This is a genomic window from Pseudomonas sp. 10S4, assembly GCF_034344865.1.
Lineage (GTDB): Bacteria > Pseudomonadota > Gammaproteobacteria > Pseudomonadales > Pseudomonadaceae > Aquipseudomonas.
On the sequence record NZ_CP133774.1, the window covers coordinates 5,740,153 to 5,970,838 of the forward strand.

At 60.0% G+C, this 230,686-nt stretch carries 168 protein-coding genes and 36 pseudogenes (2 of these 204 running past the window's edge); 100 read left to right on the top strand and 104 right to left on the bottom strand.

All coding sequences use genetic code 11. The annotated features are described in order from the left end of the window. The 6 genes and pseudogenes from RHM58_RS26860 to RHM58_RS26885 all read right to left on the bottom strand — a co-directional run. Positions 1-1,502, bottom strand: partial view of a type I secretion system permease/ATPase gene (locus tag RHM58_RS26860; protein WP_322268705.1) — the 5' portion only. It extends 676 nt beyond the left edge of the window; only the first 1,502 of its 2,178 coding nucleotides appear in the window; the start codon lies at positions 1,500-1,502; its stop codon lies off the left edge, out of view. Between the two features lie 668 nt (positions 1,503-2,170). After that, positions 2,171-2,713 carry a lysis protein gene (locus RHM58_RS26865; RefSeq protein WP_322268706.1) on the bottom strand — a complete coding sequence of 181 codons (543 nt, stop codon included), beginning with the start codon at positions 2,711-2,713 and terminating at the stop codon, positions 2,171-2,173. Continuing rightward, complete coding sequence (locus tag RHM58_RS26870) at positions 2,695-3,258, bottom strand: glycoside hydrolase family 19 protein (protein ID WP_322268707.1); 564 nt, start codon at positions 3,256-3,258, stop codon at positions 2,695-2,697. Before RHM58_RS26870 ends, RHM58_RS26865 begins: the two co-directional genes overlap by 19 nt. A gap of 49 nt (positions 3,259-3,307) precedes the next feature. Next, positions 3,308-4,354 carry a phage late control D family protein gene (locus RHM58_RS26875; protein ID WP_322268708.1) on the bottom strand — a complete coding sequence of 349 codons (1,047 nt, stop codon included), beginning with the start codon at positions 4,352-4,354 and terminating at the stop codon, positions 3,308-3,310. A gap of 87 nt (positions 4,355-4,441) precedes the next feature. Then, a complete protein-coding gene (locus tag RHM58_RS26880) occupies positions 4,442-4,648 on the bottom strand; it encodes a tail protein X (protein WP_322268709.1) in 207 nt (68 codons plus the stop codon). Beyond that, positions 4,623-4,784, bottom strand: a pseudogene (locus RHM58_RS26885) (phage tail protein); the annotation flags it as partial. The gene RHM58_RS26880 and the pseudogene RHM58_RS26885, both read right to left, overlap by 26 nt. On the opposite strand from RHM58_RS26885, the pseudogene RHM58_RS26890 reads away from it, so the two are divergent. The 3 genes and pseudogenes from RHM58_RS26890 (at position 4,710) to RHM58_RS26900 (ending at position 8,876) form a co-directional block, all read left to right on the top strand. Then, positions 4,710-5,818, top strand: a pseudogene (locus tag RHM58_RS26890) (tyrosine-type recombinase/integrase). The pseudogenes RHM58_RS26885 and RHM58_RS26890 overlap by 75 nt on opposite strands. A 20-nt stretch (positions 5,819-5,838) precedes the next feature. Continuing rightward, positions 5,839-7,429 (top strand): annotated as a pseudogene (locus RHM58_RS26895) (ABC-F family ATPase). A 259-nt stretch (positions 7,430-7,688) separates the two neighbouring features. Continuing rightward, positions 7,689-8,876: an MFS transporter gene (locus RHM58_RS26900; protein WP_322268710.1), complete on the top strand. Its 1,188-nt coding sequence runs from the start codon at positions 7,689-7,691 to the stop codon at positions 8,874-8,876. Between the two features lie 126 nt (positions 8,877-9,002). Here the strand turns inward: RHM58_RS26900 and RHM58_RS26905 are convergent, their stop codons facing one another. Further along, positions 9,003-10,040: an alpha/beta hydrolase family protein gene (locus tag RHM58_RS26905; protein WP_322268711.1), complete on the bottom strand. Its 1,038-nt coding sequence runs from the start codon at positions 10,038-10,040 to the stop codon at positions 9,003-9,005. Between the two features lie 277 nt (positions 10,041-10,317). After that, positions 10,318-10,929: an FMN-dependent NADH-azoreductase gene (locus RHM58_RS26910; protein ID WP_322268712.1), complete on the bottom strand. Its 612-nt coding sequence runs from the start codon at positions 10,927-10,929 to the stop codon at positions 10,318-10,320. Between the two features lie 131 nt (positions 10,930-11,060). Between RHM58_RS26910 and RHM58_RS26915 the strand changes: the two genes are divergently transcribed. Then, complete coding sequence (locus RHM58_RS26915) at positions 11,061-11,969, top strand: LysR substrate-binding domain-containing protein (RefSeq protein WP_322268713.1); 909 nt, start codon at positions 11,061-11,063, stop codon at positions 11,967-11,969. Then, positions 11,966-12,325, top strand: a complete 360-nt coding sequence (locus RHM58_RS26920; protein ID WP_322268714.1) for an MmcQ/YjbR family DNA-binding protein — start codon at positions 11,966-11,968, stop codon at positions 12,323-12,325. Before RHM58_RS26915 ends, RHM58_RS26920 begins: the two co-directional genes overlap by 4 nt. Here the strand turns inward: RHM58_RS26920 and RHM58_RS26925 are convergent. Further along, positions 12,322-12,750: a DUF1294 domain-containing protein gene (locus RHM58_RS26925; RefSeq protein WP_322268715.1), complete on the bottom strand. Its 429-nt coding sequence runs from the start codon at positions 12,748-12,750 to the stop codon at positions 12,322-12,324. The two genes, RHM58_RS26920 and RHM58_RS26925, sit on opposite strands and share 4 nt — an antisense overlap. Further along, positions 12,747-13,577, bottom strand: a complete 831-nt coding sequence (locus RHM58_RS26930; RefSeq protein ID WP_201197558.1) for an undecaprenyl-diphosphate phosphatase — start codon at positions 13,575-13,577, stop codon at positions 12,747-12,749. Before RHM58_RS26930 ends, RHM58_RS26925 begins: the two co-directional genes overlap by 4 nt. Positions 13,578-13,957: 380 nt before the next feature. On the opposite strand from RHM58_RS26930, the pseudogene RHM58_RS34155 reads away from it, so the two are divergent. From RHM58_RS34155 to RHM58_RS26975, 10 genes and pseudogenes are all read left to right on the top strand, one after another. Continuing rightward, positions 13,958-14,379 (top strand): annotated as a pseudogene (locus tag RHM58_RS34155) (cache domain-containing protein); the annotation flags it as partial. A 162-nt stretch (positions 14,380-14,541) separates the two neighbouring features. After that, positions 14,542-15,501: a methyl-accepting chemotaxis protein gene (locus RHM58_RS34160; RefSeq protein WP_416195342.1), complete on the top strand. Its 960-nt coding sequence runs from the start codon at positions 14,542-14,544 to the stop codon at positions 15,499-15,501. Positions 15,502-15,748: 247 nt separating this feature from the next. Then, positions 15,749-16,312: a nicotinamide riboside transporter PnuC gene (gene pnuC / locus RHM58_RS26940; protein ID WP_322268716.1), complete on the top strand. Its 564-nt coding sequence runs from the start codon at positions 15,749-15,751 to the stop codon at positions 16,310-16,312. Continuing rightward, on the top strand, positions 16,309-16,833 hold the full coding sequence (locus RHM58_RS26945; protein ID WP_322268717.1) for an AAA family ATPase: 525 nt from the start codon (positions 16,309-16,311) through the stop codon (positions 16,831-16,833). The genes pnuC and RHM58_RS26945 overlap by 4 nt, the downstream gene beginning before the upstream one ends. A 359-nt stretch (positions 16,834-17,192) precedes the next feature. Further along, on the top strand, positions 17,193-17,645 hold the full coding sequence (locus RHM58_RS26950; protein WP_322268718.1) for a hypothetical protein: 453 nt from the start codon (positions 17,193-17,195) through the stop codon (positions 17,643-17,645). Position 17,646: 1 nt separating this feature from the next. After that, positions 17,647-18,225, top strand: a complete 579-nt coding sequence (locus RHM58_RS26955) for an adhesin (RefSeq protein WP_322268719.1) — start codon at positions 17,647-17,649, stop codon at positions 18,223-18,225. 62 nt (positions 18,226-18,287) lie between these two features. Beyond that, positions 18,288-19,247, top strand: a complete 960-nt coding sequence (locus RHM58_RS26960) for a heme utilization protein (protein WP_322268720.1) — start codon at positions 18,288-18,290, stop codon at positions 19,245-19,247. Positions 19,248-19,312: 65 nt separating this feature from the next. Further along, positions 19,313-19,993: a C39 family peptidase gene (locus RHM58_RS26965; protein WP_322268721.1), complete on the top strand. Its 681-nt coding sequence runs from the start codon at positions 19,313-19,315 to the stop codon at positions 19,991-19,993. 44 nt (positions 19,994-20,037) lie between these two features. Next, complete coding sequence (locus RHM58_RS26970) at positions 20,038-20,784, top strand: hypothetical protein (RefSeq protein WP_322268722.1); 747 nt, start codon at positions 20,038-20,040, stop codon at positions 20,782-20,784. A gap of 45 nt (positions 20,785-20,829) precedes the next feature. Beyond that, positions 20,830-22,140 carry a hypothetical protein gene (locus tag RHM58_RS26975; RefSeq protein ID WP_322268723.1) on the top strand — a complete coding sequence of 437 codons (1,311 nt, stop codon included), beginning with the start codon at positions 20,830-20,832 and terminating at the stop codon, positions 22,138-22,140. Positions 22,141-22,293: 153 nt separating this feature from the next. Here RHM58_RS26975 and RHM58_RS26980 read toward each other — a convergent pair whose 3' ends face one another. Further along, complete coding sequence (locus RHM58_RS26980; RefSeq protein WP_201203317.1) at positions 22,294-23,619, bottom strand: sigma-54 dependent transcriptional regulator; 1,326 nt, start codon at positions 23,617-23,619, stop codon at positions 22,294-22,296. Between the two features lie 341 nt (positions 23,620-23,960). On the opposite strand from RHM58_RS26980, the gene RHM58_RS26985 reads away from it, so the two are divergent. The 3 genes and pseudogenes from RHM58_RS26985 (at position 23,961) to nhaB (ending at position 27,374) form a co-directional block, all read left to right on the top strand. Beyond that, entirely contained in the window at positions 23,961-24,227 is a 267-nt protein-coding gene (locus tag RHM58_RS26985; RefSeq protein WP_201203316.1) for a hypothetical protein, read from the top strand. 285 nt (positions 24,228-24,512) lie between these two features. Further along, positions 24,513-25,801 (top strand): annotated as a pseudogene (locus tag RHM58_RS26990) (hypothetical protein). Positions 25,802-25,873: 72 nt separating this feature from the next. Continuing rightward, a pseudogene (nhaB, locus tag RHM58_RS26995) lies at positions 25,874-27,374 on the top strand (sodium/proton antiporter NhaB). A 114-nt stretch (positions 27,375-27,488) separates the two neighbouring features. On the opposite strand, the gene RHM58_RS27000 reads toward nhaB, so the two are convergent. The 3 genes and pseudogenes from RHM58_RS27000 to gnd form a co-directional block, all read right to left on the bottom strand. Beyond that, positions 27,489-28,310: an HAD family hydrolase gene (locus RHM58_RS27000; protein ID WP_201203311.1), complete on the bottom strand. Its 822-nt coding sequence runs from the start codon at positions 28,308-28,310 to the stop codon at positions 27,489-27,491. Then, positions 28,307-29,829 (bottom strand): annotated as a pseudogene (gene zwf / locus RHM58_RS27005) (glucose-6-phosphate dehydrogenase). The gene RHM58_RS27000 and the pseudogene zwf overlap by 4 nt, the downstream one beginning before the upstream one ends. Next, a complete protein-coding gene (gene gnd / locus RHM58_RS27010; RefSeq protein ID WP_201255613.1) occupies positions 29,826-30,806 on the bottom strand; it encodes a phosphogluconate dehydrogenase (NAD(+)-dependent, decarboxylating) in 981 nt (326 codons plus the stop codon). The pseudogene zwf and the gene gnd overlap by 4 nt, the downstream one beginning before the upstream one ends. A 273-nt stretch (positions 30,807-31,079) precedes the next feature. On the opposite strand from gnd, the gene RHM58_RS27015 reads away from it, so the two are divergent. From RHM58_RS27015 to RHM58_RS27025, 3 genes are all read left to right on the top strand, one after another. After that, on the top strand, positions 31,080-31,259 hold the full coding sequence (locus RHM58_RS27015; RefSeq protein WP_242486260.1) for a DUF6026 family protein: 180 nt from the start codon (positions 31,080-31,082) through the stop codon (positions 31,257-31,259). A 372-nt stretch (positions 31,260-31,631) separates the two neighbouring features. Beyond that, positions 31,632-33,380: a phosphoethanolamine transferase CptA gene (locus RHM58_RS27020; protein WP_322268724.1), complete on the top strand. Its 1,749-nt coding sequence runs from the start codon at positions 31,632-31,634 to the stop codon at positions 33,378-33,380. A gap of 226 nt (positions 33,381-33,606) precedes the next feature. Continuing rightward, complete coding sequence (locus RHM58_RS27025) at positions 33,607-33,813, top strand: hypothetical protein (protein WP_322268725.1); 207 nt, start codon at positions 33,607-33,609, stop codon at positions 33,811-33,813. A gap of 81 nt (positions 33,814-33,894) precedes the next feature. Here RHM58_RS27025 and RHM58_RS27030 read toward each other — a convergent pair whose 3' ends face one another. From RHM58_RS27030 to RHM58_RS27050, 5 genes and pseudogenes are all read right to left on the bottom strand, one after another. Next, positions 33,895-34,386 carry a GNAT family N-acetyltransferase gene (locus RHM58_RS27030; RefSeq protein WP_201255616.1) on the bottom strand — a complete coding sequence of 164 codons (492 nt, stop codon included), beginning with the start codon at positions 34,384-34,386 and terminating at the stop codon, positions 33,895-33,897. Positions 34,387-34,546: 160 nt separating this feature from the next. Continuing rightward, a pseudogene (locus RHM58_RS27035) lies at positions 34,547-35,127 on the bottom strand (DinB family protein). Between the two features lie 18 nt (positions 35,128-35,145). Beyond that, the gene (gene zapE / locus RHM58_RS27040) at positions 35,146-36,279 is read right to left on the bottom strand and encodes a cell division protein ZapE (protein WP_322270909.1); all 1,134 of its coding nucleotides are present in this window, start codon (positions 36,277-36,279) and stop codon (positions 35,146-35,148) included. A 157-nt stretch (positions 36,280-36,436) separates the two neighbouring features. After that, positions 36,437-36,778: a nuclear transport factor 2 family protein gene (locus RHM58_RS27045; protein WP_201255619.1), complete on the bottom strand. Its 342-nt coding sequence runs from the start codon at positions 36,776-36,778 to the stop codon at positions 36,437-36,439. Between the two features lie 51 nt (positions 36,779-36,829). Continuing rightward, a complete protein-coding gene (locus tag RHM58_RS27050) occupies positions 36,830-37,546 on the bottom strand; it encodes a helix-turn-helix transcriptional regulator (protein WP_201255620.1) in 717 nt (238 codons plus the stop codon). 203 nt (positions 37,547-37,749) lie between these two features. Here RHM58_RS27050 and RHM58_RS27055 point away from each other — a divergent pair. Further along, positions 37,750-38,803 (top strand): annotated as a pseudogene (locus RHM58_RS27055) (aldo/keto reductase). A gap of 176 nt (positions 38,804-38,979) precedes the next feature. Here the strand turns inward: RHM58_RS27055 and speB are convergent. Both speB and RHM58_RS27065 read right to left on the bottom strand, forming a co-directional pair. Further along, on the bottom strand, positions 38,980-39,939 hold the full coding sequence (gene speB / locus RHM58_RS27060; RefSeq protein WP_201255622.1) for an agmatinase: 960 nt from the start codon (positions 39,937-39,939) through the stop codon (positions 38,980-38,982). Positions 39,940-39,952: 13 nt separating this feature from the next. Further along, positions 39,953-41,044: a polyamine ABC transporter substrate-binding protein gene (locus RHM58_RS27065; protein ID WP_201203288.1), complete on the bottom strand. Its 1,092-nt coding sequence runs from the start codon at positions 41,042-41,044 to the stop codon at positions 39,953-39,955. 101 nt (positions 41,045-41,145) lie between these two features. Here RHM58_RS27065 and RHM58_RS27070 point away from each other — a divergent pair, with 101 nt between their 5' ends. The 3 genes from RHM58_RS27070 (at position 41,146) to RHM58_RS27080 (ending at position 44,445) form a co-directional block, all read left to right on the top strand. Further along, positions 41,146-42,048, top strand: a complete 903-nt coding sequence (locus tag RHM58_RS27070; RefSeq protein ID WP_322268726.1) for a LysR family transcriptional regulator — start codon at positions 41,146-41,148, stop codon at positions 42,046-42,048. Positions 42,049-42,286: 238 nt separating this feature from the next. After that, entirely contained in the window at positions 42,287-43,735 is a 1,449-nt protein-coding gene (locus RHM58_RS27075) for a nucleobase:cation symporter-2 family protein (RefSeq protein WP_322268727.1), read from the top strand. A 53-nt stretch (positions 43,736-43,788) separates the two neighbouring features. Next, complete coding sequence (locus RHM58_RS27080) at positions 43,789-44,445, top strand: TetR/AcrR family transcriptional regulator (RefSeq protein WP_322268728.1); 657 nt, start codon at positions 43,789-43,791, stop codon at positions 44,443-44,445. A gap of 92 nt (positions 44,446-44,537) precedes the next feature. Here the strand turns inward: RHM58_RS27080 and RHM58_RS27085 are convergent. The 4 genes and pseudogenes from RHM58_RS27085 to RHM58_RS27100 all read right to left on the bottom strand — a co-directional run bounded on the left by RHM58_RS27085 (position 44,538) and on the right by RHM58_RS27100 (position 50,645). Next, a pseudogene (locus RHM58_RS27085) lies at positions 44,538-48,087 on the bottom strand (molybdopterin cofactor-binding domain-containing protein). Between the two features lie 16 nt (positions 48,088-48,103). Beyond that, a complete protein-coding gene (locus tag RHM58_RS27090) occupies positions 48,104-48,580 on the bottom strand; it encodes a (2Fe-2S)-binding protein (RefSeq protein ID WP_201255056.1) in 477 nt (158 codons plus the stop codon). A gap of 335 nt (positions 48,581-48,915) precedes the next feature. Continuing rightward, on the bottom strand, positions 48,916-49,398 hold the full coding sequence (locus tag RHM58_RS27095; protein ID WP_054046358.1) for a MarR family winged helix-turn-helix transcriptional regulator: 483 nt from the start codon (positions 49,396-49,398) through the stop codon (positions 48,916-48,918). Between the two features lie 188 nt (positions 49,399-49,586). Further along, on the bottom strand, positions 49,587-50,645 hold the full coding sequence (locus RHM58_RS27100; RefSeq protein WP_201255057.1) for a 2,5-dihydroxypyridine 5,6-dioxygenase: 1,059 nt from the start codon (positions 50,643-50,645) through the stop codon (positions 49,587-49,589). Between the two features lie 308 nt (positions 50,646-50,953). On the opposite strand from RHM58_RS27100, the gene RHM58_RS27105 reads away from it, so the two are divergent. The 7 genes and pseudogenes from RHM58_RS27105 (at position 50,954) to RHM58_RS27135 (ending at position 58,079) form a co-directional block, all read left to right on the top strand. Beyond that, positions 50,954-52,102: an FAD-dependent monooxygenase gene (locus tag RHM58_RS27105; RefSeq protein ID WP_201197527.1), complete on the top strand. Its 1,149-nt coding sequence runs from the start codon at positions 50,954-50,956 to the stop codon at positions 52,100-52,102. Beyond that, positions 52,099-52,906 (top strand): annotated as a pseudogene (locus RHM58_RS27110) (alpha/beta fold hydrolase). The gene RHM58_RS27105 and the pseudogene RHM58_RS27110 overlap by 4 nt, the downstream one beginning before the upstream one ends. Before the next feature lie 19 nt (positions 52,907-52,925). Further along, the gene (locus tag RHM58_RS27115) at positions 52,926-53,678 is read left to right on the top strand and encodes an Asp/Glu racemase (protein ID WP_201197525.1); all 753 of its coding nucleotides are present in this window, start codon (positions 52,926-52,928) and stop codon (positions 53,676-53,678) included. 254 nt (positions 53,679-53,932) lie between these two features. Then, the gene (locus RHM58_RS27120) at positions 53,933-54,565 is read left to right on the top strand and encodes an N-carbamoylsarcosine amidohydrolase (protein ID WP_201255061.1); all 633 of its coding nucleotides are present in this window, start codon (positions 53,933-53,935) and stop codon (positions 54,563-54,565) included. 407 nt (positions 54,566-54,972) lie between these two features. After that, a complete protein-coding gene (locus tag RHM58_RS27125; protein ID WP_201255062.1) occupies positions 54,973-56,283 on the top strand; it encodes an MFS transporter in 1,311 nt (436 codons plus the stop codon). A 114-nt stretch (positions 56,284-56,397) separates the two neighbouring features. Beyond that, positions 56,398-57,477: a nucleoside hydrolase gene (locus RHM58_RS27130; protein ID WP_322268729.1), complete on the top strand. Its 1,080-nt coding sequence runs from the start codon at positions 56,398-56,400 to the stop codon at positions 57,475-57,477. Positions 57,478-57,605: 128 nt separating this feature from the next. Then, entirely contained in the window at positions 57,606-58,079 is a 474-nt protein-coding gene (locus tag RHM58_RS27135) for an LEA type 2 family protein (protein ID WP_201255064.1), read from the top strand. Positions 58,080-58,155: 76 nt separating this feature from the next. Here the strand turns inward: RHM58_RS27135 and RHM58_RS27140 are convergent, their stop codons facing one another. Beyond that, the gene (locus RHM58_RS27140; RefSeq protein ID WP_322268730.1) at positions 58,156-59,079 is read right to left on the bottom strand and encodes a carbon-nitrogen hydrolase family protein; all 924 of its coding nucleotides are present in this window, start codon (positions 59,077-59,079) and stop codon (positions 58,156-58,158) included. A gap of 85 nt (positions 59,080-59,164) precedes the next feature. On the opposite strand from RHM58_RS27140, the gene RHM58_RS27145 reads away from it, so the two are divergent. After that, on the top strand, positions 59,165-60,100 hold the full coding sequence (locus tag RHM58_RS27145) for a LysR family transcriptional regulator (RefSeq protein WP_322268731.1): 936 nt from the start codon (positions 59,165-59,167) through the stop codon (positions 60,098-60,100). Positions 60,101-60,194: 94 nt separating this feature from the next. Here RHM58_RS27145 and RHM58_RS27150 read toward each other — a convergent pair whose 3' ends face one another. Beyond that, the gene (locus RHM58_RS27150; protein WP_201197520.1) at positions 60,195-60,446 is read right to left on the bottom strand and encodes a hypothetical protein; all 252 of its coding nucleotides are present in this window, start codon (positions 60,444-60,446) and stop codon (positions 60,195-60,197) included. Positions 60,447-60,610: 164 nt separating this feature from the next. Here RHM58_RS27150 and RHM58_RS27155 point away from each other — a divergent pair, with 164 nt between their 5' ends. Next, positions 60,611-60,928 carry a DUF883 family protein gene (locus tag RHM58_RS27155; RefSeq protein ID WP_201203276.1) on the top strand — a complete coding sequence of 106 codons (318 nt, stop codon included), beginning with the start codon at positions 60,611-60,613 and terminating at the stop codon, positions 60,926-60,928. A gap of 136 nt (positions 60,929-61,064) precedes the next feature. Here the strand turns inward: RHM58_RS27155 and RHM58_RS27160 are convergent. Further along, positions 61,065-62,097 (bottom strand): annotated as a pseudogene (locus tag RHM58_RS27160) (Ldh family oxidoreductase). 221 nt (positions 62,098-62,318) lie between these two features. Between RHM58_RS27160 and RHM58_RS27165 the strand changes: the two are divergent. Together RHM58_RS27165 and RHM58_RS27170 are read left to right on the top strand one after the other, a co-directional pair. Next, positions 62,319-62,930 carry a dermonecrotic toxin domain-containing protein gene (locus RHM58_RS27165; protein ID WP_322268732.1) on the top strand — a complete coding sequence of 204 codons (612 nt, stop codon included), beginning with the start codon at positions 62,319-62,321 and terminating at the stop codon, positions 62,928-62,930. 198 nt (positions 62,931-63,128) lie between these two features. Next, positions 63,129-64,130: a FecR family protein gene (locus RHM58_RS27170; RefSeq protein WP_322268733.1), complete on the top strand. Its 1,002-nt coding sequence runs from the start codon at positions 63,129-63,131 to the stop codon at positions 64,128-64,130. 56 nt (positions 64,131-64,186) lie between these two features. Here RHM58_RS27170 and RHM58_RS27175 read toward each other — a convergent pair whose 3' ends face one another. Beyond that, the gene (locus RHM58_RS27175) at positions 64,187-66,532 is read right to left on the bottom strand and encodes an acylase (RefSeq protein ID WP_322268734.1); all 2,346 of its coding nucleotides are present in this window, start codon (positions 66,530-66,532) and stop codon (positions 64,187-64,189) included. A gap of 308 nt (positions 66,533-66,840) precedes the next feature. On the opposite strand from RHM58_RS27175, the gene RHM58_RS27180 reads away from it, so the two are divergent. Beyond that, on the top strand, positions 66,841-67,245 hold the full coding sequence (locus RHM58_RS27180) for a fe2+ zn2+ uptake regulation protein (protein ID WP_201204052.1): 405 nt from the start codon (positions 66,841-66,843) through the stop codon (positions 67,243-67,245). Here RHM58_RS27180 and RHM58_RS27185 read toward each other — a convergent pair. Then, positions 67,235-67,423, bottom strand: coding sequence for a hypothetical protein (locus RHM58_RS27185; RefSeq protein WP_059405111.1), 189 nt, complete (start codon positions 67,421-67,423; stop codon positions 67,235-67,237). The two genes, RHM58_RS27180 and RHM58_RS27185, sit on opposite strands and share 11 nt — an antisense overlap. Before the next feature lie 521 nt (positions 67,424-67,944). Then, positions 67,945-68,871 (bottom strand): LysR family transcriptional regulator, encoded by a 927-nt coding sequence (locus RHM58_RS27190; protein WP_322268735.1) that lies wholly within the window; start codon positions 68,869-68,871, stop codon positions 67,945-67,947. A 119-nt stretch (positions 68,872-68,990) separates the two neighbouring features. On the opposite strand from RHM58_RS27190, the gene RHM58_RS27195 reads away from it, so the two are divergent. Beyond that, a complete protein-coding gene (locus RHM58_RS27195; protein ID WP_201255072.1) occupies positions 68,991-69,986 on the top strand; it encodes an aldo/keto reductase in 996 nt (331 codons plus the stop codon). Positions 69,987-70,031: 45 nt separating this feature from the next. Here the strand turns inward: RHM58_RS27195 and RHM58_RS27200 are convergent, their stop codons facing one another. Continuing rightward, a complete protein-coding gene (locus RHM58_RS27200) occupies positions 70,032-70,550 on the bottom strand; it encodes a hypothetical protein (protein WP_322268736.1) in 519 nt (172 codons plus the stop codon). 402 nt (positions 70,551-70,952) lie between these two features. On the opposite strand from RHM58_RS27200, the gene RHM58_RS27205 reads away from it, so the two are divergent. The 16 genes and pseudogenes from RHM58_RS27205 to RHM58_RS27280 all read left to right on the top strand — a co-directional run bounded on the left by RHM58_RS27205 (position 70,953) and on the right by RHM58_RS27280 (position 91,809). Next, complete coding sequence (locus tag RHM58_RS27205; RefSeq protein WP_201204055.1) at positions 70,953-72,944, top strand: methyl-accepting chemotaxis protein; 1,992 nt, start codon at positions 70,953-70,955, stop codon at positions 72,942-72,944. Between the two features lie 258 nt (positions 72,945-73,202). Then, a complete protein-coding gene (locus RHM58_RS27210; protein WP_322268737.1) occupies positions 73,203-73,649 on the top strand; it encodes a DUF411 domain-containing protein in 447 nt (148 codons plus the stop codon). After that, positions 73,649-74,081 (top strand): annotated as a pseudogene (locus RHM58_RS27215) (YqaA family protein). Before RHM58_RS27210 ends, RHM58_RS27215 begins: the two are co-directional and overlap by 1 nt. Before the next feature lie 193 nt (positions 74,082-74,274). After that, complete coding sequence (locus RHM58_RS27220) at positions 74,275-75,294, top strand: alpha/beta fold hydrolase (protein WP_322268738.1); 1,020 nt, start codon at positions 74,275-74,277, stop codon at positions 75,292-75,294. Between the two features lie 13 nt (positions 75,295-75,307). Further along, positions 75,308-76,261: a D-2-hydroxyacid dehydrogenase family protein gene (locus tag RHM58_RS27225; protein ID WP_322268739.1), complete on the top strand. Its 954-nt coding sequence runs from the start codon at positions 75,308-75,310 to the stop codon at positions 76,259-76,261. 598 nt (positions 76,262-76,859) lie between these two features. Next, positions 76,860-78,440: a glycogen synthase GlgA gene (gene glgA / locus RHM58_RS27230; protein ID WP_201204066.1), complete on the top strand. Its 1,581-nt coding sequence runs from the start codon at positions 76,860-76,862 to the stop codon at positions 78,438-78,440. A gap of 16 nt (positions 78,441-78,456) precedes the next feature. Further along, positions 78,457-80,253: a malto-oligosyltrehalose trehalohydrolase gene (gene treZ / locus RHM58_RS27235; RefSeq protein WP_322268740.1), complete on the top strand. Its 1,797-nt coding sequence runs from the start codon at positions 78,457-78,459 to the stop codon at positions 80,251-80,253. Next, a complete protein-coding gene (malQ, locus tag RHM58_RS27240; protein WP_322268741.1) occupies positions 80,250-82,328 on the top strand; it encodes a 4-alpha-glucanotransferase in 2,079 nt (692 codons plus the stop codon). The genes treZ and malQ overlap by 4 nt, the downstream gene beginning before the upstream one ends. Beyond that, positions 82,325-85,120 carry a malto-oligosyltrehalose synthase gene (locus RHM58_RS27245; RefSeq protein ID WP_322268742.1) on the top strand — a complete coding sequence of 932 codons (2,796 nt, stop codon included), beginning with the start codon at positions 82,325-82,327 and terminating at the stop codon, positions 85,118-85,120. The genes malQ and RHM58_RS27245 overlap by 4 nt, the downstream gene beginning before the upstream one ends. Before the next feature lie 21 nt (positions 85,121-85,141). Further along, entirely contained in the window at positions 85,142-85,480 is a 339-nt protein-coding gene (locus RHM58_RS27250; protein WP_322268743.1) for a DUF2934 domain-containing protein, read from the top strand. Positions 85,481-85,710: 230 nt separating this feature from the next. Further along, positions 85,711-87,870, top strand: a complete 2,160-nt coding sequence (gene glgX, locus RHM58_RS27255; protein WP_322268744.1) for a glycogen debranching protein GlgX — start codon at positions 85,711-85,713, stop codon at positions 87,868-87,870. 1 nt (position 87,871) lies between these two features. Then, on the top strand, positions 87,872-88,861 hold the full coding sequence (locus RHM58_RS27260) for an acyl-CoA dehydrogenase (protein ID WP_322268745.1): 990 nt from the start codon (positions 87,872-87,874) through the stop codon (positions 88,859-88,861). Continuing rightward, complete coding sequence (locus tag RHM58_RS27265) at positions 88,858-89,616, top strand: PIG-L deacetylase family protein (RefSeq protein WP_201256308.1); 759 nt, start codon at positions 88,858-88,860, stop codon at positions 89,614-89,616. The genes RHM58_RS27260 and RHM58_RS27265 overlap by 4 nt, the downstream gene beginning before the upstream one ends. Next, a complete protein-coding gene (locus RHM58_RS27270; protein ID WP_201256309.1) occupies positions 89,613-90,212 on the top strand; it encodes an SAM-dependent methyltransferase in 600 nt (199 codons plus the stop codon). Before RHM58_RS27265 ends, RHM58_RS27270 begins: the two co-directional genes overlap by 4 nt. After that, positions 90,209-90,841: pseudogene (locus tag RHM58_RS27275) on the top strand (glycosyltransferase); the annotation flags it as partial. The gene RHM58_RS27270 and the pseudogene RHM58_RS27275, both read left to right, overlap by 4 nt. A gap of 208 nt (positions 90,842-91,049) precedes the next feature. Beyond that, positions 91,050-91,809, top strand: a pseudogene (locus RHM58_RS27280) (PIG-L family deacetylase). 82 nt (positions 91,810-91,891) lie between these two features. Here RHM58_RS27280 and RHM58_RS27285 read toward each other — a convergent pair. The 3 genes and pseudogenes from RHM58_RS27285 to RHM58_RS27295 form a co-directional block, all read right to left on the bottom strand. Next, positions 91,892-94,800, bottom strand: a pseudogene (locus tag RHM58_RS27285) (TonB-dependent receptor domain-containing protein). A 117-nt stretch (positions 94,801-94,917) separates the two neighbouring features. Next, the gene (locus RHM58_RS27290; protein WP_322268746.1) at positions 94,918-95,871 is read right to left on the bottom strand and encodes a FecR family protein; all 954 of its coding nucleotides are present in this window, start codon (positions 95,869-95,871) and stop codon (positions 94,918-94,920) included. Continuing rightward, a complete protein-coding gene (locus RHM58_RS27295; RefSeq protein ID WP_322268747.1) occupies positions 95,868-96,380 on the bottom strand; it encodes a sigma-70 family RNA polymerase sigma factor in 513 nt (170 codons plus the stop codon). Before RHM58_RS27295 ends, RHM58_RS27290 begins: the two co-directional genes overlap by 4 nt. A 304-nt stretch (positions 96,381-96,684) precedes the next feature. Between RHM58_RS27295 and RHM58_RS27300 the strand changes: the two genes are divergently transcribed. Then, positions 96,685-98,403, top strand: coding sequence for a hydrogenase maturation protein (locus tag RHM58_RS27300; protein ID WP_322268748.1), 1,719 nt, complete (start codon positions 96,685-96,687; stop codon positions 98,401-98,403). Between the two features lie 133 nt (positions 98,404-98,536). Here RHM58_RS27300 and RHM58_RS27305 read toward each other — a convergent pair. Continuing rightward, a pseudogene (locus RHM58_RS27305) lies at positions 98,537-101,166 on the bottom strand (MGH1-like glycoside hydrolase domain-containing protein). Between the two features lie 325 nt (positions 101,167-101,491). Here RHM58_RS27305 and RHM58_RS27310 point away from each other — a divergent pair. The 3 genes from RHM58_RS27310 to RHM58_RS27320 all read left to right on the top strand — a co-directional run bounded on the left by RHM58_RS27310 (position 101,492) and on the right by RHM58_RS27320 (position 104,694). Beyond that, positions 101,492-102,355 (top strand): LysR family transcriptional regulator, encoded by an 864-nt coding sequence (locus RHM58_RS27310; RefSeq protein WP_201203217.1) that lies wholly within the window; start codon positions 101,492-101,494, stop codon positions 102,353-102,355. 117 nt (positions 102,356-102,472) lie between these two features. Continuing rightward, positions 102,473-103,618 carry an SRPBCC family protein gene (locus RHM58_RS27315; protein ID WP_322268749.1) on the top strand — a complete coding sequence of 382 codons (1,146 nt, stop codon included), beginning with the start codon at positions 102,473-102,475 and terminating at the stop codon, positions 103,616-103,618. Between the two features lie 59 nt (positions 103,619-103,677). Continuing rightward, on the top strand, positions 103,678-104,694 hold the full coding sequence (locus tag RHM58_RS27320) for an SMP-30/gluconolactonase/LRE family protein (RefSeq protein ID WP_416195343.1): 1,017 nt from the start codon (positions 103,678-103,680) through the stop codon (positions 104,692-104,694). A gap of 518 nt (positions 104,695-105,212) precedes the next feature. Here RHM58_RS27320 and RHM58_RS27325 read toward each other — a convergent pair. Further along, a complete protein-coding gene (locus RHM58_RS27325; protein WP_201256974.1) occupies positions 105,213-105,455 on the bottom strand; it encodes a YdcH family protein in 243 nt (80 codons plus the stop codon). 217 nt (positions 105,456-105,672) lie between these two features. Between RHM58_RS27325 and RHM58_RS27330 the strand changes: the two are divergent. After that, positions 105,673-106,193, top strand: a pseudogene (locus RHM58_RS27330) (DUF4142 domain-containing protein). A gap of 117 nt (positions 106,194-106,310) precedes the next feature. Here the strand turns inward: RHM58_RS27330 and RHM58_RS34165 are convergent. From RHM58_RS34165 to RHM58_RS27385, 11 genes and pseudogenes are all read right to left on the bottom strand, one after another. Beyond that, positions 106,311-106,733 (bottom strand): hypothetical protein, encoded by a 423-nt coding sequence (locus RHM58_RS34165; protein WP_416195276.1) that lies wholly within the window; start codon positions 106,731-106,733, stop codon positions 106,311-106,313. 79 nt (positions 106,734-106,812) lie between these two features. After that, a pseudogene (gene uvrA, locus RHM58_RS27340) lies at positions 106,813-109,443 on the bottom strand (excinuclease ABC subunit UvrA). Between the two features lie 53 nt (positions 109,444-109,496). Beyond that, positions 109,497-111,608: a hybrid sensor histidine kinase/response regulator gene (locus RHM58_RS27345; RefSeq protein ID WP_322268751.1), complete on the bottom strand. Its 2,112-nt coding sequence runs from the start codon at positions 111,606-111,608 to the stop codon at positions 109,497-109,499. 405 nt (positions 111,609-112,013) lie between these two features. After that, complete coding sequence (locus RHM58_RS27350; protein WP_322268752.1) at positions 112,014-112,673, bottom strand: DUF799 domain-containing protein; 660 nt, start codon at positions 112,671-112,673, stop codon at positions 112,014-112,016. Next, positions 112,670-113,041, bottom strand: coding sequence for a DUF4810 domain-containing protein (locus tag RHM58_RS27355; RefSeq protein WP_201203187.1), 372 nt, complete (start codon positions 113,039-113,041; stop codon positions 112,670-112,672). Before RHM58_RS27355 ends, RHM58_RS27350 begins: the two co-directional genes overlap by 4 nt. A 30-nt stretch (positions 113,042-113,071) precedes the next feature. Further along, positions 113,072-113,746: a CsgG/HfaB family protein gene (locus tag RHM58_RS27360; RefSeq protein WP_201205243.1), complete on the bottom strand. Its 675-nt coding sequence runs from the start codon at positions 113,744-113,746 to the stop codon at positions 113,072-113,074. Between the two features lie 339 nt (positions 113,747-114,085). Further along, a pseudogene (locus RHM58_RS27365) lies at positions 114,086-117,162 on the bottom strand (error-prone DNA polymerase). Then, positions 117,159-118,573: pseudogene (locus RHM58_RS27370) on the bottom strand (Y-family DNA polymerase). Before RHM58_RS27370 ends, RHM58_RS27365 begins: the two co-directional pseudogenes overlap by 4 nt. A gap of 7 nt (positions 118,574-118,580) precedes the next feature. Beyond that, positions 118,581-119,198 carry a translesion DNA synthesis-associated protein ImuA gene (gene imuA / locus RHM58_RS27375; RefSeq protein WP_322268753.1) on the bottom strand — a complete coding sequence of 206 codons (618 nt, stop codon included), beginning with the start codon at positions 119,196-119,198 and terminating at the stop codon, positions 118,581-118,583. Then, a complete protein-coding gene (lexA, locus tag RHM58_RS27380; protein ID WP_322268754.1) occupies positions 119,198-119,815 on the bottom strand; it encodes a transcriptional repressor LexA in 618 nt (205 codons plus the stop codon). Before lexA ends, imuA begins: the two co-directional genes overlap by 1 nt. 123 nt (positions 119,816-119,938) lie before the next feature. Continuing rightward, positions 119,939-120,871 carry a LysR family transcriptional regulator gene (locus RHM58_RS27385; protein ID WP_322268755.1) on the bottom strand — a complete coding sequence of 311 codons (933 nt, stop codon included), beginning with the start codon at positions 120,869-120,871 and terminating at the stop codon, positions 119,939-119,941. Between the two features lie 103 nt (positions 120,872-120,974). Here RHM58_RS27385 and RHM58_RS27390 point away from each other — a divergent pair. Continuing rightward, positions 120,975-122,718, top strand: a pseudogene (locus RHM58_RS27390) (amidohydrolase). Positions 122,719-122,815: 97 nt separating this feature from the next. Then, on the top strand, positions 122,816-123,553 hold the full coding sequence (locus RHM58_RS27395; protein WP_322268756.1) for a TorF family putative porin: 738 nt from the start codon (positions 122,816-122,818) through the stop codon (positions 123,551-123,553). 285 nt (positions 123,554-123,838) lie between these two features. Here RHM58_RS27395 and RHM58_RS27400 read toward each other — a convergent pair. The 11 genes and pseudogenes from RHM58_RS27400 to RHM58_RS27450 all read right to left on the bottom strand — a co-directional run bounded on the left by RHM58_RS27400 (position 123,839) and on the right by RHM58_RS27450 (position 134,782). Continuing rightward, positions 123,839-124,122: pseudogene (locus RHM58_RS27400) on the bottom strand (DUF971 domain-containing protein). Then, positions 124,119-125,081, bottom strand: a complete 963-nt coding sequence (locus tag RHM58_RS27405; protein WP_201203164.1) for a HEAT repeat domain-containing protein — start codon at positions 125,079-125,081, stop codon at positions 124,119-124,121. Before RHM58_RS27405 ends, RHM58_RS27400 begins: the two are co-directional and overlap by 4 nt. After that, positions 125,078-125,929 (bottom strand): annotated as a pseudogene (locus tag RHM58_RS27410) (ABC transporter ATP-binding protein). Before RHM58_RS27410 ends, RHM58_RS27405 begins: the two are co-directional and overlap by 4 nt. Beyond that, entirely contained in the window at positions 125,929-126,711 is a 783-nt protein-coding gene (locus RHM58_RS27415) for an ABC transporter permease (RefSeq protein WP_322268757.1), read from the bottom strand. Before RHM58_RS27415 ends, RHM58_RS27410 begins: the two are co-directional and overlap by 1 nt. A gap of 135 nt (positions 126,712-126,846) precedes the next feature. Next, a complete protein-coding gene (locus tag RHM58_RS27420) occupies positions 126,847-128,265 on the bottom strand; it encodes an ABC transporter substrate-binding protein (protein ID WP_322268758.1) in 1,419 nt (472 codons plus the stop codon). A gap of 305 nt (positions 128,266-128,570) precedes the next feature. Then, the gene (locus RHM58_RS27425) at positions 128,571-128,816 is read right to left on the bottom strand and encodes a 4Fe-4S dicluster domain-containing protein (protein WP_007946457.1); all 246 of its coding nucleotides are present in this window, start codon (positions 128,814-128,816) and stop codon (positions 128,571-128,573) included. Positions 128,817-128,852: 36 nt separating this feature from the next. Next, positions 128,853-130,583 carry a fumarate reductase/succinate dehydrogenase flavoprotein subunit gene (locus RHM58_RS27430; protein ID WP_322268759.1) on the bottom strand — a complete coding sequence of 577 codons (1,731 nt, stop codon included), beginning with the start codon at positions 130,581-130,583 and terminating at the stop codon, positions 128,853-128,855. An 11-nt stretch (positions 130,584-130,594) separates the two neighbouring features. Continuing rightward, positions 130,595-131,347: a GntR family transcriptional regulator gene (locus RHM58_RS27435; protein ID WP_201203149.1), complete on the bottom strand. Its 753-nt coding sequence runs from the start codon at positions 131,345-131,347 to the stop codon at positions 130,595-130,597. Between the two features lie 272 nt (positions 131,348-131,619). Further along, entirely contained in the window at positions 131,620-132,588 is a 969-nt protein-coding gene (locus RHM58_RS27440; RefSeq protein WP_322268760.1) for a Gfo/Idh/MocA family protein, read from the bottom strand. A gap of 18 nt (positions 132,589-132,606) precedes the next feature. Continuing rightward, positions 132,607-133,493 (bottom strand): annotated as a pseudogene (locus RHM58_RS27445) (Dyp-type peroxidase). Between the two features lie 260 nt (positions 133,494-133,753). Further along, positions 133,754-134,782, bottom strand: coding sequence for an AraC family transcriptional regulator (locus tag RHM58_RS27450; RefSeq protein ID WP_201257557.1), 1,029 nt, complete (start codon positions 134,780-134,782; stop codon positions 133,754-133,756). Positions 134,783-134,988: 206 nt separating this feature from the next. Between RHM58_RS27450 and RHM58_RS27455 the strand changes: the two genes are divergently transcribed. The 3 genes from RHM58_RS27455 to RHM58_RS27465 all read left to right on the top strand — a co-directional run bounded on the left by RHM58_RS27455 (position 134,989) and on the right by RHM58_RS27465 (position 136,935). Then, a complete protein-coding gene (locus RHM58_RS27455) occupies positions 134,989-135,939 on the top strand; it encodes a SphA family protein (protein ID WP_201203145.1) in 951 nt (316 codons plus the stop codon). A gap of 448 nt (positions 135,940-136,387) precedes the next feature. Continuing rightward, on the top strand, positions 136,388-136,672 hold the full coding sequence (locus RHM58_RS27460; RefSeq protein ID WP_322268761.1) for a DUF3077 domain-containing protein: 285 nt from the start codon (positions 136,388-136,390) through the stop codon (positions 136,670-136,672). Beyond that, a complete protein-coding gene (locus RHM58_RS27465) occupies positions 136,669-136,935 on the top strand; it encodes a short-chain dehydrogenase (protein WP_322268762.1) in 267 nt (88 codons plus the stop codon). Before RHM58_RS27460 ends, RHM58_RS27465 begins: the two co-directional genes overlap by 4 nt. A gap of 196 nt (positions 136,936-137,131) precedes the next feature. Here RHM58_RS27465 and RHM58_RS27470 read toward each other — a convergent pair. The 7 genes and pseudogenes from RHM58_RS27470 to RHM58_RS27495 form a co-directional block, all read right to left on the bottom strand. Then, positions 137,132-139,401, bottom strand: a pseudogene (locus tag RHM58_RS27470) (molybdopterin cofactor-binding domain-containing protein). Further along, positions 139,398-139,862: a (2Fe-2S)-binding protein gene (locus RHM58_RS27475; protein WP_201257560.1), complete on the bottom strand. Its 465-nt coding sequence runs from the start codon at positions 139,860-139,862 to the stop codon at positions 139,398-139,400. The pseudogene RHM58_RS27470 and the gene RHM58_RS27475 overlap by 4 nt, the downstream one beginning before the upstream one ends. Continuing rightward, complete coding sequence (locus tag RHM58_RS34170) at positions 139,859-140,548, bottom strand: c-type cytochrome (RefSeq protein ID WP_416195277.1); 690 nt, start codon at positions 140,546-140,548, stop codon at positions 139,859-139,861. The genes RHM58_RS27475 and RHM58_RS34170 overlap by 4 nt, the downstream gene beginning before the upstream one ends. Next, entirely contained in the window at positions 140,500-141,135 is a 636-nt protein-coding gene (locus RHM58_RS34175) for a c-type cytochrome (RefSeq protein ID WP_416195278.1), read from the bottom strand. The genes RHM58_RS34170 and RHM58_RS34175 overlap by 49 nt, the downstream gene beginning before the upstream one ends. A gap of 373 nt (positions 141,136-141,508) precedes the next feature. Next, positions 141,509-142,489: a LysR family transcriptional regulator gene (locus RHM58_RS27485; protein WP_322268763.1), complete on the bottom strand. Its 981-nt coding sequence runs from the start codon at positions 142,487-142,489 to the stop codon at positions 141,509-141,511. A gap of 164 nt (positions 142,490-142,653) precedes the next feature. Next, the gene (locus RHM58_RS27490) at positions 142,654-143,133 is read right to left on the bottom strand and encodes a YbjN domain-containing protein (RefSeq protein WP_201204136.1); all 480 of its coding nucleotides are present in this window, start codon (positions 143,131-143,133) and stop codon (positions 142,654-142,656) included. A 194-nt stretch (positions 143,134-143,327) separates the two neighbouring features. Further along, complete coding sequence (locus RHM58_RS27495; protein WP_201203067.1) at positions 143,328-143,768, bottom strand: carboxymuconolactone decarboxylase family protein; 441 nt, start codon at positions 143,766-143,768, stop codon at positions 143,328-143,330. 205 nt (positions 143,769-143,973) lie between these two features. On the opposite strand from RHM58_RS27495, the gene RHM58_RS27500 reads away from it, so the two are divergent. From RHM58_RS27500 to RHM58_RS27515, 4 genes are all read left to right on the top strand, one after another. Next, entirely contained in the window at positions 143,974-145,407 is a 1,434-nt protein-coding gene (locus RHM58_RS27500; RefSeq protein ID WP_322268764.1) for a PLP-dependent aminotransferase family protein, read from the top strand. A gap of 123 nt (positions 145,408-145,530) precedes the next feature. Then, a complete protein-coding gene (locus tag RHM58_RS27505; RefSeq protein WP_201203058.1) occupies positions 145,531-145,824 on the top strand; it encodes a putative quinol monooxygenase in 294 nt (97 codons plus the stop codon). Between the two features lie 235 nt (positions 145,825-146,059). Further along, positions 146,060-146,458: a cupin domain-containing protein gene (locus RHM58_RS27510; protein ID WP_201203057.1), complete on the top strand. Its 399-nt coding sequence runs from the start codon at positions 146,060-146,062 to the stop codon at positions 146,456-146,458. Between the two features lie 231 nt (positions 146,459-146,689). Continuing rightward, a complete protein-coding gene (locus tag RHM58_RS27515) occupies positions 146,690-147,388 on the top strand; it encodes an ATPase (RefSeq protein ID WP_201257563.1) in 699 nt (232 codons plus the stop codon). A gap of 191 nt (positions 147,389-147,579) precedes the next feature. Here RHM58_RS27515 and RHM58_RS34180 read toward each other — a convergent pair whose 3' ends face one another. The 5 genes and pseudogenes from RHM58_RS34180 to RHM58_RS27525 form a co-directional block, all read right to left on the bottom strand. Further along, positions 147,580-149,007, bottom strand: a complete 1,428-nt coding sequence (locus RHM58_RS34180; protein ID WP_416195279.1) for an NAD-glutamate dehydrogenase domain-containing protein — start codon at positions 149,005-149,007, stop codon at positions 147,580-147,582. After that, positions 148,898-149,768: pseudogene (locus RHM58_RS34185) on the bottom strand (NAD-glutamate dehydrogenase domain-containing protein). The gene RHM58_RS34180 and the pseudogene RHM58_RS34185 overlap by 110 nt, the downstream one beginning before the upstream one ends. A gap of 64 nt (positions 149,769-149,832) precedes the next feature. Then, a pseudogene (locus tag RHM58_RS34190) lies at positions 149,833-151,383 on the bottom strand (NAD-glutamate dehydrogenase domain-containing protein); the annotation flags it as partial. Further along, positions 151,340-152,476, bottom strand: a complete 1,137-nt coding sequence (locus RHM58_RS34195; RefSeq protein WP_416195280.1) for a hypothetical protein — start codon at positions 152,474-152,476, stop codon at positions 151,340-151,342. The gene RHM58_RS34195 and the pseudogene RHM58_RS34190, both read right to left, overlap by 44 nt. Before the next feature lie 459 nt (positions 152,477-152,935). Beyond that, entirely contained in the window at positions 152,936-154,435 is a 1,500-nt protein-coding gene (locus RHM58_RS27525) for a hypothetical protein (RefSeq protein ID WP_322268765.1), read from the bottom strand. Positions 154,436-154,688: 253 nt separating this feature from the next. On the opposite strand from RHM58_RS27525, the gene RHM58_RS27530 reads away from it, so the two are divergent. The 15 genes and pseudogenes from RHM58_RS27530 (at position 154,689) to RHM58_RS27600 (ending at position 176,912) form a co-directional block, all read left to right on the top strand. Continuing rightward, positions 154,689-155,042 (top strand): hypothetical protein, encoded by a 354-nt coding sequence (locus RHM58_RS27530; protein WP_201257564.1) that lies wholly within the window; start codon positions 154,689-154,691, stop codon positions 155,040-155,042. Positions 155,043-155,336: 294 nt separating this feature from the next. Then, positions 155,337-156,294, top strand: a pseudogene (locus RHM58_RS27535) (AAA family ATPase). A 5-nt stretch (positions 156,295-156,299) separates the two neighbouring features. Further along, positions 156,300-157,244 (top strand): DUF58 domain-containing protein, encoded by a 945-nt coding sequence (locus RHM58_RS27540; RefSeq protein ID WP_201203053.1) that lies wholly within the window; start codon positions 156,300-156,302, stop codon positions 157,242-157,244. Beyond that, positions 157,241-157,735, top strand: a complete 495-nt coding sequence (locus RHM58_RS27545; RefSeq protein WP_201203052.1) for a DUF4381 domain-containing protein — start codon at positions 157,241-157,243, stop codon at positions 157,733-157,735. The genes RHM58_RS27540 and RHM58_RS27545 overlap by 4 nt, the downstream gene beginning before the upstream one ends. Beyond that, on the top strand, positions 157,728-158,807 hold the full coding sequence (locus RHM58_RS27550; protein WP_201257565.1) for a vWA domain-containing protein: 1,080 nt from the start codon (positions 157,728-157,730) through the stop codon (positions 158,805-158,807). Before RHM58_RS27545 ends, RHM58_RS27550 begins: the two co-directional genes overlap by 8 nt. Beyond that, positions 158,804-160,543, top strand: a complete 1,740-nt coding sequence (locus RHM58_RS27555; protein WP_322268766.1) for a tetratricopeptide repeat protein — start codon at positions 158,804-158,806, stop codon at positions 160,541-160,543. Before RHM58_RS27550 ends, RHM58_RS27555 begins: the two co-directional genes overlap by 4 nt. Beyond that, positions 160,540-162,180, top strand: a complete 1,641-nt coding sequence (locus tag RHM58_RS27560) for a BatD family protein (RefSeq protein WP_201203047.1) — start codon at positions 160,540-160,542, stop codon at positions 162,178-162,180. Before RHM58_RS27555 ends, RHM58_RS27560 begins: the two co-directional genes overlap by 4 nt. Before the next feature lie 136 nt (positions 162,181-162,316). After that, the gene (locus tag RHM58_RS27565) at positions 162,317-164,320 is read left to right on the top strand and encodes a type VI secretion system tip protein VgrG (protein ID WP_322268767.1); all 2,004 of its coding nucleotides are present in this window, start codon (positions 162,317-162,319) and stop codon (positions 164,318-164,320) included. Beyond that, positions 164,317-165,183 carry a DUF4123 domain-containing protein gene (locus tag RHM58_RS27570; protein WP_322268768.1) on the top strand — a complete coding sequence of 289 codons (867 nt, stop codon included), beginning with the start codon at positions 164,317-164,319 and terminating at the stop codon, positions 165,181-165,183. Before RHM58_RS27565 ends, RHM58_RS27570 begins: the two co-directional genes overlap by 4 nt. Continuing rightward, the gene (locus RHM58_RS27575) at positions 165,180-168,803 is read left to right on the top strand and encodes a toxin VasX (protein ID WP_322268769.1); all 3,624 of its coding nucleotides are present in this window, start codon (positions 165,180-165,182) and stop codon (positions 168,801-168,803) included. Before RHM58_RS27570 ends, RHM58_RS27575 begins: the two co-directional genes overlap by 4 nt. Further along, entirely contained in the window at positions 168,787-169,917 is a 1,131-nt protein-coding gene (locus RHM58_RS27580; protein ID WP_322268770.1) for a hypothetical protein, read from the top strand. Before RHM58_RS27575 ends, RHM58_RS27580 begins: the two co-directional genes overlap by 17 nt. 106 nt (positions 169,918-170,023) lie before the next feature. Further along, the gene (locus RHM58_RS27585) at positions 170,024-171,154 is read left to right on the top strand and encodes a hypothetical protein (protein WP_322268771.1); all 1,131 of its coding nucleotides are present in this window, start codon (positions 170,024-170,026) and stop codon (positions 171,152-171,154) included. Positions 171,155-171,438: 284 nt separating this feature from the next. Beyond that, entirely contained in the window at positions 171,439-172,683 is a 1,245-nt protein-coding gene (locus RHM58_RS27590) for an exonuclease SbcCD subunit D C-terminal domain-containing protein (protein ID WP_201203042.1), read from the top strand. Continuing rightward, positions 172,680-176,319, top strand: a pseudogene (locus RHM58_RS27595) (SbcC/MukB-like Walker B domain-containing protein). The gene RHM58_RS27590 and the pseudogene RHM58_RS27595 overlap by 4 nt, the downstream one beginning before the upstream one ends. Continuing rightward, the gene (locus RHM58_RS27600) at positions 176,316-176,912 is read left to right on the top strand and encodes a glutathione S-transferase (RefSeq protein WP_201257570.1); all 597 of its coding nucleotides are present in this window, start codon (positions 176,316-176,318) and stop codon (positions 176,910-176,912) included. Before RHM58_RS27595 ends, RHM58_RS27600 begins: the two are co-directional and overlap by 4 nt. A gap of 148 nt (positions 176,913-177,060) precedes the next feature. Here RHM58_RS27600 and RHM58_RS27605 read toward each other — a convergent pair whose 3' ends face one another. The 9 genes and pseudogenes from RHM58_RS27605 to RHM58_RS27645 all read right to left on the bottom strand — a co-directional run bounded on the left by RHM58_RS27605 (position 177,061) and on the right by RHM58_RS27645 (position 184,031). Beyond that, positions 177,061-177,318 (bottom strand): hypothetical protein, encoded by a 258-nt coding sequence (locus tag RHM58_RS27605; protein WP_201257571.1) that lies wholly within the window; start codon positions 177,316-177,318, stop codon positions 177,061-177,063. Then, complete coding sequence (locus RHM58_RS27610) at positions 177,315-177,527, bottom strand: hypothetical protein (protein ID WP_201257572.1); 213 nt, start codon at positions 177,525-177,527, stop codon at positions 177,315-177,317. The genes RHM58_RS27605 and RHM58_RS27610 overlap by 4 nt, the downstream gene beginning before the upstream one ends. A 115-nt stretch (positions 177,528-177,642) precedes the next feature. Continuing rightward, positions 177,643-177,768, bottom strand: coding sequence for a hypothetical protein (locus RHM58_RS27615; RefSeq protein ID WP_322268772.1), 126 nt, complete (start codon positions 177,766-177,768; stop codon positions 177,643-177,645). Positions 177,769-177,978: 210 nt separating this feature from the next. Continuing rightward, entirely contained in the window at positions 177,979-178,158 is a 180-nt protein-coding gene (locus RHM58_RS27620; RefSeq protein WP_123514418.1) for a hypothetical protein, read from the bottom strand. 156 nt (positions 178,159-178,314) lie between these two features. Then, complete coding sequence (locus tag RHM58_RS27625) at positions 178,315-179,490, bottom strand: lactonase family protein (RefSeq protein ID WP_201257573.1); 1,176 nt, start codon at positions 179,488-179,490, stop codon at positions 178,315-178,317. Further along, positions 179,477-179,776 (bottom strand): DUF5629 family protein, encoded by a 300-nt coding sequence (locus tag RHM58_RS27630; RefSeq protein WP_201257574.1) that lies wholly within the window; start codon positions 179,774-179,776, stop codon positions 179,477-179,479. Before RHM58_RS27630 ends, RHM58_RS27625 begins: the two co-directional genes overlap by 14 nt. Before the next feature lie 199 nt (positions 179,777-179,975). Then, positions 179,976-181,555: pseudogene (locus RHM58_RS27635) on the bottom strand (aldehyde dehydrogenase (NADP(+))). A gap of 10 nt (positions 181,556-181,565) precedes the next feature. Next, positions 181,566-182,558 (bottom strand): AraD1 family protein, encoded by a 993-nt coding sequence (gene araD1, locus RHM58_RS27640; protein ID WP_322268773.1) that lies wholly within the window; start codon positions 182,556-182,558, stop codon positions 181,566-181,568. Positions 182,559-182,708: 150 nt separating this feature from the next. Continuing rightward, positions 182,709-184,031: an MFS transporter gene (locus RHM58_RS27645; RefSeq protein WP_201203031.1), complete on the bottom strand. Its 1,323-nt coding sequence runs from the start codon at positions 184,029-184,031 to the stop codon at positions 182,709-182,711. A gap of 194 nt (positions 184,032-184,225) precedes the next feature. On the opposite strand from RHM58_RS27645, the gene RHM58_RS27650 reads away from it, so the two are divergent. Together RHM58_RS27650 and RHM58_RS27655 are read left to right on the top strand one after the other, a co-directional pair. Next, on the top strand, positions 184,226-185,962 hold the full coding sequence (locus RHM58_RS27650) for an IlvD/Edd family dehydratase (RefSeq protein ID WP_322268774.1): 1,737 nt from the start codon (positions 184,226-184,228) through the stop codon (positions 185,960-185,962). A 251-nt stretch (positions 185,963-186,213) separates the two neighbouring features. After that, entirely contained in the window at positions 186,214-186,942 is a 729-nt protein-coding gene (locus tag RHM58_RS27655) for a FadR/GntR family transcriptional regulator (protein ID WP_201203027.1), read from the top strand. A gap of 106 nt (positions 186,943-187,048) precedes the next feature. Here RHM58_RS27655 and RHM58_RS27660 read toward each other — a convergent pair whose 3' ends face one another. The 8 genes and pseudogenes from RHM58_RS27660 to RHM58_RS27695 all read right to left on the bottom strand — a co-directional run bounded on the left by RHM58_RS27660 (position 187,049) and on the right by RHM58_RS27695 (position 198,160). After that, a complete protein-coding gene (locus RHM58_RS27660) occupies positions 187,049-189,424 on the bottom strand; it encodes an efflux RND transporter permease subunit (RefSeq protein WP_416195344.1) in 2,376 nt (791 codons plus the stop codon). 39 nt (positions 189,425-189,463) lie between these two features. Beyond that, entirely contained in the window at positions 189,464-190,516 is a 1,053-nt protein-coding gene (locus RHM58_RS27665) for a WD40/YVTN/BNR-like repeat-containing protein (RefSeq protein ID WP_201203024.1), read from the bottom strand. Positions 190,517-191,644: 1,128 nt separating this feature from the next. Beyond that, on the bottom strand, positions 191,645-194,302 hold the full coding sequence (gene pepN, locus RHM58_RS27670; protein ID WP_322268775.1) for an aminopeptidase N: 2,658 nt from the start codon (positions 194,300-194,302) through the stop codon (positions 191,645-191,647). Positions 194,303-194,312: 10 nt separating this feature from the next. Then, a pseudogene (locus RHM58_RS27675) lies at positions 194,313-195,142 on the bottom strand (DUF2797 domain-containing protein). Continuing rightward, positions 195,139-195,399: a YeaC family protein gene (locus RHM58_RS27680; RefSeq protein ID WP_133836178.1), complete on the bottom strand. Its 261-nt coding sequence runs from the start codon at positions 195,397-195,399 to the stop codon at positions 195,139-195,141. The pseudogene RHM58_RS27675 and the gene RHM58_RS27680 overlap by 4 nt, the downstream one beginning before the upstream one ends. 33 nt (positions 195,400-195,432) lie before the next feature. Then, positions 195,433-196,302 carry a rhomboid family intramembrane serine protease gene (locus RHM58_RS27685; RefSeq protein ID WP_201257577.1) on the bottom strand — a complete coding sequence of 290 codons (870 nt, stop codon included), beginning with the start codon at positions 196,300-196,302 and terminating at the stop codon, positions 195,433-195,435. Further along, a complete protein-coding gene (locus RHM58_RS27690) occupies positions 196,299-197,270 on the bottom strand; it encodes a metallophosphoesterase (RefSeq protein ID WP_322268776.1) in 972 nt (323 codons plus the stop codon). Before RHM58_RS27690 ends, RHM58_RS27685 begins: the two co-directional genes overlap by 4 nt. Continuing rightward, positions 197,270-198,160 (bottom strand): NAD(+) kinase, encoded by an 891-nt coding sequence (locus tag RHM58_RS27695; RefSeq protein WP_010459816.1) that lies wholly within the window; start codon positions 198,158-198,160, stop codon positions 197,270-197,272. The genes RHM58_RS27690 and RHM58_RS27695 overlap by 1 nt, the downstream gene beginning before the upstream one ends. A 105-nt stretch (positions 198,161-198,265) precedes the next feature. On the opposite strand from RHM58_RS27695, the gene RHM58_RS27700 reads away from it, so the two are divergent. Then, positions 198,266-199,216, top strand: a complete 951-nt coding sequence (locus tag RHM58_RS27700) for a DUF1853 family protein (RefSeq protein WP_201202716.1) — start codon at positions 198,266-198,268, stop codon at positions 199,214-199,216. Positions 199,217-199,331: 115 nt separating this feature from the next. Here RHM58_RS27700 and RHM58_RS27705 read toward each other — a convergent pair whose 3' ends face one another. Together RHM58_RS27705 and RHM58_RS27710 are read right to left on the bottom strand one after the other, a co-directional pair. Beyond that, positions 199,332-200,615, bottom strand: a complete 1,284-nt coding sequence (locus tag RHM58_RS27705) for an arsenic transporter (protein ID WP_201257578.1) — start codon at positions 200,613-200,615, stop codon at positions 199,332-199,334. 224 nt (positions 200,616-200,839) lie between these two features. Next, complete coding sequence (locus RHM58_RS27710; RefSeq protein WP_322268777.1) at positions 200,840-201,943, bottom strand: DUF2855 family protein; 1,104 nt, start codon at positions 201,941-201,943, stop codon at positions 200,840-200,842. Between the two features lie 55 nt (positions 201,944-201,998). On the opposite strand from RHM58_RS27710, the gene RHM58_RS27715 reads away from it, so the two are divergent. Next, positions 201,999-202,658 carry a TetR/AcrR family transcriptional regulator gene (locus tag RHM58_RS27715; RefSeq protein ID WP_322268778.1) on the top strand — a complete coding sequence of 220 codons (660 nt, stop codon included), beginning with the start codon at positions 201,999-202,001 and terminating at the stop codon, positions 202,656-202,658. Positions 202,659-202,765: 107 nt separating this feature from the next. On the opposite strand, the gene RHM58_RS27720 is transcribed toward RHM58_RS27715, so the two are convergent. Next, positions 202,766-203,326, bottom strand: a complete 561-nt coding sequence (locus tag RHM58_RS27720; RefSeq protein ID WP_322268779.1) for an NADPH-dependent FMN reductase — start codon at positions 203,324-203,326, stop codon at positions 202,766-202,768. A gap of 175 nt (positions 203,327-203,501) precedes the next feature. Between RHM58_RS27720 and RHM58_RS27725 the strand changes: the two genes are divergently transcribed. Beyond that, the gene (locus tag RHM58_RS27725) at positions 203,502-203,762 is read left to right on the top strand and encodes a hypothetical protein (protein WP_322268780.1); all 261 of its coding nucleotides are present in this window, start codon (positions 203,502-203,504) and stop codon (positions 203,760-203,762) included. Between the two features lie 88 nt (positions 203,763-203,850). Beyond that, positions 203,851-204,744: a LysR substrate-binding domain-containing protein gene (locus RHM58_RS27730; RefSeq protein WP_201197429.1), complete on the top strand. Its 894-nt coding sequence runs from the start codon at positions 203,851-203,853 to the stop codon at positions 204,742-204,744. Here the strand turns inward: RHM58_RS27730 and RHM58_RS27735 are convergent. From RHM58_RS27735 to RHM58_RS27755, 5 genes are all read right to left on the bottom strand, one after another. Continuing rightward, a complete protein-coding gene (locus tag RHM58_RS27735) occupies positions 204,710-205,324 on the bottom strand; it encodes a GNAT family N-acetyltransferase (RefSeq protein WP_201202706.1) in 615 nt (204 codons plus the stop codon). The genes RHM58_RS27730 and RHM58_RS27735 overlap by 35 nt on opposite strands. Positions 205,325-205,338: 14 nt before the next feature. Then, positions 205,339-207,594: an Orn/Lys/Arg decarboxylase N-terminal domain-containing protein gene (locus RHM58_RS27740; RefSeq protein ID WP_322268781.1), complete on the bottom strand. Its 2,256-nt coding sequence runs from the start codon at positions 207,592-207,594 to the stop codon at positions 205,339-205,341. Between the two features lie 351 nt (positions 207,595-207,945). Next, on the bottom strand, positions 207,946-208,704 hold the full coding sequence (dnaQ, locus tag RHM58_RS27745; protein WP_201257430.1) for a DNA polymerase III subunit epsilon: 759 nt from the start codon (positions 208,702-208,704) through the stop codon (positions 207,946-207,948). Between the two features lie 180 nt (positions 208,705-208,884). Next, positions 208,885-209,268 carry a MerR family transcriptional regulator gene (locus tag RHM58_RS27750; protein ID WP_322268782.1) on the bottom strand — a complete coding sequence of 128 codons (384 nt, stop codon included), beginning with the start codon at positions 209,266-209,268 and terminating at the stop codon, positions 208,885-208,887. Between the two features lie 150 nt (positions 209,269-209,418). Next, positions 209,419-209,994, bottom strand: coding sequence for an NAD(P)H-dependent oxidoreductase (locus RHM58_RS27755; protein WP_322268783.1), 576 nt, complete (start codon positions 209,992-209,994; stop codon positions 209,419-209,421). Between the two features lie 261 nt (positions 209,995-210,255). On the opposite strand from RHM58_RS27755, the gene RHM58_RS27760 reads away from it, so the two are divergent. Beyond that, positions 210,256-210,561 carry a DUF2388 domain-containing protein gene (locus RHM58_RS27760; RefSeq protein ID WP_201257427.1) on the top strand — a complete coding sequence of 102 codons (306 nt, stop codon included), beginning with the start codon at positions 210,256-210,258 and terminating at the stop codon, positions 210,559-210,561. A gap of 114 nt (positions 210,562-210,675) precedes the next feature. Here RHM58_RS27760 and rnhA read toward each other — a convergent pair whose 3' ends face one another. Continuing rightward, on the bottom strand, positions 210,676-211,128 hold the full coding sequence (rnhA, locus tag RHM58_RS27765; protein WP_201197424.1) for a ribonuclease HI: 453 nt from the start codon (positions 211,126-211,128) through the stop codon (positions 210,676-210,678). 89 nt (positions 211,129-211,217) lie between these two features. Further along, positions 211,218-211,976, bottom strand: a complete 759-nt coding sequence (locus tag RHM58_RS27770) for a methyltransferase domain-containing protein (RefSeq protein ID WP_201202678.1) — start codon at positions 211,974-211,976, stop codon at positions 211,218-211,220. Between the two features lie 65 nt (positions 211,977-212,041). On the opposite strand from RHM58_RS27770, the gene gloB reads away from it, so the two are divergent. From gloB to fabI, 8 genes and pseudogenes are all read left to right on the top strand, one after another. After that, positions 212,042-212,809, top strand: a complete 768-nt coding sequence (gene gloB / locus RHM58_RS27775; RefSeq protein ID WP_201202676.1) for a hydroxyacylglutathione hydrolase — start codon at positions 212,042-212,044, stop codon at positions 212,807-212,809. 99 nt (positions 212,810-212,908) lie between these two features. Continuing rightward, complete coding sequence (locus tag RHM58_RS27780; RefSeq protein WP_201257426.1) at positions 212,909-214,363, top strand: transglycosylase SLT domain-containing protein; 1,455 nt, start codon at positions 212,909-212,911, stop codon at positions 214,361-214,363. Positions 214,364-214,687: 324 nt separating this feature from the next. Beyond that, positions 214,688-216,519, top strand: a pseudogene (locus tag RHM58_RS27785) (extracellular solute-binding protein). Then, a complete protein-coding gene (locus RHM58_RS27790; protein WP_322268784.1) occupies positions 216,516-218,357 on the top strand; it encodes an extracellular solute-binding protein in 1,842 nt (613 codons plus the stop codon). The pseudogene RHM58_RS27785 and the gene RHM58_RS27790 overlap by 4 nt, the downstream one beginning before the upstream one ends. Positions 218,358-218,361: 4 nt before the next feature. Next, complete coding sequence (locus RHM58_RS27795) at positions 218,362-219,435, top strand: microcin C ABC transporter permease YejB (protein ID WP_201202662.1); 1,074 nt, start codon at positions 218,362-218,364, stop codon at positions 219,433-219,435. Position 219,436: 1 nt separating this feature from the next. After that, positions 219,437-220,456, top strand: coding sequence for an ABC transporter permease (locus RHM58_RS27800; RefSeq protein ID WP_201202660.1), 1,020 nt, complete (start codon positions 219,437-219,439; stop codon positions 220,454-220,456). 1 nt (position 220,457) lies between these two features. Beyond that, complete coding sequence (locus RHM58_RS27805) at positions 220,458-222,068, top strand: ABC transporter ATP-binding protein (RefSeq protein WP_201202658.1); 1,611 nt, start codon at positions 220,458-220,460, stop codon at positions 222,066-222,068. Positions 222,069-222,088: 20 nt separating this feature from the next. Beyond that, positions 222,089-222,883: an enoyl-ACP reductase FabI gene (gene fabI, locus RHM58_RS27810; protein ID WP_054047522.1), complete on the top strand. Its 795-nt coding sequence runs from the start codon at positions 222,089-222,091 to the stop codon at positions 222,881-222,883. 175 nt (positions 222,884-223,058) lie between these two features. On the opposite strand, the gene RHM58_RS27815 is transcribed toward fabI, so the two are convergent. Next, on the bottom strand, positions 223,059-223,922 hold the full coding sequence (locus RHM58_RS27815) for a LysR family transcriptional regulator (protein ID WP_322268785.1): 864 nt from the start codon (positions 223,920-223,922) through the stop codon (positions 223,059-223,061). A gap of 118 nt (positions 223,923-224,040) precedes the next feature. On the opposite strand from RHM58_RS27815, the gene RHM58_RS27820 reads away from it, so the two are divergent. Both RHM58_RS27820 and RHM58_RS27825 read left to right on the top strand, forming a co-directional pair. Continuing rightward, the gene (locus tag RHM58_RS27820) at positions 224,041-224,466 is read left to right on the top strand and encodes a VOC family protein (RefSeq protein ID WP_201257423.1); all 426 of its coding nucleotides are present in this window, start codon (positions 224,041-224,043) and stop codon (positions 224,464-224,466) included. After that, positions 224,463-225,747: pseudogene (locus tag RHM58_RS27825) on the top strand (amidase). The gene RHM58_RS27820 and the pseudogene RHM58_RS27825 overlap by 4 nt, the downstream one beginning before the upstream one ends. Here the strand turns inward: RHM58_RS27825 and RHM58_RS27830 are convergent. The 5 genes and pseudogenes from RHM58_RS27830 to RHM58_RS27850 all read right to left on the bottom strand — a co-directional run. After that, positions 225,694-226,301: pseudogene (locus RHM58_RS27830) on the bottom strand (GGDEF domain-containing protein). The pseudogenes RHM58_RS27825 and RHM58_RS27830 overlap by 54 nt on opposite strands. 74 nt (positions 226,302-226,375) lie before the next feature. Next, positions 226,376-226,954: a hypothetical protein gene (locus RHM58_RS27835; protein ID WP_322268786.1), complete on the bottom strand. Its 579-nt coding sequence runs from the start codon at positions 226,952-226,954 to the stop codon at positions 226,376-226,378. Position 226,955: 1 nt separating this feature from the next. Further along, positions 226,956-229,124, bottom strand: a complete 2,169-nt coding sequence (locus tag RHM58_RS27840; RefSeq protein WP_322268787.1) for a xanthine dehydrogenase family protein molybdopterin-binding subunit — start codon at positions 229,122-229,124, stop codon at positions 226,956-226,958. 25 nt (positions 229,125-229,149) lie between these two features. Then, a pseudogene (locus RHM58_RS27845) lies at positions 229,150-229,604 on the bottom strand ((2Fe-2S)-binding protein). Positions 229,605-230,116: 512 nt separating this feature from the next. Continuing rightward, a protein-coding gene (locus RHM58_RS27850) for an oxidoreductase (RefSeq protein ID WP_322268788.1) crosses the window boundary here: on the bottom strand, positions 230,117-230,686 show its 3' portion. It continues 276 nt past the right edge of the window; the window shows 570 of its 846 coding nt (coding positions 277-846); the start codon falls outside the window, past its right edge — the gene reads right to left on this strand; its stop codon occupies positions 230,117-230,119.

The window sequence follows — 230,686 nt, forward strand, 5'->3', positions numbered from 1 at the left end:
AAACCGCGCAGAATCTCCGGACCGTCGGCGCGGTAGCGAAACACCACCCGATCGAACACCACTTCACCCTTGACCGGCGGCATTGAAGCTTGCCCGGCAGAGACGCCGGATTCCGCGCGGTTGTCGAGGATGTCGCCCAAGCGGTCCATCGACAGCCGCACTTGCTGAAAGTCTTGCCACAGTTGCGCCAGACGCAAGACCGGGCCGCTGACCCGACCGGAGAGCATATTGAAGGCAATCAGTTCGCCCACCGAAAGGTCGCCACCGATGACCAGCCTGGCGCCAAACCACAACAAGGCCGCGGTGGTGAGCTTACTGATCAGGGACGCCACTTGATTGGCCGAACTGGAAAGGCTGGAAGCCTTGAAGGCGCTGGACACGTAGCCGGCCAACTGTTCTTCCCAGCGACGCTGCATCAAGGGTTCGACGGCCATCGACTTGATGGTTTCGATGCCGGTCACCGACTCCACCAGGAACGATTGGTTTTCCGAGCTACGGCGAAATTTTTCATCGAGTCGGGCCTTGAGCACTGGCGTCACGATGACCGACAAGGCGATGTAGCACGGCAACGAGATAAACACGATCAAGGTCAGCATGGGCGAATAGGTCAACATCACCGCGAAGAACACCAGGGTGAAAAACATATCCATCGCCACGGTCAACGCGTTACCGGTGAGGAAGTTGCGGATATTTTCCAGCTCGCGCACCCGCGCCACACTGTCGCCCACTCGCCGCGCCTGGAAATACGCCAGCGGCAGCCCCAGCAAGTGATTGAACAGGCGCGCACCCAGTTCGACATCGACCCGGTTGGTGGTATGGCTGAACACGTAAGTGCGCAATCCACCCAGTAATGCTTCGAACACGGAGATGGTAATCAGGCCGAACGCCAATACATCCAGAGTCGACATTGATTTGTGCACCAGCACTTTATCAATCACGACCTGCATAAATAACGGCGAAACCAAACCGAATAGTTGCAGGAAAAACGAGCCAGCCAACACTTCCAGAAATTGTTTGCGATATTTGACAATCGACGGAATGAACCACGACATATCAAACTTGCCGCCGCCTTGTGCCAGGATGGCGCGGGAAGTAATCAGGATTAAACGACCGGACCAGATTTGTTCAAACTCGGCCAAGGTGAGTTGAAAGGTGCGCTGTTGCACTTCATCGTGCAGCAAGACGTTGTCGTTCGCACACTTGGCCACGACCAGAAAGCGTCCGTCCCGAAGTTCGGCGATAGCGGGAAGCGGCGTCTGCGCAATGCGGCTGATGTGGCTGGTGGTAGAGCGGGCCTTGAGCGCGACCTGCCGGGCCAGACGCACCAACGTCAAGGCATCGATAGGCCGGGACAGCCCTGACAGGTGTTTGAGGCGGTCGGCGCTGATGGCGACGCCGGACAACTGGGCAATGACGACGAGTGATGCAATACCACTGTCTTCACTTCCATTGTGTTGTGGCGTTTCGGGCGAAACGCTGGTCCTTGCGTTAGGGTCAGGCATAGCAACTCAACGGCATTAACGAATGATGAAAGCGCGTCGTGCTTACATCAAGCGCGTCGAACCAATCTTAAGCGGGCGAATACATTTAAAAAGCGTTGCCACTAAACGAGCGACTTGTCAGACATCAAGAACTTGATACTTGCCCAAACAAAATACCAAAGTGCCATTATAGGCTAGCATCTATTACCGCCGCCAAAAAGCGTTGTTTTCTGGCCAGAAATGCTAGGTTGCAGCCATTGCAGCCAATAATTTCAGCATCTAAATTGTATCAAAAATCAAACAATAAATTGACTCAGATAATTTGTAGATCACCCTATAGACCATACAAATCAATGATTTGGCCGATCGCCGACTTAACCTCAAACTGCATAGTCGTGTAACAACAACTGTACAATTAGAGGGTAAGATCCTACTTACTACACAAATAACAACACCTCTCAGGCAAGAAAAACGTCAATCTCTCTCCGATCCAACCCCATCAACTTCAACTCCGTTCAGCGTTCGTTCAACATGTCACCGGACCTCCCCCGGATCATGGCGAGCCGTTTCTCGGCAGGCTTGATCCAGCCTTTGCTTGACGACTGCTTCGCAATCACAAATCGCCGTTGATGTCGTTGAGGACGTCGACCGGTGCGGCTTGGCGAGTATCCAATTCCGGCCGCTCTTTTTTACTTCGGTGTTGACACTTCTTTGGCGTAGGCCTGACAGGCCGCCAGCGCGATCAGTCCTTGATCGCCGGCATCAGTGATGCCGATAATTCGTTGAGCATGCGCTGGGTCAAGTTGGGCTCTTGTGGGGCCATGAACCACGCCGCCGGTGGCGGTGGTGGCTGACACTGAGTCATTGCCGGCGACAGCGGTGGCGTCGAGTAGGACTGACAGGCGCAGATCAGCAGTGGCAAGGCGGTCGCGCAGGCGACCTTGATCACGTTGGGCATCGCTCAAGACTCGGTAATGGTTTTGTTCACTGGCAGAAAGCCGTTGCTCCAGCGCCAGGCGTTTGTCTTGCTCAGCTTGTTGCTGGGCGGCGGCCGCTAGCGTTTGTTGAGTGAGGGCTTCCGCCTGCAGGCGCGCTTGTTGTTCAAGCTGCAAGCCGTAGCGCCAGTCCTGGATCTGCCAGGCGAGCGCGGCAGATCCACCGGCCAACGCGGCCAGCAGCACACCATTGGCCAGCAACCGATACGGCGCAGGAATCAGGTCGACGAGACGCATAGCACTGCCCTCGCCCGGCCCCACAACTCCAGTCGATCCGCCAGACCGTTGAGGCCGCCGTTAATCTTGCGGGTGATCGCCTCGAACTCGTCCCGATCCGCCAGCGCGTTCAGCTCGCGAACCCACCAGAACCACGCGGCCGACTCGGCAGCCCATTGCGGTAGCTCGAGCAGCTCAGGGGTGCGCAGCAAGCGCTCGTCGCCGAACAAGGCCAGGCTGCAGCGCAGGTAGTTGTTGCGGCCGGTCACCTGGATCAGACCACGACCGCGATAACGCTGACCATCGCCGTCCGGCTCCGGGGTGTTGCCCAGTTTCTGAGCCAGGTTGCCGGTGTCGTATTTGCTCAGGTACTGATCGCCGCCCAGCTCGCGGACGTACTGCAGCTGACCCGACTCGTGACCGAGCTGCGCCAGGAACGCAGCCTGACGTTTCGGTGTGTTGATCTGCCGATGGGCCATCGCCGTGTTCAGGGCAGATACAAAAACGCCCGCTTGGCGGCGGGCGTTTGGCATGATGCGTTGCAACTGTTGTTCCGTGACGGACATAAAAAACTCCAGACATAAAAAAACCGCACTCAGGCGGCGATGGGATGGGCTACAACCTCTCGATGCTCACGACCTTGAGCGGCTTCGTTTCTTTCTTTTTCTTACCTTTGGATTTGCCTTTCTTGCCGGCATTGCACTCGACCGTGGTCGACCAGCCGGACTGGGTGAACACCTGCTCGACCGAATCCGCCAGGTACTCGCCATCAAGGCCGACTTTGAAGCCCTGGGCATTGATCGGTCGCTCGGCGAAGATGTCTGTCCGGCCGGGCATCTCAAGACGCACGTCCGCAGTCGAGCGATTGAACGCCGTCAAGCGGGCTTTGGCAGCCGCCTCGGCGGCGGACTTGTTCGGATAGATGTGCCGGTCTGTATGCACGGCCGGCAGACCATCCGGCGCGTCGTCGTTGTTGATGGTGACTACCGCGAGCTTGCCGTTCTTCTTGTCCTGGTGTTTGGTGGACACTGCCTTGTGCGAGTTGCGATCCCCGAGGCTGAACTGCCAACGACTGAGGTCACTACGGGTCAGGGTGATCGCGCCGAACGTCTTGCCGCTGGCGGTCTGGCCACCTTGACGCGGCATCACCAACAGCTTGCCGTCAGCGACCTTGGCCGTGCAGTCGTACTGCTTGGCCAGGCGCGTGATGAAATTAAAATCGGACTCATTGAGCTGGTCCACCCGGGCGACCTTTGTCGCCACCGGACACACCGGCTGCCAGCCATTGCGCGCCGCGATGTCGGCCACGATCTTCGACAGCGGCACGTCCTCCCAGCTTCCGCTACGGATGGTCTTGCCGCTGCCGCGCATGTCGCTGGCCTTGCCCTTGATCACAATCGTGTCCGGCGGACCCGACACCTCGACCGTGTCCACTGCGTAACGCCCCAGACGCGCCAGTGACGTTTCGGCATAGCCCAGGTAAATCTCGATAGAACTGCCACGCCGAGGCAACTGCACCTGGCCGTCACGGTCATCAATGCGCAACTCAAATTCGTCGGACTCCATGCCCGGCTTGTCAGAGGTGCGCAGCAACAGCAGCCGATCATTGATCAGCGCCGTGATATCGGCGCCATCGGCCACGATTCGAAATATGGGGGTCATGGATTTTGTCCAAAAGAAACCCGCACAAGGCGGGTCAAAAAAAGTGTTGTTACGCGTAACGCAACGGGGTGCCGGCACCGGCCGAGGTCAATCCCACAAGCTGATCCCCTCCTCGGTCGGAGTGGACAGATCTGGCAGCACGATCACCACGCCCGCGCGGTAGGGCTGGGGCTCATCCGCCAGCCCTTGATTGGCATCAAGCACCGCCTCAGTGCTGCCGTTCAGATGGCCATAAACGTTATGGCAAATGACGTCGAGCATGTCGCCGTCAGACGTTCTGCATGTCGTCGCCATAGCGTGCAAACTCCAGAGTGAACCCTTGTTTACGGGGAATCCCGCCGTGCAACAGCGCGCCCTGTTCCTCGTTGATGTTCTTCAAGCACCAGGTCCCCATCACCTCGCCATAGCCCGTGATCAGGGTCAGCGGCTGGACGGCCTGATCAAGCTCGGCCTCTTGGATGACGCCAAGTACGCCGAGCTATTTCCGGGATCGACTGTTTCACTCGGTGGCGTGCCGTCCTTTCACGAGTACGCGCAGTTATGGCTGGATGGCCGGGTTATCACCGACGGCACTCGCAACAACTATAAAGGCGCGCTGAACCTGTATTGGATTCCACCGCTTGCCCTGGTGCGAATCGATCTGATCACCACCACTCTCCTGCGCCGCATCATTGCGGCCACGGAGTGGACGTCTCCGGGTGTTCGGCGCAACGCCATAGTAAAGCTCTCGACCATCCTAGAATCGGCCGTCACTGAAGAGCTGATCAAAAGAACCCGGCGAAGATCATCGACCTCCCGAAGCGGGCGCGTAAGGAGATCAACCCGTTCTCGCTGGACGAGGCGAACCGGATCATCGCCCACCTGTACCAGACTACTCACTGGCCCAGCGGGATCTACGCCGCGTTCATTGAGTTCGCGTTCTTCACCGGACTCCGGCTCTCGGAGGTGGCGGCACTGCGCTGGGATGCCGTTGACCTGGTCAAGCGCCAGGTTCATGTCTGCCGCACCGTGGCGTTGGGTGTAGTCGAAGAGCGCACCAAAACCGGCAAGGATCGCTATGTGCTGCTCAATGAGCGGGCACTGCACGCACTGGAGTACGCCCGTCAGTACACCGAACGTCGCAAAAAAGGCGTCGGCAAGATCAAGGAAACGCCCTACGTATTCCCGCCATCGAAGAACAGCGAGTACATCAAACAGACGTCCGACCTGCATAAGCAGTGGGGACCAGCCCTGAAGGCTTTGGCGATGTCTTATCGGCCACCGTACAACTGCCGTCATACTTATGCGACAATATGCTTAATGTCCAACATGAACCCCGCCTTCATCGCTCAGCAACTTGGCCACAGCGTCCAAATGTTGCTGACGACGTATGCGCGTTGGCTCAACTCAAGCTCAGACTGGGCGGAGCTGGAAAAGCTCCAGATTGGTATCAAATCGGTATCAGGCAAAAACGACCAGCTCTAACCCATTGATAGGTAAGGTAATTGATTTCCACAGCTAACATCACGATGCAGTTCGGCGCCAAGCCGTTATTCGAGAACGTTTCGGTTAAATTCGCAGCGGGTAACCGCTACGGCCTGATCGGCGCCAACGGTTGCGGCAAGTCGACCTTCATGAAAATCCTCGGTAACGATCTCGAGCCGTCCGGCGGCCAGGTCATGCTCGAGCCGAACGTGCGTCTGGGTAAATTGCGCCAGGACCAGTTCGCCTACGAAGAATTCACCGTTATCGACACCGTGATCATGGGTCACGAAGAGTTGTGGAAGGTCAAGGCCGAGCGCGATCGCATCTACTCGCTGCCGGAAATGACCGAAGCAGACGGCATGGCTGTAGCCGAGCTGGAAACCGAGTTCGCCGAAATGGACGGCTACACCGCCGAATCCCGTGCCGGTGAACTGTTGCTGGGCCTGGGTATCGGCATCGAGCAGCACTTCGGCCCGATGAGCGAGGTTTCCCCAGGCTGGAAACTGCGCGTATTGCTGGCTCAGGCGCTGTTCTCCGATCCTGAAGTGCTGTCTGCTCGACGAACCGACCAACCACCTCGACATCAACACCATCCGCTGGCTGGAAAACATTCTGACCCAGCGCTCCAGCCTGATGATCATCATCTCTCACGACCGTCACTTCCTGAACAGCGTGTGCACCCACATGGCTGACCTGGATTACGGCGAGCTGCGCCTGTTCCCGGGCAACTACGACGAGTACATGACCGTGGCGACCCAGTCCCGCGAGCAACTGCTGTCGGACAACGCCAAGAAGAAAGCGCAGATTTCCGAGCTGCAATCGTTCGTCAGCCGCTTCTCGGCCAACGCCTCGAAAGCCAAGCAAGCGACCTCCCGCGCCAAGGCGATCGACAAGATCCAACTGGCCGAGGTCAAGCCTTCGAGCCGTGTGAGCCCGTTCATCCGTTTCGAACAAACCAAGAAGCTGCACCGTCAAGCGGTCATCGTCGAGCGCATGGCCAAAGGCTTCGACGGCAAGCCGCTGTTCAAGGACTTCAGCTTCGTTGTTGAAGCCGGCGAGCGCGTGGCGATCATCGGCCCGAACGGTATCGGCAAAACCACCCTGCTGCGCACCCTGGTCAATGAACTGACCCCGGATGCCGGTACTGTGAAGTGGACCGACGCCGCCGAACTGGGCTACTACGCCCAGGACCACGCGCACGACTTCGAAGACGACTGCAACCTGTTCGACTGGATGGGCCAATGGACCCAGGGCGGCGAGCAAATCGTTCGCGGCACCCTCGGCCGCATGCTGTTCTCCAACGACGAGATTCTGAAGTCGGTCAAGGTTATTTCCGGTGGTGAGCAAGGTCGCATGCTGTTCGGCAAGCTGATCCTGCAGAAGCCGAACGTGCTGATCATGGACGAACCCACCAACCACTTGGACATGGAATCCATCGAGGCGCTGAACCTGGCGCTGGAGAACTACCCGGGCACGCTGATCTTCGTCAGCCACGACCGTGAGTTCGTATCGTCCCTGGCCACCCGCATTATCGAGTTGAGCCCTAGTGGCGTGATCGACTTTAGCGGCACGTACGATGACTACCTGCGTAGTCAGGGCGTCGTGTTCTAAAAGCAGCTATTAGTTTCAAGCTGCAAGTAAAAGCCCTGTCCTGGTGACGGGGCTTTTTGCATTTCAATGTTGGGTACATTGTGGTGCAGAAACCTTCGCGGGCAAGCCTCGCATCCTACGGGTATGCACGTCCCCTGTAGGAGCGAGGCTTGCCCGCGAAGAGGCCCTCAAACCCAACGAACATAGTTAGCCTGCTTCCTTTTATTTCCCGCCCAAGCCATCATGCAGTTCTCCTACCGCCGCCCGCGAACGAGCCCTCATGTCTGCGCAGCAACTACCCCCGCAAAGCTCCATGGCGATCACCCTGCAGATCGTCTCCATCGTCTTCTATACCTTTATTGCCTTCCTCTGCATCGGCCTGCCGATTGCGGTGTTGCCGGGGTATGTCCATGAACAGCTGGGTTTCAGCGCGATCATCGCGGGGCTGACCATCGGCTGCCAATACCTGGCCACCTTGCTCAGCCGCCCGATGGCCGGGCGCATGTCGGACAACATTGGCACCAAGCGGGCAATTGTTTACGGCTTGTCGGGGATTGTGTTGAGTGGCGTGCTGACATTGATTTCAACGTTGCTGCAAAGCGTCCCGCTATTGAGTCTGATGATCCTGATCACCGGCCGGCTACTGTTGGGGATTGCCCAAGGTTTGATCGGCGTCGGCACCATCAGTTGGTGCATGGGCCAGGTCGGCGCCGAGCACACGGCGCGCTCGATTTCCTGGAACGGTATCGCGTCCTACGGTGCCATCGCCATTGGTGCGCCACTGGGGGTGGTGATGGTTGCCGAGTATGGGTTCGCCAGCCTCGGGATTGTCCTGTCGACGCTGGCCCTCGGGGCGCTGTTGCTGATTCGCAACAAGCCGTCAGTGCCGGTGATTCGCGGCGAGCGGCTGCCATTCTGGGCGGTGTTCGGGCGCATTGCTCCATTCGGTGCGAGCCTGAGCCTGGCGTCCATCGGCTACGGCACCCTGACCACTTTTATTACCCTGTATTACCTCAACCGTGGCTGGACCGGCGCCGCGTATTGCCTGACGGTGTTCGGGGTCTGTTTCATTCTGTCGCGGCTGTTATTCATCTCGGCCATCAGCCGTTTCGGCGGTTCCACCTCGGCCATTGCCTGCATGACCATCGAAACCGTCGGGCTGATCATGCTTTGGATGGCGCCGTCCACCGGTTACGCGCTGATCGGCGCCGGGTTGACCGGGTTTGGTTTGTCGCTGGTGTATCCGGCATTGGGAGTCGAGGCGATCAAGCAGGTGCCCAACTCCAGTCGCGGCGCGGGGCTAAGTGCTTATGCAGTGTTTTTTGACCTGGCGCTGGCGATTGCCGGACCGTTGATGGGTGCGGTGGCGTTGAACCTGGGGTATTCGTGGATTTTCTTCAGTGCGGCGTTGTTGTCGGTGACCGGGCTTGGTTTGACGCTGCTCCTGAAACGCCGTGCAACGACCTGACAACAGACCCCACTGTGGGAGCGAGCTTGCTCGCGATGGCGGCTGGACATTCAACAAATTAGTCAACTGTCAGACCACTATCGCGAGCAAGCTCGCTCCCACAGGGGTTATGCAGCGTTCAATACATTATTGATCAGCCGTCTGCATCCCCGCCCGCGTCGGTTTGGCCAAGGCATGTGAAAAGAAACGTCCGGCTTCAGAGACCAGGTTGCGGTGAATGTCTTCGCGATCAACGCCGTCGGCATCGGTGCACAGCGCCGGCATGGCGATGATCTGTTCCTCGTTGCAAGGCGCCATGAACACGAAGTGCCCAGCGCCTGCCAGCAACTTGAAGTCCGGCGCGATCGGCAGTTTGCGCGCCAACGCGGCGGCGTTCTTGTCGAAAGCCACCAGTTTGTCGCCATCACCGCTATAAAGCAGCACCGGCACATGCACGTCGGCCAGGGTATGCCGGCCGAATTTGAGACTCAGGGGCGCCATCAGCAGTAAGGCATGTACGCGCGGGTCGGCCACTGGCACCAAATCATCACGATCCACAATCAGCTCGCCCTGGGTGTTGCACGCATCGCGGTCATCCGGGCGTTGCTGGCAATAGCGCCGCAGCCGATCCAGGTCAGGTGTGGCGCCGGACAGAATCAACGCGGTTTCACCGCCCGCCGAGTAGCCGATAACACCCACCTGATCGGCGTCGACAAAAGGCGCCAGCATCGGGTCACCCAACGTGGCAGTAATCGCTTCGGAAATTTGCAGCGGCCGCCCATAAAGGTTGCTCAGCGTGCCGAGACGGCTGTGATCCTTGGAGTTGTCGCCAGGATGGATCACCGCCACCACTACGAAACCCTTGCGGGCCAGCGAAGTGGCGAGGTCGTGCAAGGCCAGCGGGGTGCCGACGTTGCCATGGGACAGCATCAGCATCGGGAAGCGCCCGATGGCGACTTTGGTGTCTGCACCGGCCTCGACGGTATAGCCCTCGAGTTTGCTGGTGTACGCCTGTTCGCTGGACGGGTAAAAAGCGATGGCGCGCATCGGTTGCAGATCCAGCGGATCGAGGAACGTCATCTCGTGATAGCCGACGCTCGAATATAGATTCGGCGCAGGCCTGGCTTGCACCGTATTCAGGCTGCTGAGTACGCAAATCAGTAACGTTGCACAGAGACGCACCATGGGATGCCCCACCTTTGTTACTTGACTGAAAAGCCCGAAGTGCTCCGAGTGGCGGAGTACGCGGCCTTGTGCCAGTGTTTGCGGCCACTAAGGTCGTTGCAGAACGGGGACGTTAACCCTCGACTGCATAACCTGGGCCAGAACATGAAAAATCGTTAAAAACAAAAAACTCTGTAACTGATCGTTACCATGATCAGAATACAGAGTTTTTCAGATGATGCCCGAGCTGTTTAGTATTCTTTACGCAATGCTTACGAAAGAACCTTAAGAAAGAATCTTAGGCCGCGGCAAACAGTTGCTCGCTGATTTGCGTGTGCGCGTCGCTCATGGCTTTGGTTCTCACTTCATCACCGTAGGCCAGGCCGTGGGCGCGGACGAATTCGATGTCGGTGATGCCCAGGAAACCGAACAGCACTTTCAAGTAGTCTTCGTGAGCGACGCCAGTCGCTTGACCAACGTGCATGCCGCCGGAGGTCGAAACGATTACGACTTTCTTGCCACCGCACAGGCCTTCAGGGCCGGCTTCGGTGTAGCGGAATGTCTGGCCGGCAACGGCGATGCGGTCGATCCAGGCCTTGAGTTGGGTCGGGATGGTGAAGTTGTACATCGGGGCGGCGATAACCACAGCATCCGCGGCAAGGAACTCGGCCAGGGTCGAAGCGCTCAGTTCTGCTTCGTGCTGTTGCGCGGCGTTGCGCAGTTCTGCGGTAGTGCCAGCAGCGACCAAAGTAGTCGAAGAGAAATGGCTGATGGCATCGGCAGCCAGGTCACGGTAAGTCACGACGGCCGAAGTATCAGCGGCTTGCCAGGCTTTAACCACTTCGCCACTCAGCTGACGGGAAGCCGAGTTGTCACCCAAAATGCTCGAATCGATATGCAACAGTTTCATAAGTGATCTCCAGGTGAGGATCGCCACCGGGCGATCTGATGGAGAGGATGCTACAGATGAATCTAATAGCTGATTAGCCCGCAACAATGCGATAGTTCGTCCCACTGATAGAACAGTCGAGTCTCAAACCCATGCAAGACCTTAATGACCTCTACTATTTTGCCAAGGTGGTCGAAGCGGGTGGCTTCGCGGCGGCCGGGCGGTTGCTGGGGATTCCCAAGTCGCGACTGTCGCGGCGCATCGCCGAACTGGAAGAACGCCTGGGCGCGCGCCTGCTACAGCGCACCACCCGGCAACTGAAGTTGACCGCCGTGGGCGAGCGTTACCTGCGTCACTGTCAGGCGATGTTGTTGGAGGCCGAGATGGCCGACGAAGCGGTGGCCAGCATGTCCAGCGAACCCCGGGGGCGACTGCGGGTGTCCTGCCCGGTGGGTTTGGCCAATCAAATGTTGCCGACGGTCATCAGCGACTTCCTGGAGAAGTACCCGCAGGTCCAGCTGGAGGTCATGCTGGTCAACCGTCGGGTGGATCTGGTCACTGAAGGTGTCGATGTCGCCCTGCGCGTCCGCGAGCTGGGGGATGAAGATCCGTTGCTGGTCACCCGGCGTCTGCGTCAAGCGCAGACGCTCATGGTCGCCAGCCCTGCCTTCATGCACGGCCGCGAGATCAATCACCCGGAAGACCTCAAGGGCTTGCCGGTGCTCGGCGCCCTTGAACCCGACCGCATGGTGCATATCCGCATGCTCGATCAACAGGGCAAAAGCTGCGACCTGGCACTGGAAGCACGGCTGGGCATTGACGACTTTATCGTGCGCAGGGCCTGCGCCCTCGCCGGCCAGGGTTTTACGATTCTGCCAATGATGTATTGCGAGTCAGAGCTGGCGGACGGCTCACTGATCCAGTTGCTGCCCGACTGGTCAATGCCTGGCGGCTGGCTGCAAGCGGTCTACCCTCATCGGCGCGGGGTGATGCCGGCTGTACGTGCCTGGCTCGACCATTTGATCGAATCATTCAATGCCTGTGGGGACCGTTTGATATGAAGGCTGGACGCATGAGCGAAGCGGATGTCGCACAGTTTTGCCTGACGCTGCCCGGCGCGCGGGAGGATTACAAATGGGGCGGCGTGCGGGTGTTTTCGATTGCCGGCAACAAGATGTTCGCGTTGCAGAACCTGCGGGGCGATTCCCTGGCGTTCAAGGTCGACAAGGATTTGTTTCTCGGTCATTGCGACCGACCGGGCATTCACCCGGCGCCGTACCTGGCCCGGGCGCAATGGATCATCATGCAGACGCCCTACCCGCTAGGCGCCGAAGAACTGCAAGGCTTGTTGCAACGATCCCACCAATTAGTGGTGAGCAAGTTGCCCAAGCGCACACAGGTAGGACTGCTGCTCTAGAAGAGCGCGAAAAGGTGTGCCCCAAGGAACAACTGGTCGATCCAGAACACCTGATGCAGCAGCACGATCAGCCAGAACACCAGTTGAAACGAGACCTTGCGGGTCTTGTGCCTGAACACCTGCTGAGCCAACAAAGCGCCGGGCCAGCCACCTGCCAGTTCCACTGCGTGCAAGATGTTTTCCGGCGTGCGCCAGGTATCGGCACGAGCCTTGCGCTTGTCGCCCCAGTACAGGAAAAACGCCAGCACGCTGACCACGCCGTAACCCGCCAAGGGAATCACCGAAACGCCGCGCAGCCATAACGACAACGCGCCATACAGCGGCAGCGCACAAAGAGCGGCGAACACCAGCAATTTCAAGCCTAGATGCTGGACCCCGCCCCCGGACTTGCGGCCGGGGTTGTTCCGCGCGCCGGAGTCGTTCATGGCTTGGCGGCAGCCCAATCGATCCAGCCAAACTGCCAGGTCGCCAGGATCACCAGGCCAAACGCAATCCGATACCAGGCAAACGCCGCATAGCTATGAGTGGCAATGAACTTGAGCAGCGCCTTGACCGCGATCATCGCGAAGATGAACGCGGTGATGAAGCCGACGGCGAATACCGGAAAGTCTGCCGGCACGAACAAATGGCGATACTTGAAGCCCGAATAAACCGCCGCGGCGACCATGGTTGGCATGGCCAGGAAGAATGAGAACTCGGTCGCGGTTTTACGCGACAGCCCGAACAACAGGCCGCCAATGATTGTCGAGCCGGAGCGGGATGTCCCCGGGATCATCGCCAGGCACTGGGCGAAACCGACTTTCAGCGCGTCCTGCCAGGTGATGTCGTCGACCGTTTCGGCATGCACTTCGTGCTGACGCTTCTCGGCCCACAACATGATGATCCCGCCGACGACCAACGCCGCCGCTACCGTGATCGGGTTGAACAGGTATTCGTGAATCAAATCGGAAAAAATCACCCCCAGCACCACCGCCGGCATGAAGGCGATCAACAGGTTGGCGGTAAAGCGACGCGCACTCGGCTGGGTCGGGAGGCCAGTGACCACGTCGAGGATTTTGCGGCGAAACTCCCAGACCACGGCCAGAATCGCGCCTAACTGGATAATGATGTTGAATGCAATGGCGCGCTCACCACCGAAGTTGAGCAAGTCCGCAACAATGATCTGGTGTCCGGTACTCGAAATGGGCAAAAACTCCGTCAGCCCTTCTACAACTCCAAGAATCAGCGCCTGAAAGGCGGTCCAAAGGTCCATCAATCCCCCAAAGGCGTTGCATCTAGGCACGCCCCGTTAATATTTTTAATACGTCACTGCGCTCAGCGTAGCTGAAGTTTCGTGCACACAGGATCCCTACGAAACGGTAAAAATTCCGTGAAAAATCAACTTGGATTCAGGTTTTTCCGTGCGAGGCCGAAATCCTATCAGAGATGCCTGATTAACGCCGTCGCGTAATTGGACTTGCGTCGCATAGCCCCAACCGGCAAAGCGTGGTTGGATGCTGGCGACCGTTTATTACAAGAAAAAGAATCCGGAGTGACAGCGTTATGAACAGCTTGCGCAGTGTGTCGATCAGCCGACGCTTGTGGCTCATCTTGATCGTGGCCATCGTGATGTTACTGACGCTGGGCGTGTTGATGCTCAAACAGATCCACGACGACCTGTACGACGGCAAAGCGCAGAAAACCCAGCATGTGGTGCAGACCGCCAGTGGCATTCTGAACTATTACCACGACCTGGAAACCGCCGGCACCCTCACCCGCGAGGCTGCGCAAAAACAGGCGCTGACCGTGGTTCGCGGACTGCGCTACGACCAGAACGACTACTTCTGGATCAACGACCTGACGCCGGTGATGATCATGCACCCGGCCAACCCGAAACTTGAAGGCCAGAACCTTTCGACGATCCGCGACCCGGATGGTTTTGCGCTGTTCAACGAAATGGTCGCCATCGCCAAGGCCAAGGGTGCCGGCATGGTCGATTACCGTTGGCCGAAACCGGGCGCCAGTGCGCCGGTAGAAAAACCTCCTACGTCAAACTGTTCGAGCCTTGGGGCTGGGTGATCGGCTCGGGCGTGTACATCGATGACATGCAAGCCGAGTTCTACGGCCAGGTCTGGGAAGCGTCGTTTATCGGCGTGGCAATTGCCCTGATCATGGCGCTGCTGGTGATCATGATTGCCCGCAGCATCGTGCGTCCGCTGCAAGAAACGGTGAACGCCATGGCCAACATTGCCAGCGGCGAAAGCGACCTGACCCGCAGCCTCGACACTCACGGCCAGGACGAAGTCACGCAACTGGCGCGGCACTTCAACGCCTTCACCGCCAAGCTGCGCCAGGTGATCAGCCAGTTGCAGGTCTCTGCCAGCGCCTTGGGCCAGTCTTCCAGCGATATGGGTAACGACGCCGCGCAAGCTCAGCAACGCAGTCAGCAGCAGTCCCAGCAAATGGAACTGGTGGCAACCGCGATCAATGAAGTGACCTACGGCGTGCAGGATGTGGCCAAGAACGCTGAACATGCAGCCAGCGAAATGCGCGACGCCGAGTCTCAGGCGCAGCAAGGCCAGGTCAACATCGATGGCAGCTTGCAGCAGATTGATAAACTCTCCAGCACCATTGATCAGGCGGTCGAAGTGATTCGCACCCTCGCCGCCGAAAGCACGCAGATTGGCAGCGTGCTGGAAGTGATCCGCTCGATTGCCGAACAAACCAACCTGCTGGCACTCAACGCCGCCATCGAAGCCGCCCGGGCCGGCGAGCAAGGTCGTGGGTTTGCGGTGGTGGCCGATGAGGTGCGTCTGCTGGCTCAGCGCACCCAGAAGTCCACGGCGGAGATCCAGTCGATGATCGAACGCCTGCAAAATCACTCCGAAGCAGCGGTCAAGGTGATCGGCGACAGCAGCCGGGCGTCGCAACTGACCATCGAACAGGCGGGGCTGGCCGGTGCGAGCCTGAGCGCTATCGGCCAGGCTCTGCGCAACCTCAACGGGCTGAACGCGTCGATTGCCAGCGCCACCCTGCAACAGGCCCATGTGGTGGAAGACATCAACCAGAACGTCACCCAGGCGGCCGGGCTGTCCCACAGCACGGCACTGGCGGCGGAGCAGTCGAGTTTGGCCAGTGTTCACCTGAAGGAATTGAGCGAGCAGTTGAACGGGTTGCTCAAACAGTTTCGCGTCTAGGCAACACCACTCACTGTGGCGAGGGGCTTGCCCCCGTCCGGCTGCGCAGCAGTCGCCAAACCCTACAACCGAGGTGTGCCTGATACATCGCAGTTGCAGGGCTTGGGAGCGCTACGCACTCCAACGGGGGCAAGCCCCTCGCCACAAAAGTCCGCTCCGGCACTCCCGTAGGAGCTGCCGAAGGCTGCGATCTTTTGATCTTCCCGCTACAATCCGCCCCCTCTTCGATTTCCCCCAAGGAACCTCCATGTCCGGGCTTGAACTGTTTGCGGCCGCCCTCGGCGTGATTGCCGTCTGGCTGACGGTCAAACAGAACCCCTGGTGCTGGCCGATCGGGCTGGCGATGGTGCTGCTTTACACCTGGATTTTCTTCGACGTGAAGCTGTATTCGGACATGCTGCTACAAGTGGTTTACGCCGCATTGCAACTCTATGGCTGGTGGCAGTGGACCCGCGCAGGCGACGCCCATGACGGCCGGCAAGTCAGTGAACTCGGTGCCCGCTCGACCATGCTCGGGCTGGCGGCGGGCGCCATTGGCAGCCTGTTGCTGGGCGCGGCAATGGCTCACTGGACCGATGCCGCCCAACCCTGGCTCGATGCCGCGCTAACTGGTTTCAGCCTGGTGGCGCAGTTATGGATGGCACAAAAGCGTGTGCAATGCTGGCCGTTGTGGATTGTCCTCGATGTGATTTTTGTCGGGCTGTTCATTTACAAAGGCCTGTACCTGACCGCGACCCTCTACGGTTTGTTCACAGTAATTGCGGTACAGGGCTGGCGTGAATGGCGCACCGATCCGGCGTTGCACGCATGAAAGTGCTGGTACTCACCGGCCCCGAATCCAGCGGCAAGAGCTGGTTGGCGGCCGGGCTCAAAACACAGTTCGGCGGTGTGCTGGTCGATGAATACGTGCGCTGGTTCATCGACCAGAACCCCCGGGACACCTGCCTCGCCGACATCCCCGAAATCTCCCGCGGCCAACTGCAATGGGAAGATCAGGCCCGGGCCGGGCAGCCGCACTTGTTGATTCTGGATACGCATTTATTGAGCAACATTCTCTGGAGCCAGACCCTGTTCGGCGACTGCCCGGCCTGGATCGAGCAGGCGCTGCTGGCTCGACACTACGACTTGCACTTGCTGCTGTCGCCTGAGCAGGTCAACTGGACGGACGATGGTCAGCGGTGTCAGCCCTCGCTTGATGAGCGTCGAGCATTTTTCAATGCCACCCACGCTTGGCTGGCACAGCATCAACAACCCTTCCAAGTGCTGCAAGGGGACTGGGCTGAACGCCGGGCTCAAGCAATACGAGCCGTCACCCTGTTGCTCGCCTCCTGACCTTGCCTTTGGGGCGAAAGCCCCAGTGTTTACCCCTGATTCAGAGGCAAAGTGTCCATTCCTGAAACACTTCCCTTCCCGAAAAAGCCCCGTTTGAGCACCCTTCATCGTCCTGTCATGGCACCTGTTAAGGTTCTGATACACCTTGGCGCAAACCCTTGTTCTAGAGCTTTTGGACTGCATCAGCCCATTGCACGCGGTAGGTAGTGTCTCAGCCATGAAACAGTTCAAACATCGTCTCTTCAGACCTTTCCGCTAACCCGTTGAAATAAAACAACAATCAAAAAGCGGCACAGCTTTCGCTCTCTCCTTCATAACGCTGACAGAAGCCAGCCCACAACGAAGAAGGAATTGCTGCCGTGGGAACTTTCAATAAAGGTTTGACGAATGTACTGCTGATCGGGTGTGCCGTCAGCGCCCTCACCAGTCTTCCCGTCATGGCCGATGGCAATGGCGTGATCATTCTCCAACGTCAGGTTCAACCGATTCCGATAGGCCGTACCGGCGGCAAAGACCCCTACCCGACCACTGTTAGTGCCAACCCTTCGGCAAACGTCGTCCAGGCGACCCAGGGTGGGGAACTCAGCGACAGTGATTTCGCAGGTGTCGCCAGCGGTTCATCGATCAGCAACATGGTCAACTTCAACGGTGCCGGCGCTCAGAACCTGAACGTTGTAAGTGGTTCCAACGGCATGCCTGGTGTGGGCGGTGGCAGCGGTAATGCTGCTGGGGCCGGGGCTTCGATCTCCGGAACCATTAACCACGCCCTTGGCGCCGGCCTCGCCCCGCTGACCAATCTGGGGGGACAATGAAATGAAGTTCTCTCTGATCTTCATCGCCCTGCTGGCCAGTGCCGGCGCCATGGCCGACTCCAATGTGCCTGTGGTCAACAGCGCCACTATTCAGAGTTCCGGCGCCCAGTACAGCGGCAATCTGGGCGTTAACCAAGCGGCTGGCGATCAATCGCAGCAGACCAACGCCCGGGCCATCGCCATTGGCAACAATGCCTCGGCGACCACCATCGTGAACCAGAACATCAATACACCCGCCGATCCGCGGATGAACGCAACCGCCAGCATCGGTGGCAACTCTTTCAGCAACGGCAGCGGCGTATTGGGCGTCAACCAATCGGCCGGCGCCAACAACCAGATGGCCAACGCTATGCGAATCAGCATCGGTGCCGGGCCGCAAAGTATCGACGATAGCGTCCTTTCTCAACAGAACGTGACGCCGTCAACCAGCTCAGGAGCAACTGACGCTTCAAACGGCAGCCGCCAGGTCACTACCAGTGACCAGGCCTTCACCGGCAGCCGCGGAGTGATTCAGGTGAACCAGAGTGCCGGGGTGGGAAACCAGATAGCTAACACCCTGAGCATCCGGGTCGCGAACTGACCCAATTGCAGTGCAGCAGGACGTACCAACACTTAACCAACTAATGAGCAAGGAGAAACACCATGAAACCTACAATGGCTCTTCAACCACTGGTTTTCGCTCTGGCAGCAGTGATGGCAATGGCAGCACAAGCAGGCGGTGGCAATGAGGGTGACCAACACGGTCACAAACCTCCTCCACACCAAATCACCGCAGGCGCAACTGCCACCGCAATCGACGCACAAGACAGCGACGGCAACGTGGTGAACAACCAAGGCACCCAAAACACCTCGACCATCGGCAATTCGCTGAACGGGTCCAGCGGCAACATGGCTGCAAACACTGCAGCCGGTACCGGCAACCAACAAGACAACGCCGCCGCTATCGCCTCCGACGAGGCCTTTATCTTCGGTACGGCCAACGGCGCCAGCTCTCTGTCTACAGTGAGCCAAGTCAACAACAACAACTATGCGAATAACTACTCGACATCTAACCTTGCCACGATCATGAACTCCGGCAACGGCAGCTCCGGCAACATGGGCCTGAACTCGGCGGCAGGCGACTTCAACCAACAGAAAAACAACATGGCGATTTCTTCTGGCACAAACGGCCAATCGCAGGCTATCGCTGCATCGACCCAGTCTTCCACCGGGCTGGTTGTTGAGAACCAAGGCGTTCAGACCTTCAAGAAAGATACTCTTACCGGTACTTTCCAAGGCGCTGGTGCCTTCGTGGCAACAGGCGTAGCCAAAACCAAAGCCGACGACGATCATGGCAGCCACGGCGGCTATGGCGATAATAACCGTGGCGGCAAAGGCAAAGGCGACAGCACCTCCACCTTCGTTGCAGTGGGCGCTTTCGAACTGGGCGGCGTGACTACCCAGCAAGTCCTGACCCCAACCGGCTGGACAGCACCTGTGACCAACAACGCCAGCGTTTGGTTCTCGGGCAACGGTTCTTCCGGCAACATCGGCGTGAACTCCGTGGCGGGTTACGGCAACCAACAAGCCAACAGCCTGTCGGTCTCGTCGGTCAGTCACTAATCTGGACCGTCAACAAAGCCCCGGCAACGGGGCTTTTCCACACTCCAGAAATAGGCGTATCGATCATGCGTATGGCCGCCTTCACCGTCTTGCTGTGCCTGTGTGGTGTTACTCAAGCCGCCCAGATGCCTGTAGCCGCCCTTCCTGGCGGCATGCTGGTCTTTAAGCACGTGCAAAGTATTCGTGAGCGCAAGTTCACCGATATCGTCGAGCAAAAAACTGATTTCAGTTGTGGTGCCGCTGCACTGGCTACCGTATTGCGCCAGGCCTATTGGCTCGACGTCGATGAGGAGCACATCATCAAAGGCATGCTGGTCAACGCTGACCAGAACCTTGTTCGTACCCAGGGTTTCTCCATGCTGGACATGAAGCACTACCTGGAAAGCATCGGCATGCGTGCCAGAGGCTACAAGATCCCTCCTGAAAAGCTGGATGCAGTCTCGATTCCGGTTGTCGTCCTGATGGACATTCGTGGCTACAAGCACTTCGTGGTGATGCAGCGGGCGGACAAGGATTGGGTCTACGTCGGTGACCCGGTACTTGGCCATAAACGCTATGCCCATGATGACTTTGTCAAAGGCTGGAACGGCATCGTCTTCGCTGTCGTCGGCCCCGGTTATGACAAAACCAACGCGTTACGCGACCCTCCAGCGCCGCTGACGGCCAAGAACAAACTCGATGAGTTCAGTCCGGTCAGAGACGCAGAACTGATGGAATTCGGTTTTATTCAGAGCGACTTCTTTTAGCGCCTAATAATGATAAAAGGGGCAGGACGCTCCGGGAGCAACAGATGAAAACCTCATACTGGCTGGCCGCCGCCTGCCTGGCAGCAAGTGCGTCAAGCTTTGCCAATGAAGGATTCAAACCTATCGCCGTCAGCGATCAAGAGCTCGGTGAGCTACGCGGTCGCTTCGTCATGCCGGGGCGCATCATCAGCTTCGGCATCGTCATGAGCAGTACCTGGCGCAATGCCAGTGGTGACCTGATCGGGGCTACCTCCTCGATGCAGATCCAGTCTTCCACCGTCAAACCCCAATTTTATGTATCCACCATCAAGCAAACCGGTAACGGCAGCACGCCAACCCAAGGCACCGGCAATGTGATCGGTGGCGCCGGTCTCAACTCTACCCAAGGCGTTACCCAGAGCGTACGCGCCGCAGGCGACAGCAACACGGCCTATAACGACGTTGGCATCAATGTCACTCAATCCAGTACGGCACCTGCACTGGCACCGGCCCAAGGTCAGGTGTTGATGAACGGCCAGACGATCAGCGGCAGCAACGGCGCCGGCAGTGTCGCCATTTCCAGTTTCAGTGGCGGTGTGCAAATGGCCATTCAGGCCAGCAACAATCAAGGTACAGCCCTGCAACAAGTGGCCCAGAGTGGCTTGCTCCAAAACACCACATTGCTGGGCAACAGCAACGCGGTCAACAATCAGACTTTGCTCAATGTTGTGCTCAATAACAACATCAATCCTGGCGCGGGCGCCTCGCAGAATCTTAATCAACTCAAGGGACTACGCAATTTAGGATATTGAACTACGCTGACTCTCGATCATTAGGCTTAAAGGGACGGCTTTTTCATGTATCGATCCGCATCGTTGCGCGCAGTCGTATGTTTGAGCACTCTATTTCCGGCGGCTATGTTGCAGGCGGCCCCGGATGCAGACGTAGAAACGTTGAAACAGGAGCTTCTAGACCTGAAACAACGTTACGAAACACAGCAAAAAGCCTTGGCTGTACTCGAACAACGGGTACGACAGGTTGAAGAGCAACCGGCCACGCCACAGCCAAAGCGCCTGGCCAAATCGCCGGCTGACCTAAAGGGCAATCCGCAGGTGGCCAATCGTGGCACGGGTGCGGCAGCGGCGTCGGGGGGCGCGGCCGGGGGCAGTGGCGCCTCGTACGGTCAATCGCTGGCTGACGATTCACAACCGGCACAGAGCGTAACCAACCTGTATGACGAGGCCAGTGGCTTTTTTGGCGGCGGCAAGTTCAGTTTTGAAACCGGTGTGACTTACTCTCACTACGATACCCGGCAACTGACCCTCAATGGCTTCCTCGCGCTGGATTCGATCTTCCTCGGCAACATCAACCTGGACCGGATCAAGGCTGACACCTACACCCTGGACCTCACCGGCCGGTACAACTACAACAACCGCTGGCAGTTCGACTTGAACGTGCCCGTGGTCTATCGCGAATCGACCTACCAGTCCGGCGGCGGCAACAACGGGGCGGCGAACGTGACCAGCGAGGGCGATGTAAACCAGGACCCGACTATCGGCGATATCAACGCCGGGGTGGCTTACAAGTTCCTGGACGAATCGGCCAACTCACCGGATGCCGTATTCACCTTCCGCATCAAGGCACCGACCGGCAAAGACCCGTTCGGGATCAAACTGGTCCAGTCGCCGACCAACACCAACTTGTTCGTGCCTGAAAGCCTGCCCACCGGTAACGGTGTCTGGTCGATTACCCCTGGCATCTCGCTGGTGAAAACTTTCGACCCGGCGGTGCTGTTTGGCACCCTGTCTTATACCCACAACCTGGAGGAGTCTTTCAGCGATATCAGCTCCACGGTCAATCAGAAGACGCCTGGCAAGGTCAGGATCGGCGACAGTTTCCAAGTCGGCATGGGCGTCGCGTTCGCCTTGAACGAGAAGATGAGTATGTCGTTCTCGATGTCTGACCTGATTCAGCGCAGGAGTTCGATCAAGCCGGACGGCGGGGATTGGCAGTCGGTTATTTCCAGTGATGCCAACGCCGGGTACTTCAATATCGGCATGACCATCGCGGCCACCCCTAACCTGACCATCGTGCCAAACCTGTCCCTGGGCATGACACCTGATGCGCCGGACTTCACTTTCAGCCTGAAATTCCCGTACTACTTCTGATCCATCCCAGCAAAAAGCCCCGCCGCGAGATTTATCGCAGCGGGGCTTTTTGTTGGGTGAAAACCGTGAAGATCAAAAGATCGCAGCCTTCAGCGACGCCCACAGGTGCGTAGGTGCTGCCGAAGGCTGCGATCTTTTGATTCTGCGTTGCTTTTATCGAATCTGATGTTTGTGCAACAACCGATAAAACGTCGGCCGCGAAACGCCGAGCACTCTCGCCGCCACACTCAAATTATCGCTATGGCGATTCAACACATCGCACAACGCCTGGCGTTCGGCGCGGGTCTTGTAGTCTTCAAGCGTGCCCATCGGTGCCGCGATCGTCTGCTGGCTGATCAGCCCCAAATCCCGTGCCTCGATCTGCCGTCCTTCCGCCAGCACCAACCCGCGGCGCACCCGGTTGGCCAACTCGCGAACGTTGCCCGGCCAGTCATGCTTGCCCATCGCAATCAACGCGTCTTCGCTGAAACTGCGAGGGCGCCGGCCGGTTTCATGGCTGTAGAAATGCGAAAAGTGGTTGGCCAGCATCGACAGATCGCCATGACGTTCACGTAACGGCGCGGTGACCACTTGCAGTACGTTGAGGCGGTAGTACAAATCTTCGCGAAAGCGTTTCTTCTCGATAGCTGCCTCAAGATCAACGTGGGTCGCCGCCAGCACCCGCACATCCACCGGAATCGGCTGACTGCCACCGACCCGCTCAATGTGCTTTTCCTGCAGGAAGCGCAGCAAATTGGCTTGCAACTCCAGGGGCAGGTCACCGATTTCATCGAGAAACAACGTGCCGCCATGCGCCGCTTCGATTCGTCCGACCTTGCGTTGATGCGCACCGGTGAAGGCGCCTTTCTCGTGGCCAAACAGTTCGGACTGGATCAAGTGTTCAGGAATCGCGCCGCAGTTGATCGCCACAAAGGGTTTGCTGTGGCGCTGAGATTGTCGATGCAAGGTGCGGGCGACCAACTCTTTGCCGGTCCCGCTCTCGCCACGGATCAACACCGGCGACTCGGTGGGCGCCAGTTTGCTCAGCAGCTTGCGTAGTTCACGAATCGGCTTGCTGTCACCGAGCAACTCGTGCTCCGGCTGATCAATGTGAATCGTGCCCTGCCCGCGCAGCCGCGCCATACCGAACGCCCGGCCCAGGGTTACCTGAACCCGGGAGACATCGAACGGCAAGGTATGGAAGTCGAAAAACCATTCGCACACAAAGTCCCCGACATTCTGCAGTCGCAGGACTTCCTGGTTGAGCACGGCGATCCATTCGGTGCCGCTACGGCTGATCAGCTCCTTGACAGCTTCCGGTCGCTCCAGGTGAAAAGGCTGCAATCGCAAGAGGCCGACATCGCAGGTTCGATCGGCGGCGTTTTCCAGCGTACAGCTGTCAACATCCCAACCCACAGAACGCAAACCCGGCAAAAGACGATGGCAATCGTCGCAAGGATCAACCACTAACAGACGTCGTAAGGCAGGCGCTTCGATCATGACTGTTCCTTGGCGCCAAATTTAAGGAAATATTATTAAAAACAGTCATTTGGCAGACCTGGCTGTAACATTAGCAAGAATTTGACGTGGCCTTGTATCGTTTGACTATAGGAGTCTTAACCAATTAGTTATATGAGGAAGTTTGTTAGTTACCTATCGAGTCGAACCTTTCAGCCAGCTTTCAAAAACTGCCTGAACATTGAGTATATGAAAGAAAGTTGAATTTTCTTTGGATTGTGTGTGACCCAACCCCCATTGAGGACATCAGTACAAGTAACCAGCCGAACGGTAAGCCCAACCGACGGCACATCACTTGATTGGGCATACAGAGAGAAGACCCCATGACCGCCCCGCTCCGTATCAACGAAGCTCTTTTGATTGCCGACCGCGCGTTCAAGCCATTTCAATGCGTGGCCTGGGCCCCACAGGACGGTAACGGCGAGCTCAGCCTGAGCGTCATCGACCGCACCAATAACCGCATCGGCCAAAAGCAGATCCCGAGCAGCGCTTATTCCGATCCGGCACAACTTGAATATTTGCTGCAGCAGGCTCGTAAAGAGCTGAGCGAAGATGGCTACACGCTGCAGTCGTGGTCCATGCCGCACTAAGAATTAATGGCTACACAGATCAAAAGATCGCAGCCTTCGGCAGCTCCTACATTGGAATGTACGTTTCCCTGTAGGCGCTGCCGAAGGCTGCGATTTTTTGCTTTATAAAGATTCAATTGTTGGCAGCCCCCTTGATTGGTTCCAAAAGACACTGTTCTGGCACAACGCGACCCTCCGCCTGTTAGTTATGACAGTTGTGCGACCAGGCATTCAGGGATTGAATGTTTCGCACATGCAGTCACCCTCCCGGCCCGGGATCGGGTCGACTGGCAAGGAGATGCGTGCATGCAAACTCAGACCGCTTACGCCCGTCCCGTCACCCTGAATCAAGCCGGGCACCTCGATCCGGACTTTGCCGCCGGCGGCAAGACCCAGGTGTATTTCGTCGGCAGTTCCTCAAGCATGGCCAACGGGATCGCCATCGACTCACAAGGCCGTTTGCTGGTCGCGGCCAAGGTCGGCACCCATGGCGGCAGCCGTTTTGGTCTGGCCCGTCTGCTTGAGGATGGCTCGGCTGACCTGTCCTTTGGCAACCAAGGCAGCCTGATCGGCCAGTTCGCACTGGGTTTCGAAGCCATGGCCAGCAAGGTCCATATCCTGCCCTGCGGGTCGATCCTGTTGGCTGGCCTGCATTACGAAGACGCTCACCGTACCTTGCCCGCGCTGGCGCTTTCGACCCCACCGGCCAGCCGGTTCGACACTTTGGCGACAATGGGCGATTAGTCGTGCGCCTACCCGGCGACCTGTCCCGGGGCCTTCGTGACGACTGGCTGCCACCAGGCGTGCCGGGCGCCGAAGCCTGCGATATCTGCGTGCAGGAGGACGGTCGAATCCTGCTGCTGGCCAATCATCATTTCGAACTGGCCGATCATGTCGGTCTGCTGATCCGTCTCAATACCGACGGCACGCTGGACCGCGAGTTCAACGGCCGCGGTTTCGTGGTGGTCAGGCATTTGCTGATGAACACCTGGCTCGGCAGCCTGATGGTGCAACGGGACGGACGCATCCTCACGGGCGGCTCGATCAACTTCCCCGAGGAAGGGCTGCTGGCGCGTTACCACGCCGATGGCAGACTGGACGCAAGCTTCGCCATCGATGGTTTCATGACCTTCCAGATACGCAAGCGGAGCGCCCAGGTCAGCCAGATCGTCCAGCAGGAAAATGGTGACTTGCAGTGTTTTGGCAGCAGCCGCGACCCGATGCATTGCCTGTCCCTGAAAATACACAGCAATGGCCGCCCGGATGCTCATTGCAACGGCGGCCAGCCACAACTGCTGGAAATCGGCCACAGTGGCAGCCAATGGACCGCCGCCCAGGTTCAGCCCGACGGTGGCGTACTCGCCGTCGGTGCCACGATCGGCGGCGTCGAAGCCGATTTCATCCTGGCGCGATACCGGCCAGACGGGCAACTGGATCGCAGCTTTGCCGATGGCATGGGTTGGATTCGTACCCGGCTAGGCCGCAGCCTCGACACTGCCACCTCCCTGGCCGTGCAGGGCGACGGCAGAATCGTCGTCGGCGGTTATTCACTGGACGGCAATTACCGGGCAGTTGTGGCGCGGTATCTGAGCTAGACCACGGTACTGCACTTGAACTTCAAGGTCGCTTACGGCAAGTTGCGCGCTTCTTTATACAAGGAGTAGCCGATGTCCGGTTCAATGGCCCAGGCGTTCGCGCATAACTTTCTCGGGCACTCCCCCGCTGGTACAAGGCGAGCATTGTCGGGTTCCTGATCCTCAACGCCCTGGTGCTGTGGACGGTGGGGCCGGTAGCCGCCGGCTGGTTGCTGGTCCTGGAGTTCATTTTCACCCTGGCCATGGCGCTCAAGTGTTACCCGCTGATGCCTGGCGGCCTGCTGCTGATTGAAGCGTTGCTGTTGAAGATGACCACCCCCAGGCGCTCTATGACGAACTGGTGCACAACTTTCCGGTGATCCTGCTGCTGATGTTCATGGTGGCCGGCATCTACTTCATGAAAGACCTGCTGCTGTTTCTGTTCTCGCGCCTGTTACTCGGGGTTCGCTCCAAGGCGTTGCTGGCGCTGATGTTCTGTTTCCTGTCGGCGTTTCTGTCGGCGTTTCTCGATGCATTGACCGTGACAGCGGTGATCATCAGTGCGGCGGTGGGGTTTTACTCGGTGTATCACCGCGTCGCCTCGGGCAACGATCCGCGTCAGGACAGTGAGTTCAGCGACGATCAGCATCTGCCGACACTCCATCACGAAGACCTCAATCAGTTCCGCGCCTTCCTGCGCAGCCTGCTGATGCATGGCGCCGTGGGTACTGCGCTGGGCGGTGTTTGCACCCTGGTTGGCGAGCCGCAGAACCTGTTGATCGGCCACGAGATGGGTTGGCATTTCGCCGAGTTCTTCCTGAAAGTCGCCCCGGTGTCACTGCCGGTGCTGGCGGCGGGACTTGTGACCTGCGTCTTGCTGGAGAAACTGCGTTGGTTCGGCTACGGCACGCTGCTGCCGGACAATGTGCGCGCAGTACTGGCCAACTATGCAGCCGAAGATAATGCCGAACGCACTTCGCGCCAGCGCGCAGCGTTGCTGGTTCAGGGCGCGGCAGCGTTGATCCTGATTGCCGGGCTGGCGTTTCATATCGCGGAAGTCGGGCTGATCGGTTTGATGGTGATCGTGTTGATCACTGCGTTTACCGGCATCACCGAGGAGCATCGCATCGGCAACGCGTTTAAAGACGCTATGCCGTTCACGGCGTTACTGGTGGTGTTTTTCGCGGTGGTGGCGGTGATACATGACCAGCAACTGTTCACGCCGTTGATTCAGTGGGTGCTGACCCTGCCGGCGGATCAGCAGCCGGGCATGCTGTTTATTGCCAATGGTGTGTTGTCGGCGATCAGCGACAACGTGTTCGTGGCGACGATTTACATCACTGAAGTGAAACAGGCGTTCATCTCCGGCCACATGAGCCGCGAGCATTTCGAGACGCTGGCGATTGCCATCAATACCGGGACCAACCTTCCGAGCGTGGCAACACCCAATGGTCAGGCGGCATTTCTGTTTCTGTTGACCTCGGCGATTGCACCGCTGATTCGCCTGTCTTACGGGCGGATGGTGTGGATGGCGTTGCCATACACCGTGGTGATGGGCTCGCTGGGCTGGTACGCAGTGAGTTTTTGGCTGTAACCCAAAACAATGTGGGAGCGGGCTTGCTCAAGATGGCGGACTGACAGACAACAATGATGTTGAATGTACTGACCTCATCGCGAGCAAGCTCGCTCCCACAGGGTAGTGCGTTGGTTATCGGGCCAGGATGTATTGCTCGATCGCCTGCGCCGCTCCGTCTTCGGTGTTGGTGCCCGTGACCACATCGGCCTGACGCTTCACCGCTTCCTCCGCCTGCCCCATGGCAATCGACAACCCGGCGCGATGAAACATCGCCGGATCATTGCCGCCGTCACCCAGCGCGGCAGTATGCTCCAGTGGCACACCGAGGTACTCGGCCAGTGTCGCCAGCGCCGCGCCTTTGTTGGCTTGCATCGCGGTCACGTCCAGATAAACCGGTTGTGAACGGGACACCTGAGCCTGACCTTCGACCTTGGGCAACAACAGCGCTTCCAGCTCAATCAACAAATCGGTGTTGTTGCTGGTGGCGACGATCTTGTCGATGCGCTCCAGGTACGGTTCAAAACTCTCGACCACCACCGGCGGATAGCCCAAACCGTGCTGCTCACGTGGGACCATCGGGCCATGCGGGTCCTTGAGCAGCCAGTCACCGCCGCTGAATACCCAGATTTCGATGTCCGGCCGGTCGGCAAACAGCGCCAGTGCCGTCAGCGCAGCAGTGGCCGGCAAGTAATGCGCGACCAGCAAGCTGCCGTCCGGTTTGACGATGGTGCCGCCATTGAAGGCGGCGGTCGGCACGTCGACGCCCAGGGTTTCGATCTGCTGCAACATGGCTTTCGGCGGGCGGCCGGTGGCCAGGCTGAACAAAACGCCGGCCTCACGCAATGAACGAACCGCGTCGATGGTGCGCTGGCTCAGGCTGTGATCGGGCAGCAACAAGGTGCCGTCCATGTCGCTGAGCAGAAACCGGATGGAATGTTGCGCGGACTCACTCATCCGAGGCCATGCCAGACGCGACCATCGCGGGTCAGCAGGTCCTCGGCAGCCTGTGGGCCGTCTTCACCGGCCGGATAGCTCTGCACGCTCGCGTCCTGCTGCCAGGCGTCGAGGAACGGCTGTACGGCGCGCCAGCCATTCTCAATGTTGTCGGCACGCTGGAATAGCGTCTGGTCGCCGGTCAGGCAATCGTAGATCAAGGTTTCGTAGCCGGTGGACGGCTGCATTTCAAAGAAATCCTTGTAGGCGAACCCCAGTTCGATGTTGGCCATGTTCAACGCCGGCCCGGGCCGCTTGGCCAACAGGTCGAACCACATGCCTTCGTTGGGCTGGATCTGAATCCGCAGGTAGGTCGGCTGCAACTCATCGACCTCGGTGTCGCGGAACTGCGCGTACGGCGCAGGCTTGAAGCAAATGACGATCTCGGTGTCGCGCACGCTCATGCGCTTGCCGGTGCGCAGGTAGAACGGCACGCCGACCCAGCGCCAGTTGTCGATCATCACCTTGAGCGCGACATAGGTTTCAGTGTTGCTGTCAGGCGCCACGTTGCCTTCCTGGCGATACCCGGTCAACGGCTTGCCGTCGACTTCGCCAGCCGCATATTGACCGCGCACCGAGTTGGCGCGTGCATCCTCGACGGACCAAGGCCGGATCGCCCCGACCACTTTGGCCTTCTCGCCACGGACCGCATCGGCGCCAAACGCGGCCGGCGGCTCCATGGCCACCATCGCCAGCAACTGGAACAGGTGATTGGGCACCATGTCCCGCAAGGCGCCGGTGTGTTCATAAAAACTGCCACGGGTTTCCACGCCAACGGTTTCGGCGGCGGTGATTTGCACGTGGTCGATGTAGTGATTATTCCAGAACGCTTCGAACAGGCTGTTGGAGAACCGGCTGACCAGAATGTTCTGCACCGTCTCCTTGCCCAGATAGTGATCGATCCGGTAGATCTGCTTCTCCGACATCACCTTGAGCAAACAGGCGTTCAAGCGCTTGCCGGTGTGCAGGTCGTTGCCGAAAGGTTTTTCGATCACCACCCTTCTGAAGGCTTCCGGTGTTTCTTCAAGCAAACCGGCAGAGCCGAGACGGCGCACCACTTCGCTGAAAAACGTGGCGCGGTGGCCAGGTAGAACACCGCATTGCCAGTGCCGCTGTCGGCGATTTTCGCCGCCAGCGCTTGATAAGTGCTGTCGTCCAGGAAGTCGCCCTGGACGTAGCTGATGCCTTTGGCGAGCTTGGCCCACAAGGCCGGGTCAAGGGCTTCATCGCCCTTGCCGACCTTGGTGGCCGCTTCGGTGCGAATGAAGTCTTCGAGCTTCTGCGCGAAGGCTTCATCGCTGATGGCGTTGTGGTCAACGCCGATGATCCGCAGTCCATCATCGAGCAGGCCGTCACGGCTGAGGTTGTACAGCGCCGGCATCAGCAGACGCTTGACCAGATCACCGTGAGCACCGAACAGGAACAGCGTGGTCGGTGGCGCGGGTTCTGCCTTGGATTTCTTGCGGATCGTATTGGTCATTTTTTCGGTGTCTCCACGTGGCCGCCGAAGCCGAAGCGTTGGGCTGAGAGAATCTTGTCGCCAAAGGTGCCTTGCCCGCGCGAACGGTAGCGAGAGAACAGCGAGTTCGACAGCACCGGTACGGGCACCGATTGCTCCATGGCGGCTTCGATGGTCCAGCGACCTTCACCGCTGTCAGCCACCGAGCCGGAGTAACCGTCGAGTTTCGGGTCGCTGGCCAAGGCGTCGGCGGTCAGGTCCAGCAACCACGAGGACACCACGCTGCCACGACGCCAGACTTCGGCGATGTCACCGACGTTCAGGTCGAAGCGCTGATCTTCCGGCAGGTTTTCGCTGGATTTGGTCTTGAGGATGTCGAAGCCTTCGGCGAAGGCCTGCATCATTCCGTACTCGATGCCGTTGTGGATCATCTTGACGAAATGGCCAGAGCCCGCAGGGCCGGCGTGGATGTAGCCGCGCTCGGCGCGATCGTCGTCGGACTTGCGGTCCTTGGTACGAGGGATGTCGCCCAGGCCAGGGGCCAGGCTTTCGAACAGCGGGTCGAGACGCTTAACGGTCTCGGCGTCGCCGCCGATCATCATGCAGTAGCCGCGTTCCAGGCCCCAGACGCCACCGGAGGTGCCGACGTCGATGTAGTGCAGGCCTTTTTCCGACAGGGTTTTCGCCCGGCGGATGTCGTCCTTATAGAAGGTGTTGCCGCCGTCGATGATGGTGTCGCCGGCTTCGAGCAAATTGCTCAGGGTGTCGATGGTCTCTTCGGTCGGCGCGCCGGCCGGCAGCATGACCCAGATCGCACGCGGCTTGGCCAGGCCAGCCACCAGGGCCGGCAAGTCAGTGACGCCGGTGGAGCCTTCTGCGGCCAGGGTTTCAACGAAGGCGGTATTGCGGTCGTAAACAACGGTGGTATGCCCGTTGAGCATCAGGCGCCGCGCAATATTACCGCCCATGCGGCCCAGTCCAATAATCCCGAGTTGCATGTGCTGATGCTCCTTACTGCAAATAATGTGTGTCAAAGGTTATAGCCCAACGCGACCAATGTGAGTTAGTCCAGAGCGTTGGGATGAAGTTTCCGGGCATTGTGCCCGATCCAGACTGATAACGTCGGGAATCGTGCCGAAGACACACCGACCATGAAAAATAAAAAAGTTCCAATTGAGGGCAAAAGAAACCAAAATCGGCGCCGATAGTGAGGGTGTCGTCCAGATGAACGACGCAATCACAGTTGATGCAGGCCATTTGCGAGGTGAGCAATGGACACAATCGTTACCGCACGTCCCCCACAAACTCTCTACGTGACTATTCGTCGTGATGAACTACGCCAATTGAAAGATGAGCGTGACGCCTTGAAGAACCAGGTAGCGCAGCTTCGTCAATTGTTGCAGCAAGCCCAGCTAGCCGGGCAAACAGTGCCAGCCCTGCATAACGCTTGAAACACAGCGCACGCGCTACCTCCTGCTTTGTGGCTCCAGGCACGGCAATGCGGTAAATGGTAGCGCCTGCGGACTGCCCTCCTGACAACACTTACAAATGTTTCATTTTGAGCTTCCCCACTTTGGGTGCAGGCTCTCTCCCGCATGCCTGATGCCCTGCTGAATCGGCTGCCCCGCGCCTCTCCCCATACACCCGGCCGACGGCCGCTCATCGCCGAACCTGTCGTTTACCTGAACGAAACTCACAAAGTTTTCACATTCGTCTGGCGATACTCCCGATCCTTGTGGCTGTTCGGTTCTCGGGCAGCGGTTTCTCGTGGGTTGGTTTGATGACGCCGGTGACTCCATGACGCCGGCGGGAGTATTTACTTAATGGCATTGCTCAAACGCAGCAAAACGTCTGCGAAAGGTTTCGATTGGGCCGGGTTTATCTGGCTATTTGTATTCTTCTGGTATTTCTCCGGCATCACCCAGCTGCTGATTCAGTTGACTGGCACTTCCGGTTTCAGCGGATTTCGCCAGGCATTCGTAATGAGTGCCGTGTGGCTGGCGCCGATGCTGTTGTTCCCCAATCGCACCCGCCTTCTGGCAGCGCTGATCGGCGTCGTGCTGTGGGCTTGTTCGATGGCCAGCCTGGGCTACTTCTTCATCTATCAGCAGGAATTCTCCCAGAGCGTCATCTTCATCATGTTCGAGTCGAACATCTCTGAAGCTGGCGAATACATGACCCAGTACTTTGCCTGGTGGATGGTGCTGGCCTTCCTGGCGCACACCGCGTTCGCCTACTTCCTGTGGACCCGCTTGCGTCCGGTGTACATGCCACGCTGGCAGGCATTTGTCGCCGCGACCGCGATTCTGGTGGCCGTGGTCGGTTATCCGCTGGTCAAACAGACCGCCCGCACTGGCAGCTTTGCCGGCGGCTTCGAGAAATTCGAAACCCGGATCGAGCCAGCCGTGCCTTGGCAGATGGCCGTGGCTTATCACCGCTACCTCGACACTCTGGCCGGCATGCAAGACATGCTCGACAGTGCGAGCAAGATCGCGCCGCTGAAAAACCTCAAGAACACCATGTCCGATCAGCCGTCGACCCTGGTTTTGGTCATCGGCGAGTCCACCAACCGTCAGCGCATGAGCCTGTACGGCTACAACCGGGACACCACCCCGGAACTGGACAAGCTCAAGGATCAACTGGCGATCTTCAATAACGTCATCACTCCACGCCCGTACACCATCGAGGCGCTGCAGCAGGTGTTGACCTTCGCCGACGAAGAGAACCCGGACCTGTACCTGACGACGCCGTCGCTGGTCAGCATGATGAAACAGGCGGGTTACAAAACCTTCTGGATCACCAACCAGCAGACCATGACCAAGCGCAACACCATGCTCACGACGTTCTCCGAACAGGCCGACGAGCAGGTATACCTGAACAACAACCGTAACCAGAACGCCGCCCAGTACGATGGCGACGTGATCGAGCCGTTCAACAAGGCGCTGGGCGATCCGGCGGCACATAAGTTGATCGTCGTGCACCTGCTCGGTACGCACATGAGCTACCAGTACCGTTACCCGCCGACCTTCGACAAGTTCAAGGACCGCACCGGTGTTCCGGCTGGCGTAACCGACGACGAAGTACCGACCTACAACAGCTATGACAACGCGGTGCTGTACAACGACTTCGTGGTGTCGAGCCTGATCAAGGACTATTCCAAGAAAGATCCGAACGGCTTCCTGTTGTACCTCTCCGACCACGGCGAAGACGTCTTCGACTCGGCGGGCCACAACACGCTTGGCCGTAACGAAAACAAGCCGACAGCGCCGATGTACACGATTCCGTTCATGGCCTATGCCTCGCCGAAATGGCGTGAAACCCACGACTGGAGCTTTGCCGCTGACTTGAGCCGCCCTTACAGCAGCTCGCAGTTGATCCACACCTGGGCCGATCTGGCGGGCCTGAGCTTCGATGAACTGGACCGCAGCAAAAGCCTGGTCAGCGACAGCTTCAAGCCGCGACCGTTGTTGATCGGCAACCCTTACGAACGTCAGGTGCGTCCGTTGATTGACTTCAGTCTGCTCAAACCTAAACCGGTGTCTGGCCAAGACCCGGCGGTGGTCAAGCAGTAACCCATTAAGGGGCCGGAAACGGCCCCTTTTTTGTGGGAGCGAGCCTGCTCGCGAAAGCGGTGGCACGCCCAACAATGATGTTGAAAGTGATTACGCCTTCGCGAGCAAGCCAGCTCCCACAGTTTGTTCGGCGTTAACCTCAACTTAATGGGGTGCGCCAATACTGCGCCCACGCCCTTGAATCACGGATGAAAGGCCCCCCGTCATTCTTAGTGGGAGATACATCATGAAACGAGTCAGCCTGATCTTCGCCGGTCTGCTTATCGTCGGTTCCGCCAGTGCATTTGCCGAAGGCGGCGCGCAGCGGATGAAGAATCACTGGGACAACTTTCCGGTCCACACCGCGCAAACCCAGACCGATCAACGCCAAAGCGGCCAACTGCGGGTTCCGGACGATCAAACCGCGCAAGTGACCGAAAGCTACAAACCTTAAACCGATGGACCTCTGACGGCTTGCTCCGCCGTCAGAGCTGACACTTGGGCGTCCTGATGGACGCCCTTTTTTGCCTGGGATTTACAGCGCCTTGATCCAGAACAACATGCGGCCATGGGCCGGGTCGAACATGCCGGCGGCAAAACCAAACTTGGCATAGGACGCCTGGGCCACGTCATTGCCTTCCAGGACTTCGAGGGTGATCTTGCAGCAACCGCGCTGACGGGCGATCTCTTCGACCTTTTGCAGCATCTTCTGGCTCAGGCCCAAGCCGCGAAACTTCGACACCACCGCCACATCATGGACGTTGACCAATGGCCGGCAGGCAAAGGTCGAAAAGCCTTCAAAGCAATTCACCAGCCCCGCCGGTTCGCCGCCGACGAATGCCAACACACTGAACGCATAAGGACGCTTGGCCAGCTCCGCCGGCAGTTGGCGCAGCACATCGGCGGACAACGGCTCGCCGATACCCATCGGGTCTTCGGCGTAGTCGTTCAGCACCAGGCAAATGGCCTCGGCATGAATTGGGTTGGTGTAGCTGGCTTGAAGTACAAGTATTTCTGCGGATTCCATTTCCACCCTCGATCACACAACAGTTTGCCTCAGTGCGCGTTGCGCGCACTGGAAGGACGGAGGGACATTAGCGCGAGTTAAGGGGAAAGATCAAAAGATCGCAGCCTTCGGCAGCGCCCACAGGCGCGTAGGAGCTGCCGAAGGCTGCGATCTTTTGATCTCAATGCCCCCAAATCAACTCTTCAGTCCAGCCCAACTCAGCAAAATCCTCGGCCCGCAACCCCGCCTCCCCGACACAGAAAAACTCATCCAGTTGCGGTGGTTTGACGGCAGTCCCGCTGAGCATCGCGTGAACCTGTCCGCGATGATGGATCTGGTGTTCGAACAAATGCGACAGCATGCGCAAACGGCTGTCGTTTTGCGGCGTTTCACGAGCGATGGTCACCAGCCGCCCGAGGTCGGCGTCACGCAATTGCTCGCAATAAGCGATCAGCCGATTGTCGACGTGGGCTTGCTCACGCTTGAGGTCGGCAGCCGCCGTGAACGGCTGATCGTCTTTGAAAAACACGTAGCAGTCGTGATGCGGATCATCTGCGCGTCGTTCGCGCTCAAGGGCATCCACATAGAACCAGTCGCAGGTCAGGATGTGATTGAGGGTCGCGACGATACTCGGGAAAAACTGACGCGCGGCGCCGCCAGTTCCACCGCGCTCAACTGCCCCCAGGCCTTGGCCAGTCGATGGTTGGCCCAGGCGTTTTGGTAGGCCATGGTCAGCAAATGGTGAGACAAAGGCTGATTCATCGTCGCTCCTCCTAGATCTCAAGCGTCGGCAAAGCGTTGCAGCTGCATTTCCTGTAGTCGGCTGAGGGTGCGGCGGAACGGGAATTCCAGATAACCCTCGGTGTACAACGCATCCATCGGCACTTGGGCTTCAAGGTACAGCGGCACCTTGCGGTCATAGCATTCGTCGACCAGCGCGATGAAACGCCGCACACCGTCGTCGTGCACCGATAACTGCGGCAAATCGCGATCACCGGCCACCACCCGTTCCACGCCATCCTCAGTGCCCCGGGCGATGCGCCCTTCGCGCTTCTGCGCGCTGAGGTTGGGCACCTCACTCATCAGAATAGCGCTGAAGGTGTCGCACAGCGCCATGAAGTCCATGGCAGCAAATGGTTGCTCGCATAGATCAGCGTAGCGACACCAGAGCACCGTGGCGCTGGCCTGCACCGCGTTGACCGTGCGATAGCCAACCTCGACCGGATCGCTGGACACCGACTGGCCGACCGTCAAGGCCTTGAACGCCTCGGCCAGCCCACTGGCCTGCCCCGGCGCATTCACCCAATAACGCTGCAACGCCGCGCCAGGATGCAGGCGATGATCTTCGCCGCCATCCACCGCGATCACCAGCATGTGCTTTTTGATCGCCTCGATGGCCGGGACAAAACGGTCGCGATTGAAACCATCGGCATACAGCTGATCCGGTGGCTGGTTGGAGGTACAAACCACCACCACGCCCTCATCGAACATCACCTGGAACAAACGGCCGAGAATGATCGCGTCGCCGATGTCGTTGACGAACAGTTCATCGAAACACAACACCCGGACTTCCTGGGCCAACTCACGGGCCAGGGCTTTCAATGGGTCGGCCGTGCCGGTCAGTTGAAACGAACGCTGATGCACCCAGCCCATAAAGTGGTGGAAATGCTGACGCCGGGCCGGCACCTCCAGGCTGTTGTAAAACTGATCCATCAACCAGGTCTTGCCCCGACCGACCGGACCCCAGAGGTAAACGCCGGTAATCGGCTTGCGCCCTTCATGCAGCGCTTCGTAGCACTTTTGCAGTGCCCAGACGGCATGTTCCTGGGCTTCGTCCTGGACGAAGCCCTTCGTTTCGATGGCGTGTTGCCAGGCGTTCAAGGGGGATCGGAAGTCATAAGGGCCGCGCTTCAGGGCTGAAGCTACGCAGTATGCCAGTCACCCACCCATTTGAAACACCGCAATCCCCTGTGGGAGCGGGCTTGCTCGAAAGCGGTGGATCAGTTGATAGAGATGTTAACTGACAGGACGCTTTCGCGAGCAAGCCCGCTCCCACATTGATTGAGTGGTGTCAGAGGGAGATGTCTAGCCGGGCAATCTTGCCCTGTTCGTTAAGGCGAAAGGTGTAGCGCAGTTCCAGCGGGCTACCGGGAAACGTCCCGGAGATCAGATTGTGCACCAGCACCTTGCCAGTGCGCAGTTGAACGTCGAGTACCTCGACCCGCGGCTGATAACGCTGTGCGGTGTCTTGCATCCATTGGGCGATGGCCTGAGTGCCGATCTGATGCTCACCTTCATCAAAGACGTTGGCATCCTCAGCGAAAAAACTGGCGACCCTTGTGGTGTCGCGCGCATTGGCAGCGGCAATGTAAGCAGCGATGGCCGGTGCCAGTGAAGTGGCTGGGTTAGACATGTTACGGCTCCTTGTTGTTTGATTCTGGAGCCATGCTAAAGCACCGTTGTGTCAGTTCTTGTCAGGAGTGAATCGCCCGGCTTCGTCCAATTCCATCTGCTTGCGCCAGGTGCGCAACAGGTCGCTGCGCCGACCGGGATAGCGCTCGCCCTGCTCGCTCGCCGCCGATATCCGGTCAGTACGAAAAGTCCGATAGGCGCTGCGCAACTCGCACCAGGCGACGATGATCCGCACCTCGTTGAGAAACCCCAGCGCCAACGGCCAGATCAAACGCTGCGTCGGCACCTGCTTGGCGTCCGCGTAATCAATGTGCAGTTTGGCCTGATTGCGGATCGCCTGGCGAAACACATTCAACGGCACAATGTTTTGCGCAAAGCCGAAACCCGGCGGGCCGGGCATGACTGTCGGGTTGTGCAACGCTTCCAACGCCTCAGGCGCCAACACCGCGGCAATCTTGGCCAACGCATCCGCTGCCGCTTTGCTCAACACCTCATCCCCGCGCTGATCGACGTAGCGCAAACCCAGCACGATGGCTTCGGTTTCGTCGGCGTTGAGCATCAATGGCGGCAGAAACAGACCGCTGCGCAACACGTAGCCAATCCCCGCCTCGCCATAAATCGGCGCGCCAAGGGCCGTGAGTTCGGCGATGTCGCGGTACAGCGTGCGTTCGGAAATCTCCAGTTCGCTAGCCAGTGTCGCGGCGGTCGCCGGGCGACTTTTACCCCGCAGCACTTGCAGCAAGGTGAGTAAACGAGTGGTTCGCGACACGATCGGCACGCTCAGTCCGGGAAAGTGCCCGCAGCTTAGCAAAGGCTCCTGTCAGAAACTGGCAGTAGCGATTTGTCCGATGGTCGATCCGATTGCGACGGATGGAAAAGCCGGTTGACGCTGGATATTACTAACATCATATTAAATACATGTTGATAGACATTTAAATTAAATCCCGGCGCTTTTCCCCAAGGGGTCATCCCATGCATTACAAAGTCTTCGGCCGCAAAACCGGCCTGCGGGTCTCGGAACTGGCGCTGGGCGCCGGCAACTTCGGCACCGGTTGGGGCCACGGCGCCGAGCGCGACGAAGCCAAGCGGATTTTCGACGGTTACCTGGAAGCTGGCGGCAATTTCATCGACACCGCCAATGGTTATCAAGGTGGGCAGTCCGAGGGCATGCTCAGCGAGTTCATTGCCGCAGAACGGGATCGTCTGGTGATCGCCACCAAATACACCATGGGGACGGAACGGGTTGCCGGTATTTCCTTCACCGGCAATAACCGCAAAAACATGGTCCGTGCTGTGGAAGAGAGCTTGAAACGCCTCAACATCGAACACATCGATTTGTTCTGGGCGCACATCAGCGACGGCGTCACGCCGATGGAAGAAATCCTCCGTGGCTTCGATGACTTGGTGCGCGCCGGCAAAATTCACTACGCCGGTTTGTCCAACTTCCCTGCCTGGCGTATTGCTCGCGCCGACGTGTTAGCCGAGGTCCGCGGGTTCGCACCGATTGCGGCGATCCAGACCGAATACAGCCTGGCCGAGCGCACCGCTGAACGTGAATTGCTGCCCATGGCCGAAGCCCTTGGCTTGGCCGCAACGTTATGGTCACCGTTGGGTGGCGGCTTTCTAACGGGCAAGTACCGCACCAACGACGAGAACAACCGCGCGGCCAAACTCGGCATGTTGATCCACGCTGAAAAAGGCGCTCGGGAAACAGCTCTGCTCGATACCTTGCTGGCGGTTGCCGCCGAACTGGAATCCAGCCCTACACACGTGGCGATTGCCTGGTTGCGCGAGAAGGCCAAGCGCTCGACCACGGCGCTGATTCCGATTCTGGGCTCGCGAACCAGAGAGCAGCTGGACGCCACGCTGGGCGCGCTGAACGTGCAGTTGAGTGACGAACAGTTGGCGCGGCTGGATGGGATTAGCGCTGTGGAACCGGGTGTGCCGCACGCGATGATTGCAGGGTCGGTGGCGCGCTATACCGGAGTTGAAACACCTGGATCTGCCGAAGGCTCCGGTGGCCTGAAAAAGCTCCGCGGGCAAGCCTCGCTCCTACGGATCGGCGTCGATGGCCAAATTTTCGAACGCCGCCAAACCCGTAGGAGCGAGGCTTGCCCGCGAAGGCGGCCTCACGCTCAACAGAGATGCTGGCTGTTCCACCGCTTTCGCGAGCAAGCCCGCTCCCACATTTTGGGCTGAGTGTTACTTGTCGACTTTGTGTTTAGCCGCATACAGGCACAGCATTTCCATCGCCAAGGTCGCTGCCGCCAGTGAGGTAATGTCCGCGCTATCGTAGGCCGGGGCCACTTCCACCACGTCCATGCCCACCAGATTGATCCCGCGCAAACCGCCGAGAATCTCCAGCGCCTGCACCGTGCTTAAGCCGCCGCACACCGGAGTTCCGGTGCCCGGAGCGAACGCCGGGTCGAGGCAGTCGATATCAAACGTCAGGTACACCGGGTTATCACCGACCCGCGCCCGAATCGCCTCGACAATCGCCTCGCAACCCTGGCGATGCACTTGCCGTGCGTCCAGCACTTGAAAGCCCATGTGATCGTCGTTGGTGGTGCGCAAACCGATCTGCACCGAACGCGACGGATCCACCAGCCCCTCTTTGGCCGCGTGCCAGAACATCGTGCCGTGATCGACGCGTTTGCCCTCCTCGTCCGGCCAGGTGTCGCTGTGGGCGTCGAAGTGGATCAGCGACAACGCTCCATGTTTGCGGGCATGGGCCTTGAGCAGCGGATAGGTGATGAAGTGGTCACCACCAAACGTGAGCATCGCGCTGCCAGCGTTCAAAATGTGTTCGGCGTGGGCTTCGATGCTTTCCGGCACCGATTGCGGCGTGCCGTAGTCGAAGTCGCAGTCGCCGTAATCAACCACCGCCAAGTGATCAAACGGGTCGAACGTCCACGGCCAGTGGCGCTCCCAGGCAATCCCGGTGGACGCGGCACGAATGCCGCGCGGTCCGAAACGTGCGCCGGGGCGGTTGCTGGTGGCGGTGTCGAACGGCACACCGCTGACCGCGACGTCGACCCCGCGCAAGTCGCGACTGTAGCGACGGCGCATGAAACTGGTGATACCGGCGTAGGTGCTTTCGGCGGCAGTCCCGTAAAGACTGTCGCGGGTCATGGCCTGGTCGTTTTGCACAGGGACATCCATGGTGAGTTCCTTATTATTGGCGGCTACGGAAAGTGGTCCACATGCGGGTACGCTGGCGCATGTCTTTGAGGTTCATGCTTTGGTCTGCGTACAAGCGGTCGCGCACATCGGCGGGAGGATAAATGTCCGGGTTGGTGCGCACCGCCTCATCCACAAGCGGTGTTGCGGCCTGGTTGGCGTTGGCAAAAAACAGGGTGTTGGTGACCCCGGCAACGGATTCGGGACGCAACATAAACTCGACAAACGCCTGCGCCGCTTCAGGGTGTGGCGCGTCCTTGGGAATCGCCAGATTGTCCTGCCAGACCAGCGTGCCGTCCTTGGGAATGCGGTAAGTCACCTCGTATGGCTTGTTGGCCTTTTGCGCCTGGTCAGCGGCGATGCTGGCGTCACCGTTGTAGGCCAACGCCAGGCAAATGCTGCCGTTGGCCAAATCGCTGATCTGCCGGCCGGTGGCGACGTACAGCACATTGGGCTGAAGCTGATGCAATAACGCCTCGGCGGCGGTCAGGTCGGCCTTGTCGCTGCTGTAGGGGTTTTTACCAAGATAGTGCAGCGCCAAGCCGATCACTTCCTGAGGCGAGTCGATAATCGCGATGCCGCAATCTTTCAGCTTGCTGGCATATTCAGGTTTGAACAGCAGGTCCAGGCTGTTGAGCGGCACATCCGGCAGACGCTTCTTTACCGCCTCGACATTCAGCCCCAACCCCAAAGTGCCCCAGGTATACGGCACGCCAAAGCGGTTGCCAGGGTCGGTGCCGGCAGCTTTTTTCAGCAAATCCGGGTCGAGGTTGGCGTGGCCCTTCAAACTGTCGAGAGGAATCGGCTTCAACGCATTGGCGGCAATCCCGCGCGCCATCAAGCTGGAAGATGGCACCACCACGTCATAGCCGCTGCCACCGGTCAGCAGCTTGGTTTCCAGGACTTCGGAGCTGTCGAAGGTGTCGTAACGCACCTGGATGCCGGTTTCCTTCTCGAACTGCTTGATGGCCTCGGGGGCAAAGTAATCCTGCCAACTGTAGAGGTTGAGAATCTTTTCCTCGGCCTGGGCCGACACAGCGACAGCGAGTAACAACGCGGGGCAACACAGCTTGAAGAGAGGAGCCATGACAAACACCTGACCTGTTGGAGTGGTTGCAGCGTGCGCCGTCGGATACATTGGTGAAATATCAAGTTTATTAACCTGACATTATCCCGGAGTAATGTGTGATGCTCGGTCAACTGCACGATCTGGACCTGCAACTGCTGCGCCTTTTTGTCAGCGTGGTCGAATGCGGCGGTTTCAGTGCGGCCCAGGGTGAACTGGGCTTGAGCCAGTCGAGCATCAGCCAGCAAATGGCCAAACTCGAAACCCGGCTCGGCTATCGGCTGTGCAGTCGCGGCAAGGGCGGCTTCAAAATCACGCCCAAAGGTGAGCAACTGCTGATTGCGACCCGTGGATTGTTTGAGTCCATCGAAGCCTTCCGTCATCAATCCAACGGCGTCGCCGGGCGCTTGATCGGCGAGGTGCGACTGGGGCTGTCCGAAGCCCTCGATCAATCGGTGCTGCAACGAGTAGCGGACGCGATCCGGCGGTTTCGCGAGCGGGATGAGTCGGTGCGGATCGAGCTGATCAGCGCCATGCCCGGCGAAATGGAGCGTTTAATGCTGCAACAGCGGTTGGACCTGGCGATCGGCTATTTCTCACAGGTGCAAAGCGCTTTTGACTACCGTGAGTTGTTCAGCGAGACACAGCATTTGTATTGCGCGCCCGGCCATCCGTTGTTCAGCAATGAGACGCCGGATGATGAAGCACTTCAGTCCAGCGACCGGGTGGATCATCCTTATCGGTTTCTACGCAGTGATGAGCCGTTTCAAGGCAAGTTGTGTTCGGCGCGCTCGGAACAGGTTGAAGGCACCCTTGCCTTTATTCTTTCTGGCAAACACGTTGGTTACTTGCCCAGCCACTTTGCCCGGAGCTGGGAAGACAAGGGACTGCTGCGGGCCGTGAGGGTTGGGGAAATGAGTTTCGATGTTGGGTTTCATCTGGCTCGGCATCGGGCGCAGGTCGCGGGGGATGCGCAGAAGGCGTTCGAGGAGGATTTACTCGCGGCGTTTGCCTCGAACGGCTAATCACCACCGCACCTTGTGGTGAGGGGGCTTGCCCCCGTTCGGCGGCGCAGCCGTCGTAAAGCCAATGAATGCGGTATGCCTGTAAAACCGCATTGGCAGGTTTGGGGGCAGCTACGCAGCCCAACGGGGGCAAGTCCCCTCACCACAATAAGTGGCTGGCCACAGGTTTTGTGTCAGCGTGTAAGTTTTCTGGCATCCTGCGCCTCCATTTTCTGACCTGGCCCCTGGCGCTTTCCTCGTGACCTCATCTGAACACGCAAAACCCCAGCCCCGCTCCGACCTCATCTACGGCCTCAACGACCGCCCGCACCTGACCGCCACGGTCTTCGCCGCCCTGCAACACGTACTCGCGAGTTTCGTCGGGATCATCACCCCGACCCTGATCATGGGCGGCGCGCTAGGTCTGCAAAGCGAGATCCCGTACCTGATCAGCATGGCGCTGTTCGTCTCCGGGCTGGGCACCTTCGTTCAGGCGCGGCGGTTCGGCCCGGTGGGTTCCGGTTTGCTGTGCCTGCAAGGCACCAGTTTTTCGTTTATCAGCGTGATCCTCAGCGCCGGTTTCATGGTCAAGGCCCGGGGTGGCGGCACCGATGAGATCCTTTCGACGATCTTCGGCGTGTGCTTTTTCGCGGCATTCATCGAAGTGGTGTTGAGCCAGTTCATCGGCAAACTGCGGATGCTGATCACCCCGGTGGTCACCGGCACCATCATCACGCTCATGGGCCTGTCGCTGATCAAGGTCGCCATGACCGACATCGCCGGCGGCTTCGGCGTGGCGGACCTCGGTGCCAGTCACCATTTGGCCCTGGCGGCGCTGGTGCTCGGGACCATCGTGGTGTTGAACCGGGTCGATGTGCCGTTCCTGCGCCTCGGCGCCATCGTCATCGGCCTGACTCTCGGCTACGTCGTCGCGTGGCTGATGGGCGATGTCGATTTCGCCAGCCTGCCCGCCGTGCCGCTGGTGAGCGTACCGGTGCCGTTCAAGTACGGTTTCAACTTCGATTGGGTCGCGTTTGTGCCGGTGGCGGTGATTTTCCTGGTGTCACCGCTGGAAGCCGCCGGTGACCTGACGGCCAACTCGATGATTTCCCGGGAACCGGTCAAAGGCCCGATCTACATTCGCCGGATCAAGTCCGGCCTGCTCGCCGACGGTCTCAACTCGGCCATGGCCGCGGTGTTCAACAGCATGCCGATGGTGACCTTCGCCCAGAACAACGGCGTGATCCAGCTCACCGGCGTGGCCAGCCGTTATGTCGCCTTCTTCATCGCTGGGCTGCTGGTGCTGTTGGGGTTGTTCCCGATGATCGGCGCGGTGCTGCAACTGATGCCCAAACCGGTGCTCGGTGGTGCGGAATTGGTGATGTTCGGGACCGTGGCGGTGGCCGGGATCAAGATCCTCGCCGAAGCCGGCCTGCATCGCCGCAACATGCTGATCGTCTCGATTTCCCTCGGTATGGGCCTGGGCATCGCCGCCGTGCCGCAAGTGTTGCGCGAATTGCCGCAGGCCCTGCACAACATCTTCGAATCGCCGATTACCGTCGGTGCACTGTGCGCGATCATCCTCAACGTGTTCTTGCCCGAGGAATTCATGGAGCTTGAGGAAGACGATTTCGACCCGGAAGCGTCGATCCTGCAAGTCATGGAAAACCCGCCGGCCACAGAAACAGCGCCAAGCCTGAACCGCTGAACGGAGCGTGCTACATTCCCAGCGACTCCGCTTGGCACAAGGTTGACCGCACGTTGAACAAGAAGACCGGCATCCGGGCCGCCCAGGCCCAGCAGACCCGCACACGGATACTCGAAGCGGCAGTGAAAGTGTTCACCCGCGACGGTTATTCCGGGGGCCGTGTCGAGAGTATTTCCCGGGAAGCCGAGTCCAACGACCGCATGCTCTATTACTACTTCGGCAGTAAGGAGCAGTTGTTTATCTGCGTGCTGGAACACACCTACGAACAGTTCAACAAGGCCGAAAGCCGCCTCAAACTGGACCTGAGCCAACCGCTGGTGGCGTTGCAGGAACTGGTGGCGTTTGTCTGGCATTACTACGTCAAGCACCCGGAATTTGTCGCGATTCTCAGCAATGAAAACCTGCACAACGGCAAACATGCGCAGCAGTCCAGCGAGCTGCGCAGATTGTCGGGCGAAGCGGTCGGGGTGTTGCGGCCGATCATCGAGGCAGGTCAGGCACAGGGGGTGTTTCGTGAGGTGCTGGACATCAAGCATGTGTATTTGATGATTGCCTCGCTTTGTTACTTCTATAACTCCAACCGGCATACCCTGAGTTCGTTTTTGGGCGAGGACTTGGCGGACAAGGGGCAGCAGCAGGATTGGTTGGGGTTTATTCAGGATCTGGTGGTGCGGGGGGTGATGAAGTTGCCTGGTCAGGATTTGCGGTGACAGGGCCGGCCCCTTCGCGAGCAAGCCCGCTCCCACATTGGATCTACGGCAAACACAAATCCAATGTGGGAGCGGGCTTGCTCGCGAAGCTCTTAATGGCTGCCGGGATTCGCCCTGAGATGAGCCACTTTCGACTCCAACCCTTCCCAACCCGGCGCATTCCCGGCAAACCGACTGCGCAAATACGCCGCCAATTCCGCCACCTGAGTATTCGACAAACTGTCCTTGAACGCCGGCATGTACCCCAGATCCTTGGTCGCCGGCGTATCGATGCCCTGCAAAATAACCTTGATCAAATTATCCGGCTGATCGCTGTGCACGTTGGTGTTGGTCGCCAGCGACGGACTCACGCCAAACAGTTTCGGCCCCAGGCCATCGGCATGACAGGCCTTGCACGAACCTTCGAACACCCGTTGCCCGTTGCTCAGCGACAGGCTGGTCACCGGCCGCGTGGCTTTCTCCACCACTTGCGCCTCAGCCTGCGCACCATTGAGTGACGCCAAATACACCGCCATCGCCCGGATATCATCCTTGGGCAACTTCGCCAGTTCCGAAACCACCGGCCCCATCGGCCCGGTCGCCACGCCATGTTCAGCGGAATAACCGGTACTCAGGTAACCGAATAACTGATCCTCGGTCCACGGCGTCGGCGACTTGGACAACCCGTTCAGCGCCGGCGCTTCCCAACCATCAATCATGCCGCCGCCGAGGAACGACGCACCGCCCTTCTCCGCCCCCATCAGGTTGCGCGGTGAATGACAGGCTGCGCAGTGGCCCAAACCGTTGACGAGGTAAGCGCCGCGATTCCATTGTTCGCTGCGCTCCGGCTGCACGCTGATTTCACCCTTACGCAGAAACAACGCATTCCACCCCGCCATCAACGGCCGCAGGTTGAATGGAAAGCGCATGTCGTTGGCCTTCGCCGGTTGGCTGACCGGCGTTTGCGACATCAGGTACGCGTACAGCGCCTGCATGTCCGCATCATTAATGTTGCGAAACGCGGTGTAGGGAAACGCCGGATACAAATTGCGCCCATCGCGGCCAATGCCGTCGCGCATCGCCCGCTCGAACGCCGGATAGGACCAACTGCCGATCCCGGTTTTCACATCCGGGGTGATGTTGCTGCTGTACAGCGTGCCGAACGGCGTCTGCATCGCCAACCCGCCGGCATTGGTCACGCCGCCGGGCGCGGTGTGGCAAACCGCGCAATCACCGACTGCCGCCAGCAACCGTCCGCGCTCCAGGGTCGCCGTCGACCAGGTGCCGGCACTCGGCGGCGCAATCGGTGCGATTTCACCGTGAAACGGCCACGCCGTCGCCGCCATGCCGAGCACCGCGCCGAACGCGGCAAACAGTGAACCGAACAGCCATTTCGAACGCTTGGCCGGGGACTTCGGCGGTTCATCGCAGGTGCCGGAATTCAACGCGGCCAAGACCCGTTCCGGGGTGATCGGCAGCTCGCGAAAACGAATCCCGGTAGCGTCATAGATCGCGTTGGCAATCGCCGCCGCGCTCGGCACAGAAGCCGATTCTCCGGCACCCATCGGCGGCTGGTCCTGACGCGGCATCATCAGCACGTCGATCTGCGGCACCTCGGGAAAGGTCAGGATCGGATAACCGCCCCACTCCTTGCTCGCCACGGTGGACTCTTCGAAGGTCACCCGCTCCTTGAGCACTCGGCTGGTGGACTGGATCACGTTGCCGTGAATCTGATGCTGCACCCCCGCCGGGTTGATCATCATCCCCGAGTCATGGCCGATCACCACCCGCGTGACCGAGACATCGCCGGTCTGGCGGTCGATCGCCACGTCCGCCACCCACGCCGCCCACGCCGCGCCGAAACCGGGAAACTTGCTGTGGATGTAGCGCGCATAGGCAAAGCCGCGACCGCGCAGCAACTGATCCTCATTTGGGGTTTGCATCGGCGCAGTGCGTGGCGTCCCAGGCCGCACGTTCGGCGGTGGACTTCACCAGGTCGATGGCGCGCTCGTCCTGCAGATAACGCAGCCGGTATTCCACCGGATCGACGCCGGCGGCGAAGGCCAGTTCATCGATGTACGACTCGTGGGCGAAGGTGTTCGGCAGCGCGGAAACCCCTCGCATCCACGAGGCACGGACAATCGGCGCCATGTCGTTGATGGTCACGCGCATGTTTTCGAAGTCATACGGCGGGATGGAGGTGCGGTCGCCCATTTCGAACATCGCCGCCACCGGCTCAACCCGCCCGGTCAGCAGCAAGGCCAGGGTCGGCGCGCCGTTGGATGGGTAGCTGGTCTGGAAGTCATAAGCGGCGACGCTGCCATCGGCGTTCAAGCCGCCGTCGACGTCCATCAGTTGCGCGGTGCCTTTGGGCTCCCACAAGTGTTCCTGCTCGCGGGTCAACTGCACCCGCACCGGTTTGCCCACCGCTCGGGATAACAGCAAGGCATCAGCGCAGACATCGTCGGCACAGTTGCGCCCGTAACAGCCGGACGCTTCCATGCGAATAATCTCAATGGATTCCTCCGCGCATTCCAGCAACCACGCCAGGTCGGCCCGCAGCAAATGCGGATTCTGGCTACCCGACCACACGCGACTGCCGGACGGCTGATAATCCGCCACGCCGCATGACGGGCCGATCGAACCGTGCATTTGGTACGGCCACATATAGGTGCGCGGCATGCGCTGAGTGGCGTTGGCCAGGGCTTCATCAACGTTGCCTTGGTCGAGCACAACCCTTTGCACTCGCGGGTTGTCACGGATCGCCTGCTCGACATCGTTCAAATCCGGCACGCCCTGATTCCAGGCTTTCCAGGTGATTTTCAAAGCCTGGGCAGCCTTGATCGCCTGCTCCTCGCGCAACGCTACGACCCCGACAAAATCACGGATCACCACCACCGCGACAATACCGGCGATGTGCGCAATGGAGGATTCATCGACTTCCAGCAGGCTGTTGCCGACGAAGTCACCGCAATCGAGCCCGGCATAGGGCGGACGAATTACCCGGCCGTGGAGCATGTCCGGCACGCGCATGTCGTGGACGTAAGTCAGCTCGCCGGTGGCTTTGGCCGGAATGTCGATCCGCGCGGCGCCCTTACCCACCAGTCGATACTCTTCGGCAGGTTTGAGCGGCGCGGTGCCGGAGATGCGTAATTCGATGTGTTCGCCGCGAACCAACTCGGCATAAGTAGCGGTGCGCCCGTCCTCAGCGTGAATCACTCCGGCCTCAATTTTCAGGCTGCTCGAGTCAAGAAACCAGCGCTCCGCTGCCGCGTCCAGCAGATAGCGCCGAGCTTCAGCAGCCGCATTGCGCAACGGGATCGCGGAAATCTGCAGCGTCGCACTGGCAATCGTCGCGCCCTGATTCGGCGCACGCTCGGTGTCGCCGAGCACCATGCACACCTGCTCCAGTTGCAGGTCGAGTTCTTCGGCGACGATCTGCGCCAGCGAGGTGCGAATGCCGGTGCCAAGGTCGACGTGACCGTTGAACGCATACACGCGCCCATCATCGCTAATGGCGATGAACAGGCCCAGCTCCTTGGGTTTGATCAGCGGCGTACCGCCCTTCGCGACCGGACCGGACGGCGGCAGGATGTCGTCGACGATCAATAGCACGCCGGTCTTGGCCAGTAGTTGGTCGCGGGTTGGGATGGAGTCAGTCATGGTCATCGATCCACGTTCAAGGCATTTGACGGGCGGCACGCAGCACCGCGCGGAGGATTTCGATATGGGTGCCGCATCGGCAGAGGTTGGCCGAGAGTTCGTTGCGGATCTGGGTTTCGCTGGGGTGCGGGATACGGTCGAGCAAGGCCTTGGCGGTCATGATCATGCCGTTGAGGCAATAGCCGCATTGCGCCGCTTGCTCGTCGATAAAGGCTTGTTGCACCAGGTGCGGCTCGGCGCGAGAGCCGAGCCCTTCGAGGGTGACGATCTGTCGGTCGGCGGCGCCGGCCAGCGGAAACACACAAGAACGCGCCGCCACGCCATCAATGATCACCGTGCACGCCCCGCACTCGCCCAGGCCGCAGCCGTACTTGGGGCCGTTGAGTTGCAGGTCATTGCGCAAGATCAGCAATAACGGCGTGTCGGCCATGGCGGTGACGGTGCTGGTGAGGCCGTTGACCTCAAGTGCTACGGTGATTTCCTGGCTGCTCATTCGCTTCGCCCACTTCGGTTGATGAAGTGGCCACTACACCAAAAGGTCAAAAAAACGTCGCGGGCCAAATGGGTTGTGGCGTCGCGACACACTCGACTGGTGAAGTGGCTACTACATGAAATAAGAGCAAAAACGATGCCAGAGACTAGTGCCAGCCAGCTAAACCTGACACCGAACCTGTGGCGAGGGAGCTTGCTCCCGTCGGACTGCGCAGCAGTCCCCTACTTTTTAGCTAGAGAGGGCCGCTTCGCAGCCCAGCGGGAGCAAGCTCCCTCGCCACAGGTTATTGATCGTCAGTAATTCCAGCGGGCACCTTTTTAAAGCTGCAGCGCCGATCAGTCTTGTGGGTCGTCGATCATTTTGCGCAGCAGGAACAGCACGGCGACCCGTTCTGCCGGGTTGAGGTTGCTCAGGGTCAGCTCGGTGATTTTCCCGGCGCAGGGCACGGTTTGCTGGACCAAGCGGTCGCCGGCCTCGGACAGGCCGACAATGACTTTGCGCCGGTCTTGCGGGTCGGGTTCGAGGGTAATCAGTTCCCGGGCCTTGAGCCGCTCGACGATGCCACGAATGGTCGCCTGGTCGACGGCGGTGGCCTTGACCAGTTCCGTCAGGGAGCTGGGACCGTGATCGCGCACCGCGCACAGGGTGACGAACTGCACCGCCGTGAGCTGGGAGTCGCCGACGTTCTGCTGGAAAATCGCCATGTGCCGCTGATAGGCCTTGCGCAGCAAATGCCCGACTTGTTCGGAGAAAACGTAAGAAGAATCAGGAGTTTCAGGCACGGCAGACTCGAAAGACGATGAGTGGTGGGGAGGCATGATGGACAGGTTGGGTGGCGGACTCAAGCGTGAAGTAGGCCACAAGGATATGCACAAACCCTGTGGGAGCGGGCTTGCTCGCGAATGCGGTGGATCAGTCAGTATTTCTCTTGGATGTGAAACCGCATTCGCGAGCAAGCCCGCTCCCACAGTAGATCAGTGTGGATCACAGTATTTGTGCAAGGCAGTTAACCCCGGTGAACGCGCGAAGCCTCCGGCGCCACCACATCCCCACCAATCACCACCGCCTGGTCATCCAGATACACATCGCAATTACGCAGCGGAATGTCCAGGTGACACGGGGTTTTGCGCTTGCCGCCGACTTCGGTGTTCGGCCCGGTTGAGAACAGGAAGTTGCCATAGAACGCCCGGGCGTCCATGCACATGCCGTCGTTTTTGTCGTGCAGGCCCATGGCGGTCCACTGGGCTTTTGGCTGCAAGCCCCAGCCGATGTGAGAGATGCCATATACCTCGGGATCGTTGAAGTACTTCATGTAGTCGCGCAGGTACTCAGCCTCGAAACCGCCGTGGATCGAGGTGATGAAGCCCTTGTCGATTTCCAGGGTGATCTTTTCCCGGGTGTAGGTCTTGAACGGCAGCAGGATGTCGCCGACGTCCAGCACCAGCACGCCTTCGGCGGTTTCTTCGTTGGGCCAGGAGAACAGAAAACCGCTGGGCCAGTGGTCCCAACGCCCCGGCTCATCGGCGAAGCCGTACTCGGTGACCGCCGGATATTGCCCCAGCGCCGCGCGAAAATCGCTGCCGGCGCGGGACGTGACGTGGATCGAGCGCGCCTGTTTCAGCAGCTTCTCCGCCGCCATCACCCGCACCTTGTCCTCTTCGGTCGGCAGCATCCGCGCCAGCACTTCCGGGGGCTCGACGGCCAACAGAATCCGCGTGCCGGTCTTGAGGATCTGCTCCTGCTCCGGCGAATGCAGCAGCATCATCGTGTCGACGATCAAGTCCGCGGCTTCCAGCGCCCGCTGCGCCGCGTGATTGCCGGTCAGCGCGGTGTCGCCGCAGTAGGCAGTCATGTCGTTGCCCATGGCGGTCGGGTGGTTGAACGACGGCAATTCCACCGCGTACACCTTGGCGCCCAGCCGCTGGGCGGCGTCCATCGCGGCGCGCACGGTGCGCGGGTCGGAATAGTGGCTCTTGAGCACGGCGACGCTCTGGGTCGGGTCGACCTTCGACAGCTTCAACACGTGTTCGAACATCTGGGTCAGTTCGCAATCGCTTACCGGCATTTTCTCTCTCCTCAATCTGCTGCGCACCAAGTCGAGGCGCCCCGCCTCACCTTAGTGCATTTTTATAGCGTATACGCTATTTGTTAGCGATAAGACCTGAAATGACTGCGGACTGCAAGAGCCAGACCATAACGTTACCAACTCACACAAACCCAGCAAACAATGGTTACATTCGGTGACTACGGAGAAAAACCACTGAAAATTAATTTTTCCAGACGGCTCTTTCTTTTTCAAAAATACAGCGTATACACTTTAAAAACCTTGCGGCGACCCAGCCAGCGACCATTCGAAGAAGAGGAACAAGCCCCATGGCCCAAACACAAAAAATCGCCATCGTCGGTGCAGGTCTTGGCGGTGCAGCCGCTGCGACGTTGCTGCAACAAGCCGGGTTTCAAGTGGACATCTACGAACAGGCCCCGGAGTTCTCCCGTCTCGGCGCCGGGATCCACATGGGTCCCAACATCATGAAAATCTTCCGGCGCATGGGCATCGAGCAGCAGCTCGACCTGATGGGCTCGCACCCGGATCACTGGTTCAGCCGTGACGGCTTGAGCGGCGACTACCTGTCACGCATCCCGCTGGGGGATTTCGCCCGCAAGGAATACGGCGCGTCCTACGTCACCGTGCACCGCGGCGACCTGCACGCCTTGCAGATGTCGACGATCAAACCCGGCACCGTGCACTTCAACAAACGCCTGGAAACCCTCGAAGAAACCGACAGCCAGGTGCGCCTGACTTTCAGCGATGGCGAAGTCACCTACGCCGACATCGTCATCGGCGCCGACGGGATCAATTCGAAGATTCGTGAAGAGCTACTCGGCCCGGAAAAACCGCTGTACAGCGGCTGGGTCGCGCACCGGGCGCTGATCCGTGGCGATCAACTGGCCAAGTACGATTTGAAGTTCGAGGACTGCATCAAGTGGTGGACTGAGGACCGGCACATGATGGTCTACTACACCACCGGCAAGCGCGACGAGTACTACTACGTGACCGGCGTGCCGCACCCAGAGTGGGATTTCCAGGGCGCGTTCGTCGATAGCAGCCGCGAAGAGATGTTTGAGGCGTTCCAGGGTTATCACCCGACCGTTCAGGCACTGATCGAATCCACCGAGAGCGTGACCAAATGGCCGCTGCGCAACCGTAATCCTCTGCCGCTGTGGAGCCGTGGACGCCTGGTGTTGCTGGGCGACGCCTGCCACCCGATGAAACCGCACATGGCCCAGGGCGCCGGCATGGCCATCGAAGACGCGGCGATGCTCACCCGCTGCTTGCAGGAAACCGGCCTCGGCGACTACCGCACCGCGTTCGAACTCTACGAAGCCAACCGCAAGGAACGCGCCTCTCGCGTGCAGTCGGTGTCGAACGCCAACACCTGGCTGCGCACTCAGGAAGATCCGGCCTGGGTCTACGGTTACGACCTGTACGCCCAACCGCTGAAATCGGGGGTGGCCGCGTGAGCACTTTCGTCCACGGCGGCAACGTCCAGGCCAACGGTATTCGCCAGCATTACCTGCGCTACGGCGGTAAAGGTCCGGCGCTGGTTTTGATTCCCGGCATCACCAGCCCGGCGATCACTTGGGGCTTTGTCGCGGAACGCCTCGGCGAGCATTTCGACACCTATGTGCTCGATGTTCGCGGCCGCGGCCTCTCCTCCACGGGCCCGGAACTGGACTACAGCGCGGACGCCTGCGCCGACGATATTGGCGCTTTCGCCCAAGCCTTGAAGCTCGACAACTATCACTTGGTCGGCCACTCGATGGGCGCGCGGTTTGCAGTGCGCAGCGCCGTGAAGCATCCGGCCGGGGTCAATCGTCTGGTGCTGATCGACCCGCCAGTCTCAGGCCCTGGCCGACGCGAATACCCAAGCAAACTGCCGTGGTACGTCGATTCGATCCGCCAGTCGTTGATCGGGATGGATGCCGAGGCGATGCGCGCCTTCTGCGCCACCTGGACCGATGAACAACTGCAACTGCGCGCCGAATGGCTGCACACCTGTTACGAGCCGGCCATCGTCCGGGCCTTCAACGATTTCCACGACGTGGATTTCCATCAGGACCTGCCAAAACCTCCAGGCCCCGGCGCTGCTGATGATCGCCGGACGTGGTGGTGTAATTCAGCCCGAGGACGAAGCCGAAATCCTCGACCTGCAACCAAAAATTCGCAGCGTCCACGTCGAAAACGCCGGGCACATGATTCCTTGGGATGACCTCGAAGGCTTCTTCAGCGCCTTCGGTGACTTCCTCGGCCCACGCCTGAACTAAACGCAACGGGAGACTTTATATGCTCAAGCCTTACCGCATCGGCCAGATTGTGCCGAGCTCCAACACCACCATGGAAACCGAGATCCCGGCGATGCTCAACGCACGCCAGTTGATCCGTCCGGAACGCTTCACCTTTCACTCCAGCCGCATGCGCATGAAGCAGGTACGCAAGGAAGAACTGGCGGCAATGGACGGCGAGTCCGACCGTTGCGCCGTGGAACTGTCCGACGCCAAGGTTGATGTATTGGGTTATGCCTGTCTGGTAGCGATCATGGCCATGGGGCTGGGCTATCACCGTAAATCCGAGCAGCGGCTGCGCAAGGCCACCGCCGACAACGACGCCAATGCCCCAGTGATCACCAGTGCCGGCGCCTTGATCGAAGGCCTGAAAGTCATGGGCGCCAAACGCATTGCCATCGTCGCGCCGTACATGAAGCCGCTGACTGAGTTGGTGGTCGATTACATTCGTGAAGAAGGCTTTGAAGTGGTGGACTGGCGAGCGTTGGAGATTCCCGACAACCTCGCCGTCGCCCGACACGACCCGGCGAATCTGCCCGGCATCGTCGCTGGCATGAATCTGGAAGGCGTCGATGTGATCGTGCTCTCGGCGTGCGTGCAGATGCAGTCGCTGCCGGTGGTAGCGCAAGTCGAAGCGCAAACCGGCAAACCGGTGCTCACCGCCGCCATTGCCACCACCTACGCCATGCTCAAGGCCCTGGATCTGGAACCGATCGTTCCGGGTGCCGGCGCCCTGCTCTCCGGCGCTTACTGAGACGGGCTTGAGCAGATTTTTTGTGGCAAGCGGGATTTTGTGGCGAGGAGGCTTTTGTGGCGAGGGGTTTACCCCCGTTGGGCTGCGCAGCAGCCCCAAAACAGTCACTGCGATATATCAGACAAAACTCAATGGGGCTGCTTCGCAGCCCAACCGGGGCAAGCCCCTCGCCACAGGTTATTTGCAGTGCCAGAGAGAGTATTTGCCTTGCCAGAGAGAGTGTTTGCAATGCCAAAGAATGAGGACGCGATTAAATGAGCGAACAAACCGCCAACGACAACTATCAAGGCGTGTGGGGCCAGCGCATCGGTTTCGGCCAGAAAGCCGCGTTGCTGATGATTGATTTCATGCGCGGCTACACCACCGAAGGCGCGCCGCTGTTCGCCCCCGGCGTGGTCAGCGCGGTGGCGCAAAGCGTTGAACTGCTGGCCAGCGCCCGCCGTCAGGGCATCCCGGTGGTGCACACCAACATCCGCTACCACCCTGGCCATTTCGCCGACGGCGGAATCTGGGTGAAAAAAGCCCCGGTGATGAAAGACATGGTTGAGGGCAATCCTTTGGCGGCGTTCTGCGAAGAAGTGCTGCCTCAGGAAAATGAAGTGGTCATCAGCAAACAGTACGCCAGCGCCTTTTTCGGCAGCAGCCTGGCCTCAATGCTGCACGCTCAAGGAATAGACACCGTGGTGCTGGCCGGTTGCTCGACCAGCGGCTGCATTCGGGCGACGGCGGTGGACGCGGTGCAACACGGCTTCCGCACCATCGTCGTGCGCGAATGCGTCGGCGACCGCCATCCGGCGCCCCACGAAGCCAACCTGTTCGACATCGACAGCAAGTACGGCGATGTCGTCAGCAAACAGGAGACCATCGCCCACTTCGAAAAAATGTAGTGAGTGCCACAAGAACCGCGCCATAGAGCGCAGGTCTTGTCGGGTTTGAATGCAAGATTGCCACACAGTGAAGACCTCACGTCGAACACTGCCCTGTGGCGAGCGAGCTTGCTCGCGCTGGGCTGCAAAGCAGCCCCAAAATATCGGCAACACAGGCCGTTTTTGCGAGTGCTGCGCACTCGAGCGGGAGCAAGCTCCCTCGCCACAACAGCAGCGTATGACTGGAGGTTTCCTTAGCTGTCCGGCATCGGGCCTGCCAAACCCAAACGTAAAAAACTGAGCCCAACTCGCCCACGAGCGAGCGCCCAGTCTTCTGACACTGCCTTTGGACGTCGCTTTTGCAGCGCGCCAGAGCGCTGGAAAAAGCGGCTGTATAAAAACCATAAGTCACCGCCAGGAGACATCCAATGCCCATTGCGAACGCAGCACCTGCGACCACGGTCGCCGACCCGATTCAAGCGCTTTACCACAAGATCACCTGGAAGCTGATTCCGTTCCTGTGTTTCTGCTACCTGGCCGCGTACCTCGACCGGATCAACATCGGCTTCGCCAAGCTACAAATGCTCGATCAACTGCACTTCAGCGAAACCGCGTTCGGCCTCGGTGCCGGGCTGTTCTTTGTCGGCTACATCCTGTTCGAGGTGCCAAGCAACCTAGTGCTGGAAAAGGTCGGCGCGAAGATCTGGATCGCCCGGATCATGATTACCTGGGGCCTGCTCTCAGCCTGCACCATGCTCGTGACCTCAACCACACAGTTCTATGTGCTGCGATTCTTGCTCGGCGCCGCCGAAGCCGGGTTCCTGCCGGGCGTGCTGTATTACCTGACCACTTGGTTTCCGACCTATCGACGCGGCCGCATCATTGCGTTGTTCATGATCGGCTTGCCGCTGTCCAGCGTCATTGGTGGGCCGCTGTCGGGCTGGGTGATGAGTCATTTCGACAATTTTGGCGGCCTGCACGGTTGGCAATGGCTGTTCCTGATCGAAGCGGTGCCTAGCGTGTTGCTCGGCGTGCTGACGTTCTGGGCGCTGCCCAACAGCTACCAACAAGCCAAGTGGCTCAACAACGAAGAGAAAGCCCTGCTGGAGCAGGAGCTGCGCGCCGACGAGGCCAGTGCCGGCGACAGCAAACACAGCTTTCGCGATGGTTTCTTCAACCTGAAAGTCTGGATGCTCGGCGGGATCGACTTCTCGATCCTGCTCAGCGCCTATGCCATGGGGTTCTGGATGCCGACCTTCATTCGCAACGCCGGGATCGTCGATACCTTCCACATCGGCATTCTCACCGCATTGCCAAGTATCGCCGCGCTGCTGGGCATGCTGCTGATCGGCGCCAGTTCGGACAAACACCGCGAGCGCCGCTGGCACATCATCGTGCCGTTCCTGGTCGGCGCGGCGGCCATGGCCAGTGCGCCGTTCTTCGTCCACAACGTGGTGGCGACCGTGGCGCTGTTCGCCATCGCCTCGGCGGCGATCATTGGCGCGGTGCCGGTGTTCTTCAGCCTGCCAGCGACCTTCCTCAAAGGCACGGCGGCGGCCACCGGTTTCGCCCTCGCCTGTTCGTTGGCGAACATCGCCGGGCTGGTCAGCAACTCGTTGATGGGTGTGGCAATTGACGTCACCGGCAGCAGCGCCGGGGCGCTGTGGTTCTTCGCCGGTTGCCTGATCCTCAGCAGCTTCCTGGTGATCGCCTTGCCGGCGAAACTGGTTAACCGCTGACACACCAATGCTTTTGTAGGAGCACGGCTCGCCGGCGAAAGCGATTTCAAGGATGCCTTCGCGGGCAAGCCTCGCTCCTACAGGTATTCATTCCAAATTATCAGGTGAGTATCCATGCAACGTTTGATCAAACGCTGTGCCCTGCTTGTCGCCGCCGGCCTCTGCGCCGGGTCTCTGCAAGCGGCGGAAAAAGTCATCTTCGACACCGACTTCAACGTCCTCAACGATGACGGACAGGCCTTCATCATGCTCGCCCAGCTTCACGCGCAAAAACGCATCGATCTGCTCGGCATGACCCTGGTCAGCGGCAACGCCTGGGTCGATCAGGAACAGGTTGACGCGCTCAAAGCCGTCGAGCGTATGGGCGTGGAAAAGGACATCGGGGTGTACTCCGGCGCGGCCTACCCGCTGCTCCACGACTTCGCCACCTACGAGCAGGAAAAAGCCCTGTTCGGCGCCGGTTGGCCGGGGGCGTTCAAGGCGCCGCGCCCAACCTCCGCCACGCAACTGGTCGCGCCTCCGGATGGCCTGGCGACGCATACCCAACTGCGTAAAGAGACCGCCGCGCAGTTCATCGTCGACAGCGTGCGCGCCAATCCCCATGAAGTAACGCTGCTGGCGGTCGGGCCGCTGACCAACATCGCGCTGGCGATCCGCTCCGCGCCAGACATCGTGCCGTTGATCAAACGCATCGTGTACATGGGTGGCGCCCTGGAGATTCCGGGCAACACCACGCCGGCCGCCGAATTCAATTGGTGGTTCGATCCCGAGGCGGCGAAGATTGTCCTTCGCTCGCCCATCGAACATGTGATCTTCCCTAACGATGTTTGTGAAAAGGTCACCTTCGATGGCTCGATCTACAAACGGGTGATCGCGCAACCGGGACCGATTGCCGACCTGTACAAACATGAATTCGGCCCACTGTTCAGCAAGGACCCGGCGTATCACAGTTTCACCTGGGACAGCCTGCCAGCGCTGTTTCTGGTCGAGCCGAGCATCGTCACCGAGTCCCGCGACTTGTGGGTAGATGTGGACGCGCAGTTCGGCGCCGATTACGGCCGGGCGCTGGGCTACAAGAAAAGCCCGCCGGTGGGCACGCAAAAAGCCAAGGTGGTGTTCGCCATCGACCAGAAGAAATTCTGGGATGGCTACGTAAGTCTGGTGACCTTGCCGACACCGGTAAAGGGCAACTGAAACCGCTCGCAATCATGAACAAGTGACAGCCTTCGGCGAACCCCTCACAGTGAGCTTGGTCGCACAGGTGAGCCGCCAGATATTGTTCAATGGCGGTTCAGTCCCTTTTTCTGTCGAGAGCCTTTTACATGCGCAGACTCCTTGCCCTGTCCCTTTCCTTGCTGTTGCTCTCACTGAGCGCCTGCGCGCTGTTCCCCAATCGTGATCCGCTGAACATCAACGTGGTCGGCATTGAACCGCTGCAAAGCCAAGACCTGGAAGTGCGTTTCGCGGTGAAGATCCGCCTGCAGAACCCAAATGAAACCGCCATCGACTACAACGGCGTGGCACTGGATCTGGAAGTCAACGGCCGACCGTTGGCGTCCGGCGTCAGCGATCAGTCGGGGACGATTCCGCGATTTTCCGAAGCCGTGCTGACCGTACCGGTGAGCGTCTCGGCGTTCTCGGTGTTGCGCCAGACCCTGGGCCTGAGCCAGACCCAAAACCTCGACAACCTGCCCTACGTGCTGCGCGGAAAACTGGCCGGCGGGTTGTTTGGCACGATGCGGTTTGTTGATACCGGCAAACTGAGTTTCCCGGGGTCGAGCGCAGCAACCTGGTGAACAGTTGCTGGATTTTTAGTGACTGACAGGCCGCCATCGCGAGCTAGCTCGCGATGGCGCCAGATCAGTCAACATCTTATGCGGTGAAGCGCACGCCGGGTTTGGCGCGCTCATCGACGCTCAACTCAAACACATCCGGGCGCGCATAGTGCCCGACCACGTCGAAGTCATAACGGGCGCGGATCAACTCGTCGGTGTCAATTTCGGCCGTCAGTAAACCGGGCCCTCCCCGCAACGGCCCGGCCAAAATATCGCCCATTGGCCCGACGATCACGCTGCCGCCGGCAATCAATGGCCGATCCGCCGGCCAATTGGCGATGTCCACGCCCAACGCTTGCGGCGAGTCCTGCACCTGACAAGCACTGACCACAAAGCAGCGGCCTTCATGGGCAATGTGACGCATGCTGACCTGCCACATCTCCCGCTCATCCACCGTCGGCGCGCACCAGACCTCCACGCCTTTGGCGTACATCGCAGTACGCAGCAACGGCATCATGTTTTCCCAGCACACCACCGCCGCAAGCTTCCCGACCTGACTGTCGATCACCGGCAGCGTCGAACCATCGCCCTTGCCCCAGATCAGCCGTTCGGTGCCGGTCGGCATCAGTTTGCGGTGCTTGGCTACCAGCCCGGCCTGCGGATCGAAGTACAGCGCGGCGCAATGCAAGGTGCTGCCCGCGCGTTCGATCACGCCAATCACCAGATTGGCCCCGGTACGCGCCGACAATCCAGCCAGAGCTTCGGTCTCGACGCCGGGCACATCGATGGCGTTGGCGAAATAGCGTGCGAACGCCTCACGCCCCTCGGGCAGGCGATAACCGAGTTGCGTGCCGAAGGACTCGCCTTTGGGATAGCCGCCCAACAGCGCTTCCGGCATCACCACCAGCGCGGCGCCGGACTCCATGATTTGGGTTTCCCAGGAAAGGATCTGCTCCAGTGTTTCACCCTTGCCGCCGGGCAAAGCGCCGATTTGCAGGGCCGCAACAATTGACTTGGGCATCGTGATAACTCCGTGGGCAATGAGGTGTTGCTCATTCTCGGCCGTCGCCGGATCATGAATAAAGCCCCGTTCGCTGCTGAATGATATGAACCTTATGAATATCGCCACCGTCGACCTCAACCTGCTCAAAGTCTTCGAAGCCCTGCACGAGGAGTCCAGCGCCAGCCGTGCCGCCCTGCGCCTGGGCGTCACGCAATCGGCGGTCAGCGCCGCGTTGCGGCGTCTGCGGGCGTTGTATGGCGATCAGTTGTTCGTCCGCACCGGCCGGGGGTTGTCACCGACCCTGCGGGCCAATCAATTAAAACCGGTGGTCAGCGATGCGTTGAACAAATGCCGGCAGAGCCTCGCGATGGTCGATCCGGCGGCCAATCATTACGAGGGACGCTCGGTCACCGTGGGCCTGTCGGACGATTTCGAGATGGCCTACGGGCGGCGATTGATTGAAGAAATCGCCCAGCGTGCGCCAAAACTGCGGCTGATTTTCCGCCAGACCCACAGCCAGATCGTCGCCCATGCCTTGCTCGACCGCAGTATCGATCTGGCGATCACCGCCGGCGGCTTTGCCGAGCGCTTGCTCAGTCGCCAGGTGCTGGGCGAAGGGGGTTATCTATGCCTGGTGGACCCGCTCAGCCTGGCCGAAGGACAGCAAACCATCAGCCTGGAAGAATTCGTCGCGCGGGAACACATTCTGGTGTCATCGGGTGGATTTATCGGGATTACCGATGAAGGGCTGGCGGCGTTGGGACTGAGTCGCCGGGTGTGCGCCTCGACCACGCACTTTGCGGCGTTGCCGTATTTGCTCAAGGGCAGCCAAGCGGTGGCGACCATTCCGGCCCATGCCGCGCAAAGCATCGCGGCACTCAGTAGCCTGGCGCTGCTGCCCTGCCCGCTGGCGCTGCCGCGTTACCCGATCGAATTGGGCTGGCGCACCAGCACGCAGCTTGATCCGGTGGTATTGAAGGTGCGCGAGGCGATTGTCGCGAGCTTTGCGCAGGAGCTGCCGAAGGCTGCGATCTTTTGATCTTACTTTTTAAGAACAAGATCAAAAGATCGCAGCCTTCGGCAGCTCCTACAGGGGTTGGTGCCAAAAACGGGAACGGCAGTTCACGTACAGATTATTTAGCGGCCATCAGACGATTGACTTCGCTGCGCACCATGTTGGCGAACTCGGGCGGCGACATCAGATCAAGCTCGGCGCGAACCCATTCGGCCCATTTGCCTTTGCGCTTGGCCCGCTCACCGAACAACCGCGCGGCTTCGCCCTTGGACTTGCCCAGGTTGCTTTGCCAGAGGTCGAACAGACGGGATTTTTCGTCTTCCAGCGCAGCGCGCTCGGCAAGGGGTTTGTCGGCCAGATTGAAGCTCATGGAAAATTCCTGCTGCGTAAATAGGCGACATCTTACACTGTAGGACGAAATTTCCGGCCCTGGATTTTTCTTCAGGTTGGTGTCGGGATGCAAATTTACTGCAACTTTTCCAACCCCGGCAGACTCCATTGTTCACTGCCCACTTACCCGCAAGGAGTTACTCAATGGCCCGCAAAACCAACGCACAAGCCGCCGCAGACCAAATCAAGGATCAGGCATTCAGTGAACTTCAGGCACTGATCGAAGAATCCGACAAACTGCTCAAAAGCAGCTCCTCACTGGTCGGAGAGGAAGCAGAAACACTTCGTGGGCAAATCGCCCTGAAACTGCAGCAGGCGCTGGATTCAGTCTCCAGCGTCCGTGAGCGGACCAAACCGGCGGTCGATGCCACTGAAACCTACATTGGTGGCCATCCGTGGCAGACCGTAGCGATTTCCGCCGGTTTCGGCCTGGTGGTCGGGTTGCTGCTGGGTCGTCGTTAATTCCCATGAATTAACTGCACACCACAAACCCTGTGGGAGCGGGCTTGCTCGCGAATGCGGTGTGTCATTCAGCATTGATGTTGACTGACACTCCGCATTCGCGAGCAAGCCCGCTCCCACATTTACGATGCCGAGTTCAGAGCCCCGCGAGTTCCCGCAAACTTGCCAACACTCCAGCCTCCAAATGAATACCTTCAGCCGCAGACCTGGCGCGCTGATGATGACGCCGATCCCCCGGCAATCGCTTGAGCCCGACACCGTGCATCTGCCGTACCAATTCCTGGCTGCGCTCGGCGAAGTTTTGCCCGGCGGCCTTGCTCGGATCGATCACGATCAGCAGTTGCCCGGTCCACGGTGTCTTGGCCCCGGGATGGTTCGACCAGTCGAACTCGAAGGAAAAATTGCCGCCAGTCAACGCGGCCGCCAGCAACTCCACCATCATCGACAGCGCTGATCCCTTGTGCCCGCCAAACGGCAGCAACGCGCCACCTTCAAGAATCGCTTTCGGGTCCTGGGTCGGCTGACCAAGGCTGTCCACGCCCATGCCCGGCGACAAGCGCTCGCCTTTGCGCGCGGCAATCTGTACGTCGCCATGAGCAATGGCGCTGGTGGCCAAGTCGAAGACAATCGGCTCACCGTCGGCCCGAGGGGCAGCGAAGGCGATCGGGTTGGTGCCAAACAACGGTCGATCGGCACCGTGAGGCACCACGCAGGTCATGCTGTTGACCACGCTCAAGGCGACCAGCCCTTCATAGGCAAAGGGCTTCGACATCCGGCCAGAGGGCGGCGAAGTGATGGGAGTTGCGGATCGCCAATACCGCAATCCCGGCGCTGCGGGCTTTCTCCACCAGCAAGGCATGCGCGGCGGCCAACGCGGGTTGGGCAAAACCGTTCGCGGCATCGACCCGGACGAAGCCCGAGGCGACATCCTCGACCACCGGCACGGCCTGACCATTGACCCAGCCGCTTTGCAGTGTCGACACATACCCGGGAATGCGAAACACACCATGGCTGTGGGCGCCATCGCGCTCGGCGCCGGCGCAGTTGAGGGCCAGCGTGCTGGCGACATCCGCCGAAGTACCGTGACGCAGAAAGATTTGCTCAAGCAACTGGACGAGTGAATCAAAATCGAGGGTTTGCGCGTTCGGGTTGACGGGTGTTGCGGTCATCTGAGGCTCCAGTTTTATTATTGAGTTCGGGCTACAGGCTGAAACGGGGTTGCGCGGCAACCCACAAAACGTCGCCGATTAAGCGCTGTTTTAGAGGGGTCCTGTCAAGCCTCGGAAAAATGATCAGCTCAAGCAATATGTACCGCACTCAGACTTTGTATCGACCGTACTGTTTTTCCTCAATCCAACTGCCGGTGCTCACGGCACACAGAGGAAAAACCATGACGGCTCCCCCGCTACCGTATTTTTTTGACGAGGCCGAACTCGCATCCAACGCCAAGCAGCCTGGTGATCGAGAAAAAGCCCTGGCCTTTACCCTCGACGACCTCACGTGGCTGCAGGCGGTTTACCTCGCCAACCACGCATCCCGCGCGACCAACCTGCCCGGGATGCATGTCCATCGACTGCTGTTGACCGCTGACGCCGGCTCACCGATCACCCTGACCGGGGCGTTTGTCATGAGTAAACCCGACGATGGCGAAGCAACGCTCTATACGCCATGGAAAGGCCTGATCAAATTCGCCGACATCGCCGACCTCAACAGCAAACTCGAACAATGGCTGACCGAGCCCGCCGGCAAACGCGAGTTACTGCGATATCTGTCCGTCGAACAGCGTTGCACCGCCCTGGCCGCAAAGACGTTAAGCGTGTCTACGCAACAAATCGACGGGGCAGTCTTTCAGGACCAGGAAGCGCTCATCGAGCGCAATCAACAACACAACATCACGACGATGCTGGCTGAACTGCTCAAGCTCCCGACGCTGCAGTCGATGCTCGATACCGTGCTGAAAAACGCATTGACCAAGCGCTTTGCGGCACTGGACCAGCGCTGAGCAAGCTTGCCGTGGCAATTAAGGCTGCAAAGGTTCTTTTGATCATTTTTTCACTCCATTTGTGGATAGTAGGCGTGCATGTCCTGTTTTTTGGCCCTCACCGGGGAAAATAAATTCCACTTTGATGGGCAATTGCCATGACGGATGTTCTCGCCGCCTTACCCGCAAGGTTAGAATGCAGCAAATCAGGATGAGTCAATGACCGAACACTCTCTCTCGGAAGCCGAATACGACGCCGTCACCGATGCCGCTGCGCACTGGTGCATGCGTCTGCACGCCAACGACTGCACTGCCGAGGAGCGTCAGGCGTTCGAACAATGGCACGACGCTCATCCGCTGCATGCGTTCGAGTACGAAGCCATGCTGGAGATCTGGGACGTAGCCGGCGACTTGCCGCGCCCGGCGTCCACCACGCCAGCGCTGCCCGTCAGACCTTCAACACCGTGGCGCTCCCTGGGTATCGCCGCGGCTGTCTGCGCAGTGGCACTGCCGCTGGCGGCGTACACCGGCTGGAACCTCGGCTGGCTGCCCAACGCCTACCAGCACTTCGAAACCACCGACAATGTCCGTCAGGTCACCCTGAGCGATGGCAGTCAGGTGGAGCTGAACCTGGGCACCGAATTGACCTTCCGTAATTACAAGGATGAGCGTCGGGCCACGCTGAAAAAAGGCGAGGCCTTCTTCAGTGTCAGCCATGACATGACTCACCCCTTCATCGTCAAAGCGGCCGAAGGCAGGATTCGGGTCACCGGTACCCAATTCAACGTCTGGCTGTATGAAGATCAAGTGCGGGTGAACCTGATTGAAGGCTCGGTATTGGTCACCAGCAATGACACCCTTAACGGGGACGGTTTGCAGTTGGGACCAGCGATGCAGGCGCATTTTCGACACGGCGACTTCATGCCGCAGATCAGTCAGACCTATACCAACGACCAATCTCTGGCGTGGCGTAGCGGCAAACTGGTGCTCGATGACCTGCCGTTGAGCGAGGCATTGCCGCTGATCAATCGCTACCTGAGCAAGCCGATAATGGTGGCCGATAAAAGCACGGCATCGATCCGCCTCGGTGGCATTTACAACATCAAGGAACTCAACAATTTGGTGGCCTCCCTGCCCAAGGTTTTGCCGGTGTACCTGACCCGCAACGAGAACGGTAACCCGGTGCTCAATTTGATTCCGCAACAAACGCCAAAAAGCTGAAGGCCGCGCCCCCTGAGGGTTGCGGCCTTCATGTTCGCTGCCAGCGCAACTGGTTTTTACTGTGCAGCCACCTTCCCTGAGTTTTCATCCGACTCGCGAATCGTCTGCACCTGATACTGCGGATCAGACTTGATCTGCTGTTCGGTAAACGGCAACACGCTCAGCTGTTTCTTCGAGAACGCCAGCGTCTGGTCCCGTGAATATTTCGAAGCCGGATCACTGGACAACGAGAACGCCAGCAAACCCTGAGCATGTGGGCCTTTTTCATCGAAGGTAACGACTTGCAGGTAACTGGTGCCACTGACCACTTCGAGTTTGCCGTCGGTTCTCGGCACGCTTTGAATGGCGTTATAAACGCCCAGCGTGCCGGGCCCACCGTGGATCGGTGTCTGCTGCCCGCCGCTGCTGACCACTTGAATATCGCCCCAGCGGCTGTCGGGCTTGAGCCCCATCTTGTTGGTCAGTTCCAACGATGCGAGCATCGCTTCGCGTATGGCTTTGGCCACTTCTGCCCGCTCGAACGCCAACCCGCGAGGGGTGTGCTGCGCGTCTTTCGGGTCGAAGGCGACGCGCCAGATGTCGGGCGTTTGCTGCAACGCCTCCATGACATTCTGGAAATGCACCAGGCCCACGCCGCTGTCCAGATTTGCCCGGCCATCCCACGCCTTCAAACTGGTACATAACGGTGCGAGGATCGCCGCATCGGCGCCCAGGTCGGCACTGCAGAACTGCAACAGGTCCGGCATGACTTGCGCCGCCTGATACACCTGATCATCCATGACCATTCGCTGCAAATCCGCAGCGGCCACCGGCCCGGCCTTGGCCAGTGAACCCAGGCGATCCAGCGCGAAGCGCGAGCGCAGCCCCAACGGCTGACTGTCCTGGCTGATCAATGGCGAGAAGCCGGTCAATGGCTGCGCCGGGTTGGCCAGCCAGGCGGAATCGTTGGAATGCTGCACAAAGTCTTTGCGCAACAGTTGCGGCAATTTGTCTGCCGCATAAATACCCTTTTGCGCGGCGTTCGGATCGATGTCCCAGGCGCAGGTGCTGTTGGAGCCGTCGAGCACGATCATCTTCAACCCGGCGCGCGGATCGCTGCACTTGGCCAGTTTGTCGGCATTGACGTTCGGCACCACCGACAGGTTCATGTAAAGCGTCTGTCCCTGATCGTCCGCCGCCAGAGTGTTGACCCACGGAATGCCCTGAATCTTGTGCACCGACGCCTGCAAATCCTTGAGGCTGGTAGCGCGGTTCATCGCATACCACTGCTGCAAGACGCGGTCATTATCCAGGTTGGCATCGCGCAGGCTGTAGGCGAACTGGTTATCCCAATCGAGCTTGCCGGGCCATTGCACGACTGGGCCAAATACCGAACTGTAGATCACGTGGGACATCGGCTTGATCTGGCCATCCGGCTGTTTCACGTTCACCGTCAGAGTCTGTTGATCCAGTGGCAGGGACTTGCCGTCCAGCAGGTAACGGGTCGAATCCTTGGGGTCCAGTTGCAGGCGATACAAGGTGAAATGCTTGGACGAATCGACGGTGTGCGTCCAGGCCAGGTGCTGGTTGAAACCAATGTTGATCATCGGCAGACCGGGCAGCGCAGCGCCCATCACATCCAGCTTGCCGGGAATGGTCAGGTGCATCTGGTAAAAGCGCATTCCGCCCACCCAGGGGAAATGCGGGTTGGCCAACAACATGCCGCGACCGTTGAACGAGCGCTCACTGCCGATCGCCACCGCGTTACTGCCGCGATCCAGTGCAAATCGCTGCTGATGCGTGTCGGCCAGTTGAAATGCCTGCGCAGCGTTCGCCACGTGAGCGACGGCCGCTGGTGGTGTGGCGCCGGCCAGGGCTTCGGCAAACTGCCCGACGCCGCCTTCGACCAACAAGCGACGCGTGAGCTTCACCAGATCCTGGGCCGCAATCGGGCGCACCCAGTCACCTTGGCATTGCGCTGGCAAACCCTGGGCCTGACGCTCGGCCAGCGAGCGGTTGTAGCCCGCCACATAACCATCGATGAGATCGCGTACTTCAGGGGTTTGCGCCTGCCAGAAACCAGCTACGGCCTGCGGTGTGTTCAGCCAGTTGAAAAACAGGTCGCTGGCCAGGTTGGCGCGCTCTTCAAGCGTGAATTGATCCGGGCCGAAATACCGTGATCGTTCGCCGTTGACGGTGACGATCTCGTTGGCCATCAGGCACAGGTTGTCCTGAGCGTAGGCGTAGCCGATACCGTAGCCGAGCCCGCGCTCGTTTTCGGCGCGAATGTGCGGCACACCGAAACTGGTGCGGCGAATATCGACGGCCGAAGGTTCTGGCTGGCTGCGGGCGTTTGCCGCAAGGCTGAGCCCCAGCAACACACCTGCAAGACTTAACCCGGTTAACTGCCTGCTAATAATCACGCGCGCTCCTGATGCATAAGACGACGACCAGGATCGGGACGGTTTGACGCCCACACAGCTACACCGAACCTGGCCTAGGAAAATCACACCCTGCGATCTACACGGAATGTGCCTGGCCTTAGGAACGAAAAAATCATCAGGAAATTTAGGCGCCGTAAACACTCGCCCGATGCCGTATCACATCCCGCCGACATGGCATCGACAAATTTTCTACATTACAGCCTTCATGATTTGCTTGGCTCATTCGTCTTAATGATGGAGAGCACCTTCACTTCTTCCTGATCAGGCTCTGATAAGGAGTTTTTTGCATGTACAACTCGCATCTGCCAACGGACGGTAGCCGTGCGTCAAAGGGTATTGCCATGAATCCTGGCCCCGGAATGTTCGAACACAGGACTGATCGCCACGCAAACGAACGAATCAGAGTGCTGCTCAAGAGCTTTGGCCTGAGAACCAGCCTGATTCGCCTGAAAGTCATCGACGCCTTGCTGAGCGCCGCAGAAAGCGAGCGCAGCCTGGGCGTGCGCGGCGTACACACACATTTGCTGGACCTGGATATTCCCCTGTCCTTCCTGAGTGTGCGGGAGGTATTGAAGCGCTTGTGCATTGAGGGCGTGATCACGCTCAATCCGGACAAAAGCTACAGCCTGCATCCGCAGGCCATTGCCATTCTCTGCGGTGAACCCGCCTCGGGTGCGTCGCTTAAGGCTTGACCTTGCGGCGCATCACGCCATTTACCACCACCACGATCACTGCCACGCCAATGGCGATGTACTGAAACAGCTTCTCGCTGATGACCCCTGTATTTTGCAGATACGAAAGGCCGAACATGATCCCCAGGACCACCAGGGAGATCAGAATCGAGTATTTCAAACGTTGCGATTGGGTCATTGCGGGTTCCTGAACCTTGAAATGTATCCGGTTTGTATCCGCTTGCATGCCAAGCGCCTACCTTTGTACGGGGATGAACGGCAGCAAACGAAGTCTCATGTTACAGACGATGAAGTGTTTTGGCTTCATCGCGGCGATAACCATGAGGATTTTGAAATGCTCCGTCGAATCACACTGCTGATTCCCCTGATCGCTCTACTTTCCCTGAGCGGCTGTATCATTTTCCCCCACGGAGGCTGGCACGGTGACCGCCATTATGATCGTGGCGGACCGGGTTATTACGAACATCGGTAGTCCATTCCCTTGAACAACGTGTAAGACAAAATAGCTTTTTTAATCAGCCCTGAACAAATGCCCGCCCTGTTGCGGGCATTTTTCTTACAGCCGATTTTTCGTGTTTTTGGGTCCTTGACGCCTTCTACTCTTAACGCAACCCGAGCACGTGCAATACATGGCAATCCATTGAAACCCCACGCATCCATCGGACACTGGAGCACCCAAGCGATCCCCCGGCCAATCGTTCAGCGGCCTGATTCGCTGCGGTAAAAGTGCTGGCCCGGTTGTGCACAGAGTTCAACCAGCCAATCGACAAATACCCGCACCCGCCGGGACAACTGGCGGTGTGGCGGGTACAGCGCCGTAAGCGGCATGGCCGGCGGCGGTGCGTCGCTGAGCACTTGGCACAGACGCCCTTCCTTCAGTTGCCGGGCAACGTGATAGTACGGGGCCTGGACCAAACCATACCCGGCCTCACACGCGGCCATGTAACCGTCAGCGCTGTTGACCGAAACCTGCTTGGGCAAATCGAGTTGCTGCAACTGTCCCTCGACCACAAACTCCAGCCCGAAGCGCGCGCCGGTGGTAGCAGAGAAATACTCCACCATCTGATGGCCCGGCAAATCGGCCAGGCACTGGGGTGTGCCGTGACGTTGCAAGTACTCGGGGCTGGCGCAGGTCACCTGATCCAGCATCACCAGCGGCCGCGCCACCAGCGAGTCATCCATGGGCGAACCACCCCGCAGCACGCAGTCCACACCTTCGCGAATCAGGTCTACCGTGCGGTCATTCAAACCGATTTCCAGTTCGATCAACGGGTACCTGGCAGTGAACTGCGGCAATGCAGGGATCACGATCAACCGCCCTATCCCCGCCGGCATATCCACTCGCAGCAAACCCTTGGGGTTGTGCCGGGCAGCGGAAAATACCGCTTCGGCTTCCTCAAGATCCGCCAGCAAACGCACGCACCGTGGGTAATACGCCGCGCCGTCGAGCGTCAGGCTGATCTGCCGGGTGGTTCGCTGCAGCAGTTGCACACCCAGATGGGCTTCAAGCTGCTTGATCAGAATGGTCACCGAGGCACGGGGCATTTGTAGGCTGTCGGCAGCCTTGGCGAAACCGCCCAGTTCGACGATCCGGGTAAACACGCGCATGGCGTTGAGACGGTCCATGGTTCGGGCTCAGTGGGTAATTATTTAGAAATAACGAATAGTGATAGCAGTTTTAGCCGGTTTATCTGGTTTCTGTCGAGGTGAACAATGGTGGCTCACATTTTCAAGGAGCTGATCTCATGCAAACACGTCAACTGGGCAAGAACGGACCGCAAGTGAGCGCCATCGGATTGGGCTGCATGGGCATGACCGATTTCTACACCACCGGCACCGACACCCGTGAAGCCACCGCCACCCTGCACCGGGCGCTGGAGCTCGGCATTAACCTGCTCGACACCGCTGACATGTACGGCCCGCATACCAATGAAGAACTGATCGGCAAAGCCATCGTCGGCAAGCGCGACCAAGTGTTCCTCGCCAGCAAGTTCGGCATCGTTCGCGACCCGGCCAACCCCTCAGCACGGGGTGTCGACGGTCGGCCGGAATACATTCGCAAGTCCATCGACGGCACCCTCAAGCGCCTCGGCGTGGATACCCTGGATTTGTACTATCAGCACCGGATCGACCCGCAAGTAGCCATCGAAGAAACCGTCGGCGCGATGGCCGAGCTGATCAAGGCCGGCAAGGTCCGCTACCTGGGTTTGAGCGAAGCATCGGCCGCCACGCTTGAACGGGCGCACAAGGTGCATCCGATCAGTGCACTGCAAAGTGAATACTCGCTGTGGAGCCGCGATCAGGAAGACAACGGTTGCCTGGCCGCGTGTCAGCGCCTGGGCATCGCTTTTGTCCCGTACAGCCCGCTGGGCCGTGGCTTTCTGACCGGTGCGTTGAAAAGTCCGGACGACTTTGCAGCTGACGACTACCGCCGCTTCAGTCCGCGTTTTCAAGGGGAGAACTTCGGGAAAAACCTGCAACTGGTGCAGCAAGTCGAGGCGCTGGCCGCCGACAAAGGCGTGACTGCCGGGCAACTGGCGTTGGCCTGGGTCCTGGCGCAAGGCGATTACTTGATCCCGATTCCCGGGACCAAGCAACGTAAATACCTGGAGGAAAATGTCGCAGCGCTGGAGGTGAAACTGAGTGCTGGCGAGTTGCAGGCGCTGGAAGCGATATTCCCGGCCAACGCCACCGCGGGCTTGCGCTACCCGGAAGCGGTGATGCAAATGCTCGACCGCTGATCAACCGGTTTCTGGCCCGTTCAACGTATTGAGCGGGTCAGAAGATTACTTGTCCTTCTTCTTGACCGTCGAGCCGTTGGTTTCGCCGTAGGTCTTGAGGTTCTGCAGCACGTAGATTGCTTTTTTGTACTCAGGGACCAGGTAGTTAGCGTACTTGTTGCCCTTGAGGTTGTTGGTCTGGATGTTATCCAGTTGAACGGCAAAGTACTCCAGGGCGTTGAACTTCGCATCGGGGTCGGTCGGAACACCGAATTTATCGAATTTGGAGCCTGCGTTCAGCAACGTCAGGGCGGTCACATCGCCGATGATGCCCTTCTGCTTCAGGTAGGTGCTCATGTTGCTTAACTGCTTGACCGAGATGTTTTCCGGATCGAAGCCCTTGACCTGCTTGAACAATGATTGAGCATCCATTTTCGCCCGGTCGAGCACCAGCGGATTGGTGCCCACCATGGATAGGATCTCTCGCACCTTGGCACTTTGGGTTACTGGTTTGGCATTGGGCGAACCCTGGCGAAGCAGCACTCCCGGTTTGGCAGTCCAGTTGCCGACCAGACCGATAGTCATGACCGTGCTCCTGACAGCGCGACGATATTCCAATGTCCGTGCGACATAAAAAATCCTTGTTTAAGCGAGATGAATGCGCGGAAGTATCGGCGCGATGAGAATGCCTACCTACAAGTATTTCGCCTTTTTACAATTTTTGTACATTTACGATACAAATCACTGAAGCCCCTGTTTCATTGGCCTACACGATATTTTTCATTTTGGTATAGCCGAGGCATCGCTGTCATATCCATCTGATCCTGCTTATTTGTACCAAGACCGTTACTCACCATCCGTCCTCCTAACACCTTTCTTGTACGTCCGTACCTAAAGCTCACCCCAAGCGGGCCGATAAAGCTTCGAAGCCCGCCATTTTCGAAATCCGAATCCCAACAATAAAAACGCAGCACAAGGACCGGTCCCATGCCCGCATTCCGTACCATTCAGGCTCGCTACACGCTGTTTCTGGTCCTGTTCATCCTGCTGCTTTCGGTACTCACGGTGGTGGGTATCAGCCAGTTGGTCGCGCCGAAACTGCGCCATACCGAAGAACAGGTCGCCCTCAACCGCATTGCCGAAGTTGCCGAGCAAATCCAGGGCGAACTGAACAAGGTGCAAGCCCAGCAACGCAGCATCACCCAGACCATACCCCTGCTCGACAGCGCCGCCATTGATACGGTGCTGCCCGGTTTGGTGGACCAGTACGGCGAGCTGAAAGTGTTTGGTGGCGGGATCTGGCCTTTGCCCGGCCAACGTGAAGCGGGACGCAACAAGTTCAGCACCTTCTGGCACCGTGACAGCTCCGGCAAACTGGCCGTCAACACCTTCTGGAACAGCGACGCCGCGCCCAACTACTACGACCAGAGCTGGTACAAGGGCGGCATGCAAACCCCGCGCGGTCAGTGCGCGTGGGCTGCCGCCTATAAGGATGACGCCAGTGCCGAGCCGCGCACCAACTGCGCGATGGCCATTCAGAAAAATGGCGTGGCCTACGGTGTGTCGACCATCGACGTGACCCTGGGCTTCTTCAACGATCTGATCGCACGCAAGGAAAAAGACCTCGGTGCCGAAATGCTGATCGTCGAAGCCGACGGCAAAATCATCAGCAACAGCTCACGCATCAGCGGGCCGGTCGTGCTGAAGAACATCAGCGAACTGGCCGGCAACTCGCCGTTCGCCAGCCAGGTCAAGGCGGGCCTGCAAAACCGTGACCAGGCGCAGCGGGTCGAATTCGACAACAACGGCGAAGCCAGCACCTTCTTCATGCGCCCGATCGAAGGCACGCCGTGGTTCCTCGCGACTGCCCTGCCGACCAAGCTGATCACCGCTCAACGTGACGATGTATTGAACACCTTGAGCCTGTTGCAGATTCCGATGGTGATTCTGTTGGTTCTGCTGCAGATCTACGCGATTCGCCAACTGATTCATCGCATGAAAATCCTCAAGGCCAACATCGATGCACTGTCTGCCGGCGATGCCGACCTGACAAAGCGCATCACCATCCGTGCCGAGGATGAACTGGGCGCCATCGGCCACTCGGTCAACGCCTTCATCATCTACTTGCAGAACATGATTGGCGAAGTCACCCAAGCCACCGGCGCCATGGCTTCGGGTCTGGACAACCTGCAACGCACTTCCGCGCACACCAGTCAGATTCTGGTGCGTCACGCCTCGGAAACCGATCAGACCGTTACTGCCATCACCGAAATGAGCTCCACCGCCGACAGTGTTGCGCAGAACGCTGCTGAAACTGCTGCTTTCACCCAGCGCGCCAGCGAACACGCGGATCGCTCGCGGGTTGTGGTCGGCGAAGCTTCCAGCAGTGTCGTGGCGCTGATTGATGAAGTGGCCAGCGCCACCCACAAAGTTGAAAACATGCAGCAGGACGCACAACGGATTACCGAGATTCTCGGGGTGATCGGCGCGATTGCCGGGCAAACCAACCTGTTGGCGCTCAACGCGGCAATTGAAGCGGCACGCGCCGGTGAACAGGGCCGGGGCTTTGCGGTGGTGGCCGATGAAGTCCGCGCCCTCGCCGCCCGGACCCAGGCCAGCACCTCGGAAATCAACGAAATGCTCAAACGCCTGACCCAAGGCGTGAGCTCTTCGGTGGCGGCCATGGAAAACACCCAGGCCAGCTGCCAATCCGCTGCGGATGCCACAGCGCGGGTCAACTCCGGCCTGGATGAAATGGCCGGCTCCGTCAGCCATATCAACAGCCTGAGCACCCAGATTGCGACCGCCGCCGAGCAGCAAAGCGCCGTGACCGAAGAGATCAACCGCAGCATGGTACAGATCCGCCATATGGTTGATGAGTTGGTTAAAAGCGGTCATGCCAGTGAACTCAACACTCAGCAGTTGCTGGAAGCGAATAGCCGGGTGAGCGCGATCATGGGGCGGTTCAAGGTTCGTTAACCCTTTAGCTGACTGACGAAGCTCCCTGTGGCGAGGGAGCTTGCTCCCGCTGGGCTGCGAAGCGGCCCCTCTTCAGACAGATCCTGCACTCAGATCTTGCGACGGCTGCGCCGCCGAACGGGAGCAAGCTCCCTCGCCACAGAAAGCCTCGTACATCACACCATCCTGCATTACTTCGAAACACTCTCGCCCCTCTTTGTTGGTTAAAGTAGTCAAAATGCCTCTTTTTTGGACCGCCCTCCGAGTCGAGATCCTCCCATGCGAACCCATCTGCGTCTGATCGCCCTGAGCGCCCTGTTTATCTCCTCCCTGGCCCAGGCCGCCGATCTGATCCCCATCGAAGTGCACCGTGATGCCAATTGTAGTTGCTGCAAAAAATGGATCAGCCACCTCGAAGCCAACGGCTTCAAGGTCGAGGATCACGTCGAAGCAAACATGAGCGAGTTCAAGCAGCAGCACGGCGTGCCGCCACGCCTGGCGTCCTGCCACACGGCGCTGATCAACGGCAAGTTCGTCGAGGGTCATGTGCCGGCCGAGCAAGTGCTGGCCCTGAGCAAGCGTGACGATCTGCTGGGTGTGGCGGCTCCCGGCATGCCGATGGGCTCGCCCGGTATGGAAATGGATGGCATGAGCGACGCCTATCAAGTCATCGGCCTGACCAAGACCGGCACCGACGTGGTGGTGGCGGACTACCCCGCCCATTGATGTTCGGCGCGTACATCGGGCTTTTTTGCGGCGTTCGGTGCGGCGACGCTGCTGCCGTTGCAGTCCGAAGCGGTGCTGGTGGGGTTGTTAATCAGCGATCGTTACTGGATCTGGGCACTGTTGGCGGTCGCGACCCTGGGCAATGTCCTCGGCTCATTGCTGAACTGGTGGCTGGGACGTGGCATCGAGCGCTTTCGCGAGCGGCGCTGGTTTCCGGTCAGCCCCCGGCATCTTGAAACGGCCCGAAAGCATTATCAGCGCTACGGTCATTGGTCGTTGCTGCTCAGTTGGGTGCCTGTGATCGGTGATCCGCTAACCCTGGTGGCTGGCGTCATGCGTGAGCCCCTGGGGCGATTCCTGCTGATCGTGAGCCTCGCCAAAGGCGCCCGTTATGCGGTGCTGGCCCTGATAACACTCGGCTGGATGGGTTAAAAACTGTGGGAGCGAGCTTGCTCGCGAAAGCTGTGTATCAGCCAACATTTATTTTGAAGCTGCCGGCCTCTTCGCGAGCAAGCCCGCTCCCACATGGATTGCATTGGCTGACCGGCATTGAGTCATTGCCTGTTATTAATGTCACCCTAATCGTGCCCTTCCAGCATCCGCAGATTTCCCACGGAGTTCTTCTATGACCCTCTCACGCTGGCTGCCCTGCCTGCTGCTGACCGCCACTCTACCCATCCTGGCTCACGCCGAAGGTCCGGAATATGGACCGGAACTCCAGGGCTTCGAGTATCCCTACACGGTCAAGCATTTTGCCTTCCAGTCCCAGGGTAAATCCCTGCAAATGGGTTACATGGACGTCGCCGCCCATGGCAAGGCCAACGGGCGCAGTGTGGTGCTGATGCATGGCAAGAATTTCTGCGGCGCGACCTGGGACAGTTCGATCAAGGCCCTGAGCGAGGCCGGCTACCGAGTGATCGCCCCGGACCAGATAGGCTTCTGCACCTCCAGCAAACCAGACAATTACCAATACACATTCCAGCAACTGGCGACCAACACCCAGAAGCTACTCAAGGCCCTGGGCATCCAGAAGGCCACCTTGGTCGGGCACTCCACCGGCGGCATGCTCGCCACCCGTTATGCGCTGCAATACCCGGAACAAGTCGAGCAATTGGCGCTGGTCAATCCCATCGGCCTGGAAGACTGGAAAGCCCTCGGCGTACCGTATCGCACCGTCGATCAATGGTATGAACGGGAGCTGAAAGTCACCGCCGACGGGATCCGCACCTATGAACGCAACACCTATTACGCCGGGCGCTGGAAGCCGGAGTTCGATCGCTGGGTCGACATGCTCGCCGGCCTGAACAAAGGCCCGGGGCATAAACAAGTGGCGTGGAACTCGGCGCTGATCTACGACATGATCTTCACCCAGCCAGTGTTCTACGAGTTCAAGGACCTGAAAATGCCGACCTTGCTGCTGATCGGCACCTCCGACACCACGGCCATCGGCAGCGACATCGCCACCCCCGAGGTCAAGGCGAAGCTCGGTCACTACGACGTGCTCGGCAAGCAAGTGGCAAAACTGATTCCACACTCGACCCTGGTGGAATTCCCGGGCATGGGCCACGCACCGCAGATGGAAGAGCCGACGCAATTTCATCAGGCCCTGCTCGACTGGCTGAACAAAACCAACCCTGTTCGTTGATGAGGTAAGGCTGATGGCTGTGCAGATTGCGGTGATCGATGACTGGCAGGACGTGGCCAGCGGCGTGGTGGACTGGTCGGTGCTGGACAGCATCGGCGAGGTGAACTTTATCCATGACTACCCGGCCGACAACGACGCACTGGTCGAACGCCTGGGCGCGTTCGAGGTGATTTGCGTGATGCGTGAGCGCACGCGCTTCGACGAAGACCTGCTGCGCCGCCTGCCCAAACTCAAGCTGCTGGTCACCGGCGGTATGCGCAACGCGGCGCTGGATCTGAAAGCCGCTGCTGCGCTGGGCATTCAGGTCAGCGGCACCGACAGTTACAAGCACGCCGCCCCGGAACTGACTTGGGCGCTGATCATGGCCGCGACCCGCAACCTGATGGTCGAAGCCAATGCCCTGCGTGCCGGTCTTTGGCAGCAAGGCTTGGGCGGCGACCTGCACGGCAAGACCTTGGCGATTCTCGGTCTGGGCAGCATCGGCAAACGCGTGGCGCAGTTCGGTCAGGTCTTCGGCATGCGGGTGATCGCCTGGAGCGAAAACCTCACCGCCGAACGAGCCGCCGAATCCGGCGTGAGCTACGTCAGCAAGCAGGAACTGTTCGAACAAGCCGATGTGCTGTCGGTACACCTGGTGCTCAGCGAGCGCAGCAGCGGGATCGTTGATGCCCAGGCGCTGGACTGGATGAAACCCACGGCGCTGCTGGTCAACACCGCACGCGGGCCGATTGTCGATGAAACGGCACTGATCAAGGCACTGCAGAAGAAGCGCCTGGCGGGCGCAGCGCTGGATGTGTTCGAGCAGGAGCCGTTGCCCGAAATGCATCCGTTCCGCACGCTGGACAACGTGCTGGCCACACCGCATGTCGGGTATGTCAGCCGGCAGAATTACCAGCAGTTCTTTTCGCAGATGATCGAGGATGTTCAGGCCTGGGCGGCGGGCGCGCCGATTCGTTTATTGAGCTGAAACCGCGTCATCGTTCATCGCGAGCAAGCTCGCTCCCACAGGGATCTAGGGTGTACACAAAATGTGCGTCCACAACACTTCCCCTGTGGGAGCGAGCCTGCTCGCGATGAGGCCCTGACAATCACCACACCCCTCAAACCCTGCGCACCACAACAGTGCAAAACCCCATTTCCCCTTCGCACACTCATGTGTCTCCCACGTGACATTTTGGCCCGCGATCAAAAATAAACCTGCACTTCGTCGGTGCGTTTGCCCTCCAAGTCGGTACGTCCGTACCTCTTTAAACCGATTGTCGAACAATTTTGCCATCTGGCCTGTGACGCTCTAAGTTCTGGCCTAGACTGATTTCGCGGGTCGAAACCGGTCGGTCACAAAGCGGAAAAAAGTCGAAACTTTTACCTGTAGCGAAGAGTCCTCTTAGAGACAGGTGCGTTCCGACTGGTGCAATCCTTGCAACAGCCCCTCCAGCCTTTGTGCTTTAGCGTATTGGCAGCGTTTGCTCACCGATGCGTAGCGCGTTTGCGCCCGGCCACAGGATTTGGCCACGAACACCGTTTGTGCCAGACCTAGAATTAGATCAACAACACGGGAGATTCATATGATCAGTGCGGCTTTAGATATTCAGGGAGAACGTGCTCATCAGCAGGTCGGCGAATCGAGCGCCGTGAATGCCCCGAGCAGCAAGGCAATCAGCATCCCCAAGGCACTTGTACCGGTCGCCAGTCAGAATCCCAACAAGAAGAAAGTCTTGTTCGTGACCTCGGAAATCGCCGACCTGGTGAAAACCGGTGGCTTGGGTGACGTCTCCGCTGCGCTGCCGCGAGCCATGGCTCATTTGCACGACGTTCGTGTGCTGATCCCCGGTTATCCGCAAGTGCTGCACAGCGAAAATCCGATCCACATCATTGGTGAACTCGGCGGTCATGCCGCATTGCCGCCCTGCAAGATCGGGCGCATGGACATGCCTGATGGCCTGGTCATCTACGTGTTGATCTGCCCCGAACTCTACGAGCGCGAAGGCTCGCCTTATGGCGCCAACAACGGCCGCGACTGGCCGGACAACCACATCCGTTTCGCCCGTCTGGGGCTGGCCGCTGCCGATATCGCCGCCAACCTCGCGCAAATCCACTGGTGCCCGGACCTGGTGCACGCCCATGACTGGCCAGCCGGCCTGGCCCCTGCGTATATGCACTGGCGCGGGCAGCGCACACCAACCCTATTCACCATCCATAACCTGGCCTATCAGGGCGTCACCAGCCTCGGCTCTTGCCCGGAACTGGGCATCCCGATGCACGCACTGCAACAGGAAGGCATGGAGTTCTACGGCAAGATGTCGTTCCTCAAGGCCGGCATGGCTTATTCGAGCCACATCACCACGGTCAGCGCCACCTACGCCCAGGAAATCACTACGCCTGCCTTCGGCTGCGGCCTCGACGGTTTTCTTGCCGCCAAGACCCAGCAAGGCCTGCTCAGCGGGATTCCCAACGGCATCGACGAGAGCTGGGACGCCGCCACCGACCCGCACCTGTTCTGCCCGTTCACCATCGGCGACTGGGACGGTAAAGCCGTCAACGCCGCTCACGTGCGCGAGCTGTTCGGCCTGGAAGCATCCGAAGGTCCGCTGTTCGCCGTGGTATCGCGCCTTGTCTACCAGAAAGGTCTGGACCTTACCGAAGCCGTGGCCGAATTCATTGTCGAAAACGGCGGCCAGATCGCAATCATCGGCCGTGGCGAACCGGAAGAAGAACAAGCCATGCGGGTGCTGGCCCTGCGCTTCCCTGGCCAGGTTGGCGTGCGCATCGGCTTCAATGAAACCGACGCCCGCCGCATGTTCGCCGGCAGCGATTTCCTGTTGATGCCTTCGCGTTACGAACCTTGCGGTTTGAGCCAGATGTACGCCCAGCGCTTCGGCTCGTTGCCGGTGGCACGGAATACCGGCGGCCTGGCCGACACCATCGAAAACGGCGTGACCGGTTTCCTGTTCGACGAATCCACCGTTGAGAGTTACCGCGAAGCTGTGGGCCGCGCATTCAAGGTCTTCGCCTTCCCCGACCTGCTGCACGCCATGCGTTGCCGCGCCATGGCTGCGCCGTTCAACTGGTGCAAAGCGGTCGAACCCTACGCCGAACTCTACGAACAATTGGTGGCTAAAGCCCTGGGTAAATCGGGTCACAAATAACACGAGGTTTTCAACGATGCCGTTACGGACTCTTGAGACCTGGCCCCACGGCGCAATCATGCTGGACGCAGAACACACGCGTTTTGCCTTGTGGGCGCCAGATGCGTTTTACGTCAGTGTCGAACTGGAAAACGGGCAATCCTTGCCGCTGCTGCCCCAGGCCAACGGCTGGTTCGTGATCAAGACCCGTTGCCCGGCCGGCACGCGTTACCGCTACAACATCGATGGTGAACTGGAGGTGCCCGACCCGGCCTCCCGCGCCCAGGCCGGGGACCTCGACCGCCACAGCGTGGTGGTCGATCCCCTCGCCTACCACTGGCAACACGCCGCCTGGCAAGGTCGGCCGTGGAATGAAGCGGTGATCTACGAACTGCACGTCGGAGCCCTCGGCGGTTTCAGTGAAGTCGAGCAACACCTGACGCGCCTTGTCGAACTGGGCATCACCGCGATCGAACTAATGCCACTGGCGCAATTCCCCGGTGAGCGCAATTGGGGCTACGACGGGGTTCTGCCCTACGCGCCCCAAGCCTCCTACGGCTCCCCCGAACAACTCAAACACCTGATCGACACGGCCCACGGCCATGGCCTGGCGGTGATTCTCGACGTGGTCTACAACCACTTCGGCCCCGACGGCAATTACCTGCATCGCTACGCCAAGGGCTTTTTCCGCGAGGACAAACACACCCCATGGGGCGCGGCCATCGACTTCCGCCGACGCGAGGTGCGGGACTTCTTCATTGATAACGCGCTGATGTGGTTGTTGGAGTACCGCTTCGACGGATTGCGCCTGGACGCGGTGCACGCCATCGAAGACCCGGACTTTCTGCAAGAGCTGGCGCAACGGGTACGCCATCAGACCGACCCGCGCCGACACGTGTGGCTGACCGTGGAAAACGAACACAACCAGGCCAGCCTGCTGGAGCAAGGTTTCGATGCGCAGTGGAACGACGACGGCCACAACGCCCTGCACGTTCTGCTGACCGGCGAAACCGACGCCTATTACGCCGACTATGCTCAAAACCCTACCGAGCAACTGGCGCGTTGCCTGAGCCAGGGTTTCGTGTTCCAGGGCCACATCACCCGCCACGGAACGCCGCGCGGTGAGCCCAGCGGCCACTTGCCGCCGAGCGCGTTTGTGCTGTTTCTGCAAAACCACGACCAGATCGGCAATCGCGCCTTTGGCGAACGGTTGCATCAACTGGCGCATCCCGAGGCGTTGAAAGCCGCCACCGCGTTGCTGCTGTTGTCGCCGATGATTCCGCTGATGTTCATGGGGGACGAGTTCGCCGCCGAGCAGCCCTTCCTGTTTTTCACCAGCCACCACGGCGAACTGGCCGAATTGGTGCGCGAAGGTCGACGCAACGAGTTCGCCGCATTCAGCGCCTTCAAAGATCCTGTCAAACGCGCACAGATCCCCGACCCGAATGCGCCGCAGACCTTCGAAGCGTCGCAGCCCAGGCACGCTGGCGACCCGGCGCAGCAGGCGATGCACGACCTTTACCGGCAATTGCTGCAACTGCGTCATCGGCACATCTCGCCGCACTTGCCCGGCGCTCAAGCCCTGGGCGCCGAGGTGCTGGCCGAAGGTGCGGTGACGGCGCGCTGGCGACTGGGCGACGGCAGTCTGCTGCGCATCGACCTGAACCTCAGCGCAGCGCCTGTGGTCCACCTATCACAGGCCGATGCTTTGCTGCTGTTCGAACACCCACCCGCGTCCGACCTGTTGCACCAGAGCAATCTCGCACCGTATAGCGCCCTAGTCAGCCTCACGGCCGCAACCCCTTTGCTACCCCCGGATGGAGAGCGCCTATGAGCGATGCGCAATTGGAAATACTGGCCAGCCGTGCTGGCCTGGCAGTCGACTGGATCGACGCCAACGGCCGTCCGCAAAAAGTCGCCCCTGCGGTGCTGCGCTCGGTACTGACCGGGCTCGGTCATCCGGCCGGCAGCGCCCAGGAAATCGACGCCAGCCTGCTGCAATTGCAGCAGGTGCAACAGACCCGTTTCCTGCCGCCGCTGATCACCGCCGACATCGGCGCTGGCCTCGACCTGAGCCGCTATTTCGAACCTGAAACGCCGTGCGAAATCCATCTCGAAGACGGTTCGCGCCTGCACCTGAAACTCGATGCCGAAGCGATCCTGCCGGGCTTGATCCCGGTTGGCTATCAACACGTCAGCATCGACGGACAATCCTTCACCCTGGCCGTGGCCCCCGAGCGCTGCTACAGCGTCGGCGATGCAGTCGACAGCCCGATCCCGCGCACCTGGGGCCTGAGCGTGCAGTTGTATTCGTTGCGCCGCACCGGCGATGGCGGCTTCGGCGATACCCAAGCCCTTGAAGACCTGGCCCGTGTCGCCGGTGAACGCGGTGCCGAGGCATTGGCCATCAGCCCGATGCACGCGATGTTCAGCAGCGACACCCATCGTTACAGCCCGTATTCACCGTCCAGCCGTTTATTCCTCAACAGCCTCTACGCCGCACCGGGAGCGATCCTCGGTGAACGCGCCTTGCGCGATGCGATTGACGCCACCGGGTTGGCCGAACAACTGCAACACCTGGAAGCCCTGCCCCTGATCGACTGGCCGGTCGCTGCCGAAGTCAAACATCAGCTGTTGCAAGCGCTCTACGAAGGGTTCGTCCAGGGCGAACATCCGCTGCACGAAGACTTCAGCAGCTTCCGCCATGCCGGCGGCGAAGCCCTGGAAAACCATTGCCGTTTCGAAGCCATTCAAGAGGCCCGCGCCGCCCGCGGTGAAGACCTGGACTGGCGCCACTGGCCCGAACAATGGCAAGACCCGCGCAGCGCCGCCCTCGCCGACTTCGCCGAGGAAAACTCCGGACGCATCGGCTTCTTCGCCTTCTGCCAATGGCTGATCGACCGCTGCCTGGCGCGGGCCCAAACCGCAGCTGTCAGCGCGGGCATGGGCATCGGGCTGGTGGCTGACTTGGCGGTTGGCGCCGACGGCGGTGGTAGCCAGGCCTGGAGCCGTCAGGACGAACTGCTCGCGTCGCTGACCGTGGGTGCACCGCCGGACATCCTCAACCGTTCCGGCCAGGGCTGGGGGATTTCCGCGTTTTCCCCGGAAGGCTTGGTACGCAACGGCTTTCGCGCATTCATCGAAATGCTGCGCGCCAATTTCGCCCACGCCGGAGGTCTGCGGATCGACCACGTGATGGGCCTGCAACGATTGTGGGTGATCCCAAACGATGCGCCGCCCGCCGACGGCGCTTATCTGTATTACCCGGTGGACGACTTGCTGCGTTTGCTGACCCTCGAATCCCATCGGCATCAGGCGATTGTCCTCGGCGAAGACCTCGGCACGGTGGCCGACGGCCTGCGGGAAAAACTCATCGCCCGCGCGATCCTCGGCATGCGCGTGTTGCTGTTTGAACAAGACAACACCCATTTCAAACCGATCCTCGACTGGCCGGACAACGCCCTCGCGACCACCAGCACTCACGATTTGCCAACGATCAACGGCTGGTGGCACGGTCACGACATCGACTGGAATTCCCGGCTTGGCCTGATCGACGCCAACAGCGAGATCGAGTGGCGGCATCACCGCGAACGCGAGCGCGAAGGCTTGCGCCGGGTGTTGAGCGAAGATCCGCAGAATTTCCGTGAAGAACACCACGAAACCGATCAGGTGCTCGACGCCGCGATTCGCTTCCTTGGCCATACCCGGGCGCCGCTGGTATTGCTGCCGCTGGAAGATGCCCTCGGCATCGAGCAGCAAGCCAACCTGCCCGGCACCACCGACACGCACCCCAACTGGTCGCGGCGCCTGCCCGGCAACAGTGAAGCCTTGCTCGATGACCCGGACGCCGCCCGACGCCTTGAACTGCTCGCCTGCGCGCGACTTCAGGCGGGTGAGCGTGACCAATGAATCAAGCGTTTATCCAACCGCTGCGGGCGACCCTGCGGCTGCAATTTCATAAAGGCTTTACCCTCGACGATGCGGTGCCATTGGTGCCGTACTTTGCCAGCCTGGGCATCAGCCATGTCTACGCCTCGCCGCTGCTCAGCGCCCGGGCCGGTTCCATGCACGGCTACGACGTGGTGGACCCGACTACCGTCAACCCGGAGCTGGGCGGCGAAGCGGCATTGCGGCGGCTGGTCAATGCGCTGCGCCAGCAACAGATGGGCCTGATCCTCGACATCGTCTCCAACCACATGGCCGTCGGCGGCAGTGACAACCCGTGGTGGCTGGACTTGCTGGAATGGGGACGCTTGAGTCCCTACGGCGAGTTTTTCGACATCCAGTGGCATTCACCCGACCCGCTGATGGAAGGCCAGTTACTGCTGCCATTCCTGGGTAGCGACTACGGCGTCGCGTTGCAGGACGGCACCCTGCCCCTGCGTTTCGATGCCGGACACGGCGCGTTTTATGTCGAGCACTACGACCATCACTTTCCGATCTGCCCGGCTAACTACGGCGAACTGCTCAAGCCTGACGAACGACTGAACGCCGAACAAACCGAACAACTGAAGTTTCTCGCCGACCGCTTCGCCGCCCTGAGCTACCAGACCGACGCCCACGGCCTGGCAATTCCTCTGCAAGAGGAACTACGAGAACTGGCCGGTGATCCGGCGATACTGCACGCCATCGAGCAGCAGCTCGGCGCCTACGACTCGCTCAACCCGGAAGGTTTCCAGAACCTGCACAACCTGCTGGAGCGCCAGAGTTATCGTCTGGCCAGTTGGCGCACGGCGGCGGATGACATCAACTGGCGGCGCTTTTTCGATGTCAACGAACTCGGCGGTTTGCGCGTCGAGCGCCCGGCAGTGTTCGAAGCCACCCACGCGAAAATCTTCGAGCTGATTGCCGAAGGCCTGGTGGACGGTTTGCGCATCGACCACATCGACGGCCTCGCCGACCCACGGGGTTATTGCCGCAAACTGCGTCGTCGGGTCGACAGTCTGTCACCGCAACGGCACTTGCCGATCTACGTCGAGAAGATCCTCGGCGAAGGCGAAACCCTGCACCGCGACTGGTCGGTGGATGGCACCACCGGTTATGAATTCATGAACCAGTTGTCGCTGCTGCAACATGATCCGGCAGGTGCCGAAACCTTGGGTGAACTGTGGAGCCGCCACAGCGAACGGCCCGCCGAGTTCATCCAGGAAGCGCGATTGGCGCGGCAGCAGATCCTCAACGGTTCGCTGGCCGGGGATTTCGAAAGCGTCGCCCAAGCCTTGCTGCAAGTCGCCCGGGATGACCTGATGACCCGCGACCTGACCCTCGGCGCGATCCGGCGGGCGTTGCAGGAATTGATCGTGCACTTCCCGGTGTACCGAACCTATATCAGTCCTCGTGGACGCTGCGCTGAAGACGATGTGTTTTTTCAACAGGCCATGGACGGTGCGCGCCAGACCCTGGGTGAGGCCGACTGGCCGGTGCTCGATTGCCTGGCCGGCTGGCTCGGCGGCGAGCCCTGGCGCAAACGCCCGGTGGGTCGTCAACGCAAGATCCTCAAACACGCTTGCGTGCGCTTTCAGCAACTGACGTCGCCGGCCGCAGCAAAGGCAGTGGAAGACACCGCGTTCTATCGCTCGGCGGTGTTGCTGTCACGCAATGACGTGGGGTTCAGCACCGAACAGTTCAGTGCGCCGGTCAGTGACTTCCACCAAGCCTGCCTACAACGCTTCAAAGCATTCCCCAACAATTTGCTGGCCACCGCGACCCACGACCACAAGCGCGGCGAAGACACCCGCGCACGGCTCGCGGTGTTGAGCGAACGCAGCGGCTGGTACGTCGAACACGTCGAACACTGGCGAACCCTGGCCCGCGAACTGCGCACCGACGACAGCGCACCTTCGGCAGGTGACGAGTTGATTCTCTATCAAGCGATCCTCGGCAGTTGGCCGCTGACCTTGTGTAGCGTCGATCAAACGGCGCTTGCGGACTATGCTAAACGCCTGTGGCAATGGCAGCAAAAAGCCCTGCGCGAGGCCAAGTTGCAAAGCAGCTGGAGCGCGCCGAACGACGCTTACGAACAGGCTTGCGAGGCCTTCCTCAATCGTCTGTTGCTCAGCCCCGAAGGTCAGCCGTTGCGTTCGGCCCTCGGTGAAGCCGCCCAGGCGATTGCCGCGCCGGGCGCGTTGAATGGTTTGGCGCAAACCTTGCTGCGCATGACAGTGCCAGGGGTGCCGGACCTCTATCAGGGCGACGACTTTTGGGACTTTACCCTGGTCGATCCGGACAACCGCCGGCCGGTGGATTACGTCAGTCGTCAGCAGTCTCTGCAAGTGCCACTGGACTTGCCCGAGCTGTTGGCGAACTGGCGCGACGGGCGCATCAAGCAACGCCTGATCTCCGGTACGTTGAACCTGCGCGCCGAGCATGCCGAGCTGTTTCGCCAAGGGACGTATCAAGCCCTTGAAGTACTCGGCAGCGAGGCGCAGCGAGTGCTGGCGTTTACCCGCTCGCTGACAGGAAAACGCGTCATCGTGATCGTACCGATACGGTGTGCCGGATTGCTGGAAAACAGTGCCGAACCTCAGGTCAACGCGCTGCTGTGGGGCGATACGCGGGTCAAATTACCGTTCGCCGCCCCGGGCGAAAACCTGAAGGGACTTTTTTCAAACACAGCAGTCACAAAAAACAGGGAGCTGAACATCAGCGCCGCGCTGGGGGATTTCCCGGTCAATCTCTTTATCCAAACTATCCACACTTGAGTTCAGTTCAGGAGCATTGCGATGAGTACCGACGATAAACGCATCCGCGAGTTCGCCTATCAAATCTGGGAATCGGAAGGCAAGCCCGTTGGCGAGGAAAGCCGCCATTGGGAGATGGCACGCAAACTGGCCGAAGCTGAAGCCCTGGCGCCCAAGAAGTCGCCCAAGGCTGCCGCTGGCAAGACCTCCGCCGCCAAACCGGCCGCTGGCAAGGCAGAAGACAAACTCAACGGTAAAGCCCCGGCACCGGCGGCTAAAACCAAAGCCAAACCTGCCGCAACGGCGGCAAAAGTAACGCCACCGGGCGAAAAAGCCGCCGAGAAGAAACCGCGCGCCGGGAAAAAACCGCCTGCGGTCTGACGCTTAACGCCTTCGTCCTGATTGAACTCGTGGCGAGCCCACTCGCCACCGTGGGCGCGCTCGCCCTGAAAAAGAACACCGCACTCCATGTGAGAGCGGGCTTGCTCGCGAAGAGGCCGGTACACCTGACGCAAATTCAGGGCCTGGAACACCGCTTTCGCGAGCAAGCCCACTCCTACAGGATTGCGTAGCACCACTCGTATTCGTTTCCCCCATTTGCAGGAGCATCTATGACCAGTCCAAAGAAAGCCGCGCCAGAGCCTCACGCCGAGGCCTCGCGAATCCGTGAAGGCTTGCCCTTCCCGCTGGGCGCGACCTGGGATGGCCTGGGAGTCAACTTCGCACTGTTTTCCGCCAACGCCACCAAGGTCGAACTGTGCATCTTCGACGATGCCGGTGAAGTGGAACTGGAGCGCATCGAGCTGCCGGAATACACCGACGAGATCTACCACGGCTACCTGCCGGACGCGCATCCGGGGCTGATCTACGGCTACCGGGTCTACGGCGCGTATGACCCGGCCAACGGCCATCGCTTCAACCACAACAAATTGCTCATCGATCCCTACGCCAAACAATTGGTCGGCCAGTTGAAATGGTCCGAAGCGCTGTTCGGCTACACCATCGGCCACCCCGACGCCGACCTCAGTTTCGATGAACGGGACAGCGCACCGTTTGTGCCGAAATGCAAAGTCATCGACCCGGCCCACACCTGGGGCCACGATCATCGGGTCAGCGTGCCGTGGGACAAAACAATCATTTATGAGACTCACGTGCGCGGCATCAGCATGCGTCATCCCTCCGTCCCCGAGAACGTGCGTGGCACCTTCGCCGGGTTGATGGTCGATGACCTGCTCGAACACATCCGCAAGCTCGGCGTGTCGACCGTGGAATTGCTACCGATCCACGCGTTCGTCAACGACCAGCACCTATTGCACAAAGGCATGACCAATTACTGGGGCTACAACAGCATCGCCTTCTTCGCCCCCGACCCGCGCTACCTGGCCAGCGGCAAGATCGCCGAGTTCAAGGGAATGGTCAAGCTCCTGCACGAGGCCGGCCTCGAGGTGATCCTCGACGTCGTCTACAACCACACCGCCGAGGGCAACGAACAAGGCCCGACCCTGTCGATGCGCGGCATCGACAACGCCTCTTACTACCGCTTGCAGCCCGACGACAAGCGCTTCTACATCAACGATTCCGGCACCGGCAACACCCTGGATTTGAGTCACCCGTGCGTGCTGCAAATGGTCACCGACTCGCTGCGCTACTGGGCCACGGAAATGCACGTGGACGGCTTCCGCTTCGACTTGGCGACCATTCTCGGGCGTTACCACGACGGTTTCGACGAGCGCCACAGCTTCCTCGTTGCCTGTCGCCAGGACCCGGTCTTGCGTCAGGTGAAAATGATTGCCGAGCCCTGGGACTGCGGCCCCGGCGGTTATCAGGTCGGTGGATTTCCGCCGGGCTGGGTCGAGTGGAACGACAAGTTCCGCGACACCGTGCGCGCGTTCTGGAAAGGCGATGACGGCCAATTGGCGGACTTCGCCAGTCGCATGACTGCCTCCGGCGAGATGTTCAACCAGCGCGGACGGCGTCCATATTCGTCGTTGAATTTCATCACCGCCCACGACGGTTTCACCCTCAACGACCTGGTGTCGTACAACGACAAACACAACGAAGCCAACGACGAAAACAACCAGGACGGCAGCAACAACAACCTGTCCTGGAACCACGGTGTCGAAGGCCCGACTGATGATCCTGAGATCAACGCACTGCGCCAACGGCAGATGCGCAACTTCTTCGCCACGCTGCTGCTGTCCCAAGGCACACCGATGTTGGTAGCCGGCGACGAATTCGCCCGCACCCAGGAAGGCAACAACAACGCCTATTGCCAGGACAGCGAGATCGGTTGGGTCAACTGGGACCTGAGCGATGACGGCAAGGCGTTGCTCAAGTTCGTCAAACGCCTGATCAAGTTGCGCCTGGCCTACCCGATCCTGCGTCGTGGGCGGTTCCTGGTGGGCAATTACAACGAGGACATCGGTGTAAAAGATGTCACTTGGCTGGCTCCGGATGGCAGCGAGATGTCCATCGAACAATGGCAGGAAGGCCACGGTCGCTGCCTTGGCATGCTGCTCGATGGTCGCGCTCAGGAAACCGGCATCCGCCGCAAGGGTGGCGATGCGACCTTGCTGCTAGTGGTCAATGCGCACCACGACATCGTCAATTTCACCTTGCCGGAAGTGCCGGACGGCGGTTTCTGGACCTGCATGATCGACACCAATCAACCGTCGATTCGCGGTCAGGAGCGCTTCGAGTTCGGCCATGAATATTCGGTTACCGGCCGCTCGCTGCTGCTGTTCGAATTGCAGCATGAGGAAGAAGAGTGAAATGGACCTTCAAGCGTTTCTCCAACAATCGCCACCGCACTACGCCGACACACAGGCGCTAGGCCGCTGCTTGCAGGCGTTGGTGGAGGCTGGTCTCGATCAGCTGCCGCTGCCGGGAAACGGCCAGACGCTGGAACGCTTTCAGCGGCTGGCCGAGGTCGGTGGCCACGACCTTGGGTTGTGCAAGTTGTACGAGGGCCATACCGACGCGCTGGCGATCATCCAGCAACTCGGTGGCTCGCCGACGCCCGGCAGCACCTGGGGCATGTGGGCCGCCGAACCACCGCAAGCCAGGGTTCGGGTCAGTCCGTCGGGGCACATGGTGCTGCTCAACGGGCGCAAGGCCTGGTGCTCGGGCGCCGCGGTGCTCAGCCATGCCCTGCTCACGGCGTGGGATGAGCAGGATCGGCAGCAATTGGTCGCGGTGGCGCAGGATCAACCGGGTGTGAACGTCACCCATGACGGCTGGCAAGCGGTGGGCATGGGCGCCACCGGTAGCGTCGAAGTGTTGTTTGAAGGAGCCGAGGCGCAAGCCATCGGCAACCCTGGCGATTACTTGCAGCGACCGGGTTTCTGGCAAGGCGGAATCGGGATTGCCGCCTGCTGGTACGGCGCCGCCCAGAGCATCGCCGAACGCTTGCGCCGCCACTGCGCGCAACGCCAGGAACCGCATGCCTTGGCGCATCTCGGGGCGGTGGACAGCGCCTTACATGCCGCTGCCGAAGTGCTACGGGTTAGCGCGCTGGCCATTGATGCGGCGCCGCTGGACGATGCAGAACTTCTGGCCCGTCGCGCCCGTTCCGTCGTCGAGCACAGCACCGAACTTGTGATCCAACACGTCGGCCACGCCCTCGGCGCCGGCCCCTATTGCAAGGACCGGCAGTTCGCCCAACTGATCGCCGATCTGCCGGTGTTCCTACGTCAAAGCCATGCCGAACGGGATCTCGCCGCCCTCGGTTTGAAAGTCATCAACGAGGCATGGACGCTATGAAAACCAACCCTATCGTCGGCCAGGGCACGCCCCTGCACCTGTGGCAAACCTCCCATCATCTGGCGCAATTGCCGGTGATCGACATTCTCGAGCTGGTGCCCGAAGGCTCCCGCGCCGTGATCATCGCCCCGCACCCGGACGACGAAGTCCTCGGCTGCGGTGGTTTCCTGCAATTGCTCGCCGCCGCTGACCGGCCGTTGCAACTGATCTCGGTGACCGATGGCAGTGCCAGTCACCCCGGTTCCCGTCGTTGGTCCGTGGAGCGCCTGAGTGCCGTGCGTCCGCAGGAATCGGCCGAGGCCCTGCACCGACTCGGCTTGCCGCTGCACAGCTTGAAATGGCTGCGCGCAGGCTTCGCGGATAGCCAAGTGGCGGCGCGGGAAGAAGAACTTGGCGCGTTCATCGAGCGTCACTTGCGGCCCAACGACGTGGTTTTCACCACGTGGCGCGAGGACGGCCATTGCGATCATGAAGCCGTGGGGCGCGCCAGTGCCGACGCGGCAAAACGGGTCGGTGCAACCCTGTATGAATTACCGGTCTGGACCTGGCACTGGGCAGCCCCGGAAGACAGCTTTGTGCCCTGGCATCGCGCCCGCAAGATTCTGCTCGATCCGCACCTGGTTGCCCGCAAGCGCCACGCGATTCACGCCTTCGCCAGTCAGTTGGAGGGCGATCCGCGGGTCGGCCTGCCGCCGGTGCTCGCGCCCTACGTGCTGGATCGCTTGCTGCAACCGTTCGAAGTGGTGTTTGTATGAGCGTCGAGGATCGTTATTTCGACGGTTTGTACGCCGGCAACGATGATCCCTGGGCGTTTCGCCAACGCTGGTACGAACAACGCAAACGCGCGATCACCCTCGCCGCCCTGCCCCGGCCCCGTTACCGCGCGATCTTCGAGCCGGGCTGCGCCAACGGTGAATTGAGCGCGGAACTGGCCAGTCGCTGCGACCGCCTATTGTGTTGCGACACCGCCGCCGCAGCCGTGGGACTGGCGCGCACGCGGTTGAGTCCGTTCGACCACGCAGAAATCCGCCAAAGCCGTTTACCAGCGGACTGGCCCGAAGAGAAATTCGACCTGATTGTCCTCAGTGAGATCGGCTATTACCTGGACGCCGACGACCTGAAACACCTGATCATCAAGGCTGAACAGTCACTGACGGCTGACGGCCAACTGCTTGCCTGCCACTGGCGCCCGCCCATCGACGGCTGCCCGCTGAACGCCCGCCAGGTCCATGACCTGCTCCACGAACACTTGCACTTGCCGCGCCTGGTCCTGCACCAGGAAGCGGATTTCCTGCTCGAACTGTGGAGCCGCGAACCGCGCTCCGTGGCGGCTCTGGAGGGCTTGCGATGATTGGTATTCTGATCCCGGCGCACAACGAAGAAGACTTGATCGAGGAATGCATCCGCGCCGCCCTGCGCGCCGCGTGTCATGAGCGATTGGCGGGTGAGACGGTACTGGTGCTGGTGGTGCTCGACAGTTGCACCGACCGCTCCTCGGCGATTGTCGACCGTTACCCGGTGCACAGCCTGGCGATCGAGGCGCGCAATGTTGGTCAGGCCCGGGCCGCCGGTGCGCGGTTTCTGCTGGAACGCGGTGTGCGCTGGATTTCCTGCTCCGACGCCGACAGCCGGGTCGCCAAGGACTGGCTGGTTGCGCAACTGGACCTAGGTGCCGACGCGGTGTGCGGCACAGTGACGGTGGATCAGTGGAACGCCGCGTTCGATGAAGCGGCACAGATTCGCTATCACCAGGGTTATCAGGCCCGCGATGGCCATCGACATATCCATGGCGCCAATCTGGGCATCAGCGCCGAGGCGTATCAGCGCGCTGGCGGGTTCGAACCATTGGCCTGCGATGAAGACGTGCAACTGGTCCGGCAACTGGAACGGTGTGGCGCGAACATCGCCTGGAGCCATGGGCCGCAAGTGCTGACCAGCGCCCGCCTGGACAGTCGGGCACGGGGTGGTTTCGGTGATTTTTGCGGAACATGGTACAGATTGACTAAAAAAACCGGATCAGATGAAACAGCGAGGCGACGAATAGCGCTGTATGAGCAATACTCTGCTCGCAGCAATCCAGGGTTCGGAGCGCCGCAGTTTGCCATCAACCAGCCTTCACGGGTCTGCCAGGCTTGATCAACAAGCGTTGTGCACGACTGAGGGCGAGACAGAACAAGGACGTGACCCCATGAAATCGGTCTTCATCAGCGAAAGCAGCGCCCCTGCACAGATCTGGAATAACGCGGCGCAACTGGACAATATCCCGGTCATCAACACCCAGTCCCTGGTTCCCGAAGGCGCGCGCGCCGTGGTGGTCGCCCCGCATCCCGGCGACGAAGTGGTCATGTGCGGCGGCTTGCTGCAATTGTTGTCCTCCCTCGGCCATCCCTTGCAATTGATCTCGATTACCGACGGCAGCGCCAGCCATCCGGGCTCGCAGCAGTGGTCGGAGAAACGCTTGAGCGTGTTCCGCCCACAGGAAAGTGTCGAAGCTTTGCGCCGCCTCGGGCTGCCGATGCACAGCCTGAAATGGATTCGCGGCGGCTTCGCTGATAACGCCCTGGCCGAACGCGAACAACAATTGGCCCACTACATTGCGCGTTACCTGCGACCTGGCGACGTGGTGTTCAGCACTTGGCGCGAAGACGGCATCGATGACCATGACGCCGTCGGCCGGGCCACGGCCAGGGCGGCGGCGATTGCGGGGGTGGCGTTCAACGAAATGCCAGTCTGGGCCTGGCACTGGTCGACACCGCGACCAAGGGCTGATCCCCTGGCACCGGGCCCGCAAGGTGCGGCTCGACACCTGGACCGTCGCCCGCAAAAGCCACGCCACCCACGCCTACGCCAGCCAACTCGACGGCGAACCGGCCATCGGCATCCCACCACTGCTGCCCCGGGTACTGCTGGAGCGGATTCGCTTGCCCTATGAAATCGTTTTCGTCTGAAACATAGTCATCAACATCACCATGACCCAATGTGGGAGCAAGCCCGCTCCCACAGGGGGTTGCGGTGTTCTTGAGTGTTCACTCAGCTCCCGAAGTGATAACTCACATCCAGCCACCACTGCCGTCCATAGGGGTCATAGTTGCCGGTCGGGTAATACGGCCAGCCTGCCGAATCGTCTTGTTTGATCTGGTTCAGCACGTTGTTCACCGTCAACCCGACACTGGCCCGGTCATTGAGTTTGTAGCGCGCACTGGCATTGAACACCGTCCACGGCGATAAGCGCCCATCCCCCGCGCCATTGGTGACGCTGCCATAACGAATGCCCATCAACGTCGCCGTCGCTTTCTGATATTCCCAGGTCAGGCTGGCGTTGACCTTGCTGCGCCAGTCGAAGTTGCTCCGTGAGGTCCGCAGGTCTTGGGTCGGCGCATCGTCGGATTCCTTATAGAAGTGCGACAGCACCAGCGTGTAACCCAACGCCGAACTGAAGGCACCGTACTGCCCCGCGCCCCAGCGAATGTTGCTCTTGAAGTCCAACCCACTGACTCGCTCGCTGGCGGCGTTGATCGCGTTTACGTTCACCTTGTTCAACTGGTTCGGATCAATCGCCGCGTTAGCCGGGTTGCGATCAATCCGCGCCAACGTCGCCTGGCAACTGGCGGAGTTGATGTCCTGAGTGCCATTTCGGCAGGCGTTTTCATCTTGCAGTAAGCGGTTTTCATCGACCGTGGTCAGCAGATCATCGATCTCCACCCGCCAAAAATCAGTGGAGAAATCGAAGTTGCGTGACGGCGACCAGACAAAACCATAGGTCCACGACTTGCCTTGTTCCGACTTGAGATCAGGCGTGCCGCTTTGGGTGTAATCGACCCGGCCCCGATCACAAGCGCCCTCCACGCCTTTACTGCAACCGTAGTAGTCGATCTGCGCCGGGTAGTAGCCGTTGCTGTCGGACTGATAGATGTAGTTGAGGTCCGGCGCACGGAAACTGGTGCCATAGCTGCCGCGCACTAACAGGCTGGTGAGCGGGCGCCATTCCAGGCCGAGGTTGTAGGTCTTTTGCTGCTCGGTGCGGCCGCTGAACTTGTATTGATCCCAGCGTCCGGCCGCCGTGGCCAGCACGCTGTCCGTCACCGGAATGCTGAACTCGCCGCCCGCCGCATAACGTTTGCGCGAGCCGCCGGAACTCTGGGATGGCGTAACGCCGTAGAACGTACCGTCGTTGAGCGCGTCATCCGTATCGACGTGATATTCCTGTTTGCCAGCCTCCAGAATCCCGGCGAAGCCCACCGGCCCGGCAGGCAAGTCAAACAACTCGCCATTGATCGAGGCGTTGTAGCTCTGGGACACCGACTTGCTGCTCTGGGTCAGATTGCCGCGAAACTGGTCCCACTCTTGTGGCGTCAGTGGCCGGTCGAGGCGCGAGGCGTCGGGGGCGAACACCGGGTAACCGCCCTGCTCGCCCAGTTGCGGCCCTAGGTAGAAATCGCGAATCGTCGACAGCGGCGTGTACCGGGTGGTGCGCACACTGCGGTATTCCGAGCGGTTGGCCGCCAGTTCGTAGCTCCAGTTGCTGTTGGCGATTTTGTCCGAGAGGCCGAGGGTGCCGGTCCACGAGGTGTCGCGCCATTTGCTGTTGTTGCTGGTGCGCCCGCCGATTTCCTCTTCGCCGAAACGCCGGTACCAGCGTTCGAGGTTGCCGCTGTTCTGGTTGATGAAATCCGGCGAGGTGAAGGTCGGGCCACGGGTGTTGTTCTGGATGTGGTCGAGGCCGTACATCAAGTCGGCGAACACCTGGCCGTTGTCGTTGAAATGCCAGGTGCCACGGGTGTAGCCGTCGTAGTTTTCTTTTTGAGTCTGGATGGTCCAGTAGTCGTTGTAGACCTGATCGGTACGGCAACGGCCGCCGCTGTTGGTTAGTTTGTTGTCGAACACCCCTTGGTAAGCGCCGCAACCCGGCCCGAGGTATTTACCGCCGCTCAAGTCGCGGCGATAACCAACGTCGGCCAACGGACTGCTCTGCATAAAGCCGCGATCTTCGGCCCAGATCGGGTCGCGATTGGTCAGTTCCAGGCCAAACAAACCGTCGAAATCCCCCAACTGCCACCGCCGCTGAGTTGCAGGCGTTGATTGTCACCACCGCCGCGCTCAGTGGTGCCGCCCTTGAGGTTGACGTCGATGCCGTTCATTTGCTTCTTGAGGATGATGTTGACCACCCCGGCAATCGCATCGGAACCGTAGATCGCCGAGGCGCCGCTGCTGAGGATTTCGATACGCTCGATGATTGCCGAAGGAATGTTCGCCAGGTTGGTGAAGTTGACCTTGCCGTCATACGGCGTCGGGTAATCGGCGACGCGCCGGCCGTTGATCAACACCAACGTGTGATTAGGCCCGAGGCCTCTTAAATTCAGCGCACTGGCAGCCGGTTGCCAGGTGTTGCCGTAGTCTTCGCCCTGGGTCATGCCGGTGTTTTGCGTCTGGGTGGCCAAGGCGTCGTAGACGTTTTTGTAGCCTCGGGCTTCCATTTCTTCGTGGGTGATCACGTTGACCGGCGTGGCGCCGTCGGACTGCGCGCGGGCGATGCGCGAACCGGTGACGGTAACCTTTTCCATGCGGTAATCGGCATTGCTGGCCGGCGCAACCGCTGTGACTTTCGCCGTGGCGCTGGCCTGATGCACCGTCAAACCTTGTTCGCTGTGATCGACTTCCAGGCCGCTGCCCTGCAAGGCCTTTTCCACCGCTTGCTGGCTGCCCAATGTGCCGCGAATCGCCGCGCTACGCTTGCCTTGCACCAGGTTCTGACTGAAGGAAATCGGTACGCCGGTCTGCCGCGAGATGTCCAGCAACACTTCATCCAGTGGCCCGTTGGCGATGTCGAAAGTGAACACGTGGCTGGACGAATCCTGTGCCCATGACAGTGAAGGACAGATGCCGAGCGCCAGCGCGGCGGCCAGCGTCAGGCGCGGTAATTGTTGTTTGAGTGAGAACATCGAAGGGCTTCCCTGTTGAAGACGTATGCAGGGAATGAGCAGTGGCGTGTCGATTTTTATAGGGAAGCGGATAGGCCAAGAAGTTATGGCGTTATAACGAACATCATAAGACCACTCCTACAGGTGTTCGATGCTGACCCAGTAAGTGCTGTGGTAGATCACCCGAATCGGCAACGAATGCTCCAGCAACTGCAAGGTCCGGTCGCTGTCGTCCAGTGGATAGATCCCGCTCAAACGCAACCCGGCGACGTCCGGACTGAGGCGCAGAATCCCGCGTCGATACCCGCGCAGGCTGTCGACCACCTCGCTCAACGGCCGGTCGCGGACTTCCAGTCGGCCCTGAGTCCAGGCAATCTCATGCCCCTTGGTACGCTCCAGCGCCAAGATGTTTTGCTCATCAAAAAGCAAACTTTCCCCCGCCTCGACCACTTGCCGCGCTCCGCCGCGTGTCACCACTTCAACCTGCGAATGCAACATCACCAACCGGGTCGAGTCATCGCCACGCTGCACCAGAAACCGGGTGCCCAAGGCGCGCATGCGACCGTGCTCGGTCTCCACCACAAACGGTCGCGCCGGGTCCTTGGCCACGTCAACCAGCAACTCGCCGTCACGCAACTCCAACAAGCGCTGGTTGGCATCAAAGCGGCTGATCACCCGGCTACGGGCATTGAGCGTCAGGGCGCTGCCATCGTCGAGGGTGAAGTCCCGGCGCTCGCCAGTGCCGGTGTACAACGCCCCCGTCTCGGGCAACAGCCCATAACGCCGCCCGAGCAAACCGGCGGCCACGGCCAGCCCCAACAGGCTCAAGCTGCCGGTGACAAATCGCCGGCGACTGGAAGGTGCATTCAGGCTGTGCAACAGGCTTTGGCTGGGCAAACCGCGCAAGGCATTGCTGCGCAGCACGTTCAACCCGCCGCTCATTTGCTCGATCACCAATCGGTGCCGGGCATCAGCCCCACGCCAGGCCTCAAATGCCTCGCGCTCCTGCGCGCTGACGTCCCCCGATTGCAGCAACGCCATCCACTGCGCCGCTTCATCGACCACCGCCTCGTCCGGCCTCGGCAAGCTCATATCTGCGCCATCGCCTGATAGCAACGCTTGAACGCATCCGCCATGTATTGCTGCACGCGACTGGTGGACACCCCGAGGCGTTCGCCGATTTCGCTGTACGTCAGGGCGTCGAGTTGATGGTAAAGAAACGCGGATTTGGCCTTGGCCGACAACCCATTGAGCAAGCGATCCACCGCCAGCAATGCCTCGATCACCAACACACGTTCCTCAGGCGACGGATGCACCAGCGCCGGCGCGAGGGCCAGGCTTTCGAGGTAGGCGCGCTCCAGATCTTGCCGACGCCAGCCTTCATACACCAGGCGCCGGGCGATGGTGGTCAGCAGTGCCCGAGGCTCGCGAATGGCCAGCGGGTCGGGCAACGCCAACACCCGCAAAAACGTTTCCGAGGCAATGTCCTGGGCGCTGTGATAGCAACCGAGCGTGCGGCTGACGGAGGTGCACAGCCACTGGTAGTCCTTTTGGAACATTTGCCCGATCAACGGGTAATGAGGGTTCTGATGTCCACCCATGCCTTGCTCCCTCATGAAACGGGTCCGACCCGCTTCGAAAATCACTGGTTCTGCCGGGATCGTCCGGCTCTGGATTAGGGGAGCGACTGTGCAACAGCGTTTGATACATTTGAAGTAATAAAAAATAAGGATCTGCTAACCAGCAGGAATAAGCAGCATTCATCGGGATGAAACACTCGCTGACACAAGCGTTGATCCCGGTCAGTTGTCCCACCGCCTTCAGTCTCTACTATCGCGCTTCCATCGAAAGCCAGGGACGGCTCATTGGGAGCCGCGGCTGACCATTCTCAAGGAAGAGGCAATCATGCGTTCACTGAAGATCATTGTGCTGGCATCGGCATTCAACGGCCTGACCCAGCGGGCCTGGCTGGAGTTGCGTCAGGCCGGTCATTCGCCCAGCGTGGTGCTGTTTACCGACGAAGACGCGGTGTGCGAACAGATTGAACACTCCGGCGCGGATCTGGTGATCTGCCCGTTCCTCAAGGACCGGGTGCCGCAACAGCTGTGGAGCAACCTTAAGCGCCCGGTGGTGGTCATCCATCCGGGGATTGTCGGTGATCGTGGCGCCAGTGCCCTGGACTGGGCGATCACCCATGAGCTGGAACGCTGGGGCGTCACCGCGCTGCAAGCCGTTGAGGAAATGGACGCCGGGCCGGTCTGGGCCACGTGCGAATTCAACCTGCCCCAAGGCCTGCGCAAATCCGAGCTGTACAACGGACGGGTCAGCGATGCGGCGATCCTGTGCATCCGCGAAGTCGTGGAAAAATTCATCGCAGGATTCGTACCGGTGCCGCTGGATGACACCCGACACCCAGTGCGGGGTCGCTTGCAGCCGAACATGAAACAAGCCGACCGAACCTTTAGCTGGCACGACTGCTCGCGCTTTATCAAACGCAGCATCGACGCTGCGGACGGTCAACCGGGGGTGCTGGCCAGCCTGGCTGGCGGTCAGTACTACCTGTATGACGCCCATCTGGATGCGCGCAGCGGGACGCCGGGGGAAATTCTCGCGGTGCATGACGACGCGGTGCTGGTGGCGACTGGTGATGCCAGCCTGTGGATTGGCTCGCTGCGCCGCAAGCCGCTGCCTGGCGAAGAAACCTTCAAGCGCCCGGCCCGGCATGCGCTCGCGCAGCAACTGCGGGAAGTGCCGACCCTCGACTGGTCGATTGCGTCCAACCCTTTCAACATCGAAGCCTATCAACCGATCAGTTATCGAGAATCCGGGCAGGTCGGCGAGCTGACCTTTGAGTTCTACAACGGCGCCATGAGCACCGAACAGTGCCAGCGGTTGGTGGAGGCGCTGCGCTGGGCCAAGGCTCGGGACACGCGGGTGTTGCTGATCAAGGGTGGCCGCGGCAGTTTTTCCAATGGCGTGCACTTGAATGTGATTCAAGCAGCCGAGGTGCCGGGGCTGGAGGCCTGGGCGAATATTCAGGCCATCGATGACGTCTGTCAGGAACTGCTCACGGCCCGGCAACTGGTGATCAGCGGCCTGACCGGCAGTGCCGGGGCCGGTGGTGTGATGCTGGGGTTGGCCGCCGACATTGTGTTCGCCCGCGCTGAAATCGTGCTCAACCCGCACTACAAAACCATGGGTTTGTACGGCTCCGAATACTGGACCTACAGCCTGCCCCGCGCCGTCGGCCAGGCCATGGCGGAAAAAATCACCGAAGAATGCCTGCCAGTGAGCGCGACCCAGGCGTTGCAAATGGGCATGGTCCAGGAAATCGGCCCGCGGTGTCCGGACGAGTTCGGTCTGTGGTTGTTGCAGCGGGCCAATGGGGCGTTGAGTGATCCGGCGTATGCCGAGGTTCGCGCGCGCAAGGGTCGCAGCGATACGCAACTGATGCAGCATTGCCGGAATGCGGAGCTGGAAGAGATGCACCTGGACATGGTGCAGAACCGTAAACAGTTTGCCGAGAAGTGCTGCAATTTTGTGTTCAAGCGCAAGGCGTGTGGGACGCCGTCGCGGTTGGTGGCGGCGTGGGCGCGGGTTCGGGAGGTTGAATTAGCCGGGTAATAGTTGGCGCCTGCTAGGGCCTCTTCGCGAGCAAGCCCGCTCCCACAGTAGATTTGTGGTGTTCACACAATCTGTGCAGACAACGCAAAACCCTGTGGGAGCGGGCTTGCTCGCGATGAACGATGACGCGGAGTCAGGGTTGTAAAAGCAGCGCCACCAACGCACTCCACCCGGTCTGATGGCTGGCCCCCAAACCACGCCCGGTCTCGCCATGAAAATATTCATGGAACAGCACCAGGTCGCGACTCGCCGGGTCAGCCTGCAACTGCGCATACGCGGCCATCGACGGCCGTTTGCCCTCTTCGTCCCTTAGAAACAGCTTGGTCAGCCGATGGCTCAAGCTGTCCGCAACCTCTTCCAGCGACGCCAGAAACCCCGAGCCCGTAGGGTATTCCACCGAGAAGTTCTGGTCGTAGTAACGGTGAAACTCGCGCAACGATTCGATCAGCATGTAGTTGATCGGCATCCACACTGGCCCGCGCCAGTTGGAGTTGCCGCCGTACAGCCGCGACTCGGATTCCGCCGGTTCATAACGGGCGCACAAACTGTCACCGTTTATGCGGATGCCGAAGGGTTGCTCCGCGAAGGCCTTGGACAGGGACCGAATGCCAAACGGCGAGAGAAACTCGCTTTCGTCGAGCATGCGTTTGAGCAAGTCCTTGGTCCGTTCACCCCGCAACAGCGCCAGCAACATGCGATTGCCTTCACCGGGTTCGGTCCAGCGCGACACCAGGCTGGCCAGGTCCGGGCGATGGCGCATGAACCCGAGCAAACGCTCGCGCAAACCCGGCAAGCCTTCGTGTTCGTGCTGCTCCAGCACCTGCACGGCGAACAGCGGCATCAGGCCAACAATCGAACGCAACCGCAGCGGTTCGTTGACGCCGTCCGGGCGGTGCAGCACGTCGTAGAAAAACTGGTCCTGCTCATCCCACAAGCCTTCAGCGTCGGAATCGATTTTGTTGATCGCCCCGGCGATGTAGAGGAAATGCTCGAAGAACTTCACCGCGATGTCGACGTACACGCTGTTGCGCTTGGCCAGTTCCAGGGCGATGCGCATCAGGTCCAGCGCATAGGCGGCGACCCACGCCGTGCCGTCGGCCTGATCGAGTTGGTAACCGGGCGGCAGCAGCGCCGAGCGGTCGAACAACGCGATGTTGTCGAGCCCGAGAAAACCACCCTGGAACAGGTTGCGGCCCTCGGCGTCCTTGCGGTTGACCCACCAGGAAAAATTCAGCAGCAGCTTGTGGAAGATTCGCTCAAGGAAATCCATATCCCCGACGCCGGTTAGCGCCCGGTCCTGCTGATACACCCGCCAACAGGCCCAGGCATGCACCGGCGGGTTGGCGTCATCGAAGCGCCATTCGTAGGCCGGCAACTGGCCGTTGGGGTGCATGAAGCGGTCTTTGACCAGCAACAACAATTGATGCTTGGCGAACCCCGGATCAATCAGCGCAAACGCCACCGCTTGAAAGCCCAGATCCCACGAGGCGTACCACGGGTATTCCCAGGTGTCGGGCATGGAAACGATGTCAAAATTCGACAGGTGCCGCCAATGGGTATTGCGAATGTGCGTGCGTTCGGGCGGCGGTGCGGGTTGCGTCGGATCACCGTCGAGCCACTGATTGACGTCGAAGTAATACAGCTGTTTCGACCAGAGCAACCCAGCCAGGGCCTGACGTTGAACGTTACGCGCGTCGGCGTCTTTGATCTCGGTTTGCAGGGCGGCGTAAAAGCCATCGGCTTCGGCCCGGCGAAGTTCGAACAAGGTTCGGGCGTTGATTTGCGGGGAACCGGCCGGAGCAAATCGCAGGAACACGCTGCGACTTTGGTCGGCGTCGAAGGTCAGGATGAAATGCGCGGCGACCTTCGTTCCGCTGTCATGACGCACCGCGCCGGCGGCGCCATCGACAATAAAATCGTTGATCCCGTCCTTGAACGGGCCGCTCGCCGACACAGCATCGAGTTTGGGAAAGTTGCTTTCGTTTTCGCAGAACAGCCATTCGCAATCGGCCTCCCCCAAGCCGTGACCTGTCGATCAGGCAGTAGAGGATGGCTGGCCATGACCTGTTTACCGTCAAGAGTCAGGCTCGGCTTTTGCCCGTCGGCGACCCAGCTCCAGGTGTTGCGCGCCCACAACTGCGGCAACACCTGCAAACGCGCCGGTTGATCGGAACGGTTGTGCACGGTGACACGCATGAAGACATCGTCGGGGGTGTGCTTGGCGTACTCCACGGTCACGTCGAAATAGCGGTCATCTTCGAACACACCGGTGTCGAGGATTTCGTATTCGGCGTCGGCCGGGCCTCGCCGGGCGTTCTCGGTCACCAGGTCCGCGTAGGGGAATTCGGCCTGCGGGTATTTGTAGAGCATGCGCATGTAGGCATGGCTCGGCACGCCATCGACGAAGAAATACAGTTCCTTGACGTCTTCGCCGTGGTTGCCTTCGCTGTTGTTCAGGCCGAACAGACGCTCCTTGAGAATCGGGTCGCGCTCATTCCATAAGCCCAGGCCGAGACACCAATGCTGGGCCTTGTCGCTAAACCCCGCGAGGCCATCCTCGCCCCAGCGATAGGCGCGGCTGCGGGCATGCTCGTGAGGAAAATAACGCCAGGCGTCGCCATCGCTGCTGTAGTCCTCGCGCACCGTGCCCCATTGGCGTTCGCTCAAGTAAGGCCCCCACTCGCGCCAGTCCTGAGCCTCGCTGCCGGCCAAGCGCTGACCTTCAGGGGTGGCGAGGATGTTGGCTGCGGGTTTTGCCGTCATGAGGTGGTCCGTTGGAGGCGGGAGACGGTTGCAGTGTAGTGCGCACGGTCGGAGGGTAATGTGAAAACTCTGACACTTTGGAAATCCACGGTATCTGCAGACCCCATCGAACCTGTGGCGAGGGGACTTGCCCCCGCTGGGTCGCGAAGCGGCCCCTCTTTTGATAGACCGAGTTGTATCGATTTTACGACTGCTGCGCAGCCGAACGGGGGCAAGCCCCCTCGCCACAGCAAGGTCCCTCGCCACAGGATCGAGTACAGTCATCAAGGTAGGCGAACGCCGTGGCTGCTCTTACAATGCCGACACCTCCCACACCGGCCACCCCATGGACATCGACCTCGCCCGCACCTTCCTGGAAATCGTCCGCCACGGCAGCCTCGCCGCCGCCGCGGAAAAACTCCACGTGACCCAAACCGCGATCACCGCCCGGGTGCAGAAGCTCGAAAGCCAATTGGGCAGCACGCTGTTCGTGCGCAACCGCGCCGGCGCCCGTCTGACCCCGAACGGCGAGGCCTTCGTGGTCTACGCCAATCAACTGGTGCAGACCTGGGAAGCCGCCCGTCGCGACCTGCCGCTGCCCGAAGGCTACCGCGACGTGCTGCACATCGGTGGCGAAGTCAGTTTGTGCAATCCGCTGATGCTCAGTTGGGCCGCCGAGTTGCGGGAGAAGATCCCCAGCCACGCCCTGCGCATGGACATCCGCGACGGCGAACACCTGCTGCGTCAACTGGAACTGGGCGTGCTCGACGCGGCGCTGGTCTACCAGCCCGAATACTGGCCGCGCCTGCAAGTGGAGCAGGTGCTGGAAGAAAAACTGATCCTCGTGCGTTTGGCCGGCAAACCCGATCCGTACGTATACATCGACTGGGGCCCGGACTTCCGTCGTCAACACGACGCCGCCCTGCCGGAAAAGGCCAAGGCTGCGTTGAGCTTCAACCTCGGACCGCTGGCCTTGCAGTACCTGCTGGAGCATGGCGGCAGCGGTTATTTCCGTACTCGCGTGGTCAAGAGTTACCTGGAAAGCGGTGTGCTGGAGGCCGTGGCCAAGGCTCCGGAGTTCAGTTACCCGACCTACCTGGTTTACTCCCGGGACCGCGATTCGGCGACCCTGCAACAGGCCTTCGACCTGCTGCGCGAAGTGATCAAGATCGACGATGACTGGTCCCAGCGCTGGAACCCGTTGGGCTGAGCACATCGAGAGGCCGCTTTTGCACCGGAGCATGGCGTTTGTGTCCTCAAGGTTGGACCGGCCTGCCCGGCCGGATCGGCTAATCTGCTGTGATAACAACCATCACAGGTGATTGCAGTGAGGCAAACCACCCAGGCATTCCGCTCCCGATACCGTGCCGACATTCATCGACTCTATAACCCGTGGCTGCACGGGGCTTTTGTGCTGTTGTTCGGCATCCTGGCCATCGGCGGGTTCTGGCGCACCGTGCAGCAGGTCCAGCCGCTGGAATGGCTGGCGGTGCCGCTGACGCTGTTGTTTTTCAACTTCGGCGTGTACGTGGTGCACCGTCACCTCGGGCACCACAAGAAAAGCTTCGCCCGGATGTTCTACGCCCGGCACGCCGGCGATCACCACAGCTTTTTCGCTCCCGGCCACATGACCTATGACAGCGCGCGGGACTGGCGGGTGATTCTGTTTCCGGCCTGGCTGATCGTAGTGCACACGGTGGTCATCACCCTGCCCGTCTGGTGGCTGATTTCACGGTTCAATACCAACGTCGCCGGGCTGTTCGGTGGCTGCATGGTCCTGGGTTACCTCACCTATGAAGTGTTCCACGCCTGCGAGCATTTGCCGCCGCGCAACCCCGTTACGCGGCTGCCGTGGATTCGCCAGATGCGCCACCTGCACGAGTTGCATCACCGCCGCGAGCTGATGCAGGAGCGCAACTTCAATATCGTTTTCCCACTGATGGACCACTTGTTCGGCACCCTGTACTGGGAACCGGAGCACGCCAACCCGCACCCGACGAGAACGCCCATGACCCGCATGCAGCATCAGATCGACATTCCCGGCAATCCGATTGCCGTGCTCGCCTATGCCAGCACCGTGACCCGTTGGCCGGAGTGGCATCCGTCGTCGCTCAAGGTCGATGGCCAGGCTGGCCCGCTGCATGCCGGGTCGCGCTTCGAGGAAGACATCCGCGCCGGCGGGCGCGACGGCCACCTGCGCTGGGAGGTCGAGGAGTATTTGCCGGGACGCCGCTGGAGCGCTCAGGCCCGGGGCGATCATGGTCTGTCGCTGGTGGTGACTTACGAGTGCGAGGCGTTGGGTGACAGTACGCGGTTTGTTCGGACCCTGGACTACCAGTTCAGCGGTTTGGGGATGCGCATCGTCAATCAACTGCTGCTCAAGCGGCGGATCGAGCATGAGTCGGCGGCGTCGATGCTTGCGTTGCGTGACATGGCGCAACAGCACCTGGCCCCGGCAGGAGCCAGCGTGTGAGAGCGTTTTTGCGGTTTGTGTTGCTGCTCATTGTCGTCATTGTTGCCTTCTTGCTGCTGATGCCGACCAAGGTTCAACCGGTGGCCTGGAACCCTGCACCGGCGCCGTCCCTGGCCGGTGGCGTGTATGCCGACAATCAGAAGCTTGAAGACGTGGAGCGCGTGGGCGCCGCGGACATCGATGGGCCGGAGGCATTGCTGCTGGAAGGCAGTGAGCTGATCACCGGCCTGCACGACGGCCGGGTGATCCGCACCAGCCTCGATGGCAAAGTCACCAAGGTGTTGACTAACACAGGTGGCCGACCGTTGGGCCTGGCCCGGCACCCCAATGGTTTGTTGGTGATCGCCGACGGGGTCAAGGGTTTGCTGTCCCTCGATGCCCAGGGGCGGCTGACTCCGTTGACCACCCTCGCCAATGGCGTGCCCTTCGGCTTTATCGATGACGTAGCCATCGACAAGTCCGGACACTATGCCTACTTCAGTGACGCGACGAGTCGTTGGGGCTACGGCAAGGATGGCGAGGCGATCATTGAGCACGGCGGGGATGGTCGTTTGCTGCGGTATGACTTTCAGACTGGCAAGACCAGCCTGTTGCTGGACAAACTGGAGTTCGCCAACGGCGTCACCCTCGGGCCGGACGATGCCTTTGTGCTGGTCAACGAAACCGGTGCTTATCGCATCAGTCGCTATTGGCTGACCGGGCCGAAAGCCGGGACGCATGATCTGTTCATCGACAATTTGCCGGGGTTGCCGGACAACCTGGCGTTCAATGGCCACGACCGTTTCTGGGTGGCGCTGTATGCCCCGCGCAACAAACTGCTGGATGCCACGGCACCGCATCCGTTTATTCGCAAAATGATTGTGCGGGCGTTGTCCGTGCTGCCCAAACCGGTGGAGAAACGCGCGTTTGCGCTGGGCCTGGATCTGGACGGTAAAGTGATCGCCAATTTGCAGGATGCCAGCAACGGCAATTACTCGCCGATTACCACCGTGCGCGAGTATGGGGACTGGTTGTATTTCGGATCGTTGAAGGCCCAGCACATGGCGCGGTTGCCGTTGGCCAAAGCACTGCACTAAACACCGAATCCCCCTGTGGGATCGAGCTTGCTCTCGATAGTGGTCTGTCTGCTACATCCATGTTAGATGTGCCGACGCCTTCGCGAGCAAGCCCGCTCCCACATTAGATTGGGTTTGGCCGCAGACTCTCGATAAACACCCCATCCCCTGTGGGAGCGGGCTTGCTCTCGATAGTGGTCTGTCTGCTACATCCATGTTAGATGTGCCGACGCCTTCGCGAGCAAGCTCGCTCCCACAGGGGATCTATGCGTCTGGGATTTTGGGGTTTACGGGCTTGCGCTTCTCATCATCCGGAAGTTCATCGCCATCCGGCTCTTCGGGCTCAACCGTATAGTGCTGCGGGCTCAGCGGTTCAGGATGGGTCGGTATGGGGTCATACCCGCCCTGCTCTTCGCTGGGAAATTTGGGGTGTGTCATGAAGGCACCTCTCAAGCGAGTCATAAATGGAAAGGCTCTGTACTTTCGAGGTGCCGGGGTCTGACGCCGTTCCAATTATTCAGTCACCGGCCATCGGTGGTTCAGGACGACGCCTGGAGTTGTTTGACGATCTTGTCCTTGACCAGCAAGCGCCGCTCCTTGAGCTTCTTTAGTGCGTCATCACTGGGCGCGTCTGATTGGGCGGTTTCAGCCTTGACCACCTCGGCATCCGCTTGCGAATACTTGTTGATCAGTGAATCCAGTAACGGATCCTTGGTGCGTTTTTGCTGGATATCTTCCTTTGAAAAACTCAGGTCCTGATAAAGGTCGTGTGGCACCGGCATGGAACACCTCCGTTTGTTGATCGGTAGCAAACGCGATCGATTGCGTTCACCAGCCATCAGAATGGCCTCGGTTACCCGGTTCTGTCGACCACCTGTCAGACCAGCGGTGCCCGTTCGTCGTCCTGATGTATTTGCAATCAAACCTTTGGTCATGCGCCGGCCTCCACTGTTTAACGATCACTCGATCGCCCAAGAACACCTGTGTGGAGAATAACCAATGGACGGATTCACCCTACGCCACCTCGCCCTGGCCGTTGCCTTGAGCAGCAGCATGGGCGCCGCTTTTGCTGCCACTTCCAACAGCTTTGTCGATAACGCCGCGGCGGGCGGCATCGCCGAAGTCGAAACCAGCAAACTGGCCCTGGAAAAAGCTCATCGGCGGACGTCAAAACGTTCGCCAACATGATGATCAGCGACCACTCCAAGGCCAACGATGAACTGGCGGCACTGGCGAAAAAACATGACATCAAGGTGCCGGACAGCACAACGCTGGTAAAGCAGGCGAAAGAGAAGATCCTCAACATGCGCGATGAGTCGTTCGACGCGGCCTATGCCAACAATCAGGTGAAGGCACACGAAGAAACTATCGCGTTGTTCAAGAAAGAAGCCGACACCGTGACCGACGATAAAACCCCGGGCGGCACCGAACTCAAAGGCTTTGCCCAGCAAATGCTGCCGGCGCTGGAAAAGCACCTGGACGCGGCAAAAGCCCTGCAAGCGGCGCATCCTGGCAAGTAACCTTCACACCCCTGTGGGAGCGAGCCTGCTCGCGATAGCGGTCTTACATTCAACATCTGTGTTGTCTGACAGTCCGCTTTCGCGAGCAAGCCCGCTCCCACAGTTTTATGCGTGGCGTTAGCCCCCATCAGTATCGATATCGGCATCAGTTTCATCGCCAGGCTTTGGCCGGTCGGGATTGGGCTTGAAGCCGGGGCTGAACTCGTTGTCGTTGTCGGTGTTGCGATTTTTCTGGTCGACCGCTGTATTGGCACTGTCCGGCTCAGTGGTTTTTTCGTCGGTTTTGCTACCATTTTCACCGCGGACCTGAGGATCAATCGCCGGATCGTTGCGATTGACCGCCTGATCCTGTTGCTGAGTCATTGATTCGTCTTTCATAGGTACCTCATTCGTCACTGCACGTGCGCGGCTGAAACAGTCGGGCCTTGAAGATTCGAAGCCATGCGGCGGGCAACGTTCAATAGGATCTATCGCCAGATGCGCTCCACGCAGGAGCACGGCTTGCCGGCGATGACGTCCTTGAAATTGCTTCGAGAGCAAGCTTTGCTCCTACGACGCCAGTCAAAAGATCGCAGCCTTCGGCAACTCCTACTCGTTCCCACGCTCAGCGTGGGAACGATCATTGAGCGAGGACCTTGGCCAAAAACGGCGCCGTGCGGCTTTTCTTGTTTTTGGCGACGGTCTGCGGTGTGCCGGCCACCACGATCTTGCCGCCCTGATCCCCCGCTCCCGGCCCGATGTCGATCACCCAGTCACTCTGGGCGACCACGCGCATTTCATGCTCGACCACGATCACCGTGTGTCCTGCCTTCACCAGCGTATCGAGTTGTTCCAGCAATCGATCAACGTCCCGTGGGTGCAAACCGGTAGTCGGTTCGTCGAGCACGTACAGGGTCGCGCCGCGCTGGCTGCGTTGCAGCTCGGTGGCCAGTTTGATCCGCTGGGCTTCGCCGCCGGACAATTCGGTCGCCGGCTGACCAAGTCGCAGATAACCGAGACCGATATCCCGCAGCACTTCCAGCGAACGGCGAATGCCCGGTTGCTCGGCAAACACCATCACCGCCTCATCCACCGTCAGCTGCAACACCTGGGCGATACTCAGCCCTTGCCAGGTGATTGCCAGGGTCTGCGGGTTGTAGCGGGCACCGTGGCAGGTTGGGCATGGTGCATAGACGCTGGGCATAAACAGCAACTCGACACTGACGAACCCTTCGCCTTCGCACGTCGGGCAACGACCCTTGGCGACGTTGAAGGAAAACTGCCCGGCGTCATAGCCCTCAGCCTGCGCCTCAGGCGTGGCGGCGAACAGTTTGCGCACGTTGTCGAACAGTCCGGTGTAGGTCGCCAGGTTCGAGCGCGGCGTGCGGCCAATCGGTTTCTGGTCGACTTGCACCAGACGCTTGATCGACTCCAGCCCCGCCGTGACCTGACCACCGCTGACTTGTGGGGCGTCGTCCTCGAGACTCAGTTCTTCTGGCTCGCTGGCCCCTCGTCCCAGATGCGCGCCCACCAGTTCGAGCAACGCCTGGCTAACCAGGCTCGACTTGCCGGAGCCCGAGACGCCCGTCACTGAAGTGAAGCAACCCAAGGGGAACTCGACGCTGAGGTTGTTCAGGTTATTGCGGGTGATGCCTTCCAGTCTCAGCCAGTCCTTGGCCTTGCGAACAGCGCGCGGTGCCGTGACCTGTTCGGCGAACAGGTAAGCGCGGGTCTGGGAATCGCTGACGTGCTCCAGCCCTGAAGGATGCCCGCTGTAGAGGATGCGCCCGCCATGCTCGCCCGCCGCCGGCCCGACGTCGATCAGCCAGTCGGCGCGGCGCATTGTTTCCAGGTCATGTTCGACCACGAACAGCGTGTTGCCCGCTGCTTTCAAGCGTTGCAGGGCTTCGAACAGCGCTTCGCACATCCGCCGGGTGCAGGCCGGCGGACGGCTCATCAAGGACGTAGATCACGCCGAACAGTTGCGAACCCAACTGCGTCGCCAGGCGCAAACGTTGCAGTTCGCCGGACGACAGGGTGGGCGTGCTGCGTTCCAGCGCCAGGTAACCGAGGCCCAGATCGGTCAGGGTGCTAACCCGCTCCAGCAAGTCCTGAGCAATGCGCTGCGCCGCCAGGCGTTTCTCCACCGACAGATTTGGCGTGTGGCGCACGTCCGGGGCGTTGGCGTGGCCACTGGCGCCGTGGGCGACTCGCTGCTCACGGGCCTCGCGGGTCTGGCTGTGAGTCAACACTTCGCCCGGCTCATCGGCCTGTTCCAGATAAGTCTGCGCTGCCACCGGCTTCAGCACCTCGGCCACTTGCAGCAACGGCATTTGCGACAACTCGCCGATGTCGTATCCGGCGAAGGTCACCGACAATGCTTCACGCTTGAGCCGTTTGCCGTCGCACAACGGGCACGGGCTGCCGAGCATGAATTGCGAAACGCGCTTCTTCATCAACGCGCTTTGGGAATGGCTGAAGGTGTGCAGGATGTAGCGCCGGGCGCCAGTGAAGGTGCCTTGGTAACTCGGTTCCATTTTGCGCTGGAGGGCGACTTTGGTTTCTTCCGGAGTCAGCCCGGCGTACACCGGCACGGTGGGGGCTTCTTCGGTGAAGAGAATCCAGTCGCGCTGTTTTTTCGGCAGTTTGCGCCAGGGAATGTCGACGTCGATGCCCATCGTTACCAGAATGTCCCGAAGGTTCTGTCCCTGCCAAGCCAGCGGCCAAGAGGCAATCGCCCGCTGGCGGATGGTCAGGCTCGGGTCCGGGACCATCAGCGCTTCGGTCACTTCATAAACCCGGCCCAGACCATGGCACTCGGGGCAGGCGCCTTGGGGCGTGTTTGGCGAAAAGTCCTCGGCGTAGAGCATCGGCTGCCCCGGCGGATAACTGCCAGCGCGGGAATAGAGCATGCGGATCAGGCTCGACAACGTCGTCACGCTGCCCACCGAAGACCGAGTGCTCGGCGTGCCCCGCTGTTGTTGCAGGGCCACGGCCGGCGGCAAGCCTTCGATGGAATCGACGTCCGGCACCCCGACTTGATCGATAAGGCGTCGGGCATAAGGCGCCACGGATTCGAAATAGCGTCGTTGCGCTTCGGCGTACAGGGTCGAAAACGCCAGGGACGATTTGCCCGAACCGGAGACGCCGGTGAACACCGTCAGGCGACGTTTCGGGAATGTCGATGGTCGACGTTCTTGAGGTTGTTCTCGCGGGCACCACGCACCCGTACCATGCCGGAGGGAGGGGTTGAAGTGCGCTTTGAAGTCATGAAGTCGCCTTAATTAAACAACTGAATAAACACCGATCCATGTGGGAGCGGGGTCAACCATTCAGGACCGTGCGCACCATCCGGGTCAGCGCTTGCGGCCCATACGGTTTGCTGAGCAGATGCGTATCAGGGCTCAGTTGGTGATTGCGCGAGATGATGTCCCTTGTGTGGCCAGAGGTAAACAACACCGCCACCGCCGGGTCCTGCACTTTGGCCCAGGCCGCCAGGTCCGAGCTTTTGATCAGGCCGGGCATGACCACGTCGGTGAAGATCAGGTCCACCGCCACGCCTTCCAACAACATCTGCATAGCCGTGTCGCCGTTGCTGGCGGTCAGCACCTGATAGCCTTCTTCGCGTAGCAACTCCACCGCAGAAATACGCACGGCTTCGTTGTCCTCGACCACCAGAATCGTTTCATGCCCGCCCCGTTGCTGTGGCACGTGCAGCGGCGTTTCATCGGGCAACGGTCGCAGGCTGCGCGGAAAATACAGCTGCACCCGAGTGCCCTCGCCAACCACGCTGTAAATTTCGATATGCCCGCCGCTCTGTTTGACGAAACCGAACACCATGCTCAACCCCAGGCCGGTGCCGTGGCCGTCAGCCTTGGTGGTGAAAAATGGCTCGAATGCCTGGGCCAGCACCTGAGGCGGCATGCCTGACCCGGCGTCGGTCACCGTCACTCGAAGGTAGTCACCGGCGACGATGCCCTTGTCCGTACAAAACCGGTAGTCCAGGACGATATTCTCGGCGTTCAGATCGATCGTGCCCTCGCCGTTCATGGCATCGCGGGCATTGATCGCCAGGTTGAGGATGGCGTTTTCCAGTTGGTTGCGGTCGACATGGACGCGCCAGGCGTCGTCGACCACCTGCATATTGATCTGGATGGTTTCCCCCAACGCCCGTTGCAACAACTCCCCCAGCCCTTCAAAGATCTGCCGTGGGTCGCACACGGCCGGCGACAATGGCTGGCGCCGGGCGAACGCGAGCAGTTGCGAAGACAGCTTGGCCCCGCGCTCGACCGCCGCAATCGAGGCACTGACCCGGCGCTGTACGTTGAGGTTGTCCGGTTCATGGCGGGCCAGCAAATGCAGGTTGCCGGCAATCACTTGCAGCAGGTTATTGAAGTCATGGGCCACGCCGCCGGTGAGGCCGCCAATCGCTTCCAGCTTCTGCGATTGGCGCAATTGCTCCTCGGCCGCCAGCCGCGCACCGACTTCGTCGGCCACCCGCTGCTCCAGATTGCGGGTGAACTTGAGCAAGGATTCTTCAGCGGTCTTGCGTTCGTGGATGTCGATCAACACCCCGGGAAAGCGGAACGGTTTGCCCTGCTCATTGAACTCGCAGCAGCCGCTGGCCAGCACCCACAGGTAACTGCCGTCCGGGCGCAGCACTCGATATTCGGCGTTGTAAGGCGCTCCGCTTTTCACGGCTTGATCGACCTGCTCCTGAACCCAACTGCGGTCGTCGGGATGAATGCGTGATTCGGCGATGCTCGATGGCAGGTCGGCCAGCTTATGCTCAGCGGGATAGGAAAACGTGCAGGCGAAGCGCTCGTCGCCGGACAACACGTTGGTTTCGATGTCCCAGACGAACGAGCCGAGCAAGGCCCCGGCATTGAGCGCCAGACGCACTCGCTCGTTGTCGGCGCGATAGGCGTACTCGGCTTCCTCGCGGCGGCGTTCGGAAATCACATGGGCGGTGGTCTCGACCACCATCGCCATGACCCCGGCAGGTCGCCCTTCATCATCGGCGACCGGGCTGTAATAGAGGTCCATCCAGACGTCTTCAGGCACGCCGTCGCGCAGCAATACCAACTCTTTATTGCGAAAGGACAACGTCCCGCCAGCCAGGCAGGTATCCAGCACATGGCGGTTGAAGTCGGCCACTTCCGGCCAGCCGAGTTCTACCGGCGTGCCCAGCAGATAAGGATGGCGGCCACCGGCGAAAATCGAGTAGGCGTCGTTGTAGATCATGTAGCCGAGCGGTCCCCAGAGCATCACCATCGGCAGTGGCGAAGCCAGCACCAACTGCACCGCACTGCTCAGGCTGCGTGGCCAATGATCGATGCTGCCCAGCTCGGTCTGGCCCCAGTCGAACGCACGAATCCGTCCGGCCATTTCACCGTTCCAGCCTGCACACCCGTGGCTATCAGATAGAAACTGCATCGGCTGACTTTGTGTCCTGTAGTGGCACCCGTTTGTTTCGAGCACGGTGGGCGCCAATGGTTTCATGGAGGTATAACTGATTCACGCATGCCAGGCTTTTGTGGCGAGGGAGCTTGCTCCCGCTCGGCTGCGAAGCAGTCGTAAACCAGACGCCACGGTGGAGACTGGCGTTGGGAGTGCTCCGCACTCCAGCGGGAGCAAGCTCCCTCGCCACAAGTGCAGGCTGGGCAGATATAGCTGCGAGCACTACACCTCAATCAAATGCTTAAGCGGATGGTAGCCAGTTTTCAGGGGGACGGCGATGTCGAGAAAGGACTTCTCGATGCGGGGAAGGAAAAGCTTCTAGCCCGTAGGCGAATGATCGTTCCAACGCACAGCGTCGGAACGATCATGGTCGGGACAGTTTCAGTCAGTGCCGTATTTCGGCGAACGCGGTCCATACAGCAAACTTGCCGGGTGGCCGGCTGACAACAAGCGGTTGCTGGCGACGCCGGCAATCGGGTAACCGGCGTCGGTGGAGCTGTTGATGACCTGTTTCACCGCCGCCGTAATCAGCGCGCCAAGCAACCCGCCACCACTGTTGTTACCACCCTCTTCGCTCGACGCACGCGCCGAGCCCGTCCACAAGGTGGTACCCGTTTTCAGGTCCACCAGTTTTGCAGTGGCGGTGACTGCCGTTTCGCTGCTGATCACCATGTAGTGAGTGCCGTACTCAGTCACGGTGATGTACAGCGCCGCGTCGGCACCGAAGATATTGCGCAATTTGTCGGCCGGGGCCTGGTGAATATCTGCCGGTGTGGTCAGGCCATTCTGGCGAAATGTTTCGTCGACCAGAGCGATCGGCAACACGTAGTAACCCGCCTCCGCCAAGGGAAAGGTCACTTGGGACAGCATGCTGTAGCACGCCTTGACGTCCGGGGAATCGTTCAGCGGCGGCAGCACCAGAATGGTTTTCGGGCGGCTTTGCTTGTACGCAGAGTAGTCCACGGTCTTGGGGCTGACACAACCGCCGAGAACGGCCAGTGCCAGCAGACCAGCCATCAGTTTCAATGAGCGCGAGATCATTTGACGTCTCCGGTTTTAGCGTTCTTGAGCAGAAAATCCATGTAGGTCCCCGACTCGGGAAACAACGTCTTCTCGGTTCGGAACTGCTGAACCATCTGATCATCCTTGCCCATGCTCAGGTACAACAGGCCCAGGTGGGCGTGGTAACCGGGTGGCGCTGTCTTGCCAGTCGAGGCGATTTTCTGCAAATCACGCTCCAGGGCTTCGGCCTGTGCTTCCTTCGGGGTTTCACCCTTGAAGTACTCGTAGACTTGCGGCTGGTAGCTTTCCCACTGGTAGAGGGTTTTCGGGCCGCTGTTGCAACCGGCCAGCAACGCGCTGCCGGACAGAGCCAATGCCATCAATGGCCACGACAGATACTTGTTCATGCGATTAGCGCTCCTTGTCATCGACCTTGATCAGTTGCCCGGTTTCCACGCACCGGAGTTCATGCCATCGACCAGGCGATTGATCGCCTCGCGCATGGCCAGGTCGAGCACTTTGCCGTTGAGTGTCGAATCGTAGGACGCCGTGCCGCCGAAACCGACGACTTCACGGTTGGACAAGGCGTATTCGCCCGCGCCCTGGGTCGAATAGACGACTTCCGAGGTGCTGATGTTGACGATGTTCAGGTTGACCTTGGCGTAAGCCACTTGGGTCTTGGCACGACCGAGAATGCCGAACAACTGCTGGTCGCCGGTTTCCTTGCGACCGAACTCGGTGACGTCGCCGGTGACCACGAAGTCAGCACCCTTGAGGCGCTGAGCCTGGCCCTTGATTGACGCTTCTTGCTGGATCTCGCCCATGTTGTCGCGGTCCAGCACGCTGAAGCGGTTGGTCTGCTGCAAGTGAGTAATCAGAATGGTCTTGGCCTGACCGCCGAGGCGATCTACGCCGTCGGAGAAGATCCCGCGCATGTAACTCGAGCGGTTATCAAACTTGCCCACCGCCATCGGTACGCGAACACCGGCCCAGGCCTGGCTGGCGCTTTCGACTTTTTCCACCGGCAAAGCCCGGGAGCTTTCGGTCGCACACCCGCTGACCGCGCTCAGTACGGCAATCGCTGCCCCTGATACCAACATCCGAGAGATCATTCTCACTGTGCATTCCTTCTGAAGTGCTGTTGATCCCGGCACGGCAATGGCCAACCGCTGCGGGTTGCAGCGACGAAAAAGCGATGGGGATTTGGATCAATAATCGACGTGTGGGACGTCGGCGGCGGGTATTATGCCAAAGTGCCACTATCTGTAACAGCATTTAAATATTTTTGGCGTCAGATCGTTGACCCTACACTGACCTGTGGCGAGGGAGCTTGCTCCCGTTGGACTGCGCAGCAGTCCCCTTGTTTTTGGGGCCGCTTCGCGACCCAACGGGAGCAAGCTCCCTCGCCACAGGTTACTCATCGCTCGGACTATTTCTTGAATATTGCCGGTTCAACGGAAATCCCGGCTGCGCACGCTGATGCCGTCGAGCAACGGGCTCAGGTCGCTCAGCCGTCCGGCAATCAGGTGCCGCACCTCACCTTCCAGCTCCCAACGGCCATCGACCTTGAGCAATTGCGAACCCACCAACACCTGGCGCTGCCGTTCAGCCAGGTCGCGCCAGACCACCACGTTAACGTTGCCAAACTCATCTTCAAGGGTCACGAAGGTCACACCGCTGGCGGTGCCCGGTCGTTGGCGGCCGGTCACCAGTCCGGCGACGCTGACGGGCCGGCCATGCTCGACGTCGAGCAATTCCTTCGAGCTGCGGCAACGCCGGGCCTTCAACTCGGCGCGCAATAACGCCAGCGGATGCGGGCCGAGGGTGGTGCCAACCGCCGCGTAATCGGCCTGCAGGTCTTCGCCCACGGTGGGTTTGGGCAGCGACACCTCGGGTTCTTCCTGACGCGGTAGTCCCGCAAATAACCCGAGTTGCTTCTGCACCCCGGCCACTTCCCAGCGCGCCCGATGACGGTCGCCAGCCAACCCGCGCAAGGCCCCGGCATCAGCCAATTGTTCCTGGGCGCGGGCATCGAGTTGCGCCCGTTCGCCCAGATCGGCGATGTCGGTAAATACACCCCTCGACCGTGCGCCCTCGATGCGTCGGGCATCGTCTTCGCGAAACCCCTTGATCATCCGCAAGCCCATGCGGATCGCCGGTTGCGCCCCGGTGATCGGTTCCAGGCTGCAATCCCAATCGCTGGCGCGCACGTCCACCGGGCGAATCTGCAAATGATGCCGGCGGGCGTCCTGCAGAATCTGGTCCGGGCTGTAGAAGCCCATCGGCCAACTGTTGATCAGCGCACAGGCGAAGGCTGCCGGTTCGTGGCATTTGAGCCAGCAACTGGCGTAAGTCAGCAAGGCGAAACTGGCGGCGTGGGATTCGGGGAAACCGTAGCTGCCGAAGCCTTTGATCTGCTCGAAGATCTGCGCGGCGAATTCTGCTGTGTAACCGTTTTTCTTCATCCCGGCGGCCAGACGCTCCTTGTGCGGTTCCAGCCCGCCGTGACGTTTCCAGGCCGCCATGGAACGGCGCAACTGATCGGCCTCGCCGGGGCTGTAGTCGGCGGCGACGATGGCGATCTGCATCACCTGCTCTTGGAACAGCGGCACGCCAAGGGTGCGCTTGAGCACGGTTTCCAGTTCCGGGGAGGGATAGACCTCGGGTTCTTCCTTGTTTCGACGGCGCAGGTACGGATGCACCATGCCGCCCTGAATCGGCCCCGGACGGACAATCGCCACCTCGATCACCAGGTCATAGAAATTCACCGGTTTGAGCCGGGGCAACATCGACATCTGCGCCCGGGACTCGATCTGGAACACACCGATGGTGTCCGCACGGCCAATCATTTCGTAGGTCGGCGCGTCTTCGGACGGAATCGTCGCCAGGCTCAGGTCAAGGTTGCGGTGACGGCGCAGCAGATCGAAACATCGGCGAATCGCGCTGAGCATGCCCAGCGCAAGGATATCGACCTTGAGCAAGCCGACCGCGTCTAGGTCGTCCTTGTCCCACTGGATGATCGTGCGCTCGGCCATGGCGGCGTTTTCCACCGGCACCAGGCTGTCCAGCGGCTGCTCGGAAATCACGAAACCGCCAGGGTGTTGGGACAGGTGCCGGGGAAGCCGATCAACTGCCCGGTCAGGCTCAAGACCCGATGCAACACCGGGCTCTCGGGGTCAAAGCCGCCTTCAAGCAGGCGCTCGACCGGCGGGGTCTTGTCACTCCAGTGGCCACAGCAATCGGCCAGCGCATTGACCTGATCCGGCGGCAGGCCCAACGCCTTGGCCACATCGCGCACCGCGCCGGCCGCATGGTAAGTGCTGACCACCGCCGTCAGTGCGGCGCGGGTGCGACCATAGCGCTTAAACACGTACTGCAAGACTTCTTCGCGGCGTTCGTGCTCGAAATCCACGTCGATGTCTGGAGGCTCGTTGCGCTCCTTGGAGAGAAAGCGTTCGAACAGCAGCGTGGTGCGATCCGGATCGATTTCCGTGATCCCCAAGGCATAACACACCGCCGAGTTGGCCGCCGAACCCCGCCCCTGGCAGAGAATTTTTTGCTCGCGGGCGAAGCGCACGATGTCATGCACCGTCAGAAAATAGCTTTCGTAGCCCAACTCGGCGATCAGCTCCAGTTCCTTATCGATCTGAATCAGCACTTCGGCTTTCGGCGCTTTTTCCCAGCGCCACTGGATACCTTCTTCGGTCAAATGACGCAGCCAGGAAGTCGCTGTTTGACCTTCCGGCACCAGCTCCCGAGGGTATTGATAACGCAACTGGCCGAGGTCGAAAGTGCAGCGCCGGGCGATGACCAGCGTTTCATCGAGCAACGCTGGCGGGTAGATCGATTGCAGTGCATCGAGGCTGCGCAGATGCCGCTCGCCATTGGGGTGCAGGCGCAACCCGGCGGCGGCCACCGGCAGGTGATGGCGGATCGCGGTCATGGTGTCCTGCAATGCCCGCCGGCCACGGGCGTGCATGTGCACATCGCCGCTCGCTACAGCCGGGATTCGCAGTTCCCTCGCCAACGTCAGTAACGCGTTTAATCGCCGGGTATCGTCCTGCCCGCAATGCAACTGGACCGCCAACCACAGGCGTTCGGCGAAGACCTGTTTGAGCCAATGACCGCTTTGAAAATCATCCACCGCGTCCGGTACCCATAACGCCAACAACCCCGGCAACGGTTCGCTGAAGTCCTCGCGCAGCACTTGGTACTGGCCTTTTTGCGTGCGACGCCGGGCGCGGGTGATCAGCCGGCACAACGTTTGATAGCCCTCGAGGTTTTCCACCAGCAGCACCAGTTTCGGCCCGTCTTCGATGCGTATTTCGCTGCCGATGATCAGCGGCAGTTCCACAGACTTGGCCGCTTGCCAGGCGCGGACGATGCCGGCCAAGGTGCATTCATCAGTGATCGCCAGCGCCTGATAACCCTGTTGCTTCGCCCGTTGAAACAACTCCAGAGCACTGGACGCCCCACGCTGGAAACTGAAGTTCGACAGGCAATGCAGTTCGGCATACTCGACGCTCATGCAAACCAGCCTTGCAGCCACAACGGGCCGCCCTCGCCCACCACTCGGTAGGCCCAGCCCTGTTGGCCGGCGCGGGTCTGGATCAGGTAATAATCGCGGCGCACATCGGCGCCATCCCACCAGCCGGACTCGATGCGTTCCGGGCCCATGAGGATGCGCGCCGAACCCTCGTGCACCGCCAATGGTTCGGTCAGCAGCCAGCCCGGCCGTTGCCCCCCGGCAGCCCGCCGCAGAATTGATTGTCGACTGTGGTCTGCCATGCACATTCGGGGCGGTGATCGGCCTGAAAGCGCAAACCCTGCACCGCTTCATCGCCGAGCCGTGCCCGCAGGCGTTCGCGCAGTTGCTCCCAGGGCAAGGACTGCTGCGGACGGTCGTCGAACAGTTCCTGGCGTTGGGGCACGAAGCTCGGCAGGTCTTCGGCGCGCAGGCGAAAACCGCGTACCGGGGCCTCGACCTGCACCTGTTCCAGTCGGCCACGGGCCAGTTCAAAGAGCATCGCCGGATCGCGCTCGGCGCTGAGCAGCCCGACCTTGATCAGCGTGTCCGGCAACCCGGCGTGTTCCAGGTGCAAGTCGAAACGCTGCACGCCGCTGTCTCGGCCACAGAGGAACGCCGACAGATCACCCGTCAGCCGGCGCAATGGAAACAGCAGCGCCTGATGAGACTGCACATCGAAGTTGAGCTCAATGCGCACATCGAAGCGGTCCGGCGGCAGGTAGAACGCCAGGGCCAGGTGCCGCAAACCGAGCAACGCGTCCAGATGCTTGAGCACCTGAGCCTCGAAACGCCGGGCCAGGGTATGCCTAGGCAGCGCTTGCACTTGGCTCAAGGTGCGCAGGCCCATACGTGATAACGCTGTGGACACCGTCGGCTCCAGGGCGATGCGGTCCACGGGTAATTGCCCCAGGTGATAGCGCAAGGCTTGATCGTCCGGCACCACCAAGCCGTCATAAACGTTGGCCAGCACCCGCGCCGCCACCGGGTTGGGTGCGGCGACAATCCGGTGGCGAAAGCCCAGTTCGGTGAGTTCGGTGCGCAAGCGTGCTTCGAACTGCGGCCAGGCACCGAACAGACCCAGGCTCGATTCGATTTCAAACACCACGGCGCGGGGGTAATGCACGCTGACCTGGGAACTGAAGCGATAGGCCCAAGCGGCGAGAAACTGCTGCCAGTGTTCTATCTCGGCGGCATCGTATTCAGCCGTGACAAAGCCTTTGCTCAAGGCTTGGGCGGCGGCCATGGATTGGCCGGGGCGCAAGCCGAGCGCCCGGGCCGGGCCATTGACCGCTTGCAACACGCGGCGCTGGGCCGGGCCGGTCAGCAGCGCCAACGGCTCATCGGGATCGGGGCGTTGACGCAGGACCGCGTCCAGCGCCAGTTGCGGAAAAAGAATGCAGACCCAGCGCATGGCAACCTCAATGTCCCATGGCAAAGGCAATCGGCGCCGTACGGGCCAGTCCGCCCCGACACTTCAATACCCGCAACTGCGCAGGCTTGGCGTCGATGGCAATGCGCAGGGCCGCCGGCGAAGGATTGACTGCTTCGGCCATCGAGCGATAGGCAAACGCCAGGGTCGAGCCGGTTTCCGCCGCCACCTGCAAACGCCGCAGCGCCCGGTCATCGGCCTTGCGTGGCCAACAGAGCACCGCGCCGCAACTGCCGGAACGCAGGCATTGCTCCGCCGCCCACAGCGCATCGCGCTCGCTGGCCTGGATGATCGATAACTGGCGCAGATCGACCCCGGCGTTCTGCCAGGCCTGAGGGTACGGCACATACGGCGGCGCGATCAGCACGATGCGCTCGCCCGCCGCCGACAACCGCGCCAGCGCTGGCCACACCAGTTGCAACTCGCCGACGCCCTGCCCGGCCAACAGGATTTCGGTCAACGCCGCTTCCGGCCAGCCCCCGGTCGGCAGCGCCGCATCCAGCGCGGCATGCCCGGTGGGTTGCGGGCTGACGGCCGGGGGCGCAGGCCGGCCCTTCCAGACCTGGCCGCCATTGAACAGCGTATCCAGCGCAACGACGGCGCCCATCACCCTTGCCTCACCAGACCGCAGAACACCCCTTCGATAGCCAGGTCCTGATCGGCTTCGACAATGATCGGTTTATAGGCTGGGTTGCGCGGCAGCAACCGCACCGTGTCGCCGATCCGTTCGAAGCGTTTGATGGTGACTTCGCCGTCGAGCCGCGCCACCACGATCTGGCCGTTGAGCGCCTCCGGGTTGCGATGCACACCCACCAGATCGCCGTCGAGAATACCGTCCTCGATCATCGAGTCGCCCTGGACCCGCAGCATGTAGTCCGGCACCCGGGAGAAGATCGACGGGTCGAACAGCAAACGGCTGTGTACCTCGGCATCCGCGCCAATCGGCGCCCCCGCCGCCACCCGACCGAGCACCGGGATCTCCAGTAGTTCGGGCCGCGCCGGTTGCCCGAGCAAACGAATGCCCCGGGCCTGATGCGGGTTGACCTCGATAAAACCGGCTTCGGTCAGCGCCAGCACATGCTTGCGCGCCACGCTGCGAGAGGCAAAACCAAAGGCCTCGCTGATTTCAGCGAGGCTCGGGGACTGACCGTGCTCCGCGATTCGATCACGGATAAAGGTCAGGATGGCGGTACGGCGGGGAGTGAGAGTCGTCATGGAGTACATTTGTACTCTTTCCGGGATTTCCTGACAACAACCGTCAATCCGGTAGGCGCTGTCGAGAGAAACGAGGCTGCGATCTTTTGACCTTGCTCTTTAAAAACAACATCAAAAGATCGCAGCCTCGTTTCACTCGGCAGCTCCTACAGGGGGCGCAAGCTCAGCCAGAAATTGCGCGATGTAATCGATAAACGCCACCACTTTGGCCGTCGCCCGCCGATGGCTCGGGTACACCGCCAGGATGTGCGAGCCAAAGCTGTCCGGGTCGATGTTGTAGTCGGCCATCAGCCGCACCAACCGCCCGTCAGCGATGTACGGCGCGGCGCTCCACAACGGCGTGTGCAGCAAGCCGCGCCCGGCCAGGGCATTGGCCAGCAGCAAGTCGTAATTGTCACTGCGCAACCGTGGCGACTGCGGTTGCGGCAGGCTCAAGCGCTGGCCGTCACGCTCGGCCCACCAGAATTCGCGGCTGAGCAACGGGTGGCGATACAACAGCCATTCGTGCTCATCAAGGGTTTGCGGCGTGACCGACAAGCCCTTGCGCGCCAGATAGGCCGGGCTGCCGCAGAGCGCCAAGCGATTACTGCCGACGACCCGGGCGATCAACCCCGGCAAGTTGTCGTGACCTTCGCGCAGGGCCAGGTCATAGCCGCTTTCCAGCAGATTGACGAACTCATCGCACAGGTCAACTTGCAGGTTGATCTGCGGGTATTGCTCGAGAAAACCGCCACACACTTGATCAAGAAACGCCTGCCCGTACGCCAGCGGCGCGGTGATTTTCAGGCTGCCGCGCAAGCCATGCTGCATTTGCTCGACTTCCTCGCCGGCCTCCTCCAGCCGCTGCAACACCTGACGCGCAGTTTCCAGGTAAAGCCGCCCCACTTCCGTCAGCAAAATCCGCCGGGTGCTGCGCTCGAGCAGCCGGGCGCCGAGTTCGGCTTCGAGGTGATTGACCGCTTTGGTCAGGGCCGACGGAGTCTTGCCCAATTGCTCGGCGGCGCGGCTGAAACTACCGAGCTGCGCGGTGACCACGAACATTTTTAATGCACCCAACTTGTCCATGCTTTTTCCATTCCGGCAAAAACGTTTTTCGTGAGGGAGGCGTTCTGCTGTGGCTGAGCAGCCACTAATCTGGCCATCAGACGCAATAACAAGGAAATGTTCAATGAAAAGATTCCTCCCGAATCTATTGGTGGCCGCGGTTAGTTTTGCCTCGATGGAAGCCATGGCAGCCACCGACCTGGTGCTGCTCAACGGCAAGATTTTCACCGCTGACCGCGCCCAACCGCAGGTGCAGGCCTTGGCGGTGGAAAACGGCAAGGTGCTGAAAGTCGGCACGGATGCGCAGATCAAAGCCTTGATTGAATCCGGCACAAAAGTCGTCGACCTCGGCGGTAAGACCCTGATGCCCGGCCTGATCGACAGCCATTCCCACGCGATTTTCGGTGGCCTGGAAATGGTCTCGGCCAACATGGAAGACGAGATGGTCGACCTCGATGAACTGGAAAAACGCCTGCGCGGCTGGCGTGACGACGGCAAGGCCAAGCATGGCGATGTACTAAGCGTGGCCGGCATGAGCTCGGCTTACTGGGCGCAGGCAGAAGCCTTCGACAAGAAATTCAACAGCGGCGAATGGGCCACGGTGCCGGTGGTGTTCACCGGCAGCGACCACCACACCGCGTGGGCCAACAATGTAATGCTGGCGCGCGCGGGCATTGATGCCGCGCTGCTGAAAACCCTGCCGGATGCCGAGAAAGACACGATCGGCAAAACCGCCGATGGCCGCCCCAATGGCTTCCTGGTGGACGCCGGTTGGGACCGTGTGGCCTCGAAAATGCCGGTGCCGAGCGCCGCCGACATGCTCAAAGCCGCGCAATCTGCCATGCGTTACAACAACAGCCTCGGCATCACCGCGTGGATGGACCCTGCCGCCAACGCTGCGCCGGGCGAGCCAGTGTTCGCGCTCAAACCCACGGAAAAAACCGTCGGCGTGCTGCCAGCCTATAAAGCGCTGTCCGAGACCGGCAACATGAGCGTTCACGTCGCCGCCCTGCTGGGTGCGCCAATCCAAAAGCGTACCGGCCGATCTCGACACCCTGGACAAGGTCCGCCAGCAATTCCAGGGCATCCCCAACCTGACGTTGCCGGGGATCAAGATCTTCGCCGACGGCGTGATCGAATACCCGGCGCAGAGCGCGGCAATGATCGACCCTTACACCAACTCGCATAAACAGGGTGAGTTGCTGATTGATCCGAAGCATTTCGGCGAACTGGTCAGCGCCATCGACCAGCGTGGCTGGCTGGTGCACATCCACGCGATTGGCGACCGCGCGGTGCGCGAATCCCTGAACGGCATCGAGCAGGCGCGCAAGGATCGTCAGAGCGGCATCACTCACTCGATCACGCACCTGCAAATGGTCAACCCGAAGGAGTTCGCGCGGTTCAAACCGCTGAACGTGATCGCCTCGATGCAACTGCTGTGGGCCACCGCCGACGACTACACGCTGGACATGATCAAGCCCTACGTCAGCGCCCTGGCCTTCCGTTATCAATACCCGGCGCACTCGCTGCTGAAACAGGGCGCAACCATTGCCGGGGCCAGCGACTGGCCGGTGTCCTCGCCGAATCCCTTTAATGCCATGGCTCAAGCCATCACCCGAGTCGGCCCGCTGGGCGTGCTAAACGCCGATGAACGTCTCGACCGGGAAACGATGTTCTACGCCTACACCCTCAACGCCGCTCGCACCATTGGGTTGGAGAAGCAGATCGGCTCGTTGAGTGCCGGCAAGCAGGCTGATTTCATCGTGTTGGACCGCGATGTGTTCAGCGTCGACAACAAAGCCCTGCACGACACCCAAGTGCTGCAAACCTGGTTCGCCGGTCGCGAAGTCTACGCACCAACCTTATAAGAAAAATCTTTGCTGCCCGCCCCCGCGACAGTCGCCGGGGTGTGGCGCAGCTTTGCCCGCCCTCTGCCCAAAACAATCAAAACAAAGGCACTGACCCATGAAAGCTTTCACCTTGTTCGCCCTCGGATCCTTGAGCTTATTGCCCTTGAGCAGCCAGGCCATCCCCTTGAATGATGATTTTTCCGTGCAAGTGGACCTGACCCTGGCCAGCGACTATCGAACTCGCGGCATCTCGCAAACCCTGAACGACCCTGCCGTGCAGGCCGGCACCACCCTGGCCCACAGCAGCGGTTTGTATGTGGGCGTGTGGAGTTCGAACGTGGATTTCGGCGGCGGCCTGAAAACTCGCCAAGAACTGGATTACTACGCCGGTTGGCTGTGGCAGGCGACCGATGCGGTGAGTCTGGATGTTGGCTATCTCAAATATGCTTATCCGAAAGAGAGCCAGTTCAACCAGAGCGAGGTGTACGGAATTCTCAGTGCCTACGGGGTGAAACTCGGGGCTTATTACTCGGCGGATGCGCCGGGCATCGACAGCAAGCAGGGCACGTTGTACAGCTACGTAGGCTACGAAACCGAATTGCCTTATGGGCTGGGCCTGAAACTGCGCTACGGCGAAATGGACTTCAAGGACCCGCGCTTGTACTCGTCTGACGGCCATGCCGAGGACGCGTACCACGAATGGGAAGTGAAGCTGAGCCATGAACTGGCCGGGATGATGTTGGGCTTGAGCTACATCGATACTGACCTGTCGCAAAGCCAGTGCATCAGCAATTGGGGTTATGGCGATGTGTGCACCGCGACGGTGGTGGCGAGCATCAGCAAATCCCTCTGACCACCACTAATCACTGTAGGAGCGGGCTTGCTCGCGAAGAGGCCATCTCATCCAATATCAATGTTGACCGGCAGACCGCTTTCGCGAGCAAGCCCGCTCCCACATTTGATCTCGGGTGTTCACTCAATATATGCCCACCGAAGATCCCTTGTAGGAGCGAGGCTTGCCCGCGAAGGCGGCGGCACATTCGGCATTGATGTGACTGACCCACCGCTTTCGCGAGCAGGCCATCACATTCAATATCAATGTCGTCTGACGGGCAGCTTTCGCGGGCAAGCCTCGCTCCTACGGGTTTGGGATTAATCCTGAGAGATAGGGCCACGGGTAGATGCCGCGTTCGTGGCCGTCGCTGAAGATCAGTTGCAGGCCGTAACCCTGGGGATTCAACTCGACCACGCGGATGCGTGAATCGACTTTACCGTCAGGCCTTGCAACCGAAACGCCCGACATTGGGAGCACGGACATTGACGGCGTAACTCGGCGTGATCCAGCAACTGTTCGCGCCCATCCGGCCAGTTCAACCGCAGTTGCTGTTTGTTCTGGGAGTTACCGACGGCCAGCGGGTTCATTGCAACTGACTCAAGGCAATCCGCACCGCTTTGCGCACTTCCGGGTCGCCATCATCCTGGGCGGCCAGCAATGCGGCGATGGCTTGGCGATCATTCAACTCGCCCAACGCCAGCGCCGCTTCCTTGCGCAGGTTGCTGATGCGGTGACCGAGGGTGTCGATCAGCGCGTCCAGGGCCGGGGCATAGCGCAAGCGGCCGAGGCTGCGGGTGGCGCGCAAGCGGACTTGCCAATAATCGTCGCTCAAGGCTTCCACCAGCGCCGGACCGGCGTCAGTGTGGCCGACCTTGCCCAGCGTGGTGGCGGCTTCTTCGCGTACTTGCCAGGCGTGGTCCTGCAACGCCTGGCGCAGCGCCGGCAGTACTTGAATGTCGGACGCCAGGCCGAGGGCGCCGGTGGCGGCGCGGCGGACTTCAGTGTCCGGGTCGGCGCTGGCCAGTCTGGCCAAGGCTGGCAAGGCATCGAGTTGCTTGAGCCAGCCGAGCACGCCGACGGCTTCACGGCGCACGCTTGCATCTTTATCGTTTAAAGCGACCAACGCAGCGCCGGCGGCATCGGGGAACCGCAACTCGCGCAAGGCCCTGAATGCGGCGATGCGCACGTTAACCTCGGCATGCCCGGTCCACGGCAGAATCACCCGGCCCGCGGCTTCACTCTTGAGCAGGCTGAGGCTCTGCGCGGCGGCAGCTTGCACGGCCAACGAGGGATCGGTCAGCGCCTGGCACAACGCTTCAACCACCGGTTCATCCTCCCAGGCTTCCAGCAGCCGTGCGGCTTCGGCGCGGACTTCTTCGGTCGGGTCTTCAGCCAGGCGATCGACCAGCCAGAGCAAACCGTCCGGTTCTTCAAGATCAGCCAGTTCGATCAGCGCGATGCGGCGCACGCCGGGGTCGTCGTCGGTCAGACGCGGTTGCAGGGCAAGGATGTCGTCGTTATCGGTTACATCGAAGAGAGAGGTCATAGGGCAAACCGCGGCAGTTTGTTTTCAGGGGGAAGTCCGAGGGGATTCAGGCGAGGTAACTGCCGACCGTCCTCGTGACGCAGCAACTCGAGGCAATGACGCTTCAAGCGGGAAAATTCGTGGCTTGTCACCAGTTCGGTGGTGCGTGGACGGGGAAGTCCAGGCGCAGATCCTCGATGATTCGCCCCGGCCGCGAACTCATCACCAGCAGGCGATCAGCGAGGAACAACGCCTCGTCGATGTCATGGGTGACGAACACCACGGTGGTGCGAATTCGCGTCCAGATGTCCAGCAACAGTTCCTGCATGTTCAGCCGGGTCATGTCGTCGAGGGCGCCGAAGGGTTCGTCGAGCAGCAGCAACGGAGGGCTTCAGCATCGAGCGACCCGGGCGATGGACGACCCGCTGCCGCATTCCGCCGGAGAGCTGATCCGGCCAGCGTTCGGCAAAGCCTTCCAACCCCACTAACGCAAGGATTTCATCGGCGGCTTTATGGCGTTCGGCTTTGCCGATGCCGCGCATTTTCAGGCCGAAAGCGACGTTGTCGCGCACCGTGCGCCAAGGGAACAGCGTGTGGTGCTGGAACACCATGCCGCGTTGCGGGGACGGGCCATCGATAGGCGCCCCATCGACATTCAGCGTGCCAGCGCGGGGTTGCAGGTGTCCGGCCAAGGCGCCGAGCAAGGTGGATTTCCCACAACCCGACGGCCCGAGAATGCAGACGAATTGCCCCGCTTCAATTTGGCAATCCAGGCCTTGAACGGCTTCAAACGCCGCGCGGCCCTCCCCCAGGCTGATCGACAAACCGCGAATCTCGATTCGCCCTTCCGGGTGTTGAAAGATGCTCATCAGGCTTTTCCTCGTGGTCGATGCCAAGGTGTGAACAGCCCGCCCAGACGCTTGATCAGCAGGCTGCTGCCCATCCCGAGCAGGCCGATCAGCAACATGCCGACGACGATGTCGGCGTAGTTCTGGATGGTGTAGGACTCCCAGGTGTAATAGCCGATGCCGTACTGGCCGGAGATCATTTCGGCGGTCACCAGGCAGAACCACGAAGTGCCCATGCCGATGGCCAGGCCGGTGATGATGCTGGGCGCGGCGCCAGGCAGGATCACTTCCAGCAAGATCGCCCGACGCCCGGCCCCGAGGCTTTTCGCTGACGCGATCAGTCGAGGGTCAACCCCTTCGACGCCGTGCACGGTGTTGAGCAGGATCGGGAACAGCGCGCCGGTGAAGGTGATGAAGACCATCGACAGTTCTGACGAGGGAAACATCAGGATCGCCAGGGGAATCCAGGCGACAGCCGGGATAGGTCTTAATACTTCCAGAGGCGGCAGCAGCAAGTCCTCGGCCCACTTCGAGCGGCCGATAGCCAGGCCCAGGGCGATGCCGATGATCAGCGCCGCGAGGTAACCGGCGAAGACCCGGCTGAGGCTGCTGCTCAGGTGCTGGGCAAGTTTGCCGGAGTCACCGAGGCCGAGGGCGGCGTGGATCACGGCCAGTGGGGTCGGAACGTTGGCGAAGGTGACCAGGCCAAGGTTCCAATGACCGCTCGCTGCAAGTTGCCAGAATAAAAGGCAGAGCAGCAGTGAGGCGGCTCGGGGGAGCCAGCGCAAATAGGATTCGTACACAATAATTCCTCTCAACCCAAAACCTGTGGGAGTGAGCCTGCTCGCGATAGCGGTGGGTCAGGCAACATTGTTGTTGAATGTCAGCCCGCCTTCGCGAGCAGGCTCGCTCCCACGGGGATTGTGGTGCTCCAAGGGTTAGCGAGCGGCAACGGCTTGGGTGGTGGCGTCGGTGAAGTCGAAGACTTTGCCGCCCTGGGCCGTGGCGAATTGTTGGGCCTGGCCCTTGAGCAGGAACGCACTGAGCCGGCCTTTCGCGTCACTGGCAAACCACGCCTGATCTGCCAGCAACTTGATCCCGCTGTCACTCGCCTGGGCATACACGGCGCGGATGTTTTTGCCGTCCTGCTTCAGGGCAGCCAACGCGGTGAACGCCGACTCCGCCGAGGCGTACTGCCGGACTTTCGGCTCACCGCGCACCCAAATCTCCGCCACATGGCTGAAATCGCTGATGGCTTTGCCGCTCGACGCATCCACTGCTTTGAGCGGCGCCTGCGCGTAGTTGGCCAATTGCGCGGTGTAATCGAGGTTCGAAGCCTTGAACGCGGCGCGAATGTATTGATCGTCAATAAACGTATTGAGATCGAGCCCGCGATCAGCCTTTTTCAGCAGCTTGAGGGTATCGATAGCCGTACCCACCGCCTGACGGTATTCCGGCTTCCAGCTCAGGTCGCGGGTTTGCACGCCCAGTGGACCGTGGAACAGGTAATTCACCTCGGCATCGACTCCGGTGACTTTGGCGATCAGCTCGCTGTACTTCTCCGGTTCTGCGGCCAGCAGTCGATTCGCCTCAATGCTCGCCCGCAGGTAAGCGACGACGATTTCCGGATACTTTTTGGCGTAGGCCTGATCAACCAAAGCGCCATGGAACGTCGGCGCGTTGGCCTGGGCGCCGTCATAAATCTTGCGAGCAAAACCACGACTCGGGAACAGTTCAGCGAACGGCACGAAGTCGGCGTGGGCGTCGATTTTCCCGGCCTGCAACGCCGAACCGGCAACTTCCGGCGGCTGGGCGATGATGTTCACGTCCTTGAGCGGGTCCCAACCCTGGGCTGCCACGGCACGCAGCAACATGCCGTGGGCGGTGGAAGCGAACGGCACGGAAATGGTCTTGCCCTTCAACTCCGCCAGCGACTGCACGCCCGACGCGCTCGGCACCACGATGCCGTTGCCGCTGCCCTTGATGCTGCCCGAGAGCACGCTGATAAACAGGCTGTGCTTGCCGGCGGTTTCGAACGCCACGCCATTGAACGCGCCGGGGAAATCGGCCATGGCGCCGAAGTCGAGCTTGCCGGCGACCATCTCGTTAGTCAGAGGCGCGCCGCTGGTGAAGTTCTTCCACTCCACTTCATAGTTGGCGTCTTTGTATTGGCCATCGTGGGGCAGGTATTTATCCAGCAGGCCAAGCTCGCGGATCAACAGACCGCCTGCGGCGCAATTGATGGTGGTGTCCTGGGTGCCGATGGCAATGCGGATGGTTTCCGCTTGCGCGGAGAAGGTGAATGAGGCCAGTACCAGACCGACTAATGCTGCACGCAGCAATGTTTGCAAAGACATGGGTGAATCCCCTCGAATCATTTATTGGATATTCGTCTCCGCCACGATCAGGGCGTGGTGGGAAACGAGGGGTGTTTGGAATCTGGCGTCCGGTGGTTGCCGGATGGCTTCTTGGGCGTTTGGGCTGGCCTCTTCGCGAGCACGCTCGCTCCCACAGTTGATCGTTGGTGAGCGCGGTATTTGTGTTCGACATTCGATCCAATGTGGGAGCGGGCTTGCTCGCGAAAGCGGCGGGTCAGTCGACATCAATGCTGGATATACCGACGCCTTCGCGAGCAAGCCCGCTCCCACATTGGAACTGTGTTTCAGCGCAACAGGTACGGGATCTCTACTTTCACCGCCCCGGTCGGGCAGTCCTTTTCACAGGGCATGCAGTACCAGCATTCGTCGAACGCCATGTAGGCCTTTTGCGTGGCCGGGTTGATCGCCAGCAGGTCCATCGGGCAGACGTCGACGCACACGGTGCAGCCTTTGTGGGCGATGCACAGGTCTTCATCGACCGTGACTGGCGCGTTGGAGCGGAAGAAGATTTCCTGGGGTTGATAGGCCATGGTTCGGACTCTCTTGGTGCTCTCTTGGTTTAGGCGTCAGGCCGCAAACGCGCCGACCCGCAGCCGGTCGTAGGCCTGCATTTCTTCGGCATCGAGCGGGATGATGTAAGGCTCGACGGCTTTCTTGAAACTGGTCATCTGGCCGTCGTCGCCCTTCTTCAGGTGGCAATGGCAAAACCAGTCGCTGTCGTTACGTTGCGGGTGGTCAACCCGGTAGTGGTAAAGCCCCCAGCGACTTTCGGCGCGAAACAACGAGGCCCGGGCGGCCATCTCGGCGCAGTCGCGGATCATGCTGACTTCCATCGCGCGCATCAGTTCGTGGGCGTTGTGGGCCTTGATCTGATCGAGGTCGCGCTGGATATCGCTGAAGCGTTGCAGGCCGATTTGCATCTTCTTCGTCACTTTCGGCGGTTGCAGGTAGTCATTCACAAAACGCCGCAGCTTGTATTCGACTTGCGCGGGCGGCAGACCATGTTCGCGATCCAGTGGTGCGTAGACCCGTTGTTTTTCCGTCTCTATCTGCTGGGCATCGACGGCTGAAAACTCGCGCCCGGCCACGAAATCCGCCGCGTTGGTGCCGGCAAACCAGCCATACGTGAACGCCCCGAGCATGTAGTTGTGCGGCACCGCCGCCATGTCACCCGCCGAATACAAACCCTTCACCGACGTCTCGGCCCGTTCGTTGACCCACACGCCAGACGCCGAATGCCCGCTGCAAAAGCCGATCTCCGAGATGTGCATCTCGACCATTTGCGTTCGGTAGTCAGTGCCACGATTGGCGTGGAACTGGCCGCGACTAGGGCGCTCGTTGCTGTGCAAGATCTCTTCGATGTTCTGGATGGTTTCCTCGGCCAGGTGATCGAGCTTGAGGAACACCGGGCCGTTGCCGCTTTCGAGTTCCTGGTGGAACTCCCACATCATCTGGCCGCTCCAGTAGTCGCACTCGATAAAGCGCTCGCCCTTGTTGTTGGCGGTGTAGCCACCCAATGGGCCGGTGACGTAGGCGCAGGCCGGGCCGTTGTAATCCTTGATCAACGGGTTGATCTGGAAGCATTCGAGGTTCGCCAGCTCCGCGCCGGCGTGATACGCCATCGCGTAACCGTCACCGGCGTTGGTCGGGTTTTCGTAGGTGCCCATCAGGTAACCCGAGGACGGCAAACCCAGACGCCCGGCCGCGCCGCAGCACAGGATCACGGCTTTGGCCTTGATCACATGGAAGTCGGCGGTGCGGCAATCGAAGCCCATCACGCCGTTGACTGCGCCCTCTTCATCCGTCAGCAACCGGGTGCAGACCAGCCGATTGGTGATACTGACCCGCGCCCGTTTCAACTGGCGATACAGGACTTTTTTGATGTCGTGCCCTTCCGGCATCGGCAGCACGTAGGCGCCCATGTGGTGGACCTTTTTCACCGCGTAGTCGCCGGTTTCGTCCTTCTCGAACTTCACGCCCCAGCGGTCCAGTTGCTCGATGGTTTCAAAGCTGTGGGTCGCGTAGGCGTACACCGCTGCCTGATTGACGATGCCGTCATTGGCGATGGTGATTTCCTTGGTGTACTGCTCCGGCGTCGAGTGGCCGGGAATGATCGCGTTGTTCAACCCGTCCATGCCCATGCTGATCGCGCCACTGCGTTTGACGTTGGCCTTGTCGATCAGCAACACCCGCAGATCGCGATTGCGTTCCTTGGCCTTGATCGCCGCCATGGGACCTGCGGTACCGCCGCCGATCACGACGATGTCGTATTCCTGTTCCAAAGTGGCTCTAGTCATGGAGTTGCGAGTCATGCCTGATCCCCTTTTTGCCGGTCGATCCGCAAGCGGTACTGGAAGGCATCGCCGCGGTAGTAAAGGTGTTCGAAGTCCACGGGCTGGCCGCTGGCGTCGTGGGTCAGGCGCTCGATGCGCATGATCGGCGAGCCGGGTTCGACGTTCAGAGCCTGGGTCAGGTCGCTATCGGCCAGCACAGCGTCGATGGCCAAATCGGCATGTCCGAGGGCCAGTCCGCAGTCGTTTTCGAGGATCAGGAAGATGTCGCGGGTGACCAGGTCAGCCTTCTCCAACCGCTCGCCGATGGCTTTTGGCAGGTAGGTGATTTCCAGCGAGATCGGTTCACGGTTGATCAGCCGTACGCGTTTGATCTGCGCCACGGTTTCACCTTCGGCGACCTGCAAGCGTTCGGCGACCAGTTTGTCGGCGGCGATGAATTTGAAGCTGCGCAGGCGGTTGATCACCTCGTAGCCGCGACCGGTCATGGACTCGGCCAGGCCTTGCAGGGTGCTGACGTTCTGGAACGTCTTGGGCTTGGCAACGAAGGTGCCTTTGCCGTGAATCTTGAAGATCAGCCCTTCTTTTTGCAGATCGCCGAGGGCCTGGCGCACGGTGATGCGGCTGACTTTGAACAACGCACCGAGCTCGCTTTCGGACGGCATCTGGCTGTCTTGCGGATATTCACCGTCGAGGATGCGGGCGCGGAGTACGTCGCGCAGTTGAGTGTGCAGTGGAACGCTGCTTAGGGAGAGAACGTTATCGGTCATCTGAGATCACTTGTTATAACGAGTTATGACGTGATCATAGAGAGGTGATGCGGGGGTTGAGAAATATTGTTTGGGTATAAGGTTAGAGCGGTCTGTCAGACGAGCACAAACCATTGTGGCGAGGGGCTTGCCCCGTTGGAGTGCGAAGCGCTCCCGTGCATTCTTTCAGTCATACCAAGTTTGCAGGTTTTGCGACTGCTTCGCAGCCGAACGGGGGCAAGCCCCTCGCCACAGGAGGTCACTAGCCACAAAAAGCGAAGCTGCGAAAATATTCAGCCGCGCTTGAGGATCTGGTCCATCACCCAATCCGTCTTCAACGCTTCGCCGGCCACCGCCGGATGCTGCGCTTCACCACGGATATGCGCATTCATCCCCAGCACGTGATGCCACTGGATGTGTTCAGGATGATCGATGTTCAGGCTGAGGGTTTCGTCGGCTTCGAGCACCACAGGATGCTCATCAAACACCGAAAAGCTGATCCGGCCCTTACTGCCAATCACCTCGACCCGATCCTCACGCCGATCCGCCACAAAGTTCCAGCAACCCATGCCCGTGGCACCCGAAACAAAGCGCCAACTGGCGGTAACGGCATCTTCAGCCGCATACAACCCGGCTTGCCGCGCAGTAAAACCGGCGACTTCATTGATATCGCCGAGCAAGTACTGAAACAGGTCGAAACCATGGCTGGCCAGGTCGGCAAAATAACCACCACCGGCAATCACAGGATCAGTGCGCCAGTTATCCGAGCCACCCAAATCCGCCGGTGAAGCAGCCTTGGTCAGCGTCCAGGTCAGGTGCCGAACCTCGCCGACCCGCCCTTCTTCCAGCCATTGCCGAACTTGCTGAAAGCGCGGCAACGAACGTCGATAGTAGGAAACGAACAAGTGCAAACCGGCAGCGCTGAACACCTGCTGCATTTCTCGACTTTGCCCGGCATTCAGCGACATCGGTTTTTCGACGCAGCAATGTTTGCCGGCGGCAGCAACCATCAGGGCATAAGCGTGGTGACTGTCGGGGGGCGTGGCGATGTACACCGCGTCCACCTCGGGATCGTTGATCAGCGACTCGGCATCGGTGTAGACCCGGGCGATACCGTGGCGTGTGGCGTAATCGCTCACGACCTCCAGCCGTCGCCCCATCACCGCCACCAGCGCCGAACCGGGCGCTTTGTAGAACGCCGGCCCGCTCTTGCGTTCGGTGACATCCCCACAACCAATCATGCCCCAGCGCACCACGTTCATACTCACTCCTTGATGTGTTTAGCCAATGCGCAAAGCGCGCAGGTCCAGATGACCGTCCTTGAGCGGCGGGCACCAGTAGTAGCCGCCGGTGATCGGACGACTCATGCGATACAAACCATCCGTGATGCCGTCTTCCAGACCGCTCATGCGCCGCAGTTGCGCTTCGAAGGCGTCGAGGGAGAAGCCGAACGCAAGGAACATCAAACCGGCGCGATGGCCTTCGATCCACGGCATCGAGCGGCGCACCACGAAGGCTTCGGGGGCGAAGCTTTCCTGGGCGGTGCGTTTGACGTGAGCAGAGATTGGCGCGTCATCGAGTTCTTCGTTGTCGCTCAGGCGCCGGCCCATGATGTTGTCCTTTTCATGGGACGGTATGGCGTTGAAGCCCTTCAAGTCATGCTGCCACTGCTGAATCGCGGCGAAGCTTCCCCCACCATGCCGTCAGCGCCGTCGCCGACCAGTGCGGCGGCTACGGCGGCTTCATCGTGAGGGTTTTCAGTGCCGTCTTCGTAACCGGTCAGGTCATGGCCGGTGAGGTGGCGGAAGGTTTCGTTCATCTGCACCAGGCGAAACGCCGGGGCCAGCGCGGCTTCGATGGCGGTGCTGCGATTGAGCAACTCGCCACGGTCAACACCGTGCAACCAGCACCAGAGGGCGTGTTGGGTCGACGGGTTGTCGACGCCGACGCCGGTCATGGCCGGGAACGCTCGCAGGCCTTCGACCTGACCGTGCAGGGCCTTGACCAGGGATTCACCGAAACCGACCACCGCCGACTTGCCGTCCACCAGTTGCATCAAGTTGTCGAGCGCGGCCGGCAGTGCGGCGACGGATTCGAGGGCGAAGAACATATGACGGGCTTGAGGCGGAACAGGGGTGGCGAGAATGCCCGGCTGGTAGTAACTCATATGAACTCCTTTAGAAAGAAGCGCGAAGTTTAACCGTTGCGGGGGCATGAAGGGCAAGGAAACTGGCAATACCCGAGGGCTGAACACAGCCCCGTGGTAAGAAACACTGTGGCGAGGGGCTTGCCCCGTTCGGCTGCGCAGCAGTCGTAAAACCTGCGGACTCGGTATGACGGAAAGAATGCAGGGGAGCGCTTCGCACTCCAACGGGGGCAAGCCCCTCGCCACAGAGCTCGCTCCTACAGGAATTGGCGGCGCTAAGTTTATGAACTGACCCGAAACGCCGTCGGGCTCATCCCGGTCCAGCGCTTGAACGCCCGGCGAAAGCTGCGCACATCGCTGTAGCCGACCTCCTCGGTGATCCGCTCGATCGACATCTCGGGGTTAGCCAACAGGCTCAGGGTCCGCGCCTGGCGCACTTGTTCCAGCAAGGTTTCGAAGGTCAGGGCATGTTCGGTCAGGCGTCGGCGCAAGGTGCGGCTGCTCATGTTCAGGTCGCCGGCAATCTTTTCGATGTGGCTGCCTTGGGTCAGGTCCCGGGCAATCGCCCGCTCCACGGCTTGAATCAGATCAATTTTCTGGTGAACCTGCGCCGCTTCCAGCTCCAGCAACTTGACGGCCTGACGCAACGCCAGCGAGTGATGGTTGGGCAGTCGCACGTCCAGCCAGTGAGCGGCGATCACCATGCGGTTTTGCAGGCAACCAAAACGCACGTCCGGCCCGAGTAAACGCTCATATTCGGCGACGTAATCCGGCGCGGCATGGACGAACTCCACCGCCATCGGCTTGAAATCGGCCCCGACCAACGCCCGTCCGTACACCAGCAGGCTGGCGAAAAACTCCTCCACCGCAAACAACTGCACCTCGGTAAACGGCAAGCGGCATTCGATATCGACAAACACCCGATCGCCCGCCTCCTCCACGCTCGACACCACGATGCCGCCGGAGGTGTGTTGATGGCGGATGCCCAGCTCAAACGCATCGCGCAGGGTCTTGCACAGCGACAACACATGCCCGAGCAGCCCCAGGGTGCCAAGCACGTTCTGCGCGCCAACCCACAAGCCCAGCCCGCGATTGGGCAAGACCTTGAGCGCGCGCTGGATCATCGCCACGGCCTGGCGGTAGGAAATACGCTGCGCCGGGTCCTGGAGATCTTCAAGGGTGAAGCCCAGCCCCCGGCAAAGGCTCTCGGGATTGACCCCTTTGAGCTCGGCGACTTCGGCCAGGGTTTGCAACAGGAATGGCGAAACCAGCGCCAGTTCGTAGGTAGGGTCGACGACTTTCATTGGCATGGGGCAAGACATCCCGGATCAAGCTGAATTCTTATTTTTTGTTACCGGTTATCTCGAGGAAAGTTAGCACAGGGTTTGACGACTGTCCGCAGAAGTCCCCCTATGTGGCCGCCAATACCCTGCCCGCCAAGGCCCGAACCGCTTATTTCTATGCAACGGCCCGCGCGGCCGGCGGTGCCTCCCTAACAATAATAATGAGTACACCCATGAACCCGACCCGCACGACATTCTGCTTGCGACTGGCCGTCAGCCTGGCCGGCGTGTTCGCCATTCACTTGCAGGCCTTGGCCACCGAGGCCGGCGTGGACAATATCGGCCCTGGCACCGACGGTTTCTTCATGCTGCCGCTGGATGTGAACAGCCTTCCGGACAACATGGTGGCGTTCAACGTCTACTACAACCATTACAAATCCACCAAATTCCATATCAGTTCCCTCGGCGGCAAGGTGCCGGATGTCGATATCGAATCAACCGCCGTGATCCCGCGCCTGGACTACCTGAGCCCGCTGCACGTGTTCGGTGGACGGTTAGCCGGTTACATCGCGCAACCCTGGCTCAAGCAGGAAGTCTCGGTGTTCGGCTTGCATGACACCCGTGAAGGCATGGGCGACACCACCGTTGCGCCGATCATTCTCTGGGACATGGGTAAAAACCTGACCCTCGGTGCCGCCGTGGAAGTCACCGTACCGACCGGCGAATACAGCTCTGATCGCCTGGCCAATACCAGCAACAATTTCTACACCTACAAGCCGCTGTTTTCCTTCACCTGGCTGCCGACGGACAACACCGAGGTATCGATGAAGACGACGTACAGCTTCAACGAGAAGAACAAGGACACCGATTACAAATCGGGGCAGATTTTCCACTTCGACTATTCCGCCAGCTACAAGATCACCGACGACCTGATGCTCGGGGTCAACGGCTACTACTTGAAGCAAACCACCGACGATAAACAGTTCGGCCGCACCGTGCAGTTCAACGGCGAAGACGTGAACGACGGCGTGCGCGGCCAGGTGTTCGCCATCGGCCCGGCGCTGCACCTGACCTTCCTCAAGTACGCCAGCGCCGAGATTCGCTGGGCCAGGGAGTTTGATGTCGAGAACCGTCCGGAGGGCGACATGCTCTGGGCGAAGGTCAGCATTCCGTATGCGTTTTGACCGGTTACCCACCAATCAATTGTGGGAGCGGGCTTGCTCGCGAAAGCGGTGTCACATTCAAAATTGATGTCGGCTGACCCACCGCTATCGCGAGCAAGCTCCCACAGGGGACAGGTGTTCTTTTCGGCATCGGAAACCACCTACGGGCAAAGCAGCCATTTCAGGCCTTGCGCCGGTTGACTGCCCTGTCCTCACTCCCTATCCTCGCGCCTGTCACGACTCATTCGTGATCGGGTTTGACGGCCTGGCTTCAAATCTCAAGACGTATGGTTTCCTTAACTTTGCACGCGTACAACTTCGTCCGCAGCAAAGTCATATGGTGACTGTGCGTGGGGCACCTTCGGGTGCGCCGGGTGCTTGAGACCGGTCCGTCAACCTGCGCACAGTTGCCACCCATTCGTTTGACGGCGAGCAAGTGGTAACCCCTACTTTCTCAAGAGTTAAACCAATGACCAACGCAACCACAAAATCCACCCCCTTCGCCCCCTGCGATCACGTTGACCACCACCTCTTCGCCGTTCAACCCGACATTCCACTCCTCGACGTCCTGGAACACGCTTGCGTCTATCTCAGCTGCGCCGAAGCCCTCGCCCATCAAGCCCCCACCGCCACCCGCCCGGAACACATCGCGTCATTACGCTGGGCCAGCAAGCACATGCTCGACACCGCGCGCTCACTGGTGCAAGCCTCCATCGACGGTTTGCATGCGGCGCAAGCGGGAGGTGAGGCATGAATACGCATATGCCGATGACCAACAACGATGTCGATATTCCAGTGTTGATGGTCGCCACACAGGCGCCGTTGGATGTGTTGCACGGTAGCGCGGCCAGTCGTTTCCTGGCGGTGACGCAGATGATGGAGAGTTTGGCCAGTCTCGACATTACTCAGGCCAAAGGCGCTGATGTGCAGCAACTGGCGAATGCGGCGGCGATGCTGCTGCGTGATGGCTGTGATGTGATGGATGTGTTGGGGCGGCGGATTCGGGCGCGGGTTTGACTGCTTGATTTGATGTTGTTTGTGCTGACGTCTTCGCGAGCAAGCTTTGCTCCTACAGAGGAGCTGCGGTGTACGCGGAATTTGCGGACGGCGCCAATCTACTGTGGGAGCGGGCTTGCTCGCGAAAGCGGTTTCACATCCCACATCAATGTCGACTGACACTCCGCCATCGCAAGCAAGCCAGCTCCCACATTGGTTACACACGCGAACTGTCGGCGCGCAATACCTCATGCCAGCCCTTGCGCGCCAGTGGCAGGTGCAGCAGCCGCTGGCCCGTGGCGTTCGCCATGGCATTGCCCAACGCCGCAGCCATCGGGCCCTGGACAATTTCTGCGGCGCCGAGGAATGCCTCACCCGGTTGGTCAAGCAGGTGCACTTCGACCTGCCGAGGCAGCGCCGGGAAACGGATGATCGGGTAACCACTCCAGTCATAACTGCGCACACCTTGCGGGTCGTATTCGACCTGCTCGTACAGCGTCCAACTGGCCGACTGGATGATCCCGCCTTCCACCTGATTACGCAGGCCGTCCGGGCTGACGATTTGCCCGACATCCACTGCGGTCACCACCCGATCGATCACCACTTCACCGGTCTGTCGCTGCACATGCAACTGCACGGCTATCGCGCAGTAGCCCATGATGTTCTTGTACCGGGCGAACGCGAAGCCGATGCCGCTCCCCGGTCCTGGAGCCTTGTGCGGCCAGCCGAATTCCTTTGCGACCCGCAAGATCACCGCCTGGGCCCGAGGATCAGTCAAATGCTGCAAGCGAAATTGCAACGGATCCTGTTGCGAGCGTGCGGCCAGTTCATCAACGGCGGCTTCGATCGCGAACACATTGATGTGCGCGCCCAGGGAGCGCATTGCCGAGGTCCGGAAAGGCATTTTCAGCAGGAAGTTCATGTTGATCTGGCTGTTAGGGATGTCGTAAAGCGGCACTGCGTTGCGATCGCCATCCCCTTCAGGTTGAGCAATAGGCACCGAGGGCGCCGGTGCGAAGGGTTTTGCCAACAGCCATGCCGGCAACAAACGCCCGGCATTGACGATGCGTTCGTTGTGGGGGTGGTCCAGAGTTCGTACGTCCAGTTCTGCAATTTCCCCTGGGCGTCCAGCCCGGCGTCGAGTTCGGTCAGCATCGCAGAACTGTAGGGTTCCCAGAGATTTTCCTGCTCGCGCATCCATTGCACCCGCACCGGTTTACCCGGCATGGCCATCGCGATCAACGCGGCATCAGCGGCGGCATCGTCAGCACCGTTATGCCCGTAGCAGCCCGCTCCTTCGACATGAATACAACGGACCTTTTCAAGCGGCAGGCCGAGCAGTTCGGCGATGCCGGCGCGCAACGGGTAAACGCCTTGGGTGTGGGTCCAGACCGTCAACCCGCCAGCCTCGAACAAGGCCAGCGAACAGGAGGGGCCAATGGAGCCGTGCATCAGGTATTGCTTGGTCACCCGCGCCTTGTATTGATGCCCGGCCGACTGACTGACGGCGCCTTTGTTGCTCACCGGATAACGTCGTGCCGGCAGTTGGGTCAACAGTTCATGGATGTGTTGTGAGTCCGGCAACGGATTGCCCTCGGTCCAGCGCGCACTGGCGTAACCGGAACGCATGGCTTTGATCGCCTGCCACTCATCTTGTGCGACCACCGCCAGGTAGCTGCCATTACGCACCAGTTTGATAACCCCCGGCATCTGCTCAATGGCGCCCTGATCAAGTTCCAGTAACTGGGCGCCGCGTCTCGGCGGACGAATCACTCGGGCGTGCACCATGCCGGGCAGTCGCATGTCCTGCACATAACTGGCACCACCGCTGACCTTGCCCGGGATATCGATCCGCGGCAGCGAATGGCCGATCTGAGTGAACGTATCGGCGCTCTTGAGCGGCGAATCGGCAATCGCGTAACGGTGCAATTGCACCCCCGCCACCGCTTGCACGTAGCTCATCGACAGTCCGCCGGTGCCATGGATCAACGCATCGCTGGTGCGAAGATCACCGACCTCCTGCTTCCATTGTCGCGCTGCCGACTCCAGTAGCAGCTGACGCACCTGAGCAGCGGCATTGAACAATGCCGTACCACTGTCGAAGATCGAGTGACTCCCGGCGGTGTAGCCCTCGTTAGGCGTCAGCGCCGTGTCCGCGGTCAGAAAACGAATCGAGCCAGGCGCGACATCCAGCCGTTCGGCCGCAATTTGCAACAGCGCCGTTTTGACCCCGGTGCCCAGCTCGACCTTGCCGGTGTAGACGGTAATGCCATCGCGCGCATCGATGCGAATCCAGGCATCCAGATAAGGATTGGTCTTCAAGCTGCCCGGCAGATCCGGCGCCAGCACTGTGGTCCCGAGGGTGTCGACCTCGGTGTCGGCAAAAGCATGGCGAGCCCCCGGCACCAAGGCGAAACCCACCACCAGTGCGCCGTTGATGAGGAATGAACGTCGACTCTGATCCATGCCATCCACGATGATTTTCATAGCTTCACTCCGCTGGCGACCACGGATTTGATTGCCGCGAGGATCCGCACATGAGTGCCACAACGGCACAGGTTCGGCGCCATGTGTTCGCGAATCTGTTGCTCATCCGGCGTCGGATTCACCTCCAGCAAGGCCTGGGCACGCACAATCATCCCGGCGATGCAGTAACCGCACTGCGCCGCTTGCTGCTCGATAAAGGCTTTCTGCAACGGGCCGGGCTGGTCGGCACTGCCGAGGCTTTCGACCGTACGCACCGGTTTCCCCGACGCGACCACCGCCGGCACCAGACACGAAAACACCGGTTTGTCGCCGAGCATCACCGTACAAGCCCCACACTGCCCCAGGCCGCAGCCATATTTGGCGCCGTTGAGTTCCAGGTGATTGCGCAGCGCGTAAAGCAGCGGCATGTCTGGATCGATGTCCAAGCGATGATCCTGGCCGTTGACGTTCAAGGTAATCATTTCGGCTCGCCTTCGCTGCGAATAGTTGTGACGGTTTTGTCCAGATTGGCCCACGGCCTGCCCGCGCAGCTTTGAGTGCGCAGATACTGCGCGAGGGCAACGAGTTGCTGGTCGTCCAGGCTGTCGGCAAAAGCAGGCATGTAATGGCTGGAGGTGCCCGTGGACAGCGGGATGCCTTCGAGCACGGTCTTGATCAGGTTGCGCGGGTCGTCCGCCTGCAATGCCGAAGTCATTGCCAGGCCGGGGCGGCCATCGACAGCCCGCATAGGCGCACCGTCACCGTGGCAACTGGCACAGGCCCCGGCGAAAATGGCGGCGCCTTCACTGGCAAGCGGCGCTGCGGGCTTCAGTGCCTGGCAAGGCGGCGCCGGCGGTCCATCGACGGTGCGCTGCAAACTCAAGAGGTAATCAGCGATAGCCTGGACGTCGCTGATCGGTACTTGCGCCAGACTCAGGCTCACGGGGAGCATCGGCCCCGCCGCACCGCCATGCTCACTGGCGACTTCGCCGCGCAGGTACGCGACCAACTGCATCTGAGTCCACGGGTTCGCGGCTGTGGCCATTCCTTTCAGTGTCGGAGCGTGCCAGCCATCGACGATGCCACCGTTGAACAGCTCGCTGCCCTTCTCGCCGCCGATCAGGTTGAGTGGCGAATGGCACGAGGCACAATGCCCGGCGCCCTCCACCAGATAACGCTCACGCGGTTCCAGGTCGCCGACTGCGCGGGATCGTCCTGCGGCGGGTCGCCGTGCAGGAACAGCAGGTTCCAGAAAGACACCAACGGGCGGAAATTCATCGGGAACATCATGTGATTGTCCGGCGCAACGGATCGCACCGGGTCGACGCTCATGAGAAACGCATAAGCATCGCTGATGTCTCGATCAGTCATTTTGCTGTAGTGCACGTAAGGGAATGCCGGATAGAGAAAGTGTCCATCCCGCGCAATGCCTTTGCGCATGGCCCGAGTGAAGGCGGCTTCAGACCAGCGGCCGATACCGGTGTCGCCATCCGGCGTGATATTGGTGGTGTACAACGTGCCGAACGGCGTCACCAGCGGCAAGCTGCCGGCCATGTAGGCACCTCCGGGGCGCGTATGGCAAACGGCACAATCACCTTGCTCGACCACTCGTGCGCCTCGGCTGGCACTGACCGCATCACTGACTGCTGGCTGCGTCAGCGGTGCGATGGCCGGCCGCCACATCATCACGCCACAAAAGGCCAGACCGGCCACCACGACCAACAGCCCTGCGCCATAAAGTGTCCTGCGCTCCATCCTCTACCCCTTGCGTCTTGTGCTATTTCAGTGCGGCTCAACTCGCTCCGGGCCATTGCGCATGCCGAGACGCGCGGTGTTGCTGCTCGACGCCTCACGTTACGTAAAGGTTGCCGTTGGCAAAATCAGGTCGCTGCGCAACACAGCGTTGCGTGGGGCGCAACAGGCCGGTTTTCCAAGCGAATATCGAAAGGATAAATCTAGTAAGCGAGGCCGGATTTGTCTTGTACACCCGTGCTCACTGAGGGGCGCCAAGCCCCGTGGCCCGCGAGACACCGCAGGGGTTGAGAAATTATCGACAGGTGCTGGAGCCGCCGGATTAACTGAATCCCCAATCCCCTTCGGCAGCTCCTGCAGGGGGTCTGCGTTCAACTCAGGATTGGAACCACTCCCGCCGCTCGGCGAAGGTGTTGCGGATCAGTTGCGCAAGCATCTGCACTTCAGCCTCTTCGCCGGAGTCAGTATTCACAGCCAGCCATACCTGATGCTGCATCGGTTCGCTGAACAACCCCGGCAACGCAACAAGGCTACGATCGTAGCGGCTCATGTAACCGGGCAGCAGGCCAATGCAGGCGCTGCACCGGATCATGTCGAGCATCAATTCATAGGACTGCAACGTCACCACCCCCGCCAGGCGTTGCTCCACCAAATTGTTCCAGGGCCGAAAACTCTCGATCTGACGTTCATGCTGCCATTGCACCAACATGAAATCCGCCAGGTCATCGACGCTATCCGGCCGGGACGTGACCCGGGAATATCGCTTGGCGATGTGCGGCAAGTAGTTCAGTTGAGCGAGGTGCTGCGGTTCACTGGTGGCGAATGTCGGGCCGGGCAGCGGCGAATCCCCGGCCGCCAGCCACAGCACCACGTCGGCGCTGATGGTTTGCAGGGCGAGTTCACTGTCCAGCGAGATGATCTCCAGGCGAATGCTGGCGTTGCGGCGCAGCAGCGCCACCAGGTCCCGGCCGAGGATGTCATGCAGCAACGACTCCGCCACGGCCAGGCGAATCGAACGCTGTTCGACCACCGGCAACTTGCGTTCATGCGCCAGAGCAGTCAATTGCTCGTGCAACTGCTGACCGTCGCGGCTGAGGGTCAGGGCGCTGCCCTGGAAGCTGAACAGTGAACGTTGCAAACGCTCCTCCAGTTGCGCCAGCTGCTTGCGCAGCAGCGTCGCCCGGACATTGAGACTACGCGCAGCCTGCATGAAACAGCCGCACCGGGCACTGACCATGAAGTACTGTGCGACCTCGTCCTCGATCCCGGCAGCGAGCGCCAGCCAGGGACCAGGCGTATGCGGCGGTGAACGGTAATCGGTAGTGCCCTGGCGTCCCGTGGACTCTATGAATGACATCGATGACTCCCTGTCGATCTTTGTTTGGTTTAAAGCATGTGCTCCCCCTGTAGGAGGGAGGCTTGCCCGCAAAAGCGATGGTTCAGCCAACATCATCGCGGAATGTGATGACATCTTCGCGAACAAGCCCGCACACATTGGTCGGAGTCCTTCACCCTGCCTGGTTACAGTGCCGGAACCTCGTCTGCCGCCGCCTCGACGGTATCCGCCTGCGCCTGTAATTGCGCGGCGTTCTGGCTGTATTCACGCAGGTAAACGATGAACTCCTGCAGCAAGCGATCCCACAATTCCAGATTGCCCTTCAGGTGTTCGGCACTCACCCCCGCAGCCACCACCACGTCCATTTCCATCACCAGGAATTCCCCTTGCACCGATAACCGGGCAAACCGTCGCGAGGCATTCCACAGTTCCGCCAGCCCGGCCGGCAATTCGCCTTGCACGCGCAACGCACAGCTGAAGGTGAAGTCGACGTAGCTGCCCTGCTCTGTTGCCGGGTTGCCGAAACGCACGGCGTAGCCGATGCCCTGGCTGGCACTGAGCAGTTGCACGATGCCGTTCTGTTCGGTCTGGTTGACCCGGTAACCGGCGGCTTGCAGCACGTCGGTCAGGGATTGCGGCGATACGTGGCTGATCAATTGGGTCATGTGGTTCATCCTTGGATTGAGTGAGCGAGCGCCGCCTGTGGCGCGTCGTGAAGCATAGACCGTTCTGCCACTTTGACACGGGACACCCATCCACTGTGGGAGCCTGCTCGCGAATGCGGTGGGTCATTCAGTATTGATGTGGCTGACAGTGCGCATTCGCGAGCAAGCTCGCTCCCACAGGGATATCGCAAGTTTCAGTCACTGGGGGTTTGGCGGAAGCTGACGGCCAGCCTATTCCAGCTATTGATGGTGGTCACGGCAATGGTCAAATCAACCAGTTCACCTTCACTGAACTGCTCTCGCGCCTGAGTGTAAACATCATCCGGCACATGGCTTTCAGAGAGCAGCGTCACCGCTTCAGTCCAGGCCAACGCCGCCCGTTCCCGAGGGTTGAAGAAGTTGCTGTCGCGCCAGACCACGACCGAATACAGACGCCGATCCGTCTCCCCCAAACGCCGGGCATCCACCGAGTGCATGTCGGTACAGAACGCACAGCCGTTGAGTTGCGAGGCGCGGATTTTGATCAGGTGCAGCAAGGCCGGTTCGATGCTCAGGTTGCCGGTCAACGCTTCCATGGCGATCATGGCTTTCATCGCTTTGGGCGACGCGCTGTAGTAGTCCAGACGCGGATTCATGGAAGGACCTCAGAGCGCAGATGGGTGTTTCCACGTTAGGCGCTGATAGATCGGCATTACAGATCCAATTCAACGAAAAACCCATGGACCACCCGCCAGCAGACCAATCCGGCGCTTTTCGCCTGCGCAACTTCTATGCGACGGCGCAATGGGGGTAATCTGGCGCGACCCACAGTCGCGTCACCGCCCCAGGAGCCCCGCCGGTATGGAACTTCATGTTGTGATCAACGGCCGCAAAGACCTGGCAGGCCAGTTGTACCAACAACTGCGCAGTGCCATCGAAACCGGCCGCCTGGCAGCGGGCACGCAACTACCGCCCAGTCGTTTGCTGGCGGAACAGCTGGGGATTTCACGCAAGACCATTTCCGACACGTACTCGCAACTGACCTACGAAAACTTCCTCACCGGGGTGACCGGCAAAGGCACGTACGTCAATGCGCGGCCGGCGAAAATCCAGCGCAAGCAGAGCCATTCGGAACTGGCCAGTGCCGAAGTCATCGAGTCCTGGCGAAACTTGCCGGTGTTCCTGCGCCACCCGACACTGGAAGGTTCGCTGCGCTACGACTTTATCGGTGGCGCCACCAGCAAGGGCCAATTCCCTCAGGACGATTGGCGGCGCTGCACCTCTCACGCCTTGCGGCAGATGGCCGGGGCCAAGGGCTTTTACAGCCTGCCCGAAGGATTGCCGGCGCTGCGCAATGCGATTGCCCGGCACATCGCGTTTTCCCGCGGGGTCAATTGCCAAGACGAAGACGTGGTGGTGTGCAACGGTGCGCAGCAGGCCCTGGACCTGATTGCCCGAGTGCTGATTCAACCCGGTAGCCTGGTGGCGATGGAAGACCCCGGTTATCCACCCGCGCGTCTGCTGTTCGGCAGCCACGGCGCCACAGTGGTCGGGGTGCCGGTGGACGCCGAAGGGATTCAAGTCGAGTTGATCCCGGATGGCACGCGACTGATTTACGTCACACCGTCGCACCAGTTCCCGCTGGGCATGCCGATGAGCCAGACGCGTCGGATCGCCCTGCTGGCAAGGGCGCATGAGCTGGGCGCGATCATCATCGAGGACGATTACGACAGCGAATTCCGCTATGAAGGCCGACCGACCGATTCGCTGCAAAGCATGGACGAGCGCGGCATGGTTGCTTACGTTGGCACGTTCTCGAAAACCCTGCTGCCGGAGTTGCGGCTCGGTTATACGATCCTGCCGCCGGCGATCCTTGAAGCGGTGATCCGCGCCAAGCAGCTTACCGACCTGCACACCTCGACCCTGCCGCAATGGGCACTGGCCAAGTTCATTGCCGAAGGCTGCCTGCTCAAGCACATCCGTCGATGCCACACGATCTACGCCGGGCGCCGCGAGCGGATCCTGACGCGAATGACCGGTGATCTTTCACCGTGGTTTGAGGCCGTGCCGACCGTCGCCGGGTTTCACATGGTAGTGCTGTGCAAAGTGCCGATCGACACTGCACTGGTCATCGCACTGGCCAGAAAAGTCGAAGTCGGGCTCTATTCCATTGAAGGCTTTTTCTATCAGCAAGCGCCGCGCGCCGGGCTGCTCATGGGTTTCGGCGCCATCGAAACCCTGGACATCGACACCGCGCTAGACCGTTTAAGGGACATTTTGCAGCAGGTCGCCTGACACATTGGTGTGGGAGTTTATCCGGCGATTGGCTATTGGCGGCCCCCCAGTGCAGGCCTATTCTGCAAATGCGTTATCCCTCAATGAGCAGGATTCGTCCGGCCTGATTCAGGAGTGTGAGTAATGTCCAACGAAGTGATCAACACCGTACAGGTGCAGGCCGCCGCCGGCCGCTCGGAAGAACTGGGCAAGCAACTGCAAAAGATTGTCGAAACCCTGCGCGAACTTCCGGGCTGTGATTCCTATATGGTCGACCGCTGCCCCGAGGACAGCAACCGCTGGAACGTCAGCGCCCGCTGGCAATCGGAAGCGGCCATGCAATCGCATTTCAACTGCCCTGAAGTGCAGGGGTTTATTGGGTTGATCGACAGCCGATTGGCCAATTCCGTCGACTTCAACAGCTTTCCGATCGTGTAAAACCTTCCGATGCCTTCGCGAGCAAGCCCGCTCCCACAGATGATCGAGTTCCTACAGTGGAATGCGATCAAATGTGGGAGCGAGCTTGCTCGCGATGGCGTCTGTATTGTCGACCCAACTTTGTGCTCAGACCACTTCAATTGGTCCCCTCACCTTCCCGAAAATTGGCCGTTTTCTTGCCTCGACCCTCGGCTTACTGTGGTCCCTGACGACTAACCACCCCAGGTGATCAACCATGAAAGTTCTGAGTTTACTCGCCGCCCTGGCCCTGACCGTTTCCGCTTCGGCCTTCGCCCACGACCCTTCGGAAAAGGTCACCGTGCTGCAGGATGAACTGCTGCAAAACGTGCCTGGCAAAAAAGCCATGATGATTGAGGTGGACTACAAACCCGGCCAATCGTCCATCGCCCATAAACATGACGGCACGGCCATGGCGTATGTGCTCTCGGGGCAAATCACCTCTCAGGTCAAAGGCCAGAAGGCGATCACCTACAAGACTGGCGAGTACTGGTATGAACCGGCGGGCTCCGAGCATTTGATCTCGAAAAACGCCAGTGCAACCCAACCGGCCAAACTGTTGGTGTTCATGGTGTTATCGCCGGACGAGAAAGTGTTGATCCCTTTGAATAACTGATGGCTGTTACATCAGCCATAAATAAACTGGCCCGAATGTACAATTCGGACCTTTTTATGACTGCTCGCAATTAGCTTGAATCGTTTACATCAAACAAAACTATGACTCACTCAACAAGTGTACGCACAGACAGGTTCCATTCAGTGAATACAGGTTTAGTCTAAGTTCATCGCCGGTCGATACCGGCAATACTTAAACGTTCGCTTCACGCTGTTTCACTGGAGATACAACATGAAACTTGTGCTTGTTAGTACGTTAGCTGTCGCAGCGCTGTTAACCGGATGCTCCATTCCCACTGCACCCAAAGCGGTCTCCTCGCTCGATATGCCGGTCACTCGCTCCAGTGCCGCAAGCGTCGCCAGCGGCAGAACGGTGTCGCTGGGCATCCTCTACAGCCCGAGCACCCAGGCCAACCGCGATTACCTGCGCAACTACCAGGCCAACGCCGGCACCGGTTTCGGCCAGAGCCTGCTGGATCAGCCGATCCACGACGCCTACGTCAAGACATCCAACCCGGACTTTGCCGTGGATGGCGTCAAGGCCTCGTTGCAGCGCCAGTTCGGTTCGGTGACGGTCTATCCGGACATGCAAAGCCTGCGGGCTGCCAGACCCGACGTGGTTGCCATTGTCGATACCCACAGCCAATTGATGACTTCACGCAGTTCGGATATCAAGGTGGATGTCAGCGCGAGCTTCTATGATTCGAAGTTCAATTACATCGGGACTGCCCAGGGCCATGACGCTAAATCATTGAGTCCTGTATGGGCCGACTTTAATCGCAGCGAAGAGATTGTGGCGGATATTAACCAGCAACAGGATGTGCAAGTTCGGGCGCTGCAGAAGTTTGACCAGTCGCTCAGTAATTTACTGACCAGACCGACAACTAATGTGTCGATGATCAGCAATAGCACGGATCAGAAGTTGTATTGAGGCGGATGGCCTCATCGCGAGCAAGCTCGCTCCCACAGTTGACTTTGGTGTACATAAATTGTGCATAAGACAGAGATCCCCTGTGGGAGCGAGCTTGCTCGCGATAGGGCCCGACCAGCCACCCCAAAACCCTCTGGCAAAAAAAGCCCCCGCATCTCTCGATACAGGGGCTTTTTCATTCAGCGCCTAAATCAGGCCGCCGGTTCCAGCTCAAGGGCAGCAGCGACAGGCACTACCGCCTGACCGCTCAACGCCAGGTCCAGCAGTTCGCGGTTGGCGACTGCATACATGGCGTAGTCAGTGCCGCTCGCGGCACGGATTTCCACCAGCATGGCGCGCCAGCGCTCGATCATGCCTTCGTGCTCTTCCATCCACAGCGCCAGGCGTGTTTCCACGTCCTGGGTGCCGTCGCCCTGTTGCAGGACGGAGATGGTGATCGCACGTTGCTGCCAGTCCACATCATCGCGGAACGCTTCACGGGCCAAGGCCTGCCAGTTGTTTTCAACCGGCAGGGCGCTGATCTGTTGCAGGTACCAGGTGATATCCAGAGCGCTGCCGACAGCGAAGTAAGCCTTCGCGACGTCTGCTGCGTTCTGGCCAGTCACGTCGGCTGCTTCGATGATCGGCAGCAAGGTGTACAGGTGAGTGGTGCCTGCAACCATGCGCGCCAGCAATTCAGGTACGCCAGCCGCAACGTAAGCCTGATAACGGGTCTGCCAGCCTTCGCGGGTCGGGCCTTCCAGCAGTTCGTCGAGCTTGAGGCCCAGCGCTGCCAGATGTGGACCGAAGTGCGCGACGTCACGGGCAGCATTCTGCTCGTTGCGACGGCTACGCAGGAACCAGCGCGTAGCGCGACGGCCCAGACGCATCAGCTCGTCCATCAGCTCCAGTTGGACGTCAGCGGAAACCTGGTAGTCCAGGGCTTCGATCTGACGGAACCAGTGCGGGAGGTGGAAGATGTCACGCACGATCACATAAGCGCCGGCCACGTTCGCCGGGCTCATGCCGGTCGACTCTTTGAGTCGTTGAACGAAGGTGATGCCCATGTGGTTCACCAGATCGTTGGCGATCTGGGTGCTGACGATCTCGCGCTTCAGACGGTGACGACGCATTGCTTCGGAGAACTTGCTCACCAGCATCGGCGGGAAAGCGGTTTCCATGTCGCGGGTCAGGTAATCGTCGTCCGGCACTTGCGAGTTGAGCAGCGCTTCTTTGAGGTCGATCTTGCTGTAGGAGATCAGCACCGACAGCTCGGCACGGGTCAGGCCATGGCCTGCCGCAACGCGCTCGTTGATAGCCTCTTCCGCCGGCAGGAACTCGATGGCGCGATCCAGCTTGCCACGGCTTTCCAGATCGTTCATCAGGCGCTTGTATTCGGCAATCCGCGGCAAGGCGCGACGGGCGGCCAGGGACAGTGCCTGAGTCTGCTTGTAGTTGTTGCCCAGGACCAGGCCGCCGACTTCGTCAGTCATGCTGCCAAGCAACTGGTTACGTTGCTTCTCGGTCATGTCACCGGCCTGAACCACTTCGTTCAGCAGGATCTTGATGTTTACTTCGTGGTCGGAGCAGTCCACGCCGGCGGAGTTGTCGATCGCAGTCGGTGTTGGAACCGCCGCCATTGAGGCCGAATTCGACACGACCCAATTGGGTCATACCGAGGTTACCGCCCTCGCCCACAACTTTGCAGCGCAGTTCGTTGCCGTTCACGCGCAGCGCATCGTTGGCCTTGTCGCCGACATCGGCGTGGCTTTCGGTGCTGGCTTTGACGTACGTGCCGATACCGCCGTTCCACAACAGGTCTACCGGTGCCTTGAGCAAGGCGTTCAGCAGTTCGGTCGGGGTCAGCTTGTCAGCCTGAATGTCGAAGCGCTCTTTCATCTGCGGGGAAATCGCGATGCTTTTCGCGCTGCGGGAGAAGATCCCACCGCCTTCGGACATGATGCTGGTGTCGTAATCCGACCACGCCGAACGCGGCAGATCGAACAAGCGCTGACGCTCGACGAAGCTGTTAGCCGGTTGCGGATTCGGATCGATGAAGATGTGCAGGTGGTTGAAGGCCGCGACCAGTTGCAGGGTCTCGGACATCAACAAGCCGTTACCGAATACGTCACCGGCCATGTCGCCGACGCCGACAACGGTAATGCTGTCTTTCTGAACATTGATGCCGCGCTCGCGGAAGTGACGCTGTACGCCAACCCAGGCGCCGCGTGGCCGTGATGCCCATGGCCTTGTGGTCGTAGCCGATCGAGCCGCCGGAGGCGAAGGCGTCGCCGAGCCAGAAGCCGTAGTCGGCGGAGAGGCCGTTGGCGATGTCGGAGAACGTGGCGGTGCCCTTGTCCGCGGCGACCACGAGGTAGGAGTCGTTGTCGTCGTGACGCACGACGTTCGACCGGCGGCACCAGTGCGCCGTCCTTCAGGTTGTCGGTGATGTCCAACAGGCCCGAGATGAAGATGCGGTAGCAGGCGATGCCCTCGGCCGCGATCTCGTCCCGACCGCCGCCCAATGGCAGGCGACGCGGCAGGAAGCCGCCCTTCGCGCCCACAGGCACGATGACCGAGTTCTTCACTTGCTGGGCTTTTACCAGGCCCAACACTTCGGTGCGGTAGTCTTCTTCACGGTCGGACCAGCGCAGGCCGCCACGAGCCACGTTACCGAAGCGCAGGTGCACACCTTCAACGCGAGGCGAGTAAACGAAGATTTCGAACTTCGGTACTGGCTTCGGCAGCTCAGGAATCTGGTGCGGGTTGAACTTGAAGCTGAAGTAAGACTTGTTATGGCCGTGCGCATCGGTCTGGTAGAAGTTGGTGCGCAGGGTGGCCTTGATCAGGTCCAGGTAGCGACGCAGGATGCGGTCTTCGTTGAGCACCTGGACGTCGTCCAGGGCGGTGACGATGGCTTGTTCCAGACGTTGCTGCTTGTCTTCCAGATCGTCGCTGGCCAGTTTGCGCGCCAGGTAGAAACGGGTCTTGAACAACCGGGTCAACTCACGAGCGATGTCGGTGTGGTTGTTCAGGGTGCTGGCGATGTAGCCCAGGTCGAAGCCCAGACGAATCTGCTTCATGTAACGGGCGTAGGCACGCAGCAGCGCAACGTCGCGCCATGGCAGGCCGGCGGTCAGTACCAGACGGTTGAACGCATCGTTTTCGGCATCGCCACGCACGATGTGGACGAACGCGTCCTGCAAGGTGTCGTTGAGCTGCTGGATGTCGAGTTCCAGGCCTTCGGCAGCGGTGAACGCGAAATCGTGAATCCAGAACTCGCGGCCATTGTTGTGACGCAGGCGATACGGGAACTCACCCAGCACGCGCAGGCCGAGGTTTTCCAGGATCGGCAAGACGTCGGACAACGCCAGCGGCGTGTCGGCGTGGTACAGCTTGCAATGCAGTTCGCGCTGACCGGAGACCTGACCCAGCGGCTGATAGAAGCTCATCACCAGCGGGTTCTTTTCGTTCAGGCTCAGCAGGTGTTGCATGTCGACCACGGCCGAGTGCGCAGCGAAGCGCTCGCGGTAACCGGCCGGGAAGCCTTTCGGGAAGTCCGCCAGCACGTTGGTGCCGTGGGCTTCGCCGAAGCTTTCCACGACCAGGCTGGCGTAGTCGTCCTGCCAGCTGCGGCAGGCTTGAACCACTTCTTTTTCCAGCAGAACCGGGTCGATGTCCAGACGGTTCTTCGGGTCAACCCGCAGAATCAGTTGTACACGGGCCAGCACGGACTCGGAGAAGAAGGTCCAGAACTCGCAATCCGAGGCTTTCAGGCGATCCATCAGCACTTGCTGGATCTTCTGGCGCACTTCGGTGGAGTAGATGTCGCGCGGCACGTAGGCCAGGCAGTAGCAGAAACGACCGTACGGGTCTTTGCGCAGGAACACGCGGATCTTGTTGCGTTCCTGGATCTGCACAATCGACATCACGGTGCTGAACAGCTCGTCGACCGGCGTCTGGAACAGATCGTCACGCGGCAGTACTTCGACGACCTGCGCCAGTTCCTTGCCCAAGTGAGCCTTGGCCTGGAAGCCGGAACGGCGTTCGATTTCTCGACCTTGCGGCGGATGTCGGAATGACCCGCACGCTCTCGCCATACACCGAGGAGGTGTAAAGGCCCATGAAGCGGCATTCCTTGATGACCTTGCCGTCGGCGTCGATCTCGCGGATCGACACGTAGTCCGGGTAAGCCGGACGGTGTACGCGGCTTGGGTGCGCAGCCTTGGCGAACGACAGCAGGGTCGGTTCGCGCAGGTAGTTCACGGCGTAGTCTTCGATGCGCAGGTCATCGTAGGTCAGGCCGGTACGCAGCAGTTTGGTCAGGCCGAGGAAGGAGTTCTGGTCGTACTCGATGTGGCCGCCGTCGGCCTGGTCGCTGACCACGAATTCTTCATAGCCCAGGAACGTGAAGTGGTTGCCCACCAGCCATTCCAGGAAGCTTTTGATTTCGGCTTTTTCTTCGCCATCGACTTTGAACTGGCTGTTGTCCAGGCCGGTCAGGATTTCCTGAACCTTGGCTTTCATTGGTTCGAAATCGGCGACCGCAACGCGGACTTCACCGAGAACCTGTTCCAGCTCTTTGCTCAGTACATTGAGCTCGGCCGCGTTGGCGCAACGGTCGATTTCCAGGTACATCAGCGATTCTTGCAGAATGCCTTCGCCATGGGTGCCCTTCGGCAGGATTTCCAGCAGCTCACCCTTGCTGCCGCGACGCACGCTCAGCACAGTGGTTTGCAAGGTATGGATGCTGTAGCCGCGACGGTTCAGCTCGGTACGCACCGAGTCCACGAGGAATGGCAAATCGTGGTGCAGCACTTCGACCGCAGTGTGGGTCGACTGCCAGCCGTGGCGTTCGTAATCAGGGTTGTAGACGCGCACTTGTGGTTGCGCGTGATCGAAGCGCTCAAGCAGGCGCCACGCAGAAAGGGTGCAGCCGGCGAGGTCGGACAACCGACGTTGAGTCAGCTCGTCGAGGGAAATGATGCCGAAAAATTGTTCAGCAAACAGCGCCACTTGTGGCAGTGCCTGTTCACTGATGTGCTGCGCCAGTGCCGCTTGCAGTTGGTGCTGGAAGTCGGCTTTGCTGGCTGCGGTGAAGAACGCCATCTGTGGTACTCCGCTTGGGCTTGTTATTGATGGAAGCGTCGCGTGCAAAACCCCTTTCGGGGCGATCCGTCACCCTGTTCCTGATTCTCGGGCAGAGGAAACAGGGAGACAGGTGGGTGAAGCTGGACGAGACACTCAGGTCACATTCACCTTCCAAGAATGGGTATCGGCAAAAGCGACTGTACGATGAATTGCACAATGCCTTTACGGGTATCCATTCGATGCGCAGCTTAACGAGTGCGACAACGTGCCTGCTTGCGGTGCTGCGACATATTCGGTCATCGGCACGCAGCTTGCGCCTTGTGCATCGGACAACACTAGCAGTCACGGGGCAAAATGGGTTGCCCGGCGCAGCAAATGCTCACTTGCAGCCCTGCTAAAGCCCGAAAACGACGACGCCCATGACCAAAGGACTGACCATGGACGTTTTCCGAGCTTTCTGAAGGAAGCGTGACCGGATCAGTCGATCAAGTCTTCAATGGCTTGAAATCTGCTCACGGTGGCACAGTCGTAACACAGCATTTTCACCGTCAGTTTGTCCATGCTGGCGTCTATGTTGCTTGAATCGCACTCACGGCAGAACAGCTGCAGGTGTCCTGTCAAATCCGTCCCGAACGTCGCCCCGGCGAAAAACTGCGGCACCAGCTCATCACGCCAGTAAATGCCCGGCGACTTGGAAAAACCGGCACCGCTGTCCTTGAGCACGACGTCATACAGTAAGCGATGCAAGGCCGATTGCGGGACTCGCGAATCACGACAAGCCGTTTTACGCCAGTTACGCGCCAGGGCATCCTGCGCCGTCCCCAACATATTGCCCGGAATGGTGTTGGACGCATGGGCGCGGCCCTTGGAATTACCGGTCTGGTAGAAATGCGCGGCATTTTTTACTGCCAGACGCGCGAAGTAGTAGATGTGGCTCACCGAGAAGTTCTGCAAAAGCTGCCCGACTACCGCCTCCGCTCGACTTTCAGCGGTGAAGGCGAAGCTCACCTCGTTGGCAAGCACGCGGATGTACTGGATAGATTCATCCCGGGCCAGGCTGAACATCAAAGCGTACAGTTCGCTTTTCCAGGTGGGCTGTACGCTGCCGGACAGTTCTTGATATAGCGCCAGATACAGTGCATCGCGGGCGCAATGTACGCCGCTATCCACTGCAACATTCGGCAACCATTGCACGGCGCAGAAATCGCTAATCCGATAGCCGGCCGTTCGGTCGAAGGCCTTGATGTCTGAATCAGGATCGACCAGCAACACACCCGACTCGAACAGGTTCTTCACCAAGTCTGCGCTGGTCTCGTCGTTGAGTGCCAAGTATTCGCTCCGGGTTCCAGCCTTGAGCGCGGAAATGCGGTCGGCACCGGCGCTGCTGCCGTCATCCAGCAAGGCGAGCAGTGCCAGCTTCTGGACGAATCCCAGTGCTGCATAGGATACGGGTGGCCGTTGTGTGCCATAACACTGCTCCAGTTCACAGCGGTCGCGTTGCGCCTGAGCCGCAATTTCCTGCTGGCGGACCTTGTAACACTCAGCGCACATACAAAGTGTGCGTCGTCCATAGTTGCCGGGCACATAGTAACGGTGCTCGCATCGTACGCATTTGAACGGATCGTGGATTGAGGCAGGGGTGCCTCTGGCGTGCCGACGAACCCACATGGGCAGGTCGCAATAGGGGCATGACAGGTCTTTGCTGACAATCGGCGGCAAGATTTTCAGCACGCTGCGGACTGTCGAGGGAAGACCGAACGCCGCCAACAGTTCAGCAATTTTCTCACCGCTCAGGTAGCGCTGATACAGTTGCTCGACCTGCTCTTCAGACAAGTGCTTGATCTCATCTGCCCGCTCCAAATAGTGACTCATTGAAAGAGGTCCTTTTTTTCGTGGTTGTCTTCGCACTCCATTGCGTTCTAAACCGCAAAGTAAGGTAATGAATTCAATCGGGACAAGTAAAAAAGCCGACGGCACACGTTATTTTCACCGCTGTAAAACGCCCTACATCCGCGACGGAAATTTCACAAAGTTCGACGGGAAATGTCCCGAAGAAAAAACTTGCTTCATTCATCGGGCGCGGCGTTAGGCGAGTAGGACATTCATCGATCTGATAATACAAAGCGGGGTTTTCCAAGCGTCAGCCGCAGGTGTTGCAGCAGAATTTCTCCGGGGGTGGCAGAATCGCCCTTTGTTCGTCTTCACAATGCTCGTCGGCCAGGAATTACCCATGCAAATGACCACCGCCCTCTTGATCGTCAACCCGTGCGATGACGAAGAAGACAACATGGCCATGCTCTGCTGCCACAGCGATCAGGGCGACATGTTCCTGATGACCCGCTACCCGGACGAGGACGCGCTGGACATCACCCTCGACGGCGAGCCATCGACTCTGGACGGGGTGAAAGTCACCCTCAGCCCTACCCGCCTGTTGATCGAAATCGCCGCTGGCGATGCCGATGCGCTGAATGGCGATGATTCTTTGGAAATCATTCACAACACCGATGCCAGTGACCTGGCGGAAGTGGAAGAAACCTTGCAGAACATTCTCAAGGGGACTGGCACCTATATAAGCGAGCTCTAAGCTTCAGTAACTCGGGTGCCTGAACCGGCCTCATCGCGAGCAAGCTCGCTCCCACAGTGGATCGGATGTGTCTGACAGAACACCATCAACTGTGGGAGCGAGCTTGCTCGCGATGAGGTCCGAAAGAACACCACCGCTCCTCCCACCTACAAATTTCAAACAATTCCCCCAGCCCTTTCCCGCAGTTTGCGCAAAATGCCGTTAGTCGCCACCCCCCGCGATGCATTAAAGTAACGCCCCCAGCCCTGGCGTTATTTGAACGTCTTCGGTCACCCTTTCCAGGAACAGTCATCGATGGAACATCGTGAAGCGCTGCTTGCGCTGCGAACCTTTCTTTCAACGCAGATTCTCGGCCAGGAAAAACTCATCGAGCGTTTGCTCATCGCCTTGCTCGCCGACGGCCACATGCTGGTCGAGGGCGCCCCGGGCTTGGCCAAGACCAAGGCCATCAAAGAACTCGCCGAAGGCATCGAAGCGCAGTTCCATCGCATCCAGTTCACCCCCGACCTGTTGCCGGCCGACATCACCGGCACCAGTCTATCGCCCGGAAACCGGCAGCTTCGTGTTCCAGCAAGGGCCGATCTTCCACAACCTGGTGCTGGCGGACGAAATCAACCGTGCCCCGGCCAAGGTTCAGTCAGCCCTGCTCGAAGCCATGGCCGAGCGTCAAGTCAGCGTCGGGCGCAGCACTTACGAGTTGTCGCCGCTGTTTCTGGTGATGGCCACGCAAAACCCGATTGAGCAGGAAGGCACCTACCCGCTGCCCGAAGCCCAACTCGACCGTTTCCTGATGCACGTAAAAATCGGTTTCCCGGACGCCGCCGTCGAACGCCGCATCCTGCAACAGGCCCGTGGCGAAGCCCTCAACGGCGAAACCAAGCCTGAGCGCCGGGTCAGCCAGCAGGCGATCTTCGCCGCGCGCAAGGAAATCCTCGGTTTGTACATGGCCGACGCCGTGGAGGAATACCTGGTGCAACTGGTCATGGCCACGCGCACGCCGGCCAAATTCGACCCGGAGATGGCCGAGTGGATCGCCTACGGCGCCAGCCCGCGTGGTTCGATTGCGCTGGACCGTTGCGCCCGCGCTCACGCCTGGCTGGCCGGTCGCGACTTTGTCAGCCCGGAAGACATTCAAGCGGTGCTGTTTGACGTGTTGCGTCACCGCATCATCCTGTCCTTTGAAGCCGAAGCTGCTGGCATTGACCAGGACCGAGTGGTCCAGCGGATTCTCGACGTCGTAGCCGTCGCTTGACCTCGATGAACGCCAGCCTGCCGCCCGAGCCGGGCATCCGTGTCAGCCTCGCCGAGCTGATCGAGATGCGTCATCGTGTGCGCGAAGTGCAGCTGTTTTCCACGCCGAGCCAGCGCAGCCCGCTGATCGGCCTGCACCACTCCAAGCTGCGTGGCCGTGGCGTCGACTTCGATCAGGTGCGGGTCTATCAGGCCGGCGACGACGTGCGCACCATCGACTGGCGCGTCACCGCCCGCACCCAGGAGCCGCACACCAAGCTGTTTCACGAGGAACGCGAACGACCGATTTTCATCATGGTCGAGCAAAGCCGTCGGCTGTTTTTCGGCTCGGGGCTGATGTTCAAGTCGGTGCTCGCGGCCCAAGCCGCGAGCCTGATCGGCTGGGCGGCCCTGGGGCATAACGACCGGGTCGGCGGGCTGGTGTTCGGCGACAACGAGCACTACGAAATCAAACCACGGCGCAGCAAGCAGAGCCTGCTGCAATTGCTCAACCGGCTGGTGCGGGTCAACCAGTCGCTGCACACCGAAAGCGAGCAGAACCGCGACTCGCTCAACATGGCCCTGCGCCGCGCCCGGGAAGTGTTACGTCCCGGCAGCCTGGTGATCGTGATCTGCGACGAACGCGCCTTGACCGAAGGTTCCGAGCAACAGCTGAGTCTGTTGTCACGCCATTGCGACTTGTTGCTGCTGCCGCTCTCCGATCCGCTGGACCACGCCCTGCCCGCCGCCGGGCTTTTACGCTTCGCGGAGCGTGGCGCGCAGTTGGAACTCGACACCCTGAATTTCGACCTGCGCCAAGCCTATCGCGCCCAGGCCGAAGCCCGCATCGCCCGCTGGGAATTGCTCGCGCAAAAGCTGCGGGTACTGTTGATGCCACTGAGCACCCAGAGTGAAATGGTTGAGCAACTGCGCGAGTACCTGAACCCACAGAAACCGGGGAAAGGTCGATGAGCAGCCTCGAACAACTGCAACCGCTGATGACCCCGCCACCCATCGACTTCTGGCCACCGGCGCCGGGCTGGTGGCTGTTGCTGCTGTTATTGCCGCTGATCGGTTTCGGCCTGTGGCAGTTGCGGCGCTTCATTCCGAACAAACGCCCCATCGTGCGCGCCGAACAGCCGCTGGACCCGGTACGCCTCGCCGCCCTGGTCGAACTGGCGCAAATGCCCAAACCTTACGACGGCGCGCCGGCCGGTGCCTGGCTGCAGCAACTCAACGGCCTGCTCAAACGCCTGTGCCGCAACCATTACCCCTACAGCCAGAGCCACACCCTCAACGGTCGCAAATGGCTGGCATTCCTCGACAACCGCTGCCCGGCTGCTGGCCTGACACGGTGGATGGTGCTGGTGGAAGGCGCCTACAAACCCGAATGCAAACTCGACGACAAGGCCATTGCAGGCCTGACCCACGCCGTCGACACCTGGATTCGCAAACATGTTTGAGTTCGCCTGGCCGTGGATCTTTGCCCTGCTGCCATTGCCGTGGCTGATGCGCGTGCTGCTGCCGGTGGCCGACAGCGGCGAACCGGCGCTCAAAGTCAGCTTCCTAGGCGACCTCGAAGGCCTGACCCGACGCCGTGCTCGCGCCCACCTACCGGCCTGGCGCCAGCAAGCGCCGTTCATCCTACTGTGGCTGTTGCTGCTGATCGCCGCCGCCCGACCGCAATGGCTCGGCGAACCGTTGCCGATTGCTGCCAGTGGCCGCGATTTGCTGGTGGCGGTGGACGTGTCCGGCTCGATGGATTTCCCCGACATGCAATGGCAGGACGAAGACGTCAGCCGCTTGTCGCTGGTCCAGCATTTGCTCGGCGACTTTCTGGAAAGCCGCGAAGGTGATCGGGTCGGGCTGATCCTGTTCGGCAGCAAGGCCTACCTGCAAGCGCCGCTGACCTTTGACCGGCGCACGGTGCGCATCTGGCTCGACGAAGCGCGGATCGGCATCGCCGGCAAGAACACCGCCATCGGTGATGCAATTGGCCTGGCGCTCAAGCGTTTGCGCATGCGTCCGGCGCAAAGTCGTGTGCTGATTCTGGTGACCGACGGCGCTAACAATGGCGGCGAAATCGATCCACTGACCGCCGCTCGACTGGCCGCCAGTGAAGGCGTGAAAATCTACCCGATCGGCATCGGTGCCGACCCGGAGCAAAGCGGTACGCTGGGTTTCCTCGGCGTCAACCCGAGCCTGGACCTCGACGAGCCGGCATTGAAGGCTATCGCTGAGGCCACCGGCGGCCAGTACTTCCGCGCCCGCGACGGCAAAGAGCTGGAGGCGATCAGGGCCACCCTCGACAAACTGGAGCCGGTAACCCAGCAACCGACCCAGGCCCGCCCGGCCCAGACGTTGTATCAGTGGCCGCTGGCGTTGGCGCTGTTATTGAGCATGTTGCTGGTGGTGCGCGAGCGCTGGCCGGACAATCCGCTGCAACGTTTCTTGAGCAAGGATCTGTTTTTGCAAACCCAACTGCCAGACTGGCGCCAACGGCTCAAACGCCTGCGCTTGCGGAGGCGTCGATGAGCGCGCTCTGGCCTTACTGGTTCCGGCCCTGGTGGCTACTGCTGTTGCCGTTGCTGGGCTGGTTGCTCTGGCAACTCTGGCATCGGCAGAAACGCGCCGGGCGCTGGCAGATGATCCTGCCGCCGGCCTTCCACGCGGCACTACTCAGTGGCGGCAAAGGTCACGACAGTAAATTGCCGTGGGTGGTGCTGGGCCTGGCCTGGGTGCTGACCATCGGTGCTCTGCTCGGGCCGAGTTGGGAACGAGTCGAACAAACCAGCCAGAAACCCGCCGACCCGCTGGTGGTGCTGCTGGAGCTAACCCCGGAAATGCTCGCCACCGACAGCCCACCGACGCGACTGGAACAGGCGCGGCGCAAGCTGTTCGACCTGTTGCAAAGTCGCAGCGATGCCCAGACCGCAATCGTCGTCTACGCCGGCAGCGCTCACACGCTGGTGCCGTTGTCGGATGACTTGTCCACCAGCCGTAATCTGCTGGACGCGCTCAAGCCTTCGTTGATGCCCGAGGCCGGTCATCGCGCCGATCTGGCGGTGGTCAAGGCCTTGGCGCTGCTGGATCAGGGCGCTCTGGGCCAGGGCCGGATCCTGCTGATCGGCTCGTCCCTGACCGAACAGGAACGCCAGGGTATTCGCCGCGCACTGGACGGCAAGTCCACGGAGTTTCTGATGCTCGGCGTCGGTACGCCCGAAGGCGCGCCGGTGGCTCAGGAGGACGGCAGTTTCCTCAAGGACGCCCAAGGCGCGATTCTGGTGCCGCACCTCGACAACCAAGGCCTGAAAGCCTTCGCCAGCGACCTGGGCGGTCGCTACCACTCGTCAAGGCTGGACGACGCTGATCTGGGCGCCCTCGGCCTGCTCGATGGCCCGCGCAACTTGCGTAACGATGGCCAGATCCTGCGCCTCGATACTTGGGCCGACCAGGGTTACTGGCTGTTGCTGCCACTGTTACTGCTGGCCTCCTTTGCCGGACGCCGGGGTTGGTTGTTCTGCCTGCCGCTGTTGTTCCTGATGCCGCAACCGAGTTACGCCTTCGACTTTGAAGACCTGTGGCTGCGCCCCGATCAACGGGGGCTGCATTTGCTCAATCAGGAGCACCCGGCCGAGGCCGCCCAGCATTTCGAAGACCCGCAATGGCAGGGTGTGGCGCTCTATGAAGCCGGCGACTACAGCGGCGCCGCCGAGCGCTTCGCCCAAGGCGACGACGCACGGGCGCACTACAATCGGGGTAACGCCCTGGCCAAGAGCGGTGAACTGGAAGCGGCGCTGGATGCTTATGACCAGGCCCTGGAGCGCCAGCCGGATTTGCGTCCGGCACTGACCAACAAGGCGTTGGTCGAAGCCTTGATCAAACAGAAAGCCACGCCACCGGCCGTTGAACCGGACAAAACCGAAGGCGACGAGGCCGGGACTGCCAGCGACGGCCCGCCGCCCGGCGCCGCCACCCAGCCTTCGAGCAGCGGCGAGCCGAAATCCGATACCCAGGCCACCGCGCCCGACACCGAACAACCGTCTAACGCGCCGCCGCAACCTGGCGCCAATGAAGTACCGGGCAGCGATCTGGGGGACGAACAAAGCACCACGCCTCCACGGCGCCCGGCCAACGACAGCATTGAAGGCGAACAAGCCCAGGCGCTGGAGCAATGGCTGCGCAAGATCCCGGATGACCCGGGCGAACTGCTCCGGCGCAAATTCTGGTACGAACAGCAACAACATCAGGATCAGGGAAAAATTCGATGACCCGCTTCACCGCTCTCTTGCTCGCGCTGCTCTTCTGGTCCTTTCAGGCCCAGGCTGCGGATCTGGTCGCCAGTGTGGATCGCAGTCGCCTGAACACCGGAGAAACAGTCGAACTGACCCTGGAATCCAACGACGTCACACAGTTCGGCAAACCGGACCTGACACCACTGGAGCCGCTGTTTGAAGTGCGCGGCACCCGCCAGGTCAACCAGTTGACCACGATCAACGGCGACAACCGTGCCACCACGCGCTGGATCATTACCCTACTGCCCAAGCAAAACGGCAGCGTGGAGATACCGTCGCTGCAACTGGGCGAAGTCCGCAGTCAGCCGATCAGCATCCAGGTGGTAGAGACCGAAACCCAGGACACCAAGAACACCTTGGCGCCGGTATTCATCGAAGCCAGCCTCGATCAGTCCAGCGTGTACGTGCAGGCCCAGGCGATTTTGACCTTGCGCATCTACCATTCGGTGTCGCTGTACGACGACAGCAGCCTGACCCCGTTGCAGATTCCCGATGCGCGCATCGAACAACTGGGCGAGTCGCGCACTTATGAAAAAGTCATCAACGGTCTGCGCCATGGCGTGATCGAAATGCGCTACGCGATCTTCCCCCAACACAGCGGTGTGCTGACCATCCCGACGCAGGTGTTCAGCGCTACCCTGGTCGACGCGCAACCGTCCCAGGATACCAGCGCTCAAGGGCCGAAAACCGGCAAGTTGCTGCGCGTCAGCTCGGCCGAGATCCCACTGACGGTCAAAGCCAAACCCGCGACCTACCCAGCCGATTCGCCATGGCTGCCGGCGCGCAGCTTGAGCCTCAGCGAAAGCTGGAGCCCGGAGCCGGATCACGCGCAGGTTGGCGATTCACTGACCCGCAGCCTGACCGTGAAGGCTGAAGGCCTGGCCAGTTCACAGTTGCCGCCGCTGCCCGCGACCGACGTCAACGGCTTGCGCCGCTACCCGGACCAACCGGTGCTGGGCAATCAGAACAGTGAGCGTGGCCTGATCGGCAGTCGTGAAGATCGTGAAGCTTTGGTGCCCGCCCACAGTGGCGCCATCGAGTTGCCATCGGTGGACGTGGTCTGGTGGAACACCTTCGAAGATCACCTGGAACACAGCAATCTGCCGGCCCGAACCCTGCAAGTGACGAATAATCCGAGCCTGGTAGTCGACACCCCGGCGGGTTCTCCACAAGTGAGTTACGGCGCCGACAGCGAAGCCCTGTGGTGGTGGAAACTCAGCACCGTGATCCTGGCCTGTACCACCCTGCTCGGCTTCGGCCTCTGGTGGCGCGCCCGCTGGCAACCGGCGATCCTGCGCGCCGCGCAAACCGGCCCGAGCCCGCGCACCGTGCTCGACGACCTCAAGCGTGCCTGCCAGGCCAACGACCCCCACGCCACCCGCCAGGCCCTCGACGCCTGGGCCCGGCAACAACCGGAAACCCTGGCCGACATGGCGGCGCGTTTTGTGCCGCTGTCGGATGCGCTCGATGGCTTGAACGGCGCGCTGTACAGTGAAACCGGCCAGCATTGGCAAGGCGAAGACCTGTGGCGCGCGACCCGGGCGATCCCGATGGCTGAGCGGGTTCACGACCCGGTGGGTGACAGCGGGTTGCCGCCGCTTTATCCCAAATAGCTGTGAGAAAAGTCGCCTTCGCACCGGTAATACCGTCTCGCGGACAAGTCCTACAGTAATTATCGACTCGACTGACTGCGCCAACCCGTAGATTCACGCAAAGTCCCGTGCCTTAAAAAGCCACAGGGATGCGCGGATGTTCAGTACGGCCAACGAAGTCGTTTTCAGACTCGATATTGCAGGTTTCCCCTACGACCTTCAGGTACTTGAGTTCCGGGCCAAGGAAGCGCTGAACCAACCTTATGAGGTCAACCTCGAACTGGTCAGCGAACGCCCCGACCTGGAACTTGAGTCACTGCTGCATCGCCCGGCCTTTCTGACGTTTGGCCCCGACAATTCCGGCCTTCATGGCTATGTCTATCGAGTCGCCCAAGGCGACTCGGGCAAACGCCTGACCCACTATCAGATCACTCTGGTTCCCCGTCTCGCCTATCTTGCTCACCGCCACAATCAGCGCATTTTTCAGCACCTGAGCGTGCCGCAGATCATCGGCAAAGTACTGGCCGATCACGGAATCCAAGCGGATACCTGGCGCTTCCAACTCAACGCAGAGTACCGGCCACGACTCTACTGCGTGCAATACACCGAGTCAGATCTGCACTTCATTCAACGGCTGTGCGAGGAAGAAGGTCTGCACTTTCATTTTCAGCACAGTGCCTCAGGACATGTGCTGGTGTTCGGCGATGACCAGACGGTGTTCCCGAAACCCAAGAGCCCGACGGCATATGTTCAGGGTAGCGGCATGGTTGCCGAAGCTTCGGTAATTGATCGCTTCCATATAAGCCTTGAAACCCGTACCACCCATGTCAGCCGCCGGGATTACGACTTCGAAAAACCGCGCCTGCAACTCGATAGCGAAAGCAAGAGTTCACAGTTGCCCCTGTTGGAGGACTACGCCTTCCCAGGGCAATTCACCGAGCGTGAACGCGGCAAGCATCTGGCCAGGCGGGCTCTGGAGCGCCATCGCGCCGATTACCGGCAAGCCCGTGGGCGCGGTGATCAAAGCGTCATGCGCAGCGGGCATTTCGTTGACATGACCGAACACCCACGCGGCGACTGGAATGGTTTGTGGTTGCTGATCGAGGTTGAGCACGTCGGCAAACAACCTCAGGTGCTGGAAGAGTCAATAACGCACGTTAACCCTGATGACGGCTTCAGCCAGGGTTACCGCAATCAGTTCGTCGCGACACCATGGGACGTGATGTACCGACCGGCCCTTGAACACCCAAAACCCCGAATGACCGGCAATCAACATGCAGTGGTCACCGGACCACCCGGTGAAGAAATCTACTGCGACGAGTACGGCCGGGTGAAGGTCCAACTGCCGTGGGATCGCGACGGTCAGCACAACGAACACTCAAGCTGTTGGCTACGAGTTGCCGCCGGTTGGGCAAATGACCGCTATGGCAGCGTGCTGATCCCGCGAGTAGGCATGGAAGTGCTGGTGGGCTTCAGCGAGGGCGATCCCGACAAACCTTTTGTGCTGGGCTGCTTGCCTAACGCGGCGACACCCGTGCCGCTGGACCTGCCCGCCGAACAGACGCAAAGCATCTTTCGCAGCCAGAGCAGCCCCGGCGGCGGCGGTTACAACGAGTTGCGCATCGAGGACAGAGCCGGCTCAGAGGAAATAGCCCTGCGAGCCCAGCGCGATTTCGTACAGCTCGTGCTCAACGATGAACGCATTCAGGTCGACAACCAACGCACCGTCGTGGTCGGCGGCATCGCCAGCCACGACCTGCGCGCAGAAGAACAACTGTGCATTCACGGCAACCGCCTCACCGAACTCAAACAGGACGATCACCTGCTGGTGCTGGGCGAGCAACACATTCGCGTCAACAATCAGCGACTCAGCGCCTCGCAGCATATCCACCTCAGCGCCGGGCAACAGGTTGTCCTCGATGGTGGAGCCCACCTGACGGTCAAGGCTGGCGGTCATTGGCTGACGCTGGGACCGGAAGGCATTCTCAGCAGCGTGGCGATTGTGCCGGGCGGCGCCCCGGCCGTGGGCATGCCGGCAGTGCCGCTGATGCCGGGTGCATTGTCGCTGCGCAAGGTGACCTTCGATGCAGCGCGGCAACGCCATGCCCTGGTGTCAAACCGCAGCTCACGCTGCCTGATTTGCGAGGCGGCCCGAGCATGAGCCTCTCAACTTCACTGCCGGCAGACCTGCCCTGGGGCGAGCAACAGGCGTTTGTGTTGCTGGATGGCGCGACCCTCAGCGATCTACCGCAACGCTTGAAACAATTGAGTCCCGGCGCAAACACCCTTGCGCTGTACGACTGCCCGCCCTTCACCGAGCTGCGGGATATTTCACCGCTGTTAGTGATGATCGAGCAGCCTGCGGCGCCAATTTTTCAGTTCTATCTGGAGCACGCACACGAGGAATGGGGCGTGTTGCTGTTCAGCCCGGAGTCGACGGATAGCGTTGTCCGCCACTTGCGCAAATTGCTGACAGTCGAGCTGTCGCAGGGTCAGCAGGTGTTCCTGCGCCTGGCCGATGCCGGCGTGCTGCACGGCTTGCTCAGCAGCGGCGATCAGCGCTTGTTTGGCCCGGTTTCTTGTGCCGTGATTGCCGACTGCGTCAGCGCCAACTGGCATCGCCATCAGCCACGCCTGACCGGTTGCTCTGAACTGCCGATGCCCTACCGTTTGAGCCTTGAGCAAGAGGCAGCGCTGGAACAGGTGGATCGGCGCCGTGCATTGCTGGAACTCGACACGCATCTATGCCGCTTTTTCCCTGAACACCAGGCCGGTCAAACCGTTGCCCTGCGCTGGCCAATGCTCGAACAACGCTTCGAGGAGGCCCACGCCCTCGGCTTGAGCAGCCAATCCGAGTTGTTCTATTACGCCAACGTCATGGCCTCGTTGGACGGCTCACCGCTCGATCAGCACCCACACATCAATCGACTGCTGCACACGCCGTCGCTGCAATTGCCCGGCGAGCGCATTGCGCTGGCCGCTGACCTCGCCCACCAGTGGGCCATCCAACGGGGCCGCCCATGAACTCACCCGCTAACCTCGCCGCCGCTGCGGCGCCCAAAACCGCCATTGGCTCGCCCGGTGCCTGCCCTTTGCAGCAAGCCCAGGTACAGCTCCTGCCGTTGCGCTATGGCCTGGTGGAAAAACCCTTCGATCCTCGCGCCGAGTTGAAGCTGCCTTACGCCCTTGAAAACCGCCCGCTGGGCATTCGCCTGTTGCGCGATGGCTGGTTGTACGTGATCGATAGCGTCACCGGCCACCTGCACGAATACCGTGTCATCAATGGATTGGTCAGCGCCCTGGTGCACAAGGGTGCCAAGGTCGCCAGCGATCAGCGATCACCCATCGAGGAGCAGCCGGCATTGGTGTTTTCGAGGCGCAGCACTTTGCATGTGAGCTTCGCCGAGGTGCAGTGGACCGCCGCCAAATGCACTCAGGTGACCGACAGCCGTGAGGAGCGCGAACACTTCATGCAGGTCGTCGCACTCGGCGCGGTGGATTGCAAAAGCGGTGGTGAGCATCTGCTGACGGTCGAGCAAGGCAAGCAGTGGTTGGCGGAGGTTGCGAATCAAAAACCGCAAGCTGCTCAAGAGAACACTGAGCCGGAAAAAGGGTCGCCGACGGACGCGGTTCTTTTGCCGACGGTGCAAGTCAGCGACACCCCCGAGCACGAACGCGAACCCTATCTGTGGGAACAGCCTCGACGCTTTCGCGAGGCGCACATTGGCGAGTTTCTGGGTCAGGTGCGCGCGCCCTATCAGGACGACACTTTGTTTCTCGTGGTGCAGGATGACCTCGGCGTGTTGCGCGACCTGGCCGAGTATCAAGACCGTGTGGTCGGTTGGGTCGACGACTGGACCAATGCCGGTCACAACGAGCGGAATTACTTGCTGGCCTGCTACATCGAGTCGCTGAGCCAGCTCAGCCCGGCGGATATCGAAAAATTGTCCGAGGCCAGCGATGACCCGAGGGTCAAGGCCCTGCTGGGCGATCTGGAACAGGTGCCCGAACCCGACCGGGAACAGACTCGCAAAGCCTTGCTCGACTACCTGAACAAGGGCGGCAAAGTCGAACCACAGGATGCCCCGGTGACACCGGAGCTGGAGCAACTACGCAAGCAGGCCCACGCCGAAGCGTTCGAGATGGCCAAGTACCAAGGCGCCAGCCCCGATTTCACCGCGCATAGCCGCGCCAGTGATGATGCAGATCGCCGTTACTACGCCCGCCAACACTTTGCAGTGGCCCCTGCTGACTTCGTCGAACGCCACCTCGACACACTGATCAAACTCGGCAGGGAGCAAAACAAACGCATCAAGGAGCTGGTCGAAGGCTCCCGTTTCAGCGGCAAACGCGGGATCAACGACTTCATCGACCGCCCCACCATGGACAACGAACTGTTTCAGTACCGCGCCGACCTCGGCCGCTGGAACCGCGTGCTTGAGCGCATCACCGCCGACCGCACGATGCTGGTGTGTGCCGGGCGCTACCACCGTTCGGCCTGGTACTACGACGCGCACGAGCCAGCGCAACTGGGTCAGGCCTTCAGCGCCGAATACGCCTGCATCAAAGACATCTGCCGCAGTGATCACGCGAGCAAGAAAATACTGGGCTATCTGGAAAAACACCCGGAATTGACCCGGCCATTGTTCTACACCCTGCCCTTGCGCCTTCAGCAGGAACAGGCCGCGCAGTACAGCACGCTGTTCAACGCCGGCATGGCCCTGTTCAACAACCTGCCAAGCTGGCTGGCCGAACTAAAGAAAATCGAACAACCGCACCTCCCTGCCCTCGACGATTTGCCCGAGCACACCCGCGCCGTCGCTGACGCCGCCCAGCACAGCTTCAGTCCTGCGCTGAACCTGGGCCTGAGCCAGGCGCTGGAAGGCTTCGACCTGACGGGAGACAAAATCCCTGACCTCGACGAACTGTTCCAGCGCCTGCCAAAAGCACTGCACACCCGGCTACTCGATGCCGCGAAAACCACCGGCGTGACCTTTACTGTCGCCACCCCGGCGGAACAGGCGGCGCTGCAAACCAACCTCAAGGAACTGCTCAGGGAGCGCGACTACCTCAAAACCCTGACCCGTGAACGCAACCAACTCACCCACAACAAAAACCGCCAGGGGCACAAGACGCCACGGGCGGTGGAGTTGCAGGGCGAGATTGCTCGGGTGCGAGGGCAGTTGGCGCAGCTTGAGGGGCAGTTGGCGGGGGCGCTGAGCCCGATTGCGGAGTTGCCGGATCAGTCGGCGCGGCTGTATGGCGCTACGCAGGCTCGGGCGGGGGTGACGGTGATGTTTCCGCCGGCGCAACAGCAGGAAGTGCGGGGGTTGCTGAAGAATATTCGGATGGGGGTTGGGACGGTGCCGAATGCGGGGTTGATTCGGAGTGAAGGGATGGGGTTGGTGGTGTTTTTGGTGCAGGGGGTGAATTTGGTGGGGGTTATAAGCGAACTCACGAATCAATCCAAAAACAAACGAATTTGGGCTCCTGTTTTTAACGCAGCCATGGCTACCGGAGCGGCAGGTTTCACGGCGGCGCAGAGTCTTGCTGATACGGCTTTGAAGGCGCGTAGTGCAGAGCTAGTCGCAGGGCTTCAACGCCATGCCTTGCAGAACATGCACGTGCAGATGGGGAAAATGCATATTGGGCTGGGCACCTTTACCTACGGTTTTGGTTTTGTTGCTTCAATGTTCAGCCTTAATGCGCAATATCAAAATTGGCAGCAGGCCACCCGCAGCGGTAACGGCTCGGCTCAGAGCAGCGCGGTCCTTGCCGGGCTGGGCGCGAGCGGTATGGCGACAGTTAATGCCTATGGGCTTAGTCACACCGTCCACGCCACTTTCAAAGTATTGACTGCGCGGAACACTGAAACGCGAAAAGCCGCTTGGGCAGCCGCAGGCACTCGTCTCTCTACGGTATTTTTTCGATTCAACCTGGCCGGAGCGTTGTTCACCGTACTGGAACTGGGCGGAACTTGGCTTTACAACCGCTACAACATCAGCGCTCACGACAAATGGCTCAAAACCACACCATGGAGCCTGGATGCCGATGTGCGCGGCGACCATACCTTGGATGAATACAAAAGTTATCTGACCTTTTTACTTCATGCGCCTTATGTGCAACTCGGTCCAAACGAGCATGATTCGTGGCTGAAAAACCTGCTGTTAAAGGCCAAACCCAAAGACATCCATCTGGTGCTGCCAGGGCTCAAGCTCAATGATTTTAAGCCTCCCTTAAATGGTCAGCCAGCCCGGCGCCTGGGACTTGGTGCTCACCGCACCGCCATTCCCCTCCACAGTCGCGGCACGCCGCGAGAGCGCAAGGACGCCATCAGCGGTGAAGTGGTAAACAGTCTGCGCATCGTAGAAACAGGACCCGATCGGTTGGTGCTCTGCCTGCAATATCCACTGGATCCTGATGCCGAATTTACCCCCGCTTCCGAAACACTGGAATTGACGGTCTACCTACAGACCTTGAACGCCAATGGTGTGTGGGTTTCTCGCAATCGCATCATTCGTCTCAACCCCCGTGGCGAGGGGCATTTTCCTGTGTCGCCCTCTCAATCCGTCAGCACGCCTCCACCGATTTTACTGATTGAAACCCATTTGCTGGAGACGGCCGATCATGCCCACCAAGATTGATAGCGCCATGTCCGCTCCGTATCTCGAACAACAGCGAAAGGCTGGTGATATCGAGCCGTTCCCAAGCGGGAAAATCACCTATCTCGCGCCCTTGCCATTGCCGACACCGCTACCACCCCATGGCCCTCACATTGGGGAGTTAAATGATGTGTTCATGGACTTCGGTTTGGGATCTCCTCAGATATTTTCGTGGCAGGTCATACTAGGTTTGCCATTTAGCGGCGCTTTTATGATCGCCTTTATTTTCCCGTCCATCATTGGCTGTCTTGGTCTCATGCTCGGTTATGACTTTGCGTACACGTGGGAGTTTGTCGTTGATTTTTTCCACGCTATCTATGGTTACGGCTTAGTAACCTGTTTCGCCACCGTCTTCATCGGCCTCTGCACCTGGCACCACAACCACAAAAAACGCCTCCAAATCATCCCCACCCGCTTCAACCGCCAACGCCGCGAAGTCTGCTTCAATCCCGAAGGCGCCACCGAACCGGTCTTCGTCCCCTGGGAATCCCTCTCCGCCTGGGTCATCGAAGCCCAAGGCGCCACCCAATACGGCATCCACCGCCAATACGGCATGGGCATCGGTTTCCGGCATGGCGAAACCCTGACCAGCGTCGAATTCCCCTGCTTTGGCCTGCCCCTCGCCATCAGCCACTGGGAAGCCATCCGCGGCTACATGGAATACGAAGTCAACGACCTCAAAGCCATCCAGGACCTCGAAGACCTGCAACTCCCCGACGACCCACCCCACGAAGGCCTGCACACCTTCCACAACGCCCGTGCGCGTATGCATCAGGAGATTCGCGACGGCGAACGCAACCGGCTCTCGGGGTTTTTCTGGTACCTGTACCACGTCATGACCCTATGGACGATTCCCAACTACCTGACCGAATGGGAAGTGCGCCGCCTCCAGAAACTGGGCCCGCAGGCCATGCCGGAAGTGATGCAGAAATGGTCCGAGCCGCTGCCGAAGGAGCAATGGGCGAAACCGAGTGAAGAACTGGTGTGGATGAGCGAACAGGTCCGGCAACTGCACAAACGCCAGCCGAGGCGGCCGATTACCGAGATTTTTGCTGAAGTGCAGCGGTTGAATCCAAGCGGTAAGCGTCGCGCATGAGCTCTTACACCTATAGAAAGAGGCATTTTTCCTGCGCCACCTCAATCCATTACCGAGCGTCCACCGATGTTGCTGGTTGAAACCCACCTGCTGGAGCTGGCCGACCATGCCCAAGAAGGTTGATAGCCTTGCGCCTACCCCGGCCCTTGAGCAATCCCGGAATGCTGGCGATGTCGAGCCGTTTCCCGGAGGAAAGATAACTTATCTCGCACCTTTGCCATTGCCGACACCACTACCACCACATGGCCCTCACATAGGGGAACTAAATGACGTCTTCATGGACTTTGGCCTGGGGTCGCCTCTAGTTTTTATGTGGCAGATGACATTAGGCGGACCATTTGCCGGTACTTTTTCTGTTGCATTTTTGTTTCCGCTGCTTGGAGGTTTCCTTGGTCTCGTACTTGGATATGGTTGGGAAGATATTAGAGACTCCATTGAAGGGATCTTCCATGCATCCTACGGCGTAGGTTTGCAAGCAGGCTTTTTAACCCTACTCGTCGGCCTCTGCGTCTGGCACCACAACCACAAAAAACGCCTCCAAATCATCCCCACCCGCTTCAACCGCCAACGCCGCGAAGTCTGCTTCAACCCCGAAGGCGCCACCGAACCGGTCTTCGTCCCCTGGGAATCCCTCTCCGCCTGGGTCATCGAAGCCCAAGGCGCGACCCAATACGGCATCCAGCGCCAGTACGGCATGGGCATTGGTTTCCAGCACGGAGAAACCCTCACCAGCGTTGAATTCCCCTGCTTTGGTCTACCCCTCGCCATCAGTCACTGGGAAGCCATCCGCGGCTACATGGAATACGAAGTCAACGACCTCAAAGCCATCCAGGACCTCGAAGACCTGCAACTCCCCGACGACCCGCCCCACGAAGGCTTACACACCTTCCACAACGCCCGAGCGCGCATGCATCAGGAGATTCGCGACGGCGAACGCAACCGACTCTCAGGCTTTTTCTGGTACCTGTACCACGTCATGACCCTATGGACGATCCCCAACTACCTGACCGAATGGGAAGTCCGCCGCCTCCAGAAACTGGGCCCGCAGGCCATGCCCGAGGTGATGCAGAAATGGTCAGAGCCGTTGCCGAAGGAGCAATGGGCCAAACCAAGTGAAGAACTCGTGCGGATGAGTGAACAAGTCCGACAAATGCACAAACGCCAGCCTCGCCGGCCGATTACCGAGATTTTTGCTGAAGTGCGGCGATTGAACACCGGCTGCAAAGTTAGCGGGTAAAGCGACTTTTTGTGGCGAGGGGGCTTGCCCCCGTTCGGCTGCGCAGCAGTCGCCCGACCAGGCAATTCGTTTTATCAGGCTGATCGCAGGGGGCCGCTTCGCGCCCCAACGGGGGCAAGCCTCCTCGCCACAGGTAAGCCTCATAGCCACAGGTAAGCCTTCTGGCCACAGGTGAATTCGGTCAGATCCGTCGCGCCCTTCCTCGTATTTGCCAGTAAACTCCCCTTCCTTTAGCCGCCATCCTTTCCCACGCGGCCATCACCTTATTTCCTACGGAGTACGCCTTGCGTCTGTTCCACACCTCCGACTGGCACCTTGGGCAGAACCTGCACGGCCAGGACCGCGATTTCGAGCACGGTTGTTTCCTCGAGTGGCTGTTGCGCCAGCTAAAGCTGGACCAGCCCGACGTGCTGCTGATTGCCGGCGATATCTTTGACACGGTCAACCCGCCGGTCACCGCCCAGGAACGCCTCTACGACTTTATCGTCAGCGCCCATGAGCAGCAGCCGTCGCTGACGATCGTGATGATCGCCGGCAATCATGACTCCGGCTCGCGAATTGAACTGCCCGCACCGTTGATGCGCCGATTGCGCACCCACGCGTTGGGCCGGGTGTTGTGGCTTGATGACGGTCAACTCGATGCCGAGCGCCTGTTGCTGCCGCTGCCGGACGCCAGCGGCGAGATTGCCGGTTGGTGCCTGGCGCTGCCGTTCCTGCGGCCTGCCGAGGTGACTGGTGCGCATTTGGGCGACAACTACTTGCGCGGTATTGGCCAGGTGCATGAATGGCTGATCGAAGCGGCGAACGCCAAGCGCAAGCCAGGTCAGGCCTTGATCGCCATCAGCCACGCGCACATGGCTGGCGGTTCGGTGTCGGAAGACTCCGAGCGCAGCCTGATTATCGGCAACGCCGAAGCGCTGCCCGCCAGCCTGTTCGGGCCAAGCATCAGCTATGTGGCCCTCGGTCACTTGCACAAGCCGCAGAAGGTCAACGGTGAGGAACGCATTCGCTACAGCGGCTCGCCGATTCCGTTGTCGTTCTCCGAGATCAACTATCAGCATCAGATTCTCGACATCACCCTCGATGGCGAGACCCTGGTCAGCGTCGAACCGAAACTGATCCCGCGGGCGGTCAATCTGCAACGCGTCGGCCCTGCGCCATTGGCGGAAATCCTCCTGCAACTGGCCGACTTGCCAAACATTGATCTGCTGGAAGACCTCCAGCGCCAGCCGTGGCTGGAAGTGCGGGTGCGCCTCGACGAGCCGCAACCGGATCTGCGTCATCAAGTCGAAACCGCCCTGCAAGGCAAGGCTGTACGACTGGTGCGGATCGCCGCCGAGTACGCCGGCAACGGCGGTAAAGATGGCGCCGATGACGGCACCACGCTGATCGAACTCGATCAACTTTCGCCTCAGGAACTGTTCAGCCGCGCCTGGCAGGACAACTACGGCAGCGAGGTCGATGAGCAAACCCTCAAGGACTTTGCCGAGTTGCTGCAAGACGTTCAGATGGAGAGCGAACAACCATGAAGATCCTCGCGATCCGCCTGAAAAACCTCGCCTCGCTGGCCGGGCCTTTTGAAATCGACTTCACCGCCGAGCCGTTGGCCAGCGCTGGACTGTTCGCCATTACCGGGCCGACCGGCGCCGGCAAAAGCACCTTGCTCGACGCCTTGTGCCTGGCGTTGTTTGGCGCCGTGCCGCGCCTGAACAACACTGGGCGCGACGCCAAAGTGCCGGACGCTGACGGCGAAATCGGCACCGGCGACCCGCGCACCCTGCTGCGTCGTGGCACCGGCGAAGGTTATGCCGAAGTGGATTTCGTCGGCATCGACGGCCGCCGCTACCGGGCGCGCTGGGAAGCCAATCGCGCTCGGGAAAAGGCTGGCGGCAAGCTGCAAGCCAGTCGCCAAAGCCTGCGCGATATCGATCAGGATCAACTGCTGGCCAGCCAGAAAGGCGACTATAAAACTCAACTCGAAGCCGCGCTGGGCCTGAACTTCGAACAGTTCACCCGCGCCGTGCTGCTGGCCCAAAGCGAGTTCAGCGCCTTCCTCAAGGCGGACGACAACGACCGCAGTGAACTGCTGGAAAAACTCACCGACACTGCGCTCTACACGCGCTTGGGTCGCCGGGCGTTCGACAAGACCAAAGAGGCTCGCGAGGCCCACAAACTGTTGCAGGATCAGGCCACCGGCGTCACGCCGTTGTCCCCCGAGGCGCGCGCCGAGCTGGATGAGCGCTTCAACGAAGCCCAGCAGCAACTCAAGACCCAGCAAGCGCAACTCAAGCAACTTGAAGAGCAACACACCTGGCTGAAGAACCTGCGCCAGTTGCAGGACGACCAACAGAGCGCCAACGAACAACTGCAATCGGCCCAGCAACACTGGGAGAGTCTGGCCGGCGAACGGCTGAAGCTGACGCGCCTGGAGCAACTGGCGCCGCAGCGGCATCAATTTGCGCGCAAAACTGAACTCACCGCGCAGCTCACGCCGCTGGCGGCGCAGATTCAGCAGCACACGCAACAGCAACAGGAACTGACCGAGCGCCAGACTCAACTCGAACAGAGCCTGAGTGGCGCCCACGTCGCGTTGACTGACGCGCAAAACCAGCACAGTGCCGGTGCGCCGTTGCTGCGTCAGGCCTTTGAAGAGCAAAGCACCCTCGCCCGTCTGGCGAAAGATGCGAGCCTGAGCGCCGACCTCAAGCAACAGGCCGAACTGGCCTGCACTCAGGGTCAGAGCACCATTCAAGGTTTGCTCGACCAGCAAAAACAAGTTGCTGAACGCTTACAACGCATCGCCGGGGAGCTTGAGCAAAGCGTTCACCTGGCGCCGTTGAGTGAGGCCTGGAACGCTTACCGCGATCGTCTGCAACAACTGATGCTGATCGGCAATCGCCTGAACAAAGGCCAGGCCGAACTGGCCGCCCTTGAACATAGTGCCACCCGCGCCGCCGAAGAACTGGCCGAGCAAAAGCAGAATCTGGAAGTGCTCTACAAAGAGGCCGGCGCCGAACCTGAAGCCGTGGCCGAGCAGATCCAGTTGTTGAGCACGCTGCTACAGGACAACCGCAAGCAACTGCGCGCCTTCGAAGAACTGACGCGTCTGTGGGCCAGTCAGCAGGAACTGGACAAGCGCGGCGCCGAGCTTCAACAGCGCCAGCTCGCCGCCCAGCAAGAACGCGAGCGCCTGACGCAGGACGGGGTGAAAACCAAGGCTGAACTGACCGTCGCCGAGCAGACCCTGACCGTCACTCGCGAACTGCTGGAGCGCCAACGCCTGGCCCGCAGCGAAAGCGTCGAGGAACTGCGCGCGCAGTTGCAGGACGATCAGCCGTGCCCGGTTTGTGGCAGCCCGGATCATCCTTATCATCAGCCCGAAGCGTTACTGCAAAGCCTCGGCCGGCATGATGAAAGTGAACTGACCAACGCACAGAAAGCCGTCGACCTGCTGAAGGAAAAACTCACCGATCTGCGCACCGAAGTCGGCGGCTTGATCGCCCAGCAAAAAGAACTGCTGCAACAGCAGGAACAGCTCGCAACCCAGCAACAAAGCTTGGCGCCAAGCCTCGAAGCCCATCCACTGTCGGCTCAGTTGCTGAATCAGGACGTCGCCAAACGCGATGCCTGGCTGACGCAACAAAACAGTCAGTTGAACCAGAGCATCACCCAGGACGAACAACGCCAGACCGCCCTGCTCACCCTGCACGTCGCCGCGACGCCTGGCGCAGCATCTACGCAGCGCCGAAACGGCTAGCCAGCAGGCGACCCAACACCTGAGCACTCAGCAGCAGGCGTTAAGCAGTGATCGTCAGCGGCTGGACGAAGAGCTGACGGCGTTCAGCACGCTGCTTCCGGCCGATACGTTGGACGCGTTGCGCAACGAGCCGGCCGCGACCTTCATGCAGCTCGATCGGCAGATCGCCCAGCGTCTGGAACAACTGGACCAGCAGCGCGACGAACTCGGCGAACAGCAACAGCGCCAGCAGACGCTGGAGAAAGAGCAGTATCAACAGCTGAATCGCGTCCAACAGTTGGAAACCGCACAACAGCAGTTCATCGTGCTGGCCGAGCAGCAACAGGCTTGCCAGCAGAAACTGGCGCAATTGCTCGGCGAGCACAGCAGCGCCGAACAGTGGCAGCAGCAACTTGATCAAGCCGTCGAACAGGCACGCCATGCCGAGGCTGCGGCCAATCAGGAACTGCAAGCCGTGCGCACGCGATTGGTGCAACTGGCTGCTGAACTCAAGGCGCAGCAAGAACGCTCCGAAGCGCTGGAAACTGAAGACCGCGAACTGAGCGGCAAGATTGCTGACTGGCGCGCGCGGCATCCGGAGCTGGATGACGGTGGACTGGAAGCGTTGCTCAGTGTCGACGATCAACAGGTCAGTGAACTGCGCCAGCAATTGCAGCTCAGCGAAAAAGCCATCGAACAAGCCAAGGTGCTGTTGCAGGAGCGCGATGAGCGCTTGCTCAAGCATCAAGCGCAACACAACGGCAACCTCGACGCCGAGCAACTGGCAGCCGCGCTGACGGAACTGCAAAACCTGTTTGCCGCCAGTGAGCATTCTTGCGCCGAACTGCGCGCCGAACAGGCCGAAGATCAGCGCCGGCAAAATGCCAATCAGGCGTTGGCCCAGCAAATCGCCGACGCCTACACCGAGTACCAGCGTTGGGCACGTTTGAATGCCTTGATCGGCTCGGCCACCGGCGACACCTTCCGCAAGATCGCCCAGGCCTACAACCTCGACCTGTTGGTGCATCACGCTAACGTGCAGTTGCGGCAACTGGTGCGGCGCTATCGCCTGAAACGTGGCGGCAGCATGCTGGGTTTGTTGGTGATGGACACCGAGATGGGCGACGAACTGCGCTCGGTGCATTCGTTGTCCGGCGGCGAAACGTTCCTGGTGTCATTGGCATTGGCGCTCGGCTTGGCGTCGATGGCGTCGAGCACACTGAAAATCGAATCGCTGTTCATCGACGAAGGCTTCGGCAGCCTCGATCCGGAATCCCTGCAACTGGCCATGGACGCCCTCGACGGCTTGCAGGCGCAGGGCCGCAAGGTCGCGGTGATCTCACACGTACAGGAAATGCATGAGCGGATTCCGGTGCAGATTCAGGTCCGCCGTCAGGGCAATGGCCTGAGCACCCTGGAGGTGAAATGACCACGCTCTATTCCTTCCGCCGCTGCCCCTACGCCATGCGCGCTCGCATGGCACTGCGTTATTGCGGGGTTGAAGTGCAGATTGTCGAGGTCAGCCTGAAGGCAAAACCGGCCGAGATGCTCGCGCTGTCGAGCAAGGGCACGGTGCCGGTGCTGGAGGTTGATGGTCGGGTGATTGATGAGAGTCTTGCGATCATGCACTGGGCGTTGGCGCAGAACGATCCTGAGGATTGGTTGCTCAAGGATGACCCCGCCGGGCAGCAACGCATTGCTGAACTGATCGAAGAAAACGATCAGGTGTTCAAGGTGCATTTGAATCACTACAAGTACGCCGAACGCTATCCCGAGCAACCGATGGAACATTATCGGGCTGAGGGTGAGGTGTTCTTGCGTAAGCTGGATGAATTGCTAGAGGGCCGAGACTACTTGCTCGCCGGGCACCTAAGCTTGGCAGATGTCGCGTTGATGCCGTTTGTGAGGCAGTTCGCGCACGTGGATCGGGACTGGTTCGGGCAGACGCCTTTCCTGCGGTTGCAGGCGTGGCTCCAACACTTCCTCGATTCAGAACTGTTTACCGGCGTAATGAAAAAGTAAGAACACATCAACACTGTGGCGAGGGGCTTGCCCCCGTTCGGCTGCGCAGCAGTCGTAAAACCAAGCAACTCGGTTGGTCTGAAAAACTGTGTGGGGCTGCTTCGCAACCCAACGGGGGCAAGCCCCCTCGCCACAATTGACCGCGTTCTCAGGCTAAAACAGAGCACATCCCCAATGCCGAGCAATCCACCTGAAACGGCCCGAAAAACTCGGCCCGGACCTTCAACGGCGGATTCCCCACCAGTAAGCCCAAGCCCTTGGCCGTCTGAATGTTGTGGGCGATGCTGTGATTGCATTCGATGGCCCGCGCCACCGACCCCGCCGAGCCCTGCCCGATCCCCAGCAAAGAAAAACCATTGGTGATGAACGCCAGAAAGGCGACGACCCAGAGTTTGCGCCCTTTCATGCTCCCACCACTCCCGCAACGTCCGCGTGATCAACCACCACGCTTTGCGCGCGGTGTTCGAACTGGATGCCGGGATAGGCGACTTGAATCGGCGCTTGGAGGTCGTGTTGCGATTGGGCCGACAGGCTGACAATGAGCACCATGGTCACGTAAAGACCGATGGCCAGGTAGGCGCCGTGTTTGGCAGAAGTGAGGATTGCGCTGGCCATGGTGTTCTCCGTGGGCATGTTTCAGTGCCCACAGGATCGATCAAAAAACCGAAGTTAACTAGCGACCTTTATGCATAGTAGCCATCAGTTTTATTGATCATGAACCCGGCCGGATTCAGTCCTCGATAAAGCTCATCAAGCGCTCACGGGCCGCATCCGGCTCGTCAAAAGCGGGCTGAGCAGCCGAGAGAATCGGGGTGGAGTAGAGAAACAGAAGAACCACTGCCAGACGCATCGCCATGCCGCCGATCCTTTTCAAAGAGGAGGAGTCAAAAAATCAGCGTCAAATTTAAACTGATGGCTACGTGATATCAAGCAAGGGAATGATATCAATGTGATGCTGTCGTAAACGCGTTATGCAGGAGCGACATCACTCATTGTTTTTCGAACCGTTGGCGGTCGATCAAAACAAGTGACTTCGCTCCTGCATAAAAGGTGCAGGGCTTGAATTTCAGGCTTGGGTTTTGTGATCCAGCGCGGCATAGAAGTTGGCGCTCTGTTGCAGGTATTTCTGGGTGTAGCTCTGGGTGTGAGATTTTTTGCTGTTGATTTCAACGTTGGCACTGGCGGGCAGGGCAACGGTGGCAGAGATAGCGGATGCAGCGATGATGGAGAAGAGATTGAAGTTCATGGCGGTATACCTCGGAGTTAGTTAGCTTGCTTGCCTTGTCAGGCCGTGAAGCAAACTTACTCCCCGAGGGTCCGCGCCTTGAAATGCTTTGTAGCATTAGCGGATATCAATCTCATTAATACTAGGGTGCAGGCCCCATCAACCGGGGCCTGCGGCCTATTGACGCACCAGGAACTTGAGGTCGCTCGGGGCATCCATCGGCAGTTTCTGCACGGTTTTGCCGAGCAGACCGGTCTTGGCATCGCGCTCGACGACGACAATCTCGTTACTTTTCTGGTTGGCGATCAACAGGAACTTGCCACTCGGGTCGAGGCTGAATTCCCGCGGGTGATCACCCTCCACCGAGCGTCGCTGCAGCTCCTTGAGCTGGGCGGTGGCCGGATCGATGGCAAATACCAGCATCTGGTTGGCGGTACCACGGTTGCTGACGTAGAGGAACTTGCCATCCTTTGATGCGTGAAGCGCAGCGCCGGCCTTGTCGGAGGTGGGTTGCCCCGCCGCCAAATCGACCATCTGGGTTTGCTTCAGTGTGCCGTCCTGGTAATCGAACACCGCCACCTGGGCGCTCATTTCCATGCTCAGCCAGGCGTGCTTGCCATCGGCGCTGAACAGCAAATGACGTGGTCCACTGCCCGCCGGCAGCGATACCGAGGCCGGAGTGGCTGGCGTCAGCGGTAGTAGCGGATTGGCCTTGGGATTGAAGTGGTAGACAAAGATCTTGTCCGCCCCCAGGTCATTGGAGAACACGTACTTGCCGTCCGGCGAGGAAATCGTCGAATGCACGTGGGCCGACATCTGCCGCTCCGGGTTGACCCGGCTCGACGGATGGCTGCTCATCTGCACCACAGGCTTGAGCTTGCCATCAGCGCCCACCGGCAACACCGCGAGGGTGCCGCCCGGATCTTCGACTACCGAGTAGTTGCTGACGAACAGGTGAGTGCCATCGCCGCTGAGGCTCGAATGGGTCGGCTCGTTGCCCAGACTCTGGACCTGACTGATCAGCTTCAATTCAAAGGACTTGGGATCGATCGAATAGCTGCTGACTTTCCCGACCGGGTCAGCCTGTCCTGGACCGTTTTCGTTGACCACAAACAGGTGATGCTGGTCCTTGGACACGGTCAGCCAGGACGGATTTTCGCTCTTGACCACTTGCAGTGGCTTGGCGTCGATCTGCCCAGTGGCGCTGTCGAAGTTCAGGCGATAAATCCCCTGGCTCTGGCCCGCGGTGTAAGAGCCGACCAGCAGTTGATAATCATCGACGGTTGCAGCCTGAACGCCCATGGCGCCAACGCTGCCCGCCATCAACAGTGGCCAGAAATTACGCATCTTCATGCTCTACTTCCTCGTCGTCAGCACCACCGAAGGCGCTCATGCACACCAGCCGATGCTCACCGGAATCACCGGTAACGAGCCAGCTTTGCAGGGTTGGGTCGAAGGTGGCTGCCTCAATTTGAGCCTTGCTGAATTCCCAATGCTTGAGCGCCCGGCCGTCCATGCATTCGATGTTCAGACTGTCGTCTTCTTCACCGAGGTAGAAGTCGGAGGCGTGCAAGCCGTCGATTTCCAGCATGTCGCAGTTTTCGAGAGCATTGAGCAAGGTATCGGTTACGGCAGTCATGGTGATCAATCATTCAATTGGAAAGAGGCAATGATAGCTCATCACTCCCACAGGACCTGTGCTGAACACAAAACTCATGCACAACACCGAACAAATGTGGGAGCGGGCTTGCTCGCGAAAGCGGTGGGTCAGCTTGCATTAATGTTTGATGTGCCGCCGTCTTCGCAAGCCCGCTCCCACAGGGGATTGCGTTTGGCTGTTAGAGCGCGTCGCGCGAGGGTTTGCCGTCCACCAAGCGCTGAATTCGCAGCGGGTTGCCGTTTTTCAAGGGCTCAGGCAGCAAGCTGTCGGGGTAGTTCTGGAAGCACACCGGGCGCAGGAAACGGTCGATGGCCAAGGTGCCCACCGAGGTGCCGCGTGCATCGGACGTCGCCGGATACGGCCCGCCGTGAACCATCGAATCGCAGACTTCCACGCCGGTCGGATAGCCGTTAAGCAGGATTCGTCCGACCTTTTGCTCCAGCAACGCCGTCAGTTCGTTGAACTGTTCAAAGTCTGCCGACTCGCCAATGATCGTCGCCGTCAGTTGCCCGTGCAGCCCGTTCAACGCGGCGCTGAGCTGCGCCTGATCCGCGACTTCTACGAACACCGTGGTCGGACCAAACACTTCTTCCTGCAAGACTTCATCGCCATCGATCAACAGGCTGACATCCGCCTTAAACAACTGCGGTTGCGCCTGATTACCCTGTTGCGGGCTACCGGCCAAATGCTCAATACCCGGATGCGCCAGAAGCTTTTGCAGACCCTTGCCATAGCTGCTCAACGTCCCGGCGTTGAGCATGGTTTGCGCCGGCTGATCACCGATCAACCCCGCCACCAGTTGCGCGAACGCGCTGAACTGCGGCGAACGAATGCCAATCACCAACCCCGGATTGGTACAGAACTGACCACAGCCCTGCACGACCGACGCCGTCAGGTCACGTGCGATGGTTTCAGCCCGGACCGCCAGAGCCTGAGGCAACACGATCACCGGGTTGATGCTCGACATCTCGGCGAACACCGGAATCGGTTGCGGCCGTGCGGCGGCCATGTCGCACAAGGCGCGACCGCCCTTGAGCGAACCGGTAAAGCCTACCGCCTGAATCGCCGGATGCTTAACCAGCGCTTCACCAACTCCGCCGCCGTAGATCATGTTGAACACACCGGCGGGCATCGCAGTTTTTCCGCCGCTCGGATGATTGCATCGGCGACCCATTCTGCTGTCGCCATATGACCGCTATGCGCCTTGAACACCACCGGGCAACCGGCCGCCAGCGCCGAAGCGGTGTCACCACCAGCGGTAGAGAATGCCAACGGAAAGTTACTCGCACCGAATACTGCCACCGGGCCGAGGCCGATGCGGTACTGACGCAGGTCGGGACGCGGCAGCGGTTGGCGCTCAGGCAAGGCCTGATCGATCCGCGCGCCATAGAAATCGCCGCGCCGCAGAACCTTGGCGAACAAACGCATCTGGCCACTCGTGCGACCTCGTTCACCCTGGATACGGCCGGCGGGCAACGCGGTTTCGCGGCAGACCACGGCGACAAAGTCATCGCCCAACGCGTCGAGTTCATCGGCGATGGCGTCCAGGAATTGCGCCCGTCGTTCGGCACTCAGGCTGCGATAGGCCGGGTATGCGCTGGCAGCAGCCTTGGCGGCAGCGTCCACTTCTTCCGGAGTCGCCTGGTAGAAATCGCCGGGCAAGGCATCGCCCGTCGTGGCGTCGACGCTTTGCAGTTTAACGGCGCCGGTCGCGCGGCGCTGGCCGCCGATGTAGTTGTGGCCAAGGATCTGGGTCATGCGGATCTCCTTAAAGGGTGCCGACGGCGCCAGGTTCGAACGCCGCGGTCACCGGCGCTATGCCGTTGATCAATGGCGCGCCGAACTCGGCCTGGCTGATTTCAAACACGTCACCCGGTTGGGTGCGGATGCCATCGGCGAAGGACAGGGTCGCGGTGCCGAAGAAGTGAATGTGCACGTCCCCCGGTCGCAGGAACTGGCTGTATTTGAAGTGGTGGTATTCAAGGTTTTCAAGGCTGTGGCACATGTTGGCTTCGCCGCTGAGGAACTCGTTCTGCCACAACACCTCACCATCACGCAGGATGCGGCTGGTGCCTGCCAGGTGTTGAGGCAGTTCACCGACCCGAAGTTCCGGACCATAGCTGCAACTGCGCAATTTCGAGTGCGCGAGGTAGAGGTAATTCTTGCGCTCCATCACGTGGTCGGAGAACTCGTTGCCCACCGCGTAGCCGAGGCGATACGGCTTGCCGTCGTGGCCAATAACGTAGAGGCCGCTGAGTTCGGGCTCTTCGCCGGCATCTTCGGCGAACGGTGGCAGCGGGAACGGCTGGCCCGGTCGAACCACGATGCTGCCATCGCCCTTGTAGAACCATTCCGGTTGCACGCCCGCTTGGCCGGCCGCCGGTTTACCGCCCTCCACGCCCCACTTGAAAATGCGCATGGTGTCGGTCATCGCCGCTTCATCGCCAGTTTGCTGGTGCATTTTGTCGCGGGCCGAAGCGCTGCCTAGGTGAGTCAGGCCGGTGCCGCTGACCAGCATATGCGCCGGGTCCGGGTGATCCAGAGGTGGGAGGATACGCAAGCTGCTCAGCAACTCGGCATAGTCATGACTGACGCGCAGGCCCTGGTGTTGCACCTGTTGCTCAAGATTGATGCCCGCCTCGATCGCCGCCAGGGCCAGGTCGCGGACTGTGTACGCGCCCTTCACTTCCAACACTTGACCGGCTTCGACCACACCAACCCGGCGTTCGCCGTTAATCAATTCGAACTGAACTAAACGCATGATTTTCTCCTGTAAACAAATCTCGAAAACGCCGCAGCCCCCTGTGGGAGCGGGCTTGCTCGCGAAGGCGGTGTGTCAGTCACCACAGATGCTGAATGTGATGCCCCTTTCGCGAGCAAGCCCGCTTCCACAGGGGATTTGTGTGATATTTCAGGTACGAGTCGCGCCCCGAGCACTGGCCGCAAACTGATCCGCCGGCAACACATGCTTACGCTCCAGCAACCGGTAAACCACCCCCGTCAGCACCAGCCCAAACACCATTACCCCAGACAAGAAGTACAACCCCGAGGCCAGATTGCCGGTGTATTCCTTCAGCGCGCCGATCACGAAGGGCCCGATGTAGCCGCCGAGGTTGCCCACCGAGTTGATCAGCGCAATCCCCGCCGCCGCACTGGCACCGGCGAAGAACCGTCCCGGCAACGTCCAGAACACCGCCGTGCAGGAAAACAGTGCGAACGCCACTAGGCACAGCGCCGCCAGTTGCGCCACCGGCAATGTCAGCCAGGCGCTGAGAAACAGGCCGATGGCGCCCAGCACATACAGCACCGCCAAATGGCCGTAGCGATCATTCAAGCGGTCGGAACTGCGCGGGACGATCAGCAAACCGATGATCCCGAAGATATACGGCACCGAGGACACGAACCCCGTCACCAGGTCACTGCCGCCGAACTGCTTGATCAGCGTCGGCAACCACAAGCCCAAACCATAGATGCTCAACGTCACCGGCAGGTAGAACAGCGCCAGCAACAACACGCGCTTGTCTTTCAATGCATGCAATGGGTTGCCATGGCGGGTCTGGCCGTATTCGGCGAGGTCTTTTTTCAGTTCGCCGGTCAGCCAGTCCTTCTCGGCCTGGTCCAGCCATTTCACTTGTTGCGGGCCGTCGGGCAGGTAACGCAGCACCGGCCAGGTCAGCAGGATCGCCGGGGTGCCGATGACAATAAACAGCCACTGCCAGCCATGCAGACCGAGGGTGCCGTCCATGCCAAGCAAACCGCCGGACACCGGGCCGGTGATCATCATCGCGATGGGTTGGGAAAGGATGAACAGCCCGAGGATCTTGCCGCGATGGCGTACCGGGAACCATTGGGTGATGTAGTACAGAACGCCCGGGAAGAACCCGGCTTCAGCGGCGCCGAGCAGAAAGCGCATCACGTAGAAACTGTGCGGTCCCTGGACGAAGGCCATGCCGATGGTGATGGCGCCCCAGGTGATCATGATTCGCGCAAACCAGCGCCGCGCGCCGAAACGTTCGAGCATCAGGTTGCTGGGGATTTCCAGCAGGAAGTAGCCAATGAAGAACAGCCCGGCACCGAGGCCGTAGGCGGCGTCGCCGATACCAATGTCCGCGCCCATGTGCAACTTGGCGAAGCCGACGGCGGAGCGATCCACATAGGCGATCAGGTACAGCAGGATCAGGAAGGGAATCAGTTTCAGCGTGATGCGACGAATAAGCCGCAGTTCCTCGCTCATGGGGTCGGTCTCCGATTGTTGTTGTTATAGAACCTCGGGGGACGCCTCTCGCGGAAAACCGCCAGGGCCAATCCCTCCGTTGAAACCGACTATATAGTAATACTAATTAAGCAACAACGCTTCCAAAGCGCCGTTTTTGCGCTTATGTTATCCCTCATGTTGAACAATATAGTCATACAATAAGAGAGGCGATCATGTCTGATAAGAAACCCACCCTGCGCTCCGCCCAATGGTTTGGCACCGCCGACAAGAACGGCTTCATGTACCGCAGCTGGATGAAGAATCAGGGCATCGCCGACCACCAGTTCCACGGCAAGCCGATCATCGGCATCTGCAACACCTGGTCAGAACTGACCCCGTGCAACGCGCACTTCCGGCAGATTGCCGAGCACGTCAAACGCGGCGTGATCGAGGCTGGGGGCTTCCCGGTGGAATTCCCGGTGTTTTCCAACGGCGAATCGAACCTGCGCCCCACCGCCATGCTGACCCGCAACCTGGCGAGCATGGACGTTGAAGAAGCGATTCGCGGCAACCCGATTGACGGCGTGGTGCTGCTGACCGGTTGCGACAAAACCACCCCGGCCTTGCTGATGGGCGCGGCCAGTTGTGACGTGCCGACGATCGTCGTCACTGGCGGGCCGATGCTTAACGGCAAGCACAAAGGCCAGGATATTGGCTCGGGCACGGTGGTCTGGCAGCTCAGCGAACAGGTCAAGGCTGGCACCATTACCATCGACGATTTCCTTGCGGCCGAGGGCGGCATGTCCCGCTCGGCTGGCACCTGCAACACCATGGGCACCGCGTCGACCATGGCCTGCATGGCCGAAGCACTCGGCACTTCCCTGCCCCACAATGCGGCGATTCCGGCAGTGGATGCGCGGCGTTATGTATTGGCGCACATGTCCGGCATGCGCGCGGTGGAGATGGTCCGCGAAGACTTGAAGCTGTCGAAGATCCTGACCAAGGAAGCCTTCGAAAACGCCATTCGCGTGAACGCCGCCATCGGCGGTTCGACTAACGCCGTCATCCACTTGAAAGCCATCGCCGGGCGCATCGGCGTTGAATTGGACCTGGACGACTGGACCCGCATCGGGCGCGGCATGCCGACCATCGTCGACCTGCAACCGTCCGGGCGTTTCCTGATGGAAGAGTTCTACTACGCCGGTGGTTTGCCGGCGGTATTGCGCCGCCTCGGTGAAGCCAATCTGATCCCGAATCCGAACGCCTTGACGGTCAACGGCAAGACCCTCGGCGAGAACACCAAGGACGCGCCGATCTACGGCCAGGATGAAGTGATCCGCACCCTCGACAACCCGATCCGCGCCGACGGCGGCATCTGCGTGCTGCGCGGCAACCTCGCGCCGCTGGGTGCGGTGCTCAAGCCGTCCGCCGCCAGTGCTGAACTGATGCAACATCGCGGGCGTGCGGTGGTGTTCGAGAACTTCGACATGTACAAGGCGCGGATCAACGACCCGGAACTGGACGTGGATGCCAACTCGATTCTGGTGATGAAAAACTGCGGACCAAAGGGTTATCCGGGCATGGCTGAAGTCGGCAACATGGGTTTGCCGGCCAAGCTGCTGGCCCAGGGCGTGACCGACATGGTGCGGATTTCCGACGCGCGCATGAGCGGCACGGCGTATGGCACCGTTGTGCTGCACGTTGCACCGGAAGCCGCGGCAGGCGGGCCTTTGGCGGTGGTGAAGGAAGGCGACTTTATTGAGCTCGACTGCGCCAACGGGCGGCTGCACCTGGACATTCCGGATGCTGAACTCGCGGCGCGGATGGCCGATCTGCAACCACCGCCGCAGTTGATCGTCGGTGGTTATCGTCAGCTGTACATCGACCATGTGCTGCAGGCGGATCAGGGCTGCGACTTTGACTTCCTCGTCGGCTGCCGCGGCTCCGAAGTCCCGCGCCATTCTCACTAATCGAAGCGCAATATTGCTGAAACAGAAAACCTGTGGCGAGGGAGCTTGCTCCCGTTCGCCTGCGCAGCAGGCGCCAATAGATCAACGCGGCCTGCCTGACAAATCGTGATTACCGTTATGGGGGCTGCTCCGCAGCCCAGCGGGAGCAAGCTCCCTCGCCACAGGTACCCGCTAATTTCAGGCCTGATGATTGCCCACGACGCCTGCTATCATGCGCCAAACCCCCATCGCCCAGGATCGCGCCGTTCCCCATGGATTACCGCAAACCCTCCGACCGCAAAAGCATGCACTCGCGCATTGTCCAGGAACTGGGCATGCAGATCGTCTCCGGACGCTTCAAGCCCGACGACAAACTGCCCGCCGAAGCCCTGTTGTGCGAAGAGTACGCGGTCAGTCGTCCGGTATTGCGCGAAGCCACCCGGGTGTTGGTCGCCAAGGGCCTGGTGTATTCCCGTCCGCGGGTCGGCACGGTGGTCAAGGCGCGCAAGGAATGGCACATGCTCGATCCGGATGTGCTGCACTGGCTGATGCAAAGCAGCCCGCAAAATGAATTTTTCAGCCTGCTAACCAGCGTGCGCAGCATCATCGAACCGGCCGCTGCAGCCCTCGCCGCGCAATACGCTACCGACGCGGACATCGCCTCCATCGGCGAAGCCTACCAACGGATGGAAGCTGCACCGACGCCCGAAGCGCTGTTGCAGCCGGACCTGGACTTCCACAGTCGCATCGCCGATGCGACCCACAACGACTTGCTGGCCAACCTGTGCAACATGTTGTCGGTGGCGATTGCCGAAGCGTTGAAGCATTCCAACCAGCGACCGAACCTGCATGAACTGGCGTTGCCAAGGCACAAGGCGATTCTGACCGCTATCGAGAATCGTGATGCGCTGGGTGCGCGGCATGCGACGCTGGTGCAGCTCGATGATGCACGCAGTGCTTTGAATGTCGTGCTTGGCACAGATCCTACAAACCAGCACTGAACCCCTGTGGGAGCGAGCAAGCTCGCTCCCACATTGGATTTGTGTGAAGCCGTCAGGCATAAAAAAGCCGCAACCTGAGTTGCGGCTTTGTTGTTTCAGCGACTGATCAGTGAGCAAACAACGAATTGCCCTTCTGCCCCGCCAGTTTCTCCGGTTTGATAAGGAACCGCGCCAGCGCCGGCAGCAGCCACAGTGCGCCGAACATGTTCCACAACAGCATGAAGGTCAGCATCAAGCCCATGTCGGCCTGGAACTTGATGGCCGAGAAGATCCAGGTGCACACGCCGATGGCCAGGCACAGACCGGTGAACAGCACGGCTTTACCGGTGGACTTCAGCGTCTGGTAATACGCCTCTTGCAGCGGCAGGCCGGCACGCAGGAAGCTTTCCAGACGGCTATAGATGTAGATGCCGTAATCCACGCCAATTCCCACACCCAGCGCCACCACCGGCAGGGTCGCGACTTTCACGCCGATGCCCATGAAAGCCATCAGGGCGTTACCGAGCACCGAGGTCAGCACCAGCGGCAGCACGATGCACAAGGTCGCCGCCCAGGAACGGAAGGTGATCATGCACATGGTCGCGACGCAGATGTACACCAGGATCAGGATCGTCAGCTCCGATTCCTTGATGACTTCGTTGGTCGCCGCTTCGATCCCGGCGTTACCGGCGGCGAGGATGAATTCCAGGCCGTCCTTGTTGTTTGCCTTGGCGAAGTCCTGCACCGCATGCACCGCGCGGTCCAGGGTCGCGGCCTTGTGATCGTTGAGGAACACCAGCACCGGCGCCAGGGAGCAGCTGTTGTTGTACAGGCCATCAGCCCGGGCGATGGAGTTGTTCAGTACATCCGGGTTGCGCGACAGGGTTTCCCATTTCAGGTTGCCCTCGTTCATGCCCTTGATCATCTGCTTGGACACGGTCACCAAGGAGATCGCCGACTGCACGCCCTCGGTGTTCTGCATCTTCCACATCAGCTCATCGATCGGCGCCATGGCTTCGTAACGCGAGCAACCTTCAGCCTTGGTCTTGACCATCACCACCAACACGTCGGAGCTGGTGGAGTAGTTGTTGATGATGAAGTTATTGTCCTTGTTGTAGCGCGAGTCTGGACGCAATTCTGGTGCGCCTTGGTCGAGGTCACCGATTTTCAGGTTTTGGCTGTACCAGAGGCCGCCACCGAAGGCGAACAGGGCCAGGACAATGGAAACCGGGGCGACTTTCTTGCTGGCAAAGTTCGATAACAGGCGCCAAAACGGGTGCTCGCGGACCGCATCTTTTTTGCTGCGCTCGACCGCACGTTTGCTGATGCCAACGTAGGAAATCGCCACCGGCAGCAGAATCAGGTTGGTGAACACGATCACCGCAACGCCGATGGACGCGCCGATCGCCAGTTCGCGAATAACGCCAATGTCGATAATCAGCAACGTGATGAAGCCGACCGCGTCCGCGAGAATCGCGATCATCCCTGGCAGGAACAGTTGCCGGAAGGTTCGCCGCGCGGCGGTTAGTGCGTTATCGGCCTCGCTGGACTGCAAGGCGATCCCGTTGATTTTCTGCACGCCGTGGGAAATACCGATGGCGAAGATCAGGAACGGCACCAGCATCGAATACGGATCGAGCCCGAAACCAAAGGCGTGCATCAACCCGAGTTGCCAGACCACCGCCACCAGCGTCGTACTCAACACCGCCACGGTGCTGCGCATGCAGTTGGTGAACCAGTACAGCAGGATCAAGGTGATAACGAAGGCAATGCCGAAGAACATCACCACCATGACCAGCCCATCGATCAGGTCGCCGACTTTCTTGGCGAAACCGACAATGTGGATCTTCACGTTAGGGTTCTGGGCTTCAAACTTGTTGCGGATCTTGTCTTCGAGTTCGTGGGAGAACTGGCGATAGTCCAGTGCCAGCAACTTGCCCTGGTCTTGCGGGTCCGGGTAGGACTCCAGCAGCGGAATGTCGACGATGCTCGACTTGAAGTCGTTGGACACCAACCGCCCGACCTGACCGGACTTGAGTACGTTGTTGCGCAGCAGATCGAGACTTTCCTGGGAGCCGTCGTAGCTCTGCGGAATCACTTCACCACCGGCGAAGCCCTCCTCCGTCACCTCGGTCCAGCGTACGCTCGGGCTCCACAGCGACTTGAGGCCGGAACGGTCAACGCCGGAGATGTAGAACACCTCATCGTTGATCTGGCGCAGGGTCTCCATGTACTCCTTGGAGAAGATGTCGCCGTCGGTGGCTTCCACCGAGATCCGCACCGTGTTGCCGAGGTTTGCCAGATCGTTGCGGTGCTCCATCATCTTTTGAATGAACGGATGCTCGAGCGGGATCATTTTTTCAAAACTGGTGGACGGCCGAATTAGCGTCGCCTGCCAGAACAGGAAAATACTCACTAGCAGGCAGATGACGATCACTGCCGGGCGGTTGTTGAAAATCAGGCGTTCAAGAAACGTCGCCTTGTCTTGGTGATGACTTGTCATGGATGTCATGTCTCCGCCCTTCTTATTATGTGGCCCGGCTTATTTGCTGAGCTCGGCGCCGGTTGGCGAAGTGGCGCGAACGCCGCCCTGTCCTGCCAGAATCAGATTGCCGTTACCTGCGGCAGTGACCGCCGACACGGAAATCCGGTCCGGGCGGTTGAACACCGTGAAGGTTTCGCCGTTGTCGCTGCTGCTGATCACCGAACCGCCGTTGCCGACGATCACGATGGAGCCGTCATCGAGCAACGTCGCGCCGGACAGGCCGAACTCCAGCATGCCGCGTGCGGCCTTCAACTCGATCGGCGCCCAGGTGGTGCCGAAATCGGTGGAGCGAAACAGATTCCCGCGCAGCCCGTAGGCCAGCAAGGTGTTGGGCTGCGCCGTGCCGATCACGCCGAACAGCGAACCTTGATACGGACCTTCGAGCTTTTCCCAGGTCTGGCCCCAATCAGCGGAGCGAAACATACTGCCCTGCTCACCGACGACAAACAGCCCGGCATCCTTGACCGCGGCAATGGCGTTGAGGTGGAACTGGTCGGTGTTGTCGAGGCGGTCGCTGACATCTGCCCAGTTCTTGCCGCCGTCAGTGGTTTCCAGCAACGCGCCATAAGCACCCACGGCAAAGCCGCTGTTGACGTCCTTGAACCAGACATCGAGCAGCGGTGCTTCGCGTTTCAGGTCTTCGAATTGTTTGGTCCAGGTAACGCCACCGTCTTCACTGGCGAGGATTTGCGCGTCATGCCCGACGGCCCAGCCGTGTTTGTCATCGACAAAAAACACCGCCGTCAGCAGTTGCCGGGTCGGCACTTTGGCCTGGGTCCAGGTCGCGCCCTGGTCATCGGAATACAGGATATGCCCACGATCCCCGACCGCCACCAGGCGTTTGCCAGCGTGGACGACATCGAGCATCAGGCTTTTGGCAGCCTTGGCGGATTCAACGGCATACACCGTATCGGCTGCTTGCGCGTCGGCGGCAATCACCGGTGCCGACAACACGGCGCAGCCCAACAGCGAGAGCGCTGTAGCCAGCAACGCGAACTTGCGTAATGCCGGCGGGCGGCAAATACCCACACCCATGACAGGCTCACTCATAGACCTTCCCCCATTATTATTGTTAGGTCGTTCAACCTTTCAGGGCGCCGTAAGGGGTGCTCGTGGCGATTGGCTGTTCAGGAGCATAGTCCTGAAACCCGCAATCCAGAGCCCCTTCGGAAGCTGGCTTATCCTATCGGGCTTTGGAAAGGTCTGACAATCGACGCCACGTTATGTTTTGTTAACCTGAGGGGGTTGGGGTTTTTCTGAATGATTGGGTATTAGATCGGGTGATTGGGCTGTGCTGTTGGATGGTTGGATGGGTTGCTGAGGGTTGTGTGTATATCCGTTGCTGCGGTAATGGCTTCTGGCGGTTTCGCTCTTACAGCGACTCACTTTTCCAGACGCCGAAAAGTAAGCAAAAGGCTTCGCCCCGGCGTACGGCATCTCGCTTCGCTCGATGTACCCTCGCTACGGTGTCCATCAGGGGGCATCGCCTACGGTCTGCTTCGCTACGACCTCCTCTCGATGTGTTCGGCTTCGCCGAACGGCGCTGCGCGCCTAACCCCCTGATGAACACCTACGCTCGGCCTGCCGAAGGGGCGAGAGATCAAAAGCAGGATCAAGATCCAGATCAAAAGCCACAGCCACAGCCACAGCCACAGCCACAGCCACAGCCAAATCCAGGTCGAAATCCAGAGCCAGATCAAAAATCGCAGCCTTCGGCAGCTCCTACAAAGCCCGGTAAATCCCCTCCGCCCTTCACCACTCATCAGGCCGAGCGTTAGCTCGCCTGCAGCTTTTGATCTTGCTCTGCCCGCCCCTTCGGGAGGCTGAGTGGAGGTGTTCAGCTGGGGGTGGGCGCGTAGCGCCGTGCGGCGAAGCCGCACACATCGAGAGGAGGTCGAAGCGAAGCCGACCGTAGGCGATGCCCCCAGATGAATACCGGAACGAAGGCACGCCGAGCCTAAGCGAGGGGCCGGACGCTCGGGGCGAGCCTTTTTTTGCTTACTTTTTTTGGCGTTTGAAAAAAAGTGAGTCGCCGTAAGGGCGAAACCCTAAGCCGCCGTTACCGCAGAAATGGATATGTACTCAGTCAACAAATAATAGGTCGGCTATCAGGCCGCCTTCGCGGGCAAGCCTCGCTCCTACAGGGTTCGAGTGAACCCTGAGGGAACAAGACCAAACTCAAGCCAGGCTCTTGCTGACCACTTCAAACACATCACTGGACAACTGACCCGAACCACGAATCCGCTCCAGCTCACCTTTCATCAACGCCTGACGAGCACCGTCATACTTGCGCCAGCGAGTCAGCGGCGCCAACTGTCGAGAAGCGATCTGCGGATTAAACCCGTTCAACTCAATCACCAAATCAGCGAGGAAGCGATACCCCGAACCATCCGCCGCATGGAAGTTGATCAGGTTCTGCCCGGCAAACGCGCCCACCAAAGCCCGCACCTTGTTCGGGTTCTTCATATTGAACGCCGGATGCTCCATCAACTGACGAACCCGCGCCAAACCACCCGGCAACGTGCTGCCGGCCTGCACGCTGAACCACTGATCCATAACCAGCGGATTGTCCTTGAAGTGTTCGGCGAAACTGGTCAGGGACGTGGCTTTCTCGTCTTCGAACGACGAGTTGACCAATACTGCCAACGCCGTCAGGCGCTCGGTCATGTTGTCGGCGGTTTCGAACTGTTCCAGCGTCGCCGCCAACACCTCAGGCTTACCGCTGAGCATCAGGTACGACAGCGCAATGTTCTGCAACGCGCGACGAGCGAAATGCTCGGCCTCGGCCACGTATGGGGTTTTCTTCGACAGGTCGCGGTTAGCCTGATAACGCAGCCACAGCGCTTCGAACAAGTTTTCCGCCAGTTGCTTGCGAACGAACTCGCGAGCGGTGTGAATCGCATCGACATCAGCCACTTCGCTGATTTCCGTCAGATAGGCTTCACCCGGCAGCGAAAGCATTTCCGCGACCATGGCCTGATCCAGCGTCTCGTCGGTCAACACAGTGTGCAATGCCGAAATCAGTCGCTGATCCAGTACCAGTTTCTCGCCCTTCTGTTGCTGGGCAATCAGCTCTTGCAGCACCTGCACCGACAACTGCTGACCGGCATCCCAGCGGTTGAAACCGTCGCTGTCGTGCTGCATCAGGAACATCAGTTGATCGCGGTTGTACGGGAAGCTCAGTTTCACTGGTGCCGAGAAGCCACGCAGCAGTGAAGGCAACGGCTGATCAGCGATGTCGACGAACGTAAAGGTCTGTTCGGCTTCGGTGACCGAAATCACCCGCGAAGTGCCTTGTGCCGCAGCTTCGCCGGACAGACGCAACGCAATCGCCGCACCTTTTGAATCCAGCAGGCCCAGTTCCACGGGAATCACGAACGGCAGCTTTTCAACCTTGTCCGGAGTTTGCGGGCAGCTCTGGCGGAAGGTCAGACTGTAGGTTTTCGCAGCCGCGTCGTAAGACTCGCTCACCGCCAGTCGCGGTGTACCCGCCTGGCTGTACCAGCGTTTGAATTGGGTCAGGTCGACACCGTTGGCGTCTTCCATGGCTTTGATAAAGTCGTCGCAGGTCACGGCCTGGCCGTCGTGGCGATCGAAGTACAGGTCGCTGCCTTTACGGAAACCTTCGGCACCGAGCAAGGTGTGGATCATGCCGACCACTTCCGAGCCCTTTTCGTACACGGTCAGGGTGTAGAAGTTGGAAATCTCGATAAAGCTGTCCGGGCGCACGGCGTGAGCCATTGGACCTGCATCTTCAGCGAACTGGTGGGTACGCAGGTATGCCACGTCCTGAATGCGCTTGACCGTGGCCGAGTTCATGTCGGCGGAGAAGCCGGAATCGCGGAACACAGTGAAGCCTTCCTTGAGCGACAACTGGAACCAGTCGCGGCAGGTCACGCGGTTGCCCGACCAGTTGTGGAAGTATTCGTGGGCAACGATCGCCTCGACCCGCTGGTGCGCAGCATCGGTCGCGGTTTCGGCCCGGGCCAGCACGGCGCTGGAGTTGAAGATGTTGAGGCCCTTGTTCTCCATGGCGCCCATGTTGAAGTCGTTGACCGCTACGATCATGAAGATGTCCAGATCGTATTCGCGACCGTAGACCTCTTCGTCCCAGCGCATCGACTTCTTCAGGCTGTTCATCGCGTGCTGGCACTTGTCGATGTTTTCCGGCTCGACGTAGATGCGCAGCGCCACGGTGCGCTCGGTCATGGTGGTGAAGGTGTCTTCGACACACCACAAGTCACCGGCCACCAGCGCGAACAGGTAGGCCGGTTTCTTGAACGGGTCTTCCCAGGTCGCCCAGTGCCGACCGTCTTCGCCAGGGCCGCTGGCAATCGGGTTGCCGTTGGACAGCAGCACCGGATAGCTGTGCTGCTCGGCGACCACGGTGGTGGTGAACGTGCTCATCACGTCCGGGCGGTCGAGGTAATAGGTGATCTTGCGGAAGCCTTCGGCCTCGCACTGGGTGCAGAACATGGTGCCGGATTTGTACAGGCCTTCCAGCGCCGTGTTGGTTTCCGGGTGGATCTTGACACTGGTATCGACTGTGAACGTGGTGCTGGTCGGGTGCAGGGTCAGGTGATTTTCCGTCAACTGGTAGTCGGCAGCAGTCAATTCGCTATCGGCCAGGGTGACCGACAGCAACTCAATCTGCTGGCCGTCCAGTACCAGCGGCGGCAGGCCCGGGCCACGCTCGGGATTGCGGCGCATCACCAGTTGCGCATGGACCAGACTGTGGTCCTCGAACAACTCGAAGGTCAGGTGTGTCTCGTCGATCAGGTACTCGGGCGCCTGATAGTCCTTCAGGTAGATCATCTTCGGTTGTTCGGTGCGCATACTGGAGTCCTTACTGATGCACGGCGAGCTGGTAAGCCGTGTATTTACGAATATTGATCACGCCGGTGTCGAAGATCAGGTATTGGCCTTTGATCCCCAGCAGCGTGCCTTCGGCAATCGGGTTCTTGTCCAGGTTGAAGCTGACGATTTTGGCCGGGTATTGCTCAATTGGATATCGGATCTCGAGGACGTCTACGTCGGCAATAGTCTGGATTGCCTGTAGTCCAAATCGTTCCTGCAAACCTAGTAAACCTTCGGCGCAGCTATCAAACAGCTGATCACGGATTTCCATCAGGTTCACTGGCACAGCATCGCCCTTGAGTAAAGCACGCCAATTGGTCTTGTCAGCTACCTGACTGCGGAACAGGTCTTCGACGAAACCGGACTGCTGACGGGTCGAGACACGCATGATCGGCAAGGCCTGACGGGCGCCCTGGTCGATCCAGCGAGTCGGCATCTGGTTGGCGCGGGTAATCCCGACTTTCACCCCCGACGAGTTGGACAGGTAGACGATGTGATCGGTCATGCAGAACGTCTGGCCCCACTCCGGCTCACGGCAGGTGCCGGCGTCGAAATGGCAACGCTCCGGACTCATGATGCAGATGTCGCACTGGGCCAGTTTGGTCATGCACGGGTAGCAGTAACCCTGGCTGAAACTGGTTTTGGTCTTGCGTCCGCAATGGGAGCAGAAAATCCCCCCAGGTACTCCAGGCGCACGGTCGTACCGATCATTGGATTGACCGGCACCTCGGTGTCGCCCAGACGAAAAGCGTACTGCACGTTCGGCCCGTCAAGGCGCGCCGACATTTTGCTGATTGCACCGCGGCCAATCTCGATCAATGGATGGCATCCGACTTGAACAGGATGTTCGGCACGCTGATCGACTTCGAGCTGCATTCCTGCGGGCCCATGTAGCCGGTGCGTTCTTCTTCGGGCAGGTTCTGGATTTCCCAGGCGATCATCGCTTGCAGGGACAGTTCGCGCTGCTCGGCGGTGAGTTTGCCACCGTCGGACCATTTGCCGATTTCCACCGCCAGTTTCAGGCTCTGGTAGATATCGGGGGTGATGTTTTTGATCATTTCGTTAAAAGAGGACATCAGGGTCTCCGCGCTCTTTATTCAAATACGGTTTTAGACGGCGAGTTTACGGCGGTTGTACAAACCGCCCAACAAACCGGTGAAGCATCCGATGAGTAACCCGCCGACGTGGGCCGCGTTGGCAATTTCACCGAAACCGATCATCGAGATCAGTCCGGACATGCACAACACCAACCACACCAGCATCATCACCAATACGCCGCGCGGCAGGCGATAGGCCGGGTTTGGCGACAGCAACTGGAAGATCCAGCAATGCCCGAGCAAGCCGTACAGCACGCCGGACAAGCCGCCGAACAGGTTCGCACCGCTGTAATAATACTGGGCGTAGTTGGAAACAAGGCTGAACAGCAAGGTCAGGCCAATCAGGTTGATGCTGCCCTGACGCGCCTCGATGCGCCGCCCCAGTTCCCAGTACCACATGCCGTTCATGGCCAGGTGCAGGAAGCCAAAGTGGATCAGCATCGGCGTCACCAGACGCCACCACTGCCCCGCTGCCAGGCTGTCGGCCAGCGGTCTGAAATGGATGTACTCGCCGACCACGCGGAAATCGAGGAAGGTAAACCAGCGCATCGTGTCGAGGTTTTCGCCCAGCAGCGTGATGGCGCCGACGATCACACTCAGCAACAGAACAAATGCGGTCGCCTTGCTGTAGCGCAACTGTTCGACAAAACCCGGGCGACGCATAGTTTGCGCTACCGGAATGTCAAGTTGCTGATCGGGATCACCGGCCGGGAAGCGTTCATACAACGAACGCACGTCCTCGCTGATGTTGGCAGGCACCCACAGCACCTGCTCGCCCGCCTCCTCGCTGACCCGATGCGGCACTTGCATGCGCTGCAACAGCTTGACAAACCCGCTCAGGTCCGCCGTCAGAGGCAGGCGTAATACGGCAACGGTACTCATTGCAGCACCTCCGGCCGTTCGACATCGACCCAGACAAATTTATGCGGGTCGAGATGGGTTTCCTGGTCTAGGCGATAGGCCACGAGCTTGCCGTAAAGCACCGCGCTGTAATCCAGACAAGCGAGGTTCGGCCGGATCGGCGCCGGTTTGCCGCTGCGCCAGTAGTGGCCGACGAACAACAGAGGCTCATCGATGCCGTAACGCAGCAAAGTGTTTTTTTCGCTGGACGACAGTGGCGTACGGGCCACCGGTTCAGGCAAGGCGTCGGGTTGGAACACAATGTCTCCATAGGTTTGCGGGTCGTCTTCCCAGAACTTGGTGCGGAAGAACGAACGCGTCAGGCCATCGCCACTGGTCATGGTCTGGCCATCGGGCAGGCGCATATCGGTGCCGCGCAGCAGGCGATCGAATACGGTGCAGGCGAAACTGCCCGGCACGGCCGAGGCCTGGAGAAAATGCTCATCGACGCAACCATTGGGAAACAGCGCGCGCAACGGCTCGATCAGGCCGGCGTCCCAGCAGGCATGCACGACGCGGAAACGTCCGGCATCGACGAACAAGGGCAACTCGTAGAACCATTGCTGGAAGTCATGCCAGTCGCCGGGATGATCTTCAAATTGCGTCAGGGTTTCCCCCAGCAGCCGGGCGTGGCGCGGGGTGTGCTCACGCACGAAATGCTTGCCGCTGCCGGGCGGTGCCGGAGTGCTCCAGCCCAGCGCGTTGAACTCATGGTTGCCCATGATGCACAGCGCCTGGCCGGCCTCGACCATGCCGTGGACGATGTGCAGCGCTTCGCGAATCCGCGGGCCACGGTCGATGATGTCACCGACGAACACCGCCATACGCGACGGATGCCGCCAGACGCCACCTTGTTTGTGATAACCGAGCCGGTCGAGCAAGTGCTCAAGGGTCAGAGCGCAACCGTGCACGTCACCGATCAGGTCGTAGCTTCGCGCGGGATCGAGCATCAGTCGCCTCCACCACCCAATCGACTGCCCCAACCGAGCTTGGTCCGGCACACTTCGTAGTAGTTGTGGTCGAGGGGGTGAATCAGCCGCAACTTCTGGGCCTTTTTGCTGATGGTGATGGTGTCGCCCGGCGCGCAGGTGAAGTGGTTCTGCCCATCACAGGAGACTTGCGGGTAGATCTGCATATCCTTGGACACGACGATTTTCAGCTCACTGTTGCCATCGACCACAATTGGCCTGCCTGACAAGGTATGGGGGTACATCGGCACAATCACAATAGCGTCGAGCTTGGGGTGCATGATCGGCCCGCCTGCCGACAGCGCATAAGCGGTCGAACCAGTCGGTGTGGCGACGATCAGGCCGTCGGCCTTCTGGCTGCAGACGAACTGGCCGTCGATGTACAGCTCGAACTCGATCATTCGCGTCGATTTGCCAGGATGCAGCACCACGTCATTCAGCGCATCGCCCTGGCCAATGGCCTCGGCATGGCGACGGACTTCGGCTTGCAGCAGGAAGCGGTTTTCCACCAGATAGTGGCCGTCGAGCACTTCGGCGACTTTGACTTCCAGCTCATCGGGGCGAATATCGGTCAGGAAACCCAGGCTGCCGCGGTTGATCCCCAGCACCGGAATATTGTGCCGGGCCAGCGCACGAGCGGCGCCGAGCAGGCTGCCGTCACCGCCGACCACAATCACCATGTCACAGACTTCGCCGAGCATCTTGCGCGACGAGGTTTGCAGGCCATGGCCCGGCAGGACTTCGGCGATGGTGTCTTCGAGGATCACGTGCAGGTGACGATCGAGCAGAAACCGTTTCAGTCGGCGGACGGTATCCAGCACCTGCGAACTGCCCAGGCGACCGATGATGCCGATATTACGAAATTGCTCCATGGGGCTCCTGCGAGTTTCTGCGACGGGCTAAAGCGACGATTATGGGCGAAAGCACGGCGTAGACAAAACCCTTTCAGCCATGACTTAAGAGGCTATGCTCGCAGAATGATCTTATTCCCGGACTTGCTCCAGCTACCCCACCAGTTGCGCCACCCTGAAGTGCGCGACCTGGCTTGGGTCATCCTCGCGCCGCCGATGCTCGATGAAGTGCCGTGGCCGCAGCGCCATCCACTGGCCGGCAGCGACTGGGTGCAGGCGCCGGAACGCCTGGAGCACTGGCTGCGGCAACTGGATCGTGACAGTTATGACTTGCTGCACTGGCTGGCGCAGGCCCGGACCCGGCGTCTGGGCCTGTATTACGAACGCCTGTGGCAATACGCCGTGCGCCATGCGCCGGGCATCGAGCTGATCGCCGCCAATTTGCCGATTCGCCGCGAGGGTCACACCTTGGGCGAACTGGACATGCTGCTGCGTGATCGTGACGGCGTGCATCACCTGGAGCTGGCGATCAAACTCTACCTCGGCCCACAGAATGGCGATGGACACGACACCGCCCAGTGGCTCGGCCCCGGTTGTCATGATCGCCTGGACCGTAAACTGGCGCACTTGAGCCAGCATCAATTACCGATATCTGCCCGGCCAGAAAGCCGCGAAGTGCTGGCGGCGCTGGATATTCAGCAGTTCAGTGCGCATTTGTGGCTAGGCGGCTATCTGCTGTACCCGTGGCCGGGGCAGTCCGAGTCGCCGAGTGGCGCGCATCCGCAGCATTTGCGCGGTAGCTGGCTGCATCAGAAGGATTGGGCGGACTTTGTCGTGCAGCGCCCGCCAGGTCGTTGGCAACCCCTGCCCCGCCATGCCTGGCTGGCACCGGCGCACTATCCGGCGGAACAGACCTGGACCACTGAGCAGTTGGATACGTGGATCAGTGAGCTGGAGCCGCTGGCCCCGGCGCAGCTGATGGTGCGGCTGGCCGAGAATGCCAGTGGGGATTGGGAAGAAGCCGAGCGGTTGTTTCTGGTGGCGGATCTTTGGCCGAATGTGCCGGGTAGTGGTTGAGGATTTGTAGTGCCTGGACTGGCCTCTTCGCGAGCAAGCCCGCTCCCACATTGGATTTGTGTACGCCGCAAATCCCCTGTGGGAGCGGGCTTGCTCGCGAATGGGCCGACGCGGTTTAAATGGATAACCGCACAGCCAACGCCGCCAACGTCACCAACAACACCGGCACCGTCAGCACAATCCCGACCTTGAAGTAATAACCCCACCCGATCGTGATGTTCTTGCGCTCCAGCACATGCAACCACAACAAAGTCGCCAAACTGCCAATCGGGGTGATTTTCGGCCCCAGGTCGCTGCCGATGACGTTGGCGTAGATCATCGCTTCCTTGACCACGCCCGTGGCCTGACTGGCATCAATCGAGAGCAGGCCGATCAGCACCGTTGGCAAGTTGTTCATGATCGATGACAACAACGCCGTCAGCACGCCAGTGCCCATGGCCGCGCCCCAGACGCCGTAACCGGCAAAGCCGTTCAGCCAACCGGCCAGGTAGTCGGTGAGCCCGGCATTACGCAGGCCATAGACCACCAAATACATGCCCAGGGAAAAAATCACGATCTGCCACGGCGCTTCTTTCATCACCTTGCGCGTGGAAATCTTGTGGCCGCGAGCAGCAATGCCCAGCAGCAACGCAGCGCAGACGGCGGAAATCGCGCTGATCGGAATGCCCAGCGGCTCCAGGGCGAAGCAGCCAACCAGCAAAATCACCAACACCACCCAACCGGCATAAAACGTGGCTTTGTCGTGGATCGCCGTGGCCGGGTCGTCCAGTTGCTCTGGGTCGTAAGCCTTGGGAATGTCCTTGCGAAAGAACCACATCAACATACCCAGCGTGGCGGCGACGCTGACGAAGTTGACCGGGATCATCACCGCCGCATAACGGTTGAAGCTGATATGAAAGAAGTCGGCAGAAACGATGTTCACCAGGTTCGACACCACCAACGGCAAGCTCGCGGTGTCGGCGATGAAACCGGCACCCATTACGAAGGCCAGGGTCGCAGCGGGCGAAAACCGCAATGCCAGCAGCATGGAAATCACGATTGGCGTGAGGATCAACGCCGCACCGTCATTGGCAAACAACGCCGACACCAGCGCCCCGAGCAACACCATGAACGCGAAGAGTTTGCGCCCATTGCCCTTGCCCCAGCGCGCCACGTGCAACGCCGCCCAGGCAAAGAACCCCGCCTCGTCCAGCAGCAAACTGATGATGATCAGCGCAACGAAGGTACCGGTGGCGTTCCAGATGATCTGCCAGACCAGCGGGATGTCACTCAGGTGCACCACCCCGAAGAGCAGCGCCAGAATCGCGCCAAACACCGCGCTCCAACCAACGCCCAGGCCCTTGGGTTGCCAGATCACCAGGGTGATGGTCAGCAGGAAAATCAACGACGCGATGAGCATGCACAGCAACCTTGAACAGACAATCGGGATGGGGATTTGTAACAGAGTGAATGGCCAGGGAGATAATTCCGTGGAGGGATACAAAAATCCCCGCCACACCTCAATCCCCTGTAGGAGCGAAGCTTGCTCGCGAAGGCGGCTGTACATTCAACGATGATGTTGACTGATACGACGCCTTCGCGAGCAAGCTTCGCTCCTACAGGGATTGTCGTTGAGTCAGCAAACTACAACTTGATGACATGCCCCTCGCCCGGCGCAACCTGCCCATGAAACAGCCGGGATAGTACACGTTGTGCCGCTTCGTAGCCTTCGTTCTCGACCACTTCAAGCAATGGCGTGGATTTCGCTGTCAGCAACTTATAAAACCGCTGCAACCCTTCGCCAATATGCTGGCTGACCTTTTCCGGCCCCCATTCGGCATTGCGTTTACGGATCTGGATCGGAGCAAAAAAGAACACGGGCTGCGGCCCTGCAATGGCGCTCAGCTGCGCCTTGTCGGTGCTTTGGGCGGAACCGGCGAAGCAGCTGTAAACCAATTGGCCGGCGAAATGCTGATGCACCCGATCACGCAATTTCAGGTCGCCGGAAAAATCCACATACAGCGTCAGACGATCATTCGGCAGGCTATCCAGTTCCTCGTAGGACACGGTACGTTCGTAACAACCCAGCGTTTCGACAAAGGCTTTGTTACCGGAAGAGGTCAGCGCGATCCGCTCAATATCCGGATTATTTTCAAGGCATACCGCCGTGCCGAAAGCGGTTTTGCTCGATGCACTGGAGAACACCAGTCGAGTGGCGCCAAAGAACTCCTTGTCTTGTAGGAAATCCGCCAACATCGATGACGTCAGAAACAGCGGCTTGAGCAAAATCTGCAGGTTTTCGGTTTCAGGCGTGTAGTACGCATCCCAACTGCAACGGGTGTACTGGTTGTAAGCCGAGGTCAGCGCCTGGCGATGCTCGGCCGCGTCATAGAAACCCCGCTCGGTGACCCGATCCGGACGCATCCACAAATAGCTGGCCAGCGGGAAGTAGCCGTAGAAGCGCTCGCCGACCTTGATGCCGACGACATCCGACGCCACCACATCGGCAAAACCCCAGGCCGGAATGTGGCCCCATTCCGCCTGCCCCGTAGGAAAGAAGCCCCAGTAGTTCATCGAATCGCCATACGCGGCGTAGGTAATGTTGTTGGTGGTCAGCGCGCAGCGGTCGATCTTCAGGATCACCTCGCCGGCCGCCGGAATCAGGCTGCGTTGTTCCTGCTCGATCCGGCTCTGGTCGAGGGCGTTTTTACGGGTGATCAGCCGTGTTACCGTGCTCAGGCTTTGCATCTTTCAGACTCCTGCTGCGAGTGAGTGGCGGGTAGCACCAGAGTAACGGCAGCCAATGAAGAGCGGGTTCGGAAACACCAAGGGCAGCACGCCAGCCTTCAACCCTCGCGCCAAGCCGTTGAAACGGCCGAGTCAAGCGCGGGCGATCTTCACCGTGGAAGCGATTTACCAGGCGTTTGTTCGGATTTGGCAGCGTGACGGCTGGTCGGGGCTGACCACCCGCGAAGTGGCGCTGGAAGCCGGCGTGGCCATTGGGACGCTGTACGACTACTTCCCGAGCAAAGAAGCCTTGCTGTCAGGTTACATCCGGCATGCCCTGGAGGGTTTATTGCTGGATCTGGAAGAACAGGTCGTACGCGCCAACGATCTGGATTGGCGAACCCGGATCAAACGCCTGATACGCCTGACCTGCGAGCCGGACGAGGTGCGCCAGCCACTGTTCAACCATGAAGTGTTTGTGATTGAACATCAGTTCACCGAACCCAAGCACCATCGACGACTGTTCCAGGAACTGTCGCAGAAATGGCGTGAGGCCTTCGCAGCGTGTGGTGACTTGCCTACGCAACCGACAGACGTTTGCATCGACGCCTGGGTGATCATGGCCTGGGGCGGCCGGCGTTATTGCGTGACCGCACAACCGACGGCGGAGCAAACCGCCGCGTGGCTGTCGGAAATCGAGATGATGATTTGTAGCCGGCTGACCAGCACCGAATAACCCCTGTGGGAGCGGGCTTGCTCGCGAAAGCGTCGTATCAGCCAACATTAATGTTGAATGTAAAACCGCATTCGCGAGCAAGCCCGCTCCCACAGGTTTTTGTGGTGTCAGACTTTTTTGTGTTGTTCGACGAACTGCCCGTAAGCATTGATGAAGCTCTGCAAGAACGGCTTCACCGATTCGCTAAGCTTGCCCGCCTCGTCGAAGGCTGTCCCGGCACCACTGAGGTAGGCTTCTGGCTGCTGCATACACGGCACATTGAGAAACACCATCGACTGACGCAGATGATGATTGGCGCCAAAACCGCCAATGGCGCCCGGCGAAGCGCTGATCACTGCACCCGGCTTGCCATTCCAGGCACTTTTGCCATATGGACGCGAACCCACGTCAATCGCGTTCTTCATCGGTGCCGGCACCGAACGGTTGTATTCAGGGGTCACAAACAGCACTGCGTCGGATGAGCTCACTTGTTGTCGGAAAGTGCTGTAGGCTGCCGGCGGTGAAGCACCATCGATGTCTTCGTTGTAGAGTGGCAAGTCGCCAATTTCGACGATGTTCAGTTTCAGATTGGCAGGCGCCAGATCAGCCAGGGCCAGCGCGACCTTGCGATTGATCGATTCTTTTCTCAAGCTGCCGACTATGACGGCGATCGTGTAGACGTTGCTCATGGAAGGTTCTCGACTATCGATGGAAAGAGCCTGTAGTTATAGATGACGATTCATTCAGCGGGCGAGCGAAAATCGCCGCCCCTGACTATTTTTTTCCTGTAGGAAAACTTACCTCGCCCAACCACGGTCTACTGAGCCGCAAATTGAGTGATTTATCTCCAGAGGTTCTAAGCAGATGGCAGCAGTACTCGTCGGTCAGTTCCATGCAAGAGACGCGGAAGGCCGCGTTTATTCCGTGCATGAGTTCCAGGAATCCACCCCGTCGGCAGACGGTGTCGAAGGCACGGAGCCTGTCACCACCTACAAACTGGCCATCGGCGATCGCATGAAGAAGCTCGATGACAACCGGTTCCAGTTGATCCAGTCGGATATCACCCTCACTCGCGAACCGGACACTTATGTCGGCAGCCTGCCGGAAACCACCATTGCCTCATAACCCTGTGTTATGAGCAGAAGTCATATGCGCGCACTTGAGTTAGGATTCAGACACTGACTCCCTCACCTGCTGAACATGGACTTCATGCATGCGTTTACGTCATATCGAAGTGATCCAGGCGCTCTTGCAGACCGGTCACCTGGGCACCGCCGCCGAATGGCTGCAGTTGCCCGTGACCGAGGTCGAAGGGATTTTGCGTGACGCCGAGGGTCAGTTGGGCTTCATGCTGTTCTCCAGCGTGCGCGGTCGCTTGCAGGCCACGCGCGAGGCGCGGGAGTTGCAGGTCGAGATCGCTCATGTCTATGAAGCTCTCGAACCGGTGCAACGCCTGGCCAACAGCCTCAAGCAATATTTGGCGCCACCGCTGCGCATCATCGGCACCCCGCCGCTGACTCAACAGTTATTGCCTCACAGCATCGCGGCCCTGCGCCGACGCTTTCCCGATGCACCCTGCACCCTCCTCAACCAACCCACCCGCGAGATTGTCCGCAGCCTGCTGTTGCGCGAAAGCGATTTGGGCCTGAGCCTGCATGACCCCGATCACGCCGACATCGATTGCCAAGTGATTGCCCAGGGCAAACTTCAGCTGCTGGCGCCTCATGGCTGGCTGCAACCCAAGCAGAAGTATGTGTCGGTGCAAGACCTGGCTGGCCAGGCGATGGTGGGTCTCGACGGCCATGATCCGTTGAGCCCGGCGCTGGAAATCAAGCTGCAAGCACTACGCCCGGCGCTGATGATCCAAACGCGAGTCCAGACCCATCAGATGATGCGCAGCATGGTCGAAGCCGGCGAAGGCCTGGCCATCGTCGACCCCTTCACCGCCCTCGGGGCCAAATCGTCCGGGCTGGATGTTTGCCCGCTGGCGCCGGCCGTGCCGATCAGCCTCTACGCCCTGACCTTGAAAAACGCCGAGCCCTCGCCCGCCGTTCAGGCCTTGCTGGCGATCATCACGGAACAAGCCGTGGCGATGCTGGCGAACTGATCGGATTTTCCAGCGGATTATCGAACAGCCGATACCAGAACAACGCCACTTCGGCGGTGTTCGGGTCGATGCCGCGATAGCGCAGATGATCGATCCCGCCAATCACAAAACCACAGCGCTCATAGAGCCGGCAGGCGCCCAGGTTGTTGTTTTGGGTTTCGAGCATGATGCCCGGCAGTTTCTTCTTGCGACTCCAGAACTGCGCCACATCCAGCAGCGACTTGGCCACGCCGTGACGACGGGCTGGCGCATGCACCGCCAGTTCGTCGATGTGGGCAAAGCCGTTCCAGTTGGTGCTGACCACCAGGTGGCCGACCGGCTCGTCATCCAGATAAGCCATGAAAATCGCACTGTCGGCGGCATCGCGGAAACTGCTGAACTCCTCGGGATCAATTCCGTAGCACTTTCGATAAGGGGTGATCGGCGTTACCGGCCACTGCGCCACCGGTTTACCGATTTCGGCGGCACCGTAGGCGGCGACTTCAAAACTGAAGTCGCTGCCCCAGATGTAGGCCGCAAAACCATCGTCGGCAACGCGCACCGACAGCCCTGGGTATTTCGGATTCATGACCGGTTGCATACTGGGAAAGGTCCTCATTCCTTGATGCAATCGACGGTGTAGTGCCGCCCATTGCCCTCATCTTCGTGTTGCAATCCGTGCACATCGGCGACAAACCCGGGGAAGCTGCTGTCGAAGGTACGGGCGAATGCAAGGTAATCAATGATCGATCGAGTCGATTCGGTGAAGCGCTCGCCAGGCATGATCAACGGAATCCCCGGCGGGTACGGCACCAGCATCACGGCAGCGATTCGCCCATTCAGGGCATCGATCGACACCGCCTCAACCTCACCTCGCACCAATTGATCATAGGCGTCGGCGGGCTTCATGGCGATTTCCGGCAGCACGGTATACATGCGCTTCAGGTGTTTGGCCGTGGCATTGCTGCGGTAGCAGGCGTGCAGTTGATCGCACAGGTCGCGCAGGCCCATGCCCTGATAACGCGCAGGATTTTCCTGAGTGACACAGGGCAGGCAGGTGCCAAGGCTGACGTTGGCGTCGTAACTGCGCTTGAACTCCAGCAACTCGGTCAGCAGCGTGCTCCATTTGCCCTTGGTGATGCCCATGGAGAACAGCACCAAAAACGAATACAACCCCGTCTTCTCGACCACCAATCCGCGTTCCCAAAGGAATTTACTGACCACTGCCGCCGGAATCCCGCGTTCACTCAAGGCGCCGCCGGCAGTCAGGCCGGGCATGACCAGCGTGACCTTGATCGGGTCGAGCAGCACGTAGTCATCCGTCACGCCGCCGAAGCCGTGCCAGTCAGCGTCGGGTTGCAACAGCCAGTCTTCGGTAACGACCTGAGTGATCCCTTCCACCGACGGCGGCTGCCAGATGGAAAACCACCAATCATCCGCCGCAATGTGCAGACGCAGATTGGCCAGTGCGCGGCGAAAACTCAGGGCTTCATCGAACATTTCCTGCAGCAGCGAACGCCCGGCCGGGCCTTCCATCATCGCCGAAGCCACGTCCAGCGACGCGATGATGCTGTACTGCGGCGAGGTGGAGATGTGCATCATGAACGCTTCGTTGAAACGGTCGCGATCCAGTTGCCGTGCACCGCCGTCCTGCACGTGGATCATCGACGCCTGACTGAACGCCGCCAGCAGTTTGTGCGTGGAATGGGTGGTGAACACCAGCGGGCTGTCCTCACTGCGCGACGTGCCCATGCCGTAACGGCCGGCGAAGAACTCGTGAAACGCCGCGTAGGCATACCAAGCCTCGTCGAAGTGCAAGACCTCGACGCTATTGCCCAGGCTCTGCTTGATCAACTCGGCGTTGTAGCACAAGCCGTCGTAGGTCGAATTGGTCACCACCGCCAACTTGACCTTGGGCGCACGGCCCTTGGTCAGCGGGCTGGCATCTATCTTGGCCTGGATTGATTCGCGGCTGAATTCGCTGAGCGGAATCGGGCCGATGATCCCAAGTTCATTGCGCTCCGGGCACAAGTACAACGGGATGGCGCCGGTCATGATGATCGAGTGCAAGACCGATTTGTGGCAATTGCGATCCACCAGCACCAGATCATCCCGGGCAACCATGGAGTGCCAGACGATCTTGTTCGCCGTCGAGGTGCCATTGATCACGAAAAAGGTGTGATCGGCGCCGAAATTGCGCGCAGCTCGGGCCTCGGCTTCAGCCAGTGGGCCGGTGTGATCGAGCAGCGAACCAAGCTCCGGCACGGACACCGACAAATCGGAACGCAGGGTGTTTTCCCCGAAAAACTGGTGGAACGCCTGCCCCACCGGGCTCTTGTGATACGCCACGCCACCGCCATGGCCCGGAGTGTGCCAGGAATAGTTGGAATCGGCGGTGTGCTGCACCAAGGCCTTGAAGAACGGTGGCAGCAGACCATCCAGGTACTTGCGCGCCGCCCGGGCCACCTGACGGGCGAGGAACGGCACGGTGTCTTCGAACAGATACAGAATGCCGCGTAGCTGATTGAGCTCGGCCATGGCGTCAGCCGGGGCGTTTTCCAGGGTGACCTGCTCGCCGAGAGCGAAGATCGGCAGGTCCGGCGCTCGCACCCGCGCCAGACCGATCAGCTCGGCCATGTTGTGCAAGAGATGGGAGTTGGTGCTGGCGTCTTCGGCGGCGATCAACATGCACGAGAGGCCGTGATGGGTCGAGGCGACCAGCCGCCCTTCGGTGTAATCCACCGCACTGAGAATGCTGAAGCCTTCCTGTTCCAGCTCCCGTGCGATGCCACGCACGCGGTCACCGGCAACGGTGTCGGCCTTGATGTCGCGATGGACGATCAAGACCGGGAATTTCAAATCTTTATACATGGGGCTCAGTGTCCTGAGGCGGCAGACCATGGCCTGCCAATCACCTCAGGGTAGAGGGTTGAGGCGGATGTGGCGAGCGCCAATGCCCCGAAGAGGGTCAGTGGGCGCACCATCATGTGGCCATCAACCTCAATCTGAAATGGAGAATTTTTGGCTGTCGCAAGACCTGTGGTGGGAGGGTTACCTGTGGCGAGGGAGTTTACTCCCGCTGGGACGCGAAGCGGCCCCCTGCATTTTTTCAGAGATACCGCGTTCGCGGGATTGACGACTGCTGCGCAGCCGAGCGGGAGTAAACTCCCTCGCCACAACAGCCCTACCCCCAAAACAGCCCGACATTCTGAGAAATAAGCCTCAGGCCTGAGTCTTCGCATCCACCAACTGCTGCCACAACGACGGCGCACCGGCGGATTTGGCCACCGCTTCGAGGCGAACCAAGTGCTGCGCCAGGTCATCTTCGCTAGCGCGGATGATCCGGGTTGGCTGGCGATCGGCAGGCAGGCGGCGAATCTCGGTGGCGGAGTTGTCCGCGCCCTCACCCGAACCATTACCGTCAGACGCATTACCCGCCAGGGACAGGCTGGTCTGGCCGCCGGTCATGGTCAGGTAAACGTCGGCGAGAATCTCGGAGTCGAGCAACGCGCCGTGCAGTTCGCGGCCGGAGTTGTCGACGCCGTAGCGTTTGCACAATGCGTCGAGGCTGTTGCGCTGCCCCGGGTGACGTTCCCGGGCCATCATCAGGGTGTCGAGGATCGAGCAGTGCTGCGTGATGTCAGCGCGATCTTGCTGACCCATCAGCGCGAATTCGTTGTTGATGAAGCCAACGTCGAACGCCGCGTTATGGATGATCAGCTGCGCACCCTTGATGAATTCGAAGAACTCATCGGCCACTTCAGCGAAACGCGGCTTGCCCACCAGGAATTCGTTGGTGATGCCGTGGACGCCGATGGCGCCTTCATCACTCTCGCGGTCCGGTTGCAGGTAAACGTGAAAATGCCGGCCCGTGAGACGCCGACCGATCAACTCGACACAACCGATTTCGACAATACGATGGCCGTCGGTCACCGGCATGCCGGTGGTTTCGGTATCGAGTACAACCATCCTTTGAGCCATATTCTGTTAAATCCTCATCTCTCATCACCCTGCCGTCACCCTGCGAAGGCCGGCGATATTAACACACCCGATCAATACGAAAACGAACGCTGTTTCCGAGCGGGGCGGTGCCGGCGATGACTTGTTGCCGGCGTAGCCAGGCAGCGCAAAGCGCTTCACCAGGTCATGCAATGAAACCGTTCAAGCGGTTTTGGCAAGGTGTTCGAACTGACATTGGTCCCGGGCATCCTTGAGACTGGCTTCGAACTCCGCCAGCCCTGCGTAGACCTTCTGTAACCCTTCGATCCGGGTCATCAGTTCCTGTTTTTTGTCGGCGATCGCCTTGTTGGCCAGGTCCCAGGGTAACTCCTGGCCCCGGTGATCCTGCAGGATCGCCTGCATTTCCTTGAGCCTGAAGCCCAATTGCTGAGCGCATTTGATGAAACTCAGCAACTCAACGCTCTGCAGGCTATAGACACGATATTTCCCTTCGCGCTGGGGCGGCGGCAACAAGCCAATGTCTTCATAGTGACGGATACTTTTGATCGTCGTACCCGACAACTGGGCGGCTTTGCCGATATACATGAAAAGTCCTTTTTATGGCCAGAAAGAGGCGCGCGCGGCATCTTCACATAGGTGCGCGAAGGCGGGAACCCGAAGACGTTAAATGGCGGGGGGATGGCAGGGATGAAGCTGGCATCGCCTGTTGCAAGGCGATGCTGCACAACGTACGTATCAGTGGCTGGCGATTGCCTGGGTTTGCTTGAGCCAGGCATCCCGCTGGTTGGGCCTGGAACCGAGCAGCGGTCCAAACGTCAGGGTCTTCAACGGCTTGATGCCACAGAACTCCAGCGTGGTCTTGCGCATCTGGTGCAGGCCAGGCATGCGATAGACCCACTTGTAGTACCACGGTGGCGTATCCATCGTGACCAGCAGGTGAGCCGTTCGTCCTTTCAGGAGTTTGTCGGGAAAGGCTTGGCCTTCGCGGTACTTGAAGGCAAAACCGGGCAGGAATATCCGGTCGACGAAGCCTTTCATCAAGGCCGGAATGCCGCCCCACCAGATCGGATAGACAAATGCCAAGTGCTCAGCCCAGGTGATGTCAGCCTGGGCCTTGAGCAGATCGGGCTCCAATTGCTGAATCTGTTTATAGCCATCGTGCAGCACCGGATCGAAACTCAGCGCATCCAGTCGTAACAGACGCACATCATGCCCGGCACTTTTTGCCGCCTCGACATAGGTCTCAGTCAAGGCACCACAGAAACTGTCGGTTGAAGGGTGACCCAGAATCACCAGTACTCGCTTGCTCATCTTCACTGCATCCTGAAAGTGGAGCGTTGAGGGTAGAGTGTGCCCCTAACGGGAGAGTCAATGGTCGGTTTGGCCAGGGTTAAGGAAAATCGGGTTTGCGACAGTTCGTGGCGATCTTGACGCATTCGCGAGATCCGGCCCGCGCCACCAACGTGACCGGCGCTCATGCAGTTTTTAACAATCATTAGCAATGTTCATAAAGTCTGGACGCAAGCCGCTTGTTAGCGTGGGCGGCTTGTATTCCAGGGGTTTGAACGCGTCATGAAGACTGCACGGTTTGTTTTGTTGAGTACCTGCCTGCTGGGTTCTGGCGCCCAGGCCACCAGTTTTGTCATCAGCACCGATATCACCATGAGCCTGATTCTGAGCTCAAGCAAAGGCACCAGCGGCTCATTCAAGGACGATAAAATTGTACTGGCGGCGAAGGATGATGCGGCCGCGTTTGTAGCCAGTGACGGGGATATTCGCGGGGTGAGGATTGAAGCGGCGTTTGCGCGGATTCGTAGGGTAATTACAGAGAACTCCTACACAGATCAGCAATTGGCGAACGCCATCTTGATGCTGTGAACCCGATCCCGGTAGGAGCTGCCGAAGGCTGCGATCTTTTGATCTTCGCTGTTAAAAGCAACGTCAAAAGATCGCAGCCTTCGGCAGCCCCTACACGGGAATCGTGATCAGCCGTCAGTCTTGTTTGTAACCACGCACATCATCCACACCACGGTTGGCCAACTGGTCGGCCCGTTCGTTGCCGTGGTGGCCGATGTGGCCGCGGACCCACTTCCAGGTCACGTTGTGGCGGTTGACCTGTTCGTCCAGCAGTTTCCACAGGTCGGCATTTTTAACCGGTTCCTTGGCAGCCGTTTTCCAGCCACGCTTCTTCCAGTTATCCATCCACTCGTTGATGCCTTTCATCACGTACTGGGAGTCCGTTACCAGCAGCACGTCGCAGGAACGCTTGAGTTCTTCCAGGCCTTTGATCGCGCCCATCAGTTCCATGCGATTGTTGGTGGTGTTGGCTTCGCCGCCCCAGAGTTCCTTTTCGACGCCCTTGCACACCAGCAGTGCGCCCCAGCCGCCGGGGCCAGGGTTGCCTTTGCAGGCGCCATCAGTGAACAGTTCTACGCTATCGCTCATGCCAATCTATCCAGAAAATGCGGTGGCTCGCCGATCCAGGATCGACGATGCCCGAGGCCGGGCAAGCCCGGCCGGGAAATAAAGAGTGTTTATGGCTCGATGTGGCGACGATTGACCTTGGCCATAGGCAATGGAATCAACTTGCCCATCGGTTCGCGCCGTTCCTGGCGCACCGGCCGCAGGCCGACCACGATCTTGCGCGCGACCAATAAATAGAAGCCGCCGCCCGATAGCTGCCAGTCACCAGCCTTGCGCTCCCAACCCGCCAGACGGGCCTGCCATGTGGGCGACGCAAGCGGCGGACGATAGCACCCGAAGCGGCGTTTCTCCAGCGCGAAGCCCAGCAGGTTCAACCAGTCGCTGACCCGCGATGGCGAAATACAACGGGCCTGGCGCATGGCGTCGTTGGCAAAGACGTGGCGCAAGCCCCAAGCGCTCCATGGATTGATACCGACGATCAGCAAATGCCCGCCGGGCCGCACACTGCTCGCCGCTTCGCGCAGCAAACCGTGGGGCGACAGGCAGAAATCCAGCCCATGCTGCAACACCACCACGTCCGCGGCGTGCTCGCTCAAGGGCCAGGCCTGTTCTTCGCAGACGATCTCGACGCCGGGCAATGGCGCGCCGAGGCGTACGTTACGCTGCACTTGCGGCGCGGACGGCGGTGTCTCGGCCTGCGGGCCGTAGTGCACCAGGTAGCCGCCGAAGAACCGACCCAACTCGTCTTCGAGCATGCGCCGTTCTTCGTCCAGCAGAAATTGCCCAATGGGGCCGGACAGCCATTCACGGGCCGCGCTGATCAATGCCAGCCAGTCAGGATCAGCCTGAGCGAACGCTTTATCGGTCATTGCATTCTCCAAAGCGCCAGGAAGTTCTAAGATGCGCCATTGTTTTCCGCTTGGCGAATCCGACGATGATACAGATCAGTGCCCTACCCGCCTTCACCGACAACTACATCTGGTTGTTGCAGGACCACCGCACCCAACGCTGCGCCGTGGTCGATCCGGGCGACGCCGCGCCGGTCCAGGCCTGGCTGGCGGCGCATCCGGGCTGGGTGCTCAGCGATATTCTGATCACTCACCACCATCATGACCATGTCGGCGGCGTCGAACAGCTGAAAAAAGCGACTGACGCAACTGTCTACGGCCCCGCCAGCGAAACCATCCCGGCACGGGACGTCGCGCTCAAGGACAACGACCGCATCAACGTGCTCGGCTGGGACTTCGATGTGTTCGCCGTCCCCGGCCACACCCTGGGGCACATCGCCTTTTATCACCACGGCCTGCTGTTTTGCGGCGACACCCTGTTCGCCGCCGGTTGTGGTCGGTTGTTCGAAGGCACGCCGGAGCAGATGCACACCTCGCTGACGCGCCTGGCGTCCTTGCCTGAGGATACGCTGGTCTATTGCACCCACGAATACACCCTCAGCAACCTGAAGTTTGCCGCAGCAGTCGAACCGGGTAATCCGGACACCGCCGAACGGCTGGCCAAAGTCACCGCTCAGCGCGAAGCCGGGGTCATGACATTGCCTTCGACAATCGCCCTGGAAAAGCTCACCAACCCATTTTTACGTGTCAGCGAAACATCCGTTAAAGAAAAAGTGGACGAACGGAATGGAACCAATAACCGGGTCCCGAGTGCGGTTTTTGCTGCCTTGCGAGCTTGGAAAGATAAGTTCTAAGCAGGCTACCTATTGGTACAAAAATTCTGAATGGTTGACCGCGACGGGTACGCTTTCTAGAATCCCCCGACATTTTTGCCCGGAACTTACTTCCAGCCAATGTCGTCATCTATTCGTAAAGCCATCAATTCAGACGCATTGACCCGCTTGGCTCAAGCCATAGCGGTGGCTGTGTCCGCCACTTTGGCGGGCTGTTCAAGCCATGTGCCGCAGACCGACGCGGCCCACACTCCGAATATCGCCGCTCGAGCCAAGCAAAAACCTATCTGGCTCAGCGAAAAACCTACTCCACAAGTACCTCAGGACGTCTGGGAGCGCATGCGCCAAGGCTTCCAACTGCAGGATGGCCTGGGCGTCAACCCGCGTATCGAGCAACAACGACTGTGGTTCGCCAGCAACCCGTCCTTCCTCGAAAACGCCGGCGAACGCGGCAGCCTGTACATCCACTACATCATCGAACGCCTTGAAGAACGCAACATGCCGCTGGAACTGGCGCTGCTGCCAGTGATTGAAAGCGCCTACAACCCGATGGCCTATTCCCGGGCCGACGCGGTGGGCCTTTGGCAATTCATCCCTTCCACCGGGCGTTACTACAACCTGCGTCAAACCCGTTTCTATGATGGCCGTCGCGACATTACCGCCTCGACCACCGCGGCCATGGATTACCTGACCCGCCTGCACGACATGTTCAACGGTGACTGGTTGCTGGCCCTCGCTGCTTATAACGCCGGCGAAGGCACGGTCAGCCGGGCCATCGAGCGTAACGAGAAGCTTGGTTTGCCAACCGACTACTGGAACCTGCCGCTGCCGGCCGAAACCCAGGCCTACGTGCCGAAGTTGCTGGCCCTGTCGCAAGTGGTGCTGTCGCCGGAAGCCTACGGCGTGAACCTCAGCCCGATCGCCAACGAACCGTACTTCCAGGTCGTCGAAATCAACCAGCGCATGGACCTGTCCAAGGTTGCCGCGGTGGCCAACATCGACGAAGACGAACTGTTCCAGCTCAACCCGGCCTTCAAGCAGCGCACCACCATCGACGGTCCCCAGCATTTGCTGGTGCCGACGTCCAAGGCGCAACTGCTGACTGCCAGCCTGTCGACCATGCGCCCCGAAGAGCTGATCAGCTCGCGACCACTCAAACCAGTGTTCGAAGGTGCCGACGACAACGAAATCGCCAAACTCAAGCGCGCCTATCGCGTCAAACGTGGCGACAACCTGGCGACCATCGCCAAAGCGAACAAGGTCGATGTCAAAGACCTGCAACGCTGGAACAAGATGACCGGCAAGAACCTCAAGGTCGGCCAGACCCTGGTCATGCGGGACACCACCAAACGTAGCGCCGGTCGCGTCAACACCGTCGTGGCAGCCAACTCCAAGGCGAACGGCAAGACCACCAGCAAGACGGAGCAAACCCAATACAAGGTCAAGCAAGGCGACTCGCTGTACATGGTCGCCAAGCGTTTCAACGTTGAAATGCAACACCTCAAGCGCTGGAACCCGCGGGTTGGCCAGGCGCTGAAGCCAGGTCAGATGCTGACGGTGTCTTCGCCACGCTAAAAAAAGCCCCTGGATCCAGGGGCTTTTTTTGCCTGCGATTTGAGGGTTGTGGTGGCTTTTGTGGCGAGGGGCTTGCCCCCGTTCGGATGCGAAGCAGTCGCTAAACCTATTAGCACGGTTTAATTGAAAGAATGCCGGGGCCGCTTCGCGACCCAACGGGGGCAAGCCCCCTCGCCACAGGCAAGCTCGCTCCCACAGGTTCTGCGAGTCGCCGGACCTCCACGCCAGCAATTAACAGCGCATTACCCCCTGTCTTTTTCCTGTCGATACAAGCTGTTACTGTACGGCCCACAAAGCCCAAGCCGCCTGGATCGGATCTCTGACTTGAAGCGCGCCCTCCTCCTGCTCCTGATCAGCCTGGCCTTGAGCTCACCCGCAAGCGCGACGATCAGCGAAAGCCATGGTTATGCGCAGTTCGGCACGCTCAAGTACCCGGCCAGATTTACCCACTTCGACTGGGTCAACCCGCAAGCGCCCAAGGGCGGTACGTTGCGGGTGATGGCGTTTGGCACCTTCGATACGCTCAACCCTTACACCTTCAAGGGCTCAAGCCCGGTTTCCACCCCGAATTTCCTGCAATACGGCATCAACGAGCTCAACGAACCGCTGATGGTCGGCACCGGCCAGTACGCGCCGTCCGGCGACGAGCCAACGTCCAGCTATGGCCTGATCGCCCAATCGGTGGAATACAGCGAGGACCGCAGCTGGGTGGTGTTCAACCTGCGCCCTGAAGCGCGTTTCCACGATGGCACGCCGATCACCGCTTACGACGTGGCGTTTTCCTACCGGTTGCTGCTCAAGGAAGGCCATCCGCAGTACCGCACCGCCCTCCAGGAAGTGCTGCGGGTCGACATCCTAAACCCGCAACGCATTCGCTTTGTCTTCAAGCGCGCCGGCAATCCGTTGCAGATCCTGCGTCTGGGCGAGTTGCCGGTGCTGCCCCAGCATTACTGGAAAGGTCGCGACTTCAAGGCCACCACCTTCGAGCCGCCGCTGGGCAGCGGGCCGTATCGCATCACCTCGGTGCAACCGGGGCGGCAGATCATCTTCGAACGGGTCAAGGATTACTGGGGCAAGGACCTGGCGGTCAATCGCGGCAAGTACAACTTCGACCGCATGGAAGTCGAGTTCTACCGCGACAGCGACGTGGCCTTCGAAGCCTTCAAGGCCGGCGAATTCGACATCTACATCGAGCATCAGGCGAAGAACTGGGACAACGGTTATAACTTCCCGGCCGTCACCCGTGGCGATGTGATCAAGGCGCAGATCCCGCACCAGATCCCGACCCAGAGCCAGGGCCTGTTCATGAATACCCGGCGCCCGACTTTTTCCGAGGTCAAGGTCCGCGAAGCGCTGGGGCTGATGTTCGATTTCGAGTGGACCAATCGCACGCTGTTCAGCGGCGCCTACAAGCGCGCCACCAGTTACTACCCCAACAGTGAATTCGAGGCCACCGGCCTGCCGGTTGGTCACGAATGGCTGATGCTCAAGCCCTATCGCGAACAGTTGCCCGCCAAGCTCTTCGTCGAGCCCTTCAGCCTGCCGCAGACCGACGGCCGCGGCATCCCCCGGGAAACCTTGCGCAAAGCCTTGGGCCTGCTCAACGAGGCCGGCTGGAAGCTCAACGGCCAACGGGTCGAAAACGCCAAAGGCCAGCCGCTGCGGTTTGAGATTCTGCTGGTCAACCCAAACCTGGAACGCATCCTTCAGCCCTACGTCGAGAACCTCGCCAGCATCGGCATCGACGCCCGGCTGCGTACGGTGGATCGCGCCCAGTACAAACAACGCCTGGATCAGTTCGATTTCGACATGATCCTGATGACCCTCAACCAGACCCTCAGCCCGGGACTGGAGCAATGGCAGTACTTCCATTCCAGCCAGGCCGGGGTCAAGGGCAGTAAAAACTACGCGGGCATCGCCAACCCGGTGGTCGATCATTTGCTTGAGCAACTGCTCGCCGCGCAGACTCGCGATGAACAGGTCGCCGCCGGCAAGGCCTCGACCGGGTGCTGCTGTGGCAGCACTACAGCATTCCCAACTGGTACCTTAATTATCATCGCCTGGCCTACCGCAACCGGTTCGCCTTCGTCACCACGCCGCCCTACACCCTGGGCATTTCTGCGTGGTGGCTGAAATCTTCGGAGAAAGGTCAATGAACCCCGTACGCGCTCTGCTCTTGCAGGCCAGCGGTCTGTTGTTCGCCGGGCTGGCCTGCGCCGCCCCGCAACATGCCCTGACCCTGTACAACGAGCCGCCGAAATACCCGGCCGACTTCAAGCACTTCGATTACGTCAACCCTGACGCGCCCAAGGGCGGGATCTTCCGCCAGGCCGGTTTCGGCGGGTTCGACAGCCTCAACCCGTTCATCAGCAAAGGCGTGCCGGCCGACGATATCGGGATGATCTACGACACCCTGGCCAAGCAAGGCCTGGACGAACCGTTCACCGAATACGGGTTGATCGCCGGCAAGATCGAGAAGGCCCCGGACAACAGCTGGGTGCGTTTCTACCTGCGCCCGGAAGCGCGGTTCCACGACGGTCACCCGGTGCGCGCCGAAGACGTGGTGTTCAGTTTCGAGACCCTGATCAAGGACGGCGCCCCGCTCTATCGCGGCTACTACAGCGACGTCGCGGAGGTGGTCGCCGAAGACCCGCTGACGGTGCTGTTCAAGTTCAAGCACAACAACAACCGCGAGCTGCCGCTGATCCTCGGCCAGTTGCCGGTGCTGCCAAAACATTGGTGGGCGACCCGCGACTTCAACAAAGGCAACCTGGAAATCCCGCTGGGCAGCGGCCCCTACAAGGTCAGCGAAGTGAAGGCCGGGCGGTCGGTGCGTTACGAACGGGTCAAGGATTACTGGGGCAAAGACCTGCCGGTAAACCGTGGTTTTTACAACTTCGACGTGATGACCTCCGACTATTACCGCGACAACACCGTGGCCCTCGAAGCACTCAAGGCCGGGCAGTTCGATTACTGGCTGGAGATGACCGCGAAGAACTGGGCCAATGCCTACAACATCCCGGCCGTTACCGAAGGTCGGTTGATCAAGGAACAGATTCCCAACGGCAACCCGACGGGCATGCAAGGCTTCGTGTTCAACCTGCGTCGCCCGGTGTTCCAGGACATCCGCGTGCGTCAGGCCCTGACGTTGCTGCTGGATTTTGAATGGACCAACAAGCAACTGTTCAACGGCGCCTATGCGCGCACTCGCAGTTTCTTCGAAAACTCGGAAATGGCCGCCACCGGCCTGCCGGACGCCGATCAACTGGCAATCCTCGATCCGTTCCGCAGCAAGCTGCCGGCCGAGGTGTTCAGCGAGGCGTTCCAAAACCCGACGACCGACGCCAGCGGCATGATTCGCACCCAGCAACGCAAGGCCTATCAGTTGTTGCAAGAGGCCGGCTGGCGGATCGTCGATGACAAAATGGTCGATGCCACCGGCAAACCGGTGAGCATCGAATTTCTGCTGGCCCAGACCGAATTCGAACGGGTGCTGTTGCCATTCAAGCGTAACCTCAGTGACCTCGGCATCGATCTGGTGATTCGCCGGGTTGACGTCTCGCAGTACATCAACCGCGTGCGCTCCCGGGACTTCGACATGATCGTCGGCAGCTTCCCGCAGTCCAGCTCGCCGGGCAACGAACAGCGCGAGTTCTGGATGTCCGCCGCCGCCGATAAACCCGGCAGCCGCAACTCCATGGGCCTGAAAGACCCGGTGGTGGACCAATTGGTCGAGGAACTGATCAACGCCGATTCGCGTAAAAGCCTGGTAGCCCACGCCCGGGCGCTGGACCGCGTGCTGCAATGGGGTTATTACGTGATCCCCAACTGGCACATCAAGACCTGGCGCGTGGCCTACTGGAACCACATCGGCCACCCAAAAATTTCACCCAAGTACGACGTCGGCATCGCCACCTGGTGGGTCAAGCCTGACGCAAAACCGGCTGTAGAAGTCGAAACCAAACTGCAAGCCGACCCTGCGGGCACGGAGTAATCAGATGCTGGCGTATATTTTTCGGCGACTGCTGCTGATCATCCCGACCTTGTTCGGTATTTTGCTGATCAATTTCCTGATCATCCAGGCCGCTCCCGGTGGCCCGGTGGAACAGATGATCGCCAAGCTCGAAGGCTTTGAAGGCGCCACCAGCCGCATCGCCGGTGGCGGTGCCGAAGTCTCGGTGGCAGGCTCGGCCTATCGCGGCGCCCAGGGCCTGGACCCGGCGCTGGTCAAGGAAATCGAGCACATGTACGGCTTCGACAAATCGGCGCCGGAACGCTTGTGGATCATGGTCAAGAACTACGCGACCCTGGATTTCGGCGACAGCTTCTTCCGCGACGCGAAGGTCATCGACCTGATCAAGGAAAAGATGCCGGTGTCGATCTCCCTCGGGCTGTGGAGCACGCTGATCATGTACCTGGTATCGATCCCGCTGGGGATCGCCAAGGCCACGCGACACGGCAGCCATTTCGACGTCTGGACCAGTTCGGCGATCATCGTCGGTTACGCAATCCCGGCGTTCCTGTTTGCCATCCTGCTGATCGTGGTGTTTGCTGGCGGTAGTTATTTCGACTGGTTCCCGCTACGGGGCCTGACCTCGAACAACTTCGCCGAACTGAGCATGGGCGGCAAGATTCTCGATTACTTCTGGCACCTGGCCCTGCCGGTGACGGCGCTGGTGATCGGCAACTTCGCGACCATGACCTTGCTGACCAAAAACAGCTTCCTTGATGAAATCAACAAGCAGTACGTGGTCACCGCGAAAGCCAAGGGCCTGACCAATCACCGAGTGCTTTACGGCCACGTATTCCGCAACGCCATGCTGTTGGTGATCGCCGGGTTCCCGTCGGCGTTCATCGGCATTTTCTTTACCGGCTCGCTGCTGGTGGAAGTGATTTTCTCCCTCGACGGCCTCGGCCTGATGAGTTTTGAAGCGGCGATCAACCGCGATTACCCGGTGGTCTTCGGCACGTTGTTTATCTTCACGTTGTTGGGGCTGGTGGTGAAACTGATCGGCGACCTCACCTACACCCTGGTCGATCCGCGTATCGACTTCGAACACCGGGAGCATTGAGATGAACCTGTCTCCCCTCAATCGCCGTCGTTTCGAATTGTTCAAGGCCAACAAGCGTGGCTGGTGGTCGCTGTGGCTGTTTCTGATCCTGTTCGGCGCCAGCCTCGGTGCCGAATTGATTGCCAACGACAAACCGCTGGTCGTGCATTACGACAACAGTTGGTATTTCCCGGCACTCAAGCGCTACCCGGAAACCACCTTCGGCGGTGAATTCCCGCTGGAAGCCAACTACAAGAGCCCTTACATCCGCGAACTGCTCAAGGCCAAGGACGCCTGGATTCTGTGGGCGCCGATCCCTTACAGCTACCAGAGCATCAACTACGACCTGAAAGTCCCGGCCCCGGCACCGCCCTCGGCAGACAACCTGCTGGGCACCGACGATCAGGGCCGCGATGTGTTGGCCCGAGTGATTTACGGCTTCCGGATTTCGGTGTTGTTTGCCCTGACGCTGACCATTCTCAGCTCGATCATCGGCGTGATCGCCGGGGCCTTGCAGGGTTTCTATGGCGGCTGGGTCGATCTGGCCGGGCAGCGTTTCCTCGAGATCTGGTCCGGGCTGCCGGTGCTCTATCTGCTGATCATCCTCGCCAGTTTCGTCCAGCCGAACTTCTGGTGGTTGCTGGGGATCATGCTGCTGTTTTCGTGGATGAGCCTGGTGGACGTGGTCCGTGCCGAGTTCCTCCGTGGCCGTAACCTTGAATACGTGCGCGCGGCCCGGGCGCTGGGGATGCAGAATGGCGGAATAATGTTCCGCCACATCCTGCCCAACGCCATGGTCTCGACCATGACCTTCATGCCGTTCATCCTGACCGGCGCCATTGGCACGCTGACGGCGCTGGACTTCCTCGGTTTCGGTTTGCCGGCCGGCAGCCCGTCGCTCGGCGAACTGGTGGCCCAGGGCAAATCCAACCTGCAGGCGCCGTGGCTCGGCATGAGCGCGTTTGCGGTACTGGCGTTGATGTTGAGTTTGCTGGTGTTTATCGGCGAGTCCGCTCGCGATGCCTTCGACCCGAGGAAGTGAAATGAATCAGGACAATCTGATCGAAGTGCGCGACCTCGCCGTCGAATTCGTCGTCGGCGAGCGCGTGCAGCGGGTGGTCGAAGGCGTCAGCTTCGATATCAAGCGCGGCGAAACCCTGGCCTTGGTGGGCGAAAGCGGCTCCGGAAAATCGGTGACCGCGCACTCGATCCTGCGCCTGCTGCCCTACCCGCTCGCCCGGCACCCGTCCGGCACCATCGAATATTCCGGGCAAGACCTGCTGAGCCTGAAAGAGAAAACCATCCGTCACATCCGTGGTAACCGGATCGCGATGATCTTCCAGGAGCCGATGACCTCGCTCAATCCGCTGCACTCAATCGAGAAGCAGATCAATGAGGTGCTGGGCATTCACAAGGGTTTGACCGGCAAAGTCGCGACCAAGCGCACGCTGGAGCTGCTGGAGATGGTCGGCATCCCCGAGCCGCACAAGCGCCTCAAGGCCCTGCCTCACGAATTGTCCGGCGGCCAGCGGCAACGGGTAATGATCGCCATGGCCCTGGCCAACGAGCCGGAACTGCTAATAGCCGACGAGCCAACCACCGCTTTGGACGTGACCGTTCAGCTGAAAATCCTCGAATTGCTCAAGGAATTACAGGCCCGTTTGGGCATGGCGTTGTTACTGATCAGTCACGATTTGAACCTTGTGCGAAGAATTGCGCATCGCGTATGTGTCATGCAGCGCGGTTGCATCGTCGAACAGGCATCGTGCGAAGAGTTGTTCCGCGCGCCGCAGCATCCGTACACTCGGGAACTGCTGGCAGCGGAGCCCAGCGGCAAGCCGGCGACCAACGTTATTGGCCCGCCATTGCTGCAAGTCGAGGACCTGAAAGTCTGGTTCCCGATCAAGAAAGGCTTCTTGAAAACCACGGTGGATTACGTCAAAGCGGTCGACGGGATCAATTTCAGCCTGCCCCAGGGCCAGACCCTGGGGATTGTGGGAGAAAGCGGTTCCGGTAAATCGACACTCGGTTTGGCGATTTTGAGGTTGATCGGCAGCAAGGGCGGCATCCGTTTTGAAGGCAAGCAGCTAGACTGCCTGACGCAGAGCGAGGTTCGGCCGTTGCGCCGGGAGATGCAGGTGGTGTTCCAGGACCCGTTCGGCAGCCTGAGCCCACGGATGTGCGTGAGCCAGATCGTCGGCGAAGGCCTGCGAATCCACAAGATGGGCACCGAGGCGGAACAGGAACAAGCGATTATTGCGGCATTGAAGGAGGTAGGCCTGGACCCGGAAACCCGGAACCGCTACCCCCATGAATTTTCCGGCGGGCAACGGCAGAGAATCGCCATTGCCCGGGCATTAGTGCTAAAACCGGCGTTGATACTGTTGGACGAGCCGACTTCGGCCCTCGACCGGACAGTCCAGCGCCAAGTGGTGGAGCTTTTGCGTTCACTGCAAACCAAGTACAACCTGACGTATCTGTTTATCAGCCATGACCTGGCTGTCGTCAAAGCGCTGAGCCACCAGTTGATGGTGGTCAAGCATGGCCAAGTGGTCGAACAGGGAGACGCGCAAAGTATCTTTGCCGCCCCCCAACATCCGTATACACAGCAGTTGCTGGAAGCCGCTTTCCTGGCACCAGCCACTGCGCAATAACCTGAAAAGAGGAGCAACACATGGGTTTTCTCGCCGGTAAGCGCGTACTGATCGTCGGTGTCGCCAGCAAGCTGTCCATCGCATCCGGCATCGCTGCCGCCATGCATCGCGAGGGCGCTGAGCTTGCCTTCACTTATCAGAACGACAAACTCAAGGGTCGTGTCGAAGAATTCGCACAAGGCTGGGGCTCGAGCCCTGAGCTGTGCTTCCCGTGCGACGTGGCCAGCGATGAAGAAATCGCCAAGGTCTTCGAAGAACTGAGCAAGAAGTGGGATGGTTTGGACGTGATCGTTCACTCCGTCGGCTTCGCCCCGGGCGACCAACTGGACGGCGACTTCACCGAAGCCACCACCCGTGAAGGTTTCCGCATCGCTCACGACATCAGCGCCTACAGCTTCGTGGCCCTGGCCAAGGCTGGTCGCGAAATGATGAAAGGCCGCAATGGCAGCCTGCTGACCCTGTCGTACCTGGGCGCCGAGCGCACCATGCCGAACTACAACGTAATGGGCATGGCCAAGGCTTCCCTGGAAGCTGGCGTTCGTTACCTGGCCGGCTCCCTGGGCCCGGAAGGCACCCGCGTCAACGCTGTATCGGCTGGCCCGATCCGCACCCTCGCCGCTTCCGGCATCAAGAACTTCCGTAAGATGCTGGCCGCCAACGAAGCGCAAACCCCGCTGCGTCGCAACGTCACCATCGACGAAGTCGGCAACGCCGGCGCCTTCCTGTGCTCGGACCTGGCGTCCGGCATCAGCGGCGAAATCATGTACGTAGACGGTGGTTTCAACACGACCGCCATGGGCAACATCGAAGAGTGATCTTCGGTTAGCCAATAAAAAACCCGCCGAGTCAGGCGGGTTTTTTTATGCCTGCAATTTAAAGACTGACTCGATCCACTGTGGGAGCGGGCTTGCTCGCGAATGCGGTGTGTCAGTCGACATTTCTATCAACTGGAAGACCGCATTCGCGAGCAAGCCCGCTCCCACAGGGGGGTTATGTATTTTGCATGAGACACTGCGCAAACAGTTGCTGAATCGGCTGCATCCGCTGGCTATAACGCTGCAACAGCACAATCTCGCGATAGAAGGTCAATTCACCCAACCGAATCACCCTCACCTTTGCCCCATGCTCAACCCACAACCCCGCCTCCGGCAGCAGCGAAACCCCCAAGCCGCATTCGACCATTTTCACGATGGCCTCCAGCTCATCCAGTTCCAGCCCGACCTGCACGTCAATCTGTTGCTCGCGCAGAAACCGCGTCACCAACCGCCCGCCGAACGAATTGCGGTCGTAGCGCACCTGAGGATGCTCGGCGAGCAGTTGCAGCGGATCATCACCCTCCAGGTCCGCCGGCACGATCAGCACAAACGGTTCTTTGCGAATGACCTGTGCCGACAATTCCTTGGGCAGCTCGAACGGCGGCTTGATCAGGATCGCCAGGTCCACTTCGCCAGTATCCACCTGACTCAACAGGTTCAACGAAACACCTGGCACCAGTTTCGGCTCCAGCAGCGGCGCCTGCTGCCTCAAACGCAATAACGCCTGAGGCAACAACCCGGTCTGGACCGTGGCCACCGCGCCAATTTTCAGTTCGCCGCGATACTCACTGACGTCATCGCTGACCGCCATGCGCGCGAAGGTTTCCAGCATCTCCCGAGCCATCGGCAAGGCCCGCTGCCCCGCCGCGTTGAGCAGCGCCTGGCGCCCGGTGCGGTCGAATAGCCGAATGCCCAAGGCCTGTTCCAGATTACGGATCTGCGCACTGACTGCCGACTGCGTGAGGCCGATGTGCATGCCGGCCGCGGCGAACGTGCCGTAACGGGTCACGGCGATAAAGGTTTTCAGTTCCCGCAACATACGCACCGCCGTCGCCATTGATCGAAATATTTTGTGCTCGATGCAAAAATTATCGTCTTTTAATCAAAAAGCACAGAGCTAAACTCAGCTTCAACTTTCGACCGTTGAGGATTACCCAATGCCGCTCTCCCCTTTTCACTTGGCCATTCCGGTGTATGACCTGACAGCCGCACGCCGTTTCTATGGCGACGTGTTCGGTCTGGAAGAAGGCCGCTCCAGCGATCACTGGGTGGATTTCAACTTTTTCGGTCATCAGTTTGTCATTCACCTGGCGCCGAAAAACGCCTCTCAGGAAGCGGCCCACACCAATGCCGTGGACGGCCATAACGTGCCGGTGCCGCATTTCGGCGTGGTGCTGGGCATGGCGGAATGGGAAGCCTTGGCCGAACGGCTGAAATCCCTCGGCACGCAGTTCGTGATTGAACCCGGCATTCGTTTTCAGGGACTGGTGGGCGAGCAAGCGACGATGTTTCTGTTCGACCCGTGCGGCAATGCGCTGGAGTTCAAGGCGTTCAAGGACATCAATCAGTTGTTCGCCAAATGATCGGCCCTGGAATGGACGCCACCGCCCTCAGTGAAGCGGTGAACAACGGTGAAACCACAACCGCCGAGATTGCCGATACTTTTCTTGAGCGCATTCAAACTTTGGAACCGCAGATCCAGGCTTTCGTCTCGTTCAAACCGTTGCAGGTCCGCCTGCAAGCTGCACTTAAAAAATAAAGGCCTGTTGGCTGGCGTGCCGGTAGGCGTCAAAGACATCTTCGACAGCGAAGACCATCCCACGCAGTTCTTCTCGCCGATCTATGCCGACCATCAACCGTCCCGGGACGCCCATGCAGTGACGCTGCTGCGCGAGGCCGGCGCGTTGATCATGGGCAAGACCCACACCACCGAATTTGCCTACATGCACACCGGCCCGACCCGCAACCCGCATGATCTGGACCGCACGCCGGGCAGCTCAAGCGCCGGCTCCGCGGCCGGGATGGCGGCGGATTTCTTTGCCGTGGCGCTGGGTACCCAGACTGCCGGTTCGCTGCTCAAACCGGCCTCTTACTGCGGGTTGTTCGCCTTTAAGCCTTCGACAGGAGTGGTCTCGCTGGAAGGCGTGAAACCGCTGGCGCCGAGCTTCGACACCGTGGGCTGGTACGGTCGCTCGGTGCGGGATCTGCACCTCGTGGCACGCGTTCTGATTCCTGGCTTTGCCCTACCTGAAACCCCACAACGCCCGCTGAATTTGGGCTTCTACCGCACCGCGCGCTGGGATCAAGTCGACCCCGAGGTCGCCAGCGCTCTGGAACACGCCCTTGAGCATCTGCGCAACGCTGGCCATCAGATCAGCGAACTGCAATTGCCGGACGAATTTGCCGGTGTGTTCGATGATCATCAGCTAATCAACGATTGCGAGGGCGCCCGTTCGCTGGCGAAGGAATTTCAGCAGCACCGCGCGCTGTTAAGCCCCTCGATACTGGCGATGTTCGACCGAGCCGCAGCCACGACATGGGAACAGGAATCCGCAGCCAAGGCCCGGTTGGCAGCCCTTGCACCGCGTCTCAACGAGCGATGCCAGCCTTTCGACGCCATGCTCGGCCCTTGCTGCGGGATGGTTGCGCCGCTGGCCGTGGACAGCACCGAAAACACCGGGCCATCGGACTTCATCAAGTTCTGGGGGGCGTTCGGCTGGCCACAGGTGAACATCCCACTGGCGCGCGCCGAGGGACTGCTGCCAATCGGGTTGCAGATGATCGGCCGGTTCAGAAACGACGGTTTGTTATTACGAACGGCGGAACGGGTGGCTGCCGAACTGTTCACTGAAAGCCGCCAATAGCCTCTCAGCCGTCTGGTCAAGCGATGGATGACACTCGATCTGGCCGATACTGAAGCGAATGGCATAGCCGCGGTGCACCGTGGCGTTGCGCTCGTCGAGCATCTCTTCGAGCCGCGCCCGGATGGCCTCGATCTCCACTCCATTGGCACCAGTCAGCAGCGCCGCGAACTCGTCGCTGCCCATACGGCCAATCACATCACTCTCGCGAAAGGCAATCCGCAGCACATCGGCGAAGGTTTTCAGGGCATCGTCGCCTTCGGCGCGGCCATACAGCTCATTGATGTGTTTGAAGTTGTCGAGGTCGAAAAACAGCAAGGTCGCCGGCTTGCCTAATCGCAAGCATGCGTCCAACCCCGTTGAGCCAGCGCCTCGAAGCCATGACGATTGGGCAGCAGAGTCAGTTCATCCATGCTCGCCACCTGCACCGCCGTCAGTTCTTGCTCGGCCTGGCGCGCCAATTCGCGCAACAGTTCGCGCTCTTGTAATGAAGCATCCGGCCCGCGCAGGGTGTCTGCACAAGCCCCCGGCTTGACCGGTTTGCCTGGAACCAACATGTCTCACTCCTTTGATGGGTCTATACGTTAGAGGCGCACAGACCCGGTTTGACTCCTGATAAATCCGCCGCTGGTCAGATGCCCGCTACCGGGCACGGCCCTCCGGCGTCCGCCCAGAGCTTGAACTGGGTAACGAAAATGTCGTGAGGCACCGGCACCGGCGCCCGATTGCCACCCGGATTCCAGCCCCAGAGCACCAGTTTGTCGTCGCTGACGTGTTTGATCAGCGCGGCGAAATCACGGTCGCCATTGCTGGAGCGATCCTTGATCAACGCGCAGAGTTTGTCTGGCGGCAGGCCGATCCAGGCCATTTTGTGCGCCGCGGACGGCAGGCTCCAGTGCGGCGCGCCTGGCGGTGCGTGGGGGCCGAAACTGGCCGGCGGGTTGTTTTCGGCATGGCAGGTGGCGCAGGGCAAACCGGCGGCGCCCTTGCCGTCCATGCCGCGCACTACGTTCATCGCGTGCGGGATGCCAGCATCGAACTGCAACGGTGAATCGCCTGGGATGTGGCAGTTCTGGCAGCGCGGGCTCTGGAAAACCTTCTGCACCGTCCCGAAGGCTTTCAACGCAGCCTGATCGTCGGCGAACAGCTCCGAGGCGTAGCCGCCCAGTCCGATCAGCACCACGGCGCCCAGTATCAAATGTCGTTTCATCTCACACCCCCGACAGTTGCAACGGCAGTTCCCGCAGGCGTTGCCCGGTCAGGGCAAACACTGCGTTGGCCACCGCTGGCGCCATGGGCGGCACACCGGCCTCGCCGATACCGCCTGGTTTGTCGGTACTGGGCACGATGTGCACCTCCACCACCGGCATTTCGTTGAGCCGCAGCACCTGATAATCGTGGTAATTGGACTGCACCACCTGGCCGTCCTTGAACGTCACTTTGCTGTGCAGCGCAAACCCCAGGCCGAAGGTAATGCAAGATTCCATTTGCGCAGCGATGCTTTCGGGGTTGACCGCGATGCCGCAGTCCACCGCGCACACCACCCGATGCACGCGGATCTTCAGATTGTCCTGGGACACTTCGGCGACATGCGCAACGAAGCTCCCGAACGATTCGTGCACCGCAACACCCAAGGCGTGACCGTCCGGCAGCGGCGCGCTCCAGTTAGCTTTTTCCACGGCCAGGTTCAGTACGCCCAGATGCCGTGGATGGTCCTTGAGCAAGGTTCGGCGGTATTCCACCGGGTCTTTGCCGGCGGCCGTGGCCAGTTCGTCGATCAACGACTCCATGACGAAGGCGTTGTGGCTGTGCCCAACCGAACGCAGCCACAGCACGTTGATGCCGGTTTTCGGTGAATGCAGCTCCACCAGATGATTGGCCATGCCTTCAAGGTAAGGGCTGTCGGCCACACCTTCGACCGAGGTTTTGTCGACGCCGTCCTTGACCATCGTCGCCGCAAACGCCGTGCCGTCCATGATCGACTGCCCGACCATCACATGCTTCCAGGCCAGCGGCATACCGGCCGCATCCAGACCAATACGCGCCTGATGCAGGAACATCGAGCGGTAATAGCCGCCACGAATGTCGTCTTCCCGGGACCAGACGGTTTTCACCGGCATACCGGCGGCCTTCGCGACTTGCACCGCTTCACTGACAAAATCCGAGGTCGGGTTGGCCCGACGGCCAAAACCGCCGCCGAGGAATTCGGTGTGGATTTCCACCTGTTCGGGTTTAAGCCCGGTGATCTTGCCCGCGATCATTTGATCGAGGGTCTGGAACTGGGTGCCGGTCCAGATTTCGCATTTGTCCGCAGTGATTTTCACCGTGCAGTTGAGCGGTTCCATTGGTGCATGGGCCAGGTACGGCACGCTGTATTCAACGTCGATGGTTTTTGCTGCTTTGCCCAATGTGGCGGCTGCATCGCCAGCCTGACTTGCTGGCATGCCGGGGGTGGCGGCGAGTTGGCGGAAGCTTTCCAGCAGTTTCACGCTGTCGAGGCCGGTGTTCGGGCCCAGGTCCCAGTCGATGTTCAGCGCATCGCGGCCCAGTTTCGCCGCCCAGTAGTGATCGGCAATCACCGCCACGCCCGTGGGCACCTGCACCACTTTGTGCACCCCCGGCACCGCCAGGGCCTCGGCGCCTTCGAAGGATTTGACGCTGCCGCCAAACACCGGCGGGCGCGCAACCATGGCGGTCATCAGCCCTTCAAATTGCACGTCCATGCCGAACTTGGCCCGGCCGGTGATTTTCTCCGGGGTGTCGAGCCGTTTGGTCGGTTTGCCGATGATCTTCCAGTCCTTGGCGTCCTTGAACTTGATCGAGGCCGGGTCCGGCACCGGCAGCTTGCCGGCGTCATCCGCCAGTTCACCGTAGGTCGCGCGTTTGTCGCCAGCGATGACCACGCCCGGTTCGGTGCGAATCTCGGACGGCGCGACGTTGAAGCGCTTGGCGGCGGCGTCGATCAACATCAGGCGCGCGGCGGCGCCGGCCTGACGATAGCGGTCGAACTCCATCCAGGTCGAAGTAGACCCGCCAGTGATCTGCATGCCGCCAAACCCGGCCAGACCATAATCCTTGGCCGAGGCGGGTGAATGTTCGACGCGGATCTTCGACCAGTCGGCGTCCAACTCCTCGGCGATCAGCATGGTCAGGCCGGTCCAGATGCCCTGGCCCATTTCCGAATGGCCGAGCAGGATGGTGACGCTGTTGTCATTGGCGATTCGCAGGAAGGCATTCGGCGCGAAGACATTGCCTTGATCCTCGGCGCCCAAAGCAAAACGATGGCCGCCGGGAATGACAAACGCCACCACCAACCCACCGCCAAGCACCGCACTGCCCTTGAGAAAACCACGGCGTGAAACAGGACTGAAGCTGTTCATTGAACTGACTCCCCCGGACGTGGCATCAACCGATCTCGGCGGCGCGTTTGACCGCCGCACGGATCCTTGGGTAAGTGCCGCAGCGGCAGATGTTGCCGGACAGCGCCTGATCGATGTCACTGTCGGTGGGTTTGGGGATCTTCGCCAGCAAGGCTGCGGCCGACATGATCTGCCCCGACTGGCAGTAACCGCACTGCACCACGTCTAGCTCAGCCCAGGCTTGTTGCACCGGGTGCGAACCGTCGGTGGACAGGCCTTCGATGGTGAGGATTTTTGCCCGTTGGCCACGGCCGTGACAGGAGTGATACAGGAGCGCAGCGGCGCGCCGTCGACGTGCACGGTGCAGGCACCGCACTGGGCCATGCCGCAACCGAATTTGGTCCCGGTCAGGTGCGCGACATCGCGCAAGACCCACAGCAAAGGCATGTCCGCGGGGACGTCCAGTGCCTGGTCCTTGCCATTGATATTCAGGGTAAGCATTACGGATTTCCTCAGACTCACGGTGTTCTGAAGGGGCGCCGTTGAAACGACGTCGTTTTTTTGTAGGAGCCAGGCTTGCCGGCGAAGGCGTCAGGTCTGACAAACCACGTTACCGTTCATCGCGAGCAAGCTTTGCTCCTACAGGGTCGGCGGGTCTACGCGCCTCGGGCTATCCATACAGCTAAGCGCAGATTGAACGAGTGGCCAGATTCAGCGACCGCCGGTCACGCAAGATCGAACACAAATACCTGATCTATTGAGTTACCCCTGTGGGAGCGAGCCTGCTCGCGATGGCGGTGTATCAGTCAACATCTCTACTGACTGGAAGACCGCTATCGCGAGCAGGCTCGCTCCCACAGGTGATCTTCGGTGCGCACAGGGTTTTGTGTACGACTTCAATCCAGTGTGGGAGCGGGCTTGCTCGCGAAAGCGGGGTGTCAGTCAACATCTCTACTGACTGGAAGACCGCTATCGCGAGCAAGCTTTGCCCCTACAGAGGTCAGCCGATTGGTTTAGAAGTCGGTGGACTCTGACAGCTTGCGCCAGATGTTCAGTTCTTCGGCAACAAACGCATTCTTGGCCGCGATATAGAGCACCGAATCCGAACCCAATGGCAAACGCAGCGGCGGTTGTTCAGCCTCGACCAGCGTGATCAGCGCCTGGGCCAGCTTCTCTGGGTCACCGGGTTGTTGCTGATTGATCGCCTTGGAGAGTTTGCGCACTTCGCCGGCGGTCGAGGCGTAGTCGGCGATCGTTTCCGGCGACTCAACCAGGGAATTGGAATCAAGGAAGTCAGTGCGGAAATAACCCGGCTCAACCACCGTCACTTTCACCCCCAACGGCGCCAGTTCGCCGTGCAGGGCTTCGCTCAGGGCTTCGACGGCGAACTTGGTCGAGCAATAAATGCCATAGCCCGGCGCCGACTGATAACCGCCCACCGACGAAATGTTGATCACATGCCCGCTGCGGGCGGCGCGCATGTGCGGCAAGACCCCACGTGTAACGTTCAGCAGGCCAAAAACGTTGGTTTCATAAAGCCGCTTGATTTCATCGCTGCTCGCCTCTTCCACCGCCCCGATTAA

Coding starts and splice junctions, on each gene's coding strand:
- RHM58_RS27195 (WP_201255072.1), top strand. CDS start 68,991: ATGCAAACACGTCAACTGGGCAAGAACGGACCGCAAGTGAGCGCCATC.
- RHM58_RS27245 (WP_322268742.1), top strand. CDS start 82,325: ATGAATCAAGCGTTTATCCAACCGCTGCGGGCGACCCTGCGGCTGCAA.
- RHM58_RS27465 (WP_322268762.1), top strand. CDS start 136,669: ATGAATACGCATATGCCGATGACCAACAACGATGTCGATATTCCAGTG.
- RHM58_RS27045 (WP_201255619.1), bottom strand. CDS start 36,778: ATGTCTAACCCAGCCACTTCACTGGCACCGGCCATCGCTGCTTACATT.
- RHM58_RS27220 (WP_322268738.1), top strand. CDS start 74,275: ATGACCCTCTCACGCTGGCTGCCCTGCCTGCTGCTGACCGCCACTCTA.
- RHM58_RS27490 (WP_201204136.1), bottom strand. CDS start 143,133: ATGACCCAATTGATCAGCCACGTATCGCCGCAATCCCTGACCGACGTG.
- RHM58_RS27600 (WP_201257570.1), top strand. CDS start 176,316: ATGACCACGCTCTATTCCTTCCGCCGCTGCCCCTACGCCATGCGCGCT.
- RHM58_RS27135 (WP_201255064.1), top strand. CDS start 57,606: ATGCGCAGACTCCTTGCCCTGTCCCTTTCCTTGCTGTTGCTCTCACTG.
- RHM58_RS34160 (WP_416195342.1), top strand. CDS start 14,542: ATGGCCAACATTGCCAGCGGCGAAAGCGACCTGACCCGCAGCCTCGAC.
- RHM58_RS26955 (WP_322268719.1), top strand. CDS start 17,647: ATGAAGTTCTCTCTGATCTTCATCGCCCTGCTGGCCAGTGCCGGCGCC.
- RHM58_RS27710 (WP_322268777.1), bottom strand. CDS start 201,943: ATGCAAAGCCTGAGCACGGTAACACGGCTGATCACCCGTAAAAACGCC.
- RHM58_RS26970 (WP_322268722.1), top strand. CDS start 20,038: ATGAAAACCTCATACTGGCTGGCCGCCGCCTGCCTGGCAGCAAGTGCG.
- RHM58_RS27840 (WP_322268787.1), bottom strand. CDS start 229,124: ATGAACAGCTTCAGTCCTGTTTCACGCCGTGGTTTTCTCAAGGGCAGT.
- RHM58_RS27420 (WP_322268758.1), bottom strand. CDS start 128,265: ATGTCTTTGCAAACATTGCTGCGTGCAGCATTAGTCGGTCTGGTACTG.
- RHM58_RS26980 (WP_201203317.1), bottom strand. CDS start 23,619: ATGATCGAAGCGCCTGCCTTACGACGTCTGTTAGTGGTTGATCCTTGC.
- RHM58_RS27115 (WP_201197525.1), top strand. CDS start 52,926: ATGCTCAAGCCTTACCGCATCGGCCAGATTGTGCCGAGCTCCAACACC.
- RHM58_RS27320 (WP_416195343.1), top strand. CDS start 103,678: ATGCCGACCAAGGTTCAACCGGTGGCCTGGAACCCTGCACCGGCGCCG.
- RHM58_RS26945 (WP_322268717.1), top strand. CDS start 16,309: ATGAAAGTGCTGGTACTCACCGGCCCCGAATCCAGCGGCAAGAGCTGG.
- RHM58_RS34180 (WP_416195279.1), bottom strand. CDS start 149,007: ATGGCGGCGGTTCCAACACCGACTGCGATCGACAACTCCGCCGGCGTG.
- RHM58_RS27210 (WP_322268737.1), top strand. CDS start 73,203: ATGCGAACCCATCTGCGTCTGATCGCCCTGAGCGCCCTGTTTATCTCC.
- fabI (WP_054047522.1), top strand. CDS start 222,089: ATGGGTTTTCTCGCCGGTAAGCGCGTACTGATCGTCGGTGTCGCCAGC.
- RHM58_RS27145 (WP_322268731.1), top strand. CDS start 59,165: ATGAACCTTATGAATATCGCCACCGTCGACCTCAACCTGCTCAAAGTC.
- RHM58_RS26915 (WP_322268713.1), top strand. CDS start 11,061: ATGCAAGACCTTAATGACCTCTACTATTTTGCCAAGGTGGTCGAAGCG.
- RHM58_RS27575 (WP_322268769.1), top strand. CDS start 165,180: ATGAACTCACCCGCTAACCTCGCCGCCGCTGCGGCGCCCAAAACCGCC.
- RHM58_RS27565 (WP_322268767.1), top strand. CDS start 162,317: ATGTTCAGTACGGCCAACGAAGTCGTTTTCAGACTCGATATTGCAGGT.
- imuA (WP_322268753.1), bottom strand. CDS start 119,198: ATGGGCGCCGTCGTTGCGCTGGATACGCTGTTCAATGGCGGCCAGGTC.
- RHM58_RS27425 (WP_007946457.1), bottom strand. CDS start 128,816: ATGGCCTATCAACCCCAGGAAATCTTCTTCCGCTCCAACGCGCCAGTC.
- RHM58_RS27185 (WP_059405111.1), bottom strand. CDS start 67,423: ATGACCCAATCGCAACGTTTGAAATACTCGATTCTGATCTCCCTGGTG.
- RHM58_RS27395 (WP_322268756.1), top strand. CDS start 122,816: ATGAAAGCTTTCACCTTGTTCGCCCTCGGATCCTTGAGCTTATTGCCC.
- RHM58_RS27150 (WP_201197520.1), bottom strand. CDS start 60,446: ATGAGCTTCAATCTGGCCGACAAACCCCTTGCCGAGCGCGCTGCGCTG.
- RHM58_RS26985 (WP_201203316.1), top strand. CDS start 23,961: ATGACCGCCCCGCTCCGTATCAACGAAGCTCTTTTGATTGCCGACCGC.
- RHM58_RS27430 (WP_322268759.1), bottom strand. CDS start 130,583: ATGACTAGAGCCACTTTGGAACAGGAATACGACATCGTCGTGATCGGC.
- RHM58_RS27360 (WP_201205243.1), bottom strand. CDS start 113,746: ATGATCTCTCGGATGTTGGTATCAGGGGCAGCGATTGCCGTACTGAGC.
- RHM58_RS27090 (WP_201255056.1), bottom strand. CDS start 48,580: ATGAGCAGCCAGGAAATCACCGTAGCACTTGAGGTCAACGGCCTCACC.
- RHM58_RS27030 (WP_201255616.1), bottom strand. CDS start 34,386: ATGGAATCCGCAGAAATACTTGTACTTCAAGCCAGCTACACCAACCCA.
- RHM58_RS27355 (WP_201203187.1), bottom strand. CDS start 113,041: ATGAACAAGTATCTGTCGTGGCCATTGATGGCATTGGCTCTGTCCGGC.
- RHM58_RS27560 (WP_201203047.1), top strand. CDS start 160,540: ATGACCCGCTTCACCGCTCTCTTGCTCGCGCTGCTCTTCTGGTCCTTT.
- RHM58_RS27625 (WP_201257573.1), bottom strand. CDS start 179,490: ATGAAGATGCGTAATTTCTGGCCACTGTTGATGGCGGGCAGCGTTGGC.
- RHM58_RS27435 (WP_201203149.1), bottom strand. CDS start 131,347: ATGACCGATAACGTTCTCTCCCTAAGCAGCGTTCCACTGCACACTCAA.
- glgX (WP_322268744.1), top strand. CDS start 85,711: ATGACCAGTCCAAAGAAAGCCGCGCCAGAGCCTCACGCCGAGGCCTCG.
- RHM58_RS27540 (WP_201203053.1), top strand. CDS start 156,300: ATGAACGCCAGCCTGCCGCCCGAGCCGGGCATCCGTGTCAGCCTCGCC.
- RHM58_RS26920 (WP_322268714.1), top strand. CDS start 11,966: ATGAAGGCTGGACGCATGAGCGAAGCGGATGTCGCACAGTTTTGCCTG.
- RHM58_RS27660 (WP_416195344.1), bottom strand. CDS start 189,424: ATGACAAGTCATCACCAAGACAAGGCGACGTTTCTTGAACGCCTGATT.
- RHM58_RS26900 (WP_322268710.1), top strand. CDS start 7,689: ATGTCTGCGCAGCAACTACCCCCGCAAAGCTCCATGGCGATCACCCTG.
- RHM58_RS27755 (WP_322268783.1), bottom strand. CDS start 209,994: ATGAGCAAGCGAGTACTGGTGATTCTGGGTCACCCTTCAACCGACAGT.
- RHM58_RS27615 (WP_322268772.1), bottom strand. CDS start 177,768: ATGGCGATGCGTCTGGCAGTGGTTCTTCTGTTTCTCTACTCCACCCCG.
- RHM58_RS27760 (WP_201257427.1), top strand. CDS start 210,256: ATGAAGACTGCACGGTTTGTTTTGTTGAGTACCTGCCTGCTGGGTTCT.
- RHM58_RS27805 (WP_201202658.1), top strand. CDS start 220,458: ATGAATCAGGACAATCTGATCGAAGTGCGCGACCTCGCCGTCGAATTC.
- RHM58_RS27580 (WP_322268770.1), top strand. CDS start 168,787: ATGCCCACCAAGATTGATAGCGCCATGTCCGCTCCGTATCTCGAACAA.
- RHM58_RS27130 (WP_322268729.1), top strand. CDS start 56,398: ATGCAACGTTTGATCAAACGCTGTGCCCTGCTTGTCGCCGCCGGCCTC.
- RHM58_RS27695 (WP_010459816.1), bottom strand. CDS start 198,160: ATGGAGCAATTTCGTAATATCGGCATCATCGGTCGCCTGGGCAGTTCG.
- dnaQ (WP_201257430.1), bottom strand. CDS start 208,704: ATGGCTCAAAGGATGGTTGTACTCGATACCGAAACCACCGGCATGCCG.
- RHM58_RS27740 (WP_322268781.1), bottom strand. CDS start 207,594: ATGTATAAAGATTTGAAATTCCCGGTCTTGATCGTCCATCGCGACATC.
- lexA (WP_322268754.1), bottom strand. CDS start 119,815: ATGTACTCCATGACGACTCTCACTCCCCGCCGTACCGCCATCCTGACC.
- RHM58_RS27155 (WP_201203276.1), top strand. CDS start 60,611: ATGGCCCGCAAAACCAACGCACAAGCCGCCGCAGACCAAATCAAGGAT.
- RHM58_RS27100 (WP_201255057.1), bottom strand. CDS start 50,645: ATGCCGGTAAGCGATTGCGAACTGACCCAGATGTTCGAACACGTGTTG.
- pepN (WP_322268775.1), bottom strand. CDS start 194,302: ATGCGCACCGAACAACCGAAGATGATCTACCTGAAGGACTATCAGGCG.
- RHM58_RS27820 (WP_201257423.1), top strand. CDS start 224,041: ATGCCGCTCTCCCCTTTTCACTTGGCCATTCCGGTGTATGACCTGACA.
- gnd (WP_201255613.1), bottom strand. CDS start 30,806: ATGCAACTCGGGATTATTGGACTGGGCCGCATGGGCGGTAATATTGCG.
- RHM58_RS27200 (WP_322268736.1), bottom strand. CDS start 70,550: ATGACTATCGGTCTGGTCGGCAACTGGACTGCCAAACCGGGAGTGCTG.
- malQ (WP_322268741.1), top strand. CDS start 80,250: ATGAGCGATGCGCAATTGGAAATACTGGCCAGCCGTGCTGGCCTGGCA.
- RHM58_RS26960 (WP_322268720.1), top strand. CDS start 18,288: ATGAAACCTACAATGGCTCTTCAACCACTGGTTTTCGCTCTGGCAGCA.
- RHM58_RS26910 (WP_322268712.1), bottom strand. CDS start 10,929: ATGAAACTGTTGCATATCGATTCGAGCATTTTGGGTGACAACTCGGCT.
- RHM58_RS27190 (WP_322268735.1), bottom strand. CDS start 68,871: ATGGACCGTCTCAACGCCATGCGCGTGTTTACCCGGATCGTCGAACTG.
- RHM58_RS27730 (WP_201197429.1), top strand. CDS start 203,851: ATGCGTTTACGTCATATCGAAGTGATCCAGGCGCTCTTGCAGACCGGT.
- RHM58_RS27120 (WP_201255061.1), top strand. CDS start 53,933: ATGAGCGAACAAACCGCCAACGACAACTATCAAGGCGTGTGGGGCCAG.
- RHM58_RS27095 (WP_054046358.1), bottom strand. CDS start 49,398: ATGCCTCCCCACCACTCATCGTCTTTCGAGTCTGCCGTGCCTGAAACT.
- RHM58_RS27300 (WP_322268748.1), top strand. CDS start 96,685: ATGCGTTCACTGAAGATCATTGTGCTGGCATCGGCATTCAACGGCCTG.
- RHM58_RS27735 (WP_201202706.1), bottom strand. CDS start 205,324: ATGCAACCGGTCATGAATCCGAAATACCCAGGGCTGTCGGTGCGCGTT.
- RHM58_RS27450 (WP_201257557.1), bottom strand. CDS start 134,782: ATGCCAATGAAAGTCGTCGACCCTACCTACGAACTGGCGCTGGTTTCG.
- RHM58_RS27405 (WP_201203164.1), bottom strand. CDS start 125,081: ATGACCTCTCTCTTCGATGTAACCGATAACGACGACATCCTTGCCCTG.
- RHM58_RS27140 (WP_322268730.1), bottom strand. CDS start 59,079: ATGCCCAAGTCAATTGTTGCGGCCCTGCAAATCGGCGCTTTGCCCGGC.
- RHM58_RS27440 (WP_322268760.1), bottom strand. CDS start 132,588: ATGAACGTGGTGCGCTGGGGCATGATTGGTTGTGGGGATGTCACCGAA.
- RHM58_RS27815 (WP_322268785.1), bottom strand. CDS start 223,922: ATGTTGCGGGAACTGAAAACCTTTATCGCCGTGACCCGTTACGGCACG.
- RHM58_RS27025 (WP_322268725.1), top strand. CDS start 33,607: ATGAAACGAGTCAGCCTGATCTTCGCCGGTCTGCTTATCGTCGGTTCC.
- RHM58_RS26880 (WP_322268709.1), bottom strand. CDS start 4,648: ATGGCGACGACATGCAGAACGTCTGACGGCGACATGCTCGACGTCATT.
- RHM58_RS27720 (WP_322268779.1), bottom strand. CDS start 203,326: ATGAGCAACGTCTACACGATCGCCGTCATAGTCGGCAGCTTGAGAAAA.
- RHM58_RS27800 (WP_201202660.1), top strand. CDS start 219,437: ATGAACCTGTCTCCCCTCAATCGCCGTCGTTTCGAATTGTTCAAGGCC.
- RHM58_RS27070 (WP_322268726.1), top strand. CDS start 41,146: ATGCTCGGTCAACTGCACGATCTGGACCTGCAACTGCTGCGCCTTTTT.
- RHM58_RS27495 (WP_201203067.1), bottom strand. CDS start 143,768: ATGAATCCGCGTCTGGACTACTACAGCGCGTCGCCCAAAGCGATGAAA.
- RHM58_RS27020 (WP_322268724.1), top strand. CDS start 31,632: ATGGCATTGCTCAAACGCAGCAAAACGTCTGCGAAAGGTTTCGATTGG.
- RHM58_RS27015 (WP_242486260.1), top strand. CDS start 31,080: ATGGACACAATCGTTACCGCACGTCCCCCACAAACTCTCTACGTGACT.
- RHM58_RS27505 (WP_201203058.1), top strand. CDS start 145,531: ATGTCCAACGAAGTGATCAACACCGTACAGGTGCAGGCCGCCGCCGGC.
- RHM58_RS27105 (WP_201197527.1), top strand. CDS start 50,954: ATGGCCCAAACACAAAAAATCGCCATCGTCGGTGCAGGTCTTGGCGGT.
- RHM58_RS27385 (WP_322268755.1), bottom strand. CDS start 120,871: ATGGACAAGTTGGGTGCATTAAAAATGTTCGTGGTCACCGCGCAGCTC.
- RHM58_RS27545 (WP_201203052.1), top strand. CDS start 157,241: ATGAGCAGCCTCGAACAACTGCAACCGCTGATGACCCCGCCACCCATC.
- RHM58_RS27780 (WP_201257426.1), top strand. CDS start 212,909: ATGTCGTCATCTATTCGTAAAGCCATCAATTCAGACGCATTGACCCGC.
- RHM58_RS27680 (WP_133836178.1), bottom strand. CDS start 195,399: ATGTCCTCTTTTAACGAAATGATCAAAAACATCACCCCCGATATCTAC.
- RHM58_RS27835 (WP_322268786.1), bottom strand. CDS start 226,954: ATGAAACGACATTTGATACTGGGCGCCGTGGTGCTGATCGGACTGGGC.
- RHM58_RS27725 (WP_322268780.1), top strand. CDS start 203,502: ATGGCAGCAGTACTCGTCGGTCAGTTCCATGCAAGAGACGCGGAAGGC.
- RHM58_RS27515 (WP_201257563.1), top strand. CDS start 146,690: ATGAAACTTGTGCTTGTTAGTACGTTAGCTGTCGCAGCGCTGTTAACC.
- RHM58_RS34175 (WP_416195278.1), bottom strand. CDS start 141,135: ATGGAGCGCAGGACACTTTATGGCGCAGGGCTGTTGGTCGTGGTGGCC.
- RHM58_RS27790 (WP_322268784.1), top strand. CDS start 216,516: ATGAACCCCGTACGCGCTCTGCTCTTGCAGGCCAGCGGTCTGTTGTTC.
- RHM58_RS27620 (WP_123514418.1), bottom strand. CDS start 178,158: ATGAACTTCAATCTCTTCTCCATCATCGCTGCATCCGCTATCTCTGCC.
- RHM58_RS27165 (WP_322268732.1), top strand. CDS start 62,319: ATGACGGCTCCCCCGCTACCGTATTTTTTTGACGAGGCCGAACTCGCA.
- RHM58_RS34195 (WP_416195280.1), bottom strand. CDS start 152,476: ATGGCGTTCTTCACCGCAGCCAGCAAAGCCGACTTCCAGCACCAACTG.
- RHM58_RS26930 (WP_201197558.1), bottom strand. CDS start 13,577: ATGGACCTTTGGACCGCCTTTCAGGCGCTGATTCTTGGAGTTGTAGAA.
- RHM58_RS27485 (WP_322268763.1), bottom strand. CDS start 142,489: ATGTCATTCATAGAGTCCACGGGACGCCAGGGCACTACCGATTACCGT.
- RHM58_RS27770 (WP_201202678.1), bottom strand. CDS start 211,976: ATGACCGATAAAGCGTTCGCTCAGGCTGATCCTGACTGGCTGGCATTG.
- RHM58_RS27475 (WP_201257560.1), bottom strand. CDS start 139,862: ATGATTACCTTGAACGTCAACGGCCAGGATCATCGCTTGGACATCGAT.
- RHM58_RS27325 (WP_201256974.1), bottom strand. CDS start 105,455: ATGCCGGTGCCACACGACCTTTATCAGGACCTGAGTTTTTCAAAGGAA.
- RHM58_RS27345 (WP_322268751.1), bottom strand. CDS start 111,608: ATGCAGTTTCTATCTGATAGCCACGGGTGTGCAGGCTGGAACGGTGAA.
- RHM58_RS27750 (WP_322268782.1), bottom strand. CDS start 209,268: ATGTATATCGGCAAAGCCGCCCAGTTGTCGGGTACGACGATCAAAAGT.
- RHM58_RS27065 (WP_201203288.1), bottom strand. CDS start 41,044: ATGGCTCCTCTCTTCAAGCTGTGTTGCCCCGCGTTGTTACTCGCTGTC.
- RHM58_RS27290 (WP_322268746.1), bottom strand. CDS start 95,871: ATGAGCTTGCCGAGGCCGGACGAGGCGGTGGTCGATGAAGCGGCGCAG.
- RHM58_RS26925 (WP_322268715.1), bottom strand. CDS start 12,750: ATGAACGACTCCGGCGCGCGGAACAACCCCGGCCGCAAGTCCGGGGGC.
- RHM58_RS27700 (WP_201202716.1), top strand. CDS start 198,266: ATGATCTTATTCCCGGACTTGCTCCAGCTACCCCACCAGTTGCGCCAC.
- RHM58_RS26965 (WP_322268721.1), top strand. CDS start 19,313: ATGCGTATGGCCGCCTTCACCGTCTTGCTGTGCCTGTGTGGTGTTACT.
- RHM58_RS27125 (WP_201255062.1), top strand. CDS start 54,973: ATGCCCATTGCGAACGCAGCACCTGCGACCACGGTCGCCGACCCGATT.
- RHM58_RS27460 (WP_322268761.1), top strand. CDS start 136,388: ATGACCAACGCAACCACAAAATCCACCCCCTTCGCCCCCTGCGATCAC.
- RHM58_RS27455 (WP_201203145.1), top strand. CDS start 134,989: ATGAACCCGACCCGCACGACATTCTGCTTGCGACTGGCCGTCAGCCTG.
- RHM58_RS27295 (WP_322268747.1), bottom strand. CDS start 96,380: ATGGGTGGACATCAGAACCCTCATTACCCGTTGATCGGGCAAATGTTC.
- RHM58_RS27570 (WP_322268768.1), top strand. CDS start 164,317: ATGAGCCTCTCAACTTCACTGCCGGCAGACCTGCCCTGGGGCGAGCAA.
- RHM58_RS27685 (WP_201257577.1), bottom strand. CDS start 196,302: ATGAGTACCGTTGCCGTATTACGCCTGCCTCTGACGGCGGACCTGAGC.
- RHM58_RS26870 (WP_322268707.1), bottom strand. CDS start 3,258: ATGTCCGTCACGGAACAACAGTTGCAACGCATCATGCCAAACGCCCGC.
- RHM58_RS27655 (WP_201203027.1), top strand. CDS start 186,214: ATGGATTACCGCAAACCCTCCGACCGCAAAAGCATGCACTCGCGCATT.
- glgA (WP_201204066.1), top strand. CDS start 76,860: ATGATCAGTGCGGCTTTAGATATTCAGGGAGAACGTGCTCATCAGCAG.
- RHM58_RS27705 (WP_201257578.1), bottom strand. CDS start 200,615: ATGCTCATCGCGTCGTTGATTTTCCTGCTGACCATCACCCTGGTGATC.
- RHM58_RS27510 (WP_201203057.1), top strand. CDS start 146,060: ATGAAAGTTCTGAGTTTACTCGCCGCCCTGGCCCTGACCGTTTCCGCT.
- gloB (WP_201202676.1), top strand. CDS start 212,042: ATGATACAGATCAGTGCCCTACCCGCCTTCACCGACAACTACATCTGG.
- RHM58_RS27795 (WP_201202662.1), top strand. CDS start 218,362: ATGCTGGCGTATATTTTTCGGCGACTGCTGCTGATCATCCCGACCTTG.
- RHM58_RS27690 (WP_322268776.1), bottom strand. CDS start 197,270: ATGCTCGATCCCGCGCGAAGCTACGACCTGATCGGTGACGTGCACGGT.
- RHM58_RS27605 (WP_201257571.1), bottom strand. CDS start 177,318: ATGAAAGGGCGCAAACTCTGGGTCGTCGCCTTTCTGGCGTTCATCACC.
- RHM58_RS27530 (WP_201257564.1), top strand. CDS start 154,689: ATGCAAATGACCACCGCCCTCTTGATCGTCAACCCGTGCGATGACGAA.
- RHM58_RS26875 (WP_322268708.1), bottom strand. CDS start 4,354: ATGACCCCCATATTTCGAATCGTGGCCGATGGCGCCGATATCACGGCG.
- RHM58_RS27715 (WP_322268778.1), top strand. CDS start 201,999: ATGAAGAGCGGGTTCGGAAACACCAAGGGCAGCACGCCAGCCTTCAAC.
- treZ (WP_322268740.1), top strand. CDS start 78,457: ATGCCGTTACGGACTCTTGAGACCTGGCCCCACGGCGCAATCATGCTG.
- RHM58_RS27270 (WP_201256309.1), top strand. CDS start 89,613: ATGAGCGTCGAGGATCGTTATTTCGACGGTTTGTACGCCGGCAACGAT.
- RHM58_RS27265 (WP_201256308.1), top strand. CDS start 88,858: ATGAAAACCAACCCTATCGTCGGCCAGGGCACGCCCCTGCACCTGTGG.
- RHM58_RS27665 (WP_201203024.1), bottom strand. CDS start 190,516: ATGAGTGAGCCTGTCATGGGTGTGGGTATTTGCCGCCCGCCGGCATTA.
- RHM58_RS27550 (WP_201257565.1), top strand. CDS start 157,728: ATGTTTGAGTTCGCCTGGCCGTGGATCTTTGCCCTGCTGCCATTGCCG.
- RHM58_RS27225 (WP_322268739.1), top strand. CDS start 75,308: ATGGCTGTGCAGATTGCGGTGATCGATGACTGGCAGGACGTGGCCAGC.
- pnuC (WP_322268716.1), top strand. CDS start 15,749: ATGTCCGGGCTTGAACTGTTTGCGGCCGCCCTCGGCGTGATTGCCGTC.
- RHM58_RS26865 (WP_322268706.1), bottom strand. CDS start 2,713: ATGCGTCTCGTCGACCTGATTCCTGCGCCGTATCGGTTGCTGGCCAAT.
- rnhA (WP_201197424.1), bottom strand. CDS start 211,128: ATGAGCGATAGCGTAGAACTGTTCACTGATGGCGCCTGCAAAGGCAAC.
- RHM58_RS27555 (WP_322268766.1), top strand. CDS start 158,804: ATGAGCGCGCTCTGGCCTTACTGGTTCCGGCCCTGGTGGCTACTGCTG.
- RHM58_RS27170 (WP_322268733.1), top strand. CDS start 63,129: ATGACCGAACACTCTCTCTCGGAAGCCGAATACGACGCCGTCACCGAT.
- RHM58_RS27250 (WP_322268743.1), top strand. CDS start 85,142: ATGAGTACCGACGATAAACGCATCCGCGAGTTCGCCTATCAAATCTGG.
- RHM58_RS26975 (WP_322268723.1), top strand. CDS start 20,830: ATGTATCGATCCGCATCGTTGCGCGCAGTCGTATGTTTGAGCACTCTA.
- RHM58_RS27180 (WP_201204052.1), top strand. CDS start 66,841: ATGTACAACTCGCATCTGCCAACGGACGGTAGCCGTGCGTCAAAGGGT.
- RHM58_RS27205 (WP_201204055.1), top strand. CDS start 70,953: ATGCCCGCATTCCGTACCATTCAGGCTCGCTACACGCTGTTTCTGGTC.
- RHM58_RS27000 (WP_201203311.1), bottom strand. CDS start 28,310: ATGAGTGAGTCCGCGCAACATTCCATCCGGTTTCTGCTCAGCGACATG.
- RHM58_RS27650 (WP_322268774.1), top strand. CDS start 184,226: ATGTCTGATAAGAAACCCACCCTGCGCTCCGCCCAATGGTTTGGCACC.
- RHM58_RS27585 (WP_322268771.1), top strand. CDS start 170,024: ATGCCCAAGAAGGTTGATAGCCTTGCGCCTACCCCGGCCCTTGAGCAA.
- RHM58_RS27645 (WP_201203031.1), bottom strand. CDS start 184,031: ATGAGCGAGGAACTGCGGCTTATTCGTCGCATCACGCTGAAACTGATT.
- RHM58_RS27610 (WP_201257572.1), bottom strand. CDS start 177,527: ATGGCCAGCGCAATCCTCACTTCTGCCAAACACGGCGCCTACCTGGCC.
- speB (WP_201255622.1), bottom strand. CDS start 39,939: ATGGATGTCCCTGTGCAAAACGACCAGGCCATGACCCGCGACAGTCTT.
- RHM58_RS27260 (WP_322268745.1), top strand. CDS start 87,872: ATGGACCTTCAAGCGTTTCTCCAACAATCGCCACCGCACTACGCCGAC.
- RHM58_RS27350 (WP_322268752.1), bottom strand. CDS start 112,673: ATGATCTCGCGCTCATTGAAACTGATGGCTGGTCTGCTGGCACTGGCC.
- RHM58_RS27500 (WP_322268764.1), top strand. CDS start 143,974: ATGGAACTTCATGTTGTGATCAACGGCCGCAAAGACCTGGCAGGCCAG.
- RHM58_RS26905 (WP_322268711.1), bottom strand. CDS start 10,040: ATGGTGCGTCTCTGTGCAACGTTACTGATTTGCGTACTCAGCAGCCTG.
- araD1 (WP_322268773.1), bottom strand. CDS start 182,558: ATGCGTTTAGTTCAGTTCGAATTGATTAACGGCGAACGCCGGGTTGGT.
- RHM58_RS27630 (WP_201257574.1), bottom strand. CDS start 179,776: ATGACTGCCGTAACCGATACCTTGCTCAATGCTCTCGAAAACTGCGAC.
- RHM58_RS27310 (WP_201203217.1), top strand. CDS start 101,492: ATGGACATCGACCTCGCCCGCACCTTCCTGGAAATCGTCCGCCACGGC.